This is a genomic window from Mesorhizobium sp. LSJC280B00, from assembly GCF_000502835.1.
Taxonomy (GTDB): domain Bacteria; phylum Pseudomonadota; class Alphaproteobacteria; order Rhizobiales; family Rhizobiaceae; genus Mesorhizobium.
The window spans coordinates 115343-334501 of record NZ_AYVL01000002.1; the positions used below are offsets into that span (position 1 = coordinate 115343).

The 219159-nt window shown below is 62.3% G+C and carries 244 protein-coding genes, 4 tRNA genes and 5 pseudogenes (2 of these 253 only partly in view); 130 read left to right on the forward strand and 123 right to left on the reverse strand.

Going from position 1 to position 219159, the window contains the following annotated elements; genetic code table 11:
- Both X773_RS42760 and X773_RS42765 read left to right on the forward strand, forming a co-directional pair.
- Positions 1-1743: the 3' portion of a glucan ABC transporter ATP-binding protein/ permease gene (locus tag X773_RS42760; protein WP_023674425.1), read on the forward strand. Its footprint begins 27 nt before the window's first position; only the last 1743 of its 1770 coding nucleotides appear in the window; its start codon lies off the left edge, out of view; it ends in the stop codon at positions 1741-1743.
- A gap of 259 nt (positions 1744-2002) precedes the next feature.
- Complete coding sequence (locus X773_RS42765; RefSeq protein ID WP_023674426.1) at positions 2003-2755, forward strand: heme ABC transporter permease; 753 nt, start codon at positions 2003-2005, stop codon at positions 2753-2755.
- 245 nt (positions 2756-3000) lie between these two features.
- Here X773_RS42765 and X773_RS42770 read toward each other — a convergent pair whose 3' ends face one another.
- Positions 3001-4059, reverse strand: coding sequence for a D-TA family PLP-dependent enzyme (locus X773_RS42770; protein ID WP_023674427.1), 1059 nt, complete (start codon positions 4057-4059; stop codon positions 3001-3003).
- 246 nt (positions 4060-4305) lie between these two features.
- Between X773_RS42770 and X773_RS42775 the strand changes: the two genes are divergently transcribed.
- Positions 4306-4992, forward strand: a complete 687-nt coding sequence (locus X773_RS42775) for a D-lyxose/D-mannose family sugar isomerase (RefSeq protein WP_023674428.1) — start codon at positions 4306-4308, stop codon at positions 4990-4992.
- A gap of 409 nt (positions 4993-5401) precedes the next feature.
- Here X773_RS42775 and X773_RS42780 read toward each other — a convergent pair whose 3' ends face one another.
- The 6 genes and pseudogenes from X773_RS42780 to X773_RS42805 all read right to left on the reverse strand — a co-directional run bounded on the left by X773_RS42780 (position 5402) and on the right by X773_RS42805 (position 11356).
- Positions 5402-6268 (reverse strand): RDD family protein, encoded by an 867-nt coding sequence (locus X773_RS42780; protein ID WP_023674430.1) that lies wholly within the window; start codon positions 6266-6268, stop codon positions 5402-5404.
- Positions 6255-7286, reverse strand: a complete 1032-nt coding sequence (locus X773_RS42785; RefSeq protein ID WP_245274615.1) for a stage II sporulation protein M — start codon at positions 7284-7286, stop codon at positions 6255-6257. The genes X773_RS42780 and X773_RS42785 overlap by 14 nt, the downstream gene beginning before the upstream one ends.
- Positions 7283-8590, reverse strand: coding sequence for a DUF58 domain-containing protein (locus tag X773_RS42790; protein ID WP_023674432.1), 1308 nt, complete (start codon positions 8588-8590; stop codon positions 7283-7285). Before X773_RS42790 ends, X773_RS42785 begins: the two co-directional genes overlap by 4 nt.
- Positions 8587-9547, reverse strand: a pseudogene (locus X773_RS42795) (MoxR family ATPase). Before X773_RS42795 ends, X773_RS42790 begins: the two are co-directional and overlap by 4 nt.
- Positions 9534-10733 (reverse strand): DUF4350 domain-containing protein, encoded by a 1200-nt coding sequence (locus tag X773_RS42800; RefSeq protein ID WP_023674433.1) that lies wholly within the window; start codon positions 10731-10733, stop codon positions 9534-9536. Before X773_RS42800 ends, X773_RS42795 begins: the two are co-directional and overlap by 14 nt.
- On the reverse strand, positions 10730-11356 hold the full coding sequence (locus tag X773_RS42805; protein WP_245274616.1) for a DUF4129 domain-containing protein: 627 nt from the start codon (positions 11354-11356) through the stop codon (positions 10730-10732). The genes X773_RS42800 and X773_RS42805 overlap by 4 nt, the downstream gene beginning before the upstream one ends.
- Positions 11357-11613: 257 nt before the next feature.
- Between X773_RS42805 and X773_RS42810 the strand changes: the two genes are divergently transcribed.
- Both X773_RS42810 and X773_RS42815 read left to right on the forward strand, forming a co-directional pair.
- The gene (locus tag X773_RS42810) at positions 11614-12270 is read left to right on the forward strand and encodes a hypothetical protein (RefSeq protein ID WP_245274617.1); all 657 of its coding nucleotides are present in this window, start codon (positions 11614-11616) and stop codon (positions 12268-12270) included.
- A 192-nt stretch (positions 12271-12462) separates the two neighbouring features.
- The gene (locus tag X773_RS42815; protein WP_156937262.1) at positions 12463-13092 is read left to right on the forward strand and encodes a hypothetical protein; all 630 of its coding nucleotides are present in this window, start codon (positions 12463-12465) and stop codon (positions 13090-13092) included.
- A 65-nt stretch (positions 13093-13157) separates the two neighbouring features.
- On the opposite strand, the gene X773_RS42820 is transcribed toward X773_RS42815, so the two are convergent.
- Genes X773_RS42820 through X773_RS42830 form a run of 3 tightly spaced genes read right to left on the reverse strand, consistent with a single transcriptional unit; the run spans position 13158 to position 15891 of the window.
- A complete protein-coding gene (locus X773_RS42820) occupies positions 13158-13934 on the reverse strand; it encodes an N-formylglutamate amidohydrolase (protein WP_031211164.1) in 777 nt (258 codons plus the stop codon).
- Positions 13934-15247 (reverse strand): glutamine synthetase, encoded by a 1314-nt coding sequence (locus tag X773_RS42825; RefSeq protein ID WP_023674438.1) that lies wholly within the window; start codon positions 15245-15247, stop codon positions 13934-13936. Before X773_RS42825 ends, X773_RS42820 begins: the two co-directional genes overlap by 1 nt.
- Positions 15244-15891 carry an isochorismatase family cysteine hydrolase gene (locus X773_RS42830; protein WP_084640934.1) on the reverse strand — a complete coding sequence of 216 codons (648 nt, stop codon included), beginning with the start codon at positions 15889-15891 and terminating at the stop codon, positions 15244-15246. The genes X773_RS42825 and X773_RS42830 overlap by 4 nt, the downstream gene beginning before the upstream one ends.
- 150 nt (positions 15892-16041) lie before the next feature.
- Here X773_RS42830 and X773_RS42835 point away from each other — a divergent pair, with 150 nt between their 5' ends.
- The 5 genes from X773_RS42835 to X773_RS42850 all read left to right on the forward strand — a co-directional run bounded on the left by X773_RS42835 (position 16042) and on the right by X773_RS42850 (position 19840).
- Complete coding sequence (locus tag X773_RS42835; RefSeq protein WP_023674440.1) at positions 16042-16764, forward strand: LuxR family transcriptional regulator; 723 nt, start codon at positions 16042-16044, stop codon at positions 16762-16764.
- Between the two features lie 84 nt (positions 16765-16848).
- Complete coding sequence (locus X773_RS42840) at positions 16849-17511, forward strand: acyl-homoserine-lactone synthase (RefSeq protein ID WP_023674441.1); 663 nt, start codon at positions 16849-16851, stop codon at positions 17509-17511.
- Between the two features lie 27 nt (positions 17512-17538).
- Entirely contained in the window at positions 17539-17826 is a 288-nt protein-coding gene (locus tag X773_RS77840) for a hypothetical protein (RefSeq protein WP_210164202.1), read from the forward strand.
- 423 nt (positions 17827-18249) lie between these two features.
- Positions 18250-18681, forward strand: a complete 432-nt coding sequence (locus X773_RS42845; RefSeq protein WP_023674442.1) for a nuclear transport factor 2 family protein — start codon at positions 18250-18252, stop codon at positions 18679-18681.
- Positions 18682-19414: 733 nt separating this feature from the next.
- On the forward strand, positions 19415-19840 hold the full coding sequence (locus X773_RS42850) for a hypothetical protein (RefSeq protein WP_023674443.1): 426 nt from the start codon (positions 19415-19417) through the stop codon (positions 19838-19840).
- Between the two features lie 155 nt (positions 19841-19995).
- On the opposite strand, the gene X773_RS42855 is transcribed toward X773_RS42850, so the two are convergent.
- Positions 19996-20418, reverse strand: coding sequence for a CBS domain-containing protein (locus X773_RS42855; protein WP_023674444.1), 423 nt, complete (start codon positions 20416-20418; stop codon positions 19996-19998).
- A 769-nt stretch (positions 20419-21187) separates the two neighbouring features.
- Here X773_RS42855 and X773_RS76165 point away from each other — a divergent pair.
- Positions 21188-21922: a hypothetical protein gene (locus X773_RS76165; RefSeq protein ID WP_156937263.1), complete on the forward strand. Its 735-nt coding sequence runs from the start codon at positions 21188-21190 to the stop codon at positions 21920-21922.
- Between the two features lie 628 nt (positions 21923-22550).
- Here X773_RS76165 and X773_RS42870 read toward each other — a convergent pair.
- The 3 genes from X773_RS42870 to X773_RS76170 form a co-directional block, all read right to left on the reverse strand.
- A tRNA-Gln gene (locus X773_RS42870) sits at positions 22551-22624 on the reverse strand.
- 95 nt (positions 22625-22719) lie between these two features.
- Positions 22720-23652 carry a lysylphosphatidylglycerol synthase domain-containing protein gene (locus X773_RS42875; RefSeq protein WP_023674447.1) on the reverse strand — a complete coding sequence of 311 codons (933 nt, stop codon included), beginning with the start codon at positions 23650-23652 and terminating at the stop codon, positions 22720-22722.
- Positions 23653-23751: 99 nt separating this feature from the next.
- Entirely contained in the window at positions 23752-23925 is a 174-nt protein-coding gene (locus X773_RS76170) for a hypothetical protein (RefSeq protein ID WP_156937264.1), read from the reverse strand.
- A gap of 56 nt (positions 23926-23981) precedes the next feature.
- Here X773_RS76170 and X773_RS42880 point away from each other — a divergent pair, with 56 nt between their 5' ends.
- Together X773_RS42880 and X773_RS42885 are read left to right on the forward strand one after the other, a co-directional pair.
- Positions 23982-25403: a Ppx/GppA phosphatase family protein gene (locus X773_RS42880; protein ID WP_023674448.1), complete on the forward strand. Its 1422-nt coding sequence runs from the start codon at positions 23982-23984 to the stop codon at positions 25401-25403.
- Positions 25400-26095 carry an RlmE family RNA methyltransferase gene (locus X773_RS42885; RefSeq protein ID WP_023674449.1) on the forward strand — a complete coding sequence of 232 codons (696 nt, stop codon included), beginning with the start codon at positions 25400-25402 and terminating at the stop codon, positions 26093-26095. The genes X773_RS42880 and X773_RS42885 overlap by 4 nt, the downstream gene beginning before the upstream one ends.
- A gap of 143 nt (positions 26096-26238) precedes the next feature.
- On the opposite strand, the gene X773_RS42890 is transcribed toward X773_RS42885, so the two are convergent.
- Positions 26239-27660: an MFS transporter gene (locus X773_RS42890; RefSeq protein ID WP_023674450.1), complete on the reverse strand. Its 1422-nt coding sequence runs from the start codon at positions 27658-27660 to the stop codon at positions 26239-26241.
- 292 nt (positions 27661-27952) lie between these two features.
- Between X773_RS42890 and guaB the strand changes: the two genes are divergently transcribed.
- From guaB to X773_RS42905, 3 genes are read left to right on the forward strand one after another with little or no spacing between them, the layout of a single operon-like run.
- Positions 27953-29455: an IMP dehydrogenase gene (gene guaB, locus X773_RS42895; protein ID WP_023674451.1), complete on the forward strand. Its 1503-nt coding sequence runs from the start codon at positions 27953-27955 to the stop codon at positions 29453-29455.
- A 31-nt stretch (positions 29456-29486) separates the two neighbouring features.
- Positions 29487-30026 carry a hypothetical protein gene (locus tag X773_RS42900; protein ID WP_031211165.1) on the forward strand — a complete coding sequence of 180 codons (540 nt, stop codon included), beginning with the start codon at positions 29487-29489 and terminating at the stop codon, positions 30024-30026.
- Between the two features lie 28 nt (positions 30027-30054).
- The gene (locus tag X773_RS42905; RefSeq protein WP_023674453.1) at positions 30055-30474 is read left to right on the forward strand and encodes an MAPEG family protein; all 420 of its coding nucleotides are present in this window, start codon (positions 30055-30057) and stop codon (positions 30472-30474) included.
- Between the two features lie 12 nt (positions 30475-30486).
- On the opposite strand, the gene rnd is transcribed toward X773_RS42905, so the two are convergent.
- Together rnd and X773_RS42915 are read right to left on the reverse strand one after the other, a co-directional pair.
- Positions 30487-31638, reverse strand: a complete 1152-nt coding sequence (rnd, locus tag X773_RS42910) for a ribonuclease D (protein WP_023674454.1) — start codon at positions 31636-31638, stop codon at positions 30487-30489.
- A gap of 73 nt (positions 31639-31711) precedes the next feature.
- On the reverse strand, positions 31712-32959 hold the full coding sequence (locus X773_RS42915; protein ID WP_023674455.1) for an MFS transporter: 1248 nt from the start codon (positions 32957-32959) through the stop codon (positions 31712-31714).
- 391 nt (positions 32960-33350) lie between these two features.
- Here X773_RS42915 and X773_RS42920 point away from each other — a divergent pair, with 391 nt between their 5' ends.
- The 4 genes from X773_RS42920 (at position 33351) to aspS (ending at position 38408) form a co-directional block, all read left to right on the forward strand.
- Positions 33351-34619, forward strand: coding sequence for an ABC transporter substrate-binding protein (locus X773_RS42920; protein WP_023674456.1), 1269 nt, complete (start codon positions 33351-33353; stop codon positions 34617-34619).
- 68 nt (positions 34620-34687) lie between these two features.
- Entirely contained in the window at positions 34688-35560 is an 873-nt protein-coding gene (locus X773_RS42925) for a sugar ABC transporter permease (RefSeq protein WP_156937283.1), read from the forward strand.
- A gap of 19 nt (positions 35561-35579) precedes the next feature.
- Positions 35580-36404 (forward strand): carbohydrate ABC transporter permease, encoded by an 825-nt coding sequence (locus X773_RS42930; protein ID WP_023674458.1) that lies wholly within the window; start codon positions 35580-35582, stop codon positions 36402-36404.
- A 213-nt stretch (positions 36405-36617) separates the two neighbouring features.
- Positions 36618-38408 carry an aspartate--tRNA ligase gene (gene aspS, locus X773_RS42935; protein ID WP_023674459.1) on the forward strand — a complete coding sequence of 597 codons (1791 nt, stop codon included), beginning with the start codon at positions 36618-36620 and terminating at the stop codon, positions 38406-38408.
- A 75-nt stretch (positions 38409-38483) separates the two neighbouring features.
- Here aspS and X773_RS42940 read toward each other — a convergent pair whose 3' ends face one another.
- Complete coding sequence (locus X773_RS42940; protein ID WP_023674460.1) at positions 38484-39677, reverse strand: hypothetical protein; 1194 nt, start codon at positions 39675-39677, stop codon at positions 38484-38486.
- Between the two features lie 371 nt (positions 39678-40048).
- Between X773_RS42940 and parC the strand changes: the two genes are divergently transcribed.
- Both parC and X773_RS42950 read left to right on the forward strand, forming a co-directional pair.
- Positions 40049-42301, forward strand: a complete 2253-nt coding sequence (parC, locus tag X773_RS42945; protein ID WP_023674461.1) for a DNA topoisomerase IV subunit A — start codon at positions 40049-40051, stop codon at positions 42299-42301.
- Positions 42302-42609: 308 nt separating this feature from the next.
- Complete coding sequence (locus X773_RS42950) at positions 42610-43773, forward strand: AI-2E family transporter (RefSeq protein WP_245274624.1); 1164 nt, start codon at positions 42610-42612, stop codon at positions 43771-43773.
- Here X773_RS42950 and X773_RS42955 read toward each other — a convergent pair.
- The 3 genes from X773_RS42955 to X773_RS42965 form a co-directional block, all read right to left on the reverse strand.
- Positions 43761-44657 carry a DMT family transporter gene (locus X773_RS42955; protein WP_023674463.1) on the reverse strand — a complete coding sequence of 299 codons (897 nt, stop codon included), beginning with the start codon at positions 44655-44657 and terminating at the stop codon, positions 43761-43763. The genes X773_RS42950 and X773_RS42955 overlap by 13 nt on opposite strands.
- 122 nt (positions 44658-44779) lie before the next feature.
- Positions 44780-45544 (reverse strand): arginyltransferase, encoded by a 765-nt coding sequence (locus X773_RS42960; protein WP_023674464.1) that lies wholly within the window; start codon positions 45542-45544, stop codon positions 44780-44782.
- A gap of 138 nt (positions 45545-45682) precedes the next feature.
- Positions 45683-46153, reverse strand: coding sequence for an RDD family protein (locus X773_RS42965; protein ID WP_023674465.1), 471 nt, complete (start codon positions 46151-46153; stop codon positions 45683-45685).
- Between the two features lie 210 nt (positions 46154-46363).
- Here X773_RS42965 and sthA point away from each other — a divergent pair, with 210 nt between their 5' ends.
- The 3 genes from sthA (at position 46364) to X773_RS42980 (ending at position 49560) form a co-directional block, all read left to right on the forward strand.
- Entirely contained in the window at positions 46364-47752 is a 1389-nt protein-coding gene (gene sthA, locus X773_RS42970) for a Si-specific NAD(P)(+) transhydrogenase (RefSeq protein WP_023674466.1), read from the forward strand.
- 149 nt (positions 47753-47901) lie between these two features.
- Complete coding sequence (locus X773_RS42975; protein WP_023674467.1) at positions 47902-49110, forward strand: MFS transporter; 1209 nt, start codon at positions 47902-47904, stop codon at positions 49108-49110.
- Positions 49111-49182: 72 nt separating this feature from the next.
- Positions 49183-49560, forward strand: coding sequence for a VOC family protein (locus tag X773_RS42980; RefSeq protein ID WP_023674468.1), 378 nt, complete (start codon positions 49183-49185; stop codon positions 49558-49560).
- A 46-nt stretch (positions 49561-49606) separates the two neighbouring features.
- On the opposite strand, the gene X773_RS42985 is transcribed toward X773_RS42980, so the two are convergent.
- The gene (locus X773_RS42985; RefSeq protein WP_023674469.1) at positions 49607-50263 is read right to left on the reverse strand and encodes an alpha/beta hydrolase; all 657 of its coding nucleotides are present in this window, start codon (positions 50261-50263) and stop codon (positions 49607-49609) included.
- 215 nt (positions 50264-50478) lie between these two features.
- Here X773_RS42985 and opgC point away from each other — a divergent pair, with 215 nt between their 5' ends.
- Entirely contained in the window at positions 50479-51654 is a 1176-nt protein-coding gene (opgC, locus tag X773_RS42990; RefSeq protein ID WP_023674470.1) for an OpgC domain-containing protein, read from the forward strand.
- A gap of 22 nt (positions 51655-51676) precedes the next feature.
- On the opposite strand, the gene X773_RS42995 is transcribed toward opgC, so the two are convergent.
- Positions 51677-52756, reverse strand: a complete 1080-nt coding sequence (locus X773_RS42995; RefSeq protein ID WP_023674471.1) for a LacI family DNA-binding transcriptional regulator — start codon at positions 52754-52756, stop codon at positions 51677-51679.
- A 371-nt stretch (positions 52757-53127) separates the two neighbouring features.
- Here X773_RS42995 and X773_RS77230 point away from each other — a divergent pair, with 371 nt between their 5' ends.
- Positions 53128-53271, forward strand: a complete 144-nt coding sequence (locus X773_RS77230) for a hypothetical protein (RefSeq protein WP_023674473.1) — start codon at positions 53128-53130, stop codon at positions 53269-53271.
- A gap of 69 nt (positions 53272-53340) precedes the next feature.
- On the opposite strand, the gene X773_RS43005 is transcribed toward X773_RS77230, so the two are convergent.
- The gene (locus X773_RS43005; RefSeq protein ID WP_023674474.1) at positions 53341-53712 is read right to left on the reverse strand and encodes a DUF423 domain-containing protein; all 372 of its coding nucleotides are present in this window, start codon (positions 53710-53712) and stop codon (positions 53341-53343) included.
- 53 nt (positions 53713-53765) lie between these two features.
- A complete protein-coding gene (locus tag X773_RS43010; RefSeq protein WP_023674475.1) occupies positions 53766-55025 on the reverse strand; it encodes a multidrug efflux MFS transporter in 1260 nt (419 codons plus the stop codon).
- Positions 55026-55222: 197 nt separating this feature from the next.
- On the opposite strand from X773_RS43010, the gene X773_RS43015 reads away from it, so the two are divergent.
- Entirely contained in the window at positions 55223-55885 is a 663-nt protein-coding gene (locus X773_RS43015; protein WP_023674476.1) for a GntR family transcriptional regulator, read from the forward strand.
- Positions 55886-55981: 96 nt separating this feature from the next.
- The gene (locus X773_RS43020; RefSeq protein ID WP_023674477.1) at positions 55982-56239 is read left to right on the forward strand and encodes a DUF982 domain-containing protein; all 258 of its coding nucleotides are present in this window, start codon (positions 55982-55984) and stop codon (positions 56237-56239) included.
- A 51-nt stretch (positions 56240-56290) separates the two neighbouring features.
- Here the strand turns inward: X773_RS43020 and X773_RS74205 are convergent, their stop codons facing one another.
- Both X773_RS74205 and X773_RS43025 read right to left on the reverse strand, forming a co-directional pair.
- On the reverse strand, positions 56291-56449 hold the full coding sequence (locus tag X773_RS74205) for a hypothetical protein (protein WP_023674478.1): 159 nt from the start codon (positions 56447-56449) through the stop codon (positions 56291-56293).
- Positions 56450-56562: 113 nt separating this feature from the next.
- Complete coding sequence (locus X773_RS43025; protein WP_023674479.1) at positions 56563-57606, reverse strand: aldo/keto reductase; 1044 nt, start codon at positions 57604-57606, stop codon at positions 56563-56565.
- Between the two features lie 280 nt (positions 57607-57886).
- On the opposite strand from X773_RS43025, the gene ppk2 reads away from it, so the two are divergent.
- Positions 57887-58807 (forward strand): polyphosphate kinase 2, encoded by a 921-nt coding sequence (gene ppk2, locus X773_RS43030; RefSeq protein ID WP_023674480.1) that lies wholly within the window; start codon positions 57887-57889, stop codon positions 58805-58807.
- Between the two features lie 49 nt (positions 58808-58856).
- Here ppk2 and X773_RS43035 read toward each other — a convergent pair whose 3' ends face one another.
- From X773_RS43035 to X773_RS43045, 3 genes are all read right to left on the reverse strand, one after another.
- Entirely contained in the window at positions 58857-59504 is a 648-nt protein-coding gene (locus X773_RS43035) for a dihydrofolate reductase family protein (RefSeq protein WP_023674481.1), read from the reverse strand.
- A 400-nt stretch (positions 59505-59904) separates the two neighbouring features.
- Positions 59905-60936, reverse strand: a complete 1032-nt coding sequence (gene hemB / locus X773_RS43040) for a porphobilinogen synthase (RefSeq protein ID WP_023674482.1) — start codon at positions 60934-60936, stop codon at positions 59905-59907.
- Positions 60937-61023: 87 nt separating this feature from the next.
- Positions 61024-61848, reverse strand: coding sequence for a DUF2066 domain-containing protein (locus tag X773_RS43045; protein WP_023674483.1), 825 nt, complete (start codon positions 61846-61848; stop codon positions 61024-61026).
- 145 nt (positions 61849-61993) lie between these two features.
- Between X773_RS43045 and X773_RS43050 the strand changes: the two genes are divergently transcribed.
- The 4 genes from X773_RS43050 (at position 61994) to X773_RS43065 (ending at position 65766) form a co-directional block, all read left to right on the forward strand.
- Positions 61994-63037 carry an enoyl-CoA hydratase/isomerase family protein gene (locus X773_RS43050; RefSeq protein ID WP_023674484.1) on the forward strand — a complete coding sequence of 348 codons (1044 nt, stop codon included), beginning with the start codon at positions 61994-61996 and terminating at the stop codon, positions 63035-63037.
- Positions 63034-63456: a DUF6163 family protein gene (locus X773_RS43055; RefSeq protein ID WP_023674485.1), complete on the forward strand. Its 423-nt coding sequence runs from the start codon at positions 63034-63036 to the stop codon at positions 63454-63456. The genes X773_RS43050 and X773_RS43055 overlap by 4 nt, the downstream gene beginning before the upstream one ends.
- A 202-nt stretch (positions 63457-63658) precedes the next feature.
- A complete protein-coding gene (locus X773_RS43060; RefSeq protein WP_023674486.1) occupies positions 63659-64174 on the forward strand; it encodes a winged helix DNA-binding protein in 516 nt (171 codons plus the stop codon).
- 338 nt (positions 64175-64512) lie between these two features.
- The gene (locus X773_RS43065) at positions 64513-65766 is read left to right on the forward strand and encodes a L,D-transpeptidase family protein (RefSeq protein WP_023674488.1); all 1254 of its coding nucleotides are present in this window, start codon (positions 64513-64515) and stop codon (positions 65764-65766) included.
- Here the strand turns inward: X773_RS43065 and X773_RS76175 are convergent.
- Positions 65763-65900, reverse strand: coding sequence for a hypothetical protein (locus tag X773_RS76175; protein ID WP_156937265.1), 138 nt, complete (start codon positions 65898-65900; stop codon positions 65763-65765). The genes X773_RS43065 and X773_RS76175 overlap by 4 nt on opposite strands.
- Between X773_RS76175 and X773_RS43070 the strand changes: the two genes are divergently transcribed.
- The 13 genes from X773_RS43070 to X773_RS43130 all read left to right on the forward strand — a co-directional run bounded on the left by X773_RS43070 (position 65895) and on the right by X773_RS43130 (position 78363).
- Entirely contained in the window at positions 65895-67541 is a 1647-nt protein-coding gene (locus X773_RS43070) for a Na+/H+ antiporter (protein WP_023674489.1), read from the forward strand. The two genes, X773_RS76175 and X773_RS43070, sit on opposite strands and share 6 nt — an antisense overlap.
- Positions 67542-67657: 116 nt before the next feature.
- Positions 67658-68971 (forward strand): serine hydroxymethyltransferase, encoded by a 1314-nt coding sequence (gene glyA, locus X773_RS43075; protein ID WP_023674490.1) that lies wholly within the window; start codon positions 67658-67660, stop codon positions 68969-68971.
- A 63-nt stretch (positions 68972-69034) separates the two neighbouring features.
- Positions 69035-69613: a hypothetical protein gene (locus X773_RS43080; RefSeq protein ID WP_036238056.1), complete on the forward strand. Its 579-nt coding sequence runs from the start codon at positions 69035-69037 to the stop codon at positions 69611-69613.
- 152 nt (positions 69614-69765) lie between these two features.
- Entirely contained in the window at positions 69766-70275 is a 510-nt protein-coding gene (gene nrdR / locus X773_RS43085) for a transcriptional regulator NrdR (RefSeq protein WP_023674492.1), read from the forward strand.
- Between the two features lie 2 nt (positions 70276-70277).
- Positions 70278-71408, forward strand: a complete 1131-nt coding sequence (ribD, locus tag X773_RS43090) for a bifunctional diaminohydroxyphosphoribosylaminopyrimidine deaminase/5-amino-6-(5-phosphoribosylamino)uracil reductase RibD (protein ID WP_023674493.1) — start codon at positions 70278-70280, stop codon at positions 71406-71408.
- A gap of 30 nt (positions 71409-71438) precedes the next feature.
- Positions 71439-72056 carry a riboflavin synthase gene (locus tag X773_RS43095; RefSeq protein ID WP_023674494.1) on the forward strand — a complete coding sequence of 206 codons (618 nt, stop codon included), beginning with the start codon at positions 71439-71441 and terminating at the stop codon, positions 72054-72056.
- 130 nt (positions 72057-72186) lie between these two features.
- Positions 72187-72681, forward strand: a complete 495-nt coding sequence (gene ribH, locus X773_RS43100) for a 6,7-dimethyl-8-ribityllumazine synthase (protein WP_023674495.1) — start codon at positions 72187-72189, stop codon at positions 72679-72681.
- Entirely contained in the window at positions 72678-73178 is a 501-nt protein-coding gene (nusB, locus tag X773_RS43105; protein ID WP_023674496.1) for a transcription antitermination factor NusB, read from the forward strand. Before ribH ends, nusB begins: the two co-directional genes overlap by 4 nt.
- Complete coding sequence (locus X773_RS43110; protein WP_023674497.1) at positions 73175-74392, forward strand: MFS transporter; 1218 nt, start codon at positions 73175-73177, stop codon at positions 74390-74392. The genes nusB and X773_RS43110 overlap by 4 nt, the downstream gene beginning before the upstream one ends.
- 159 nt (positions 74393-74551) lie before the next feature.
- Positions 74552-75463: an ABC transporter substrate-binding protein gene (locus X773_RS43115; RefSeq protein ID WP_023674498.1), complete on the forward strand. Its 912-nt coding sequence runs from the start codon at positions 74552-74554 to the stop codon at positions 75461-75463.
- 43 nt (positions 75464-75506) lie between these two features.
- Positions 75507-76682 carry an ABC transporter permease gene (locus tag X773_RS43120; protein WP_031211170.1) on the forward strand — a complete coding sequence of 392 codons (1176 nt, stop codon included), beginning with the start codon at positions 75507-75509 and terminating at the stop codon, positions 76680-76682.
- Entirely contained in the window at positions 76679-77617 is a 939-nt protein-coding gene (locus X773_RS43125) for an ABC transporter ATP-binding protein (RefSeq protein WP_023674500.1), read from the forward strand. Before X773_RS43120 ends, X773_RS43125 begins: the two co-directional genes overlap by 4 nt.
- Positions 77614-78363 carry an ABC transporter permease gene (locus X773_RS43130; RefSeq protein ID WP_023674501.1) on the forward strand — a complete coding sequence of 250 codons (750 nt, stop codon included), beginning with the start codon at positions 77614-77616 and terminating at the stop codon, positions 78361-78363. The genes X773_RS43125 and X773_RS43130 overlap by 4 nt, the downstream gene beginning before the upstream one ends.
- Before the next feature lie 27 nt (positions 78364-78390).
- Here the strand turns inward: X773_RS43130 and X773_RS77945 are convergent, their stop codons facing one another.
- Positions 78391-78624 (reverse strand): hypothetical protein, encoded by a 234-nt coding sequence (locus X773_RS77945; protein WP_023674502.1) that lies wholly within the window; start codon positions 78622-78624, stop codon positions 78391-78393.
- A 79-nt stretch (positions 78625-78703) separates the two neighbouring features.
- On the opposite strand from X773_RS77945, the gene X773_RS43135 reads away from it, so the two are divergent.
- Together X773_RS43135 and X773_RS43140 are read left to right on the forward strand one after the other, a co-directional pair.
- On the forward strand, positions 78704-79204 hold the full coding sequence (locus X773_RS43135; protein WP_023674503.1) for a DUF2165 domain-containing protein: 501 nt from the start codon (positions 78704-78706) through the stop codon (positions 79202-79204).
- Between the two features lie 254 nt (positions 79205-79458).
- On the forward strand, positions 79459-81600 hold the full coding sequence (locus X773_RS43140) for a sodium-translocating pyrophosphatase (protein WP_023674504.1): 2142 nt from the start codon (positions 79459-79461) through the stop codon (positions 81598-81600).
- A 124-nt stretch (positions 81601-81724) separates the two neighbouring features.
- On the opposite strand, the gene X773_RS43145 is transcribed toward X773_RS43140, so the two are convergent.
- Positions 81725-82258 carry an outer membrane protein assembly factor BamE gene (locus X773_RS43145; protein WP_023674505.1) on the reverse strand — a complete coding sequence of 178 codons (534 nt, stop codon included), beginning with the start codon at positions 82256-82258 and terminating at the stop codon, positions 81725-81727.
- Between the two features lie 114 nt (positions 82259-82372).
- On the opposite strand from X773_RS43145, the gene X773_RS43150 reads away from it, so the two are divergent.
- The 7 genes from X773_RS43150 (at position 82373) to X773_RS43180 (ending at position 87307) form a co-directional block, all read left to right on the forward strand.
- Positions 82373-82912: a ubiquinol-cytochrome C chaperone family protein gene (locus tag X773_RS43150; RefSeq protein WP_023674506.1), complete on the forward strand. Its 540-nt coding sequence runs from the start codon at positions 82373-82375 to the stop codon at positions 82910-82912.
- 40 nt (positions 82913-82952) lie between these two features.
- Positions 82953-83501 (forward strand): DUF177 domain-containing protein, encoded by a 549-nt coding sequence (locus X773_RS43155; RefSeq protein WP_023674507.1) that lies wholly within the window; start codon positions 82953-82955, stop codon positions 83499-83501.
- 123 nt (positions 83502-83624) lie between these two features.
- Positions 83625-84695, forward strand: a complete 1071-nt coding sequence (plsX, locus tag X773_RS43160) for a phosphate acyltransferase PlsX (RefSeq protein WP_023674508.1) — start codon at positions 83625-83627, stop codon at positions 84693-84695.
- Between the two features lie 9 nt (positions 84696-84704).
- Positions 84705-85676 (forward strand): beta-ketoacyl-ACP synthase III, encoded by a 972-nt coding sequence (locus tag X773_RS43165; RefSeq protein WP_023674509.1) that lies wholly within the window; start codon positions 84705-84707, stop codon positions 85674-85676.
- Positions 85677-85779: 103 nt separating this feature from the next.
- On the forward strand, positions 85780-86103 hold the full coding sequence (locus X773_RS43170; protein ID WP_023674510.1) for an integration host factor subunit alpha: 324 nt from the start codon (positions 85780-85782) through the stop codon (positions 86101-86103).
- A gap of 245 nt (positions 86104-86348) precedes the next feature.
- Positions 86349-86891 carry a MerR family transcriptional regulator gene (locus X773_RS43175; protein WP_023674511.1) on the forward strand — a complete coding sequence of 181 codons (543 nt, stop codon included), beginning with the start codon at positions 86349-86351 and terminating at the stop codon, positions 86889-86891.
- Positions 86892-86965: 74 nt separating this feature from the next.
- A complete protein-coding gene (locus X773_RS43180; protein ID WP_023674512.1) occupies positions 86966-87307 on the forward strand; it encodes a hypothetical protein in 342 nt (113 codons plus the stop codon).
- Between the two features lie 126 nt (positions 87308-87433).
- Here the strand turns inward: X773_RS43180 and X773_RS43185 are convergent, their stop codons facing one another.
- Positions 87434-87625, reverse strand: coding sequence for a hypothetical protein (locus tag X773_RS43185; protein ID WP_023674514.1), 192 nt, complete (start codon positions 87623-87625; stop codon positions 87434-87436).
- Positions 87626-87942: 317 nt separating this feature from the next.
- Between X773_RS43185 and X773_RS43190 the strand changes: the two genes are divergently transcribed.
- Together X773_RS43190 and X773_RS43195 are read left to right on the forward strand one after the other, a co-directional pair.
- Positions 87943-88221, forward strand: a complete 279-nt coding sequence (locus X773_RS43190) for a helix-turn-helix transcriptional regulator (protein WP_023674515.1) — start codon at positions 87943-87945, stop codon at positions 88219-88221.
- Positions 88222-88341: 120 nt separating this feature from the next.
- On the forward strand, positions 88342-88800 hold the full coding sequence (locus X773_RS43195; RefSeq protein ID WP_023674516.1) for a YbaK/EbsC family protein: 459 nt from the start codon (positions 88342-88344) through the stop codon (positions 88798-88800).
- Positions 88801-88838: 38 nt separating this feature from the next.
- On the opposite strand, the gene X773_RS43200 is transcribed toward X773_RS43195, so the two are convergent.
- The 20 genes from X773_RS43200 to X773_RS43290 all read right to left on the reverse strand — a co-directional run bounded on the left by X773_RS43200 (position 88839) and on the right by X773_RS43290 (position 101617).
- Positions 88839-89033, reverse strand: coding sequence for a hypothetical protein (locus tag X773_RS43200; RefSeq protein ID WP_023674517.1), 195 nt, complete (start codon positions 89031-89033; stop codon positions 88839-88841).
- Between the two features lie 147 nt (positions 89034-89180).
- On the reverse strand, positions 89181-89414 hold the full coding sequence (locus X773_RS76180; RefSeq protein ID WP_023674518.1) for a hypothetical protein: 234 nt from the start codon (positions 89412-89414) through the stop codon (positions 89181-89183).
- Between the two features lie 790 nt (positions 89415-90204).
- Positions 90205-90281, reverse strand: a tRNA-Pro gene (locus X773_RS43205).
- Between the two features lie 156 nt (positions 90282-90437).
- The gene (locus X773_RS43210) at positions 90438-90779 is read right to left on the reverse strand and encodes a hypothetical protein (protein WP_023674519.1); all 342 of its coding nucleotides are present in this window, start codon (positions 90777-90779) and stop codon (positions 90438-90440) included.
- Between the two features lie 89 nt (positions 90780-90868).
- Positions 90869-91090, reverse strand: coding sequence for a DUF768 domain-containing protein (locus X773_RS43215; RefSeq protein ID WP_023674520.1), 222 nt, complete (start codon positions 91088-91090; stop codon positions 90869-90871).
- A 41-nt stretch (positions 91091-91131) separates the two neighbouring features.
- Entirely contained in the window at positions 91132-92031 is a 900-nt protein-coding gene (locus X773_RS43220) for an ATP-dependent DNA ligase (protein ID WP_245274618.1), read from the reverse strand.
- A 67-nt stretch (positions 92032-92098) separates the two neighbouring features.
- Positions 92099-92422 carry a hypothetical protein gene (locus X773_RS43225; RefSeq protein ID WP_023674522.1) on the reverse strand — a complete coding sequence of 108 codons (324 nt, stop codon included), beginning with the start codon at positions 92420-92422 and terminating at the stop codon, positions 92099-92101.
- A gap of 132 nt (positions 92423-92554) precedes the next feature.
- A complete protein-coding gene (locus X773_RS43230) occupies positions 92555-92779 on the reverse strand; it encodes a hypothetical protein (RefSeq protein ID WP_031211179.1) in 225 nt (74 codons plus the stop codon).
- Positions 92780-92829: 50 nt separating this feature from the next.
- Positions 92830-93360, reverse strand: coding sequence for a hypothetical protein (locus X773_RS43235; protein ID WP_031211180.1), 531 nt, complete (start codon positions 93358-93360; stop codon positions 92830-92832).
- Complete coding sequence (locus X773_RS43240) at positions 93360-93680, reverse strand: hypothetical protein (RefSeq protein WP_023674525.1); 321 nt, start codon at positions 93678-93680, stop codon at positions 93360-93362. The genes X773_RS43235 and X773_RS43240 overlap by 1 nt, the downstream gene beginning before the upstream one ends.
- Before the next feature lie 203 nt (positions 93681-93883).
- Complete coding sequence (locus X773_RS43250; protein WP_023674527.1) at positions 93884-94372, reverse strand: hypothetical protein; 489 nt, start codon at positions 94370-94372, stop codon at positions 93884-93886.
- Positions 94369-94704, reverse strand: coding sequence for a hypothetical protein (locus tag X773_RS0137135; protein ID WP_023674528.1), 336 nt, complete (start codon positions 94702-94704; stop codon positions 94369-94371). Before X773_RS0137135 ends, X773_RS43250 begins: the two co-directional genes overlap by 4 nt.
- 2 nt (positions 94705-94706) lie before the next feature.
- Positions 94707-95222, reverse strand: coding sequence for a TIGR02594 family protein (locus X773_RS43255; protein WP_245274619.1), 516 nt, complete (start codon positions 95220-95222; stop codon positions 94707-94709).
- Positions 95223-95245: 23 nt separating this feature from the next.
- The gene (locus tag X773_RS43260) at positions 95246-96265 is read right to left on the reverse strand and encodes a hypothetical protein (protein WP_023674530.1); all 1020 of its coding nucleotides are present in this window, start codon (positions 96263-96265) and stop codon (positions 95246-95248) included.
- A 3-nt stretch (positions 96266-96268) separates the two neighbouring features.
- Positions 96269-96502, reverse strand: coding sequence for a hypothetical protein (locus X773_RS43265; protein ID WP_023674531.1), 234 nt, complete (start codon positions 96500-96502; stop codon positions 96269-96271).
- Positions 96499-96921, reverse strand: coding sequence for a phage tail protein (locus X773_RS43270; protein ID WP_031211182.1), 423 nt, complete (start codon positions 96919-96921; stop codon positions 96499-96501). Before X773_RS43270 ends, X773_RS43265 begins: the two co-directional genes overlap by 4 nt.
- A complete protein-coding gene (locus X773_RS43275) occupies positions 96918-99056 on the reverse strand; it encodes a hypothetical protein (RefSeq protein WP_023674533.1) in 2139 nt (712 codons plus the stop codon). The genes X773_RS43270 and X773_RS43275 overlap by 4 nt, the downstream gene beginning before the upstream one ends.
- Positions 99057-99203: 147 nt before the next feature.
- Positions 99204-99539 carry a hypothetical protein gene (locus X773_RS43280; protein ID WP_023674535.1) on the reverse strand — a complete coding sequence of 112 codons (336 nt, stop codon included), beginning with the start codon at positions 99537-99539 and terminating at the stop codon, positions 99204-99206.
- A 9-nt stretch (positions 99540-99548) separates the two neighbouring features.
- Positions 99549-100088 carry a phage major tail tube protein gene (locus X773_RS43285; protein ID WP_023674536.1) on the reverse strand — a complete coding sequence of 180 codons (540 nt, stop codon included), beginning with the start codon at positions 100086-100088 and terminating at the stop codon, positions 99549-99551.
- 32 nt (positions 100089-100120) lie between these two features.
- Positions 100121-101617 carry a hypothetical protein gene (locus X773_RS43290; protein ID WP_023674537.1) on the reverse strand — a complete coding sequence of 499 codons (1497 nt, stop codon included), beginning with the start codon at positions 101615-101617 and terminating at the stop codon, positions 100121-100123.
- Positions 101618-101956: 339 nt separating this feature from the next.
- On the opposite strand from X773_RS43290, the gene X773_RS43295 reads away from it, so the two are divergent.
- Positions 101957-102691, forward strand: a complete 735-nt coding sequence (locus tag X773_RS43295) for a hypothetical protein (RefSeq protein ID WP_023674538.1) — start codon at positions 101957-101959, stop codon at positions 102689-102691.
- Here the strand turns inward: X773_RS43295 and X773_RS43300 are convergent.
- The 19 genes from X773_RS43300 to X773_RS43375 all read right to left on the reverse strand — a co-directional run bounded on the left by X773_RS43300 (position 102672) and on the right by X773_RS43375 (position 122313).
- Entirely contained in the window at positions 102672-105536 is a 2865-nt protein-coding gene (locus X773_RS43300; protein WP_023674539.1) for a hypothetical protein, read from the reverse strand. The two genes, X773_RS43295 and X773_RS43300, sit on opposite strands and share 20 nt — an antisense overlap.
- Positions 105529-105876 (reverse strand): hypothetical protein, encoded by a 348-nt coding sequence (locus X773_RS43305; protein ID WP_023674540.1) that lies wholly within the window; start codon positions 105874-105876, stop codon positions 105529-105531. The genes X773_RS43300 and X773_RS43305 overlap by 8 nt, the downstream gene beginning before the upstream one ends.
- The gene (locus X773_RS73545) at positions 105873-106955 is read right to left on the reverse strand and encodes a hypothetical protein (RefSeq protein ID WP_023674541.1); all 1083 of its coding nucleotides are present in this window, start codon (positions 106953-106955) and stop codon (positions 105873-105875) included. Before X773_RS73545 ends, X773_RS43305 begins: the two co-directional genes overlap by 4 nt.
- Before the next feature lie 10 nt (positions 106956-106965).
- The gene (locus tag X773_RS43315; protein ID WP_023674542.1) at positions 106966-110169 is read right to left on the reverse strand and encodes a DUF4815 domain-containing protein; all 3204 of its coding nucleotides are present in this window, start codon (positions 110167-110169) and stop codon (positions 106966-106968) included.
- A 4-nt stretch (positions 110170-110173) separates the two neighbouring features.
- Positions 110174-111262 (reverse strand): phage tail protein, encoded by a 1089-nt coding sequence (locus X773_RS43320; protein ID WP_023674543.1) that lies wholly within the window; start codon positions 111260-111262, stop codon positions 110174-110176.
- Complete coding sequence (locus X773_RS43325) at positions 111262-112116, reverse strand: baseplate J/gp47 family protein (protein ID WP_023674544.1); 855 nt, start codon at positions 112114-112116, stop codon at positions 111262-111264. Before X773_RS43325 ends, X773_RS43320 begins: the two co-directional genes overlap by 1 nt.
- A gap of 9 nt (positions 112117-112125) precedes the next feature.
- Positions 112126-112506 (reverse strand): GPW/gp25 family protein, encoded by a 381-nt coding sequence (locus X773_RS0137150; RefSeq protein WP_023674545.1) that lies wholly within the window; start codon positions 112504-112506, stop codon positions 112126-112128.
- Between the two features lie 2 nt (positions 112507-112508).
- Positions 112509-112694 carry a hypothetical protein gene (locus X773_RS43330; protein ID WP_023674546.1) on the reverse strand — a complete coding sequence of 62 codons (186 nt, stop codon included), beginning with the start codon at positions 112692-112694 and terminating at the stop codon, positions 112509-112511.
- A 9-nt stretch (positions 112695-112703) separates the two neighbouring features.
- Positions 112704-113261 carry a phage baseplate assembly protein V gene (locus tag X773_RS43335; RefSeq protein ID WP_023674547.1) on the reverse strand — a complete coding sequence of 186 codons (558 nt, stop codon included), beginning with the start codon at positions 113259-113261 and terminating at the stop codon, positions 112704-112706.
- Entirely contained in the window at positions 113258-114058 is an 801-nt protein-coding gene (locus X773_RS43340; protein WP_023674548.1) for a hypothetical protein, read from the reverse strand. The genes X773_RS43335 and X773_RS43340 overlap by 4 nt, the downstream gene beginning before the upstream one ends.
- Positions 114055-114456 (reverse strand): hypothetical protein, encoded by a 402-nt coding sequence (locus X773_RS43345; RefSeq protein ID WP_023674549.1) that lies wholly within the window; start codon positions 114454-114456, stop codon positions 114055-114057. Before X773_RS43345 ends, X773_RS43340 begins: the two co-directional genes overlap by 4 nt.
- Before the next feature lie 13 nt (positions 114457-114469).
- Entirely contained in the window at positions 114470-115513 is a 1044-nt protein-coding gene (locus X773_RS43350; RefSeq protein WP_198023518.1) for a major capsid protein, read from the reverse strand.
- 98 nt (positions 115514-115611) lie between these two features.
- Positions 115612-116283 (reverse strand): head decoration protein, encoded by a 672-nt coding sequence (locus X773_RS43355; RefSeq protein WP_023674551.1) that lies wholly within the window; start codon positions 116281-116283, stop codon positions 115612-115614.
- A gap of 46 nt (positions 116284-116329) precedes the next feature.
- Positions 116330-117592 carry a S49 family peptidase gene (locus X773_RS73550; protein ID WP_023674552.1) on the reverse strand — a complete coding sequence of 421 codons (1263 nt, stop codon included), beginning with the start codon at positions 117590-117592 and terminating at the stop codon, positions 116330-116332.
- Positions 117589-117876 carry a gpW family head-tail joining protein gene (gene gpW, locus X773_RS43360; RefSeq protein ID WP_023674553.1) on the reverse strand — a complete coding sequence of 96 codons (288 nt, stop codon included), beginning with the start codon at positions 117874-117876 and terminating at the stop codon, positions 117589-117591. The genes X773_RS73550 and gpW overlap by 4 nt, the downstream gene beginning before the upstream one ends.
- A gap of 3 nt (positions 117877-117879) precedes the next feature.
- Entirely contained in the window at positions 117880-119568 is a 1689-nt protein-coding gene (locus tag X773_RS43365) for a phage portal protein (RefSeq protein ID WP_198023519.1), read from the reverse strand.
- Between the two features lie 13 nt (positions 119569-119581).
- Positions 119582-121408 (reverse strand): terminase gpA endonuclease subunit, encoded by a 1827-nt coding sequence (locus tag X773_RS43370; RefSeq protein ID WP_023674555.1) that lies wholly within the window; start codon positions 121406-121408, stop codon positions 119582-119584.
- On the reverse strand, positions 121398-121943 hold the full coding sequence (locus tag X773_RS73555; RefSeq protein ID WP_023674556.1) for a hypothetical protein: 546 nt from the start codon (positions 121941-121943) through the stop codon (positions 121398-121400). Before X773_RS73555 ends, X773_RS43370 begins: the two co-directional genes overlap by 11 nt.
- A 4-nt stretch (positions 121944-121947) precedes the next feature.
- Positions 121948-122313, reverse strand: coding sequence for a hypothetical protein (locus tag X773_RS43375; RefSeq protein WP_156937266.1), 366 nt, complete (start codon positions 122311-122313; stop codon positions 121948-121950).
- Positions 122314-122476: 163 nt separating this feature from the next.
- Here X773_RS43375 and X773_RS76185 point away from each other — a divergent pair, with 163 nt between their 5' ends.
- Entirely contained in the window at positions 122477-122626 is a 150-nt protein-coding gene (locus X773_RS76185) for a hypothetical protein (protein WP_156937267.1), read from the forward strand.
- A 9-nt stretch (positions 122627-122635) separates the two neighbouring features.
- On the opposite strand, the gene X773_RS43380 is transcribed toward X773_RS76185, so the two are convergent.
- Positions 122636-123208, reverse strand: coding sequence for a hypothetical protein (locus X773_RS43380; RefSeq protein WP_156937268.1), 573 nt, complete (start codon positions 123206-123208; stop codon positions 122636-122638).
- A gap of 976 nt (positions 123209-124184) precedes the next feature.
- Here X773_RS43380 and X773_RS43390 point away from each other — a divergent pair.
- The 13 genes from X773_RS43390 to X773_RS43440 all read left to right on the forward strand — a co-directional run bounded on the left by X773_RS43390 (position 124185) and on the right by X773_RS43440 (position 131462).
- On the forward strand, positions 124185-124400 hold the full coding sequence (locus tag X773_RS43390; RefSeq protein ID WP_023674561.1) for a hypothetical protein: 216 nt from the start codon (positions 124185-124187) through the stop codon (positions 124398-124400).
- A gap of 1 nt (position 124401) precedes the next feature.
- Positions 124402-124563 carry a hypothetical protein gene (locus X773_RS76190; protein ID WP_023674562.1) on the forward strand — a complete coding sequence of 54 codons (162 nt, stop codon included), beginning with the start codon at positions 124402-124404 and terminating at the stop codon, positions 124561-124563.
- A gap of 1 nt (position 124564) precedes the next feature.
- Positions 124565-124843, forward strand: coding sequence for a hypothetical protein (locus tag X773_RS43395; protein ID WP_023674563.1), 279 nt, complete (start codon positions 124565-124567; stop codon positions 124841-124843).
- A gap of 194 nt (positions 124844-125037) precedes the next feature.
- Positions 125038-125244 (forward strand): hypothetical protein, encoded by a 207-nt coding sequence (locus tag X773_RS43400; protein WP_023674565.1) that lies wholly within the window; start codon positions 125038-125040, stop codon positions 125242-125244.
- 126 nt (positions 125245-125370) lie between these two features.
- Positions 125371-126234: a DUF932 domain-containing protein gene (locus X773_RS43405; RefSeq protein WP_023674566.1), complete on the forward strand. Its 864-nt coding sequence runs from the start codon at positions 125371-125373 to the stop codon at positions 126232-126234.
- A gap of 75 nt (positions 126235-126309) precedes the next feature.
- Positions 126310-127068, forward strand: coding sequence for a restriction endonuclease subunit M (locus tag X773_RS43410; RefSeq protein ID WP_023674567.1), 759 nt, complete (start codon positions 126310-126312; stop codon positions 127066-127068).
- A 221-nt stretch (positions 127069-127289) separates the two neighbouring features.
- Positions 127290-127694 carry a hypothetical protein gene (locus X773_RS43415; protein WP_156937269.1) on the forward strand — a complete coding sequence of 135 codons (405 nt, stop codon included), beginning with the start codon at positions 127290-127292 and terminating at the stop codon, positions 127692-127694.
- Complete coding sequence (locus tag X773_RS43420) at positions 127687-128097, forward strand: hypothetical protein (protein WP_023674570.1); 411 nt, start codon at positions 127687-127689, stop codon at positions 128095-128097. Before X773_RS43415 ends, X773_RS43420 begins: the two co-directional genes overlap by 8 nt.
- Positions 128098-128142: 45 nt before the next feature.
- Complete coding sequence (locus X773_RS43425; protein ID WP_156937270.1) at positions 128143-128637, forward strand: hypothetical protein; 495 nt, start codon at positions 128143-128145, stop codon at positions 128635-128637.
- 88 nt (positions 128638-128725) lie between these two features.
- Positions 128726-129172, forward strand: a complete 447-nt coding sequence (locus tag X773_RS43430) for a hypothetical protein (RefSeq protein ID WP_156937271.1) — start codon at positions 128726-128728, stop codon at positions 129170-129172.
- Positions 129159-129425, forward strand: a complete 267-nt coding sequence (locus tag X773_RS43435) for a hypothetical protein (RefSeq protein ID WP_156937272.1) — start codon at positions 129159-129161, stop codon at positions 129423-129425. The genes X773_RS43430 and X773_RS43435 overlap by 14 nt, the downstream gene beginning before the upstream one ends.
- Positions 129422-130819, forward strand: a complete 1398-nt coding sequence (locus X773_RS0137165) for a helicase HerA-like domain-containing protein (protein ID WP_051406076.1) — start codon at positions 129422-129424, stop codon at positions 130817-130819. The genes X773_RS43435 and X773_RS0137165 overlap by 4 nt, the downstream gene beginning before the upstream one ends.
- A gap of 28 nt (positions 130820-130847) precedes the next feature.
- The gene (locus X773_RS43440) at positions 130848-131462 is read left to right on the forward strand and encodes a hypothetical protein (RefSeq protein WP_156937273.1); all 615 of its coding nucleotides are present in this window, start codon (positions 130848-130850) and stop codon (positions 131460-131462) included.
- A 4-nt stretch (positions 131463-131466) separates the two neighbouring features.
- Here the strand turns inward: X773_RS43440 and X773_RS43445 are convergent, their stop codons facing one another.
- Genes X773_RS43445 through X773_RS43455 form a run of 3 tightly spaced genes read right to left on the reverse strand, consistent with a single transcriptional unit; the run spans position 131467 to position 134574 of the window.
- On the reverse strand, positions 131467-131961 hold the full coding sequence (locus tag X773_RS43445; RefSeq protein ID WP_156937274.1) for a hypothetical protein: 495 nt from the start codon (positions 131959-131961) through the stop codon (positions 131467-131469).
- The gene (locus X773_RS43450) at positions 131933-132334 is read right to left on the reverse strand and encodes a hypothetical protein (protein ID WP_023674578.1); all 402 of its coding nucleotides are present in this window, start codon (positions 132332-132334) and stop codon (positions 131933-131935) included. Before X773_RS43450 ends, X773_RS43445 begins: the two co-directional genes overlap by 29 nt.
- Positions 132334-134574, reverse strand: coding sequence for an AAA family ATPase (locus tag X773_RS43455; protein WP_023674579.1), 2241 nt, complete (start codon positions 134572-134574; stop codon positions 132334-132336). Before X773_RS43455 ends, X773_RS43450 begins: the two co-directional genes overlap by 1 nt.
- Positions 134575-134612: 38 nt before the next feature.
- Between X773_RS43455 and X773_RS43460 the strand changes: the two genes are divergently transcribed.
- Positions 134613-135350 carry a hypothetical protein gene (locus tag X773_RS43460; RefSeq protein WP_023674580.1) on the forward strand — a complete coding sequence of 246 codons (738 nt, stop codon included), beginning with the start codon at positions 134613-134615 and terminating at the stop codon, positions 135348-135350.
- 17 nt (positions 135351-135367) lie between these two features.
- Here X773_RS43460 and X773_RS43465 read toward each other — a convergent pair whose 3' ends face one another.
- The 10 genes from X773_RS43465 to X773_RS43495 form a co-directional block, all read right to left on the reverse strand.
- Positions 135368-135655: a hypothetical protein gene (locus X773_RS43465; protein ID WP_023674581.1), complete on the reverse strand. Its 288-nt coding sequence runs from the start codon at positions 135653-135655 to the stop codon at positions 135368-135370.
- Complete coding sequence (locus X773_RS43470; RefSeq protein ID WP_023674582.1) at positions 135652-136134, reverse strand: hypothetical protein; 483 nt, start codon at positions 136132-136134, stop codon at positions 135652-135654. The genes X773_RS43465 and X773_RS43470 overlap by 4 nt, the downstream gene beginning before the upstream one ends.
- A complete protein-coding gene (locus tag X773_RS73560) occupies positions 136131-136739 on the reverse strand; it encodes an SAM-dependent methyltransferase (protein ID WP_023674583.1) in 609 nt (202 codons plus the stop codon). The genes X773_RS43470 and X773_RS73560 overlap by 4 nt, the downstream gene beginning before the upstream one ends.
- Positions 136736-137500, reverse strand: coding sequence for a response regulator transcription factor (locus X773_RS73565; RefSeq protein ID WP_051406077.1), 765 nt, complete (start codon positions 137498-137500; stop codon positions 136736-136738). The genes X773_RS73560 and X773_RS73565 overlap by 4 nt, the downstream gene beginning before the upstream one ends.
- Positions 137500-137865, reverse strand: a complete 366-nt coding sequence (locus tag X773_RS43480) for a hypothetical protein (RefSeq protein WP_245274620.1) — start codon at positions 137863-137865, stop codon at positions 137500-137502. Before X773_RS43480 ends, X773_RS73565 begins: the two co-directional genes overlap by 1 nt.
- Positions 137865-138317, reverse strand: a complete 453-nt coding sequence (locus tag X773_RS0137180) for a hypothetical protein (RefSeq protein ID WP_031211202.1) — start codon at positions 138315-138317, stop codon at positions 137865-137867. The genes X773_RS43480 and X773_RS0137180 overlap by 1 nt, the downstream gene beginning before the upstream one ends.
- Before the next feature lie 365 nt (positions 138318-138682).
- Positions 138683-139141, reverse strand: coding sequence for a hypothetical protein (locus tag X773_RS43485; protein WP_023674587.1), 459 nt, complete (start codon positions 139139-139141; stop codon positions 138683-138685).
- Positions 139125-139685, reverse strand: coding sequence for a GcrA family cell cycle regulator (locus X773_RS0137185; RefSeq protein ID WP_023674588.1), 561 nt, complete (start codon positions 139683-139685; stop codon positions 139125-139127). Before X773_RS0137185 ends, X773_RS43485 begins: the two co-directional genes overlap by 17 nt.
- Positions 139682-140209, reverse strand: a complete 528-nt coding sequence (locus X773_RS43490; RefSeq protein ID WP_023674589.1) for a hypothetical protein — start codon at positions 140207-140209, stop codon at positions 139682-139684. Before X773_RS43490 ends, X773_RS0137185 begins: the two co-directional genes overlap by 4 nt.
- Before the next feature lie 258 nt (positions 140210-140467).
- The gene (locus X773_RS43495) at positions 140468-140686 is read right to left on the reverse strand and encodes a Cro/CI family transcriptional regulator (protein ID WP_023674590.1); all 219 of its coding nucleotides are present in this window, start codon (positions 140684-140686) and stop codon (positions 140468-140470) included.
- 75 nt (positions 140687-140761) lie between these two features.
- On the opposite strand from X773_RS43495, the gene X773_RS73570 reads away from it, so the two are divergent.
- The 31 genes from X773_RS73570 (at position 140762) to X773_RS43635 (ending at position 157072) form a co-directional block, all read left to right on the forward strand.
- Positions 140762-141217, forward strand: a complete 456-nt coding sequence (locus X773_RS73570; protein WP_198023520.1) for a helix-turn-helix transcriptional regulator — start codon at positions 140762-140764, stop codon at positions 141215-141217.
- A gap of 372 nt (positions 141218-141589) precedes the next feature.
- Complete coding sequence (locus tag X773_RS43505; RefSeq protein ID WP_023674592.1) at positions 141590-141853, forward strand: hypothetical protein; 264 nt, start codon at positions 141590-141592, stop codon at positions 141851-141853.
- Positions 141854-141918: 65 nt separating this feature from the next.
- On the forward strand, positions 141919-142236 hold the full coding sequence (locus tag X773_RS43510; protein ID WP_023674593.1) for a hypothetical protein: 318 nt from the start codon (positions 141919-141921) through the stop codon (positions 142234-142236).
- 370 nt (positions 142237-142606) lie between these two features.
- Entirely contained in the window at positions 142607-142780 is a 174-nt protein-coding gene (locus tag X773_RS76195; RefSeq protein WP_156937275.1) for a hypothetical protein, read from the forward strand.
- The gene (locus X773_RS43515; RefSeq protein ID WP_023674595.1) at positions 142777-143025 is read left to right on the forward strand and encodes a hypothetical protein; all 249 of its coding nucleotides are present in this window, start codon (positions 142777-142779) and stop codon (positions 143023-143025) included. The genes X773_RS76195 and X773_RS43515 overlap by 4 nt, the downstream gene beginning before the upstream one ends.
- Positions 143022-143975, forward strand: coding sequence for a YqaJ viral recombinase family protein (locus X773_RS43520; RefSeq protein WP_023674596.1), 954 nt, complete (start codon positions 143022-143024; stop codon positions 143973-143975). The genes X773_RS43515 and X773_RS43520 overlap by 4 nt, the downstream gene beginning before the upstream one ends.
- A complete protein-coding gene (locus tag X773_RS43525) occupies positions 143962-144735 on the forward strand; it encodes a hypothetical protein (RefSeq protein ID WP_023674597.1) in 774 nt (257 codons plus the stop codon). The genes X773_RS43520 and X773_RS43525 overlap by 14 nt, the downstream gene beginning before the upstream one ends.
- Positions 144736-144760: 25 nt before the next feature.
- Complete coding sequence (locus tag X773_RS43530) at positions 144761-145849, forward strand: recombinase RecT (RefSeq protein WP_051406078.1); 1089 nt, start codon at positions 144761-144763, stop codon at positions 145847-145849.
- Positions 145850-145851: 2 nt separating this feature from the next.
- Positions 145852-146124, forward strand: a complete 273-nt coding sequence (locus X773_RS43535) for a hypothetical protein (RefSeq protein WP_031211209.1) — start codon at positions 145852-145854, stop codon at positions 146122-146124.
- Positions 146124-146270, forward strand: coding sequence for a hypothetical protein (locus X773_RS76200; protein ID WP_023674600.1), 147 nt, complete (start codon positions 146124-146126; stop codon positions 146268-146270). The genes X773_RS43535 and X773_RS76200 overlap by 1 nt, the downstream gene beginning before the upstream one ends.
- Positions 146267-146611: a hypothetical protein gene (locus tag X773_RS43540; RefSeq protein ID WP_023674601.1), complete on the forward strand. Its 345-nt coding sequence runs from the start codon at positions 146267-146269 to the stop codon at positions 146609-146611. The genes X773_RS76200 and X773_RS43540 overlap by 4 nt, the downstream gene beginning before the upstream one ends.
- The gene (locus X773_RS0137200; protein WP_023674602.1) at positions 146604-147377 is read left to right on the forward strand and encodes a 3'-5' exonuclease; all 774 of its coding nucleotides are present in this window, start codon (positions 146604-146606) and stop codon (positions 147375-147377) included. The genes X773_RS43540 and X773_RS0137200 overlap by 8 nt, the downstream gene beginning before the upstream one ends.
- A gap of 18 nt (positions 147378-147395) precedes the next feature.
- Complete coding sequence (locus tag X773_RS43545) at positions 147396-147653, forward strand: hypothetical protein (RefSeq protein WP_023674603.1); 258 nt, start codon at positions 147396-147398, stop codon at positions 147651-147653.
- Positions 147646-147861, forward strand: a complete 216-nt coding sequence (locus X773_RS43550) for an HTH domain-containing protein (protein ID WP_084640940.1) — start codon at positions 147646-147648, stop codon at positions 147859-147861. Before X773_RS43545 ends, X773_RS43550 begins: the two co-directional genes overlap by 8 nt.
- Positions 147854-148975, forward strand: coding sequence for an ATP-dependent RecD-like DNA helicase (locus tag X773_RS43555; RefSeq protein WP_023674605.1), 1122 nt, complete (start codon positions 147854-147856; stop codon positions 148973-148975). Before X773_RS43550 ends, X773_RS43555 begins: the two co-directional genes overlap by 8 nt.
- On the forward strand, positions 148975-149481 hold the full coding sequence (locus X773_RS73575) for a hypothetical protein (RefSeq protein ID WP_023674606.1): 507 nt from the start codon (positions 148975-148977) through the stop codon (positions 149479-149481). The genes X773_RS43555 and X773_RS73575 overlap by 1 nt, the downstream gene beginning before the upstream one ends.
- Positions 149482-149540: 59 nt before the next feature.
- Complete coding sequence (locus tag X773_RS43565) at positions 149541-150062, forward strand: J domain-containing protein (protein WP_348625913.1); 522 nt, start codon at positions 149541-149543, stop codon at positions 150060-150062.
- The gene (gene ssb, locus X773_RS43570) at positions 150062-150535 is read left to right on the forward strand and encodes a single-stranded DNA-binding protein (RefSeq protein ID WP_023674608.1); all 474 of its coding nucleotides are present in this window, start codon (positions 150062-150064) and stop codon (positions 150533-150535) included. The genes X773_RS43565 and ssb overlap by 1 nt, the downstream gene beginning before the upstream one ends.
- Entirely contained in the window at positions 150535-150804 is a 270-nt protein-coding gene (locus X773_RS43575) for a hypothetical protein (RefSeq protein WP_023674609.1), read from the forward strand. The genes ssb and X773_RS43575 overlap by 1 nt, the downstream gene beginning before the upstream one ends.
- The gene (locus X773_RS43580; RefSeq protein WP_023674610.1) at positions 150801-151787 is read left to right on the forward strand and encodes an ATP-binding protein; all 987 of its coding nucleotides are present in this window, start codon (positions 150801-150803) and stop codon (positions 151785-151787) included. The genes X773_RS43575 and X773_RS43580 overlap by 4 nt, the downstream gene beginning before the upstream one ends.
- Positions 151784-152122 carry a hypothetical protein gene (locus X773_RS43585; protein WP_023674611.1) on the forward strand — a complete coding sequence of 113 codons (339 nt, stop codon included), beginning with the start codon at positions 151784-151786 and terminating at the stop codon, positions 152120-152122. Before X773_RS43580 ends, X773_RS43585 begins: the two co-directional genes overlap by 4 nt.
- A 2-nt stretch (positions 152123-152124) precedes the next feature.
- Positions 152125-152463: a hypothetical protein gene (locus X773_RS43590; RefSeq protein WP_031211216.1), complete on the forward strand. Its 339-nt coding sequence runs from the start codon at positions 152125-152127 to the stop codon at positions 152461-152463.
- Positions 152460-152771, forward strand: a complete 312-nt coding sequence (locus X773_RS43595) for a hypothetical protein (protein ID WP_023674613.1) — start codon at positions 152460-152462, stop codon at positions 152769-152771. The genes X773_RS43590 and X773_RS43595 overlap by 4 nt, the downstream gene beginning before the upstream one ends.
- A 271-nt stretch (positions 152772-153042) precedes the next feature.
- Complete coding sequence (locus X773_RS43605; protein ID WP_023674615.1) at positions 153043-154194, forward strand: VWA-like domain-containing protein; 1152 nt, start codon at positions 153043-153045, stop codon at positions 154192-154194.
- Positions 154191-154436, forward strand: coding sequence for a hypothetical protein (locus X773_RS43610; RefSeq protein ID WP_023674616.1), 246 nt, complete (start codon positions 154191-154193; stop codon positions 154434-154436). The genes X773_RS43605 and X773_RS43610 overlap by 4 nt, the downstream gene beginning before the upstream one ends.
- Positions 154433-154699 carry a hypothetical protein gene (locus tag X773_RS43615; RefSeq protein WP_023674617.1) on the forward strand — a complete coding sequence of 89 codons (267 nt, stop codon included), beginning with the start codon at positions 154433-154435 and terminating at the stop codon, positions 154697-154699. Before X773_RS43610 ends, X773_RS43615 begins: the two co-directional genes overlap by 4 nt.
- Positions 154696-155031, forward strand: a complete 336-nt coding sequence (locus X773_RS43620) for a hypothetical protein (RefSeq protein ID WP_023674618.1) — start codon at positions 154696-154698, stop codon at positions 155029-155031. The genes X773_RS43615 and X773_RS43620 overlap by 4 nt, the downstream gene beginning before the upstream one ends.
- Positions 155028-155249 (forward strand): hypothetical protein, encoded by a 222-nt coding sequence (locus X773_RS43625; RefSeq protein ID WP_023674619.1) that lies wholly within the window; start codon positions 155028-155030, stop codon positions 155247-155249. Before X773_RS43620 ends, X773_RS43625 begins: the two co-directional genes overlap by 4 nt.
- 5 nt (positions 155250-155254) lie before the next feature.
- A complete protein-coding gene (locus tag X773_RS77235; protein WP_023674620.1) occupies positions 155255-155692 on the forward strand; it encodes a hypothetical protein in 438 nt (145 codons plus the stop codon).
- Positions 155693-155708: 16 nt separating this feature from the next.
- Complete coding sequence (locus X773_RS73580; protein ID WP_051406079.1) at positions 155709-156014, forward strand: helix-turn-helix domain-containing protein; 306 nt, start codon at positions 155709-155711, stop codon at positions 156012-156014.
- Positions 156015-156046: 32 nt separating this feature from the next.
- Positions 156047-157072: a site-specific integrase gene (locus X773_RS43635; protein ID WP_198023522.1), complete on the forward strand. Its 1026-nt coding sequence runs from the start codon at positions 156047-156049 to the stop codon at positions 157070-157072.
- 85 nt (positions 157073-157157) lie between these two features.
- On the opposite strand, the gene X773_RS43640 is transcribed toward X773_RS43635, so the two are convergent.
- The 4 genes from X773_RS43640 to X773_RS43655 all read right to left on the reverse strand — a co-directional run bounded on the left by X773_RS43640 (position 157158) and on the right by X773_RS43655 (position 161799).
- Positions 157158-158447 carry an O-antigen ligase family protein gene (locus X773_RS43640; RefSeq protein ID WP_023674622.1) on the reverse strand — a complete coding sequence of 430 codons (1290 nt, stop codon included), beginning with the start codon at positions 158445-158447 and terminating at the stop codon, positions 157158-157160.
- Entirely contained in the window at positions 158444-159982 is a 1539-nt protein-coding gene (locus X773_RS43645) for an undecaprenyl-phosphate glucose phosphotransferase (RefSeq protein ID WP_023674623.1), read from the reverse strand. Before X773_RS43645 ends, X773_RS43640 begins: the two co-directional genes overlap by 4 nt.
- A gap of 116 nt (positions 159983-160098) precedes the next feature.
- On the reverse strand, positions 160099-161223 hold the full coding sequence (locus X773_RS43650) for a glycosyltransferase family 4 protein (protein WP_023674624.1): 1125 nt from the start codon (positions 161221-161223) through the stop codon (positions 160099-160101).
- A 12-nt stretch (positions 161224-161235) separates the two neighbouring features.
- Entirely contained in the window at positions 161236-161799 is a 564-nt protein-coding gene (locus tag X773_RS43655; protein ID WP_023674625.1) for a polysaccharide biosynthesis/export family protein, read from the reverse strand.
- Between the two features lie 255 nt (positions 161800-162054).
- Between X773_RS43655 and X773_RS43660 the strand changes: the two genes are divergently transcribed.
- Positions 162055-164304, forward strand: a complete 2250-nt coding sequence (locus tag X773_RS43660; protein WP_023674626.1) for an exopolysaccharide transport family protein — start codon at positions 162055-162057, stop codon at positions 164302-164304.
- A gap of 23 nt (positions 164305-164327) precedes the next feature.
- Here the strand turns inward: X773_RS43660 and X773_RS43665 are convergent, their stop codons facing one another.
- Entirely contained in the window at positions 164328-165557 is a 1230-nt protein-coding gene (locus tag X773_RS43665) for a GNAT family N-acetyltransferase (RefSeq protein WP_023674627.1), read from the reverse strand.
- Positions 165558-165646: 89 nt separating this feature from the next.
- Between X773_RS43665 and X773_RS43670 the strand changes: the two genes are divergently transcribed.
- Positions 165647-166705: a polysaccharide deacetylase family protein gene (locus tag X773_RS43670; RefSeq protein ID WP_023674628.1), complete on the forward strand. Its 1059-nt coding sequence runs from the start codon at positions 165647-165649 to the stop codon at positions 166703-166705.
- Here the strand turns inward: X773_RS43670 and X773_RS43675 are convergent.
- Positions 166702-166929 carry a DUF2842 domain-containing protein gene (locus tag X773_RS43675; protein ID WP_023674629.1) on the reverse strand — a complete coding sequence of 76 codons (228 nt, stop codon included), beginning with the start codon at positions 166927-166929 and terminating at the stop codon, positions 166702-166704. The two genes, X773_RS43670 and X773_RS43675, sit on opposite strands and share 4 nt — an antisense overlap.
- 151 nt (positions 166930-167080) lie before the next feature.
- Here X773_RS43675 and X773_RS43680 point away from each other — a divergent pair, with 151 nt between their 5' ends.
- The gene (locus X773_RS43680; protein WP_023674630.1) at positions 167081-168175 is read left to right on the forward strand and encodes a COX15/CtaA family protein; all 1095 of its coding nucleotides are present in this window, start codon (positions 167081-167083) and stop codon (positions 168173-168175) included.
- Here the strand turns inward: X773_RS43680 and X773_RS43685 are convergent.
- The 8 genes and pseudogenes from X773_RS43685 to X773_RS43720 all read right to left on the reverse strand — a co-directional run.
- Positions 168165-168881: pseudogene (locus X773_RS43685) on the reverse strand (aminoglycoside phosphotransferase family protein); the annotation flags it as partial. The gene X773_RS43680 and the pseudogene X773_RS43685 sit on opposite strands and share 11 nt — an antisense overlap.
- Positions 168882-168888: 7 nt before the next feature.
- Positions 168889-169848 (reverse strand): sugar phosphate isomerase/epimerase, encoded by a 960-nt coding sequence (locus tag X773_RS43690; RefSeq protein ID WP_023674632.1) that lies wholly within the window; start codon positions 169846-169848, stop codon positions 168889-168891.
- Entirely contained in the window at positions 169845-170099 is a 255-nt protein-coding gene (locus X773_RS77240) for a hypothetical protein (RefSeq protein ID WP_023674633.1), read from the reverse strand. The genes X773_RS43690 and X773_RS77240 overlap by 4 nt, the downstream gene beginning before the upstream one ends.
- A gap of 83 nt (positions 170100-170182) precedes the next feature.
- Positions 170183-171205 carry a Gfo/Idh/MocA family oxidoreductase gene (locus X773_RS43700; RefSeq protein WP_023674634.1) on the reverse strand — a complete coding sequence of 341 codons (1023 nt, stop codon included), beginning with the start codon at positions 171203-171205 and terminating at the stop codon, positions 170183-170185.
- 111 nt (positions 171206-171316) lie between these two features.
- Entirely contained in the window at positions 171317-172198 is an 882-nt protein-coding gene (locus X773_RS43705; RefSeq protein ID WP_245274621.1) for an ABC transporter permease, read from the reverse strand.
- Positions 172198-172974: an ATP-binding cassette domain-containing protein gene (locus X773_RS43710; RefSeq protein ID WP_023674635.1), complete on the reverse strand. Its 777-nt coding sequence runs from the start codon at positions 172972-172974 to the stop codon at positions 172198-172200. The genes X773_RS43705 and X773_RS43710 overlap by 1 nt, the downstream gene beginning before the upstream one ends.
- A gap of 17 nt (positions 172975-172991) precedes the next feature.
- Positions 172992-173948 (reverse strand): ABC transporter permease, encoded by a 957-nt coding sequence (locus X773_RS43715; protein WP_023674636.1) that lies wholly within the window; start codon positions 173946-173948, stop codon positions 172992-172994.
- Between the two features lie 96 nt (positions 173949-174044).
- A complete protein-coding gene (locus X773_RS43720; RefSeq protein ID WP_023674637.1) occupies positions 174045-175076 on the reverse strand; it encodes a sugar ABC transporter substrate-binding protein in 1032 nt (343 codons plus the stop codon).
- Positions 175077-175279: 203 nt separating this feature from the next.
- On the opposite strand from X773_RS43720, the gene X773_RS43725 reads away from it, so the two are divergent.
- Positions 175280-176305 (forward strand): LacI family DNA-binding transcriptional regulator, encoded by a 1026-nt coding sequence (locus tag X773_RS43725; RefSeq protein WP_023674638.1) that lies wholly within the window; start codon positions 175280-175282, stop codon positions 176303-176305.
- Positions 176306-176409: 104 nt separating this feature from the next.
- Here the strand turns inward: X773_RS43725 and X773_RS0137215 are convergent.
- The 3 genes and pseudogenes from X773_RS0137215 to speB all read right to left on the reverse strand — a co-directional run.
- Positions 176410-176574 (reverse strand): annotated as a pseudogene (locus tag X773_RS0137215) (transposase); the annotation flags it as partial.
- A gap of 223 nt (positions 176575-176797) precedes the next feature.
- On the reverse strand, positions 176798-177724 hold the full coding sequence (gene argC, locus X773_RS43730) for an N-acetyl-gamma-glutamyl-phosphate reductase (RefSeq protein ID WP_023674640.1): 927 nt from the start codon (positions 177722-177724) through the stop codon (positions 176798-176800).
- Positions 177725-177753: 29 nt separating this feature from the next.
- The gene (gene speB, locus X773_RS43735; RefSeq protein ID WP_023674641.1) at positions 177754-178761 is read right to left on the reverse strand and encodes an agmatinase; all 1008 of its coding nucleotides are present in this window, start codon (positions 178759-178761) and stop codon (positions 177754-177756) included.
- A 306-nt stretch (positions 178762-179067) separates the two neighbouring features.
- On the opposite strand from speB, the gene X773_RS43740 reads away from it, so the two are divergent.
- Positions 179068-180126 (forward strand): glycerophosphodiester phosphodiesterase family protein, encoded by a 1059-nt coding sequence (locus X773_RS43740; protein WP_023674642.1) that lies wholly within the window; start codon positions 179068-179070, stop codon positions 180124-180126.
- 356 nt (positions 180127-180482) lie between these two features.
- On the opposite strand, the gene X773_RS43745 is transcribed toward X773_RS43740, so the two are convergent.
- A complete protein-coding gene (locus X773_RS43745; RefSeq protein WP_023674643.1) occupies positions 180483-181361 on the reverse strand; it encodes an aldo/keto reductase family oxidoreductase in 879 nt (292 codons plus the stop codon).
- 94 nt (positions 181362-181455) lie between these two features.
- Here X773_RS43745 and X773_RS0137220 point away from each other — a divergent pair, with 94 nt between their 5' ends.
- Complete coding sequence (locus tag X773_RS0137220; RefSeq protein WP_031211224.1) at positions 181456-182349, forward strand: LysR family transcriptional regulator; 894 nt, start codon at positions 181456-181458, stop codon at positions 182347-182349.
- Positions 182350-182457: 108 nt separating this feature from the next.
- Here the strand turns inward: X773_RS0137220 and rpsI are convergent, their stop codons facing one another.
- The 3 genes from rpsI to X773_RS43760 all read right to left on the reverse strand — a co-directional run bounded on the left by rpsI (position 182458) and on the right by X773_RS43760 (position 184085).
- Positions 182458-182940, reverse strand: a complete 483-nt coding sequence (rpsI, locus tag X773_RS43750) for a 30S ribosomal protein S9 (protein ID WP_023674644.1) — start codon at positions 182938-182940, stop codon at positions 182458-182460.
- A gap of 1 nt (position 182941) precedes the next feature.
- Complete coding sequence (gene rplM, locus X773_RS43755) at positions 182942-183406, reverse strand: 50S ribosomal protein L13 (protein WP_023674645.1); 465 nt, start codon at positions 183404-183406, stop codon at positions 182942-182944.
- A 214-nt stretch (positions 183407-183620) separates the two neighbouring features.
- Positions 183621-184085 (reverse strand): PaaI family thioesterase, encoded by a 465-nt coding sequence (locus X773_RS43760; protein ID WP_023674646.1) that lies wholly within the window; start codon positions 184083-184085, stop codon positions 183621-183623.
- Positions 184086-184236: 151 nt separating this feature from the next.
- Here X773_RS43760 and X773_RS43765 point away from each other — a divergent pair, with 151 nt between their 5' ends.
- From X773_RS43765 to X773_RS43785, 5 genes are all read left to right on the forward strand, one after another.
- Positions 184237-185058, forward strand: coding sequence for an enoyl-CoA hydratase (locus X773_RS43765; protein ID WP_023674647.1), 822 nt, complete (start codon positions 184237-184239; stop codon positions 185056-185058).
- Positions 185059-185067: 9 nt separating this feature from the next.
- Positions 185068-185490 carry a VOC family protein gene (locus X773_RS43770; RefSeq protein ID WP_023674648.1) on the forward strand — a complete coding sequence of 141 codons (423 nt, stop codon included), beginning with the start codon at positions 185068-185070 and terminating at the stop codon, positions 185488-185490.
- 74 nt (positions 185491-185564) lie between these two features.
- Entirely contained in the window at positions 185565-186086 is a 522-nt protein-coding gene (locus tag X773_RS43775; RefSeq protein ID WP_023674649.1) for a CoA-binding protein, read from the forward strand.
- Between the two features lie 165 nt (positions 186087-186251).
- Positions 186252-187532 (forward strand): O-acetylhomoserine aminocarboxypropyltransferase, encoded by a 1281-nt coding sequence (locus X773_RS43780; RefSeq protein WP_023674650.1) that lies wholly within the window; start codon positions 186252-186254, stop codon positions 187530-187532.
- A gap of 5 nt (positions 187533-187537) precedes the next feature.
- A complete protein-coding gene (locus X773_RS43785; protein ID WP_023674651.1) occupies positions 187538-187888 on the forward strand; it encodes a cupin domain-containing protein in 351 nt (116 codons plus the stop codon).
- Positions 187889-187913: 25 nt separating this feature from the next.
- Here the strand turns inward: X773_RS43785 and X773_RS43790 are convergent, their stop codons facing one another.
- On the reverse strand, positions 187914-189161 hold the full coding sequence (locus X773_RS43790) for a cytochrome P450 (RefSeq protein ID WP_023674652.1): 1248 nt from the start codon (positions 189159-189161) through the stop codon (positions 187914-187916).
- Positions 189162-189258: 97 nt separating this feature from the next.
- Between X773_RS43790 and X773_RS43795 the strand changes: the two genes are divergently transcribed.
- Positions 189259-190362, forward strand: coding sequence for an FAD-binding oxidoreductase (locus tag X773_RS43795; protein WP_023674653.1), 1104 nt, complete (start codon positions 189259-189261; stop codon positions 190360-190362).
- Between the two features lie 3 nt (positions 190363-190365).
- Here the strand turns inward: X773_RS43795 and X773_RS43800 are convergent, their stop codons facing one another.
- Positions 190366-190956: a hypothetical protein gene (locus X773_RS43800; RefSeq protein WP_023674654.1), complete on the reverse strand. Its 591-nt coding sequence runs from the start codon at positions 190954-190956 to the stop codon at positions 190366-190368.
- Between the two features lie 347 nt (positions 190957-191303).
- Between X773_RS43800 and X773_RS43805 the strand changes: the two genes are divergently transcribed.
- The 4 genes and pseudogenes from X773_RS43805 to X773_RS43820 all read left to right on the forward strand — a co-directional run bounded on the left by X773_RS43805 (position 191304) and on the right by X773_RS43820 (position 196680).
- On the forward strand, positions 191304-191933 hold the full coding sequence (locus tag X773_RS43805) for an ATP-dependent Clp protease proteolytic subunit (RefSeq protein ID WP_023674655.1): 630 nt from the start codon (positions 191304-191306) through the stop codon (positions 191931-191933).
- 304 nt (positions 191934-192237) lie between these two features.
- Positions 192238-193516: pseudogene (gene clpX / locus X773_RS43810) on the forward strand (ATP-dependent Clp protease ATP-binding subunit ClpX).
- 283 nt (positions 193517-193799) lie between these two features.
- A complete protein-coding gene (gene lon / locus X773_RS43815) occupies positions 193800-196211 on the forward strand; it encodes an endopeptidase La (protein WP_023674656.1) in 2412 nt (803 codons plus the stop codon).
- 196 nt (positions 196212-196407) lie between these two features.
- Positions 196408-196680: an HU family DNA-binding protein gene (locus X773_RS43820; protein WP_023674657.1), complete on the forward strand. Its 273-nt coding sequence runs from the start codon at positions 196408-196410 to the stop codon at positions 196678-196680.
- An 87-nt stretch (positions 196681-196767) separates the two neighbouring features.
- Here X773_RS43820 and X773_RS43825 read toward each other — a convergent pair whose 3' ends face one another.
- Positions 196768-197790: an aldo/keto reductase gene (locus X773_RS43825; protein WP_023674658.1), complete on the reverse strand. Its 1023-nt coding sequence runs from the start codon at positions 197788-197790 to the stop codon at positions 196768-196770.
- A gap of 184 nt (positions 197791-197974) precedes the next feature.
- Here X773_RS43825 and hxlB point away from each other — a divergent pair, with 184 nt between their 5' ends.
- Positions 197975-198541 carry a 6-phospho-3-hexuloisomerase gene (gene hxlB / locus X773_RS43830; RefSeq protein WP_023674659.1) on the forward strand — a complete coding sequence of 189 codons (567 nt, stop codon included), beginning with the start codon at positions 197975-197977 and terminating at the stop codon, positions 198539-198541.
- 5 nt (positions 198542-198546) lie between these two features.
- Positions 198547-199290: a creatininase family protein gene (locus tag X773_RS43835; protein ID WP_023674660.1), complete on the forward strand. Its 744-nt coding sequence runs from the start codon at positions 198547-198549 to the stop codon at positions 199288-199290.
- 50 nt (positions 199291-199340) lie between these two features.
- Here the strand turns inward: X773_RS43835 and X773_RS43840 are convergent, their stop codons facing one another.
- From X773_RS43840 to X773_RS43850, 3 genes are all read right to left on the reverse strand, one after another.
- Positions 199341-200258, reverse strand: a complete 918-nt coding sequence (locus X773_RS43840; RefSeq protein WP_023674661.1) for a carbohydrate ABC transporter permease — start codon at positions 200256-200258, stop codon at positions 199341-199343.
- Positions 200259-200271: 13 nt separating this feature from the next.
- A complete protein-coding gene (locus X773_RS43845) occupies positions 200272-201393 on the reverse strand; it encodes a sugar ABC transporter permease (RefSeq protein WP_031211226.1) in 1122 nt (373 codons plus the stop codon).
- A 129-nt stretch (positions 201394-201522) separates the two neighbouring features.
- Positions 201523-203187 (reverse strand): sugar ABC transporter substrate-binding protein, encoded by a 1665-nt coding sequence (locus X773_RS43850; protein WP_023674663.1) that lies wholly within the window; start codon positions 203185-203187, stop codon positions 201523-201525.
- 293 nt (positions 203188-203480) lie between these two features.
- On the opposite strand from X773_RS43850, the gene ugpC reads away from it, so the two are divergent.
- From ugpC to rbsK, 3 genes are read left to right on the forward strand one after another with little or no spacing between them, the layout of a single operon-like run.
- Positions 203481-204539, forward strand: a complete 1059-nt coding sequence (ugpC, locus tag X773_RS43855) for a sn-glycerol-3-phosphate ABC transporter ATP-binding protein UgpC (RefSeq protein ID WP_023674664.1) — start codon at positions 203481-203483, stop codon at positions 204537-204539.
- A gap of 31 nt (positions 204540-204570) precedes the next feature.
- The gene (locus X773_RS43860) at positions 204571-205023 is read left to right on the forward strand and encodes an RbsD/FucU family protein (RefSeq protein ID WP_023674665.1); all 453 of its coding nucleotides are present in this window, start codon (positions 204571-204573) and stop codon (positions 205021-205023) included.
- Positions 205024-205027: 4 nt separating this feature from the next.
- On the forward strand, positions 205028-205969 hold the full coding sequence (gene rbsK / locus X773_RS43865; RefSeq protein WP_031211227.1) for a ribokinase: 942 nt from the start codon (positions 205028-205030) through the stop codon (positions 205967-205969).
- Positions 205970-206205: 236 nt separating this feature from the next.
- Here rbsK and X773_RS43870 read toward each other — a convergent pair.
- Positions 206206-206282: transfer RNA gene (locus X773_RS43870), tRNA-Asp, on the reverse strand.
- Positions 206283-206498: 216 nt separating this feature from the next.
- On the opposite strand from X773_RS43870, the gene X773_RS43875 reads away from it, so the two are divergent.
- Both X773_RS43875 and X773_RS0137235 read left to right on the forward strand, forming a co-directional pair.
- Positions 206499-206574 (forward strand) — tRNA-Val (locus X773_RS43875).
- A 186-nt stretch (positions 206575-206760) separates the two neighbouring features.
- Complete coding sequence (locus X773_RS0137235) at positions 206761-207123, forward strand: hypothetical protein (RefSeq protein WP_156937277.1); 363 nt, start codon at positions 206761-206763, stop codon at positions 207121-207123.
- Positions 207124-207301: 178 nt separating this feature from the next.
- Here X773_RS0137235 and X773_RS43880 read toward each other — a convergent pair whose 3' ends face one another.
- The 6 genes and pseudogenes from X773_RS43880 to X773_RS43905 form a co-directional block, all read right to left on the reverse strand.
- Positions 207302-207958: a GNAT family N-acetyltransferase gene (locus tag X773_RS43880; protein ID WP_023674667.1), complete on the reverse strand. Its 657-nt coding sequence runs from the start codon at positions 207956-207958 to the stop codon at positions 207302-207304.
- The gene (locus tag X773_RS43885; RefSeq protein ID WP_023674668.1) at positions 207955-208725 is read right to left on the reverse strand and encodes an SDR family oxidoreductase; all 771 of its coding nucleotides are present in this window, start codon (positions 208723-208725) and stop codon (positions 207955-207957) included. The genes X773_RS43880 and X773_RS43885 overlap by 4 nt, the downstream gene beginning before the upstream one ends.
- A complete protein-coding gene (locus X773_RS43890; protein WP_023674669.1) occupies positions 208722-209717 on the reverse strand; it encodes an ABC transporter permease in 996 nt (331 codons plus the stop codon). The genes X773_RS43885 and X773_RS43890 overlap by 4 nt, the downstream gene beginning before the upstream one ends.
- Positions 209718-209880: 163 nt before the next feature.
- Positions 209881-210921, reverse strand: a complete 1041-nt coding sequence (locus X773_RS43895) for a sugar ABC transporter substrate-binding protein (RefSeq protein WP_023674670.1) — start codon at positions 210919-210921, stop codon at positions 209881-209883.
- 39 nt (positions 210922-210960) lie between these two features.
- A complete protein-coding gene (locus tag X773_RS43900; RefSeq protein WP_023674671.1) occupies positions 210961-211725 on the reverse strand; it encodes an ATP-binding cassette domain-containing protein in 765 nt (254 codons plus the stop codon).
- Positions 211722-212901 (reverse strand): annotated as a pseudogene (locus tag X773_RS43905) (ROK family transcriptional regulator). The gene X773_RS43900 and the pseudogene X773_RS43905 overlap by 4 nt, the downstream one beginning before the upstream one ends.
- A 322-nt stretch (positions 212902-213223) precedes the next feature.
- Here X773_RS43905 and X773_RS43910 point away from each other — a divergent pair.
- A complete protein-coding gene (locus tag X773_RS43910; RefSeq protein WP_023674672.1) occupies positions 213224-214015 on the forward strand; it encodes an alpha/beta fold hydrolase in 792 nt (263 codons plus the stop codon).
- A 75-nt stretch (positions 214016-214090) separates the two neighbouring features.
- Here the strand turns inward: X773_RS43910 and X773_RS43915 are convergent, their stop codons facing one another.
- Complete coding sequence (locus tag X773_RS43915; protein ID WP_023674673.1) at positions 214091-215371, reverse strand: M23 family metallopeptidase; 1281 nt, start codon at positions 215369-215371, stop codon at positions 214091-214093.
- A gap of 138 nt (positions 215372-215509) precedes the next feature.
- Positions 215510-215977 carry a peroxiredoxin gene (locus X773_RS43920; RefSeq protein WP_023674674.1) on the reverse strand — a complete coding sequence of 156 codons (468 nt, stop codon included), beginning with the start codon at positions 215975-215977 and terminating at the stop codon, positions 215510-215512.
- Between the two features lie 96 nt (positions 215978-216073).
- On the opposite strand from X773_RS43920, the gene X773_RS43925 reads away from it, so the two are divergent.
- Positions 216074-219159: the 5' portion of a DUF3971 domain-containing protein gene (locus tag X773_RS43925; protein WP_023674675.1), read on the forward strand. Its footprint extends 289 nt past the window's final position; only the first 3086 of its 3375 coding nucleotides appear in the window; its start codon is at positions 216074-216076; the stop codon falls past the right edge of the window.

A 219159-nucleotide genomic window follows, 5' to 3' on the forward strand; every position in this document is an offset into this window, starting at 1 on the left:
GCCCTTGGTTATCTCGCTGCCGACAGGAAACGCGTTGCGTTTATCTGCGGGGCGAATGTCGCGCTTGCCATTATCGCCATTCTCGAGCCGATCATGTTCGGCCGGGTGATCGATGCCATTTCGGACCGCGGCTCGGTGTTCTCGACGCTCGCAATGTGGGCCGGCATTGGCGCTTTCAATATCGTCGCCTTCGTTCTGGTGGCGCGCGGCGCTGATCGCTTTGCCCACCAGCGGCGCAGCGAGGTTCTTTGCCAGTCGTTCGAGCGCGTCATCACCATGCCGCTTGCCTGGCATCATCAGCGCGGCACCTCCAATTCCCTGCACACGCTTCTGCGGGCGGTCGAGACCCTGTTCAGCCTCTGGCTCGAATTCATGCGGCAGCACCTGTCGACAGCGGTCGCGTTGGTTCTGCTGGTGCCCACGGCGCTCAGCATGGATATCCGCATGTCGATGGTGCTGCTGGCGCTTGGCGCGCTCTATGTCGGCATCGGACGGCTGGTGATGCGGCGCACCAAGGAAGGCCAGGCGGCCGTGGAGCGTCACTACCACAAGGTGTTTGCGCATGTGACCGACTCGGTCAGCAACGTCGCCGTCCTCCAGAGCTACAACCGCATCGGCCACGAGACCGAGGCGCTGAAGCGCTACGTCAAGAATCTGCTCGATGTGCAGAACCCCGTGCTCGACTGGTGGGCAATGGCCAACGCGCTGCATCGCCTGTCGTCGACGATTTCGATGATGGTGGTGCTTCTGATTGGCGCCTACCTGGTGACGCACGGCCAGTTGCGCATCGGCGACGTCATAGCCTTTACCGGCTTTGCCACGCTGCTGATTGCCCGGCTCGACCAGATGTCGGCTTTCGCCAACCAGATTTCCGAGGCACGCGCCAAGCTCGAGGAATTCTATCATCTCGAGGACTCCGCTTCCGATGCCGCCGAGCCCGACGGGCTGCGCGACCTCGTCAACGTCACGGGTCACGTGCGTTTCGAGAACGTCTGCTTCGAGTTCGGCAATTCCGGGCAGGGCGTCGACGACGCGTCGTTCGAGGTCCAGGCCGGCCAGACCGTCGCCATCGTCGGCCCCACGGGCGCCGGCAAGACGACGCTCATCAACCTTCTGCAGCGCGTCTTCACCCCGTCCAGCGGCCGTATCCTGATCGACGGCATCGACACCCGCACGGTGACCCGCAAGTCGCTGCGCCATTCGATCGCCACCGTCTTCCAGGATGCCGGCCTGCTCAACCGCTCGATCGAGGACAACATCCGCGTCGGCCGCGCGGAGGCGACCTATGACGAGGTCCATGCCGCGGCCAATGCCGCCGCCGCGCAGGATTTCATCCTGTCAAAGTGCGAGGGCTACGACACGGTCGTCGGCGAACGCGGCGGACAGCTGTCCGGTGGCGAGCGCCAGCGCATCGCGATCGCCCGCGCCGTGCTGAAGGACGCGCCCATCCTGGTTCTCGACGAGGCGACCAGCGCGCTCGACGTCGAGACGGAAGACCGCGTCAAGGACGCCATCGACGAATTGCGGCGCGGCCGCACCACCTTCATCATCGCCCACCGCCTGACCACCGTTCGCGACGCCGATCTGGTCGTGTTCATGGACAAGGGCCGGGTGGTCGAGATGGGCGGGTTCACCGAACTGTCGCTGCGCAACGGTCGCTTCGCCAGCCTGCTGCGCGCCGGCGGCCTGCTCAACGACGAGGAGGTCCGCCGCCTCAGCCGTCCGGTGAACGAAGCCGCCTGAGCAGCGCGGCTTGCCTTCTCCCCTTGCGGGAGAAGGTGGCCTCGCGAAGCGAGGTCGGATGAGGGGTGCTCCAGCTTGGCGCAAATCTTCATCCAAATCCAGACTTCGGCGCACGGCGATCATTGGCGCCTCACTCCGTCCAGCACCCCTCATCCGGCTCGACGCTACGCGCCGATCCACCTTCTCCCGCAAGGGGAGAAGGGAAGACGTACCGCCGCTGCGGTTGCCGCAACTCCGCCGGCGGTCTATGTAAAGCCGCATGAGCGATACGACTTCACGCCTCTCCGGCTGGATGGACCTTGCCAACCCGACGCGGTTCGTCGCGCTGGTCGACAAGGTGGTGCCGTGGTTGGCGAGCGTGGCCGCCATCGTCCTCGGCGTGGGTCTCTATATGAGCTTCACGGCGCCTGAGGACTTCCAGCAGGGCATCACCGTTCGCATCATGTATATCCACGTGCCTTTCGCCTGGCTTGCCATGATGTGCTACACGCTGATGGCGGTCTCGGCACTGGGCACGCTGGTCTGGCGCCATCCGCTGGCTGACGTGGCGCTAAAATCGGCGGCACCCATCGGCGCCGTCTTCACCGCCCTTGCACTGATCACCGGTTCGATCTGGGGCAAGCCGATGTGGGGCACCTGGTGGGTGTGGGACGCGCGGCTGACCTCGGTCTTCATACTGTTCCTGATGTATCTCGGCATCATCGCGCTGACCCGCGCGCTCGACGATGCCGGGCGCGCCGCCTGGGCCGCCGCCATCATCACCCTGGTCGGCTTCATCAACATTCCGATCATCAAATTTTCGGTCGACTGGTGGAACACGCTGCATCAGCCGGCGTCGGTGTTCCGGCTTGGCGGGCCGACCATCGATCCAAGCCTGTTGTGGCCGTTGCTGGTGATGGCACTCGGCTTCACAGTGCTGTTCTTCGCGCTGCATCTGATGGCGATGCGCACCGAGATCCGGCGCCGCCGCGTCATTTCGATGCGCCGGGTTGCCGCGAGGCAGGCTAACTGACCGCCGTCGAGTTCCTTCGCGCCCCCCTCTGGCCTGCCGGCCATCTCCCCCTCCAGGGGGGAGATTGAATGTCACGTATCGTTTCGCCAATCGCGAATGTTGAAAGAGAGGCGCTACCGGCGAAGCTACCGATCTCCCCCCTTGAGGGGGAGATGGCCGGCAGGCCAGAGGGGGGCGCTGTCCGGGCGCTGTCCCTCCAGCGTTTGAAGGATTTTGTACCTGAAGCGCACGCGCTCCAGCTGGACTCACCCCATCCGTCCTCGCGCCTTGACCGGGAGCGTCTCGATCACCTTGTCGCCTTCGATCAGATGCACCTCGTCGAACAGGTTGGTGACGACGCAGCAATGGTCGGGCACGACGCGCACGCGCTCGCCGATGCGAAGCTCGGCGCCGCCTGACAGCGTGACGTTGCCGTGCTCTTCGCTGAGGCTGGTCACCCTTGCGCCTGAAATGCCCAGCAGCTCGCCGAAATCGGCGAGCCCCAGCGTATCGCTGGACAGAGCCTTGCTGCCGGCGTCGAGGATGGCGCGTATCGGCGTTGGGTGGCTGACCACCGTCGACAGCACCGTCAGTGCGCAATCGTCGAGGCTGCCGACGCCTTTGGCGACCTGGTAGCGGTCGAGATAGATGTAGGTGCCGGGCCGGTATTCGGTAACGACGCTATGCTCGCCGGAACGCCACATATCGGGTGTGCCGCCGCTGGAGATGCGCTCGCAAGAAAGGCCGGCTGCGGCAAGTGCTTGCTGCGCATCGGCGAGCCACGCCTCGGTCTCGGCGGCGCGGCCAGCCCCCGGGTAGGTCATCAAGCCGCCGAAGACGAGCCCCCGGACCTTGTCGATCTCGCTCGCCAGCGCGACTGCCTCGCCGGCCGACTGCACACCGCAGCGGCCCATGCCGGTGTCGCATTCGACCAGCACCGGCAGGCGGTGGCCGGGATCGGTAAAGGTGGCGGCAAGTCCCATCAGCGTGTCCATGCTGTCCGTTGTCACCGACAGGGTTACGCGGCCGTGCAGCGCCTTGAGGCGCTCCAGCTTGGCCCGCCCGAGGATATTGTAGGGCAGAAAGATGTCGGTCAGTCCGGCGTCGGCCATGACCTCGGCCTCGCCGATCTTCTGGCAGGTGATGCCGACGGCGCCGGCCGCGATCTGCTTCTTTGCCCAGTAGGGCAGTTTGTGGGTCTTGATGTGCGGCCTGAGCTTCAGCCCGTGCCGGTCGGCATGGGCCTGCGCCCGCGCGATATTGGCTTCGGCGCGGCCGGCATCGATCAGGATCGCCGGCGTATCGAGGTCGTCTATGCTGCGCATGGTCTCACCATCCGAAAATTGGTTGACCTTATGGCCCTGATCGGACCGCATGTCATGGGGCCAGCGACAGCAGTTTGCATCGACACCGGATGGACGTTCGGCTATTGCGGTTTGAGCAATTCCAGGAAAAGTGTGAAACGGTTTTCCGTCCGGAATTGCGTCCAAAAAAAGATAGAACGGTTCATCGTTTCCGTGAAACGATGAACCGTTCTAGCGCTCGCAAAGCGACGGGAAGGAACCACGATCATGAAACGCTCCGCCATCAACGATATCATCCGCGACGCCGACGCCTTCATCCGCTCGTTCGGCTACATCATGCCGCCCTTCGCCTACTGGTCGCCGGAAGAGATGAAGGCGCGCCGGCAGGATTCGTCGGCAATCTTCTCGTCGCGGCTTGGCTGGGACATCACCGACTACGGCCAGGAGAAATTCGACGAGCTCGGCCTGTTCCTGTTCACCGTTCGCAACGGCCGCTACGAGGACATGAAGAAGGGCATGGGCATGCTTTATGCCGAAAAGATCATGATCTCGCGCAAGGATCAGCTGTCGCCGATGCACCGCCACAACATCAAGGCCGAGGACATCATCAACCGTGGCGGCGGCAAGCTGGTGCTGGAGCTGTTCATGCATGATCGCGATGGCGGCATCGATCCGAAGGCCGAAGTATCGGTGCCTGTCGACGGAACCATCCACAGACTACCTGCGGGTGGGCTCCTGAAGCTCGACCCAGGCCAGAGCGTCACTTTGCTGCCGGGTGTCTGGCATGCCTTCTGGGCCGAGGGCAAGGACGTGCTGATCGGCGAGGTCTCGACCGTCAACGACGATCTCACCGACAACGTCTTCCGCGAGCCGATCGGCCGCTTCGCGGACATCGACGAGGACACAGCACCGCTGCACCTGCTGGTATCCGATTATGAGAAGTGGGTGGGGTAGGGGAGGAGGTGGCGCTGGTTGGAAATGCCGGAACCGATAGCTAGGAGTCCCAATTCAGCTGCTGCAAAAATGTCCGAATACCGATTGTGCTGTCACTGAATTCGCTCGTGCTGTGCAGTGAAAAAACGATATCCACCGTGGGCGGCGCTTCTATTCTCGCTATTATTAGGCGCACTCCGTCATCCAGGTCTCAACGCCCGTTTCTCGTTTCCAATTTCCTCCCACTTGCTGAAGTCGGGGGGAGGAATCGTCGAATTGCTCTCGCATCGATTCGTCGTTTGGAAAGGGAGTGTCGGTGAGGCTGCTGAATTCTTCCCAGGACCCAGACACTGCTGCCTGAATTGCGCGCTCAATTCGGGATTTTTCGGTCTCGCTAATTTTGACTTGCATCGCCTTCGGTCTCTCCGCCCTACCGCGCATGCTTGTCGGCCCTGCGGTTGCCCAGCAGCAGCTTGCGCTCGAGATGCGCCCGCAATTCCCCGTAGTACACCGTCAGGAACGGGCGTGCGTCATGGGCTTGGGGTGCCGCGCCGATCTTGCGTCCGATCGTTTCGGCCACCGTCCGCAGGGCGAAATAGTCGTCGCGGCGCAGCACCTCCTCCAGCTTGTGGAGTTCGGCAATCCCGTAGGCATCGAGTTGGGCGTGGCTGAACCGGAAGGCGCCGGCCGCCGGATCCTGCCGTGCCGACAGGTCTTCAAGCAAGGCGCGCTTCGGCGCCTCGACCACCCAGGTCCCCGCCAACAGGTCGCCGATCCGCATGCGGTCTCGATTGAACAGCGGGAACAAGGCAAACAACAGCGTCCACACCAGTCCGAACACCGTCGTCAGCGTGTCGGCGAGGTCGGTCCCGCTGCGTCCAACGATGATCGACAGCGGCAGGAACACCTCGATCTCGCGCATCAGGTTGCGGGCGATGACCTGGTCGATCGACAGGCCGTCTCCGCTGCGCGACGCGACCCGGATGCCGACGATCCGCTTGCCGGGCGTAGCCGCGCGCCGGCCCGCTTCGAAAACGATGAAGTAGGCGTTGCGCAGAAAGAAGATCAGGATGATCCAGACTACGAAGAGCGGCTGAAATCCCTCGCTGCCAAGGCCTCCCACCCCGAACAGCGCGACGATCGTGATCACGATTGCAGCCACGGCGATGAACACGATGTCGAGCAGGAAGGCGGAGGCCCGCGTGCCGGCGTCAGCAAGCCTAATCCGGAGATCGACGCCTTCGGGCGTGATCAGCGGCCGTATAGCCGCGAAGGCGGCGCGTTTAACGATCGCCATGCCGCACCGCCCGGAACAGGTAGAAATAACCGATCCACAGCACCAGCATGCCACCGCCAATGCCGTAGCGCGTGACGTCGCTGGTGATGGTCTGCCTGCCAATGCCCTCGAGCAGCCCGGCAAACAGCAGCATGACTGAGACCCCGACCATGGCGTTCGCGGCGATGCGTCCGGCGCGAGCCGCTGCCGCCATGCGTGTCAATTCGCCGGGAAAGGCGATGCTGGTGCCGATGCGCATGCCGGCCGCGCCGGCCAAAGCGATCGCGAACAATTCGCTGGTGCCGTGGATGGCCAGCCAACCGCCGAGCTCCATGCCAAGCCCCTTGGACCAATAGACTTGGAACAACGCCCCGATCATGCAGCCGTTGAACAGCATCAGCAGCACCGTCGGCACCGCGAAGGCGAAGCCAAGGGCGAAGGCCAGGATTGCGACCTGGACGTTGTGCGTGAACAGATAGGCGGCAAAGCCTGAGAGAAAGCCATTGTCGCCATCATAAAGCATGCCTCGCAGCAGTTCGGCCGAGGTGTCGGGGCCGCGGCCTCCTGCCAGGCCGGGCGGGATGATCGCGCCGAACCAGCTCTTGTCGGATGCCACCAGCCAGGCGCCTGCACCAATGCCGATCACCATCAGCGCGACCGACGCCAATGTCTCGCGCCACAGGTCGCGAATGGCTTCGGGCCAGTCATGCAGGAAGAAATCGGCGAGGCGCTGCCGCAGCCCGCGGCGCGCGCCGTAGAGATAGAAATAACCGCGCAGGGACAGCGCTTCGAGATAGCCGACCAGCGCATTATCGAGCGAGGTCGCGCGCGCCACCGACAGGGAAGACAGCGCCGATCGATAGAGCAGCGGCAGCGACAGCAGCTCCTCTTCGGAAAGCGTCCGCGGCGCACGCTTCTCGACACGCGCCAGCAGCGCCTCGAATGCTTTCCAGTCGGCCTCGCGCTCGCGGCGGAAGCTGGCTAGCGACTGGCGTACCGCGTCGCCGCGCATCGCATTGCCGCGTACCGGCGCCGTCACAGCAAATCCTCCTGCTTGAACTGCAGATAGCGCTCGACCAGCGCCGGACCGAGCCGGTTGTGGTCGGCTTCGATCACATGCGCCCCGAGCAGGCGCAGCCGGCCGATGACGACCTGCCTTTCGCGCAAGAGCCCTCCGGCAACGACCGCGCGGGCAACATCCTCGCCGGAGCGTGGCGGCAGGTCGGCCAGGCCCTCCAGTTCGGTGTCCTTCATCATCATGAACAGCACGAGATGCCGTTCGGTGAGCCGGCCCACGGTGCGCAGCATCAATTCCGCACTGATCGGATCGACGAAATCGGTGAAGATGATGACCAGCGAGCGGCGGTCGAGCCGCGCCGCCAGCGTCGTCAATGCCAGCGTGAAATTGGTCTCCTCGCTGGAGTAGTCGATCTCGGCGGCCCGTTTCTGGATCATCGCAAAGCTGGCGGGGCCGCGCACCGCGCCGCTCGAAACGCGCGGCCTTGCATCGAAGCCGAACAGGCTGACCATGTCACCGCCCTTCAGCGCGATGAATGCCGACAGCAGGGCGGCCGTCACCGCCCGGTCCACCTTCGGCACACCGTCGACCGGCTCGCACATCAGGCGTCCGCTATCGATGGCCAGCACGATGTTGTTGTTCTCCTCGATGCGGAACTCGCGCGCCAACAGCTTGCCGTGGCGGGCGCTGCGCTTCCAGTCGATCATCCGCCGGCCCATGCCCGGCTGGTAATCCTTGAGCGCGTCGAACTCGCGGCCTTGACCGGCGCGGCGCTGCGCATGGCCTTCGGCAAGCACCGCATGTTGCAGCAGCGTGATCGCCTCGCCGCGAGCGCTGCTGACGTCGGGCAGCACCGCAACCTTGCTTTCCACCGGCAGGACGACCTGGTTCCAGACCAGCCCGAATGGCCCGCGCCAGCGCACCCAGAGACGGTCGAAGCTGGCGACGCCGCGCCGCAGCGCCTGGAAGCGGAGGAAGAGCGACCCGCCTCCGGCGGTTGGCAGCAAGGCGCCGCCGCTGCTGTCCACCGGCGCCAGACGCCCATCGTGGCCGACGCGAGCCTCCGCGGCGCGCGGCCCCGAGTGACGGGCGGTGATTTGCACGCCGAATTCCCCACCAACACCGACCTGCTGCGGCGCATCGATGCTGGCACTCAGCGATGCCCGTCCGCGTCCGGCCGCGGCATCCACCGCCAGGAAGGCAAGCAGCAGGCAACTCCACAGCAATCCCAGATACCAGAACGACGGCAATGCCAGCGCGACCAGGAAGGCCGGGACCGCGCCGGCCGCAGCTGCCCATACCGCTCGGCCGCTGGGATAGATCAACGTGGTGCTTCCGTCTGGTCGACCAGGTCGGAGACGATCTGCTCGACCAGCCGGCCATCGATCTGTGCCGCAGGCGAAAGGATGACGCGATGACGCAGCGCCGGCACCGCCAGCGCCTTGACGTCGTCGGGGATCACATAGGCGCGTCCGTCCAGCGCCGCCCGGGCACGCGCCGCCCGCGCCAGCATGGCGCCGGCGCGCGGACTGGCGCCGACTTCCAGATCGGCATTTTCACGCGTAGCCCGTACCAGCGCCGCTATATAGCCGACGACATCGTCGACAAAGGTGACGGAGCCGACCGTAGCGAGTGCCTCCTGCAGCGTCTCGCGGTCCGTCTGCGCCTCGATGCCATATTGCGCGATGTCGTGCGAGGCGGAGCCGCCGCCGTGATGGACGATGATGGCTCGTTCTTCCTCCGGGCCGGGATAGCTGACGCGGTGCTTGAACAGGAAGCGGTCGAGCTGCGCCTCCGGCAGCGGATAGACGCCCTGGTGCTCGATCGGATTCTGGGTCGCGACGACCATGAAATTGCGGCCGAGCGAATGCGTGGTGCCGTCGAAGGTGACCGCATGTTCCTGCATCGCCTCGAGCAGTGCGGCCTGCGTCTTGGGCGGCGTGCGGTTGATTTCGTCGGCAAGCAGGAGATCGCAGAAGATCGGGCCGCGCGTCAGCGTGAACTGCCCGGTCTGGAAGTTGTAGATGTTCGACCCGACGATATCGCCGGGCATCAGGTCCGGCGTGAACTGGATCCGCCCGTAGGCGATCCCAAGCGCCTGGGCGAAGCAGCGCGCCGTCATTGTCTTGGCCGTGCCCGGAGGACCTTCCAGCAGGATATGCCCGCCCGCAAACAAGGCGGTCAGCATCAGGTCGACCGNCCGTATCGTGCTGCCCGGTGATCGCCTTGGCCACTTCTTCCCTGATCCGTGTCGCCAGGGCCTTCACATCATCGACGTTCACCGAGCCTCCTTGCCGTCCAGTCATGCAGCCGTTCTGCTGCCTGTTGCATCTGCGTCAGATTCTTCGCCTCGCCGGCCGCTTGCGAGCGCGTCGTGAAGCCGCCGGCTTGCTCCTTATCGCGAGAGTCGAGCCAGTGGTCGAGCGCTTTGCCTTGCAACCCTTGCGGTGCGCCGAGCAGCGCGCCGGCGCGCACCCGCATCAAGGCCGCATAGCGGCCTCCCAGCTCGTCCAGCCGGCCGGCACGCCGCATGAGCATCGCCGTCGTATCGACCAGCGCACGCTTGCCGAAGGCGATCGCGCGCTGGTCGATACGCGGCGGGCCGAACCGGCCAAGGCCATGCAGGAACGCCAGCGCCGCAGCGATCAGGATCGTCAGTGTCAGCGCCAGGAACGGCGGCTCGACCAGAAGCTTGGCCAGATCATACTTCCGCCCCGCGCCGTGCAGCGTCAGATCGAACATCACCAGGCCGTCGTCGGGCTGGAGCAAGGCAATCAGCCCGAGCGCGGCTGCCGCCTTTTCGGGATCCTTGAGGGCGGCGTTGTTGATCAGGTCGGGGTCAGTCAGGATATAGAACGGCTTGTCGTTCAGTTCGGTAAGCACAGCCTTGTCATTGCCGGCTGCGATGAGAGGGTACTTGTCGGCCACCCACTGCAATTCTTCGGGTGCGGCAACCATGTTGCCTTCGATGTCGAGTTGCTTTGCCGTGCTCTGGCCGGCACCGATCTTCGCATCGGCGATGCGGCCAAGCCATTCGTTCACCACCGAACCGGGCAATCGCCCGAATTTCATGTTCCAGCCTTCATGCCCCTGCAGCGGCAGGATCTGCCATTTGGGCAGCACGAAAAGCGTGTTCTGATCCTGGCGAAGATTGAGGATGTGGTCGAGCGCCTCCGGATCGCTATCGGGCGAGATGGTGACGATCAGCAGTATATCTCTGGCAAGATCGTCTTCGGTCCGCGCCATCAAGGGCGCTTCGCCGGTGAGCCGCAGCCATTCCGCCAGGCCGGCGTAGCCGACGCCGCTTTTCGATAGCGGCGTGGCGCCGCCATTGCCGGGTTGCCGGAAATCGGGAGCATAGGTGGACAGCAGGAAAAAACCGGCCGCCGCAAGGAGGCTGGCGAAAATCCCCCAAAACAGTGTCTTTCGATTGAACGGCTCCTGTGCCTCGACCGTCGGTGCACTCACGTCCAGGCATCCCGGAAGGCGAAACGTTCATAGGCGCCGCGCGCCTGCCGCCAGCCTTCCGCGCCGACCGGCCGGCGCGCGAACAGCGCCGCCTCGACAATGCGGGCGATCTCGGTAAACGCATGGCGTGCCCTTCCCGGCAGGGAAGGGGCATTGGCGATGTCGCGCGCGGTGAGCGACGGGCGCAGGAAGTCCGGCAGCCGGCCGGCGATATCGGCGACGCTGCGCCGAAGCAAAAGGTGAACCGCCTCGTCATAGTCGCCGCGTGCGGCCAGCGCATCCGCTTGCGACAACAGGATCTGCGCGGCGCCGGCGTCTGGGCGCCAGGTTTCTTCGTCTTCGACTTCCGGCCGCGCGCGCTGCCACGGCAGCCGCCAGGCGATGCCTTTCACCTCAAGGAAGACCAGAAGCAGGATGATTGCGACGCCCGATATCACCGCCCCCCAGAACAGACAGATCATGTAGGGACCGAGCCACGACAAAAAATCCTGCAGCGGTTTCAGCCACTCGGGCGGCTTCGGCGGCACATAGGCCGGCAGGTCGAACTGGATCGATTCGTCGGCGATCAGCTGCTTGTGCAGATTGGTCAGCCGTTCGGCTTCCGCTGTGCCTGGCTGTGCCACCGCCACCCGCTCCCCTGCAACCTGTGGTTCCCAGCCGACACTGACAATGCAGCGGAACAATTGCAAGTGGGCTGGACGGCGACCACCAATCTTGGCAGATTTACCACCGGGGCCGCCAGCCATGCGGCGGTGAGGCAGGGGGAAGCATCATGACATCAGTGACACTGGAACGGCCGAACAAATTTCGCATCGGCAGGGTTTTCAACGACAGCTTCGCTGTCATCAGCCGCAATCCAGTGCTTTGCCTTGGATTGGCCATGCTGTTCTCAGGCTTGCCTACGCTTCTTTACCAGCTTTGGATTTGGAAATGGGCGACCAACGTCGAGGCTGGCGTTCCGGAGTTCTCAGTCCAACGAATCACTGCCACGATCGTTGGCGTGTTGGTTTCCATGACACTGTCGGCAATCCTGCAGGCGGCGCTGGTGCGTGCCGCGATCGAGGATCTGAACGGCAAGCGACCATTGATTGGCGATTGCCTCAAGACGGCAATCTCTCTCCTGCTGCCGGTGATAGGCATCGCGGTGCTGGTGAGCCTCGGCGCCGCCGCCGGCGCGATGCTTCTGCTCGTTCCCGGCATCATATTGTGGCTTCGTTGGTCTGTCGCTGTGCCTGTTTTGGTTCAGGAAAGACTGGGGGTCTTCGGCAGCATGAAGCGCAGCCGGGAACTTACCAAAGGAAGCCGCTGGGCTCTGTTCGGATTCTGGATTGTCCTGTTCATAGCTGTGGTGCTGATCCAGGCCGTGCTCAGCCGTGCGATCATGGTCTTTGGCCTAACCACCGGCATATTTCTTGGCGCCCTGGTGACAGCGATCGTATCCATTGTGACGTCGATCGCCCCGGCAGTCAGCTATGTCGAGCTGCGGCAAGTCAAGGAAGGCACCAGCGTCGAAGACTTGGCGGAAATCTTCTCGTAGCGGCAAGGGATTTGCTGCCTTCGCGTCAGGATCGGTCTGGACTGGATAGGTAATATCGTGGCGTCAATAACGCTGGACCAGCCCAACACATTTCGTATCGGCAGGGTTTTCGGCGCCAGCTTTGCGGTCATCGGCCGCAATCTCGCGCTCTGCCTCGGGCTTGCCCTGATTTTCTACACCTTGCCCAGATTCGTGTTTGCGCTCTGGTTCTGGAAATCCGTTACGAATATCGAGCATGGCGTTGCGGAATTCTCGGTTCAACGGCTCGTGCTCACGGTCGTTGGCGCGATCGGCTATGTGGTCCTTATGGCTTTCCTGGAGGCGGTGCTGACGCGCGCTGCGATCGAGGATTTGAGCGGCAAGCGGCCGTCGATGCGAGATTGTATGGGGACAGCCTTGGCGCTCCTGCTGCCGGCAATCGGCATTTCGCTGATTGTCAACATCGGCTTCACAGTCGGCCTCGTGCTGCTCATCGTTCCGGGATTGTTGTGGTTGGTTCTCTGGGTTGTAGCGATACCGGTTCTGATACAGGAACGTTTGGGAGTATTCGCGAGTTTGGGCCGCAGCCGCGACCTTTCCAAGGGGAGCCGCTGGCGTCTGCTCGGTCTCTGGTTTCCCCTATTCGTGGCTTCGGTCGCAATCAATTTTGCGTCGGACCGCGTCCTATCTTCCTTAGGCATTACGCTCGGGTTCTTCCTGGACGCCTTGCGGGGCGCAGCCGAGCAAGTCGTATTGTCGATCGCCGCAGCGGTCAGCTATGTCGAATTGCGGCAAGTCAAGGAAGGCACCAGCGTCGAAGACTTGGCGGAAATCTTCTCCTGAGGACGCGTGGAGGCTTTTCACCGACGGCTCGGGGCTCTCGCGTTGCGCTACTGAGCCGAGCTTGTTCACAAAGCCTGTGTCTGCGCCGGCAACGCCGCCGCCAGCCGCTTCGCCCATTGCTCGATGCCGGAGCGGCTCGCCAGCAGGTCCTGCCTGATCTCGATAAGGACCGCGGGAATGCCGCGATCGTCGCCATGGACCGGTATGGCGTAGTCGCCGTCGCGGCTGATCACGTAGGGCTCGTTTGCCGCGGCGTTGAGTGCACTGTCGGCGCGCAGGCCGGCAAGCACTGCCTGGCCGAAATCGACTGCCCGATCGTAAAGCACGCCGGCGTGCCAGGGCCGTGCAATGCCGAGGAAGACCGGCGTGAAGGAGTGGATCGTCGCGATCCGCGTCGGTCTGCCCTGCTTCGCCCGGCCATCGAGGTGGGCGGCCACGCGGTCATGGAACGGCGCGAACATGACTTCGGCACGCCGGCTTCGTTCCTCCGGATCGAGGCCGACATTGCCGGGGATGTCAGTGCCTTCCGATAGCACCGGAATGCTGCCGCTGGAACCAAGCGGCCGGTTGAGATCGATCAAAAGCCGCGAATAGGAGCTGAGGAAAGCCGGAGCGTCGAGCAGTCTTGACAGAACACGAGTCACTTCGGCGGCGCCGATGTCCCAGGCGATATGGCGCTGCAAATGGCTGCTGTCGAGACCGAGCCGGGCATACTCTGCCGGAATATGATTGGAAGCGTGCTCGCATATCAAAACGATATCGGAACGCCCCGTTTCGTTGATTGCTTCGACCGCTGGAAGCCAACCTTCCGGTAGGATGGCGTTAGCAAGCGGCTCAGCCATCAATACAGCGTCCGGTAGAGATCGCAGACCGCCACTGGGTCGAGACCAGCGAGGCGCTCGGTCTCATGCCGCTTGAGGCCGACAAAGGTCTCGACGAACACCGGCGCGAACCATCCGGTGACGGTCTTGTCGGCAACGAGCGCGTCGAGTGCCGCAGGCAGCGTTTCCGGCAGCCGCACGAGGCCAAGCTTCTTGCGCTCGGAACCGCTCATCTGCGTCGGGTCGCCCGAGACAAGCGGCGGCGCCGGCAGCTTGGCCTTCAGCCCCTCCAGCCCGGCGCGCACGATCGCCGCCAGCGATAGATATGGATTGCCCGTGGCGTCGGCTGCCCGGTATTCGATGTTGTACTGCCGCGCCGGATCGCGCCCGCCGATCGTCACCGTCGGGCAGATGCGCAGGCTCGCCTCGCGGTCGCGATCGGCAAGCCAGGTGTAGGACGAGCTCCAGCTATGCGGCTTCAGCCGGTAGTAGGACGACACACTCGCCGCCGTCATGGCGGTGATCGCGGGCAGGTGGCGCAGCACGCCGGCACAGAACGAAGCGGCACGGCTGGAAAGGCCGCCAGGCTGGGCCGGATCGTAGGTCGCCGGCTTGCCGGCCTCGTCGACGAAACTGAAATGGATGTGGACGCCGTTGCCGACGGCATCGGGCGCGGTTTTGGGCGCGAAGCTCGCCCGCCAGCCGGCACATCGCGCGACTTCGCGCGTGATCTCGCGGATGGCGACGGCGCGATCGGCCGCGGCGAGCGCATCGGCCGGCTCGCATGTCACCTCGAACTGGTCGGTGCCGAATTCGGCGATCACCACTTCGGGCGCGACGCCGGCTTCCGCCAGCGCCGCCATCAGATTGGCGGCGAACGGGTCGGCGCGGCGCAGTGCTGCCAACGACATCGAATGAGCCGGGCCGAAGTCGCCCTCGATATGGAATTCATGCTCGAAGGCGGCGATGACGGAAAGCCCGGCCGCTGCCTTCAACTCAGTAAGCGCATCCTTGAGCATGGTCCGCGTACAGCCGACCCACGGGCTGCCGTCGAGTTCGACGATGTTGCCGGCGACCATGTCGAAAGGCGTCGCCGATCCGGTCAGCGCCGTGCGGAACCGCGCGTTGAGATCGGGAACGAGCCGCACATCGCCTGACGAGCCCCACGGATTGGGGTCGACGATGGAGTTGAACGGCGTCAGCGACAGATTGGCCTGCAGCCAGCCGACGCCGGTCGCCGCGATCTTCTGCAGCTTGCTTTCGGCGACCGAGCGGCCGCGCGTGATCGCCGAAAGATCGGTGGTGACGACGGCAACCAGCGGTTCGACGGTCATGCAGCTTTTCCCAAGGCTTCGAAACGGGCAGTAACGATGGCGGTATCTGCGACCCAGCAATAGCCGCCGAAGGCTTTTAGCGCACCGTCATGACGCTCCTGCGAGGCGGCGGCGCAAGCGTCGGATACGCAGGTGACGAGATAGCCGCGATCGGCGGCATCGCGCACCGCCATGTCGACGCACTGGTCGGTCATGATGCCAGCGACGACCAGGTAACGCACGCCGAGGTTTTTCAAGACATAGTCGATGTTGGTCGAGTTGAAGACGCCCGACGATGTCTTCGGCAGCATGATCTCGTCGCCGACCGGCGCCAGCGACGGCACCGGCAGGCCCTCGGGCCGGCTCGGCGCGATGTGGATCGGCGTCAGCTTGTGGTCGAGCGAGCGGTCGCGGCCGTCTTCGGTCAGGCTTTGGATGATTGTATGGATCACCTCGACGCCGTTGGCGCGGGCGGCCGCCAGCATGCGCTCCTGGTTGGGGATCGTTCGCGACGCCGTCTGCAGGTAGAAATAGTGGTCGGGACCGCGCTCCGGATGCGCCGGATCGGCCCCGGGTTCCAGCCAGACCCGTTGCATGTCGACCAAAAGCAGCGCGGTTTCGCCGGCCCGGAACGGCTCGTTTCGTTTTGGCAATGCTCGCATCATGCTTGGGGGTCCTGCTTCGCTGATCAAAGTCTGGCTGATTTAGCTGGTTTTGGTCCACACGTCCTGCGTGCGGATGCACTTATTGGGATATTCGAAGTCGCTAATTTAAGGTAAGCTTTGTTTTCGGGCGTGGAGACGGGGGTCTCTGTCATGATCGATTCAGATGTGTTCGACTTTGTCGAACGCTGCAGGAAGCACACAGCTACCGGGCCGCTTCTGGGCGACTTGCTCGAAACCGTGCGAAATCTCGGCTTCGAGCACCTGATCCTGAGCGGCGTGCCGCTCGGTGGCCAGAAGCTTGCACCCATGGTTGAACTGAATGGCTGGCCGGCCGGCTGGTTCGAGCGCTATGTCGAGGCCGAGCATGCCGCGGCTGATGGTGTCTGCATCTATTCGGCAAAGACTTTAAAGCCGTTCCTGTGGTCCGAAGTCCCGGCAAAGTGGTCGGATACGGAGGGCTCGCGACGCGTCGCCGGCGAGGCGACTGAATTCGGCATCTGCAGCGGCTTCGCCGTGCCGATGCTCAGCGTTCATCATTGGCAATCCGTGCTGTCGTTTGCGTCTTCCGCGAAGTCCTGCACCCTTTCAGCGCGCCATCAGGTGCAACTGGTGACCATGGCGGTATACGCGGGCATGTCGATCCAGGCCTTGGCGAATGACGATGACGGCGATGAAGGCGTGCTGACCGATCGCGAGAAAGAGGTGCTGCTCTGGGCTGCGGCCGGCAAGACCTCATCGGAAACCTCACAGATTCTCGGCCTGACCGAGCGTACGGTCAAATGGCACTCGACACGGGCTCGCGAGGCTTTTGGCGTCGCAACGACCACGCAAGCGGTCGTCGAGGCGGTGCGCCGCCGTCTGATCCATCCCTAAACGCGTCAACTGTCCCATCGGACAGGTGACGTATATTAGCGCGACTGCAAATATCCCTGCGAGAAACGATCGGGGGATCGCGCCATGATAACGGCCCACGTAGTCAATGCGCATAACAAGCATCTCTACGAAAACGAATTCGACGAGTTTCTGCGCCGGCGGCACGACTTCTTCGTGCACCAGAAACATTGGCGCCCTCCGAGCCCGGACGGTCGCGAGCTGGACCAGTTCGATACCGACGCGGCGACTTACCTGCTCGGTATCGAAGATGGTCGCGTAGTGACTTCGGCTCGATTGATCCCAACGAGCGAGCCGCACATGGTCTCGGAGGTCTTTTCTCACATGTGCGAAAAATCGGGCGTCCCGAGGCGCCCCGATTGGGCCGAATGGACCCGCACATTCGTCGTTCCCGACAAACGCTCAACCGGGTTGCGGGGTACGCTGACGCAGCTGTGCTGCGCGGTGATGGAATACGCTCTCGACGAGGGCCTCGGCGCCGTCGGCGGCATCCAGGAAACCTACTTCATGCCGCACCACGGCGCCCTCAAATGGCGCGCCGAGCCGATGGGCATGGCCAGGGAAGAAAACGGCGAATGGTACATCGTCGCGTATATCGAGGTGAATGAGGCGGCGCTGGCGAGTGTGCGGAAGATACTTGGGATTGAGCATTCGTTGTTGGTTCGGTGTGGAACGCAAATACCGTTCCTCCTAGAAACCAGCGTGTCATTGGTCTGTAATCGGGTCTAAGTCTAATGGTTAACTGGGAGGGTAATTATGTCTGTCATTCTTGCGTCAGCCAGAATAAAGGAAGGTCAGCTCGCGGAACATTCGGCAAATGTGAAATGGGAAAACAATGTGTTATCATTTGAAATTGCAGAAAAGTACAAAGGGCATTTTGTGCCAATAGTATCTCACTGTCATAACGTTCCTCATGTAACGAGTAGCTATTGGATCAAGCAGGTTGGATCGGAATACATCGTCGTGATGCAGTCAGCTCAGGACACAAGTGGAAGGGTATTTCCGCCTACCGATTTCACGGCAGTCATAGTTTCCACCGTCTAGTGAAGGCGCCGCCACAGCTAGAGGCCTGTGAGCGGATTACGGTGACGGTGCACTATTTTCTTTTCGCCGCCTGCCTCGTTTTCCCGGGCTCACGGCCTTGCCGATTTCCTCGGCGATGCTCTCGGCCCACGGGCGCATCGAAAACCGCGACATCGGCGACGCGGCGATACTCGATGACCAGTTCTTGTGGAACACATAGTCTTCGGACGTGAAAACACTTTGGCTCACCCGTACGGTGCTGGGGATGCGGCAGACCGGGAACACCGGCAAGGTGCACGTGCGGCGAGGGCGACATGGTAAAAAGTGCACTGTCACCGTAATTCTGATCTATACTCGGGACACCAGCTCGAATGCCTACGGCAAGGCGAAGGGCGGATGAAGCGCTTGATAGAGTTCTCTTTTTAGTCATGTGGCGATGTTAAGATGTTAGCCTCCGACCTAACGAAATTTATCGAGCAGGATCATCTGGCTCTGGATGCCTTCGTAAAGGGCGATCCTGAGCCCTTGAAAAACCTCTACTCGCGACAGGACGACGTCATTATTGCCAATCCCTTTGGCCCGCCGGCGAAGGGATGGAGAAAGGCCGCTGAGACCATGGAACGGGCCGCCACCAATTACCGGCACGGCAAGGCCATCGGATTTGAGCGCATCTCGGAGTATGCGACAGCCGACTTAGGATACATCATCGAGGTCGAGCGGTTCCAATCCAAGGTCGGTGGTGGCAACAAACTGGTGCCGATTGCGCTTCGAGTCACCACCATATTCCGGCGCGAGGAAGGCGCGTGGAGGATCGTCCTTCGTCATGCCGATCCGATAACCTCGGCACGCCCGCCGACGTCCATTGTCGGGGAGTAGAAGGGTTGCCGGAGAGGTTTTAGGAATTACGGTGACAGTCCGCTATTTTCTTTTCGCCGCGCGCCTCGTTCCGGGTTCTCACGGCTTTGCCGATTTGCCCGGCGATGCTCTCGGCCCACGGGTGCATCGAAAACCGCGACATCGGCGACGCGGCAATATTCGATGAGCAGTTCTTGTGGAACACATAGTCTTCGGACGTGAAAACACTTTGGCTCGCCGGTACGGTGCTGGGGGATGCCGCAGACCGGGAACGCGGGCAAGGTGCACAATGCGGCGGAGGCGACATGGTAAAAGTGCACTGTCACCGTAATTCATCCTTAGCGGCCAATTTCCCGCGTCGCATCAACAATCTAGGTCATTTTCGGTTTCGCTTTAGGCAGCGCGGCCAGCAAGAGCTGGTGCTGTTTCTTCTTTCTCTTCGACGTGAGGGCTCACCCATTCGTCGGTTATCACGCGGCTGGCCAAGGTGCCCGGCACCGCTTTTCTCAAGGCACGCAGCAAAAAGTATCTAACCCGCTCGGACAGTCAAGAGGTGTGGCAGGCAGGCCATGCGCAGCCAGCCGCAGCGAGCCGCCAAGACGCGCGAAGCACTTCGGCGGTGTAGGACAGCGGCACGCCAGAACGCGCGCAGGCCAGGCGTTGGCTTGCCCAATTGTGTTTTGACTATTTGGCTGAACGGGCGCGTAAAATATCAGGTTCGCCCGGTCGGGCGAACTAACTCAGGGAGGATGTTATGAAGATGAATCGACGTAATGCTCTCGCCCTTGGTGCCACCTCGTTGGCGGCCCCGCTATTGGTCGCAAAGCCCATTCCGGTAGCGGCCAAGACCTACGGTCCGACTGATGGCAAAGAGATTTTTCCCGGCGTTCGGCTCGTCGAACTGGGAACACGAGACTCCCATATCAAGGGGTACAAGAAAATTGCCATGGAAGACGTCGTCTACCAGCCAAAGGCAACTAGCCCGCTCGGGGATGTCATGGCCGACGATATGGTCTGCACGGTCACTGAAGGCGAGCTGCAGGTCACGGCCGGAGACATGCAGTTCACGGCCAAGGAGGGTGACGTATGGAGCTGCGGCAAGGGTAGCACGAAGGAGGCTGCTACGAACAACGGAACAGCGGTCGCAGTGATGCGGGTGATTAACCTGAAGGCTGCATAAAGTTACCCACACTCTGGCGACTGCAGACGCTCCAGCCGGCTTCGGCCGGCGGGCTTTTCCGGTGCGCCACGGCCTCGATGACCGGACATTTCTGCCGGCGCGCTGTGGCCAGCGCGGCGGCAGACTGAGGCCTTAGCGCACGGGCGAGCCGCCCTTCAGTGGTGGTGGGCGGAAACGCTCTTGACGTATTCGGACACCAGTTCCCTCGGTGCCGACTGACTGACGTCGCCGACACTAAGGATGCCGACCATCCGCATATTCTTGTTGATCACCGGCAACCTGCGGATTTTCAGTTCTTCCATGTGCCGTACGGCCTTGGCCAGATCGTCGTCTTCGCGGCAGCAGTGAATGCCGGCCGTCATAACATCGCGCGCCGTTGCGATGCGGCCGTCGAAACCATCTTCTGCCAGTCCGTTGCAGACAATATCGCGGTCGGTCACCATTCCGATCAGTCGGTCGTTCTCTCCAATGGGAATCGACCCGATATCCTGGGCTCGCATCATTTTCGCCAGTTCGGTGACAGCGGTTTCGGGGCTGACCCAGTCGACACCCTTATGCATTGCGTCTTTGACTTTCATGGCGGACCTCCCTTGCTGGGTTGGTGAATGTCCCCCTGTCCCATTCTAACGCGGACGGGGTTTGGCTGCCAGAGGTCATCATCCAGACCCGCATTTTGCGGTGGTTGTCATGCGGAATTACGGTGACAGTGCACTTTTTACCATGTCGCTCCCGCCGCATGGTGCACCTTGCCCGCGTTCCCGGTCTGCCGCATCCCCCAGCATCGATAACCGCAACATCGGCGACGCGGCAATATTCGATGAGCGGTCCTTGTGGAACGCATAGTCTTCGGACGTGAAAACACTTTGGCTCGCCTGTACGGTGCTGCGGCAGACCGGGAACGCGGGCAAGGTTACACAATGCGGCGGGGCGAACATGGTAAAAAGTGCACCGTCACCGTAATTCCGGTGCACTAATTTCTTTTCGCCGCCTGCCTCGTTTTCCGGGTTTCGCGGCTTTGCCGATTTGCCCGGCGATGCTCTCGGCCCACAGGTGCATCGAAACCCGCGACATCGGCGACGCGGCAATACTCGATGAGCAGTTCTTGCGGAACTTATAGTCTTCGGACGTGAAAACACTTTGGCTCGCCCGTACGGTGCCGGGGATGCGGCAGACCGGGAACGCGGGCAAGGTGCACCATGCTGCTGCGGCGGCGGCATGGCAAAAAGTGCACTGTCACCGTAATTCACTGCCGAAGCAGGAATTGATATAAACCGTGGGAATCGCGAGGCCGCCCTTGCGGGGGTGACGCCGGCGCTGCATCCTGACCAGAAGGCCCGGGGGGACACCGTGAACCTATCGAGCAGCGCGGCGAAAGGGCGAGCCGTCCTGACGCGAACCTGGAACCGAATTCGGTTCTGGTGCAGCTTTCCTTTTGCTCGCCTCGGTTTTTGGCTTCGGGAACGCAAGCGCTACAATGCGATGTTCCCGCGACGCTGGCTGAGTCCTGCCCAGATCATTGACCACGACCTCGAACTTGTAGACGATGATGATGTCGGCAAGCTGGATCGATCGTTGCTGGATTTGCTTGTTGCCAGAAGGGATCATCTTAAGTCGTCAAGTGGGAAATTCACCATTTTAAATATATCACTTTTTACCTTTTTGGTTGCGAACTACTTTCACCTAGGAACCGATGTTAGCGTCTATGGAATTTCTATTAAAAGCTCTCCAGGTGTTGCGGAATCTCTTCTCGCTATATCAAGCACGCTCGGAATATACGCGGCCACCCTCCAGGCCAACATAGCAATCGTCGACGGGGCTATAGCCCACCTTCTCAAGCGGATTTTTCCTCGGGGTATACTCAATGTTATGCAGTCAGCTTTGATTCCAGAGACTGCCATCGGGAAATACTTTCCATCGAATATACCACATCTGGTTTTTACAGGTTTTCATTCGGCTGCTTCCAAATATTTCGTATATTTTTATTTTGATGTTGTTGATTGTAGTAATAGCATGCGTGTACGCAATAAATATGCTTCTGATGAAGGAAATATGGATCGCGTCATCTCTTGGAGTTTACAGTAAGATAATCGTTGTCTATGTCTTTATTTGCGGTATTTTTGGCGCAATGTTTCTATTGCTAACCAGGTTTCCTTCTCCATACCGAGATTATTCGGTGCTCCACAAGATGCAAATTGCAGAACAACTATGGCCGGATCAGGCATCGGACCTTCGACAACAGCTTTACGGGCCAAAATCGAGGACCGGGCCGATTTAGAACGTCGAGGATACATCAAGCCTTACAAGATGCCAGAAGGAGCTTGAATACGAGCGGGGCGGCCCCGTCTTGCCACAAGAGCCTGCCTACGATCCGTCACTCCATACCGGAATACGATTGATTCCCAGCCGGCGGATACGAAGGCCGACAGCCTCGCGCTTGGTCGCGGAAAATGGCTCCACTTCCAGCCTGCCGTGATCCTTGCCGTCTTCGCATTTTCATTCGGTAAGCCAGCGAGTCGATGTCCACATCGCCAAAAATCTGGATCAGATCATCGGGGAAATAATTGTAGAGCTCTTGCAGTAGCCGCAGCGGATGCGGACCAGCCGCCTGCCGTCGTTCAAATTGGATAGCGGCTAACAGTGTGGCGTGTCGCGGCACGAAATTGCAGGAAACGAAAAATCCCGATCGCCATAAGTCTCTGATTTGGCTTGTTGGCTGGGGAACCTGGATTCGAACCAGGACTAACGGAGTCAGAGTCCGTGGGTCTACCGTTAACCTATTCCCCAGCAGGGTGGGCCGCCAGGCAGCCGCGCGGCCCTTGTAGCCGCCGCCGGAAAATAGTCAACCCTGTGTCTGGGTGCAATCGTCGGCTTCCGGCGCTTCAACTCTCGCTGCGGCTGTATTGCGAGTGCTCGAAGAACAGCACCACGCCGAGCGCGATCAGCAGCGGGATGATCAGGTAGAACAGCCGGAACACCAGGAGCGCCGCCAGTACGCCGACCTGATCCATATGCGACAAGCCGGCAAGGAAGACCACCTCGAACACGCCGAGCCCGCCCGGCGCGTGCGAGATCTGTGCGATCGAGAACGACACCAGGAAGACGCCGAGCACGATGAAATAGCCGGGATTGCCGGTGGCGGGCAGGGCGAAGAAGATGATCGCCGCCGCCGCCAGCAGCTCGATCGGGCCGACCAGCAATTGCCGCGCCACGATCGGCAGCGCCGGATAGTGCAGCTGAAAGCTGCCGATCCTCAGCGGCCTGAGATGCAGCCAGCTGCCGAAGACATAGGCCGCCACCACGAGCAGCATGGCAAGGCCGGCCGCCTGCGCCAGCCGGTGATGCGGCGTGCCGGAAAACCGGTCGATCACCTCAGGCTCGAGCAGCAGCACGATGCCCGAGACGAACAGCGTCGACAGCACGAAGGTGATCCAGCAGATCGCCACCAGAATGCCGACGTCCTGCCCGGTCAGGCCCCTGGTGCCGTAGGCGCGGTAGCGGATCACCGCACCGGAAAACACCGAGCCGCCGATATTGTGCGACAGCGCGTAGGTGGTGAACGAGCAGAAGGTGACGAACAGCCACGAGACTTTCTTGCCGATGTGCAGCAGCGCGATGTGGTCGTAACCGGCGAGCGAGGCATAGGCGACGACCGAGCTCAGCGCCGCCAGCACCCAGCCGCGCGCCGGGATGGCGATTATGCCGGCCCAGACATCATCAAGCGAGATGCCGCGCAATTCGTGCAGCAGCAGCCACAGCGAGAACACCACCGCGGCGATGCCGACGACGGGCCAGAAATAGCGCCTCCAGTTCATGGCATGACGATCATGCGTTGCAGCCCGTACCGTTTTCCGGTTCGCAGCAGGCAAACCGCCCGCGTTGCCGAATGATTTACCCTCCATTTCAGAAATGCCTCATTGAAGCCGGCTATTCAACCGGGAAGGCGCGTTGTGGCGCTCGCGCCTTCTCTTCTCCAAAGGGGAGAAGGGATCACCGACGTCGCCGGCTTTCATGCCGCCGGCAAAATTCGCCGCGAGCACTCTTGGTGATCCGGCCGTGCGCTGATAGTCTGGCGGCAACTTGAACATGTAAAAGCGCCTGCTGCGTCCGGTCTCCGGTTCGCGCGGCGCCGGAAGGAACGACAGTGGAAGACCACGAAGCCGGCGCTGGCGCGCCGGAAGTGGGCGTGTCCAGGGGTTCGCCGACGCCGTCCGGCCAGGCAAGCCCATCCACCGGACGCTACGGCCGTCAGATGCAGCCCCGGTCGGGTAACGGACAGGCTGGCGACACGTCCCACGACCACAAGGGCCAGAACGGCCCGCATCAGAACGGCAAACCCAAGAAGCGGCGCAAGCGGCGGCGCGGGCGCAAGGTTTTCGCACGCGACGAGGCTCGTCCGGGGATAACAGGCACTTCGGTGCCCGTCGCCGGCGGGGCCTCGGCCGCTCGCCCGTCCCAGCCAGCGGCTTCGATCGCGCCGCAGTCCTCGATCGCGCAATCGGCTTCGATCGCGCAATTGCCTCCAACCTCGCCAAGGCCGGGGCAAGGTGCCCGCACACCGCCGCCGCTGCAGGAATTGCCGGTGTTTGCCGCGCTCGATCTCGGCACCAACAATTGCCGCCTGCTGGTCGCGGTGCCGACGCGCCATGGCCAGTTCCGCGTCATCGATGCGTTCTCGCGCATTGTCAGGCTGGGCGAGGGCCTTACCGCCAATGGTCGGCTTGGCGACGCCGCAATGGACCGCGCGGTCGAGGCGCTGAAGATCTGCGGTGACAAATTGCGCAACCGCAAGGTCAGGAAGGCCAGGCTGATCGCCACCGAGGCCTGCCGAACCGCCGCCAACGGCGTCGAGTTCCTCGAGCGCGTCGAGCGCGAGGCCGGCCTGAAGCTCGAGATCATCGACCGCCAGACCGAGGCGCGGCTGGCGGTGTCGGGCTGCGGCTCGCTGGTCGAGCGCGACACGCAAGGCGTCGTGCTGTTCGACATCGGCGGCGGCTCGTCCGAAATCGCGCTGATCGACCTCACCGGTCAGCGCTCGCCAAGGCTTGCCAACCATATCGTCTCGTGGACGTCGCTGCCGGTCGGCGTCGTCTCGCTGGCCGAGCGTTTTGGCGGCCGCACGGTCACGCGCGAGATCTTTGGCGCCATGGTCGAGGATGTCGCAATGCGGCTGCGCGCCTTCGACGAGCGCGACCGGCTGAGCCACCTCCTGTCCAGCCCGAAATTCCATTTGCTCGGCACCTCGGGCACAGTGACGACGCTGGCCGGCGTCCACCTCGATCTCGAACGCTACGACCGCCGCCGCGTCGACGGGCTGTGGATGGATCGCGACAGCGTCGACCGCATGGTCGAAAAGCTGGTCGGCTGGGATTTCCAGCAGCGCGTCGCCAATCCCTGCATCGGCGCCGACCGCGCCGACCTGGTTCTGGCCGGCTGCGCCATATTGGAGGCGATCCGTGCCGTCTGGCCGTCGGAGCGGCTGCGTGTCGCCGACCGTGGCCTGCGCGAGGGCATACTGAGCGAATTGATGGCCGATGACGGCGTCTGGCGGCGAGGCCGGCAATGACCAAGAAACCGGAAAGACCGAGCTCCGCCGGCATTCGCGTGCTGAAGACGAAGATCAAGAAGAAAAGCGGCTTGAAGGAATCGTCGCGCCGCTGGTTGCAGCGCCACATCAACGATCCCTATGTCCAGCGCTCGAAGGCCGACGGCTATCGCTCGCGCGCCGCCTACAAGCTGATCGAGATCGACGACAAGCACCATTTGCTCAAGCCTGGCATGAAGGTGATAGACCTTGGTGCGGCACCCGGCGGCTGGTGCCAGGTCGCCGCCGCGCGTACCAAGTCGACCGCGGAACACCCTAACGTCGTCGGCATCGACTATCTCGAGATGGACGCCGTGCCGGGCGCGCCGGTGCTGCTGATGGATTTCCTCGATCCGCAGGCACCCGAAAAGCTGGCCGAGACGCTGGGCGGCCAGCCGGACATCGTGCTTTCAGACATGGCCGCACCCACCACCGGCCACAAGCGGACCGATCACATCCGCACCATGCATCTTTGCGAGGTGGCGGCCGATTTCGCGCTGTCGGTGCTGAAGCCGGGCGGACATTTCCTCGCCAAGACGTTTCAGGGCGGCGCCGAAAACGAATTGCTGGCCAGGCTGAAGCGGAATTTCCGCTCGGTCCATCACGTCAAGCCGCCGGCCTCACGCGATGAGTCGGTGGAGCTTTATTTGTTGGCGAAGGATTTTAAGGGGTAGCGCCCTTTCCTTCTCCCCTTGTGGGAGAAGGTGGCCTCGCGAAGCGAGGTCGGATGAGGGGTGTTCCAGCTTGGNACCCCTCAACCGTCTCGGCGCTGCGCGCCGATCCACCTTCTCCCACAAGGGGAGAAGGGAAGGGTTCCTCAACTCCCCGGCGGGCTCACCGGCTCCAGCGTCTTCGGCGGCGTCAACCTGCCATGTCCCGACACGGCATTGCCGGCGTCCGGCGCCAGCCGCATGAACGACAGCGAGGCTGCCGCCGACACCGCCGCTACGATGAAGAAGGCGGTGTGGAAGTCGCTCAGCGTCAGCGGGCCGCCATGGATATTGGTCGACACTTCCAGGATGCCGCCGGCCAGCGCCACGCCGAGTGCGATCGCCAACTGCTGGAACACCGCCGTGATCGGCGTGGCCTTGCTGGTGTCGGCGGCCGAAATCTCGGCGTAGGCAAGCGCATTGATGCCGGTGAAGAACATCGACCGGATGAAGCCCCCGGCGAGCAGCATGGCGAGGATCAGCCCATAGGGCGTGTCGGGTGTGAACAGGCCGTTGATGGCGATGGACGCGGCAGCGATGAGCGAGCCTGAAATCACCACCCGGCGGAAGCCGGCGACCCTGAAGATCAGGGCAGTGACGAATTTCATGCCTATGGCGCCGATCGCCGAGACGAAGGTGATCATGCCGGACTGGAACGGCGTCAGCCCGAAACCGATCTGGAACATCAGCGGCAACAGGAAAGGTACGGCACCAATGCCGATGCGGAACAGTCCGCCGCCGAGCACCGACGAGCGGAACACCCGATTGCGAAACAGCTCGAGCGCCAGCAGCGGATTCTTGGCGCGGCGCGCGTGCAGCAGGTAAAGCACCGCCGATGCCAGCCCGACGGCAACGGTGATAAAGCCGGCAACTGGCGGCAGAGCCGGCAGGCTGACCACCGACAGGCCGAACACAATGCCCGATGCCGCCAGCCCGCTCAGCACGAAACCGATGAGATCGAGCGGCGGCGTCTGCGCGGCGTCGGTCTTCGGCAGGAAACGCGTGGCCAGCCAGATGCCGATCAGCCCGATCGGCACATTGATCAGAAAAATCCAGTGCCAGGAAAAATAGGTCGTGATGAAGCCGCCGACCGGCGGGCCGACCAGGGGGCCGACCAGAGCCGGGACAGTCAGCCACGACATGGCGGCAACGAGCTCGCTTTTCGGCGTCGCGCGTACCAGCACCAGACGCCCGACCGGCGTCATCATGGCGCCGCCAATGCCTTGCAGGAAGCGTGACACCACGAAAGCCGGCAACGAATTGGAAATGGCGCACGCGACCGAACCGACGATGAACACGGCGATCGCGGCGCGGAAGACATTCTTGGCGCCGAAGCGGTCGGCCATCCAGCCGCTGATCGGAATGAAGATCGCCAGCGATACCAGATAGGCGGTCAGCGCCAGCTTGAGCGCGATCGGGCTGGTGTGGATGTCGATGGCGATCGCCGGCAACGATGTCGCGATGACGGTCGAATCCATGTTTTCCATGAAAAGAGCGACCGCCAGGATAAGCGGAATGGTGCGGTTCACGATGGATCCGGTCTTGAAATGTGCATCGCTATTGCTTGCCGGCCTTGGGGCCAAACCGACAGGTAGGGCGGTTATCATGGCTGGGCCCGGATGTCGCATTAATTTGCTGTCACGTTTGTGCGACCGCAAGTCTTGCATCACCTGCGGCAAATGCAGCTTTGCCACTACACAACCATCGGCTTTTCAACGGCGACGGGACGTGTTACGAGCCAGCGCCAATCCTGAAAGGGAAGAAGACGAGTCGGCGCTGTCCATCAGGGCGAGCGCCTTTCCTGCATTCCGAGGGCTGGCCATGGTAAAAATCATCGAGACGTCCACCGGCGCATTGGCGCTGACCTTTGACGACGTGCTGCTGCAGCCGGGTCATTCCGAGGTCATGCCCGGCGAGACCGACATCCGCACCCGCATCGCTGGCGACATCGACCTCAACGTGCCGATCCTGTCGGCCGCCATGGACACGGTCACAGAGGCGCGGCTCGCCATCGCCATGGCCCAGGCCGGCGGCATCGGCGTCATCCACCGCAATTTCTCGCCGGCCGAACAGGCCGAGCAGGTACGGCAGGTGAAGAAGTTCGAGTCCGGCATGGTGGTCAACCCCGTCACCATCGGTCCCGAGGCGACGCTTGCCGATGCGCTGGGTCTGATGCGCACCTACAGCATCTCGGGCATCCCGGTGGTCGAGAACGGCGGCACCGGCGGCCACACGGTCGGCCGGCTCGTCGGCATCCTGACCAACCGCGACGTCCGCTTCGCGTCCGACCCGGCGCAAAAGGTCTATGAGCTGATGACCCGCGAGAACCTGATCACGGTCAAGGAGAACGTCGATCAGGACGAGGCCAAGCGGCTGCTCCACCAGCACCGCATCGAGAAGCTGGTTGTGGTCGACCGGGACGGCAATTGCGTCGGGCTGATCACGGTCAAGGACATCGAGAAGTCGCAGCTCAACCCGCACGCCACCAAGGATGCGCAGGGGCGCTTGCGCGCCGCCGCCGCCACCAGCGTCGGCGATGACGGTTTCGAACGGGCCGAGCGCCTCATCGACGCCGGCGTCGACCTTCTGGTGATCGACACCGCGCACGGTCATTCGCAGCGCGTTCTGGATGCGGTGACGCGGGCCAAGAAGCTGTCCAACTCGGTTCGCATCCTGGCCGGCAACGTCGCCACCGCGGAAGGCACCTTGGCGCTGATCGATGCCGGCGCCGACGCGGTCAAGGTCGGCATCGGGCCAGGCTCCATCTGCACCACCCGCATCGTCGCCGGCGTCGGCGTGCCGCAGCTCTCGGCGATCATGTCGGCGGTCGAGACGGCGCAGAAATCCGGCGTTTCGGTCATTGCCGACGGCGGCATCAAATATTCGGGCGATCTCGCCAAGGCACTGGCCGCCGGCGCAAGTGCTGCGATGATCGGCTCGCTGCTGGCCGGCACGGACGAGAGCCCGGGCGAGGTCTATCTGCACCAGGGCCGCTCCTTCAAAGCCTATCGCGGCATGGGCTCGGTCGGCGCGATGGCGCGCGGCTCCGCCGATCGTTATTTCCAGGCCGAGGTGCGCGACACGCTGAAACTGGTCCCGGAAGGCATCGAAGGGCAGGTGCCGTACAAAGGACCTGTGTCTGGCGTGCTGCACCAGCTTGCAGGCGGCCTGAAAGCCGCTATGGGTTATGTCGGTGGCCGCGACCTTGCCGATTTCCGCGAGCGCGCCACTTTTGTGCGGATATCCAATGCCGGACTTCGTGAAAGCCACGCCCATGACGTCACGATTACCCGCGAAAGCCCGAATTATCCTGGCGGAGCCTGACCGTCATGCGTCTTGGCGCAATCTGGCGGCAATGATCCTGCGGCTGTCGCGCCACGCGGCCGCACTCTGTACCGCCACCGTGGCGGTTTTCATCATCATGACGGCGATGGAGTTCCTCTATTTTCGCCAATTGAGCGGCGGTCTGCCGTCGCTCGACATGCGCTATACCGGTTTCACCCCGGATGAGGGCATGGCCTGGCTAACAGCCCTCGGCCGGCGCGGCAGCGAAATTATTCTCGTCTGGCATTACCTGACCTTCGACCTGCTTTTTCCGGCGCTGCTATCGCTGACGATGGTCAGCCTGATCCTGGCCACGGGCCGGCGGCTGAAGAATTTCCGTGCACTGCCTGCGCAAACCCAGTCGATATTCGCGGTTGTGCTGGTGCTGCCCTACCTGCTTACCGACTATGCCCAGAATATCGCCGTGGCTCGTCTTTTGTCCGATTTTCTGTCGGCCAATCCGGATTCACTATCCTTCGCCTCGGCGCTGATCGTCACCAAGTTCGCCCTACTGGCGATACCAGTGACGGTCATTGCGGCTTTCACTCTGATGGCTCAGAAACGGCCTTGAAGGCTGGGTGACAACGACAGGGGGCGTCTTGAACCAGACCGCGATCTTCTGGCCGATGCTGGCGCAGGTGCTGCTGGTCTATATCGTCTATATCGTAATGGGCCGGCGCCGCTATGGTGCGGTCAGGTCGGGCGAAGCCAAGACCGGCCAGTTCAAGACGCGCTCGACGGAGCCTGGGTCCAGTATCACCGTCGCCGACAATCTGAGCAACCAGTTCGAACTGCAGGTGCTTTTCTACGTCTTATGCTTGACGCTGCACGTGACCAATGGCGTCAATTATCTGACCTTGGCTCTGATGTGGATATTTGTCGTCTCCCGCTATCTTCACGCGTCGGTCCACTTGACCAGCAATCGGCTAATCCTGCGCAGCAGGGCATTCTACCTGGGCGCGGTAGTTCTTGCACTTGGCTGGATATGGCTAGCGCTGCATCTGCTCGGCTTGGTCTGAGCAAGCTCAAGGCTACAAATCGAACACAGCGATCTTGCGCTTGTCGAACCTGATGGCGAGTTCACCGCGCACCAGCTTGAGCGCGGCCTCGCCGAAGACGGCGCGCCGCCAGCCTTGCAATGCCGGCACGTCGGCTTCCTCGCCCTCGGCAGCGATGCGGTCGATGTCGTCACTGGAGGCGAGTACCTTGGATGCGACGCCCTCCTTTTCGGCAACGATCCGCAGCAGCACCTTCAGCAACTCCGCCGCGGCGCTTGACCCCTCCGGCGGCTGGAAGCTCTTCGGCAGCTTCGGCATCTCTTCCCTGGGCAGGGCAAGGGCAGCGTTTACCGCGCCAAGCAGTGCCGTCGCCGTCGACGAGCGCTCCCAGCCCTTTGGCGTGGTACGCAGCTTGCTCAGCGCCGCAGCGTCGCGCGGCGCCTGCTGCGCCACTTCGTAGATCGCATCGTCCTTGAGCACCCGGCCGCGCGGCACGTCGCGCTCGCGCGCTTCGCGTTCGCGCCAGGCGGCCACCGCCTGCACGATCGCCAGTTCCTGCGGCTTGCGCAGCCGCATTTTGAGCCGCTTCCAGGCATCCTCGGGATGCGGATCGTAGGTCTCGCGCGAGGTCAGCACGTCCATCTCCTCGTTCAGCCAGTGGGCGCGGTTTTCCCGCACCAGCTCGGCGCTGAGATGCTTGTAGACCTCGATCAGGTGGGTGACGTCGGCGAGCGCGTAGTCGAGCTGCTTTTCGGACAGCGGACGGTGGCGCCAGTCGGTAAAGCGCGAGGACTTGTCGAGCCGCGCTCCGGTGATGCGCTGCACCAGCTGGTCGTAGGAGACGCTGTCGCCGAAGCCGCAGACCATTGCCGCGACCTGGGTGTCGAACACCGGATGCGGCACCAGATCGCCGAGATGCACGATGATTTCGATGTCCTGGCGCGCCGCATGGAAGACTTTGACGATCGCCTCGTTGGCCATCAGCCTGAAGAACGGTTTCAGGTCGATGTCGGGCGACAGCGGATCGATCAGCGCGGTCACCCCGGGCGCTGCCATCTGGATCAGGCACAGGATCGGCCAGAAGGTCGTTTCGCGAATGAATTCGGTATCGACGGTGACGAATTCCGCCTTTTCGAAAGCGGCAATAGCGGTCTCGAGTTCTTTCTGGGTGGTGATGACGTGCATCAAATCGCTTTTGGCAAGGGATAGGGTCTCTTTCAATTTCAGCCGCGCGCCCTTTCGTCAAGCACCAGCACCTCTATCCAGGCTTTGCGGGTTCATCGGGATCGGCATTCCGCTTCGCCAGCCGGGCAAAAACCGTCGAAGTGCGCAACAGCGCCGTAAAACGGCTGCGATGGGTGGCCGGCACGGCGGAGCGCGCCTGCATCCGGTAAAGGATGACGGCCACGAAGATTGCATAGACGGTGGCGCTGAACACGAACAGCGCGCTCGGCCCGAAAAATTGCATCACCGTCGAGGCTGCGAACGGCCCGCCAATGGCGCCGAAGGAATAAAACAGCATCAAGGCAGCGTTGATCAGCACGAACTCGCCCTTGTCGGCGCGGTCGTTGGAATGCGCCGCTGACAACGAATAGAGCGGCATGGCGAAGCAGCCGAAGATGAAGACGAGCAGGAAGTTGAGAAACGGGCTGCCGCCTGCCACGAATGCCAGCGCCAGTGCCGCCACCATCGCACAGCACGTCGTCATCAGCAGCACCGAGCGCCGGTCCCAGCGGTCGGAGAGATAGCCAAGCGGGTATTGGATGATGGCGCCGCCGAAAATGCCGACGCTGACGAAGGTGACGACGTCGGCGACCGACATGCCGATCTGCTCGGCATAGACCGGCGACAGGGTGCGGAAGGCGCTGTTTGTGACGCCGACGGCGATACAGCCGAAGCAGCCGAGCGGCGAGATCCGCCAGACGCGCGCCAAATCGAGCTTGACGTCTTCCGGCGGCGTCGGATTGGAGCGGTCGCCGAGCGAAACCGGCACCAGCGAAACGGTGATCATCATCGACATGATGGCGAAGATGGCAAAGCCGCCGGCGCCAAAGATCGGGATCAGGAACTGGGCGCCCGTCACCGAGCCGATGTCGACCATCCGGTAGATGGCAAGCACCCGCGCCCGGTCGGTGTTGGTGACGCCGGAATTCAGCCAGGCTTCCATGATGGTGAACAGGCCGGCAAAGCAGAACCCGCCGGCAAAGCGCACGGCGCACCACATCACCGGATCGATGACCAGCACCAGAAGCAGCGTTCCCGCCGAGGCGATCGCCGCGAGTGCCGAAAAGGCGCGCACATGGCCGACGGACTTCATGATGCGGGTCACGGCAAGGCAGCCGAGCAGGAAGCCGGCGAAATAGAACGTGCCCATCAGGCCGATCGAGGAAGCGGGAAAACCTTCCTGCGCACCACGCAGCGCAATCAACGTGCTCTGCAGGCCGTTGCCGCCGAGCAGGATGCCGGCGGCGATCAGGAGGGGGATCAGCGGGCGGATGGAGGACATGAAGGAAAGCCTGTCGTTGATCCTTCTTGAACCATCGCCTTCGCCAATGCCAGCGGCAATTCCCGGTGGCGTTGGGGCCAGCCGGGGGCCTTAATGCATGTCGCGCAAAAGTGTGCAGCGGTTTTGCGATAACGACATGCATAAAAACAAGAACCTAAAGCGCGTCGCATGAGGCCGATCGAACGCGACACGCTTTAGGTGCATTACCGAGGGGGAACTTGCGCTACCGCGTGGCGCCGGACCCTCCGTGTTGGGAACCAAGGCGTATCTTTGTAGTTCAGTGCTGGTGGGCGAATACGCGTCTTGTGAGCTGCCGGTGTGCGGAGACGGTGTCAGGCATCGACGTCGTTTCTGCTGCCCGGCCTGAAGCTCCAAAGGGAGGTCCGCCATCATGAAATTTCATTCCGCATTTGCGGCATTTGCCGTGGCCGCAGTTCTGGCTGCCGGGCCGGCGCGGGCTGTCGACCTCGCCATGGTGTCCGGAGATACCGGCAACGGCCAGAGAATCCTTCGCGAGATCCTCGATCAATACGAGAAGAAGACCGGCAACAAGGTTGGCGTCGTTCCGCTGCCTCCCTCGGCGACGGACCAGTTTGGCCAATACCGGCTCTGGCTTGCCGCCGGCAGCAGCGACGTCGACGTCTATCAAACGGACATCATCTGGGCCCCCCAGCTTGCAAGGCAGTTCATCGACCTTACCGAAGCGACCAAGGATGTCGTTGGCGCCCATTTCCCATCGATCATCAAATCGCAGACCGTGGACGGCAAGCTCGTCGCCTTGCCGATATTCACCGACGCCCCGGCGCTCTACTACCGCAAGGATCTCCTCGACAAATACGGCGCCAGGGTCCCGGCCAGCTGGGCTGAACTTGCCGATACCGCCAAGCTTGTCATGGACAAGGAGCGCGCGGCCGGCAACAAGGACATGTGGGGTTTCGTTTTCCAGGGCAACGCCTATGAGGGGCTGACCTGCGATGCACTCGAATGGGTGAAGTCGAACGGCGGCGGCCAGATTATCGAGCCGGACGGCACGATCTCCATCAACAATCCGCAAGCAGCCGCGGCGCTGGAAATGGCGAGGAGCTGGGTGGGAACCATCTCGCCGCCCGGCGTTCTGGCCTACCAGGAAGAAGAGTCGCGCGGAGTCTGGCAGACCGGCAACGCCGTCTTCATGCGCAACTGGCCCTACGCCTACGCGCTTGGCAACAGCGAAAGCTCCCCCATCAAAGGCAAGTTCAAGGTGACCACGCTGCCGCCGGGGTCGGGTGAGGGCGCGCGCCCGGCAGCAACGCTTGGCGGCTGGAATCTCGCGGTTTCCAAATATTCGAAGAACCCGGATGCAGCGATCGAGCTGGTCAAATGGATCGCCTCGCCTCAGATGCAGAAGTACCGCGCCTTGAAGGGGGCATATCTGCCGACCATCCAGGCACTCTATGACGATGCCGACATCGCCAGCGCCCAGCCGGTGATTCCGCGCTGGAAGGAAGTCGTCCTCAACGCGGTGCCGCGTCCCTCGGCCCAGGCCAAGACCAGGTACAATGAGGCATCGAGCGAGTTCTGGACCGCCGTCCACAACACCATGTCCGGCGAGGGCACAGCCGCCGACAACCTTGCCGATCTGGAGTTCTCCTTGACCAGGCTCAAGGGCACCGCCTGGTGACCTCGCCGCGCTCAGGCTCGCTGCTGGCGCGTCAGCGTGTGCGCTCGGCATGGCTGCTGCTTGCTCCGATGCTCATCGTGCTCGCCGCCGTTGCCGCTTGGCCATTGATGCGCACGATCTATTTCGGCTTCACCGATGCCTCGCTCGCCGACCTCGAAGCCCGCCGCTGGGTTGGCTTCGCCAACTATTTCTCCGTCGTGCAAATGCCGAGCGGCCGCGTCGTCTATGACGGGCTGCTCGCCGATCCGGTCTGGTGGCGCGCCGTCTGGAACACGGTGCGCTTCGCGGTGATTTCGGTGACCTGCGAGACGGTGCTCGGCATGATCGTCGCGCTGGTGCTCAACGCCAAGTTTCGCGGCCGCGGCATCGTGCGCGCCGCGATCCTCATCCCTTGGGCGATCCCGACGATCGTCTCGGCGAAAATGTGGCAGTGGATGCTCAACGACCAGTTCGGCATCATCAACGACGTCCTGCTCAAGCTCGGCCTGGTCAGCACCAAGATCGCCTGGACGGCCAGCGCCGACACGGCGATGGTCGCCGTCCTTGTTGTCGACATCTGGAAGGCGACCCCCTTCATGGCGCTTCTCATTCTCGCCGGCCTCCAGATGCTTCCACAAGAAATCTACGAGGTCGCCAAGCTCGACGGCGTCGGCGCGTGGAGAATTTTCTGGAAGATCACCTTGCCGCTCATCCGACCGGCGTTGATGGTGGCCATGATCTTTCGCGGTCTCGATGCCCTGCGCATCTTCGATCTGATCTACGTGCTAACGCCAAACAACATACACACCAAGTCGATGTCGGTGTTTGCCCGCGAGAGCCTGTTTGAGTTCGACAAGTTCGCTTCCGGTTCCGCCGCCTCGACGCTGCTCTTCCTCATCCTCGCTCTGCTGACCATGCTCGTTCTGTGGCTCGGCCGGATAAGACTGGACAAGGACTATTGATCATGTGGGGCTGCTGACCATGTGGATCGTCAAGCGCACGGCTTTCTACCTCCTCGTCGCCGTTATCGTCGTCGTCGCGGTATTCCCATTTTACTACGCCATCATCACCAGCCTGAAATCCGGGACGGCGCTCTTCCAGATCGATTATTGGCCGAAGACGATTACCTTCAGCAATTACAAGACCGTTTTCACCGAGGGGACCTTCCTGCGCAATCTCGTGAACTCGCTGTTCATCTCGAGCGCGGTTGTTGTCATTTCGCTGTTCCTCGGCGTCACCGCCGCCTATGCGCTGGCGCGCATCCGCTTCCGCGGCCGCTCGGCTCTGCTCCTCACTATCCTGTCCGTTTCGATGTTCCCGCAATTGGCGGTGCTTGCCGGTCTTTTCGAGCTGATCCGCACCTTCGGCCTCTACAATTCGCCGTTCGCGCTGATCTTGTCCTACATGATCTTCACCTTGCCGTTCACCGTCTGGGTGCTCACCGCCTTCGTTCGTGACCTGCCGATCGAGGTGGAGGAAGCGGCGATCCTCGATGGCGCCACGCCCTGGATCATCATCAGCCGCGTCTTCCTGCCGCTGATGTGGCCGGCGCTGGCGACCACCGGGCTACTCGCCTTCATCGGTGCTTGGAACGAGTTCCTGTTTGCCCTGACGTTTACCTCCAGCAACGAGCAGCGAACCGTGCCGGTCGCCATCGCCCTGCTCTCCGGCAGCTCTCAATTCGAGATCCCGTGGGGCAACATCATGGCCGCATCGGTGATCGTCACCGTGCCGCTCGTCATCCTTGTCCTGATCTTCCAGCGCAAGATCATCTCCGGCCTCACGGCGGGCGGGGTGAAGGGGTGAGTGCATAGTTGAACTGCCGGCACCGAGCAGCGAACTCAGATTGACGCCTCGAGCATAAATTGATGCCGGTGGGATAGGGCGGGAAGAACGCGAACTCGACCCAGCCGCGGCTTGCCTTGACAAATGCACCCTCCCATGTGCTTTTCGCGCAAATTTTCAGGCTGGGCCATCATGCCTCGGCCGCAACCCAACATCCGGACTTTAAGAATGACAATGCATCGTTACCGCAGCCATACCTGTGCCCAGTTGAGGAAGCTCGACGTCGGCTCGACCGTACGCCTGTCGGGCTGGGTGCATCGCGTGCGCGACCATGGCGGCCTGCTGTTCATCGATTTGCGCGACCATTACGGCCTGACCCAGATCGTTGCCGATCCGGATTCGCCGGCCTTCAAGATTGCCGAGACCCTGCGCGGCGAATGGGTCGTCCGCGTCGACGGCGAGGTCAAGGCGCGCCTCGCCGACACCGTGAATCCCAATTTGCCGACCGGCGAGATCGAAATCTTCGCGCGCGAGATCGAGGTGCTGTCGGCGGCCAAGGAATTGCCGCTGCCGGTCTTCGGCGAGCCGGATTACCCAGAGGACATCCGCCTCAAATACCGCTTTCTCGACCTGCGCCGCGACACGCTGCACAAGAACATCGTCGCGCGGACGAAAATCATCGCCGAGATGCGCAAGCTGATGGGCGACGTGGGCTTCACCGAATTCTCGACGCCGATCCTGACCGCCTCGTCGCCGGAAGGGGCGCGCGACTTCCTGGTGCCGTCGCGCATCCACCCCGGCACTTTCTACGCGCTGCCGCAGGCACCGCAGATATATAAGCAGCTGATCATGGTGTCCGGCTTCGACCGCTACTTCCAGATTGCGCCCTGCTTCCGCGACGAGGACCCGCGCGCCGACCGTCTGCCGGGTGAATTCTACCAGCTCGACGTGGAGATGAGCTTCGTCGAGCAGGAGGATGTGTTCACCACCATGGAGCCGGTGATGCGGGGGGTGTTCGAGACCTTTGCCGCCGGCAAGCCGGTGACGGAGAAGTTTCCGCGCATCGCCTATGATGTCGCCATGCGCAAATACGGCACCGACAAGCCGGACCTGCGCAACCCGATCGAGATGCAGGCCGTCTCGGATCATTTTCGCGACTCTGGCTTCAAGGTATTTGCCAACATCCTTGCCAACGATCCGAAGGCCGAGGTCTGGGCCATTCCGGCCAAGACCGGCGGGTCTCGCGCCTTCTGCGACCGCATGAACTCATGGGCGCAAGGCGAGGGCCAGCCCGGCCTCGGCTACATCTTCTGGCGCAAGGAGGGCGAGAAGCTTGAAGGCGCCGGGCCGCTGGCCAAGAACATCGGCGAGGAGCGCACCGACGCGATCCGACAACAACTCGGCCTTGCCGATGGCGATGCCGCCTTCTTCGTCGCCGGCGATCCGAAGAAGTTCGTCTCCTTCGCGGGAGCGGCGCGCACCCGCGCCGGCGAGGAGCTCAACCTTGTCGACCGTGATCGCTTCGAATTGTGCTGGATCGTCGACTTCCCGTTCTTCGAATGGAACGAGGAGGAGAAGAAGATCGACTTCGCGCACAATCCGTTCTCGATGCCGCAAGGCGGCATCGATGCGCTTAACGGCGAGGATCTGCTCGGCATCAAGGCGTTCCAGTACGACATGGTCTGCAATGGTTTCGAGATCGCCTCAGGCGGCATCCGCAACCATCTGCCCGAAACCATGGTCAAGGCGTTCGAGACGGTCGGACTGGACCGCGCAACCGTCGAGGAACGATTCGGCGGCCTTTACCGTGCTTTCCAGTATGGCGCGCCGCCGCATGGCGGCATGGCGGCCGGCATCGACCGTGTCGTCATGCTTCTGGTCGGCGCCAGGAACCTGCGCGAAGTGACCATGTTCCCGATGAACCAGCAGGCCTACGACCTATTGATGAGCGCGCCGTCGGAAGCCAGCCCGCAGCAGCTTCGCGAATTGTCGCTGCGCGTCGTTGCGACGAAGAAAGAGGTTTAGGAAACGCTCCGAACCGGTCCTGTGGATTCATAAAAAAGCCCGGCATCGCTGCCGGGCTTTTGCTTGAAAGCTCGGTCAGTTTTCGTTCGCCGTAACCGTCACGCCGAGCGTTTTCGGCAGGTCGAGCGGGTTGGACATGGCGCCCGCCATGATCAGCGCGAACGGCACCGCTGCCGGCGGCTCGGCCGAGACCTCGATGCTTTGCGGGTCGTCGAGGAATTTGTTGACCGCGGCCGAAACCTGCGCGGTCAGTTCCGGATTGTTGAGCTGCGCCATGCCGAAGGGCACGATCGCCTTGGCCTGGTTGGCGATGTCCTTGCCGGACATGCCTTGCTGCTTGCCGGCATAATCGAGCACCTTTTTGGTCAGGGAATCGTCATCGAAGCGGATCGAGGCGCTGTTGAACGAAAGCTGCTGCAGCAGCCCGAGCATGGCCATGCCTTGCGCCGAATTGTCGGCGCCTTCGGCCTGCGCCGCCATCTTCTTCTGCATCTCCTGCAGTGATTTGATGACGTCCAGCGTGTAGCCGCCGAGTTCGAAGGTCATGCCGAGCGTGCCGGCATTGTCGACCGATATTTCGTATTTCGACAAGTCCATCCTGCCGTCGGTAGGCTGCCAGGTGCCTTCCATCTCAAGATTGCCTGTTATGTTCTGGTAGCCGAGCGCGTTGATGACTTCCTTGGACTTCGGATCTTCGACCAGGGTCAGGTCGGCAGCGAATTTTTCCGTAGTGCCGGAGAACTCCATTGCCTTGCCGTCGGCCGGCGGCGTGATCGCGATGGCAAGCCCGTCCATCGAGAAGGCAGTCTTGTCGGCGACCTTGACGGTCATGTTTTCGAGCTCGGCCGATTTGTACATCATCAGCGAGCCCAGCGGGCCGCTTGCGCCGTCGGCCGGAACCGTCATGTCGTGGATGACGAAGGGGCTGAGATTGAGCGTGACGCCATCTTCGCTGTGTTCGAACGGCGAAGTCGATACGGTCGCGATTTGATACCCGCCATTGGCTTCGGTCACGCCTTCGAGCTTGACGTCGCCGATCTTGAGCGCCTCCTTTTCGGCCGCCGGTTTGACGGCTACGCCTTGCAGAACCATGCTGGAGGTGTCGCCGGTCACTCCGGTCCAGGAGAGGTCGACGCCCTGGGCGGCGAGGGCAGCCTTCAGCCGGTCGGCAACCGCGGTATCCTGCGCGAATGCCGCATTCAGCGGCAACGTCAGCAAAAAGGTCGAAAAAGCCAGTCTTTTAATAAGTGTCGAGTGTCTGATCGTCATCGAGAGCTCCCCTGAGAGTGTCCTGAAATTCTTTTCAAATCGTCGCGTCGTCACCATTCGGTGACGAACTGGACCGGAAAAAGGCGGGCCTCGGCACAATGGTCGAAAATCGCGGCCAAAGGCAAACCCGATCCATCAGCCTTGCGATAGAAGCAGGATGTAACGGGTTGATGTTGGCCGGCGTCGTGACGCTTCCAATTCCTGTTGCATAATGGATGTCGCGCAAAAGTGTGCAGCGGGTTTTGCGATAACGGCATGTATCAAAACAAGGACCTAAAGCGTCGCATGGTGCCGGTCGAATGCGACTCGCTTTAGGAGGATGCATACCGGTGCCTCTTGCCGCGAATCACCCGCTCGGCTAGTGCCAGCCCATGGGAAAAAGGCTTTTGCCGCCCGAGAGTGGCGGCGGCGACAATATCGAGCCGGTCGATCTGAAGAAGGCGCTGGAAGAGCGCTATCTCGCCTACGCGCTGTCGACCATCATGCACCGGGCACTGCCAGACGTGCGCGACGGGCTGAAGCCGGTGCATCGTCGCATCATGCATGCCATGCGTCTGTTGCGGCTCAACCCCGACCAGGGCTTTGCCAAATGCGCCCGCATCGTCGGCGAGGTGATGGGCAAATTCCATCCGCATGGCGACCAGTCGATCTACGACGCGTTGGTGCGGTTGGCGCAGGATTTTTCGATGCGCTACCCGCTGGTCGACGGGCAGGGCAATTTCGGCAATATCGACGGCGATAACGCCGCCGCCATGCGCTACACCGAAGCGCGCATGACCGAAGTGTCGACGCTGCTGCTGGAAGGCATCACCGAGGACGCCGTCGATTTCCGCCCGACCTACAACGAGGAAGACGAGGAGCCGGCCGTGCTGCCCGGCGCCTTCCCGAACCTGCTCGCCAACGGCTCGTCCGGCATCGCCGTCGGCATGGCGACCTCGATTCCGCCGCACAATGCGGCCGAGCTCTGCGACGCCGCGCTTCACCTGATCGATCATCCGGATGCGCCCGTCACCAAGCTGATGGATTTCGTGCAAGGTCCGGATTTCCCGACCGGCGGCATCATCGTCGACAGCCGAGCCTCGATCCTCGAAGCCTACGAAACGGGTCGCGGCGGTTTCCGCGTCAGGGCGAAATGGAGCCAGGAGGACCAGGGGAGGGGCACCTGGAACATAGTCGTCACCGAAATCCCCTACGGCGTCCAGAAGGCCCGGCTGATCGAAAAGATCGCCGAGCTCTTGATGGCGCGCAAGCTTCCGTTGCTCGAGGATATCCGCGACGAGAGCGCCGAGGACATCCGCGTCGTGCTGGTGCCGAAGAGCCGCTCGGTCGATCCCGGCATCATGATGGAATCGCTGTTCAAGCTGACCGAGCTCGAAAGCCGCTTTCCGCTCAACATGAACGTGTTGTCGCGCGGCAAGGTGCCGAACGTGCTGTCACTGAAAGGCGTGCTCAAGGAGTGGCTTGAGCACCGCCGCGACGTCTTGATCCGCCGCTCCAAGCACCGTCTCGGCGAGATCGAGAGGCGGCTGGAGATCCTCGCCGGCTATCTGATCGCCTACCTCAACATCGACGAGGTGATCAGGATCATCCGCGAGGAGGACGAGCCCAAGCAGGTGATGATGGCCCGCTGGTCACTCACCGACACCCAGGCCGAAGCCATCCTCAACATGCGGCTGAGGGCGCTGCGCAAGCTCGAGGAATTCGAAATCCGCGAGGAATTCAATGGCCTGACCGGCGAGAAGAAGCAGATCGAGGCACTGCTTGCGTCCGACGCCAAGCAGTGGGCGACGATCAAGTGGGAAGTCGCCAACGTTCGCCAGAAATACGGGCCCGACACCGAGATCGGCAAGCGCCGCACCGAGTTCGCCGACGCACCCGAGCATGACCTGACCGATATCGCCCATGCCATGATCGAGCGCGAGCCGGTCACTGTCGTCGTTTCGGAAAAGGGCTGGCTGAGGGCCATGAAAGGTCATCTGACCGATTATTCGACCCTGACTTTCAAGGAAGGCGACAGCCTCAAGCTCGCCTTCCATGCCCAGACGACCGACAAGGTGTTGGTCTTCACCACCGGCGGCAAGTTCTACACGATCGGCGCCGACCGGCTGCCGGGTGGGCGCGGCCATGGCGAGCCGATCCGCATCATCGTCGACATGGACAACGACCAGGACATCGTCACCGCCTTCATCCACGATCCCAAGCGCAAGCTGCTGCTGGTTTCGCATGACGGCAACGGGTTCGTCGTGCCGGAAGAGGAGGTCGTCGCCAACACCCGCAAAGGTAAGCAGGTGATGAACGTCAAGGCGCCCGACGAGGCCCAGCGCTGCGTGACTGTCGCCGGCGACCACCTCGCCATTGTCGGCGAGAACCGCAAGATGCTGGTGTTCCCGCTGGCCGATATCCCGCAGATGGGACGCGGCAAGGGCGTGCGCCTGCAGAAATACAAGGATGGCGGTGTCCTCGACCTCAAGACCTTCACGCTCGCAAGCGGCCTGTCCTGGCAGGATTCGGCAGACCGCACCTTCACCAAATCGCGTGACGAGCTTGCCGAATGGATCGGCGCCCGCGCCTCGGCCGGCCGCATGGTGCCGAAGGGCTTTCCGCGCACGGGCAAGTTCGGGTGAAGCGGTAATCTCCCCCCTTGAGGGGGAGATGGCCGGCAGGCCAGAGGGGGTCCTCGCGCATGAAGCGCCAGCCTCCTTTGTTCGTGGTAAGGTCGCGTCAGGACGTCCCGACCCCCCCTCTGTCGCCTTCGGCGACATCTCCCCCTCAAGGGGGGAGATTAGCAGCTCCACCCAAACATTTGGAATGTCGTCACGATTGCTGCACTATATCAGGGCATAAGCGATACGATCGGCCAGGGAGAGGTAGCCGCTTGAAGGAAGTCAGGATCCAGAAGCCGGAGCGGCAGCAGCGTCTGTTTGGCCTGTCGATGCCGCTCAGGGCCGCTGTCATTCCGCCGCTGTCGGCGGCGCGCTGGCTGCTGGTGCTGATCGTTGCCGCCGGCGTTTATTTCTTCCACGGCTTCCTGTTTCCGGTCCTTGCCGCCCTGGTGATCGCCTTCGCCAGCTGGCCGCTCTATCGGCGGCTGCTCGCCGGCGTCGGCGGCAACCGCACCATCGCTGCGACGCTTGCGATCTTGTTCATCCTGACCTTCCTGGTTGTGCCGATCGCGCTTGCCGGCACCTACGCCATCAATGAGGTGCGCGAGTGGGTCAACTGGGCGATCGAGACCAACCGCTACGGTGCGCCGACGCCGCACTGGATCGCCACCATGCCCGTGGTGGGCGAATGGCTCAATGAACAATGGACGGTCAACGTTGGCCACCCCGGCGGTATCGGCGAACTGATCCAGCTGATCAGTGGCGCCAATATCGGCAGCATCTATCGCGGCGTGCTTGCCGCCGGCGGCAGCGCCTTCGGCCTTTTGCTGACGCTGCTATTCATGATGATCGCGCTGTTCTTCGCCTATCGCGACGGCGAGCATTTCGCCGGACAGGTCGATCGCCTCGGCGAACGCATCCTGCCGGCCAGATGGGAACGGATCTCACGCGTGGTGCCTGCGACAATCTCCTCGACGGTGACCGGCATGACCGTTATCGCCATCGGCGAAGGGCTGGTGCTGGGTATCGCTTACTGGTTGGCCGGCGTGCCGTCGCCGGTGACGCTCGGCGCGCTGACCGGCATCATGGCGCTGATCCCCGGCGGCGCACCGCTGTCCTTCACGCTGGTGTCGATCTATCTCGCCGCCAGCGGCTCGCCGATGGCGGGGCTGGCGCTGTTCATCTGGGGCGCGGTCGAACTCTTCATCGTCGACAAGACATTGCGCCCGAAGCTGGTCGGCGGGCCGATAAAGCTGCCCTTCCTGCCAACCTTTTTCGGCCTGATTGGCGGCGTCAAGACAATGGGCTTTCTCGGCCTGTTCATCGGCCCGGTGCTGATGGCCCTGCTGGTCGCAATCTGGCGCGAATGGCTGCGCGAAGTGGAACTGACCGATGATCTCGCTGCCGCCGAACCGGCGGAGCACGATGACGCGCCGCCGCAGATCGAAATTGTCGCCGGACGCGCCGCCGCGAAAAAGAATCAGGCCGGGTGACTGACGGCGAACGTGGCGCGGCGCTTGCGCCCCTCGTGCAACTGCCAGAGCGAATGGCCGATCAAGGTCATGATGAGGATCGCGCCGCCGATCAGGCTGTTGCGCGACGGTGTTTCGGCGAAGATCATCCATACCCAGACCGGCGCCAGCACGGTTTCAAGCAGGTAGAACATCGCCACCTCCGGCCCGGAGATGTATTTCGGGCCGTTGGCGAGGCAGAAGAACGAGATCGGCATGATGACGGCACCGTTGAAGACGATCCACCATGGCGCGTTGACGTGAAAACCCACCTTGGAAACCATCAGGGTGGCGACGGCCAGCGGCAGGACCACTCCGATCAGCGCCGTGAAACCCATATCCTTGCCGCTGGCGCGCGAGATGGTGATGGCCGCGGCGATCATGAAAGCCGAGCATAGCGCCATCAGGTCGCCGAAGAGATGTCCGGTTCCAACGGAATCGCCGACAATGATCGTCACGCCGACGATCATCAGTGCCAGCGCTGCAAGCGTCAGGGGCCGTGGCCTCTCCTTCAGGAACAGCCATGACAAAAGGGCCGCGAACATGGTTGTGAACGCCAGGATGAAAACGAGGTTGGCTGTCGAGGTATTGTAGACACCGGTGATGAAGGCGATCGAGCCGAGCCCGTAGAGGCCGGCAACGATGAGCCCTGACCAGCCCGGCACAAGCTGCGGTGCCTTTGCGCTCAGCGAGCGCCAGGCGGCCCAGATGATAAGCGTGGCGACGAAGGTCGTGCCGGTGCGCAACAGCAGGATCGTCCACGCCTCGCCGTCGGCGAGCCGGATCAGCGGAATGTCGACGGTCAGCGTCAGCCCGCCGATGGCGGTGATCAGAAGGCCTCTCTGGTGGTCGTTGTGGGAAGACATGCGGCAATTCTCGCGTAGGCTTGGAGGCGCAAAATTGACCCGCCCGGTTTTCCAGCCGATCGGCCGGAAGCCCAGCGGCATCCTCCTCGAAACAATTTAAGAGTGAATACCGAAAGCGAAGATCAGCGCAAAACCGCTTCGTGATTGTAGCGTTCCCAGCCTTTCGGGCCGAGATGCTCCTGCGGCTGGAAGCGCATCTTATAATTCATCTTGCGCGAGCCGTTGACCCAGTAACCCAGGTAGACATGGGGCAGGCCCATCGCCCTGGCGCGGGCGATGTGGTCGAGGATCATGAAGGTGCCGAGCGAACGGTCCTCGAAGTCCGGATTGAAGTAGGAATAGACCATCGACAGGCCATCGGCCATCTTGTCGGTAAGCGCCACGGCGATCAGCTCGCCCTGGCCCTTGCCGGTGATGAAGCTGTCAGGTCCGCGGCGACGGTATTCGATGACCTTGGTGTCGACATGGGTATCCTCGACCATCATGGCGTAGTCGAGCACGGTCATGTCTGACATGCCGCCACGGCGGTGGCGGGCGTCGAGATAGCTGCGGAACAGCGAATACTGTTCGGTGGAGGGTTCGGCGTCGTGCATGGCGCCGACCAGATCCGAATTATGCTGTATGACCCGTTTCAAGTTGCGGCTGGCGGTGAATTCCTGCGCCAGGATGCGCACCGACACACAGGCGCGGCAGGTCTCGCAGGCCGGCCTGTAGGCGATGTTCTGCGACCGCCTGAAACCGCCCTGCGTCAACAGATCGTTCATCTCGGGGGCCTTGTCGCCGACCAGGTGTGTGAACACCTTGCGCTCGAACTGGCCCTCGAGATAGGGACATGGCGAGGGCGCGGTCAGAAAGAACTGCGGCGACTGGGTCGGGTGCTGCGTCATCGAGCCTTGGAAACACTCCTGCGAATCGCTCTACCTTTGGCGCGGACGCCGAAAAATTCAACAGGATTGTGAAAGCCTGGTTGATTGGACGTCTTCACATTCGTGCGCAAAGGCTGCGGCCGCGCTTCAAAAGTCTGCTCAGCGGCCGCTGCGGCTGACGACGGTGCCGAGCAGCAGGTCGTGCAGCGTGCGCTTGCGGTCGGAAAACAGGCTCACCAGCAGGACCAGCGGCGAAAGGATGACATTGCCGGCCCAAAACAGCACCGAATGCACGACGGCGGTCAGCCCGTCGATGCGGCTGCCGTCGAGTCGGTCGAGCCGGATGCCCATCATCTTCATGCCGGTGGTGGCCTGGTCTTTACTGCCGAGCGTGTTCCAGATGTAGAGGATGGCGACGGCCGGCACGAGAATGGAAAACAGCATCCAGCCGAGGCCGAGCGTCAACAGCCCAAACAGGAACACCAGGATCGCGAATGGAATGGTGAGCAGCGCGACGATGAAATAGTCGATGACGAAAGCGAGAATGCGCCGCGTGCGCACGCCCTCATAGGCGCGGACATCTTCGAGCCTGCTGGTGATGATTTCGCCGTCGAGAACGCGAGCGTTCATGTCATTTCCTCGTAATCGAACCCGAGTTAAGCATGGGGCCGCTTCTTGGTGAAATGGTGAATGTTCGCGGCGGAATCAAGATCGAGCCTTTCGCCGCCGTGTAGATGGCGACGGAGCGCCTGGGGCCGTCTGACTTGTTGAATTCATGGCGCGGATAGCGTTAGTTTGCTGCGGCGCACAAAGCGCGCCGAGCCGAGGGGACGGGGCGACATGGACTACGACATGCTGGTCATCGGCAGCGGCCCATCCGGGCGCCGCGCCGCGGTGCAGTCGGCCAAGCTCGGCAAGTCGGTGCTGGTGGTCGACAGGGGCCGGCGTCTCGGCGGCGTTTCGGTGCATACCGGCACCATACCGTCGAAGACGTTGCGCGAGACGGTGCTCAACCTCTCCGGCTGGCGTGAGCGCGGCTTTTATGGGCGCGGCTACCGCGTCAAGCAGGACATTTCGGTCGGCGATCTGGTCGAGCGCCTGCACAAGACGCTCGACCATGAGGTCGAGGTGCTGCAGCACCAGTTCATGCGCAACACGGTCAAGAGTGCGCGCGCCGCCGTAAAATTCCTCGGCCCCAACAAGGTCAGCCTGACCACCGACACCGGCGACTACAGCGAGGTTGGCTTCGCCCATGCGCTGATCGCGGTCGGCACCCGGCCGCACCGGCCGCGCGACGTGCCGTTCGACAAGACACGGATCTTCGACAGCGACGAGATGCTGGAGCTCGACCGGCTACCGCGCACGCTGACGGTGATCGGCGCCGGCGTCATCGGCGTCGAATATGCGACAATCTTTTCGGCACTCGACGTTCCGGTGACACTGGTCGAGCCGCGCAACACGATGTTGGATTTCGTCGACCGCGAGATCGTCGACGACTTCATCCATCAGATGCGCGACCGCGGCATGACCATCCGCTTGGGCAGTGCCGTCAAGGAGATCGCCTCGAAACCCGATTACGCCGAGGTGACGCTAGCCGACGGCCGCACCATACGGTCCGAGATCGTGCTCTACGCTGCAGGGCGTACCGGCAATGTCGGCAGCCTCGGGTTGGAAGCGGTCGGCATCGAGGCTGATTCGCGAGGCCGCATCAAGGTCGATCCGCAGACCTTCCAGACCAGCGCGCCCAACATCTATGCCGCCGGCGATGTCATCGGCTTTCCGAGCCTGGCATCGACCTCGATGGAGCAGGGCAGGGTGGCCGCCTGCCATGCCTTCGGCGTGCCCTTGCCGCCGCCGCCCGAAACCTTTCCCTACGGCATCTACGCCGTGCCGGAAATCTCCACGGTCGGGCAATCCGAGGAGCAGGTGCGTGAGAGTGGTGCCGCCTACGAGGTCGGCGTGGCGCGGTTCCGCGAGACATCGCGCGGCCACATCATGGGCGTCAACACCGGCTTCCTGAAGCTTCTGTTCTCGATCGAAACACGCCGTCTGCTCGGCGCCCATATTGTCGGCGAGGGCGCGACCGAACTCATCCACATTGGCCAGGCGGTCATCAATCTCGGCGGCACCGTCGACTTCTTCGTCAACAACACCTTCAACTATCCGACGCTGGCCGAAGCCTACAAGATCGCCGGGCTGGACGCCTGGAACCGCATGGGGCGGGCGTAGACCATGATCCCGAATCGAAGGACCGCGTGGGCATCGGTTTTGCTGCGCGGATCTTCGGGATGGGGGCAGGACACTCAGCAGTGGCGCATTGCAACCGACATGGTAGCCGTTGCGTTTCAGCCAAACGGATTGCCGAACAGGGCAAAGCAATGACTGGGCCAGCGCCAAGGAAAACCTTCGCCTGGATTTCCCGAAATACGGTGCTTCTGGCGCTGGCGAGCCTGTTTGCCGACATTTCGACCGAGATGCTTTATCCGATCCTGCCGATCTTCCTGACCCAGACCCTGCACGCAAGCGGGAGCGTCGTCGGTCTGGTCGACGGAATCGCCCAGGCGACGCAGAACATCGTGCAAGGTTTTTCGGGCTGGCTCTCGGACAGGCTTCAGAAGCGGAAACCGATAGCCCTCATTGGCTATTTTCTGGCCTCTATCGCCAAACCGCTGATCGGCGTGGCCACAGTGTGGCCGATGGTCCTGGGCGCGCGGTTTGTGGATCGGCTCGGTGCAGGTTTCCGGTCCGCTCCGCGCGACGCGCTCCTTGCTTCGTCCGTGGCCGACGAGCACCGAGGCAAAGCATTCGGCCTGGAAGGCATTGGCGACAATCTGGGAGCGTTTCTGGGGCCACTGCTCGCGGTGCTGCTTCTCATCGCGCTCAAAGTCGATATCCGCTGGATCTTCTATCTCGCGCTCATTCCCGGTCTCCTCGCCTTCCTCATGGTGGTGTTGGTGCACGAGCAGCCACTGGCCGTAGCCGCAAAGGCCAAGATCGACGTCAATCTGCGGCAGTTTCCCAAAGCCTATTGGACCTATCTCTTGGTGACAGCTCTCTTCGGCATCGGCAATTCGAGCAATGCATTTCTGATTCTGCAAACACAGGATATCGGTGCCTCTTTGGAGGCAACCATTCTTATCTACGCAGGCTTCAATCTCGTTGCGGCGCTGATTTCCTACCCGGCCGGCTTTCTATCGGACCGCTTCGGCCGCAAGGGCGTGTTACTGTCGTCCTTCGTCATCTTCCTGATCGCCTATCTCGGCTTCGTCTTGACCCGGAACATCTATCTGATCGGGCTGCTTTTTGCCTTCTACGGGTTCTATCAAGGCATCTTCCGCTCAGTCGGCAAGGCATTCGCCTCGGACTTCGTGCCGCAAGAGCTGCGTGCCAGCGGCATCGGCTGGTACAGCACCACGGTCGGCCTGCTGGAACTCGCGGCAAGCGTTGTCGCCGGACAGCTCTGGGATCGTGTAAGCCATGAGGCGGTGTTCATCTACGGCGCTGTCTTCGCCGTGGTCGGCAGTGCTGGTCTGCTTGCCCTGATTCCCTGGCGAACCGACGGTCATAGCGTGTCGGCGGCGTCGTAGTGCTGCCGGGGCGTTGCCGATGATGAGCAGCCTTTAATAAAACGTTCTACTCAAACTGAAAGGTCCCCGGTCATGACGCCCGTCAATGTTCGCTATATTGTCGACGATGTCGCCGCTTCCATCGATTTCTACGTGAAGCATCTGGGCTTTGCCATTGAACGGGATGCGCGGCCGGCTTTCTGCTCGGTCACGCGCGGCGATCTGCGGCTTCTGCTGAGCGGGCCGGAGAGCTCGGGCGCACGGGCGATGCCGGATGGCCGCCGGCCGGTGCCGGGAGGGTGGAACCGCATCCTGCTGGTGGTGCCGGATCTGAAGCAAGAGGTTGCGCGCCTGAAGGGCGCCGGGCTCGCCTTCCGCAACGATATCATCAACGGCGTCGGCGGCTCGCAGACCCTGCTCGAAGACCCGTCCGGCAATGCGATCGAGCTATTCCAGCCCGCCGCACACTGACATTCGATGGTCGGGCCCGCGTTGTGCGTGCGCTCAATCCGCTCGTTCAGCGGTTGCCTGACCCCGCCAGCCACTGCCTGACGATTTCAGCATCCGCGTCGCCGATTTCATGGCCGGAGGCAATGGTGTGGGTCTCGACCTTGGCGCCATGCGAGCTCAGTAGAGCGGCCAACACGGGGGCGAAAGGCGCGTAGGTCAGGTCGGCGGCGCCGGCGACGATCAGAGCCCGCGCCTTCGACAGGTCGGCCGGCGGCACCTCGTCGAGCACCGGCATGGGGCGCAGCAATGCAGCGCGCTCGATGAGGCCCGGATGCAGCGGCATGACGCTTGAAACCAGATTGGCGCCGTTCGAATAGCCGAGAAAGGTCGCGCGGCGGAGATCGAGGCTGTGGCGCTTCGCGACGCCGGCGACGAAGCTTGCAAACGCATCTGCCTCCGCGCGGATACTTGCCTGCTCGAATCGCGTCGGGGTGATTCGCGTGAACCAGCGGAAACCGTCCTCCTGAGGGATGCGGCCACGGACCGTAACCAGCGCCGCATGCGGCGCGATTTGCCGACCAAGCGGCAGCAAGGTCGTCTCGTCGACACCCGATCCATGCAACAGGAACAGCCAGTCACCGGGTAAATTGGCGGATCGATGGAGCCGGTAGAAAAAGCCTGAATTCTCCTGCAAAATACCGTCTTCGAGGCTTTGCTCGGCCATAGTCACATCCTTTTGATTCCGCGTTACTTTCGTTAATTTGCCGGCTTCAAAACGGAATATTTTCAAGCTCCGCGAAAGTTGATTGAACCGGGCGCATTTCAGTCCGTTTCTTTGCCGATATAATCCCCGCGGGGGGATCGAAGCAGTGTGCGCCGGGTGGTCGCCCGAGGGATCGCATGCCGGGCATGAACAACCAGCTTTAAGGCCTTTTATCGATGACCATGCCAGTTTCGCCGGAACGCGATACGCGTATTGATGTGTTCCGGGCTCTCGCCCTCCTGACCATATTCGTCGACCACGTGCCTGGCACCGTTTTCGAAACCCTGACCTACAAGAATTTCGGGTTTTCGGATGCGGCCGAGGCCTTCGTGCTGATCTCCGGCATGTCCGTCGCTCTCGCCTACGGCACTAAGTTCCAGCCGGGAAACCGGCTGATTGCAACACTGAAAATGTGGCGCCGCGCCGGTGTGCTCTATGTCACCCACATCGTCACGACGATGGTGGTCATGGCTATCTTCTGCGCGGCGGCGGTGTTTGCGAAACGGCCGGATCTTCTGACGCTGATCAACATCGAGCCGCTCGTCAGGAACCCGCCACAAGTCCTGGTCGGCATCGTCACGCTCGGCCATCAGCTCGGTTACAACAACATACTGCCGGTCTATGCGGCGCTGCTGTTGATGGCTCCGGTCTTCCTGCTGTTCATCAGCTACCGGCCACTGGCGGCGCTCGCAGTATCCGCAGCCCTTTGGCTGATTGCCGGAATCTACCAGATCGCGCCGCCGAACTACCCGGAGCCCGGCTTCTGGTTCCTCAATCCGCTGTCATGGCAATTGCTGTTCAATATCGGCATGGCCAGCGTGTTGCATGTGCGGCGCGGCGGCACCATCCCTGTCAATCGCTGGCTGGTCGGCGCGGCCGCCGCCTATGTGCTGACGGCGCTCGTCTGGGTGCACAGCCCGCTGTGGGGGCATGTGTCGTGGCTCGACCTGCCGGTGGTGCTGACCGGTTTCGACAAGACGTTCCTGTCGTTGCCGCGGCTGCTGCACATCCTGGCGATGAGCTACCTAGTCGTCGCCTTGCCTTTCGTCTCGAACCTGTTCCGCACCGGCCGCGACAATCCGCTCGCCATATTGGGCAAACGCTCGCTGCCGGTTTTCATTGCCGGCACGGTGATTGCCATGGCGGCGCAGGTGATGAAGCTGGTCAACCCGGGCGGCTTTGCCTATGACAGTCTGCTGCTCGCCGCCGGCATCGCCATGCAGTTCGCGCTCGCCTTCTATCTGGAATGGCTGTCCGCTATCGGCTGGTCCGGCAAGGGCAAGCCGGTCCGCAACGAGGCGCCGCCGGTCCGTCCATCCTTTGGCATCGGTCCGATGGCGGCCAATCGATAAGATTTGGAGCCGATCTGCCCAGTCAACCTGTGCCTGGCGGCGGCCCGGACGACGCCCTGACGACAAGTTCGACGCCGAGCGTTTCTCGCCGCACCGTGCCGTCGAAGTCGAGGATTCTTCGCGCTGCCCGGCGGCCGATCTCGGCGATCGGCTGGGCGATGGTGGTGAGCGGAGGCTCGCAAATTGCGGCTTCAGGCACGCCGTCGAAGCCGACGACGGAAACATCGCGAGGAACCGCGATGCCCCGCGCGCTGAGCCATTCCAATGCTTCCATCGCGACCCGGTCCGACATCGCCAGGATGGCGGTCGGCGGTTCTGCCGAGGCGAAGAGGGTTTCGAGGCCGGCCTTTGTGCTGGCCTCATCGTTTTCAGTCTCGTAGACCGGCACCTTGGCGGTATCGACGCCGAACCGGGAAAGCTCTTCGAGATAGCCGAGGAGGCGGTCACGGGTTCCTGTATAGACTGCGGTCCGGACCTGCTCGGGCGAGACAAGTCCGGTGCTGTCGTCGGCGAAGGCCAGCGACAGCACGGCGAAGCGGCGATGTCCAAGTTCCGCCAGATGGCGCGCCGCGAGCCGGCCGCCGGCAACATTGTCGACGCCGATCGCGGAGACCGTGGCGTCCTGCGAGCCGAGCTCGAGCGCGACGAAGGGGAGCTTGCGTTCGCGCGTCAGCTCGACGAGGCGCGGACCGCCCTCGATGCAGAACAGGATGAAGCCGTCGACCAGGGCGCTCTGGATATTCCAGGCAAGTTTTTCCTCGTTGCCGGCCGACACGAGGGCTATTCCCGCGCCGGTGGCGTCGCATGCCTCCGAGATGCCGGCCATCATCACGCGCGCAAAGGGGTCGTCGAAGAAATAGGACAGCGGCTCGGTTGTGGCGACGCCGATCGCATTGACCTTGCCGGCGCGCAGCAGGCGGCCCTTTGGATCGGGGCCGGCGTAGCCCAGCGCCTCGGCCGCCGCCTTGACGCGCTCGCGGACTTCCTCACGCACGATTTCGGGACGGCTGAAGACATTGGAGGCGGTGCCGTGTGATACGCCCGCGGCTTTGGCGATGTCCGCCAGCCGGATGGGCCTCCTGCCTTTGGTGAGTGATGCCATTTGTTTGTCTCCGGGACTCCGGTCCAACAGTATCGCCGACTACCTAACACCTTCGTTGGATCGATTCAAATTTTTGCTTGACATTTGTGGTGCGATGCGTATTCTTTGAATCGATCCAAGAGCGTTTTTCGTCCCCAGATTGGATCGATACAAGAGGAGAGCGCCATGCAACCCGTCAATTATCTGTTCGAGGACATTTACCGGAACGACTGGAGCATCCGTTCGAGCGCGGAGGCCCGGAAGCGGCGAGACAGGACCGGTCCGTGGATTCGCGACCTGGGTTTCCTCGTAGGACGCAAGCGGAGCTGATCGGTGGCCTATTTTTGTGCCCGCTGATTGGATCGATTCAAAAAACTAGAGGAGATTAAGCCATGCACCCGATCAAGCATCTGTTCGAAGACATCTATCGCAATTATTGGGGCATCTCGCCGGCCACCGAACGGCCGGAGCGGCGGCGTGTAGTCAAGACGACCAACAGCGATGGCCAAGTCCGGCCCGAACGTCCGCGAGACTGAGCTGGCAAGACAGAGCTCGTGGATCGAGGGCGGCTGGCGAAGGAGCAGCGGCCGCCATTGGTTGCCGCATCAATGGCGGCGCGGGCGCACCAGCGCCGAGGCGGCCATCATCAGCCAGCCGCCGATGAGCAACGTGCCGCCGATCGGCGCCGACATCGGGAACAGCCGCGAGCCAAGGAAGTCGCGGGCCAAAAGATCTCCCGAGAATAGCAGAAGCCCGACGAGAAGGATGAGGCTTCCGGTTCGCAGGATGCTATTGCCACCGAGCAGCCCGACGGTAAGGAAGACCGGCGCATGCAAGAGCAGGAAGGATGCGGCCGTACCGACGAAAGCGCCGCCGAGATGTGCCGCCGCCGCCGAAAGCGCCACGCCGGTTGCGCCGCATAGGCCGCCGGCAAGAACCAGAATGCGGCCGCCTGCCGCGTGTTCATCCGTGCTCATTTCCACGCCTCCGTGATTCCTGGCGACCGCCTGAGATAGTGCCGCGAACCGTGTCAGGATTTGCCGGCTTCCGCCAGCATGTCGCGTTCGCGGCGCGACTGGACCAGCCAGTTATAGGCCGCTCCGCCCGCCATCAGAATGGATGTGCCGAGAAACACCGAGCGCATACCGAAATGGCCGCCGGCGAAGCCGCCGAGCAACGGTCCGGCGACCTGCCCGACATATTGCGCCGAGATCGACAAGCCCAGTACGTTGCCGCCGACCCCGTCGGGCACATTGTGGCGGATGACGCTGGTGATGCAGGGCAAAAGACCGCCAAGCGCCAGGCCCATCAGGAAACGCAGGCCGACGAGTTGCCAGCCCTGGGTAACGAAGGCCTGCGGGATCAGCAGCAGCGCCGAGACGGCGAGTGCGGCAACGATGACGTTCCAGTGGCCGATACGGTCGGCGAGCTTGCCGAGCCGCGACGCCGACAGGATGGCGCCGAGCGCTGCCGCGGACATGACGATGCCGGAGACCAGCGTGACCTGGCTCTGATCTTCGATGAGCTGCTGGACATAGACGGTGATGATCGGCTCGATCGACATGGTGGCGAAACTCAACAGCATGCCGGTCGCCAGCATGGCGACGACGGGGCGCTTGTCGGGAATCTGCGACCAGCCGTCTTTCACTTTTTCTTCTGACGCGGCCTTGGCGGCAACCGGGCGAGGGGCCTCCTTGATCAGCAAGGTGGTTGCCAGAAAAGCCAGGAAAATGACGCCGCCGGCGAGCAGGAATGTGGCGCGGATGCCAATCAGCGGCGGCAGCGCGCCGCCAAGCAGCGGACCGACCAGGGCACCGGCCGTGATTCCGGCCGACAGCACGCCCAGCGCCCAGCCGGAGCGATCCTTCGGCGTCTGCATGGCAACCAGGATGGTCGAGCCCGAAGAATAGCCGCCGGCAAAGCCGATCAGCAGGCGCAAGAGCACCAATTGCCAGACGGTCTGCACCATGCCGGTCAGCGACATACACAGCGCCATGCCGAAACTGGCTCGCACCAGCATCAGTTTGCGGCCGTAGCGGTCGCCTAGCCGCCCCCACAGGGGCGCGACCAGCGCGGCAGCAAGGAAGGTGGCGCCGTAGGCGATGCCCGACCACTGCACGATCGCCGCATGGCCCTCGGCGCCCAGCTGCTCGACGTAAAGCGGCAGGAAGGGCAACAGCAGCGTCATCGCTACAAGCGTGCTGAACGAGCCGGCAAAACACACGGCGAGATTGCGGCGCCAGTGGACGTTGTGCGTGCCTTGCATGGCGAGGGCGGCGTCTTGCGGCATGTCATGTCCTGTCCGGCCAGCTTGCATGAAACTTGCTACGGATACCAATTTGGGATACCAAGCTGGTATCTGTCATGAACGCAAGCCCCGTCGCTGTCAATGCGGGCCTCTCAAACATGATCGACAAAGGCCGGCGTGATCGGCCAACGCCGGCCAGTGATCCGATTGCCGGAACAAATGACCTGAACGGAACGCCAATGTCGCAGATGCAGAACGTCGAAAAGCAGCTTCGCGAGATGATCCTCGGGCTCGAGATCGGTCCCGGCGAGCGGCTGACGGAGCGCTGGGTCGAAAGCCGCTTCGGCGCATCGCGCACGCCGGTCAGGGCGGCATTGCTGCGGCTCGAGACTGAAGGCCTGATCTGCCGCGACGGCCGCGGCTGGACGGTCTCGCCCATCAATCTTGCTGAACTCGAGCAGATCGCCGTCTATCGCGAGGCGGTCGAGGTCGCGGCACTCAGACTAACTTGCACCTTGCAGGACAGAAGTGCCGTCGAAATCATCGAGGCGATGCTCGATTCTTGCGACGACAAGACGCCGCGCGAGGAATGGCATCGCGTCGGCAGGGATTTTCATATCGAGCTGGCACGTCTATCCGGCAACGAGTTCCTGTTCAGAGCGGTTCGCGATGCGATGACGCGCCTGTCGCGCGCCCGCTGGCTCGAGGTTCGCGACGAGGCAGCGCTTGGCCGTGCCTGGGCCGAACACCATGCCATTCTGTCGGCGGTGCGGGCCGGCGATGCCGATAGCGCCGCCCGCCTGCTTTCGGCCCATATCATCGGCAGCCGCGACCGGCTGGTGACCTCGCTGCGCAACGACCGGCGCGGCCTGCGCGCCCGGGGATTTGCGGTCGTCGCTTGAGTGAGGATCGGCTGCCATTGATCACGAAAAGAGCAGATGAGCGAAGAATGCTACTTTCGGTCTCGCTTCGCAAATGCCGATGGCGTAAGAGCAGCGATGGAAAACAACCGATTTGACACACCCGTGACCGTCAAGGGCGCGGCGGGAAGCAATCAGCTCTTGCGTACGGCCCGCGAGGCTTCCGACTACCTCCTCAACAATTGGCCCGGCAAGCGCAGCCCCAAGCACCGCGAAGCGTTGCAAGCCTGTCATGATGCGCTGGCCGGCGACAAGCCGGCCATGAACGCAAGACGGGCCTTCATTGCCGCCGCTCGTGAAGTGAACGTCTTCGTCAGCGACAAGGCGCCCGCCTGAGGCATAGCGGGATTTGACCGAGGCGCGGACCGCCTGACAGGCCGGGCGTCATCACTCGGCCGTTTCGGTTTTGGTTTGGGACTCTCTCTCGCCCTCGGGCTTCGATCGCTCCTTGGCTGCGACCTTGGCAGCCTGCTTTTCCGCCTTCTTGGCAGCCTTCTGCCGGTCGCGTTCCTTGCGTTCCTGACCGTAGTTCGGTGCTCGTGCCATATCGTTTCCTTTCATTGTGCTTGGCCTTTGCCTAGGAGCATTGGACCGCAAACACAACAGCGCAAGGCACGATCGGGCTCCATATCTCCGCGCAGTCCGGAGAGCCCGGCTTTTCAGGCGCCGTCGCGGTCGAGGACGAGATCGGCCGGACCGAACCGGTCCTTTGCGGTGAACTGCTGGTGCCAGTAGGGATAGAGCACGGGCGGCCTGCTGACCGCATCGAGGCGTGTGCGCTCCTCATCGCCAAGCACCAGGCTTGCAGCGGCGATATTGTCTTTGAAATGCGCTTCGGTTCGTCCGCCGATCACCAATGAGCTGACGGCGGGCCGGCCGAGTAGCCAGGCAAGCGCCACCTGCGCTGCCGACACGCCGTGGTTCTTGCCGATATCGATCAGCACGTCGACGATCCGCCACAGCCGGTCCTCGTCGCGGATCGGCGGTTCCGACCAGCCGCTGAGCTGGCGGGCGGTCGGCTGGTCACGGTGGTATTTGCCGGACAGCAACCCGCCGGCAAGCGGGCTCCAGACCAGCACGCCGAGCCCCTGGTCGACCGAGATCGGCAACAATTCATACTCGGCCTCGCGCGCTTCCAGCGTGTAGTGGATCTGCTGGGTGACGAAGCGCGGCTGGTGATGATGATCGCTGATGCCAAGCCCCTTCATCACCTGCCAGCCGGAATAATTGGAACAGCCGACATAGCGGACCTTGCCCTGCGCGACCAGCGTGTCGAGCGCGGCGATGGTTTCCTCGAGCGGTGTCAGGCCATCCCACTCGTGCAGGAAATAGATGTCGATGACATCCGTCCTGAGCCGCTTAAGGCTCCTTTCGCATTCGCGGACCAAATGGTAGCGCGACAGGCCTTCATCATTGGGGCCTTTGCCGATCCGCATGCGCGCCTTGGAGGCGATCAACACGTCGCCCTTGCGCTTGCCGCCGAGCGCCTCGCCGATGATCTCTTCCGACACCCCGTTCGAATAGACGTTGGCGGTGTCGATGACATTGACGCCGGCATCGATGCAAAGGTCGATCATCCGACGCGCCTCGTCGAGGTCGGTCTTGCCAACCGCCGAAAACGCGCCGCCGCCGCCGAATGTCATGGTGCCCATTGTCAGGGTCGAAACCTTCAGCCCGGAACGGCCGAGAGTGCGGTATTCCATGTCGTATCCTCACGATTTATCGGGAAAGGGCGTTGCAAACGACAGCCCCTCAGTGAACCGGGCATTTGTAGGATAATTCGTTCCGCTTGTCGCCCGCCCCGCAGGGCAAGCTCGATCACATCTTGCGGATTGAACGCATAGCCAGCGCAGTAGTGGCTGCAATAAAACCGTCATTGCCGGCCTATACTAACATCGGTCCAGCGCTTCGATTTCCGGCCGCCGGGCCGGGCGGCAGAGCGCCTGACAGCGGCCGGCAAGGCCTGTAAGCGGAGCAGCGCAAATGACCGAGATAAAACAGAATTCCCCGGCCAGGGACTGGCTGGAAGCGGAACTCGCCGACACGCTCGACGAAGATCATGAGCTGGAAATCTCGGAGCCGGTGCTGTCGATGGAGATCGCCAAGATCTACAAGAATGCACATCCGCCATCGATCGACCGCCTGCAGTATTTTCGCGATCTCATCACGCTGCAATCCGAATTGATCAAGCTGCAATCCTGGGTCGCCTATCACAAGAAGAAGCTCGTCGTGGTTTTCGAGGGCCGCGACTCGGCGGGCAAGGGTGGTGTTATCAAGCGCATCACCCAGAGGCTTAATCCGCGCATCTGCCGCGTCGCAGCACTTCCGGCGCCGACCGAGCGCGAGAAGTCGCAATGGTATTTCCAGCGCTACGTTCCGCATCTGCCGGCCGGCGGCGAGATCGTGCTGTTCGACCGCTCTTGGTACAACCGCTCCGGCGTCGAGCGGGTAATGGGCTTTGCCCAGCCGGATCAGGTCGAGGAGTTCTTCCGCGACGTTCCGGATTTCGAACGCATGCTGGTCCGCTCAGGCATTACGCTTGTCAAATACTGGTTTTCGATCACTGACGAGGAGCAGCAGATGCGCTTTTTGATGCGCATCCATGACCCGATGAAGCAATGGAAACTGTCGCCGATGGACCTCCAGTCGCGCGTGCGCTGGGAGCAGTACACCAAGGCCAAGGAAGAAACGTTCGCCCGCACCAATATCCCGGAAGCCCCGTGGTTCATCGTCGAGGGCAACGACAAGAAGCGGGCACGGCTGAACTGCATCGACCATCTCCTCAAGCAGATGCCCTATGAGGAGGTGCCGCACGAAGAGATCACACTGCCGGAGCGCGTCTTCAATCCCGAATACGAGCGCCAGGTACTGCCGCGCGAACTGTATGTGCCGGAGAAGTACTGACTAAAGCGGCGAGGAGGGCGCCGCCTCCATGGCGGCGCCCTGCAACAAGCTAGGTGCGCTCGATGATGACATGCGTGGCCTTCGGCGTCGCGACCTGCTCGCTGCAGCGATAGCCGAGCTTGGGCATGTCGATGCCGGCAAAAAGGCTCTCGCCGGCGCCTAGCAGGACCGGTGAGATCGCCAGATGCATTTCGTCGATGAGCTTTTCCTTGAGATATTGCCGGATCGCAGAAACGCCACCGCCCAGCCGTACATCCTTGCCGTCAGCCACTGCTTTCGCCTTCTCCAGCGCTGAGTGGATGCCGTCGGTCACGAAATAGAAGGTCGTGCCGCCCTCCATGACAATGGGATCACGCGCATGGTGCGTGAGCACGAAGACCGGCACGTGGTAGGGTGGGTTGTCACCCCACCAGCCTTTCCAGCTGTCATCCGGCCATTCGCCGCGGATCGGCCCAAACATGTTGCGGCCGAGGATCCATGCGCCGACATTTTCGAAGCTGCGTGCCGCGAACGCCTCGTCAGTGTCCGTGGTCCCGCCATCCTTGCCGAGGACCATCTTGCGGAAGGTGCGGGTGCCGAACATCCATTCGTGCAGGGCTTCCCCGCCAACACCCAGCGGGTTCTTCAGGTCTTGGTCGGGACCGGCGCCGAAGCCGTCGATCGACAAGGTGAAAGCGCTGACGCGAAGTTTGGACATGAGAGCCTCCTCGATAACCAATTGTGAGATGCAAGCAGTTATCGGGGTAGCTTAACTGATTGCATTTTGCAAGCGGTATTTTGAATCGCCGGCGGGGCAGTCGCTTCCAAATCATGTTGGAATAACCAATCTCAATGTCGGCGCCGCCCGTCATCCGCCTGCCGGCAGCTTCTCCCTGTATAGTGACGGGGAGAAGGGGCTGGCCGCAACGTCGATGTTTTTGCAACGCTGGAGATTGGTGAAATCTTTTACGAACGCGTCTTTCTCCCTGCCACTTTACGGGGAGAAATGCCCGGCAGGGCAACGAGGGGCAGCGTAAACTTGAAGCGATGTCCTGCGGCGTTCCATGTCGCGCTTTGGACGAACGAACACTACTCGATGCAGACGCTACAAAGGCGCATCACCCCTTGAGCATCGCCGCCACTTCGGGCGCAAAGTAGGTGAGAATCCCGTCGCAGCCGGCGCGCTTGAAGGCGAGCAGCGATTCCAGCATCGCCTTTTCGCCATCGATCCAGCCATTGGCGGCGGCGGCCTTGATCATCGAATATTCGCCCGAGACCTGATAGGCGAAGGTCGGCATCTGCAACTCGTCCTTCAGCCGCCGGATGATGTCGAGATAGGGCAGGCCGGGCTTGACCATCAGCATGTCGGCGCCCTCGGCGAGATCCTGCTCGGCCTCGCGCACCGCTTCGTCGGAATTGGCGTGGTCGATGTAATAGGTCTTCTTGTCGCCCTTGAGCAGGCCGGCGGTGCCGACCGCCTCACGATAGGGGCCGTAAAAGGCGGATGCGAACTTGGTCGCATAGGACATGATCGCCACATCCTGAAATCCATTGGCGTCGAGCGCATCGCGGATGGCACCGATCCGGCCGTCCATCATGTCCGAGGGGGCAATGATGTCGGCCCCCGCCGCCGCCTGGATGACTGCCGCCGCCGTCACCTGCTCCACCGTTTCATCATTGACGATAATGCCCTCGCGCAAGATGCCGTCATGGCCATGGGAGGTGAAAGGGTCAAGCGCGGCGTCGGTGATGATGCCGATCTCCGGCACCGCGTGCTTGATGGCGCGGGTGGCACGGTTGATGATGTTTTCCGGATCGAGGATATGCGAACCGGTCTGATCGCGCAGGCCGAGCTCCACATTGGGGAAAGTGGCGATCGCCGGAATACCAAGCTTGGCCGCGCGCTCAGCCTCCTTGACGGCGAGGTCTAGCGACAGGCGGAACACGCCGGGCATGGCGACGATCGGTTCGCGCACTTGTCTGCCGTCGACGACGAAGATCGGCCAGATCAGATCGTCGACCGACAGCCGGTTCTCCTGGACAAGGCGGCGCGACCAATCGGCCTTGCGCATGCGCCGCAGCCGCCGGCTGCCGGTGATCTCGTCGACGCTGCGCGCGCCGGCAGGCTTTGCAGGGGTGAATTTGTTCATCGCAAAAACTCCGGATCGGGCGGCTTTTACCACGAGCTTTCGCTGCTGACCAATGCGACACGATTGTGCCAGCGGTCCTGTCGGGCGCTATTCTGGTTGCCCATTGCCCGATAGGATCTGCGCAGCACCCCGCATGGCGACGCGGAATGCCTCGTCGAAGCTGACGCCGCGCACTTGCCAATTGTAGCTCTTGCCATTCAAGGCAAGCCGCCAGTCGGCTATCCAGCCCAGTTCCTTGTCGCTCCAGACGATACTGCCGGCGAGCGCCTGGTCGGCTCCGGCCTTCCTGGCAAGCTGGTCCAGCGTCGTGATATCGGCATGGCGCAGGGCCTGGTCGTTAAGCTTTGAGGCCGATAGCAGCGACGCTTCGGGAAACACAATCCGCATGACCAGCGGACCGGTGGCGTTGACGAACGATTCGCGCATCGCCGCCCCGCGCTCATCGTCGGCGGTCAGCACGAACTGCCTTGTGCCTTGCTCCGCCGCCAGGAAAATTACCAGGCGTGGCCGCTCGCCAAGCCATGGTTTGCTGCCGAGCGTGGCAAGCACCGGATCGATAACGTCAGGCCTGTACAGACAAGTGAGATCGTGCGGCCGGTCATGGGTGCCCTGTTCGTCATGGACCGGAATGCCTTCGAGACGGTCGCGATAGCGGAATTCGGCAACGAAGCTGCCGGCCTTGTCGCGCAGCGCCGCCATCTCAGTTCTCTTCGGCAGCCGCTGATCGCCGGACACACGAACCAGCACCGCATCGAGGCAGGCCTTGAAACCGATCTGCCTGTTGACCTCGCCCTGGCCGGTGACGATGGTCTGCGATTGATAGAGCTCGTCGACGGTTCCGGCCGATACGGGAGGAGCGTTCGCAGCGATCAGGCCGACCACCACAACAGCAAGGCGCGGCAACCAAGGCATGGTTCAACCTTCCGGTTCAAAGCGCCAGCATTAGCACTGGGTGACGCCGACGACCATGCAGCGGATTGGGCGCCGCCATTGACGCGGCCATGCGCCACGCTTTAGCACTTCACTCCCGGCGGGCGCGGGGAGGGATTCTCTGGCGATGGATTTTGGCGGAGGCGACGAGATTCGCTTCGAAAGATTGGGCAGGGCCGGCGTCGTCACGCTGACGCGGCCGCAGGCGCTCAATGCCGTAACCCACCGCATGGTCAAGGCGCTGGACAAGGCGCTGCGCAGTTGGGAGCGCGACGACGGCGTCGACGTTGTCGTCGTCAAGGCCGAGGGCAGGGCATTTTCGGCGGGCGGCGACATCCTCCACATCTACGAAGCCGGCCGCGCAGGAAGGCCTCCGGTCGATTTCTTCGCCGATGAATACCGGCTGAATGCCCGCATCGCCCGCTTCAAGAAACCCTATGTCGCGGTGATCGACGGCATCGTCATGGGCGGCGGCGTAGGTATCTCCTTCCATGGCTCGCAGCGAGTGCTGACCGAGAACGCCCAGTTTGCCATGCCCGAGGTCGGCATCGGCTTTTTCCCGGATGTCGGCGCCAGCCATCTGTTGCCGGATCTCGGCGGCAGCTTCGGCATGTATCTGGCGCTGACCGGCAACCGCATCCGCTATGGCGATGCTTTGTGGTCGGGCCTCGCCACCCATACGATCAAGGCGGAGGGCCAGGCCGGCTTCCTCGACCGTCTGGCGGAAAGCGGCGACCCGGAATCGGTGCTGCGCGGCTGCTTCGTCCCGGCCAGGCGCGAGACCGACAGGCCGACGCTGGAAGCCATCGCCCGGCATTTCGCGCAGCCGTCGCTGGCCGATATCGTCGCTAGCCTGGAGCGGGCAGCCGCTGCCGACGAGTTCGCGGCAAAGACGCTGGCCACCATCCGCACACGTTCACCGACCAGCTTGCATGTTGCATGGCGCCAGATCAGCGCCGGGCAGACGTTGTCGATGGACGAGTGCATGAAAATGGAGTTCCGTATCCTCAACCGCATGCTTGCCGGGCACGACTTCTATGAAGGTATCCGCGCCGCCATCATCGATAAAGGCTCGACGCCGCAATGGCGGCCGGCAGGCATCGATGACGTCAGCGCCGCCAACGTCGACGCCTATTTCGCACCGCTCGGCGAACGGGAACTGAAGCTGTGAGCGAGGTCGCCTCGAGACGCGTGGTGCTGCAGCCCTCGACGATCGAGGTCATCTTCGCCTGGTTCCAGCGCGTCATCGCCGGCTACTGTCTGCTGTTCGGCATCTTGTACTGGATCCGGCTGATCGGCTTTTACCCCGGCCCGTTGTGGCGCTTCGACCTGATGCCGGTGCACTGGCAGGTGGCGGCGGTGGTGCTGGCGGTGTTTTTTCCGTTCGCTGCCGCCGGCCTCTGGATGCTGGCGTCCTGGGGGCCGGTGATCTGGTTCATCTGCGCGGTGACCGAGTGCGTCATGTATGCCGGCTTCCCCGAGCTGTTCGGCCACCGGCCGCTGATCGTCGCCTCGCACCTTGCGGTGGCGCTGCTCTACATAGTGTTCCGCGTGGTGATCTGGATCCAGAAGCGGCAACCCCGGCGATAGCAATTCCGGCCAGGATCGTTGGCTAAATCTTTAGGTTAATTATCCTTGCTCGGGTGACCGTCCGTTAAGCCTCTTTCGAAACCCCTTACCGGTAAGCTCTTGTTAGCCTTGGCGTTTAAGTCGAATTTTATGAGTATTCGATAGTGTCGCGATCAAGGTGAAGAACAAAAAATCACCGGGCGACAAACGAGAGGCAAAGACAATGATCAATTCGCGTCCGGCGGCGAAGACCGCCAACGTATCCGATGACCGCCGCGAGGCGATCCGTTCGCTGTACATGGAATCGCTGCAGCTGGTCGAGCGGCTGCATCGCCGTCTGCTTGACGTGATCAAGGACGAATTCGACCGCAACGGTCGCTCCGACATCAACGCCATCCAGGCGCTGCTCCTGTTCAACATCGGCAATTCGGAGCTGACCGCCGGCGAACTGCGCTCGCGCGGCTATTATCTCGGCTCGAATGTCTCCTACAATCTGAAGAAGCTGGTCGATCTCGGCTTCATCAACCACCAGCGCTCGCGCATCGACCGCCGTTCGGTGCGGGTTTCGCTGACGCCGAAGGGCAATGAGGTGGCGGAAGTCGTCGCCGGCCTCTACGAGCGCCATGTCGGTTCGATCGAGCAGGTTGGCGGCATCAACACGGAAGAGTTCAAGCAGATGAACCGCGCCCTGCAGCGCCTGGATCGGTTCTGGAACGATACCATCGCCTACCGGATGTAATCGCATCCGCCGCATCAAGATCTGAAGCTGGACTACGGAAATGCTGCCGCGGAGTGGACCAAAGGCCGGTGCCGAAAAGCACCGGTCTTGCCGTTTCGTCAGGCCGGCCGATCCAAATTCGAGCAACAGCCACGTTGCCGCCATATTCCAATGGAACCGAAGATGCGGGTGATGCTGGGGCCAAAGCCGTGCATTTGTCCTGTGCTCAAGTCACTTCCCATGTGGTTTTACACCGAAGTGATGCGGGCCATGGTTGGCTAATTGTTAAGAAGCCAACTCTAGAGTGCGGGCGAGACCGCCCGGTGGGTTGAATTGTAGCAAGAATGTCTGGAACGTCCATGAGAACCAGCCGCCGTTTCTTCCTTTCAGGAGCCTCCGCGCTCGCAGCCGCAATGGTCGCCGGCCGCGCCAGTGCGCAGGATGTGATCGGGGATATCCTGAAATCCTCGGCGCGCGGCAATTGGGACGACCAATTCGATGCGCGTGCCAGCGAAGGCGGCAAGGTTGCCTCGACGCTGCCGATCTTCAGCCTGCAGACGGTGTCCTTCACCGAGCAGGCGATCATGCAGTATCAGAATATCGTCGCGCAAGGCGGCTGGGAGCAGGTTCCAGACACCAAGAAGCTGCAGCTTGGCGTCGAGGATCCCGATGTGGTGCCGCTGCGCAGGCGCTTGATGATATCGGGCGATCTGGCGCAGAGCGCCGGGCTCTCGGAAGCGTTCGATTCTTACGTCGACTCGGCGCTCAAGCGCTTCCAGTTGCGTCACGGCTTGCCGGCCGACGGAACCACGGGCAAATATACTTTCGCGGCAATGAACGTGTCGGCGCCGGTTCGGCTTGGTCAGCTGCAGACCAATCTGCAACGGCTGCGTGAGCGGGCCGGCACGCTTGGCAACCGCTATGTTCTGGTCGACATCCCGGCGGCGCAGATCGAGGCAGTCGAGAACGACCGCGTTGTGCTGCGCCACACCGCAATCGTCGGCAAGATCGATCGCCAGACGCCGATCGTCAATTCCAAGATCAACGAAATCATCGTCAATCCGTACTGGAACGCGCCGGTCTCGATCGTGCGCAAGGACATCATTCCGCTGATGCGGAAGGACCCCAACTATCTCAAGGATAGCCATATCCGCCTGTTTGCGCCGGACGGCAGCGAGGTCGACCCAATGACGGTCGACTGGTCGACCGACGATGCCGCCAAATACCGCTTCCGCCAGGATCCCGGTTCCGGCAACGCGATGGCCTCGGTCAAGATCAATTTCCCCAGCCCGGACGGCGTCTACATGCACGACACGCCGCAGCAGAGCCTGTTCGGCAAGCTGATGCGCTTCGATTCCTCTGGCTGCGTGCGGGTCCAGAACGTGCGCGACCTCGTCACCTGGATTCTGCGCGACACACCGGGCTGGGATCGCCAGCATTTCGAGGCGGCGATCAAGACCGGGGAGAACACGCCGGTGCAGGTCACCAATCCGGTGCCGGTTTATTTTCTCTACGTCTCGGCCTGGTCGACAGGGCCGGGCGTGGTCCAGTTCCGTGACGACATTTACGGCCTCGACGGAGCCAACGAGCTGCAGATCACATCCGCGCTCTAAGCAGCTGAGTTCATTTGCAAAAGGCCGCCGGAAGGGCGGCCTTTTTCGTTGCCGAGTCTTTCGCGGCAAGCTTTGCTGGACTGATCGCCGGCAAAAGAACGCGCGGCGCCGTATTCGGAAATCGCATCATGCATGTCGCAATGTTCATTCTGGTCGTGCTTATCTTCGTCGCCGTTTCGGGCGCGCTGGTCCGGCCGGTGCGGGTTCCGCTACCTGTGCTGCAGATCGCCATCGGCGCGGCACTGGCTTGGCCGGTGCGCGGAATGCATGTCGAGATCGATCCCGAGCTGTTTCTGCTGGTGTTCATCCCACCGCTGCTGTTCAGCGACGCCTATGGTGCGCCCAAGCGCGAACTGATCGCGCTGCGCGGGCCGATCCTCGACCTCGCCATCGGGCTGGTCTTCTTCACCATTGTCGGCTTCGGCTACGCTTTGCACTGGCTTGTCCCGAGCATCCCGCTCGTCGTCGCTTTCGCACTTGCTGCGGTGCTGTCCCCGACGGATGCGGTGGCCGTCTCCTCGATCGTCGACAAGAGCCTGGTCCCGGCTCGGCTGATGCACATCCTGGAGGGCGAGGCGCTGCTCAACGATGCGTCGGGCCTCGTGATGTTCCGCTTTGCGGTGGCAGCTGCCTTGACCGGCAGCTTCTCCTTCGTCGCGGCGTCCGTGACTTTCCTCTATGCCGTCGCTGCCGGCATCCTGGCCGGCGTGGCTGCCTTGTTCGTCGCCGCCAAGGCGCTGCAATTGCTGAACCGTATCGGCGGCGTGCCGGCCGAGGTGCAGGTGCTGGTCATGGTCCTGCTGCCGTTCATCGCCTATCTCGGCGCCGAGAATGTCGGCGCCTCGGGCATTCTGGCGGCGGTCACGGCCGGAGTGCTCACCGGCGGCTCCGGGATTTTCCGCTTTCTCGGCGTCTCGGCACGCATACAGACCGTATCGCTGTGGACGACGCTATCCTTCGTCTTCAACGGCGCGCTGTTCATCCTGCTCGGGTTGCAGCTTCCCGAAATCATCGGCAACGTGCCGCCTGAGCTCGGCAGCCGCTATCCGGTCATCCAGCCAATCGCCACGGTGGTCGCGCTGACACTATGCCTGATCGGGCTGCGCTTCCTGTGGATCTGGGTCGGCGACATTGCGACGCGCGTCTCAGCGCGATTACGCGAGCAGAAGGCCGAGCCGTTCGGGCTGCGCGTTCGGATCGCCGGCTCTGTTGCCGGCGTGCGCGGCGCCATCACGCTGGCCGGCATCCTGTCGCTGCCGCTCGCCATGCCGAATGGTTCGCCCTTTCCGGCGCGCGACGTGGTGATCTTCCTCGCCGCAGGCGTCATCATCTGCTCATTGCTCATTGCCAGCCTTGCCTTACCCAAGGTGGCACGAGGGCTGGTCGAGCCGGGCGAGGATCCTGGCGCTGCCGAGGAGCGTCTTGCGCGCGTGGGCGCGGCCAAGGCCGCCATCGCCCGCATCGAGAGCATGGCCGGCGCGACCGACGGCGATGAAGGGGAAACACCCGGCGCCCGGCTTGCCACCGCCGACAGCATCGTCGCCGGCTACCGTCGCCGCATCGCTGCCTCCGACGAAGCCGACGAGGCGCGCGCCGAGGCCCGCGAGGCCGGACGGCTGGAACTCGAATTGAGGCTGGCGGGCATTGAGGCCGAACGCGCAGCGGTTCGCGCAATGTTTCGCAGCGGCCAGATTAACGACCATACGATGCAGGCGCTGTTCACCGAGATCACGCTCACCGAGGCCCTGCTGAAGGGCCGGCAGGCAAGGAAATAGAGGCTGCCAGTCTCTCTGGCGCAATCCGGCCAGCAAATTTCGCGCTGCAAACGTGGCGGGCCGAAAGCAACTGTGTTAATGGCGCGACAGACCCCGAACCTTGAGGATTTCAACCCATGGCAACAGCAGCGGCAGTGTCGAACAAATTCGAATCCTTTTTCGAAACCACGCTTGCCGATGCCGACCCCGAGATTTTCGGCGCAATCCGCAACGAACTCGGCCGCCAGCGCCACGAGATCGAGCTGATTGCCTCGGAAAATATCGTCTCGCGTGCCGTGCTCGAGGCACAGGGGTCGATCATGACCAACAAATATGCCGAGGGCTATCCGGGCAAGCGCTACTATGGCGGCTGCCAATTCGTCGATGTCGCCGAGGAACTGGCCATCGAACGCGCGAAAAAGCTGTTCGGCTGCAACTTCGCCAACGTCCAGCCGAATTCCGGCAGCCAGATGAACCAGGCGGTGTTCCTGGCGTTGCTGCAGCCCGGCGACACCTTCATGGGCCTCGACCTCAATTCCGGCGGACACCTGACACATGGCTCGCCGGTCAATATGAGCGGCAAATGGTTCAAGGTCGTCTCCTATGGCGTGCGCCGGGACGATCATCTGCTCGACATGGATGCGATCGAGAAGACCGCCCATGAGACCAGGCCGAAATTGATCCTGGCCGGCGGCACAGCCTATTCACGTGTCTGGGACTGGAAGCGTTTTCGCGAGATCGCCGATTCGATCGGTGCCTATCTGATGGTCGACATGGCTCACATCGCCGGCCTGGTCGCCGGCGGCATGCATCCGTCGCCGCTGCCGCATGCCCATGTGGTCACCACCACGACGCACAAATCGCTGCGCGGGCCGCGCGGCGGCATGATCCTTTGCAATGACGAGGATATTGCCAAGAAGATGAATTCGGCCGTCTTCCCCGGCCTGCAGGGTGGACCGCTGATGCATGTGATCGCCGCAAAGGCGGTGGCTCTGGGCGAGGCGCTGAAGCCGAGCTTCAAGATCTATGCGGAGAGCGTCGTCGCCAATGCCAAGGCGCTGGCCTCCAGTCTGCAGGAAACCGGTCTCGACATCGTCTCCGGCGGCACCGACAACCATCTGATGTTGGTCGACCTGCGTCCCAAGAACGCCACCGGCAAGCGCGCCGAGGCTGCCCTTGGCCGCGCCAACATCACCTGCAACAAGAACGGCATCCCCTTCGATCCGGAAAAGCCTTTCGTGACATCGGGCGTTCGGCTCGGCACGCCGGCCGGCACCACGCGCGGCTTCGGTCAGGCCGAGTTCCGCGAGATCGGCAAGCTGATCGCCGAAGTGCTGGATGGGCTGAAGGTCGCCAATTCCGACGAGGGCAATGCGGCCGTCGAGGCGACCGTGAAGGCCAATGTGGCGGCATTGACCGATCGTTTTCCGCTTTACCCGTATCTTGGTTGACCGACGCGGAGTGTCGCCCGTGACAACTCCGGTGCGACAGCAAGGCAACTGCGGAGAAGCTTAATGATGCAAACTTTCCGTTTCGCCGGCTTTGGTGCCTTGCTGGCATCGGCTATTCTGCAGCTGTCCGGCCGCGCCTTGGCGCAGACCGAGCCAACCCCGGCAACACCCAAGACAGAGACCTTCGGCAGGTGGTCCACCACGATGGACGAGGTCAACACCGGTGAGGATGTGCGCAAGACCTGCGCCGCGTCGACGGTCTTTTTCGACGCAAACGGCACCAGCGGCACCCTTACACTGGCCATCTCGAATGGCGACGTATTGCCACCCGATGGTTATCCGAGCCTCATCATCGCCGTGAGAAACAGTGACTTGCCCAAGGGCGATAACATCCCGGTGGTGTTCCGGGACGTCAACGACAAGATCAAGGCCGGTTTTCGTCTTATCGCCGACGGACAGTGGATGATAGACAACAAGTCCGAGACCACGCTCGCGGTACTGCGCGCCATGCGCCGCACCAGCGCCCTCGATGTCAGCTTCGCCGACAAGCCGGTCGCGACCATATCGATGGACGGCTTCACCAAGGCCTATCGCTATCTCGGCACGTCTTGCGGCTTCCCGACCGGCGACGTCGCGCCCTGATTGGCGGACCGCTGTCAACTGATTGCCGCTCTCGCAATTTTCCTCGCGCCTCGCTATCTCTGAGACGCGATCGGTCATCGGCCATACTTTGCCACGGCGGCAAAAACCTCTAAGCCTTTCGCTCCACGAGAATCGCGAACCGAAGGCTCTCCATGCGCTGCCCTTATTGCCAGTCCGAAGATACGCAGGTGAAGGATTCTCGCCCCGCCGAAGACGGCGCGGCGATCCGCAGGCGGCGCGTCTGCCCGGATTGCGGCGGCCGCTTCACCACTTTCGAGCGGGTACAACTGCGCGATCTCGTCGTGGTGAAGAAGTCTGGACGCAAGGTGCCGTTCGACCGCGACAAGTTGCTGCGCTCTGTCGAGATCGCGGTACGCAAGCGCAATGTCGACCCGGAACGTATCGATCGGGCGGTGACCGGCATCGTGCGCCAGCTCGAAAGCTCGGGCGAGACCGAGGTGGCCTCGGGGGAAGTCGGCCGGCTGGTCATGGAAGCACTTAAGTCGCTCGATGATGTCGCCTATGTGCGCTTTGCCTCCGTCTACCGCAATTTCCGCGAGGCCAAGGATTTCCACGACGTGTTGGGCGAACTCAAAGGCGACGAGCTCAAAACCGACGAGCCCAGGGGCGAAGAGCTGAAGAGCGAAGAGGACGCCAGCTGAGCATGGCAGGGTCCGAACGCAGCACGGCTGAGCAAGAGGTCCTCGATCGCCGCTATATGGCGGCAGCCCTCAGGCTGTCGCGCAAGAATGCCGGGCGGACCTCGACCAACCCTTCCGTCGGCACGCTGATCGTGCGCGATGACGGCGACGGGCCGATGATCGTCGGCAGCGGCGTCACCGCCGTCGGCGGCCGGCCGCATGCCGAGACCGAGGCTTTGGCAGAGGCCGGCGAACTGGCGCGCGGCGCCACCGCCTATGTAACGCTGGAGCCCTGCGCCCATCACGGCCGCACGCCGCCTTGCGCCAATGCGCTGGTCAGTGCCGGCGTGGCGCGTGTGGTCGGCGCTGCCAGCGATCCGGACCCGCGTGTTTCCGGCAAGGGCTATGCAATCTTGCGTGCCGCCGGCGTCGAAGTGGTGGAAAAAGTGTTGGCGGCCGAGGCCGCGGAGCAGATGGCCGGCTATTTAATTCGATCTCTGAAAAAACGCCCGGAAGTGATCCTGAAACTTGCGCTTTCGAGCGACAACAAGATCGGCGTGAAAGGCGAGGGACAGGTCTCCATCACCGGCGATATCGCCCGACGCGAAGTCTATCTGATGCGCGCCGAAGCCGATGGCATATTGATCGGCATCGGCACCGCACTGGAGGACGATCCGGCGCTTACGGTTCGGCTTCCGGGACTGGAGAGCCGTTCGCCGGCGCGCATCGTACTCGACCGTCAGATCAGGCTACCCGAGACTTCGAAACTGGTCGCCGGCGTCGATCGTGTGCCGCTCTATGTCGCTGCCTGCGCCGAGGCCGATCCGCACCGGCGCGCCGCGCTCGAACGTGCCGGCGTTCGCTTCATCGGTACTGAGACCTATGAAGGCGATATTGCGCTGCCGGAACTGCTCGAGGATCTGGCGGCGCTCGGCATGGCAAGCGTCCTGGTCGAGGGCGGCGCGAGGGTGGCCAAGGCGTTCCTCGACGAACAACTGGTCGATCGTATCGTGCTGTTTCAGGGGCCGGACGCGATCGGCGAGGGCGGCATTGTATCGCCGATCGATGCCAACAATATGCCGCCGGGATTTCGCAAATTGCGCAACATGCGTTTCGGCGAAGATACATATGCGGAATGGATAAGAGACATCTAGGACCGACCTGATGTTCACGGGGCCAAACTAATGTTCACTGGAATCGTCACCGATGTCGGCACCGTCGCTGCCGTAAAGCAGCTCAGGGAAGGCGTCGGTTTGCGTATCGACACCGCTTACGATCCGCAGACCATTGCCATCGGTGCCTCGATTTCCTGTGGCGGCGTCTGCCTGACGGTGACGGGATTGCCGGAAGACGGCGCCAACGCACGCTGGTTCGAGGTCGAGGCCTGGGAAGAAGCACTCAGGCTGACGACCGCGATGGGCTGGAAATCCGGCACGCGCATCAACCTGGAGCGGGCGCTGAAGATCGGCGACGAGCTTGGCGGCCATATCGTTTCAGGCCATGTAGACGGCATGGCCGAGATCGTGGGGCGCAAGGAGGAAGGCGACGCCGTTCGCTTCACCCTGGATGCACCGCGAGAGCTGGCCAAATTCATCGCGCCCAAGGGCTCCGTCGCACTCGACGGCACTTCGCTGACCGTCAACAAGGTCGAAGGCAGCCGCTTCGACGTGCTGTTGATCCACCACTCACTGACGGTCACCACCTGGGGCGAACGCCAGGTCGGCGATCGCGTCAATCTCGAGATCGACACCATGGCCCGCTATGCGGCGCGACTGGTGGAGGCGGCTAAAGAGGGGCTTTGAGGCGCTCGTCCATAAAGCCCATTCCCTGGTGCGACCGCCGCCGAGTTGGCCTTGAAAGTTCCTTCGGCAATCTTCCGCTTGCGATCAAACCGGCTTCGGCCTAAGTCACCGGCGATCCCCGGAGACATCTATGGCAGGCACATCCCAACACGGCAAAGCGTTCATCCGCCCGAAGAAGAAGGCCCACCTTCTTGTCATCGAGGCGCGCTTTCACGACGACCTTGCCGACGCGTTGCTCGAAGGCGCGACAAAGGCCCTCGAGGAAGCGGGCGCGACATACGATGTCGTCACCGTTCCGGGCTCGCTCGAAATCCCGGCGGTGATTTCCTTCGCGCTCGACGGTGCCTCCGAAGGCGGGACGAACTATGACGGCTTCGTCGCCCTCGGCACGGTGGTCCGCGGCGACACCTATCATTTCGATATCGTCGCCAATGAATCCAGCCGTGCCCTGATGGACCTGTCCGTGCAGGATGCGGTCTGCATCGGCAACGGCATCCTGACCACCGAAAACGACGAACAGGCCTGGACACGCGCCAGGCGTTCGGAAGGCGACAAGGGCGGCTTTGCGGCGCGTGCGGCGCTGACCATGATCGCTCTAAAGGAACAGCTGGGAGCGCCCTCGTGAGCGAACCCGCTTCGCCCGGCCAGCCCACGGTGCGCCACGCCAACAAGCGCGGTGCTGCCCGTCTGGCCGCCGTGCAGGCGCTCTACCAGATGGATGTCGCCGGCAGCGGCGTCTTCGAGATCACCGCCGAGTACGAGGCGTTCAGGCTCGGCAAGGAGGTCGATGGCGCGCTCTATCGCGAAGCCGATGCGCAATGGTTTCGCGCCATTCTTGCCGGCGTTGTCGAGCACCAGAAGACCATCGATCCAGTCATCCGACAGGCGCTGACCGAGGACTGGCCTCTGTCGAGGCTCGATTCCACATTGCGCGCCATATTGCGCGCCGGCGTCTACGAGCTGATGCAGCGCGAGGACGTGCCGGTGGCGGTTATCGTCTCCGAATATGTCGACATCGCCAAGGCATTTTACGAGGAAGACGAGCCGAAACTGGTCAATGCGGTGCTTGATCGCGTGTCGCGCCGGGTGCGTGGCGAGGGCCGCGGCAAGGACGCCTCATGACTGCTATCGTCGCTGTTGGGGCGGGCAAGGAAGCGCGTCGCACCGCCTTCATCCTCGCAGCCTCGCAGGCGATCATCGGCTCGGCCGCACCCATCGCCATTTCCATGGGCGGATTGGTGGGGCAGTACCTGCTCGATGCTGACAAGTCGCTGGCAACCGCGCCGATCACCGGTTTCAATGTCGGCGTGGCGCTCGGTTCCTTGCCGGCCGCGGCGATCATCCGCCGGCTCGGCCAGCGCGACGGCTTCATGACCGGCACAGCGGTCACGGCGCTTGGCGGGCTGGTCGCCACGCTGGCGCTGTTTCATGCCAGCTTCTGGCTATTCGCTTTCGGCTTGGCCGTGATCGGCATCGGGGGCGCCTTCGTCCAGCAGTTCCGGTTTGCCGCCGCCGACAATGCGCCGCCTGAATTCAAGGCGCGCGCCATCTCCTTTGTGCTGGCCGGCGGCATCGTCACCGCCATCCTTGGACCGCAGATCGTCATCTTCACCGGCGACCTGTTCTCGCCGGTGAAGTTTGCCGGCTCGTTTGCGTCCATCCTGGTGCTGGCGGCGGTCGGCGCCGCCATTCTCTCTTTGTTGCGCATCCCGGCCAAGGCAACCGACAAGGTGGAAATCGCCGACAGCGACGCCCGGCCGCTCTCGGAAATCGTCACCAGGCCGCGCTTCGTCGCAGCGCTGTTTTGCGCCGTCGGCAGCTACGCGCTGATGAGCTTCGTCATGACGGGCGCGCCGCTGGCCATGGTCGGCTGCGGCCTTTCGACCGACGACGCCACGCTAGGCATTTCCTGGCATGTGATGGCGATGTTCGCGCCGAGCTTCTTCACGGGGTCGCTGATCTATCGCTTCGGCGCTGAGCGGATCCTGGCCATCGGCCTGGTGCTGCTGATTGGCTGCGCCATAGTGGCGCTGTCAGGGTTGGCACTGTGGCAGTTCTGGACGGCGCTGATCCTGCTCGGCCTTGGCTGGAACTTCAGCTTCATCGGTGCCACCGCCATGGTGGCCGACAGCTACCAGTCATCCGAAAAAGGCAAGGTCCAGGGGTTTCACGATTTCGTCCTGTTCGGCTCCGTCGCCTTCGCCTCGCTGATGTCGGGGGCGGTCTACAATGCCTGGGGCTGGGAGATGTTGAACTGGATGATTTTCCCGGTCGTCGCGCTGTGCTTCGTGGCACTGGGCGTGTTGAAGATGACGGGCTTGCGTGCGGCCAACTGACGTCACGCTGTCGGGACGTCGCGGCAGCGGATTCACTCACATCTGAACAAAATTATTGCGCCCATCCCCCCTCTTATGAAACCGTGTACCCCGACGGGGCATCGAAGCCATGCTCATATGCGGCAGCCGTATTCCGGTTCACAGCAAGGGATTTGTGAGATGTTTTCAATCAAGGTTCTGGCCGGCGCTGTACTAGCGCTCGGAATTGCGTTGGCCTCGGCGAGTGCCCAGGTGGTGGTGTCGTCGAAGATCGACACCGAGGGCGGTGTGCTCGGCAATATCATCCAACTGGTGCTGAACGCCAATAATATCCAGACCACCGACCGCATCCAACTCGGCGGCACACCTGTGGTGCGCAAGGCGATTACAGCCGGCGAGATAGACATCTATCCGGAATACACCGGCAACGCCGCCTTCTTCTTCGAGAAGGCCGACGATCCGGTGTGGAAAGACGCCGCCAAGGCCTACGAGACTGCCAAGAAGCTCGACTACGACTCCAACAAGATCGTCTGGCTGTCACCGTCACCGGCCAACAACACCTGGGCGATCGCCCTGCGCAAGGAGGTCGCCGATACCAATAAGCTCGTCACTCTTTCCGACTTCGGCAAATATGTCTCGGGCGGCGGCAAGGTGGTGCTGGCGGCCTCCGCCGAGTTCGTCAATTCGGCGGCCGCGCTGCCCGCTTTCCAGAAGACCTATGGCTTCACGCTAAAGCCGGACCAGTTGATCACGCTGTCCGGCGGCGACACGGCGGCCACCATTGCCGCCGCAGCCAACCAGACTAACGGCGCCAACGCCGCCATGGTCTATGGCACCGACGGCGGCATCGCGCCCTCCGGCCTCATCGTGCTTGAGGACGACAAGGGTGTGCAGCCGGTCTACCAGCCGGCGCCGATCATCCGCGGGGCGGTGCTGAAGGAGCATCCCGAAATCGAGACGCTGCTGAAGCCGGTCTTCGCCAAGCTCGACCTTGTCACGCTGCAGGAGTTGAACGGCCGCGTGCAGGTCGGCGGCGAACCGGTCAAGGGCGTCGCCGAGGACTTTTTGAAAAAGAACGGCTTCCTCAAGTAAGGCGATTCCGGCGCGCCGCTTTCGAGGTGCGCCGGATCGGCCGATGGGGGAGGGCGTGCGCATCCGGTTCGACAAGCTCGGCGTGGTCATCGCGGCGATATCAGCCTATGCGGCTTTTGCGGCACCATTCGCCACGTTCCGCGCCAATCGCATCGTACCCGGCGAGGCGCGCTCGATCCTCGAATCTTTGCCTGCGATGGTCGGTCCGCTGTTGATGGCGATTGTCGTCGCAGCGGCGCTCATTGCGCTGCTGAAAACGCCGCTTGTTCTGCGCCTCGCCGCCAGTGTGGTTGCGCTTGCAGCGCTGGCGCTGCTGATCGGCGTCGCCGGCAGTTTCCTGACACCTGCCGGCAACACCTTCGCCCGTATCTCGCCGGCTTCGGGCTTTTGGCTGCTTATCTTCGCCTTCACGCTTCTGCTCGCCGACGTGCTTACTAGGCTGAACCTGTCGCCTCAGGCACGGATCGGCGTGCTTGTTGCCGCCGCAGCGGCGATCGGGCTGCTGCTCGTCTCGGGAAGCTGGAATAGCCTGTCGATCCTCAAGGAATATTTCAATCGCGCCGATAGTTTTTGGGCGGAAGGCTCCAAGCACGTGACGCTGGCGCTGGGTTCGCTGGCGGCAGCGGTGATTATCGGCCTGCCGCTCGGCATCCTCTGCCACCGCGTCGAGAAATTGCGGGCCGGTGTGCTCAACGTGCTGAACATCATCCAGACCATTCCTTCGATTGCGCTGTTCGGCCTCTTGATTGCACCGCTCGGCTGGGTCGCTTCGCATGTGCCGGGAGCTGCCGCGCTCGGCATTCGCGGCATCGGCACGGCGCCGGCTTTCGTCGCTTTGTTCCTCTATTCACTGCTGCCGGTAGTGGCCAACACCGTGGTCGGCCTCGCCGGTGTGCCGCGTGCCGCCAACGACGCAGCGCGCGGCATGGGCATGACCGACCGCCAGCGGCTGTTCGGCGTCGAGTTTCCGCTGGCTTTCCCGGTGATCCTCACCGGCATCCGCATCGTGCTGGTGCAGAATATCGGCCTCGCCACGATTGCCGCGTTGATCGGCGGCGGCGGCTTTGGCGTGTTCGTATTCCAGGGGGTCGGCCAGACGGCGATGGACCTGGTGCTGCTCGGTGCTGTTCCCACGGTGGTGCTGGCCTTCGCCGCTGCCATCATCCTCGATGCAGTGATCGAAATGAGCGCCAGCAAGCGCAGGGTTGAAACGGCATGATCGAGATCGAAGGCATCACCAAGCGCTACGGCGAGACGACAGTCGTCGACGACGTGTCGATAGTAATCGAGCCGCGCAGCATCGCCGTCATCGTCGGCACCTCCGGCTCCGGCAAGACGACGCTGCTTCGCATGATCAACCGGCTGGTCGAGCCGACATCGGGCGTGATCAAGCTCGACGGCGTCGATAACCGCTCGGTCCCGGATTATGAGCTGCGTCGCAGCATCGGCTATGCCATCCAGGGCCACGGCCTGTTTCCGCATCGCACGGTGGCGCAGAACATCGCCACTGTGCCGGTATTGCTCGGCTGGGGCGCCAACCGCATCAAGGCCCGCGTCGACGAGCTGATGACGCTATACCAGCTCGACCCGCAAGCCTACGGGCCACGCTATCCGCATGAGCTTTCCGGCGGTCAGCAGCAGCGCGTCGGCGTCGCCCGGGCGCTTGCCGCGGAACCCAACGTGCTGTTGATGGATGAGCCGTTCGGTGCGCTCGATCCGATCATCCGCAACAAGGCGCAGGAGGATCTGCTGGCGATCCAGAAACGCTTCGGCACCACCATCATCCTAGTCACCCATGACATGGAAGAGGCCGTTCACATGGGCGACAAGATCGCGGTGATGGATGGCGGCAAAGTAGTGCAATATGCCGCGCCGGCCGAGATACTGGCGAAACCGGCCAGCGCGTTTGTCGAGACCCTGGTTGGCGCCAGCGAAAAACCGTTCCGGCTGTTGTCGCTTGGCCGGGTGCGCGACGCGGTGGAAAAAGGCACGGCCGAAGGCGAGGCGATCCCCGGTGACGCCAGCCAACGCGACGCGTTGGCCGAACTCCTGTGGTCGGGCCGCCCGGCACTTCCGGTGAAAGATTCTGACGGCAAATCGCTTGGCCGCGTCACTGTGGACGGGCTGGTTAAGCGCGCGGCGAGGCCGGCATGAAAGCCTGGCTTCCGTCGCTGCTCAGGCTGGCCTTGGTGGTAGTGCTTATTGCCTTCGTCACCAATCCCGGCTGGTTCGAACCGCTGCTGAAGCCGCTGACAGAGAACAACGCGCCGGTAATCTACAATCAGGGCAGCCTTTTGACGTTGACGCTGCTGCATCTGCGGACCGTGCTGATCGCGACGGTTGCCGCGACGATTGTTGCGGTCGCGCTCGCCATTCTGGTCACCAGGCCAGCCGGCGCCGAATTCCTGCCGCTGTCGCGCAGCCTGGTCAATATCGGCCAAACCTTTCCGCCGGTGGCGGTGCTGGCGCTTGCCGTGCCGGCCGTCGGCTTCGGCGAAAAGCCGACGCTGATTGCGCTGTTTCTCTACGGGCTGCTGCCGATCTTCGAGAATGCGCTGACCGGCCTGACGACGCTGCCGGCCAACGTCGTCGATGCGGCGCGTGGCGTCGGCATGACCGGCTGGCAAAGACTGGTCAAGGTCGAGCTGCCGCTCAGCGCGCCGATCATTCTCGGCGGTATCCGGCTGTCGGTGGTGATCAGCCTCGCCACCGCGACCATCGGCTCGACGGTAGCGGCGAGGACACTGGGCGAGGTGATCATCGCAGGCCTGCTGTCGAACAACCTCGCCTTCATCCTGCAGGGTGGCCTGATCGTCGCCGCCCTTGCCGTGCTGATCTATGACGGGCTGTCGGCGGTCGAGCGCTATACCGCCTGGCGCATGGGACGCGAGCCCGAGTAGCGTCTCGGGGCGAAGTTCGCTCTTTTTTCAGTGGCCGGTCGACCGCGTCGGATGATCGAGCGTCAGTTCCAGCGTTGTGCCCGTCTCGCCGGTGATCCAGCGGCGGCGGATGATGGCGAAATCGTGCTGTGTGTCGGCTCTAACCACAGAGACCAAGTCGCCCACCGCGCAATCACTGTCGAGATCGAGGGCTTCGACAGTCTCGGCAATGTCTTGCTTGCCGGCATAATGTCTCGCAATGGCTGTGAGCACGATGATCACTGGCCCACCCGTTGCGCGATCTTCGGGACTCGGCGATTGATGAGTGCGATGCCCCGATCTTTCAGCAGGAGTTCTTGCCATGACCGCGCGTTTCTCCAAGATCGTCATGTGTTTGTGTCTGGCGGCTTTCGCCTTCCTCGTCGCCTTCGGCAACATCACCGATTACGGCTCAAACTTCGCCTTTGTCCAGCATGTGCTGAGCATGGACACGACCTTTCCCGGCAATGCACTGATGTACCGCTCGATCACCAACCCGTCGCTGTGGACGGCTGGCTACTGGCTGATCATCATTGGCGAGGCGCTGACCTGCCTGCTTTACCTAATCGCCGCCTGGCAACTCTGGCAGGCGCGCAAAGCCAGCGGAGAGGCATTCAACGATGCCAAGAAGTTCGTCATCATAGCCGCCACCATGGGTTTCCTTGTTTGGTATTTCGGCTTCATGGTCGTTGGCGGCGAGTGGTTCGCCATGTGGCAGTCTTCGATTTGGAATGGTCAGGAGGCGGCGTTCAAATTCTACATGACCATGCTGGTGGTGCTGGTCTTCGTCGTCCAGCCGGACGGCGACCCGCGTAAAGCCTGACCGCCGTTCGCCGATTTCAACCGATCTAACCGGATGGCAGTGTCGACAGGCGCACACTGCCGTCCAGCCTTTTGGACGAAACCCGGGATCTTTTGGGCGAAAGCCGGACAGGAACGGAACAATATCTTGACGTTCCGAGCCCTGTTTCGCATAAGCCGCTGCGAAGGGACGGATTCCGGTTGCGGAAAATTCGTCCCTGTCTCAACGGCCCGGGGAGGGGTTCTTTTGGGCCACCAATCGAGGAAAATTCGGCAATGACCATACTTTCAGCTGTCATCGCCTGCGGTCTGCTTTCAGTCCTTTACGCCATCTGGGCGACACGTTCGGTCCTCGCGGCCGATCAGGGCAATGCACGCATGCAGGAAATTTCCGCGGCCATCCGCGAAGGCGCGCAGGCCTATCTGGCGCGCCAGTACACCACTATCGCCATCGTCGGCGTCGTGGTCCTGCTGCTCGCCTGGTGGCTGCTTTCGATCACCGCCGCCATCGGCTTCCTGATCGGCGCCGTTCTATCGGGCGCCGCTGGCTTCATCGGTATGCACGTCTCGGTGCGCGCCAATGTGCGCACCGCGCAGGCGGCTTCCAACAGCCTCGCTGCCGGCCTCGAGATCGCCTTCAAGTCGGGCGCCATCACTGGCATGCTGGTTGCTGGCCTGGCCCTGCTCGGCGTCTCGATCTACTACCTGATCCTGACCCAGTTCATGGGTCTGCAGCCCGACGATCGCGTCGTCATCGACTCGCTTGTTTCGCTCGGCTTCGGCGCCTCGCTGATCTCGATCTTCGCCCGTCTCGGCGGCGGCATCTTCACCAAGGGCGCCGACGTCGGCGGCGATCTCGTCGGCAAGGTTGAAGCCGGCATTCCCGAAGACGATCCACGCAATCCGGCCACCATCGCCGACAATGTCGGCGACAATGTCGGCGATTGCGCCGGCATGGCCGCCGACCTGTTCGAGACCTATGCGGTGACCGTGGTCGCCACCATGGTCCTCGCCGCCATCTTCTTCGGTGGCACCGCCGTGCTCGGCGCGGCCATGCTCTATCCGCTGGCCATCTGCGGCGCCTGCATCCTCACCTCGATCGTCGGCACCTTCTTCGTCAAGCTCGGTTCCAGCGGCTCGATCATGGGCGCGCTCTACAAGGGCCTTATCGTCACCGGCTTGCTGTCGATTGTCGGCCTTGCCGTCGCCACTTCGGCATGCATCGGCTGGGGTGAGATCGGTACTGTCGCCGGCATGGCCATCACCGGCACGAACCTGTTCATCTGCGGCCTGGTCGGCCTTGTGGTGACCGGCCTCATCGTGGTGATCACCGAATACTATACCGGCACCAGCAAGCGTCCGGTGAACTCCATCGCCCAGGCCTCGGTCACCGGTCACGGCACCAACGTCATCCAGGGCCTCGCGGTCTCGCTGGAAGCGACGGCGTTGCCGGCGATCGTCATCGTCGGCGGCATCATCTCGACATACCAGCTCGCCGGTCTCTATGGCACGGCGATCGCGGTGACGACGATGCTTGGCCTCGCCGGCATGATCGTCGCGCTCGATGCCTTCGGCCCGGTCACCGACAATGCCGGCGGCATTGCCGAAATGGCCGGCCTGCCCAAGGAAGTGCGCCAGTCAACCGACGCGCTTGACGCTGTCGGCAACACCACCAAGGCGGTAACCAAGGGCTACGCCATCGGCTCGGCCGGCCTCGGCGCGCTGGTGCTGTTCGCGGCCTACTCTAACGACCTGAAGTTCTTTGCCGCCAATGGCGACAAATACCCGTACTTCCAGGGCATGGGCGACGTCTCCTTCGACCTCTCCAATCCTTACGTCGTCGCCGGCCTGATCTTCGGTGGCCTGATCCCGTATCTGTTCGGCGGCATCGCCATGACCGCCGTCGGCCGCGCCGCGGGTGCTATCGTCCAGGAGGTGCGCAAGCAGTTCCGCGAGGATCCGGGCATCATGGCCGGCACCTCGAAGCCGAACTATGCGCGCGCCGTCGACCTTCTGACCAAGGCAGCGATCCGGGAGATGATCGTTCCATCATTGCTGCCGGTGCTGGCGCCGCTGGTGGTTTATTTCGGCGTCCTCCTGATCTCCGGTTCGAAGGCATCCGCCTTTGCCGCGCTCGGCGCCTCGCTGCTCGGCGTCATCGTCAACGGCCTGTTCGTTGCCATCTCGATGACCTCCGGCGGCGGCGCCTGGGACAACGCCAAGAAGTCGTTCGAAGACGGTTTCGTCGACAAGGACGGCCTCAAGCACCTCAAGGGCTCCGAAGCGCACAAGGCTTCGGTGACCGGCGACACGGTCGGCGATCCCTACAAGGATACTGCCGGCCCAGCGGTCAACCCGGCGATCAAGATCACCAACATCGTCGCGCTGCTGTTGCTGGCCGTTCTCGCGCACGGCTAAGCTCGGTCGCTATGGCCTTAAGACAAAAACCCGCGGGATCGCTCCCGCGGGTTTTTCATTGCCTGAGATATGCCGCTTACAGGGAAGCGAAAGGAACGGAAGGAAGCCGACACCCTCGGGTGGATCAGGTGCCGCCGAGCGTGCTGCCGCCGCTGGCGCCGGGAACACCAGGCGCCAGCTTGCTGGCGCCACTGATGATCTGGCTGAGGAAGTTCTGGTCCTTGCCGCCGGTCGGCGTGGTGCGCGAGATGAAGTCGAACACCTTGCCGTCCTTCAAGCCGTAATTGGCGATCTGGGTGACGCGCCCGTCATCGCCAAAATAGACCGCCAGCACATGTTGGTCGACCAGCCGCGGCTTGTCGAAGGCGACATAGCGCTTGCGCGTCTGAGAAATGTAATAAAAGGCCTCGTTATCGAAGGTCGCCTTCGTCGAGGGAGTGCCGAGCGCCAGCAGCACCTGTTCGCGGCTTGAGCCGACCGGCACCAGGTCGATCGCCTGCTGGTCGATGACGTAGCCTTGCGTCAGCGTCTCGCTCGGATTGAGATCGCCGATCATCTTGGACGAATTGCAGGCGGAAAGCGCCGCAGCGATCACCAGCAGCGAAACCGCACCGCCGGGCCTGGGCAGGAAAGTCGACTTGAATTTCAGCGCGCGCAACTACAACTCCATAAGCTGGCCGCAACTTGCGCTGGGCCGCAAAACCGGTAAACCAGCTTGCTTGCCGATGCAACAAGGCCACTTCAACAAACGGTCCCGGGAGACCACCCTCAAATGTTCCAGCGCCTCTTTGGCCGCGAACGACATGCCAACCGCGCCATCACCGAGGCGCTTTACGCACAAATCGTGGCGGCGGCGCGGCAAACGGTGTTTTATTCCGCCTGGAACGTCCCGGACACGCCGCTCGGCCGCTTCGAGATGCTGTCGTTGCACATGTTCCTGTTCCAGCACCGGTTGCGCGGCGAGGGCGGTGCTGCGGCAGAGGTTGCGCAGGTGCTGATCGATGAGTTCTTCATGGATGTCGAACATTCGTTGCGTGAATTGGGCATTGGCGACGTCGGCGTGCCGAAGCGAATGCGGAAACTGGCGAAGATGTTCTATGGCCGTACCGCCGCCTATGATGATGCGCTGCAACGAAATGACCATGATGCACTCGCCGCCGCCCTTGCCCGCAATGTCAGGCCGGATGCCGGCGCCTGGCCGCAAGCGTCGCAACTGGCACTCTATGCCGCCGATGCATCAAGGCAACTCGCGGAACAGCCGACCGAATCGATCGTTTCCGGAACGGTGGCATTTCCCGTGGCCAACGCTTGAGCGACGGCAGGCCGATGAAGGTGGCGAAGTGGAGGCGAAGATGAAACACCCTGATACCCACAGCCCGGTGTCATTCCTGGCAAGTGTCGCCCGGCTGCCGCAAAAGGGGCTGCCGGTGGTGATCGATGCCGACGCTGGGCAGCGCGCCCTGCTGGCCGTCGAGCACGAGCTGCTTTCGGTCGAGAACTATCGCGCCGAACTCCTGGTCGAGCCCTGGAAGCGCAACGGCGTGAAAGTCAGCGGCCATGTCGAGGCCGATATAACGCAGGCATGCATCGTCACCCTCGACCCGGTCGAGGCGCATATCGATGAGCCGGTCGAAGCGCTGTTCCTGCCGGAGCAATCCAAGCTCGGGCGGCAAGGTTTCGACGGGGGCGGTGAGATCCTGCTCGACGCCGAAGGACCGGACAGCCCGGAAACCTTTTCCGGCGATGCGATCGACGTCGGGGCGCTTGCCGAGCAGTTCTTTGGCTTGGCGATCGATCCATATCCGCGCAAGCCGGGTGTATCGCTGGAGGCCGCCGGCGATGCCGAGCCTGTGGAGAATGAATTCCAGCAAAAGCTCAGATCACTGTTGGGAAAATCCTGATAGCTGACCCAATTTGAGAAAAGTTGGTTGTGCGGCAGCCCAAAACCGTTATTTTCGCCGAACCTTCGCGAGCCCCGCACCTTGGCAAGCCCGCTGGCCAAGCAACCGTGAGATGAACACCGCGTGATCAGGATTTCCATCGATGCCATGGGCGGCGATCACGGGCCAAGCGTGGTCATCCCGGCGCTCATGACTGTCGCCACCCGCCGTCCGGATATACGCTTCGTCATTTATGGGCGCGAAGAAGTGGTACGGCCCGAACTCGCCAAATTCCCCAAGCTGGCGGAAGCGAGCGAGTTCATCCACTGCGAGATCGCAGTTCGGATGGACGACAAGCCGAGCCAGGCGCTGCGCCATGGCCGCTGGAAGTCATCGATGTGGAAGGCCGTCGAGGCGGTCAAGGCAGGCACTGCCGACGCCTGCATCTCGGCCGGCAATACCGGCGCGCTGATGGCAATGTCCAGATTCTGCCTTCGCACCATGGCGACCATCGATCGCCCGGCAATCGCGGCGCTCTGGCCGACATTGCGCGGCGAGAGCGTGGTGCTGGACGTCGGCGCCACCATTGGCGCGGATGCGCATCAACTGGTTGATTTTGCCATTCTGGGCACCGGCATGGCGCGCTCGGTTTTCGGCATCGAACGGCCGAGCGTCGGCCTGCTCAATGTCGGCGTCGAGGAGATCAAGGGCCAGGAAGAGGTCAAGGAGGCGGGTCGTATGTTGCGCGAGGCCAACATGGCCTCGATGAACTACCATGGCTTTGTCGAGGGTGACGACATCGGCAAGGGCAGTGTCGACGTCGTCGTTACCGAAGGATTTGCCGGCAACATCGCGCTGAAGACGGCGGAAGGCACCGTCAGGCAGATCGCCGGCTATCTGCGCGCGGCGATGAACCGGACGCTGATGGCCAGGATCGGCTATATCTTCGCCAAGACCGCCTTCGATCGCCTGCGCGAGAAGATGGATGTCGGCCGCTCCAATGGCGGCGTCTTCCTTGGATTGAACGGCATCGTGGTGAAAAGCCATGGCGGGGCTGATTCGGATGGCTTCGCGGCGGCGATCGAGCTTGGCTACGACATGGTGCGCAACAATCTGCTTGACCGCATCGAAGCCGATCTCGACCTGTTCCATGCCCGCAATCCGAATGCCCAGACAATCCGGAAATCCGACGTCGTCATCGACGCAAAGGAATAGGAAAGAGCATTGATCAGATCAGTCGTGCGCGGCACGGGCGCCGCGCTGCCCCGCCGCATTATGAAGAATGCCGATTTCGAAGGCATGGTCGAGACGTCGGACGAGTGGATCGTCCAGCGCACCGGCATTCGCCAGCGCCACATTGCGGCCGACGACGAGACGACGGCCTCGCTGGGCGAGGCGGCAGCGCGCGCAGCCCTCGACAGCGCCGGCTTGACGGCTGACGACATCGACCTGATCGTGCTGGCGACCTCGACGCCCAACAACACCTTTCCCGCGACCGCGGTCGAGATCCAGAACCGGCTCGGCATGCACCACGGTTTTGCCTTCGACCTGCAGGCGGTCTGCTCCGGCTTCGTCTATGCAGTGACGACCGCCGACCTCTATATCCGCGGCGGCTTGGCCAGACGGGTACTGGTGATCGGCTCGGAAACATTTTCGCGTATCCTCGACTGGAACGACCGCTCGACCTGCGTTTTGTTCGGCGACGGCGCCGGCGCGATGGTGCTGGAAGCAGGCACGGGGGCAGGCGGCATCGCCGACCGAGGCGTTCTGGCGGCCAGCCTGCGCTCCGACGGCATCCACAAGGACAAGCTTTTCGTCGACGGTGGGCCGTCGACCACCGGAACCGTCGGGCACCTCAGGATGGAAGGCCGCGAAGTGTTCAAGCATGCGGTCGGCATGATCACCGACGTCATCGAGGCGACGTTCGCACAGGCCGGCATCGGCGCCGCCGATCTCGACTGGTTCGTGCCGCATCAAGCCAATAAACGAATTATTGACGCTTCGGCCAAAAAGCTCGGGATAGAGGAGCGGAAGGTGGTGGTGACCGTCGATTTGCACGGTAATACCTCGGCGGCTTCCGTGCCGCTGGCACTGTCCGCAGCCGTCGCCGACGGTCGCATCAAAAAGGGTGACCTGGTACTGCTCGAGGCGATGGGCGGCGGCTTCACCTGGGGTGCCGTCCTGCTCCGCTGGTAAGTGCCGAACTATCGGGTTCGGGTCCTTGACCTTGACGGATCAATTACTTAGGTTCTGCCGTTGCTTGTATGATTTATGTTTTTGAGCTGATGGGACGGTTCGTATGGGGGGAAAGACACTTACGCGCGCCGACCTCGCCGAAGCCGTTTACCGCAAGGTTGGGCTGTCGCGTACTGAATCGGCTGAGCTTGTCGAGGCGGTGCTGAATGAGATCTGCGAGGCGATCGTTCGCGGCGAGACGGTGAAGCTGTCGTCCTTCGCGACCTTCCACGTGCGCTCCAAAAACGAGCGCATCGGGCGCAATCCCAAGACCGGCGAGGAAGTGCCGATCCTGCCGCGCCGGGTGATGACCTTCAAGTCGTCGAACGTGCTGAAGAACCGTATCCTGCGCTCCCATCAAAACAGCAAAGTCAAGGGCAGCAAGTAGCCGCCCAATCCCCCTTTGCCAAGAATCATGCTCCAGGCTTCGGTTGAAAAGCGAACCCTGCTTTTGCGCCGGGCTTGAATATTGTTTCATAAACCGCTGAAATAAGATGCGATTCGGTACGCCGGATCGGTATTTGGGTGTGATCCGTTCCGGCGGGACGGAAAGCTGCTCTCCTTGTTAAGCGTGATGTCGCCCGAACCCGGTTCCCGCCTTTCGCGATCATGCTCTAGCGTGAGGATTCGCCCATGGACAAGAGCCCTGATGCTTTCCGCACCATCAGCGAGGTCGCGGAGGATCTGGATTTGCCGCAGCACGTGCTGCGCTTCTGGGAGACGCGTTTCAACCAGATCAAGCCGATGAAGCGCGGCGGCGGCCGCCGTTACTACCGTCCGCAGGACGTAGAACTGATCAAGGGTATTCGTCATATGCTCTACGACCAGGGCTATACGATCAAGGGCGTGCAGAAGCTGTTGCGCGAGAACGGCAACCAGTTTCTGATCGCCGTCGGCAGTGGCGACATGGCGGCGGTCGAGGCGATCTCGCAGCGCCGACAGGCCGACACGGTACCGCTGACGCAAGCGGCGCAGCCGCGCGGCCCGGACGACGAAATGCTGGTTGGCCAGCCGAGGGTGAAACCCAGCCGTCGTTTTTTCGGTATAGGCAAGACCGACGAGGAAGGTCCGGTTCCGCCGGACACGTCAAAACTTTCCCGTGACAATCGCGCATTGCTGCAGGAGGCGCTGTTCGACCTCCTGGAATGCAAGCGCCTGCTCGATCAGGTTCGCTAGAGCCCGCCGGGCTGACCGGAACGGTCTTCAGGGTCATGCGTTAGGCTTCCTTCTACAGATGAAGGAAGCACGTCATGGCATCGCTTTCGAGCATCTCCGACACCGATCTGGACAAACAGGTCGCGGCCCTGACCAGGGAACTGGCCACCTTGAAGAAAGCCGTGTTAAAGCGGGGCGGCGCCTTTTACGAAGACGGGCGCGATACCGCGTCGGATTATTATTCGGATATCACTGAGCGCCTCGGCGATGCCTTGCCGGCAATCAGAAGGCAAGGCCGGGCGATCGAGAAGACCGCCCGAGATCACCCGGCGACGGCGGCCGCTGTCGGGCTGGTTCTGGTCGGGCTCGTCGCCAGTCTGTTCCTCGGCGGCCGGCAGCAACAAGCACCGCGAGCGCGTTCAAGATCGGCACGTTGAGATAAGCAAATGGCGGTGGTCAGCGGACCGCCGCCATTTTTCGCCGACACGGAAAGCCCGGCAAGCGCGCCGCCCTTGATCAAGCACCAGAACGCCTGATTGCGGGTTGTTCGCCCGAGGGTGTTTTCAGTACTTCTTCGCGACAACCTTCTTGTGATGGTGGCGGTAGTGGTGGACGCGGTGATGGTAGTGATGGCGGTGATGCTTCTTGACGGTGGTGTGCATCGTCGTTGCATTCGCGCTGCTTGCGCCGATGATCGGCATCGAGAGGGCAAGTGCGATTGCAAGTCCAAGGGCGGAGAGAAGAGGCTTCTTCATGACATCGTTTCCTTTTTGCGCAGGCGGAATTTGAGCGTCACTGATTCAGGTCGGTGACTCGAGCGCTGCGGTTGGGACTATCGCCTTGGAGTTTTTCGGCAGTTTTTCCGGCCTGTAGAATTTTGTTTCCGAACTGTGTCTGCTGACGAACCGGCCAGATGTCGGCGCGCCGGCATCCGCCATTCATTCCGGCGTCGGTTCACGATGCCGTGACGCTATCTTTGATGCTTGGCAAATCACCGGCGAGCGGGCATTCTCCCGATCGTCTCAGGCAACAACATGATTTGATCTAACTCTTTCATCCCACGGAGTTGCCAATGCCCCAAATAGCAAAACGCGAACCTTACTCCGAACTGGCGGCGAGCGCGGTTACGCCTGAACGCAGTGCCGTCCGAACCGCCCGGGAAGCCCGTGGATACAGCATCGAAGAGCTGTCCCTGGCGTGCGGGCTGGCAGCCTATGAGATTGCCGACATTGAAAGCGGCAAGGATGCCGATCCCTCGAAACGTCGGCGTATTGCCTCCGCGCTTCAACTTCCGGAAAGCGCTCTGTTTGACGAAGCCGTGTTGCCTGCCAAAAGGCGATCCGTGTCGTAGCGACGTGTCATGCTTTTATTCCACGAGCTCGCCATGGGTCGCCCTGGCGGGCTTCGTTTTTTACGGCCACGTAGTGGACTTGCCGGCCGCCACGGCGACGCCAGACGGAAATTGCCGGAGATGAGCCTCGAATCCGTTCGCGCCTTTTTCGCCGCACACGCGCCCGACATTGATGTCATCGTCACGGAGGCAAGCTCGGCGACGGTGCCTTTGGCCGCCGAAGCGCATGGCGTAGCGCCGGCGCAGATTGCCAAGACGATCTGCTTGCGCGCCGGCAATCAGACGATGCTGATCGTGGCCAGCGGGATCTCCAGGCTGGACAATCGCAAATTCAAGGACCGGTTTGGTGGCAAGGCGCGAATGCTGGACGCCGAGCAGGTGCTCGCCGCGACCGATCATCCCGTCGGTGGGGTGTGCCCGTTCGGCCTACCGGCGCCGCTCCCGGTCTACTGCGACATCTCGCTGCGCGCCTTTGACGAGGTCGTCCCGGCGGCAGGCGCGACGAATGCCGCCGTACGGCTCAGCCCGCAACGCCTGGCCGAACTCGTCGACGCCGAGTGGGTGGATGTGTGCCAGTAGCCATTTATCCGGGTCGTGGGATCCGCTGAGCGTTACCGCTACTCGGTCTTCTGTGGCTCTTCTTTTTTGATCGTCTGAGCGTCCGTGACAGTCGACATATCGGCCTTCTCGACGCTTGCTGTCTTCGTCTGCGTGTCGACCGATGCCTGGACCTTGGAATGCGCGGGGCAATCCGCAGAGGCAGCTGATATGGACATGGTCAGTGCCGCGGCTATTGCGAGGAATGTCTTCATGATCATTCTCCTCTTTCGTTCGATGGGTAAAGTTAGCCCGTCTGGCACCGACCGCAAAATCACATTTGTTCACACGCGCTCCTGCGCACACGGAAGCCGACGCTGGGCCAGTAATTCAAATGGTTGCGCGGATAGCCGCTTGCCGTATCAAAGCCCACTGGCTCCGGCCGGACGATTTTTGGCGTTAAAGATCTCGCCGCTCAGAGCCAGTCTCAAATCTTCGGCGCTGAGCTGACCACTTTCAAATAAATCCATCACCCTGCGGCCGAGCAGTTCTCTGCCTGGATCTCCATCAGCGAGGCCTAGTTCACGGCATCGGGCATCGAGTGCCTTGGTCAACATGGTCAGATCGGCAGGACAGGCAACCCCTTGAAGCGACATTGCATCTCTCCCGGACAGGGCGAAAGCGCGTGGCATCTTCGAAGCGTCCGCTCGCCCTTACAACTGCGGACGACGGCAATTCAACTACAGCCAACCTTTTTCGAACTCAACATTCAAACGTACCAAAACGCCGCGCGCTCCAATGGGAGGATCCTGCTACAATACGGTATGGCCGTCCGAATAGCGGTTGTCCTCGCGCTTCTTTTCGCCTTCGCCTACGGTTTCGCAAAACTCGCGGAACATTATGGCAGCGTTGGCGACAGGCCCTCTCCGTGTGAAGAATTGCCCTATCCTGATTGTCCTGACCAAAAAGCTCCTCCCCGGGAAGAAACTGAGCCTTGAGCGCGCGCCTGTTCAGGCCAGGCCAGCCGTCGGGATTGAATTAGTTCTTTCCAACCGACGGTTGGTGGACGCATTGCAGCTGATGCGCCTAGGGTTCACTACGATCCGCGCGCACCGGGCATGCCCAACCCCCGAGTCACCCCTGCCTGATGCAAGGCGCCTGATCGAGTCCCGCCGTTCTGGCATGTGCGGCGGGACCTTTTCTTGTTGAAGCTGGAATACGGGCTCACGATAAAGGTTGGCGTACGCAGCAAAGCTTACCTAGCCGTTACCGCGCGGTTTCTCGGTGGGCTTCTGGCTAGACGCCAGCCTCCGTGCCTCGCGCACGAGTGATGCGTGATCGGTTCCCTCGATGAGATCACGCCTGCGTATGTTGCGCTGGCTGCAGTGCGGCTATTGTCTGTACAGCCAGTTTTGGGGGAAAACTGGCTAAGCCCTTGGATTTTAATGGTCGGAGTGGCCGGATTCGAACCGACGACCCCTTGACCCCCAGTCAAGTGCGCTACCGGGCTGCGCTACACTCCGGACCGCGGAAAGCCCTATATTCTCAGGGGTTGCGGCGCAAGAGGGAAAACGGCGCATTAGAACAGAACCCGATCAAGCCGGGTGAATATCGGGGGAACCAGACGAAAAGTCCCACGAAAAGTCCCACGAGCGTTCGCGAGTCGTTCTGTGGATAAGTCAGGCTGGATCCGCGCGCGCCCGGCCAACCCTTTGGCGCCATTCTTGGCGCTCCCGCGGCCATTCCGAATGCTCGCGGGTCAATGTGTGACAGGTCAGGCCGATTCTCTTGTCGGGGCGGCCTGCCGCTCGGCATTTCGGACAGAAGAAATAAGGCGCGATATCCTGGACCAGGCAGGAATGGTCAAAGCCGATGCGCTGGCCGAGCGCTACCAGGTTCAGCCGGCTCGAATGATGGCAGCCGGTGTTGAGGCAATGGATGTCGAATTCCTCGCCCATGGCCAAGGCCTTGCCGATCGTGTCGATCGACAGGGGGAAGGTGATCTCGGGCAGGCGGAGCATGGCGCCGATATAGGGCCGGCCCTTGACGATCGCCAGTGCAGCGCCAGGTCGATCATCGAAACTGTCGAACGGCTAACCCGCGATTCGCGTTAGGCCGCTATGCCGCCTTCGCGGTTCTCCATCGCTTCAAAGATTACCTCGAACACGCTGCCGACCTCCTGGTAGATTTCCTCATCGCCGATGCCCTGCCTATGAGCGGCCTGCATCGCCTGGTCGGCAAGGTCGCTGATGGCGATTGGATCGTCTGTCATTGCATCCGGCAGGTGTTCTGCAATCCATTTGTCGAGGAAGTTGATCGCGCGTGTGCTCATAGGGCCATAAGGCGGGACGAGGCGTTAGGTTCCTGGGAGCTTCAACTATCCTCGTCCCCAAAACCCAGCAGTGACGCATGGCGTATGTGGCTGTGGTCGCCGCGAAGATGCTTTACCCGCAGCTTCAGCCCGGGCTCCACCCACTCCGTATCCGGTCGCTTGCGCATCTCCTTCGGCGGCGGCCCTGCACGTTCCTTGACGCGCTTCCATAGCCGGTCCTTCATGTCGCGGCCTAAGGTGATGAAGGCTGAACCGACATATTTCCCGGTGCCGGGCTCTGCCAGCAGTGCGAATGCTGCCTTGCCACGCTCGCGCTCGATGCCGAGTAGTTCGAATTCGTCGATGGTGAAGCTCTTCGTCTTCAGCCAATTCGATGTTGGGCCGCTCCGATACGGGCTGTCGGCGCGCTTCGAGACGATCCCTTCGAGCCCCGCCTGGTCGGCGAGGTAGAATATCGCCTTGGGGTCGCCTGGTATGGCCTCACTGAACTGGATCCTACTGTTCGGCTTGATGATGCCGAAAAGAAGCTCCCTGCGTGCCTTGCAGCCGATGTCGCGCAAATCGTGGCTGTCGAGGTGCATGATGTCGAAGGCGCCGAGGATCATGGCGTAGGGATCGCTGTGGACAGCCTTCTGCAGCGCGTCGAAGTCTGGCAGCCCGGCCTTGTTCGTGACCACCGCCTCGCCCTCGAAGATCGCGTTTTCGACGTCGAGCTCGCGCGCCGCTTCAACGATGCCAGTGAACTTGCTGGTCCAATCGGCGCCGGATTTGGTGAAGACCCGGATATCGTCGGGACTGTTGATGACGACCTGGGCGCGATAGCCATCGAGCTTGATCTCGTGAATCCAGTGTTCACCCTCGGGTGGCTTTGAAACCAGCTTGGGCTCCATCGGCGGAATGAACTCGAGGCGGCCGCCGCCGGTACTTACAATTTTACGCACCCAATGAATTGTAGGTACAAAGGTTATATTAGCCAGGGTGAACAGAACGTGATTCGGCGGAAGCCGATCAGTTCAGCGCCGCCGGTTGCCCCGGCCTGAAGCCCTTCAGAGCTGCGGCGATGCCCATCATCAACGATTGCTCGGGGTAGGGCAGCGTGCGCGATTCGCCGTCTTCGTCACTGACGCCGCAAATGGGAAGGACTTCATAGTCCCCTTCGAACGGCGTGCTTTCGCCATTAGCAAGGAAGTCATATTCCGGGAAGCAGCCTTTCAGGAACACCTCGACCTCGCGCAAGGCCGCTGCGGAGCGAGCTCCGGTCGGCGCCAGGATGACGAAGCTGTCGACCTCGTCCCCGGCAGGCATGCCGGAAATATGGATGGCGAGATGCATGAGAAACCCCTTGGATGTTCCCATTCCGTTCACGATCAAGCGACGGTGTCAATCCCAGCGGCGAAACGCAAAAAGGCCCGCCGCACCTTTCGGCACGGCGGGCTATGTTGATTTTTGCGACCAGATCGGAGGTCAGTCGACCGGCGAGAAGTCGACGTAGTAGCTCTTGCCGATCACAAGTTGCTCAGCCGCCTTCGGGTTGTCGATCTGGAACTCGGCATGACCCGACGGTGTCGCCTTCTGGAACGAAAGATCCTCGGCGACCTTCTGATCGTACTCGCATCGGAAGATCGCTTTCGCGCCGCCCCAAGCCTGAGCGAACACGTTCTCCAGTCGCATTTTTGCACGAATGCCCATCTCTTCATCTCCATGAGTGGGGGTTGCCCGGAGCCGCCGGGCGCGGATTGCTACGGCGCTTCCGGGGTCAGCGGCGTCAGCGTCGCGGGCGCCGGCACGATGTCGAAATAGACGGTCGGCGCCGTTACCTCGATCGGGAAGGCCAGCTTCTGCATGACGTTGCAGGTGTAGGTGAAGCGCGCCTCGTAGTGCGCGCGGCCAAGCGCGGTCGCCAGCGGGATGGTGATCGATCGCTGATAGGTCTCGCGGCCTTCCGGCGGGTAGCCGTCGATCAGCGGCCGGCGGCCGACCGTGTAGGTCGAGGGCACATGCACGGTGCCATCCGAATCGGTGACGTAGCGCTCGACGGTCGCCGCGCAGATGCGGTTCTGGATCACCGTGTACTGGACGTCGAGCACGCCGCCCTGCGGCACCTGCTGCGTCAGCACCGTCGCGCTTTCGAAGACGGTCGGCGGTTCCCTGTCGAGCACCGAAGAGATCATGCTGGCGAGGCCGACCGCGGCGAAGATGGTCATCAGGAAGACGATGGCCGCAGGCGCGCTCATCTTGCGCCAGAAGCCTTCCACCGATCGCTGTAGCATTATTGCTTGCCTCCGGAGAAATAGGCCAAGACCTGGTTGAGAGCGACCAGCGTGCCGGCCACAATCAACAGCAACTTGACGGCCGTCTTGGCGATCCAGCTGACCCGCGTCCATAGTTCGACGACCTGAAAGCCGGCCTTGAACTTCTCCTCCTCGAGGGCGAGGAACAGCTCTAGCCGGTCCAATTGCCACTTCGGCAATTTGCCGAGGCGGATGAAGTTGTCCCGTTCGGCCGAGTTTAGCCTGTCCAGCCATCCCACTGTCTCCGTGTCGATGTCGAGGAGTCTGCGTGGCACCTTCCGGTCTTCGGCATCATTCATTTCAGCTCCCTCGTCCGCCTTACCGGGTCAACACTTTAACGTTTCCGGCCAGCGCCTTATGGCGCTTTCCGCAATCGCCGAGGGAAAGGCGATCTTGCGACCAAAGCCGTGTCGTTTCATCGAGCGACATGTCCCGATGCGGAACCGCAACGACCGTGTTGCAGTCCGCGAGCAGCCCGGCATCGACATGCCTCTTTGGCGGGTCAACGACCGACGGCATCGAGCTGTGTTGACACCCGGCCAGGAACAGCAACGCGGCAAGCGCCAGCGCCTTTGGGATTGGCATCCGTCTTTTCCTTCTCGGCTCTCAGAGCGTCTTCCAGAGCAGCGATCGCGACCTTGTCTAGGACGCGCTTGTCGAAATAGTTTTGGGAGATGGCATCGAGCTCGGCCTGGTCCGCGGCCGCCTTGGCGGTTTCAGCAGCGAGTGCCTTGCGCTGCTGTTCCTGCCAGACCAGGCGCTCGTTCAGTTGCCCTTTCGCATATTCACGATCGACGCGGCCGTCGACGAGGCCGGCGAGCGCCGGACCGGCGTAGGGGATGTAGCGCAGCGGGCCGATCGGCACGCCTTCGTAGGCGACGACGATGCCGCCGGCGACGACCAGGGGCAGTCCGACGCGGGAAGTGGCGAAGGTCCAGATCGGGCCAAGGACCGCGAGTAAAGGAGCGAGGAATGGAGCGAGAGCAATCATTCGCCAGTTCCCTTGGGAGGCTCAGTCTGTACCGTGATCGTTTGGGCCGGCGCTGGCGTCGGATCGACCGGCGGGTCTGCATATGGCCGGGCCGCTCGAGTCGTGTAGATGGCCACCACGTCCTGCATGGTCGCGAAGCCGGTATAGCCGAAGACAAGCACCATGATGATCAGTTGCCAGCCCCAAGCAATCGTCTCGTTGACGCGCGTGTCGGGCGCGTTGATCAGGATGAAAAGCTGGTAGCAGGCCCAGACGAGCGTCGCGTAGAGCATAACCCTCCGCCACAGCCACGACGGTTCGCCGTTCTTCCGCCGCTCGATCTGGGGCGCCATTGTCAGGCCTCGTTCCTCGACAACGTCCCGTCGCTGTTGAGCACCGGCAAGTTGTAGCGCTCGGCCAGCGGCGCCGTGCCTGGCCAGCGGAAGCCCTTGATGCGTGCATTCGGGCCGGAGAGGGCGAACGGTTTGATCGACACCATGTCGCCCTGGTTGCCGCCCAGCACCATGATGTTGCCGTGCTGATCCTTGCCGACGACGAAACCGACATGGCCGAGGCCGCTGCTCGGTGAATTGCGCCAGAAAATGACAATGCAGCCGAGGGCGGGCCTATCGAGTTTGACGGGAAGGTGCAGCCAGGCTTGCGAAGACGCGCCGCCAGCGACCGGCTTGATGCCCGCTTCGGCGAGCATGCCGCCAACGAACGCACCGCACCAAGGCGTCTCATCGTCCCTGATGCCGGTGCCGACATCCTTGAACCAGTCGAGGATGTTCGGGTTGTGGTGCGGGCCGTGGATTTCGCGCTGCCCGACATAGGCGCGCGCCTTCTGCAGCCAGAGGGGATCCGGCATCATGGCAGTTCTCCTATTGTTGTGAGTTACCGGCTGTCCGTGCCAGCGCCGCCCTTGGGCTGCTTCAGCCCGAGCGAAGTCGTGAAGCCGGCGCCCTTCGAAATCGAGTGGCCGACGGTATCAATCTGGTAGGAGCCGTCGATCCCCGGGCGGGCGCCTGAGACCGTGCAGATTGCTTCGGGTTCGGCGACGGCATTGCCGATGATAGTGACGTTGCCGCCACCCTTCTCGCGGTCCGATTCCTTGCCGTGCGCCTCGCCCTTCTTCTTGGCCTGGGCCTCGTTGGCGACAGTGACCAGTGCGCGGAGCTTGCTGTCGACATCGGCAATCCCGGTGTCGACCTCCACCTCGACGCGCTGGCCTTTGGCCCGGTCGAAGTAGGAGAGGGCGACCTTATTGAACTTAGGCCGGCTGATGATCGGGGAGATGTCCCATTCCAGCAGGTTATCGCCCCACCGAGCGGCGATCGGCGTCAGCGGCCGGCCAGAGGACGAGATGCCCTCATTGCGCGGGGACAGGAAGCCTCGCGACCCGATGATCTTCAGCGTCCCGCCGACCTCGCGCGCGATGCGCTGGCCCCACGAGACGAAGCTTTCGTTCTGCTGGATCCAGTAGTCGCGCTCGACCGACGCGAGCGAGCCGAGGACCTGCATCTGGATGCCGGCCTTCTCGCCCCATTCCGACGCGACGCTTTGCAGCGTTGCATGATCTTTGTGCCGCAACGACGGCTGCTTGGCCTTGCCGCCATGGTCGATCGAGCTGGCCGTGACTTTGATCTCACGCCCGGAGCCTTTGCTGCCGGTGCTGTTGGCGTCGGAAACGAAGCCTTCGAACGCCCAATTGCCGTTGATCTCGACGGTGACCGTGGCGCGCTCCCGCGGCAACAGCACAAGGCCATCCTTGTCGGCCAGAACCATGCTGCAGGAATCGGAGGCCTCGCCAGCCGATCGCTGGATCTCGACGCTTTTCAGCAGCGGTCGGAAGCGGCTTGTGACGTCCTGGCCGGCGATTGTCACCTTGTAGTTGCCCTGGATGAAGAAGTTCACCGGTCAGTCCCATAGCCTGATCACGTCGCTCTTTTTCGCCTGGTCGCTGATCTCTTCCACGGGCAGCTTGACGATGCTGCCGACGGTCAGGAAAGGGGATTGGAGGGAGAGATCCTGGTTGAAGGCCAGCACGCGCTCGAGGTAGCCGACAGGCTGCCGGCGCAGCAGGCGCCAGATGACCTGCGACAGCGTCATGTGCTCGGACTTGATTGTCTCTGCGATGAACTTCTCGGTCACTGGAAGAGCCTCAGGATAGACGATGCCATGCCGATCCCGGGCGAGCCGACACGAATGAGCTCGACCGTGAACTGGACCTCGCGGCCGACACCCTTGTGATCGAGGTAGCCGCTCTGGTTGGTGATGCCCTGGATCAGCACCCAGCCCAGCGGCGTGAAGTCGCCGCGCATGAGCGGCAACGGGATCGAAGCCGCCCGGGCCGCCTCGAGGGTCGCCAGTGTGCCGAGCCCACCGAAGTGCTCGGGATGGATGACCCCCGTGAGCGTGAACGTGCTCTCGTCGTCGCCCATCGATTCGTAGACCGGCGCGACCCCGACGACCTCATGCTTGGCGAATGACGATGCCGTCTTGCTCTCGGTCTCGGTCAAGTTGGTGACCAGGTCGAACACGACCGGACCAAGCGACATCAAGGCGGTCATGGCACAACTCCGAAATCGGAGTGAGCACGGCGGATCTGCGCGTCGACGGCCGAGTGGGCGTTAGCGGCGGCCGTTGCGGCTTGCGTCAGGGTGGCTACCAGCTGCCTGGCAGCTGCAAGCGCAGCCTGAATGGAGGACTGATCGACGGTTGGCGTCGCGGTGACGGAGAGCGCATCCTTCATTTCAGCACCGGCCTGTTTGGCTTCAGCGACGCCAGGCGGCGGCGCAGCGCCCCGGCCGACGCGATGCCACCCGCCCTCGAAGGGAACGCCGTCGAACATCCGGTGATAGTTGTCGCGGTCCTGCGTGGCGCCCTGCGAATAGACCTTCGGTGGCGGCAAGCGATTGTCCCTCGCATTGGACGCCGACGTGTCGCGGATAAATTTCCAGACGGCCGCGCCACCCACTAGAGCGCCTAACGCCCAAGGGTTCATCAGCATGGCACCAATGCCTCTCTTGCCGGCGGCACCTGCAGCTGCACCACCAACCACACCACCGCCGCCCTGGGCGACCGCCGCTGCCGTCAAGGCCGCCGCTGCGCTGTTGAGGGCAGCACCGGCGGTGATCAGACCGTAGATGCCCGCCGCGACCTTCCATGTGCCATAGGCGGCCACGCCGGCACCCAACACGCCCATGCCGCCCAGCACGCGAGGGTCGCCCTTGCCGACCATCTCTGCGAAGGAATTGATGGTGCCGGCCAGCGAGTTGAGCGCCGGCACGATCACCGGCATAACGGTTTCACCGACGGAGGCAGACAGGTTCCGCAGCGATTCCTGGAAGCCGCGATAGGCGACGAACGGGTCCTGGTCCTTCGCGCTATCGGCCGCATCCGTGCCCATGCCGCGATTGTAGAGGCCGACCAGGCGCTCAATCTGCGGCATCTGGGTGATGAGGCGTGTAAGCAGCCCGGTGGCGCTCGAATTGCGCGAGAGCCCAGAGACCGCCTTGGCAACGGCCGTATCGTTGTTGATGTCGACACCGTCTTGCTTCAGAGCGGGCACAAGGTACTTTTTCACCCACGCGTAGGGATTGGTGCCGAACAGATCGGAGTCGACCAGGTTGCCCTTGCCCTCGCCGGTGCGTAGTCCCATCCGCCGCTGCTCGGCAAGGTTCGGCTTGCTGGCATTGTCGCCGGCGCCGATTACGAACGACTTGTAGGCCATGGCGAGCGCGGTGCCGGCGCCGTCGGCGCCCATGTCCTGGATCATCGCCGGAGCGACTGTGGCAAGGAATTCAGGGCTTAGGCCGGGACCGGCAATGCGCGAACGCCTGGCGAAAGACCACATCGAGCCGACATCGAAATCGTTGCCTTCGATCTGCGATGCCTTCACGAAGGCGTCGATCAGCGTGTTGACGTTCTTGACGCCTTCAGCGCCGGCTGCGTTCGTGCCCAGATTGTCGAGGCCCTTCATCAAGCCCATAAGACTGGTCGTGGCAGCCTCGATGCCCTTAGCGGATTGCAGGGTGACGAACCCCTGCACCATGCGGTCAAGCACTTCCATGCCGCGTTCGGTGGAGCCCATGGTGTTGCGCGCCGTCCGCGCCATTTCCATGATGTCGGTGATGTTGACCGATGGATACTTCTGCGAAAGCTGCTGCGAGCGATGGAACATCGTGTCCTGCTCGCCCTGCGGGATGCCCGCCATGCGCTGGCGGAAATACTCCCGCTGGCGCTCCGCCGAGGCGCCGATCGCCTCACGGCCGAGCACGCCTGTCATATAGACGCCGGTATAGCCGCCGAGCATCACGTAGGCGGGCCGCAGGGCCTTCTGGATGCCGCGGCTGATCCGGTTGGCCTCGCGCTCGGTCTCCCGCATGCCGGCGCGGACCTGGGCGAAATGGCCGAGCGTCGCCGACTTCCAGGCCGAGATCTCGGACTTCTTCAGCGCGGCGGTCAGGCCACGACCGGCGATATCCTTCTGCAGATTGTCCCACGACCGGCGAACGACATCGATCTCTCGGGCGCCCAGCGCCATTTTTTCGAGCTGCCGCTGGAAGTTCTGCCCCCATTGGGCAGACGACAGGCGCTTGGCCGCCCTCTCGATCGAGGACATGGCGCCCTCGACCTTCTTGGCCTCGCCGAGACCCATCGCCTGGACGATGAGCTGCAGCCGGCCGACGAGTGTGCGTGCCATCAATGCCTCAACGGATTTTCGCGCCCGCGATCTTGGCCTGGAATTCGGCCTTCTCGCGTTCGAGGTTCAGTGCGTCGCAGTAGAATTGCAGGATCCGCAGCCACTCCATGTCGAGCACCTGCGGGAGAGGGGTGTTGAAGGTGTGCGCTACGAGTCCGACGTAAGACCGGCAGCGAGAGGGTTTTGCTCGGCCGCCGCCTTCAAACGGCGGGGTAAGAAAGGGATGACGGCCTCGTCGATCGCAAAGCGGTCGTCGTCGTCCATCGCCTCGTATACCTCGAGCGGGAAGTCGAACATCGGCGGGATGGGGCGCTCGCCGCGGCCGAGCGCGTCCATATACTGCTCCACCTCTTTGCCGCTGACGCGCCGGATCTTCACTTCCGTCCACGTCTTGTCCTCGAACTCGACCGGGAATTCGAGGGGCACCATTTTCTCCCGCTCGGCGGCGCCTATGACCCGAGCGACCTTTACCTCGTCAGCCATGCGTCACCCTTACGAAAGGCCGAGATTGCGGGAGACGGCCTGCAGCGTCGACACGGCGTCGATGCGCAGCCCGTTCGGCCCCGCGAAATAGTCGAAGTAGATCTTCTCGGCCGCCCCGAAATAGAGGTGGTAGAACAGGATCTCGTTGATCTCGTAGTCGCTCGAGATCCCATCGTCCTTCTTGAATTCCGAGATTTCCGCCTTGGTCATCCGGCCCTCGACGATAGCCTTGAGTGGGATGTCTTCGTGGGTTCGGATGTCTCGGATGTTGCCGCGAATGGTGTACTTGATGCGCGCGGCGCCGGCCGGCATGAACCGCGGCATGACGGTCGGGTTGTAGCCCTCAAGCGAGAAGGCGAGGGGCGCGATCGTGAAGGATCGCATGCCGAGCTTGATCGACGCGACGGCACCGCCGCCCATGTGATCCTTGGTCTGCTCCTCCATCCCCGGGATCTTGACGGTCTTCAGGGCGAGGAACTGCGACTCGGTCGGGTCATCGTCGCCGATGAACAGGTTGGCCGAGTCCAGGTTGAAGAGTGTGTTGGGCATGAAAGTGTCTCCGGTCTATTGGAGGAAGCCGCTTACGCGACTTCCTGGTTGCCGAGCTGGATGGAAATGCTGCGGACGAGACCGTCCAGCGCCTCGGCATAGCGCCGCGACCGGATGGTGATCTTGCGCAGCACCGGCGGCTCCTCGGCCTTGAAGGTCAGGTCGATGTTGCCAAGGCGGAGTTCGGACGGCGTGTTGACGTCCGGGTCGAACTCGATGCGGTAGTCGAGGATGTCACCGTTGGCCTTGAAGCCGCGCAGCTGGGTGTCCAGCGTGTTGATGATCGCCTGCACCGTCTGGGCCGTTAGATTGTAGCGGCCGAGATAGGTGCGGACGGCACGAACCTGCATCAGTTCGATGTAGTCGCGCATTCGACAGACGTTCGCGAACAGCCATTCCGATTCCTGGCTGAGCGTGTCGGTGCCCCAGAAGGTGAAGCCCCCGTCGGTCAGCGCGCCGTCGACGCCGGTGTCGCCGCGGAACATGATGCCGAACGAGATGGCGAGGTCGTCCTGGCCGACCACGGCAGGGTCCGTGATGGAGAACGGGATGATCGGGGTGACCCCGACGATGCCGAACACCTGCTGGTTGGCGACCGAATGACCAGGCACGCCGTCGCTCTGCGCATCGCGGCGGACGTAGAGGCCGACGATGTAGGGCGACAGGGGCTTGGTCACGACATTGCCGCTGCCGTCGAGGATCTTCGCGTCCTGGCGCAACGGGTGAAGAATCCGTTGCGTGCGCGGGATGGTTTCCAGCCAGTCGACCGCCGCGGCGCGCGTGTTGGTCGGGCCTTCCGGCAGGAACATGGCCTTCAGTCGCTCACAAATCGTCGGCATGATGGCGACGACAGCATTCGCAAGCTGCTCGAGCGTGATCGTCGCCGTGGCGCCGACCAGGTTGGCGGAAGCGGCGAAGGACAGCGTTGGCGCCACCGTATAGCTGCCGGGGTTGGTGATCGCCACCGCCGTCAAGGCACCACCGGCGACCGTGAAGGTGCCGGCCGCACCCGAGCCCGTGCCGCCGGTGAAGGCGAGCGCGAAGGTGCCGTTGGTGCCGAGCGAGCCCGGTGCGGTGATTGCCCCGAAGACCAGTCCGCTGACGGTCTGCGAGGTGTAGCCAGGCGCGATCAGCAGGCGAGGGGTGACGCCGAGCTCTTCCGGCGCGTCTAGGAACGCCCAGACGCCGGTGCCATTGGCTTCGCTGCCGAGCATGCTGGCGATCACGGTGGCGGCCGAGGCGTTGTCCGTGACACGTACGATCACGCAACGGGCGGCGCCGACGCCGCCGCCGAGCTGGGCGGAGATGCCGGCGAGGGCGTCGACAAGGGTGCCCGTGGTGCCGAGCAGCGCACGCAGAGCCGTGTCGTTTGTGTAGAGGACGACGGCGGTATCAAGCGGGAAGGCGGCGGCGTCAGCCGCCGGCGCGGTGCCGATGATGCCGATGACGCTCATGTCGGCGCCGAGCACCGCCTGCGCTTCAATGCCGTCGCGAAGATGCTTCACGCCTACGATGAGTTCGGATGCCATTTCGGCTGTCTCCCGTGTTGCAAAAGAAAAGCCCGCCGAATGGCGGGCTTGATGGTGGCCTTTAACTGGCTGGCTTTGCCATTGTTCGGCAGTGGCAAGGTTCTTGATCTTTAGATGACCAATGCCTAATGATGCGCTTGGGCTTGGGAGTATAAACGATGAGAAGTTGGCTGGTTAAGCTAGCGCTTATATTTCGTTCTAAAGACATCTATCAATGGCATGACGGCTCTCCGGGAACGAAACGTCGCAAACTTCCGAGCGGGCGGTGGGAAACCCGTCCATTGAACCAGGAAGAATACGACGCCGCGATGGAAAACAATGCGTGGTAGCTCTTTAGACTTGACCGAAATCCATGAGCGCCTCGATTTTTGCGGACTTGAGATCGAGCGTTTTGCCCGGGAGGTCATGGCTTACGCCAATCACGGCTTCAAATCCCGGATGGCCGATTTTCCGTCCAGTCCAAGTCCCGTCAAGCATATCTACGCCACCATGGTTAAGCCGATTCCGATTGCGCTTCGGTGCCGTGCGGGAATGATCGCAAACGAAATCCGCGCTTGCCTCGACGCTCTCGCCTGTGTTCTCGCCGCACGAAATGGACAGGACACAAAGGGCGTATACTTTCCTGTAAAAGAGAACGCGGCTGAATTCGCCAAAGACGGTCGAAACAAGATCAAAAAGCTTTCTGGAATCGATCAGGGCGTTATCGCGAGCGTGCAGCCCTACCAGCCCGGCAACTCCGGCATTCTTTACCTTCTTCACGAAGCCGACATATTCCGAAAGCACATCAAGCTAGTGATGTCTGGAGGTGGGGCCGGCGGCATAGGTTTTGGAAGTGGTGGTGCGGCGTTTATGGGTAGCACCAACACGGCACCGCCGCTGTTCACCGAGATGAAGAAAGAATTCAAGGTCCACGAAGTTATTGTTTCCGGACAGGCGGAGTTCAGCATCATTTTCTGCGTGCGATTTGCAGAGCCTCCGTTCAACAACTTGAATGTTCAATTCTTCCTTGAGGATAGCTTGTCAGAAGTTAGGCGGGTCGGTTCGCTGTTCGATACTATGGGAAAATCTGTTTGAGCGCTTCGGTGATCTGATGCGTGTATCGTTTCTCGGTCTCTGTGTTGGGCAGGAAGTGCAGCCCGTCGGGCACGTAGTCCGTTAGGTTTAGATCATTGATGCCGAGATTGTCCGCGAGGTTGATGAGCGGGCTTCCCCAATACTTTGCAAGGGCGATCTGTGCATCGACGACGTCAGTCGAATTGACGCTGGTCGCGTTTCGGCTGTGGTGGGTAATGAAGACGGTACGCGTCTGCTTGCCCAGCAGCTTTCGGGCATCGTGGATCTTCTTGTATATGAAGTTCGAGGCCCCCGCGAAATAGCGACGGTCATAGCCGGCGGCAGCCGGGCTTTGGAACGGAAACGTCGTCTGGCCAACTCGGTCGTTGATGCCGTAGTCGAACACGAACAGGTCGCCAGCAGCCATATTGGGCACGAGGCGGGCTTCATAGTTTTTCGAGACCAACGCATCAATGTGAGATTGAAGCAGGACAAAGCCACTGCCTGGCTGCAGCGTCGCATAATTGGCGGCTGAAACCTCCAACCCGAGATTCGCTTGATAGAGCGCATTCACGTCGGCCAGTTCCAACGAGAATTTGTATATGAGGTTGCTTTGAGAGTACGGCGTGTTGTTCTCGTTGAACGCCCTGATCGATCCTCCGCCAAAAGCAATGTTGACGACAGTCGCCCCGAGCTTGGAAGCGACGTTGGCAGGGTAGCCGCCGCCCTCAGGGATGCTCGTTCCCATCCAAATGATGGTCTTGTTTTTCCAGACTGTATCCGTTGCGGCTACGATCGACCCGACGTTGAAACCGCGCGCGGGAGCATTTTTCGGAACCCAGGCTATCGGCTGCAGTTGCTGTCCCACGAAGCGATCGACTGCGGAAGCAGCTTTGAAGCCGAACGTATAGAATTCGACACCACTGCCGGCGGTGTTGGTCAGCGTGATCTGAAGCCCGTATTGAGCCCATGCGCTGCGGAACTGGCCTCGGAAGTCGTAGCGCCGCAGCTTGCTGCTGAGCTGGGTAACGCGCCACGTGTCTGTCAGGGCGGTGACGGCAACAGCCACGCCAGAGTTGAGGAAGAAAGCTGTCGGGTTGCTCGTGCTCTGATATGGCCCGAAATTGCCGGTTGGCGCATAGAGGAAAAATGAGGCGTGAACGTACTCATTCTGGCGCCCGGCTCCGAAGTCGAACTTGACATTCGAGGTCCCGGCCAGTGATGCACTGATAGGAAATTTTATGGCCTGTCCGTTCGGGACACGATCGGTTATTTCCTTGTTCGTTGATACCACGGGCGCCGCACCAAGCGTGGCGGTGTAGTTCAGGTCGGCGATAATCTTGGCACCAATCTGATCCAGCAGCGGAGAGTCGCCCGCCACTGCATCAAGAAGCTCGGCATTGCGCGCAGCCAGGCCGAGAAACGACCGGATTTCATTGATGGATGGCTGCGTGTCTGTAATGAGGATCAGTGGCGCGGCTGCATAGGCAGCACGGCCGACTGTCGAACTCCCGTCCGACAGACGCAGGAACTTGCCGTCGACGCCCGCCGGCATGATGACTTGGCCCCAATCGAAACGATGTGTCGCATCGAGCTGAACCGACCCGCGCGATGTGCATATTTGATTGGCGGTGCCAACGCTGCTTGCCGCATTGTCGGAGGTGCGCGTGTTGAGCGTGTTGACTTGGAAAACACCACCTGGATCGCGCAAAATGTGGCCGACTGTCACCCATTTCCCGACAAGTGAGGCCACGGTATCGAGCGTATGCGGGCCATAGGTGCTCGTCGGAGGTGCCTCCAACACAACGCCAAGCTGGCTGTAGATCGCATCGGCCGCTGCCACGGGCACTGCAGTTATTGGGAAAAGCGCGTTAATTGCATGCGCCTGGTCGGCAAGCGCATAGGACGGCAGCAGGTTGAGATACTTCTTGCGAGTCAAATCGAGGTAGTTGATGTCGAGTTTCGCAGCATCGATAGAGCGGCCAATCTCGGTCGCAACACCCGCCACGTTCCTGTAGAAGATGAAGCCTTCGCCAGCTACAGCGGACTTCACAGCGAAGGTGTCGCCATCGACGGTGTTTGGGCCAAGCACCGCGCTCGCAGACGCGCCAGTCAGGCCGGCTGAAGCGGTGAAGACGCGGGTTGGTGCGACGGTGTATGAACCTTTGGCGAGATCATAGATCGCCGTCAGAGCGCCGCCAGACACCACAAACCGGAAGGCGCCACCCGAACCGGTGCCGCCCGTAAACGAGCCGGTGAAGGTGCCGTTGGTGCCACCGGAGCCGCCCGTGATAGGGCCGGCGGCGATGATGCCGTTGCCGAGCGCAGCCGCAGTCGAAGCGAAGTAGCCCCGGAAATTGAGAGAAGCGTCGCGGGCGTCCTGGGCCGCAAGGGCAGCAGCTGAAGTCGTGACCACATCGTTGGCCGTCAGGATCGCCTTGGCATCGGCCGTATCGCGGGCCGCGATCGCACTCGCAGTTGCGGCTTCCGCCGTCTCGTTCACATAAGCATCGAGCCACTCCGCTTCCGTGCCGACGAAGCCATTGTCAACCGCGATCTGGTATGCACTTTTGCCGTCTGCTCCGGTGTCACCTTGGTCACCGTCATCACCTTTATCACCCTTGGTGCCACGGTCGTCGGTCGCATCGGCGATGTCCGTGACCAGCCCCAGCGGACCCAGATAGCCCCCGACGTCCGGCTTAGTACCTTCGCCGCCCGTCCAGTCGACCAACTGCCTGACCCGACGTTCGCCATCGGCGATCAGTGCCGTCACCATCGACCAGCCATTGTAGCCCCGAAGGCCGGAGGCAGCGGTCGGGTCGACCTCGACGCCGCTGTCGCCGTTTTCGTAAATCGCGTTAGGCATTTGGAGTCACCTGGATATCAACTGGCCAATGGAATTTTCCGGGGATGGCGCGGGCATCCACGCCCACCCCCCTAACGAAGTCGAACGTCACCGGCTTCGGCTGCATTAGCGCCGTCGCAGATGCGGGGAGGACGATTTCAAATTTTCGATTGCCCGGCCTTACGAGCGTGCCGTCAAGTGTATCGGCGACCCAAAAAGTTGCACCGCCTTGGGCGAAACCGGCCCGAATGCGCCCTGTTTCCAACTGCTCCGTGTCCCAGAACGCTTGACCGAAGCCGACCTCGATCGTGATGGCGAAACCGACTTTGATAGGCTCGACATTCGAGAAAATGACCCTCATGCCGTCCTCCAAATCTCGACGCTGGTATAGAGCTCGGACTCGCCGGAACCCACCGCCACACCAAACCCAAACGTGTTGCGGGTGTTCGTGGCCCAATGTTCGACGCGGTACGCCTTGCCGGCGACAGCCGTTCCCCACCCGACCGAGTCGGTCTGGGCGTTGGGGCCACTGTCGGCCTCCGCACCGGAGCCGGAAGCCACGGTAACACCGTCCGCGACATTGAAGAGTCGGGTAACGTGAGCCGCCACCGCACAAGCCGGCGCGCGCCATCGCACCCGGCAATTTACCGAAGGCGTGAATTCGTCGCCGGCCAAAGTAATGATGGCTGCGGGGTCGTAAGCCTTGGTGTTCAAGGTTCGTGTTCGAAATGCACCTGAGACAAAATTGCCACCAGCGACGCCCGAAAGCTTCCTGTCCTCAAGCACGGCATCTGCGGCGCCGCCACCGGCGGCTATGGCTGCATCCTTCAGGTCGGTGGCGCGCCAGGTCCGCTGGGCGGTATCGACGAGGGCGCGTGCCAGCGCTTGCGTCCCGTCCGCCTTCGTCGCCTTGCCGGCGAGCAGCGTCATCATGGAGGTTGCGAAGTTCGGGTCGTCGCCGAGCGCCGCCGCCAATTCGTTCAGCGTGTCGAGCGTGCCCGGCGCGGCATCGACCAGGGCGGCGATCGCCGTGGTGACCTCCGCCTTGGAGAAGACGTCGAGCGTGGTCCGCGCCGCCGCAGCCGAATTATTGAGCAGCAGCGCGCGAATGTAGGACGACACCTGAAACGACAGCCGGGCATCGTCGATGGTGCCGACAAGGCTCGATGCGTTGACGATGGAAGGCGAGAACGAAAGCACGGCAGCGGCGACAAAGGCCGTGGTGGCAAGCCGCGAGCTGTTGTTCCCGGGGTCCTGCGTCGGCGCCGTCGGCGCCCCGGTGAAAGCCGGGCTGTTGAGCGTCGCCCGTAACGCCAGTGCGGCAAACGCCGCCGCGACGTCAACGTCGATGGCGCCGAGAGCCGAGACGATCTGGTCGTAGGACGCCTTCAGGTCCGCCCTGATCGGCAGCTGATAGTTGCGATTTGGGGTTGTTGCCATTCGCTCAGCCTCAGATCGAGAACGCGCGCAGGTCATTGACCGATGGCCGCGCCGCCGGCGTGCCGGTCAGCGTCAAGCGAATGCGGCCCTGGACTGCGGTGTAGCTTGCATCCGAGAACGTCCTTTCGAGTGAGCCGTCGGCAAGTGCCTCGGCTGAGACCTGCGGCAGGACCTGGAACACGTCGTCCGCCGCGTCGTTCTCAACGACGAGCGTCGAGCCGACCGGCAGTTTGGTCTTCATCACCGCATCGAGCCTGACTGCCGTGCCCATGGCGAAGGCGCGGCTGACATAGACGCCTGACGCCTGCATGGTGCCGAGGATGGCGAGCACGTCGCGCCCCATGATCGGCGACACCTTCTCGGTGCCGGTCAGGACGGCGCGCAGCGCGACATTGCCGGAAAAGAAGCTCTGCCGCTCCCATACCTGGCCGGGTTCCACCCGGACCGGCTGCTCGCCTTCCGGCTCGATCTCGAACAGCAGCCGCGTGTCGCCGGTGGGCAGGAAGACCTGCGCCTCGGCGATGAAGTCGGACAGGTCGAAGGCGGCGATCGTGCCGAGCGCGACCGTCTTCGAGACTGGCGAGAACTTGGCGCCGTTGATGCGGAACGTCAGATCCTCGTCCTGATGCGCGGTCCAGGTCGACGCGTTCGACGAGGAGAAGCGGACGCCGACCGTATAAGGCTGGGCGCCGATGAATTCCTGCCGGGCAGCATCGAAGCCGCCGCGCGCCGCCAGCGAGACCGAATGGTCGGGATCGTTGGTCTTCAGCACGAAGGCGGTTTCCTGCCCCTGCGGCACGAAGACAGGCGGGTCGAAGGTGAACTTGTGCCAGGTGCCGATCAGCGCCGAATGCATGTCGGTTTCGGTCTGGGCAATGACATCCGTGGTCGGATAGCCATTGTCCATCGCCACGATCTCGCACAGCACCGGCTGGTTGACGTCGCCAATGGCGCAGAATTTCACATCAATCGAAGCGATGTGGCGGCCTTCCGTAAACTGGAAAGACTGCGCCACCGGGTCGGTGTTGCCGCGACCACCGGGACCGCCGTCGCTATCCTGCCTCTGCCCACCTCGAGCCGGAGCTTCCTGAAAGCGCTGGACCGTAGTCAATTGCTGGTTCGTGATCAGTTCGATCCGACCTTGTCCGGTGAACTGCGACTGCGCCGTCGAGTCGCCGCCGCCGACTGCCGATACATCTTTGGTGCCGGACGCAACATTGGCCGGAATGGTAAAGGTCCCGGTGACACGTCCATTGGCATCGCCGACCAGCGGGCCTGCTGGCGTCACGTCCAGATGGTCGAAGGTGAGGCTGGCCAGCGTCTCGCCGGCACCGAAGCCGTCGATGACGAAGGCTACCGATATCTGCCGCAGGAAGCGGGCCGTCACTTCGCGCGTAGACGAGATGATCTCGGTCGTGGTGACCCGACTGCGGTTGCCCTGGCCGAAGACCTGCGTTTCCGGCGACAGCCAGTCGGTATGCGTCTCGGTCCAGAAATCCTGCGATGGCGTGATCGTCATCTTCGCCGGCAGGGGCGCGAAGGCCTGGTAGGGATTGATCTTGGTGCAGCCGGTCACGGCTTCCTGTGCGACGACGAGCTCCTCGGTGAAGTTGAGATATTGCGCGCCGGCGAGCGATATCTCCTCGAAGGTCGGCATGATCGGGATCTGGAACGAGCCGCTGAAGACGGCGCCGTTCTGTGCTTCGCCAGCGTCACGATAGCGATCGTCGTTGAACGGGTCGACAAAGACGCCCTTCTTGGCGACCGGCTCGCGCGACGAGATGTCGAGTTGCAGGCGATCGAGCGCGATCAGGTCGAGCGCGTCGACCAGGCGATTGTACATGCGATCGATGGTCGAGAACGGATAGGCGCGGATGCCGTTGTTGAGCACGATGGGCGTGCCGAACCAATCATTCTCGACCACGCAAAGCGACAGCAGTGTCGCCGGCGTCGCCGGTGGCTGCGGCTGCTCGATCGCGGCGACGCCCTTGAGGTAGACGACCAGGCCGTTGCGGTCGAGGCAGATGCGGTCGAAGCGCGGCAGCTTGTAACTGTAGGTCACGAAGATGGCCCCGCCGGTTACACCGCCGGAAATCGTCACGCCAGACGCGCTGACAGCATCCGGAACGACGGCTTCGAGGTAGCGATAGGTCACGTCGTAAGACGACCCGCCGGCCGGCTCGGCGCCGCCAGGCGCCCAATCGACACGATCTCCGGTCCGGAGATAGTCGGTCGTCACCGCATATGTGGTCGCCCCTTGTTCGACCAGGGATATCGAGGTGACGCCGGCGTGGCCGAGAAGATCGGTTGTTCCGGCCACGGCTCCGCGAAGAACCGTTTCGGTCGTTTCCTTCTCGACGATCACGGTCGACACCGAATTGATCGGCGTCCGGTTGAGCGCGATGACGGCGGTGCCACTGCCTGCATCGGCGAAGGTGTGCGGCTCGGACGCGATGTTGAGCACGTCGGGCGCCTCTAGCTCGCCATAGCGAGTCGCCGTATTGCGGGTGCGCTTGTAGCCGAGGATGTTGGCGGTGCCTTCCTCGATCGAGAACCACTGCTTGCCAGTGGTGAGCCCGAGCGGCGTCACCCGGCAGCCGCGTGCGATGTAGTTCTCATGGGCATCATAGTCGTAGACAGCGATCGCCTGATTGAAGCCGGACAGGCTGGGCGGGGCGACCTGGTCGACGACAAAGCCGTCGCGAAGCTGGTAGACCCTGTAGAGGTCGCCATCCTCGCCGTCGCCGTCCCAGCCCCATGACAGCGACAGCACCTCGCGAACGGCACCATCCTCTTCGAACGATGCCGTGCCTTCCTGTAGGCCGAGAAGCGTCGGATCCTCTTCGTGGGTGACGACGGTCGACAGCGCTCTCACGCCGATGACGACATCACCGGTCATCGCAACGGCAGTGAGAACCGCGGCAGGGACCGAGCGGACGTCGCCGCGAATGTAAATCTGGCCGGCGGCGAGAGTGACGGTAGTAGCGTCGACGTCGACGATGATGTCGGAGCCGCTGACGCGGTCGCCATCTCTGGCGATGAGGTTGCCGATATTGGTCCGCTTGCGCCCCTCGATCGAGAACGCTTCGTTGATCTCAGCCCCTTGCGCGAACTTGCCTTCGCGGATGTAGACGCGCTCGCGCAGCGCCGAAGCGCGCGAACGGTCATAGATGTCCGGGAAGGCCTCGAACGGACGATAGTCGTCAAGCGCCATGGGTTCAGATTTCCAATGTGAGCGTTACGTGCTGCCGCACGGTGCGGCGGAAGGTAAAGTCGAGCGGCACCGAGCCGATCTTCATGTCGGCCGCGTAGAAGCCATCGTCGAAAACGATCTCGTCCGGTGCCAGCCAAAGCTTGCCTGGCTTCGCCGCGTCGGCGTTGCCGGCGCGGAAGACGAGGGCGCAAGTTGCCGCCGTCTGGCCTTCGCCATCGCCGAAACCGGTCCGGCACTCGACCTGCAACGTGATCGTCTCGCCGACGGCGTCGATACTCGTGACGTCCTGGAACGAAAGTGGTCGGCGGTAGCCGATCGCCTCGCCGCCGCTGTTGTAAAAGCCGACATAGACCGGCAGCCGCAGCATCAGGAACGCCTTGAACGCGGCAACGTCCTCGACTCCGTCCCACGAAATGCCAGGGGCATCCCAAGGGAAGTCGCCCCATTCGAGCTCGTCGCCCTCATGCACGTCGACGCCGAGCGTAATCCGTTGCGGTTGGCCGGCTACGATAGAGCCGGCATCATCCTCGCCGTGGCTCCATTTGACCGAGCCGCCGTCGACTCGAGCACCGCTGTCGTCGCCCCAGATGGCGTCCCCCCAGCGACCCTGCGCCCATTCAAGGGTGCGAAAGTCGTAGCCGTGCCAGCCTCTGAAGAAGAACGACCGGGCAGGATCCGACAGGCCGGCCAGGTATTCGGCGTCGAGCAGGACCGGCAACTCAATGTCGGGGACCCGGCCCATTCCGATCTGGTAGCGGTTCCAGTTCCGTCGCGCCGCCTTCTGGTCGTCAATGTCGAGGTCGATATATTGCAGCCAGGCAAGGGCAGTTGCGACGGCAAGCGGTGTGCCGCGGATCCGCTGCCATGGAATGCCAGCAGCGATCAGCATGTTGGCGTCGTTGAAATACGACGATATCGGGCCGAGCCCATACTCCGCGACGATCCACGGTGCGAAGCTTGCCGGCAGGACCGGCTGGTACTTCAGGCCACGGCCGGCGTCGATCGTCGGTCCGAAATAGCTGAGACGGTCGAGCGATTCCGAGACAGACCGCTCGAGCGCGGTCGCGTTGCCTGGCAGCAGATGGTCAGCCATCAACGTTGGCGACCCGAGAATGTGAGCGCGACCGTGCCGATGGCAATAGCAGTGTTTCCGTCGACGACGACGGAGGCTGCCGGAGCCGTCACCTCAACCTTTGCGACACCGACCGCGTGCAGCTTCGACGCGATCCACGAAGAATTGAGATCGAAGCCGATGCCGCCCTCGGCAGACCATGCCGCCCGCAAGGCTGCCTCGAGGCCGTCAAAGACAGCCATTGGCGTGTCGGGCAGCAGCCAAACCTTCGCGGCAATGTTGGATGTGACCTGAGTGGCCGCTAGAACCTCAACCACGTCGCTGACCACGCGCACGCCTGCCGCTGACACTGCCGAGGTTACGGCCGCCAGCATCGCGGCATCCGGAACACCACCATTGTCCGACGACAGCAACGCGATCCGTATGTTCGGACCGCCATCGACCCGGTACACCCGGACCTCTTTGACCCGCACGTCGGCCGATCGGGCAACGAACATGTAGCGCTCTTCCGGACCGGCCGGGGACCGGCCCTGGATCGCCAGGACAACGCGCGAGCGCAAAGCCTCGTCAGTTTCGCCGGTCAACCGGATGACATCGTAGAAACCGGCCAGGTGATCGAGATCCGATCCGGTCGCGAAGGCGACCAGATTGGCCCGCGCCGCGTCATTGACGCGGGCGCGCAGCAGAACCTCACGATAGGCCGCAGCCTCGAGGATAATCTTCACCGGATCGGTTTCGAGGTTGCCCACGTCGTAGTCGACGCCGGCGGCGGTGAAGCGCACGATCACGTCGGCCACCAGAGCATCGACGACTGCTTCGAAGTCCAACGTCTCGATGATCGCTGGCGCGGACAGCGTCGAGAAGTCGAGCGACATCTATGAGCCTCAGATCGAAGGTTTCAGGGTGACGGTCCCGCCGTCGATCGAGACGAAGAGCCTGGCCTGCTCCCAATCGAGATGGCCATACGGCAGGTGCTTGCCGTTGATGGTGAAATCGCCGTAGCCGAGCCGGTTGACGTCGTTGACGACGAATTGGACGACCTTGAAGCGGGGCTCGAACAGCTCGACCAGCATCCACAGGACGTTGAACCAAAGCAGGATGGTCCGCGATGTCGCATTCTCGCCCAAGAGGCGCAGCCCGGGGTTGCCGAACCACTCGCGCATCGCGCGCTCGCCCTGAAAGGTGGTAAAGATCTTGCCGAGGCTCTGCTCGACGTGCGGGAAGCCGTCGAGGACGGCTCCGCTCGTCGCGTCGATGCCTGCCACGGTCAGGCTTTCTTCGCCTTCTTGGCGGCGTCATCCGACTTTGCGGGGGCTTCCTCGGTGAGGTAGCCCTGCCGGAGAGCGTGCTCGGCCTGCGCCTCGGTCAGCGCGATCGGTATTCCTTCGCCCGGGTTGGGAACGCCGGCGACCGTTTTGCCGGCCAGAGCAGTTGGATAATAGGCCTTTTTCATGTGATCCTCCTATACGGGCACGTCGGTGTCCGAACCGCCAGATTCGACGCCGCCGTGCTTGTGGGTGTCGCCGATTTCCTTGTCATTGTGCTTCATCGACGAGCCGTGCGTGACAAATTCGTCTGCCTGGACACTGAGCTTCGAGCCCGATATCTCGACCGTCGTGTCGCCGACCTGAAACTTCAGGCCACCGGACACCAGGGTGATGGTGACGTCCCCGAACGTGAGCTTGTGCTCGCCACCATCCTGCGACGGCGAGGGATTCTCGTCCGTCCAGTGATAAGGTTCCGCCATGCCCTGCTCGAGATCACCGGCCTCTGACCGGATCACCATCACCTGACCGAGCGACGGCATGCTGTGCAGCTTCAACGCCCCGGCAACTTGACCGACCGGAACCCATGGCGACAGCACATTGTCTCCGTCATCATCCTTTCCGAGGACTAGGCGCACCAGATGGTTCGTGGCGTCGACATCATTGACCTTCCCGACCCAATGGCTGCCGGCCAGCCGCCGTTCATGTTCCTGCAGCCGCTCAAATACGGAGCGCAGAACGCGGTGAAGGCTCATGGCACCTGCTGAGGCGGAACGATCTCGCCTTGCTGCGGCGCGTCGACGTCCTCGAGGTCCGGCACGCTGCCATCGCCTTCGTCCACTGAACCCGACAGCGGCGCGAGGCCGGTCGCCTCGAATGCCGCATCGGTCAGGCCAAAATTCGTCTGGAACAGCTCGTAGTCGTGCAGTCCTGCCGGGTCTTCGACCAGTCCTTTAATGTGGTCGGCCAGGACCTCGCCTTCGGAGCCGGCGCCATCGGCGCGCAGCAGCGCGTCCATTTCCAGCCAGGCACCATAGAGCGGCCTGCCGAAGTCGGCGTCGGCGACGCAATCAAGTTCATAGACGATCTCCATGCATGGGATCTTCACCCCGCCCTGGATCTCGACGAGCACAAAGCGGCTCACCTTGTCGTCGATCTTGAGCACGAACCGACGCCAGACCTTCACCCAAGCCGGCACGCCATAGTGCATCGCCGCGTCGATCTGCCGGCCGATCGTGTTGAGCGCCAAGCCGGCCCCGACATTGTCGATCTCGAACGTGACCGAGTCGGGCAGTTCTATCTTCGACGGCGGCAGATACACGTAGATGTTCGTGCGGACGATCTGGCAGCCGCCCTGCGTCTCGAGTCCAACTGGCTTGCCTTTCGCCTCGCCGGTGTAGATGGCAATCACCGGCCTTGGTTTCGCATTGGCCGCGCGCAGGGTCTCGGTGATTGGGTCGAGAGGCTGATCGTAAATCTGGTCCTGCGCCCACGTCCGGCCGGCGAGAAGCCGCGCCAGCATAATGCGCGTGGCGAGACTGATAAGGCTCATGCCGGCACACAGATGCAAACGATGCGGCCGAGCTCGTCCGGATCCGTGCGGATAACGCGCAGCTTCACGCCCGACCGCGTCGGGTCGAGCAGCCAGATCTCGTCACCGTCAACCGGCCACGCGTCGCGGGTAGCGAAGCGCGAGTCCGTGTAGGAGACATGGATCTTGTCGGCAGCCAGACCGGGCTGAAATCCATCGTATTGGCCCTGGTCCTTCGGACGGGCCATGATCGGGTTGTAGTCGACCACGCCGACGACATCGATGTCGGCGCGACCTCCGTCCGCGGACCGGGAGAAATACTGGCCTGCGACCTTTCGAGCGACGCGCGTGGGCTCACCCATGAGCGCGTCGACCTCGGCCGAAACCAGCGTTTCCAGATCCGCGAACGGCGTTGTCATCTGGGAGGACGACTTAGGTCCGGCGGGCGCGCATGAGCACGCGCGGGCGGGTGCAGTAGTGCAGGACGTTCGATTGGAATTCCAGGTTGACACCCTTGTCGTTCGGCATCTGCCACTGCTTGGCGTACATCTCGAGCCCCATGGTGTTGACGGTCTCGATATAATCGGCCGGAGCGTAGACCGAGCGGAAGAGGCCGGGAACGCCGAGCGGAACGAACTTGGCTTCGTTGGTGTCGATGCCGATCGTCTGCCCGCCGCGGTAGTTGACCCAGGTGATGTCGAAAAGGGTGAAGGAACCCCAGACACCCTGCTGGACGCTGCCATTGTTGTTCTGGATGTAGGCCTGGCGGAGCGTGATCGCTTCGGCGATGTTCTTGTAGGTATCGCGAACTTCCTTGTGCGCGATGAGATCGTCGAAGAACGCGTCGCCGCAAAGTGCCATGACACCGGAGTAGGGAAGGCCGTCCAGGGTTGTTCCCATCGAGCGTGTCAGGGCAGTCGCCTTCTTGCGAAGGATGCCGTCGGCAGGCGCGGCATTGTCGAGGTCCCAATCGACCTCCGCTGCCACCGCCTCACCCATCTCGGTGTAGTAGTTGAACAGGATAGAACCGTCGGCGTCGAGGAGTTGACCCTTCGTGATGACGCTGAGGCGATGGTATTCCTCGGTCAGTGCGAAGGACTGGCGGACCTCGGCGCCGCGATTGGCGATCTTGTTTTGGAAGGTCTCGACGGCCCTTTCCTGGCCAAACGCGCGCACGCTCTGCACCTCGTCGGCGTAGATGGCGTCGTCGACCTGGAAGTGAGGCACGCCGAGCCTGCGCATGGCACGGCGATTCCTGCCGAACGTCTTGCCGGGCGCGCCGCGAGGCGAGGCTGGCACGAGGAAGACGTTCTGGTCTTTGTCCTTCTCGATGACCACGTCGAGGGTGTCGATCGAGGTCGTCTGGAAGAGACCGAGGCTGCTGATGAAGCTCGGCACGTATTTCAGTTCACGCATCGCATCGGACATCGTCGTGACCGAAAATGCGTCTTGGTCGAAGATATCGAGCACAGACATTGTGTTTTTCCCACAAAAAAGCCCTGCGGATGGCAGGGCTGATGGACCGATGCGGCGGCGCCGCGGTTAAGAGCCGGCGGGCGTACCCGCCGGGAACGCTAGTTGCGGAGGATGATCTGAAGCTTCTCGAGTTCCTGCGTCGCGTCCGCCTTCTGGCCAGCAGTGATGCCGGCCGGCCAGGCGATGCAGTTGCCGTTCAGCTCGGCCTCACGGACGATCGCCGCGATGCCAATACGAGCATCCGCCGGCGTGGTGGCCGGATAGATCGCGTAGCCGCCGGGGATCTCGGCGCCGTCGGTGGCTGTCGGGTCGAACGCAACCCATTCATAGTCGACGCCGTCGGCCGCCACAGTGACGGTGAAGCGGTCGCCAGCCACGAAGTCCGTCGCATCGGCGATCGTGAACTTGATCTCCTTGGTGAAGGCGACGCCAACCGTGGCCTTGCCGATCGACTTGCCCGAGGGGTCGAACACCTCGAAGGTGCCGGCGTTGGTCGCGGGTTCGGTGCAGATGACGTTGTAGACGCCGTCCTTCACCTTCGAAGAGACCGCCGGGTTGGCGAGGGTGAGCGCGCCTCCACCGGCAGTGTTGCCCGCGTCGGCCGCCGCAGTGGCGACGATATCGGCGACAACAGCCTTCTTTGCGATCAGACTGTTGGCGACGATGGTCTGCGAGAACGCGATCTTCACGGCCTCGCGCGAGCGGTGCCAGTGAGCCTCGCTCATGATGGCCTCACCGGGATGGAGGCCTTCCGTAAGCACGGTTACCATTTGAAAACTCCGTTATGGAAGTTGGGATGACCGGGTGGAACGGGCTTCAGTTCACGCGGCGGTTTGCGTTGGTGACAGCCTTGCCCCAGCCGGCGGCGACCGTGGCGCTGGCCTCGGTCGAGTCCTGGGTGCCGAGGCCGAGAGCTCCGGCCTCCGCCTTCTTCTTTTCGAACGCCTTCGCCTTGGCGGCGGCTTCATCGGCGGCCGCCTTGGCGGGATCGACCGCCGGTGTTTTGGCGTCAACAGCCGCCTTGGTGTCCTCGGCAGCGGCATTCAGGAAGGAAATCGCGGTCTCGGACGAGAGGTCGGCGTCGACCAGCAACTTTGCCAGCTTTGGATGCGCCTTGGCCGCCTCGGTGCCGGTGATTGCCGAGATGCGGGTGCGTTCGTCTGACTTGGCCTTGGCTGCGGCTTCCGCCTGAATCTTGGCAATGTCAGCCGTTTCGGTGGTGCTCATGAAGGATCCTCCGGAGCGTTGAAAGCGGCGGTTTTTGCCGCGGGTGGAAAGTGCGGCGAACGCCGCTTCGAACTGGCCGACTTCATCGGCCATTCCCAGGGCGACGGCATTGGCGCCGACCTCAACGCCTCCGCCGCCGAATTTCTTGATGACGGTGTCGGGCGTCACGTTGCGGTGCTTTGAGACAGCCGAGACGAAAACACTCGCGAGGTCGTCGACCATCTTCTGAATGCGAGCCTTGCCCTCATCGGTCTCGACGTTCGGCCGTTTGCCTGGCGACTGCGACGAGACGAACTCGAGCCTGCTGATACCGGCTTTTTCTTCGGCCTTCTTGCGATCGGTAATGCCGAGCACGACGCCGATCGAGCCGAGGACGGCCAGGTCGCTCACCACGACTTTGTCGGCTGCGGACGCGATCCAGTAACCGCCGCTCGCTGCCATGCCGCTGACATAAGCCGTAACCGGCTTCTTGGCCCGCGCGGCGAAGATGGCTGCGGCCAGTTCGTCGCAGCCATTGGCCTCGCCGCCTGGGCTGTCGACGTTGATCATGATCGCGTCAACCGTCTTGTCGTCGAGTGCCGCTTGCAGATCACGCCGTAGGATCTCGTAGGACGTTGCGCCAGAGAACGCGACGAACAGGTTCGCCTTCTTGAACAGCGGACCGGAGACGTCGAGGATCGCAACATTTTCGCGGATCTTCAGCCTCTCTCCGTTGTCGGCCCGGGCAGATCGATAAGCTTCCAGGGCCTCCGGCGTCGTCGAGTTTTCGCGCGAGGCAATGGCAACAAGTTCCTCGACGCGCTCGGGCAGCATTGCCCATGGCGCCGAAATCGCGGCTTCGACGATGTTCATCTGATCCTCCGCCCAGGCCAGGTGTCCTGGCGATAGCCGCCGGTGATGGCGAATCTGGTCGGTCCTCGACCGCGTTTGGCCGCGCATTCCGACTCGAGCCGGGCAATCAGGGCACCGAACATCGCGAAGTCGCCTGCGCTGTACTTCACTGTTCGGTCACGGAAGGTGATTTCCGTGACTTGGCCACCGACCGAAGCTTTCATATAGGCGGGGCGAAGCGCGACCAGCGCAATGCACGGGTCGTACTCCTCGACGCCGAATATCAGGTCGAAGTCGATCGCCACGGCCTATTCCTCGTCCAGTTTTGCTTCGAGATCGTCGTCGAGTTCCGCGGCCAGCGACGAATCCGGGTCGTCTTCAGCCGCGGCGCCCGCCTTTTTGGGTTGATCAGGCGGCGCCCCAGCGTTTTTCGCCTCTTCCAGCGCAGCTTCCTCACCACCCTTGACCTGCAGGATATCGGTCGCCGCCCACGGCTTGGGCAGGTTGAGCTCGTCGTGCAGCGCGTTTTCGGCCGCGCGCTGGCGAGCGTCGTCGTCCCAATCGCGCCCGTATTCTTCAGCGATCTCCGACAATGTCGTTGCCTGCATGTCCTTGCGGACCTGGTAAGCGCGAGCGGTCTTGAAATCGTCGGCCTGCGGCCTGGCCGGCCCGGTCCATGTCGCGCGTGCCGCGAAGGCCATCATCTCTTTGAAGCGGTGATACCCGCCCGGGAATTCGATGCGCCCCGTGGCGATCTCCTCGTCCAGCCACCACAGAAACACCATGTTGCAGAACGGCACGATTAGGTTGTTGCGTCGGCGCATGACGGTCAGCCATTCGACGGCGCCAGCCATGCGGACTGACGAATAGGTGGCCCCGCGATAGTCGCCGGTCGCACTCTCGTAGGTGACGCCGCCACCTCGAGCGATCTCGCGCAGCAGCCAGCCGAGAAAATGGTCGAGCTGCTGGCCAGGCTGCTTCGCCTCGGTGAAATTGAGTTCGTCGCCCGGGAACAGGTGGGCGATGCGGCCGTGCTGCGACAGATCAATGCTGGCGCCGTCGTACCATTCGCCTTTGATGTTTGAGAATGCCGAGGCGGACATGTCGACCGCGCCGCCGTTCACCCGATCTTGCTGGGTAAACAGCCCGTCGTAGGCGGCGACGCCAGAGATGTTGGTCTTCAACGTCGCGGCGAAGATGGTCTGAATCATCGCCGAGGTTAGGTTGGCGTCGAAATACTGGTCGACCTGGCGGACAACCTTCAATACCGACGCGAACGGACCGATGCCGCGGGTGCTGGCGATCGTCGGGTCTTTGATGTGCAACACATTCGGCCTGCCATCTGCGTCGAGCGCGCGAATGTCACGTTCGCGCCAGCCGAGCAGGTTCTCACGCTCGCGAAGCCGGTAACCGATCGGTAGGCCCCACGCGTCGACCTTGACGCCTTGGATCATGCCGCCGGTGTAGTCGGTCCAGTTGACCAGCCGCGTCGGCGGCGTCATCAGCACCTTGGTCAATGACGCACTGCCTTCGCGGCGTATCATCGGCATCAGCGCCAGGATCTCGCCATGCCCCATGTAGGAGGCGTAAGCCGCCTGCTGCATTTGGCTGAAGTTCATCTGGCCTTGGGCGTCACATTCACGCGGATTGTTCGCCCACGCGCGGAATCGGGTCTCGACGTTGCGAGCCCATTTCGTCGCAAATTCCGGTTTCCAGCCGAGCACATCCGCGTCGGGGCGGCTTGCCATACGCAAACCGGAGCCGACGACTCCACCAGATGAGACCTCGACGATGCCGGACATAAACCCGGAGTTCTGAATCGCTGATATAGACCGCGCCGCGGCTTTTTCCCACGATGCCTGGACGTCCTGCTGCTGTTCCCGCAACTGCGGGTTCCAGCCGACGAGGAACGGGCTCCTTTCGCTCTGAAAATACGCCGCTTTCGGCTTCGGAACGGCCGCGCTCGACCGAAAAGGCCGGCTGAGACGTTCGAGCATGCCCATGATGATCCTAGCCGTGGAGCCGCTTCACGCTGTCTTTCAGGCTCGGCCGAGTGTTCGGCTTGCCCTTCAGATCTTCGTAGCGACTGTCAAAATCGAAGCGGCAAAGTTGTTTTGCCGCGATCCCATAAACGGTGCAGTCCAGCGCCTCGGCTTTTCTCTTCCCAATGCGGGCGAAAATGATCTCGGGGCGCCCGTCTTTCCCGTATTTCAGTTCGCGCCGCTCGGCGGTGAGCTGGATGAAGTACTGTTCTGTCAGCACGTTGCCGAAGCGAAACGACTGCTGCTCGTGGGGTTCCAGTGGCAAAGAGACCAGGATGTCGGTCTTCACCTGGTCGACGCCGACGATGTAGAGCGTCGCCGAGCGGTTGCGCCGCCGCGTCGTGCTCGCCTTCAGGACCGGCCGAGGACCGTCGTCGCCCTTGATGGCGACAATCTTCCTGCCCTGTGTCCGTTCGCAGTAGTCGTAGACCCGCTGGGTCATATTGCCGTCGCCCGAGTCGACGCAGGCTGCCTCGACGCCGATCTCACCGCCGAGCGGATGCTTCCAGACGGTCATGAGGAGCGAATCGAGCTCGTCCCATGTGGTTTGAAGCAGCGCCGAGCCGCGGATGACGAGATGGCCGAGCACATAACGATGGTTGCGCGACCAGCCGACCAGCACCACCTCGAGGCGGTCGACCTGGACGTCAACGCCGGCCGTGATGTAGGCGACATCTTCGGGAATATCCTGACGCCATGCCGATTGTGCATGATCCCACGCGATGCCGAAGTTTTCGCAGCGCGCGAGGAGCTGGTTCTCGTTGACATAGTTGATCGCGGTCGACCAAACCTTGCCGAGCACGGTGTTGTAGAACACCTGCATGTCGGAAGCGCCGGCCTTCAGCGCTTTCTCATACTCCTCGACCAGCTTCGGCCATGACGCATTGGCGAACTGCGAGATCAGCGCGTTCAGCCGGAAGCCAGCGTGGCCCTTGACGTGCGGCGCGGTCGCGCGCCACTCGCCGTTCTCGACCATCTGCGGCTTGAACCGCTCTTCGATCTCGGTGCCGCAATTCGGGCACATGCAGACGACCGTTTCGGGTTGCCCCGACTTCCAGTCCAGATGTTCCCACATCAATTCGAACGGCACGTCGCAGTGCACGCACGGGATCTCGAAAACCCGCTTGTCCGATTCCTCATAGCGCTTGATGATGATCGACGTGGCTTCGTCGGTCGGCGTCGATCCGACAACGATCTTACGATCGGCAAACGACGTCGTCCGTTTCTCGCCCAGCTTGATCGGGTCACCTTCCTTGGTGACCTTCATGCCGTCGACCTCGTCGCACAGCAGCACCTTGGCCGTGTGCCGGCGAAGGTTACGTGGCGCCATGGCCGACAGGATCTTCAGCGATCCGCCGCCGAGCAGCATTCGTTGCGTCAGCGTGTTGCGACCGTCAAACCGGCCGATTCGCATGACGTCGCGCAGCGCCGGCGTCTCGCGAAAGGCCGGATCGAGCTCGTCGACTGCAATGCCCCGAGCGTCGTCATCCGTCGGCATCAGCAGGATGATCGGGCAGGGGTCGTTGACCGCAAATGCCCCGATCGTCGCGATAAGGCTGACAGTGTAGCCAGTTCGGGCGCTCTTGATGACCGAAACCCGCTCGATCAGCGGGTCGCCCATCGCGTCCAGGATCCCGCGCTGGAATTTCCATGGCCGAAAGCGGCCAGGCGCAGCCGATGACGTCGCCGAAAGGCGGAAGTGCTTGGCCGCCCACTGCGAAAATGACAGGATCTCAGGGGGTCGAAGCGCCTTGCCGAGAGCGCCAAAAAGGCGCTTCACGGCATCACTTTTCACCCAAGATCTCCCTCGAGTCACCAGAAATTACCGAAGCCTCGACCTCTTCGGCCATGTCCAGCAGAATATCGCGGCACATGTGTTTCAAGACGTCGGCGTCATGCGGCGTAAGGTGCGGAATGCTCGATCGTGCCTTGCCAGGGATCGACAGCACCGCCGCCTTTATGGTCTGGGCAAACTGTGACCAGCTTGCCTCGATCTCCGACAGTGTCATGGACTCGCCTGTCATTTTGGCGAGTTCGCGTTCCTTGATCTGCCGGATGACCTTTTCAGTCTGGGCGCGCTCGTCAGTCAGCGATTGGCCAGTTGCCGATGCTCTGCCGGCAGCCTGCTCGCGCAGCGCGGCTATGTATCCGTTGACCGAAGCGACCGTCTCGTACCGACCGCGGCCGACGGCCCGCCGGAAAACACCCTTCTGGTCCCAATCCGTGATCGAGCGGATCGACACGCCGACCAGGTTTGCGAGATCGGCTTTCGAGCAGGTAGGCGGGATAGCCGTCGCAGTTGACAGCTTCTTCCCGACTGGCCTGCCCACGATGCTACAGCCCGAGCGTCCTGATTACCTGCCGCACGACCCGCTTTTCGAGATCCAGCGCGGCGAACCGTTCAGACGCCGGCACGTTCGGCCTCGTCGGCTTCGCCAACTCGTTGGCGAGCACCGCCATGGAGAGGACTTTCAACGGGAACCTGTCTTTCGTTGTGCGGACGACCACCTGGCCATTGGCGATGAAAGAGTGCGGAAATTGCCGCCTCACATTCCATCCGGTTGCCTCGGCGCCTCGCATGGAACTGACCGAGCCGCCGAACTTCCCGTCCGACATCGGATTGAGATCTCGAACCCAGACGGGGTTGCCGTATTCGGCGAGAGGGATGGCAACGTCGGCCGTGACGACCTCTGCCGTCATGCTCGGTCCTGGCGCCGCCTTGACCACTCGAGTCTTCGATCTCACGCGCCCGGCCGGAACACCGGTGGTCGCTGCGATACGGACGACAGATTGCCGGGCCTGCTCGCCCGCATGCTNCGCGCCCGGCCGGAACACCGGTGGTCGCTGCGATACGGACGACAGATTGCCGGGCCTGCTCGCCCGCATGCTCATTCAGACCGCGAGCGGCGGCCTGCTGCATCTCCGGGCCTTCGAGTTTCTGCAGGAAGCGGATGAGCTCCGAATCCTGGTGGAAGGTGGCGGTGATCTTCATCGCGCCGCCACCCCCAACTAAATTGCACCACTAGAACGTTCGGCCTTTGGCTTGTTCTGCCTTGTACCCAGCTTCCACTTGGAGACGCAGTTCATTCAGCTCCGCGACGCAGCCGGGTTTAAGGTCCTTTGCCACTAGGTTGGCCCCAAACACACGGTTCCATTCATTAATCGCCTCAACAACCGCCGTCAGGTCGACACCCATCATTAGTTCATCGCTTCCCGTTTCCAGGTGGGCCAGATAAGCGCGATGTCGATCTACCGCTTCTGACAGTCGGGCCACGGTTGTGTCATAGACACCTTCCAGATGGGCCCGCGCAAGCTGGGATTCGATCTCGCTAAGGCGATCTGAGGTTGAGGCAATATCTTGCATCAAGGCCTCCACCGCCTTTTCAGCTGGTGTTTGCCATCTGTCCAGGGCATAGGCCCCCAATATCGATGAAACGAGGTAAAGGGCGCCACCTATTGCGATCAACAGCGGAGGTGGCAAATCTAGACCGAGCAACCAGAGCACAATCGCCGGCAGAAGGAATATTCCCTGCCATACCGAACGCCACGCGGCGTGCTTGCCGTCTGCTAAGAAGCCCGTGAATTCCGTGTTCATGCCCGTCAGCATAGTTACGTTGCGTTGGCGCACAAGGGACTCGTATCAAGGGTCGACGCAATATCTCAGGGACAGAGATAGTCCTGTAACATAGAGCTCTATGAGGGGTCGGCTTGACGCCGCCCCGATCAGCCATCTGAGCAGGATTTAGCGTCTACGCGAGGGGGGAGGTCGCGAGAAACTGCCCCTCTTGCGAGCTTCGGTCAACCCCCCGACTTTCGAACAGGCTTTCCAGATCGTTACCGTTTTCCGGCTGTCCCGAGTTTGTCCCGGAATTGTCCGGGATTTGTCCGAGTTCCGTCCGGGAAGTATTTTCAGCCAGTCAGCGGCCAGAGTGCGATTCCGCTTGACACCATTTCGACCCAGAGCGGCGGAAGGCCCCTATAGGGCATAAGGTCGGTAAATAACCGCGGGGCTGCGCTCCGCTGGCGCTCGCCCCCTGATACGGTCCCTAAGTCGCTTTTGCTGGTAGCAGCTCGAGCCAGGCGCAGGCCACCATGAGCGCCACGCATGCAGGACGAGGGGCGAGGCGGGGCAGGGTGGGCGCGTGTTGGTGGGGCGCTGTGACCATGCAACATCATGCTCGAGCAGAGCGACCACGCATGGGCAGGGGCGGGCTGGGTGGCGCGGAGCTGCTGCAGCTCGGCGGGCATGGTGTGCGACGCTATCGGGTATGGGAGTGCTTTTCGCTGAAAAGTGCTCACGCGGTCAAGTTGTGGGCAGAGTCGCAGGGTTGTGCAGTAGAGCAGGCCAGCATGCGGCAGCATGCGCAGGCCAGGTACAAGCAACGCGAACCGTTTCGACTATGGCAAGGCGGGTATAGCCGGGCGGCGTCACTCCAAGGCCAAGTAGGGAACGAAGAAAAAGCGCATGTTTTCATGCTCATAGCGCATTATTTGCTTTACATTCCGCCCCGGTTTTGAGAGAGTGTTCTTGCAAAACGGCTCGATTGTGAGCCCATCGAAAGGCAGACAGCATGAACACTCCCACCGCAACCTTTCATGACATCTGGGCAGGACCAGTTCCCGCGCATGTCGTCGCCTTCAAGACCACGCGCAAGGGCGAACGCGTCGTCCGCTATCGTTGGCAGCGCGTCGACGGCAACCATTGCTGCAGCGTGGTCTATCTCACGCCGGCGGCTGCGGCCGCTGCCAAGCGTCGCGACGCGCGCTTTTCCAACGTCGTGGCGTGACATGAACCCCACTCACGACTTCGGCTTGTTCATCCTCCGCGCTGGGGTGTGGACTGCTCATGCTACCGACGAGACGCTTTCCTCGTTCCTGAAGCAGGAGCGCGCCTATCTCGCTGACTCGCTCGGCCTGACCGTTGCCATCTTCCGCAAGATCGAGGCGTGACATGCGCGCGCTGCTCCTCTCCGCTTTCGTCGCCGGCGCTTTGGTGTCCGGTCTTCAGGCCGGGCGCATCTATGACGCGGCTTTCGTCTATTCCGAGTCCTGCGACCGCGCGCCGCTGCCGAACGCCTTCGGGCGCTATCAGGCCAAGGGCCTGGTCTGTCACCTTGCCGACTACATCGTTTACGGCGCCTCGCTGCAACAGCCGGTCACGGCCTGCACGCTCGCGCGGGCCGTGCCGACGGACGCCAACATTGAGGCCTGCACGGGCCAGCCCATCTAGCGCCTTTTTCAGCGCCCGGCACGCTGGGCGCTGCGATGGTCGCTAGACCGCAACCGCCCGATTGTGGGCAACATGAAAGGAACGAACATGAAGACCGACAAGCGCCAGTTTTCCGACCGTATCGAAGGCCGCGTGCGCCGCGATGTCCGCCGCAACGCCCGCGCTGCAAAGCGCGCATGGCTGGAAATGTGACCATGAGGCACGACCGTTACGACGATCTCACGCCTGAAGAGCTCGCAGCGGTGCAAGCCTATGCCGCGAAGCACGGCCGGATGTGGAAGAGCATCCTGCGAGGGGCATGGTTGGGGCAGCCGCCGTATGACGACACCGGGACGTTGCGCAACCTCCGCAACACCCATGGTCCGTCATGGCTGGACGGCTTCAAGCTGCCGAAGGCGTGACACATAGCGCGCGGCCTTCGGGCCGCGCCTCACCATCGCCTTTCCGGCCGGCCAGGCATGGCCGCCCCGATGGTCGGATTGTGGCCAACTTGCCCGATTGTGGGCTGATCAAAAGGAGCTTTTTCAATGAACATTTACACCCCGACCGCGCGTTTCGACACCGGCCGCGCGTTGACCGAAGACGAGTTGCGCATGCGTGCGCCGTCGGTTTTCGCGCTGGCTGCTCATGAAAGCCGGTCCGAACGTTTCCAGCCCATCCCCACGATTGAGATTGTGCGGGCGCTGGCAAATGAGGGTTTTCACGTCGTCGGCGCTAAGCAGTCCGGCACGCGAGACGAAAGCCGGAAAGACTTCACAAAGCACCTGCTGCGCCTCCGCCGGCTGGACAACGAAGCGGCCTATTCGGTCGGCGATACCGTCTGCGAAATTCTGTTGAAGAACGCGAACGACGGGACGAGCGCATATGACCTCATGGCCGGCCTTTTCCGCATTCGTTGCCTGAATTCGATGGTCTCGCAGACGGCAACGCTGGACTCGCTCAAGGTGCGCCATTCCGGCGACGTTGCCGGCAAGGTGATCGAAGGCACGTATACCGTTCTCGACGCGGCACAAAAGGCGCTTGCCGCGCCGCAGGACTGGTCAACGGTCAAGCTGAACAATGACGAGTCGGCCATTCTTGCCGAAGCGGCGCACCTGCTCCGCTTCGCCGATGCAGACGGCAATGTTGAAACCCCGATCAAGCCCGCTCAGCTCCTCATGCCGCGCCGCCACGACGACCGCGCCGCAGACCTGTGGACGCAATTCAATGTCGTGCAGGAAAACGTCATTCGGGGCGGGCTGCGCGGTGTCGGTCGTGACGCCAACAACCGCCGGCGCCGGGTCACAACGCGCGAAGTCAACGGGATCGATCAAGACGTGAAGTTGAACAAAGCCCTGTGGCTGCTCGGCGCGAAGATGGCCGAGCTGAAGGGAATTCGCGCCGCCGCGTGATCAGTGCGGGGCGGTTCGCCCGCCCCGCATCCTCGCTCAACAGCGCAATTGTGCGCGCCCAAAAAGGAGACAATCGTGGAAATCAGTCAGCACATTCTCGCCGTACTCAGCCAGGCCGAAACGGTCGGCAACAACCTCTATCTGCGCGGGCAGCTCGACCGCAAGACCTATCAGGACGTCAACAAGGTTCTGGAAGCTAATGGCGGCAAGTGGAACCGCAGCGCGAAGGCGCATGTCTTCAGCGAACCGGCTGCCGAGGCGATTGAGCAAGCCTTGATGACTGGCGAATTCCGCCGGGTCAAACAGGATTTTGGTCAATTCGACACGCCGCCGGATGTGGTGGCGCGCGTCATCGAACTCGCTGCAGTCGAGCCCGGAATGTGGGTTTATGAGCCCAATGCAGGCATCGGCAATCTAGTCGCCGGCGCGGCGGCCAAGGGGGCAACTGTCTGGGGCAATGAGATCGACCCAAAGCGGCACGCAGCCTGCGTCACGCGCCATTTCGCTTCGTTCGGCGCAGGCGGGCTGACAATGCTGGACTTTCTCGCCATCGATCCGGGCCCGGAACCGGGCTTTGACCGCGTAGTCATGAACCCGCCCTTCGCAAAGCAGGCGGATATTGATCACGTCGCGCACGCCCTAAAATTCGTGAAGCCAGGCGGCCGGCTGGTCGCAATCATGTCGGCGTCGGTCACCTTCCGCAGTAATCGGAAAACAACCGATTTCCGCGACATGGTCGAGGCCAAAGGTGCGCATTGGGAGGCTTTGCCGGAGGGCGCTTTCGCTTCGTCAGGCACCAACGTCAACGCCGTGGTTTTGGCGGTCGACGCATGAAAGACCTCGTCCAAGACCTCGCCGCATTCCTCGCCGTGGCCGCGTTCCTCGCGTTCTCCGCCATTTACCTAATCGCAGCCGCCCCCGCGTCGCTGCCTGTCTGAAAGGATTCCACCATGCCCAAATTTACGCTTGCCGACATCCAGCGGGCCGGCTCCCGCATCAGCGAATTTCATGGGCCGTTCAAGGCCGAAGGAACCGACATCCGGAATGCTTTTGGGGTGATCGTCGGCAAGGCGATCGACGAAGTTCACGCCGATCTGTTCGCGGCGTCTGTCTCGCTGCCCGATCATGTCAACGACACGGTCGACGCTCTCGTTCAAGCCGAGTCGTTCATCAGCGGCTTTGAGGACGACGAAACACAGGAAGGCGTTTCCGACATCCTCGCTGGGCTTCGAGCGGCAATCCCGCGCGAGCAGGCGCGGCCTGACCTGCTGGCCGTGCTAAAACTCGCTGTGACCGACTGGCCACAATTCGACTCAGCGCCGGCACTAAGGCAGCTGGGATGTCAGGAAGAGCATGACGTCGAGGTCAACGGCGGTGATCTGGTCGAATGGTTTGGCAATTGGCGGCGCGCATTTGTACTGCCCGCGATCGCCAAGGCGGAGGGCCAGGCCAATGGATGACGCAAAGCGCGCGCGGCTCTTCAACTGCTGCACCGACTACGCCGCGCCGGATTGGAAGCAATTCGAGCATCTGGAATTGGCGGGCTGCGTCGACGATGGCGAAGAGCCCGGCACGACGATCGGCAACCAGCCGGCCAGCGTCGCCCAATTCTTCACCGTCTACGGGCGCTTTCCCGAGCCGGACGGAACTTGCGAAGCGATCACTGACATCAAAGGCCCGCGCGACGCGTTGGCGATCGCCGGAGAACTCGCTTTGATTTCAGGCCTTCGCGTCATCGTCTGCGCAACGTTGGGTGAGGAGCAATCCCCCGGGCAGAAGATCCGCTTCCCTGAAGACGCGCCCGGCGTCTTTCGCGTGCACCACGGAGACGGGCCATTGCCCACCGGCGCGGAGCGCATCTAGCAACCAGCAACGGCCCGATCGTGGGCCAATTCGAAAGGAGAGAACATGCCCGCCATGAGCAATACCCCGAAAATGAAATACGAAAGCAAATGGTATGTTGCCGACCGCGCTGCGCACGCTCGCACGATGGCAAAGCCCATGCGCTCGACAGCCAAACCCGGCCCGGAGGCCGATTCAAAGGCGCTGGAATATGCGCTATGGCTGCTAAAGCGCGACGAGGTCGACGTCGACGTGCTGGCGGATGCCGCGCGCACCGCGCACAATCTGCAATTCCCGCCGACGAAGCACCGCGAGCGCGGGAGATCGTGGGAAACACCACACCCTGGCGCCATACCGGCCGAAATGCATTGGAGCACCCGCGTTGGGTGGGACTTTTGTGCTGCCGGTCGTCGCCCGCGTTTCGTTCACTTCGAATTCTATTTGCCCCAAACCGATGGATGGCGCCGCATCGCCGCTCATCTCTACACCGCGTTTTACACGGTAGAGCTGCCTCATTGGGATTTCCTGTCCGAGGCGACGGAATGCGATGGCGAGGCGTAAGCATGCACCGCGTCACCATCTACGCGCTCACCATGCCGCCGTCGCCGATGCTCTACCAAGATTTTGGGAAGCGCGGCGATGCTTCGGCATGGCGCGCATGGGCAAAGCGGGAATTTCCTTGCCACGTTCGAACAACCAAGCTCGGAAAGGTCGGCTGACCATGAACCAGATTATGTCTATGCTCCTCGGCGCGACGATGCCGGGGAAGAACATGCCGCGATTCGAATACAAGAGAATGACCGGGGAGCAGCTTCGGACCGAGCTGCTGGACATGGCAATGCCGGTGTTCGCCTTCGCCAGGATCTTCGGCGTGAGACCACAGACGGTCAAGAAATGGCTGCGGGACGAGAACGATATTCCGCCATGGGTGCACGTCGCGCTCGGGCTACTGCGACTCGAGGGTGCGCTGAGCGAAGCGCGCCAGCTCGCCGCAGAGCACATCATCCGCGACAACCAGCGACCAGGTGCCGGCGAATTCCCGTTCCTTGAGCGGGCAGACGAGATCACGGAGGGCAATGGCGATGACGACGATTGACGAATTGTTCATCGAGCAGGAACGCGAGAGATACCTGGCTGCCGTGTTGCGGGATGACGTCAAGCAGGCCGACGCTCGATTCGCTCGCTTTGACGGCGGCTTTGAAATTCGCTTCACAGCAGACATCCCGGGCGGTTACGACAACACCCATGTTTTCCAGACACCTAAAGAACACTCCGACAAGTACATCCGTCTGGTGACGAACGTGAACATCCGTTCTGTCAGGTCCGCGATCCGGAGCATGCGGCCATGAACATCGAGATCGGCATGACCTCGACTGGCGCTACCGTTGGTCTGCCGCTCCGCCTTGCCAATCGGCACGGGCTCGTCACGGGCGCCACTGGCACCGGCAAGACTGTCACCCTGCAGCGCCTGGCCGAGCAATTCAGCGCCGCCGGAGTTCCTGTCTTCGCGGCCGATATCAAGGGCGATCTGTCCGGTGTTGCCGCCGGCGGGCGCTTCCCTGTTGCGCTGTGGGACATCTTCGGCCGCCATGGGCTGCCGGTGCGGACGAGCGTGCAGGATATGGGCGCTGGCCTGCTGGCGCGCATGCTCGGGCTCAACCAGGCACAGGAAGGCGCCATGGATATCGTGTTCCGCAAGGCGGAGGACGAACAGACCTTCATGCTAACGCTGGACGATTTGCGCTGGTCGCTCAACGACATGATCGAGGAGCGGGAGGACGTCTGCCGGAAATACGGCAATGTCACCGCTGCTTCGATCGCAGCCATCCAACGCAATTTGCTCGCGCTTGAAGCACAGGGCGGCGATCGCCTGTTCGGCGAGCCGCCGTTCGATATCCTCGACCTGATGGCTGTCGACGCAGAGGGCAGGGGCACAATCAACCTGCTGCATGCCGACCAATTGCTCGAGGCGCCGAAGCTTTACGCGACCTTCCTGCTATGGCTACTTTCCGAGCTCTTCCGCAAATTGCCCGAGGCCGGCGACCTGCCCAAGCCCAAGCTCGTGTTCTTCTTCGACGAGGCGCACCTGCTGTTCGCCGACGCGCCGAAGCACCTGCTGCAGAAGATCGAGCGGCTTGTCCGCCTGGTCAGATCCAAGGGCGTCGGCGTGTTCTTCGTCACTCAATCGCCAACCGACGTGCCGGCAGCTGTCCTGGAACAGCTCGGCACGAGGATCCTGCACGCGATGCGCGCCCACACGGCGGAGTCGCTGAGGAAGATCAAGGCGGCGGCCGATACAATTCGCCCGCGCAAGGGCTTCAAGACGCGCGAGGAATTGCCGACGTTGAAGATCGGCGAGGCGCTGATCTCGGTGATCGGCGAGGACAACGTTCCGAGCGAGGTCGAGAAGGTGAAGGTGATCATGCCGGCCGGGCAGGTCGGATCGATTTCAGATGAAGAGCGCCAGGTCGTGCTCGAGTCGACACCCTTGCGGAAGAAGTACCATGCAGGGCTGGACGAGAACGCCGCAGGGCGGGCGTTCAGCCGCCGGATGATGCAGGCGAGGGGAATTGATCCCGGTCCGGAAGGCACCGCGGCACCGGAGGCGAACCTCTACCTGAAGCACGTCCCGTCGATCGACATCAGCGAGGAGCCTGGCAAGGGTGCTAAACGTCGGCTGTTTGAGATCGCCGCATGGGGTGCGGTAGCGGCGATCGGGTTGAAGATGGCTGGTGTGCTATAAGCTGCTAATTCAGACGAAGGGGGACAAAATGCTGAACAATCCTAATGATCCATGGGACTGGCTGCCGTTTTTCATAATGGTGGTGCTGGTATCGATTGGAGGTTTCTTCTCGTACCGCACTGGCGGGCGAGAGGTTAGAAGGCGGAAGGCGCGTCACGAAAGAATGGCCGCCCGATTGGATGTCCTTTTTGACATCTACAAGATGGAGGCTCGACACCGCGACGAGATCATGAGGTACATGAGATACGGCGATCAGTTTGAGATTCAGGTTAGTAAAGCCAGCTATTCTATGATGACCATCATGGCAGCGGTTTTGGGTGTTCTCAGTCTCGCCCTAACTCTGTTCTTTTGGTTTCGCCGCTGGCTCCATGTCTCGAGCTTATTTGTGAGCACGGCTTTTGCGCAAAGTGCGGTGACACCACCGCCGGAGGCAGCAAAGCCCGACCTGGGGTGGATGATCCCTTATGTCGCACTCATGGTGATCGCCATCATCGGCATCGCGTTTCTGGGCTCGATAGGCGTTTTGTGGGTCACCAAAGATACTCCAGAAAACCAAGCGAAGCTAAAGTCGGCTTCGGATATGGTGAAAATGTTCGGCGGTTTTTTCACCGGTATTGCCACGACGCTGCTTGCACCACACTAGCGGGCTACCACGCCTTAATGCCAGCTTGATTGAGCCGCGACGCGATCGCTTTCGCCGCAACGTCCCGACGACGCCGGAACGTCGAATAGGCCCAGCCGCGGCGTTCGCACTCGACTTCGGTGTGGCGGCCGCGGATTTCCCAGAAGCACCAGGTCACGAGCGCCCGGCGTGCAGCCGGCGCGTCCTCGACGTACTTGCCCCAATTCGGCAGCTGCTGGCCTTCCGGCCCCTTGCTGCCGATCAGCACCTTTTCCATGATGGTGATCTCGCGGGCCGTGCGCTGGACCCGCACGCGTTCGATCTGCCGCTCGGTGCCCTGGGCGATCTGCCCGACCTCGTCCTCGAAGGTCACGCGGTATTCCGGCCAATTGTTCTTGAACCAATCCGGGCCGACTTGGCCGGTGGTGTCGAACAGCACCTCAAACGCGTGGACCATCGCGTCTTTAACGAGTGTGGGATCCCAGCCGCCATCAGTCGAACTCACCATCTGTGATTGCATCGTACATGTCGTCCCGGATTGCGCAGACGTTGATTCGGCGAAGATATTCCTCGCCCGTTAATCCACGCTTTTTGGCCTGGCGCGCGAGCTTGGCGCGCTCGTGGAAGGTGAGATTGATCGAGATGCGGCGATGCTTCGGCCCGCCGACTTCGGTCAGCGGCAGACCCCAATTCTTCCATTGCCGGCGGACGGTTGCCCTGCTTGTCCCGTCGGCCATGCGCTTCTCGATATCGGCCGACGAGTAGCCAAGGCCGGTCAGGAACCCGATGAAGGCGCCTTTGGCGATCGTCCAGCGAATGACGACCGGATGCCCGAACCGTTCGGTGAAATGGCGCTTCTTCGGCGCCGGTTTCTGCAGCTTGCGGCGGGCCATCAGAGCACGATGTCCCCGCCAGTTTCGAACAACTCGCGCATTCCCTCGGAAACGGGTTCGTCCGGTGTTTGTCCGGTACTCGTCCGGTCCTCGTCCGAAATTTCGGGTTTTGGGAAGGTTCGCTTGAACCCGCGAATTGGCTTGCCATCCCACCACATGTAGGGCTTCACCATCTTGATGAGCCCATACTTGGTCAGGCCGTCTTTCGCGCGGGCAAATTCCTTTCGAATCTGGTCGGTGGCCTTAGCCTTATCCTCGACCTCGAGCATCTTTTCGAGGGCGACGACCAGGTAGTCTTTCCAGTCCACGACGACGCGTCCGACGGCCGCTTTAGGGCCTTCCTTGTCGTTGGCGATGAACTTGCCATGCCGATCGACAGTGTCGAACAGGTTCATCATGATGCGCCGCTCGGTCGGGTTCACATAGAAGCCCTGCCGTTCCTGTTCTTTCTTCAGCCGCTCCTTCTCGCCGACGGTCAGCACCACGCATGACGTGATCTCGCGTTGCGTCTTTGGGTTGAGTCCCACCGGAACCGACGCGAGCGAGAACGTGATCTTGATGCCGTCCTCGTCGTCCTTCTGCTTGGCGAGCCGCGCGGTACGAATTCGTGTCTCCTCGTCCTGGTTGACGACGATCACGGTGTCGACATTGGCGTGGATCGAGGTGTGGCCCCGCAGCTTCTTGCCGTCGGCATTCATGTGGTGGACCAGGCAGACGTGGCAGCCGCATTCGTGCTCGATGCGGGCAATGTTCGCCAACACCACGGACATATCCTTGCCGCTGTTCTCATCGGCACCGACGGTCGCCGTTGCCAGTGTGTCGATGAAGACGATGCGGAGCGGCATCGACATGGTGATCTTGATCGACTTGATCGCCTCGATCAGCCGATCGGTGTCGCCCTCGCGAGAATACAGGTCGACCTTCGCCGGCAGCACGACGAGCGGAATCTCCTCGTCCTCGGAAACGTTGAAGTGCTTGCGATATGCCTTCTGGCGCTTCTTCATGCCTAGGCCGCCTTCGCCGGCCTGGTAGATGACGCCGCCGCGCTCGACGGAATAGTCGAAGAAATCCTGCCCGCGCGCGACGCAATAGGCCGCGTGGAGGGCGAGGAACGATTTGCCGGATCCCGATGGCCCCCCGATGATCGAGCGCCCTCGAGTCGTGATCAGTCCGTCGATGATGTAGTCGTACTCGAGTCCCGGACCGTCGAGCTCGTCGTGATAGTAGGCGCCAAAGGCGCGCGGCCGCTCGGGAACCCAAGCCGGCGCTTTCTTGACCAGGATCTCGAACTTCTCGCTGGTGCCGCCGGCCTGGTCTTTCCAATCGGTGACGTCGGACTTCTCCGGCGCATCCTTCCAGTGCAGCGCCAGGTCGAGCGAGCGAACCCGCTTGGCGATCGGCCGCAGATCGGCGCCACGCAACATGGTGCGCGCCTTTCCGGCATCGTCCAGATCCGAGCATATGACGAGATCGGCGCCGGCGAGGTCGGCGTTGAGTTCCGGGTGCCAGTTCTTCGCCCCGCCTTGGTTCGTGGTGCCTACCTGGCCCCACTCGCGCAGGGTCTCGACGTCCTTCTCGCCTTCGACCAGGACGACAGGCCGCCCCTCTTTGATCGCCTTCAGCACCTCGGCGCGGTTGTAGAGGACCCATTTGGTGTCCTCGAACTGCTTCTCGTCCTCGTAATGCTTGCCGGCCTTGGCCTTGAACCAGTCACCGCTCTTCGTCTTGCCGTAGAGCCCAGCCTGCAATCCCCAAATCCAGCCGCCAGCCGGATGCGGCCGGCGCTGCATGTAACGGCGCGGCGCTGTCTTCGCGAATTTCAGAACCTCATAGGCGAGCTTTCCCTTGTCGTCGAAATACTGGAACGTCGCGATCGGGTGATCGTCCATAAAGCCGGCGAACTTGCCTTGGGGCTTAGCAGCGCCGTTGGCGCCGTTGTACTGCTGCTCGCGCCTGTCGATGTGGCCCTGTTCTTCCAGCCACTCCAAGGCCTCGGCCTTGCTGTAGCCGCGGTAGGCCTGCAGCAGCTTGAGCACGCCGCCGCCGTCGCCGTCCTCATGGTCGTTGTAGACGCCTTTTTTGCAGTCGACCGAGAAGGCGCCTTTCTTGCCCCAGCGCCATTCCTTGCCAGGCGACGACAGGGCGCGGTTCGGCTCGCCCATGAACTCGGGCATGATCTTCAACGCGACGGCTTCCATGGCCCGCGCCAGTTCGGCGTCGAATTTGGGGTCTGAGCCCATCAGAGGGCCTCTCGAAATGGGGAGAAACTCGCCATCAGATGGCAGTTCGTGATATCGAGCGCCGGTGGCGGGGTATGAGAATGATTTCTTGGGGCTTCCGAATTCTTGTAAATGCTCTGGCGTGGATTGGTTTGCTCGCCGTAATCGCGGTCGCCCTTGCCTTCGCCATCGGACCGGATTGGTGCGAGGGGAGCGGTTGTACGGTTCAGGGCTGGTTTTCGGCACTTAGTGGCTGGGCCGCCGCAATCGCCGCCGGAGCTACTATTGGAATTTTGTACAAGCAGGCAAGAGGCGGCGACCATGCGCTTGCCGTTGCCCAGGAAACGCTGGCGCACGCACGTGAGAATAGCGAACGCCAGCTCAGAGCCTATTTGTTTGTTGTGTCTGCGAAGGTCGAAACGAATGACCGGCCCCAGGTGCCGGTGCAAATCGCGGTAAGGAATACGGGCCAGACGCCTGCCTATGATGTGCAGTTTGGTTGTCAGAGAGTCGCCGGTCGACAGGAGCAAATACTCTTTTCCGATCCTGAAACAAAACGAACGGTCGATCTCGGCCCTGGCGAAGGTCAAGTCATGACCGTCCAGTTCGATGGCGCGTTTCTCCAACAGCATCGGGATGAGTTTTTTAGTGAACAGTTCAAGGCGTTCACCAATATCAAATATCGCGACGCCTTCGGCTTTGAACGGGAAACAAGGTTTCGTCTTCAAATCCACCCTTCGATCATACCGACGGGTGGCGACCTTGATGTCTGCGCGGAGGGGAACTCGGCCACGTGACAATGATTGCGTGAACCTCATCGCCGGACCACCGGGATCTTGCGGCCCTTGCGAAAAATCGCGCCGAACAGGCTCTCAGCTTTCGATCGAGCGGACGTGCGTTCCATGCCAGTGCCGACGATGTCGCCGCACAGGTGCGCCTTCAGCGCGCGCCAGGCTGCCACCTCGGCTTGGTCTTCAGTGTCGTATACCCGAGGCGTGCCGCCTTCGCAGACCTTCTCCCAGCCGGCCTTGTGGACCTTCCGGAATTCGCCATGGTAGCCGCCATAGACGGGAACGGAGCGGGCGTTGACCTCGTTCGTCACGACGGCTCCATCGTTTCGGCATTCAGGGTGCGGATGACATTGGCGGCGGCGACCTTGGTCAGCACGCCCTTGATGTCCTTCGCCGTCGGGTCGCCGGCGAGAATGCGATCGCAGTCGAGGTCGGCCTCGGCGAGGGTGAAGGTGAGCAGGGTTTTGCTGTCGATCGCCGCTCGGCGGGCGTCGCGCTTCGTCGACACGATCGACCAGTTGCCGGCACCGTCGCAGCGAACGGACCGCTCAACACTGGCGTCGCGCGCGTCATCAAGCGCATAGATCACGGGGGTGACCGGCGGCGCCGGCCGATGAGCGATGTTGCCAGTTTCAACGATTTCGAATCCGAGATGGCGGCCGTAGCGCATGAGGGCGTCGGCACTCCTACGCCACTCCTCCTGGTCGCATTGGTCCCAGCCGAAGCGCGTGCGGCCGATGCGGGACTCGCGCATGGCCTCGGCGACGCGGTCTCTAAGGGTAAGCGTCATGCCAGCACCGCCTCGGCGCGGAGCCAGTCGAATTGGGTGCCATAGAACGGTGCGGTCTGATCCCAGACCATCCACACCCAGTCCGCAGTGCCGCCGTCCGCCTCGCCGCCAGCGAGTAGGAATTCACCGGGCGGGCAGGATGGGCGAGGAGAGATCGACCAGACGCGATTGGGCGGGAACTCGGCGTACAAGCCCTTCGCCCGGCCGGCGCTGGCGAGAAACTTGATGTCGGCGAATGCGATCACCTTCCCGGTCGCGACAGTCAGCGCCTTCCGGATGAAGGCCTCGGCGCCCTTCGCACGGAAGAATGGGGGGTTCATGCAGATATTTGGCTGCGAGATCGCGCCCACCTCCCGGAAATCCGCAGTTCCGAGAAACCATGGCGTGCCTTCTGGAACACGCTGGACGATGTCGGTGCCGACCGCTTGTACGCCGGCGGCGAGCAGGCCTTTCACAATGTTGCCTTGTCCGCAGCATGGGTCCAGAACCGGGCCAACAAAGCGCTCGACCTTTACAAGCGCTCGGGTGACGAACTCTTCTTCAACATACCAGTCGAGCGCGTCACGCTGCCAAACGTGCGCGACCTTCTCCTTCGTTTCACTCACCCGACGGCCCTCACGCGCGCGTCGGACAGCGCCGGAACGAAGCCTTCCGGGATGAATTGGTAGCCGCGGCCCCACTCCGTCTGGATGATATCAATCCCGCCAAGCGGGGCATGAAGCTTGCGGCGAATTTTGCATACCAGGACGTCGATGATCTTGATCTGGGGTTCGTCCCGGCCGCTGTAGAGGAAATTCATCACCATCTCTTTGGAGACGATCGAGCCTTGGCGCAGCGTCAGCAATTCGAGAACGCTCGCCTCTGTCTGCGTGAGCAGAACGGTGCCGCCAGGATGCGTGACCGTCCCGCGGACTGCGTCGAACACGGCCTCACATGGCAGTTTCACCAGCCGTTCGACGGATGGTCCGCGATCGCGCCGCGCCAGCGCCGCCAGGCGGGCGACGAACTCGACTTTGTCGATCGGCGCCGGCTGTACGTCGTCTGCGCCGTGTAGGAGGATCCCGACGCGCCGGATGACCTCTTCACCGATTGTCCTCGGATTGGCGACCGGAACCAGCAGGAAGAAGAGGATGTTCTTGACGGCTGCCTGCCGCCAGTTGCGGCAAATTACGCTCGCGATGCCGGCCGAGTCCGTCCAGATGACGCCAATGGCCTGCGGGTCGCGGTAGAGCGCCGAGCAAAGATCCTGCGGCTCGAGGATCGCTTCGGCCTCGAAACCGCCGTCGGCCGCGTAATCGGCAAGCATCTCGACGATATCGGCATCGAGCGCTGGGTTTTTGCTGGTCGCCAGGATCAGGACGCGCATCAGAAGCTCCTCGGCGGAGCGAACAGGCAGATGGTCTTCCCGTCATTGGCACCGGCAACCGAACACCAATGGAAGCGACCGTCGGGCGACTGCTTGACCTTTGGGTCCGTCATCGGGATCACCTCTCCGGTGATGACGATGTGGTAGCCATCTGAGCTCTCGGTGATCCAATCGTCCGGGACCTCTCGACAGTCGTAGCCCGAGCAGCATGAGAACGGGTAAGACCAGCCGGTCGGCGCATCGTGGGAACTGGCAGCCCCGCACATGACGAAGATGACCACGGCGATGGCCGCAAGCAGCAGGGCGATCGAGGTCGCCAGGCTCATGGAATGGTAGCCGCGCATGCGGCCATGGTGCGGGCGCATCAAAACCTCTCCGAGAGTTGGGATTGGGCGGCCGCGCGCTTGCGCTGCTCGGCCTTGACGAACAGGTCGTCGATCGGCTGCGCGAGCCGGGGGCAAAGCACCGCGCCAGCGTAGTGCCAGCCGGCGAGGGCGTCAGTGCGGTCGTGGGAAAGGTCCTCGTCGTCCGCCGAGATCCAGCCGAGCGCCAGGCACTTGCGCCAGACCTGCGGCTTGGCGATCTCGCCCTTGGAATTCTTGCCGATGAAGTGCGTGCGGATCTTCGAAACGCGGGCGACCGACACCCGATACATCTGTAGCCCGAAGGCCATGCCCTGGATGGCGAATGGCAGGCCCATGAGGATTTCCTGCGTCGCCAGCGATGTCTTACCGTTCACGAGCGTCGCCGGCAGTGGTGCCTCGATCACGACCTCGTCGGGCCTATAGGTCTGTATCTGGTCGGCGATGAAGCGCATGGCGCCCCACGCGATCGCGCCTTGCGAAGCGCCTTCGGAAGCGAAATGGGCGCTCCCGGACTCTGGTTGCTCACCTGGTCGGCCGCGCGCCCAACCAAACCGGCTGGCAGCGTCGATGAAGAGGATTTTTGGTGGTGCGTCGCTCATGTCGGCCGGCCTCGGAGGAGGGCGCCCGCTGCTTTCCCGGGCTGGTCAGAAGGTTGCCTGTCGTTGTTTGGTCGGCAGCTACCTACAAGCCGTCACTCCATCTGGTCGGGGCGACCAGGGCCAAGCCCGGTCAGGCGCTGCACGTTGACGTTTCTCGGCTTTGCCAGCAGCATCCATGGCGTCGTTCAAACCGCCGCCCCTATCCGCTTGCGCGGAATTCAGTGAGCGGCCGGAGCCGCTTTTCCTTTGCCCTTGCTCTTCGGGTCCGCGTTGTCCCACGCCTTGGTGGCGGCATCGACGATGGCCGCGGTCGTACCGTCCTGGCCGTCCGCAGCGACAGCAGCGGCGCCGAGCGGCAGGTCGGCGTAATCGCCGAGCGCTGTGCGGATATCGATCGCCAGCTTCCTGTCGTCGTCCTCGAGCTCGAGGAGCTTCGCCTTGGCCTTGCCCTCGAGGGCTCGAGCATCGACGATGGTCTTGACGACTTTCTTCGGAATGCCCTGCGACTTGGCGTCATCGAGCACTTCCTTTTGCTCGTCGCGGATCTTCTTCGCGTCGGACATGAATTTCGAGCGGAGGGTCTGGAACCGCTCCTCATGCTCCTCGTACTTGTCGACGAACGAGCCGGCTTCTTCAGCGGACGCACGATTGCGCCCCTGTTCAAGTATTCGCGCCATGGCGCTTCTCCTTCAGGGATGAGGCTGGTTGGTAGGCGATGCGATGGTGAACTCGGCAATAGGTGCCGTCAGCGTGGCGGCCGCAGTAGATCGGATCGCGCCCATAGAGCCCGTTGACCGGCCAGCGGCATCGACCGCCTTGCAGACCCATGAGATCCACGGGAGGGGTGTCGGCCAGCGGCAGGAAATAGGAATCGCGGTCTACAAAGGTCGGGATGACAGCCGGAACGGATGTCCTCGGCGCCACCGGTTTTTGGCTGAGCACGATCTGCTCGACGCCGGCAATCAGCTTGCGGCGTGGGGCGCGACGAGGCTTGTCGGCCGGTGGCTTCGGTGCCTGCGGTGCGCGTGGGTTGGAAGAGCCCTTCCGACGCGCCAGCGTGAGCTTGAGCCGGTGGATGCGGCCGATGACGGAGTTCCTAGATATCCCGGAAAGCGCTGCGATCTGGGAGGAACTCTTTCCGGCCGCGACGAGGCGCTTCAGCGCTTCGTCCCGCTCCGGTGTCCAGCGTGGGTGGAATGGGCGTGATGGTCCGCGTCTCACTGTCCGGCTCCAATCGAAGCTCGGGCGTCAGCCATGCCGCGAACCTGGCCGCTCGATCGCGCATCATGATCGCCCGGAACATCAACTGGTCTGCTCGCGATGCGCGCCAGCGCTTCCACCTGGTCGCGAGAGAGCGACGCACCTTCAGCGGCAAGGGCCGCAGCCAGACGGTTGGTTGTGGCAATGAAGTCTCTGTGGTCACGTTTGGCCTCCTCGATGGCCTTGAGTTCGCGGAGGGCAACCATGTGGTCGTAATCGACACGGCGCGCCTCGGCGTAGAACCATGTCTTCACGCGGTTCCAGGAAAGATCCTTGATCGCCAACTCAAATTTCGGGTCGACGAGCTTGGTGTGAACTGCACTGATCTGCTGCTGCCATCCACCGCTTGGTGCCAGCATCCTGCCGAGTTCCCTCGTCAGATTTTGTACGGCGGTGACGCTAGTCATGAGCGCACCCCGTCGCCTTCGCTCGGAATAAAATTCCGAGTTCTTGGAAGGCTTTTCCGAGAGATTGGAATCGAACATCGCTATCTCCATTTCCAGCGACGGAAACGAACGGAGACAGCGATGAACAAGCGAACGAAGAAGGGAGGGGGGCCGGCCCCAGGGCAGACCGGCCCACCATGGCCGGCTCAGCCCACGATCGGGCGACGAGCCGGCCAGCGCAGATTTGGGAGATCTGCGCCACAAGAATTCGATGGCAATAAAGCGAGAAACCGAGCGCACCCTGATAAACAGGGCTGGCCTTGATGGGCGCGAACGGTGACAGCGTGAGCATTTTCGTCAGCCCGCCGTCTCGCTGGCGGTAGAGAGATCAGCTTTCGCGAAGATGTCGGGCCGAAGTTCCTCCGGCGAGATGCCGGTAAAGCGGGAGATATCACCCAGGCGCTCCGCGGGGACCTTCTTCCACTGCGATATCGCACCGGGGAAGATTCCGAGCGCAGCCGCCAGTTTGTTACGGCGTCCGCGTTCTTCGTCGAGATAGGCCAGCAGCTTTTCCATGCCGCCAACATAAGTCCCACTGAAATTAAGTCAAGCTGATTTTGTCAGTAGGGCCGAATGGAGTGGATCTGGCCGATGCGCGATAATTTCAGCATGGCAGCAAATCCCGCAAACCAAGCGCAAACGACTTACTTTTTTCGTGAGTGGCGGAAGCACCGTGGCCTCACCCAGGAGGAGCTTGCGGATAAGGTTGGGCTTAGAGCGCCCTCGATATCTCAGCTTGAGAACGGGAAACAGGGCTTCACTGACTCAACTTTGGCCGCAATTGCTAAGGCGCTGGACTGCCGGCCTGGCGATCTTCTCTTGTGGGGGCCTGACAAGGTCGAGCCCTTAACTGCGCCGATCCGCGACGATCAGGAAATCTTGGCGGTACTCAAGCGTATCGAGGGGCTTTCAGCCAGAGATATCGATGTGGCTTTCGCTGTGATTTCGAATGCCTTGAACGTTAACAAGGCCGGATCAGAACAAGCTGGTGCTGATGGTCGATCTCAATTCGCCAGTCCCCGCCGTGAATCGTCGCCATCGCGGTAGCGATTGACGCTGCATCCCGTTCGATTCGCGTTGCCGGATCCAGCGGCCAGATACCAGACGCTATTGCACGCAACCTCTGCAGTGTTTCATCGCTCCGCGTTTTCTCACGCGGCATGTAATGGATCATTTCTGGATTCCCGAGCCCCGAGGGACGCCGCAAATAGGAACAATTTCCTTCCCTTCTGTCAATACCCGCCTGCACGTAGGTGGTGTGCCGTTTTGATACGTTTGTACGAATACAACCATTTATGAGCGCTCACCAAATTGTTTCGACTTGTAATGGTGGTCTGTGGATATCGGGGATAAGCGGACCCACATTTCGGAATTCTGGGACGATTTCGAGGGCTTAATGTTTCCGCCATAAGTCGGGGCATGCCCAAGCCGAAGACTCACGAGTTCAAGATACGGATCTCGCCAGACCTCATGGCGATCATCGACGGTGCCCGGGGCAAGAGGAGCAAGAACAACCAGATCAATGCCTGGCTGTGGAGTAAAGCGAGAGGAGATCACGCCGATCAGCTCGCCGACGCCCTGCGTCCGGTTCTAGCCTCACTGAGCGAGGAGGACCGAGGTATGTTCGTCGCGCGCGCCATATCCGCTTTGGAAATCCTCTCCCGGGCTGGAAAACGCAAATAGGCATGGCCCGCTTGCACCCTCTCGCGTGGCGCGCAATGCTCCTTCACCCCTAGGAGGACTGGGACATGCGACGCATATGGGCTGGGATCGTCGTGGCGGCGCTGGCACTGCCCGCCGTCGCTGCTGAACCTCAAACGATCGCGACCGAAGGCTTCGGCTGCCTTGCCTTGCGCGATTTTGAGCGCGCGGTCCAGTTTGCCGACCAGGACGATGCCGAGGCCTTCAAGAAGTTCGTCGAGCAGAAAGGTGAGACCGGCGACTGCCGTTCTCTCCACAAAGGCCAGAGTGTCTTCCTCGAGAACACGTCTGGTAGCGGCAGGATTTGTGTCAGGCCAAAGGGCGATATTGAATGCCTGTGGACAGGCAGCACAATCGTCGAGTGATTTTCCCGGATATAGCACGCGCGAGCGCGTCAGCGCGTTCGCGCGGAGGACAGATATAACTCTCCAACAACATAGCTCTACGTTGGTGGTTACACTCTACGTTCAACATTGAGCTCGACCCTGCACCATACGTGACGAGCGCCGACCGTCGAGACGGGGCGCTGTCAGCACCCCTCATGTAGCGCCCTACGTTCCAGACTCGGGTATCCGCGCGCGAGCGTAGGAATTGCTCTGGCCGGTGTGACTCGCGGGGAGCCTCTTTGCGCCCATCATCCCCCGGGGATCAAAATAAATTCAGTGTCACTTACTTTTCACCTTGACTTACTTTTCAGTCCCACTTAGGTTCCACATCACACCAGATGAGGAATCGATGCCAGCTTCTCCAACTCCTCGACCAGGACAGCCGACCGACAGGGAGACGGCCAAAGCCGTCGTCTCGAAATGGATGGCCGGTCAGGAATTGACACCGGCTGAGGAAGCGCTTCTGCTCCGCCTTCGCGCCGTCAACATGGCGCAGCAGCTCGCCTCGACGGTGCGGGCATGAGCACTTTCACCCAGCCGATCGATTGGGACGGCAACGCCAACGGCTTCGTCTACATCGTCGACTCGAGCGGCCGAAAGATCGGCACATGCTGGGGTCCGCAGGCCGAGCGCATCGCGAACGCCAAGCTCTGGACGGCGTCGCCGGACATGTTGGAGGTCCTGGAAGCGATCCTATCGCACATTCCTCCATCGGAGCGCATTGCCGCTGACAACGTCGTGCAGTTCGCGCGGATGGGACGGCCATGACCGTCCAGATCCTCTACCCATCCGATCGCGAGCAATGGCTAAAGTTCCGCCAGCAGGACGTGACCGCTTCGGTCGCCGCAGCGGTTCTTGGCGCGCATCCATACACCACGCCCTATGGCCTTTGGGCCGAGAAGACAGGACGCGTGTCTGGCGACGTCGACGAGACAGAGGCCATGGAGCGGGGCAACCTGCTCGAGCCGGTTGCGGTCGCAATGGTCAACAAGCGGGAGCCCGATTGGAGGGTCTTCTACGCGAACGACCGAGCCTATTATCGCGACCCTGATCTGCGCATCGGGGCCACGCCTGACGCGTTCGTCGAGATCCCCGGCCGACCAGGTCGCGGCAACATGCAGATCAAGACCGCGTCCGAGGCTGCCTTCCGCGAGTTCTGGCAAGATCCGGACATAGGCGACATCGTCCCGCCGACGTGGATCGCCGTCCAGGCGATCACTGAGGCCAAGCTGACTGGCTGCGACTACGCCATGCTGGCGGTCGTCGTCGTCACCTGGCGCGGCAATCTTCGGCTCCACCTTGTCGACATCCCGCTGCATGCGAAGCTTTGGCAACGGCTTACTGCAGCCGTCGCGGAATTCTGGGCGATGGTCAACTCCGGTGCTGAACCGGACATTGACTGGAAACGCGATGGCGCTGCCGTGCTCGAAGTCTACAGCAACTCGTTCCTCGATCGACGCGACCTCTCAGCCGAGCACGACCTCGATATTCTCGTCGGCAAATACAAGTCGCTGAAAGAGGCCGAGGCACAAGCGAAACGCGAGGCCGACGTTCTCAAACCTCAGATCATCTACGCGCTCGGCAATTCCGAAGCCGGCTTCACCGCCGGCTGGGACATCACCGCGCGCACCCAGGAAAGGGCGGCGTACGAGGTAAGGCCCTCGTCCATGCGGCCGCTGCGGATCAAGCCAAGAAAGCAGAACAATGCCAATTTCTGACGCCCCATCCATCGTCGGGCCAGGTCACAACCTCGCCACCACCACCGACATCCTGCGCGACCGCTTCGCGAACTTCCTGAAGCAAGTCGACGACGTCGCTGACGACGCAAACAAGGCCCGCGAAACCCTCGGCGAGGCCGGTGTCGTGACCGAGGACAAGCAGCGAGATCCGATGATCGCGATCGGCATAAAGGCAGGAAAGCTCTCGAAGCTTCTCGACGACACCCGCCTCGCCACCACGCTGCCACTGCGCACCGAAGTCACCGAGACCAACAGCTTTTTCCAGACACTTGCCGACCGGATGGACCGGATCAAGACGCGGTTCGAGGAGATCGTCGGGGCTTACGACCGGAAGAAACGCGACGAGGAACGGCGCAAGGCCGCCGAGGCGGCCCGCCTGGCGCAAGAAGAGTCCGACCGCAAGCTCGCCGAGGCGCAAGCCGCCCAGGGCAGCGTCGAGGCCGACGTCATCGTCAATGAGGCGATCGTCGCCGAGCAGCGAGCCGATCGGCTCTCCGCGCAAGCGACCAGCGCCGGCACCGGGCCGACCAAGACCGAGGTCGGCACCATCTCATCGTCGGCACCTTGGACCTGTTCGATCGATGATTGGCAGAAGATCGACATCACCGAATTCCGCGACCAGTTCTCTGCCGCTGAGATCGAGAAGGCCATCCGCGCGCATGTGCGGAAGTTCAAGAACACCCGGCCGCTCAAGGGCGTCCGCATTTTCCAAGACGAGAAAACCCGATTCCGCGGCTGATCGCGGACGACAGGAGAATTTTCCCATGAATGCTGTTGTTGAAGCAAAGAAGCCAAGCGAGATCGCAGTCATTCGCGACAAGCTTGGCGAAATGGGCGGCCAGTTTAAGGCCGCACTGCCGGCACATATCCCGGTCGAGCGGTTCATGCGCGTCGTGATGACAGCGATCCAGAACAACCCCGACCTTCTGAAGGTCTCCCGGCATTCGCTGTTCAATTCGGCGATGAAAGCGGCGCAGGACGGCCTTTTGCCCGATAGCCGCGAGGGCGCGATCGTTCCCTACAAGGATCAGGCGCAGTGGATGCCGATGATCGGCGGTGTTCGCAAGAAGGCCCGCAACTCAGGTGAGATCGCCACATGGGATGTGCATGCCGTTCATGAGAACGACGACTTCGACTTCGAACTCGGCGACAACCCCTTTATCCGTCACAAGCCAACGCTTGGTGACCCAGGAAAACTGATCGCGGTCTATTCGATCGCCACGCTGAAATCGGGCGAAATCAGCCGCGACGTCATGTCGGTAAACGCGGTCGAGAAGATCCGCACCAAGTCGCGCGGGAAAAACACGCCTTGGAACGACCCGATCTTCTACGACGAAATGGCAAAGAAGACCGTCGCCAGGCGCCACTCCAAGGTGCTGCCGATGTCGAGCGACCTGGACGATCTCATGCGTCGCGACGACGGCCTCTACGATATCGAGGGCGCCAGCGACAAGCAGGTTGCCGGTCCGCGCGGACTCGAGCAGAAGCTCGATGCGCTCGCCGACATGCGTGACGAAGAGACGATCGACCACGAGGTCGACGAGAAATCCAGAAAATCCGCATCAGGCTCGTCCCCCGCCGATGCGGATCAGCGCGGCGACCAGGCTGACACGTCGCGCAAGGCGTCCGGGGATTCCGCCCCCCAATCCTCGGACGCCGACAATTCCGAAATCACGGTCGATGTCGCCCTCAAGGCCGGCGCGTCTGCCCGTGAGGATGGCCGCAGCCGCAAGGCAGTTCCGGCGAAATACAAGACCGACGAGAAGCTGCTCGAGGCGTACCTCGCCGGGTTCGACGGCGACGTCGAGGATAACGGCGATGTCGACGAGTCCGAACCTGGCGGGGAGGAGTGACCATGTTCGGGATCACCCGGGTCGACGCGACCAGGACCGCCTCATCGGAATACCTCGCCGAACTCGACAAGAGCATCGACGAGTTGTCGGGACAGCTGGCGTTGCTGCAGGGCGTCCGCCGTGCGGTCGCTGGCACCTTCGGCTTCGACCGCCGCGGCGACGAGGCTGGCACGTTTGGCAAAGCCGCCGACGCGGCCAAGCGCGCTGAGTACGAGGGCGAGGGCGGGCAGAACGACGAGTCCGGCCGGTTGGTCCCACGCAAGGTGGCATCGTGATGACGACCTTCCGTGTCCATTTCGCCGACGCGTCGCACCGGGATGTGCCAGCTGGAACGCCGGCCGAGGCCGCGAAGAAGGCTCGCGAAACAAGCGATCGCGTCATCATCAAGATCAAGGTTCTGAAGCAGGAGAAGGCAGCATGACGGAGATCCACGCCGAGGTGATCGACACCTTCCAGCGCGGCACCGTGCGTGTCATGTGCGTGACCGAGCCGGGGCACACCGAAGTGATCGGCAAAGAGGGGAATGTCAAAATCCCCTACAAGGCTGGCGACGTCGTCCTGGTTGGCGCCGACGACCGGCTGATCTGCGGGCCGATCGGGTTCGAGGGCGCGATCGAGTTCGCCGAGAAGATCCTGTCCGGCAATACACGCGCCATGACCCAACCGGCGGGCTTGCAGATGCTGGCGACTGTCATCATTGCACTCTCGTCACTAACCCCGCAGCCGCCCGCAACGGTTGAGCAGGCGGCGGCACATGGCTGACCCGCTCACCCTCATTCGCGTGACGGACACCGAGACCACGGGGCTCGCCGATCCCAAGGAGCTCGTCGAGATCGGTTGGACCGATGTTCGGCTGTTCCCGACCGGCTGGGCGATCGAGAGCGGGCCTCATGCCCGCCTCGTCAACCCGGGCATGCCCATCGCCCCCGGTGCGCGCGCTGCGCACCACATCACCGACGAGGAAGCGGCGAGCGGCATGGCGCCGGATCACGCGCGCGCGCTAATTTCTCCCGGCCCGGATTATATCTGTTGCCACAACCTGGCCTATGACGCGCCACTGTTGAGGACCGGCAAGCCCGGCATCTGCACGTTCAAATGCGCCAAAGAAGTCTACCCGGACCTCGAAAGCCACAAGAACGGCGCGATCTGGTACGCGCTCGGCCTCGGCGGCGGTGCCAAGCAAATGGAGCCGGTGCACCGCGCCGGCCCGGATAGCTGGACGACCGCGCACATTCTTTTGGATCTGCTGCGCGTCCTCCCTGTCGAGACGATGGTGCAGATCTCGGCGAACCCGCTTCGGCTGCTGAAGATCGATTTTGGCGAACACGCAGGAAAGCGCTTCTCGGAAGTGCCGTGGGATTACCTCGACTGGATTGTGAACAAATCCAGCATGCCGCGTCGACCCGAAACGGGAAGACGTCGTTCACAACGCGCGCCTCGAGCTGATCCGCCGCGCCGAAAGCCCCACCGAACCGAAGATCACCAAGCCCGCCGCGGCCGACCCGAGCGATCCCGACGCATGGCGTAAGCAGATGGAGACGTTCTGATGGAGACCTTCTACGCCACCTTCGGGACAGGCTGGGGCTACGCCGGCGGCTACGTCGAGATCATCGCCGAAAACCGCCATGCAGCCACGGCGCATATGGTCAAGGAGCATGGCGAGCGGTGGGCTGCAATCTACACGGCCACTGAGTTTGTCCAGACCCTGAAGCGATATGCGCTGCACAAGCTCGCCACGGTGCGGCAGCGCCCCGGCCCGGGCGAAGCGTTCTTCGACATCGTGAGAGGCGACCGCCATGGGTAAGGCAATCTCCCGCATGGCGACAATCGTCGAAGTGCTCGAGCGCGAGATCTCGACGGCCGACAAGCTGGCCGCAAAGACCGGCGCCTCGGCCCGTCAGATTTATCGTGACATCGCCGCGCTGAAGCAGATCGGCCTTCCGATCGAGGGTGAGGCGGGCTTCGGCTATGCCATGCGATTGCGCAAGGGTGTGGGGCTGTTCCATGGCTGAAGCGCTCGCCTGGTCACCCGGTCAGCAGGACGCCATCGCCCAGGTGGCGGCGTGGCTGCGCATCAAATATTCGCCGTTCTTCTATCTGGCCGGCTATGCCGGTACGGGCAAGACGACGCTGGCTAGGCATATTGCCGAGCTGCAAAACGGCAAGGTCCGTTACGCCGCGTTCACTGGCAAGGCCGCCAAGGTAATGCGCATGGCCGGCTGTGCTGACGCGCAGACCATCCATTCGACGATCTACAACACCGAGTTCGATGTTGCGACAGGCAAGGTCGAGCGGCACCTTCTGCACCCGGAAAGCTTCAAAAACACAGCACTTTTCGTCGTCGACGAGGTATCGATGGTGAACGAGGAGCTTGGCCGAGATCTTCTATCGTTCGGCGTTCCGATTCTCGTCCTCGGCGACCCCTTCCAGCTTCCGCCCGTCGAGGGCGCCGGCTTCTTCACGGCTGACAAACCCGGCGCGATGCTGATCGAGGTTCATCGCCAGGCGCGGGACAGCGCGATTATCCGGCTTGCAACCGACATTCGCGAGGGTGACTTCCTGTTGCGGGTGACGCGCCAGCTTGGGCTCAACATCGCGCGGAAGGCCGATCTTGACCCGGTCGAGGTAACCGGGGCCGATGCCGTCATCGTCGGACGCAACGATACCCGGTTCAACTTCAACCGCCGGCTTCGCGAGATCAACGGTTTCACGACCGAGCTTCCTGGCAAAGGCGAGACCGTCATCTGCCTGCGGAACGATCGTGAGAAGGCAATATCGAATGGGGAACTGTTCCGCGTTTCCGAGGTGAAGAAGCCGGTAACAGGGGCGCTCGGGCGTAAGGCACGGTTCACTATCGTCGAGCCCGATGTTGAAGAGCGCACCCCGATCCCCGTCGAAGTCCGCGAGCAGTTCTTTCAGGGCAAGGGGAAGGAACTCGACTGGAAGGCCAAGCGTGGCACCCAGGAGTTTGACTACGGTTATGCACTGACCTGCCACAAGGCGCAGGGAAGCGGCTGGCCACGAGTGTGTGTGTTCGACGAAAGCCGGTTTTTCAAGGAGAACGCCGACCGGCATCTCTACACCTCGGTTACGAGGGCGTCCAAACATTTGACGTTGGTGATCTAATGGGAACGTTTAAGCACGGTCACACCATGAGATTGCCTGGCGGCGGCCGGGTGCAGAGCCCAGAGTACCGCGCCTACACGGCGATGAAAAATCGCTGCCTCAATCACCGGCAGGACCGTTTCAAGGATTACGCCGGGCGGGGTATCTCGATCTGCAAGCGATGGCTCGACGCCGACGGGGTTCGCTCTGGCTTTGAGTGCTTCCTGGCCGACATGGGACCAAAGCCGTCGGCTCGTCATTCCCTCGACAGAGAAGAGAACGACGGCAACTACGATCCCGGCAACTGCCGCTGGGCAACGCGTAGCCAGCAGGCCCGGAACACCCGGCGCAACAGGACGGTGAACGTCTGCGGGCTGTTCTTCTCTCTCCCCGATGCCGTCGACTACTTCCGATATGCCCCGATGACTACCGTGAGACGGCGGATTGACCTTGGCTGGCCCGACGAGGATGCAGTGCTCACGCCGGTCGGCGCCAAGCCTACTCCAAAAATGGAGGTTTGCTTCTGATGGAAGCCCAGGCTTTTCCCTTGACTTGGCCCGACACGATGCCGAGGACGCCAAACAAGGTGGCCTCAAAATTCAAGACCGGATTGTCCGCCGCTCTGAAGAACGTGCGCTCGTCGCTTGGGCTGTTCTCCGGCGATAGCGGGAAGAAGGTCGACAACCTCGTCATCTCGTCGAACGTGACGCTAGGCGTCGAGCGCCCGACTGATTCCGGCGTGGCTGTCTGGTTCGTCTGGGACGGCATGCAGGTCTGCATCGCCGTCGACCGCTACGCGAAGGTCGAGGACAACCTGCAGGCCATCCACCATATCGTCGAGGCCAGGCGCACCGAGATGCGCCACGGCGGCCTGCACATCGTTCGCGCCACCTTCCGCGGCTTCACCGCCCTTCCGGCGCCGAAACGGCGGTCCTGGCGGGAGATTTTCTCCGTAGACGGCACGCTACCGACGACGGCCGCCGGCGTCGAAAGTCGCTATCGCTCGCTGGCGAAGGCGCGCCATCCCGATACCCCGGGCGGCTCGCATGACGCGATGACCGAACTCAACGCCGCAAAATCCGAAGCCCTCAAAGAGATAGGTGTGTAATGGCCGGTTCGCTTAACCGCGTGATGTTGATTGGAAATCTGGGTCAGGATCCAGAGATCCGGCGGCTCAACTCGGGCGATCCGGTCGTTAATCTCAGCATCGCCACGTCGGAAAGCTGGCGGGACAAAAGCTCGGGCGACCGCAAGGAAAAGACCGAGTGGCATCGCGTGGTCATCTTCAATGACTCGCTCGCCAAGGTCGCCGAGCAATATTTGAAAAAGGGGATGAAGGTCTACATCGAAGGCCAGCTTCAAACCCGCAAGTGGACCAAAGACGGCCAGGATCACTATTCGACGGAAATCGTGCTGCAGAAGTTCCGTGGCGAGCTGCAAATGCTCGACGCGAAGGGGCAGGGCGACGGCGAGCGCCGCGATGATGGCGGTGGCAGGTCCAGCGGTGGGGAAAGCCAGCGCAGTAGCCAGAGCAACAATCGCTCGTCGAATCGCGACCTTGACGACGAAGTGCCGTTCTGATGGCCAGCGCACAGACATCCCGGCTAGAGCCGGAGGTTCATGAACGGTTCGAAGAACTGCTCGCGCGGAACAGTCATATTCCGGAGGAGCAGGGCCGGTCGATGATGTGGCATTCGATCGCCATTTCATTGAAGCGCATCGCTGATGCGATCGAGAAGATCGACCCGCATGCGCCCGTGAACCAATACGGCGAGAATTTTTCCGACGCCATCCAGAATTCCCTTGTCCGCGGGCAGCGCGGCATCTCGACACCGGGAGTGGACTCTTGAACCTCAACAACGCCAGAGCGACGGTGTCCGCATATCTCGACGCCGACCAGCCGGTCTTTCTGTGGAGCCCGCCAGGCACCGGCAAGTCCGACCTCGTCCGCGATATCGCTGGCGAGCGCAGCTTGCCGCTGATCGACTTCCGAGCGGTGCTGCGCGACCCGGTCGACATGCGCGGCCTGCCGGCGATCGTCGACGGCCAAGCGAGGTGGCTGCCGCCGTCGGATCTGCCAAACGCCGAGCGAGACGGCAAGGAAGGCATTCTCTTCCTCGACGAGCTCAACGCCGCGCCGGCCGCTGTCCAGGCCGCCTGCTTCGGCCTGATCCTCGATCGCAAGGTTGGCGAATATCGGCTCCCACATGGTTGGCGCATCATCGCCGCCGGCAACCGGCAGTCGGATCGGGCGGCGGCGCAGCGCATGCCGACGGCGCTCGCAAACCGGCTGGCCCATGTCGACATCGATCCCGACGTCGACACCTTCACGGCGTGGGCCAATAAGCACGACATCAGTCCAATGGTCGTCGCGTTCATCCGCTTCCGGCCAGGCATGATCCACGTCATGGAAGGCTCAGATCTTCGTGCGTTCCCGACGCCTCGATCGTGGGCGGGCGTGTCGAAGCATGCCAATGCCGCGCCAAATCTCCGCCTCGGCCTGGTTACCGGCTTGGTCGGTGAGGGCGCCGCGGCAGAGTTCGAGGGATTCGTTCGGGTCTATTCCACGCTGCCCTCATTGGACCAGGTCATCGCGCATCCGGAGACGACGCCGGTCCCATCGGAACCGGCGGCTCGCTTCGCAATCGCCGCCGGACTCGGGCGCAAAGCGAAGACCGAAAACTTCGCCGCCATAATGACTTACATTCGTCGGTTGCCGCGGGAGTTTGAGGTGATGATGGCCGTCGACGCTGTCCGCCGTGACGCGAAGCTGGCCGACACCAAGGCATTCCAGGATTGGGCAGTGAGGAACCAGGATGTCACGATGCTATGACCGTGTTCCTGCGCGTCCTCTACGGCCCTTTTGCTCGCACCGAGTTGGGTTTGACCGGCAAGGTCTATGCGATCGACTGGTGTTTTTTCGGCGTACGCGAGGACAATTCCATGGGGCACTGGACGCTGCGCTACAAGGTGGCGGAGCGCAAGTTCGTCTGCTTTTTATCGGGCTGCGCGGAGCAACAGATTGGGAGGGCGCCAGAAAACCCCAACGCCTTCGTGCCGGACAAGCCCATGGTCTTTGGGAAGACCCTTGCCGAGATCATGAGGAAGCGGTTGTCGAACGCCGACTTCGCGTCGGCGACGGCCGCCTCGCTCAATTGGCCGAGATAGCAGTGGCCAAGATCAAAACAATCTGGGGACCGCTCACCACACTCAGAGGCGCTGATCGCTTTGCCTGGTTGTTCTCTGGCGTTCGCGAAGACGGCTCGCGCGCGGAATGGAGGCTTCTGTTCTTCTTCGACTCGAGGAGGTTCACGACCCGACTGGTCAAGAGGAAAGACGCCGTCCGGACGCTTCAGCGGATGACCGAGCCGGACCTGTTCCGGCTGCCCGAGGTCGCGCGGTCTGAGACGACCGAGGGGCGCGTGACCGACCTGCTCAGAGCCAGACTGGCGCCCAAGCACATCGCCGAGGCGACTGCGGCAGCGCTGAAGTACGGGGGCGCCAAATGACGCCGGAGACGCTGCAAACTCATTATCGATTCAGCATGGACCGTTATGCGCAGACCCATGTGACTTTCCGCTGGTATCAAAAGGGACGGCGCTACCCCCGGCATAGCTACCGTCTGACCTTTGACCTTGGACGCCGCGTTTTTCTTTTGATGCAGGGCTTCAAGGTGAAGGCCTCAGCCCAGCCAACGTTCCGCGATATCGACGACCAACAAATCATCAAAGTCTTCAGGTCTGTCCTGAAGCCCGAGCACGTCGCTCGCTGCAGCGCGGCCAGCATCTCCTACACGGAGGAGCAGGCATGGCTATAATCACCGATCGCTTCATTGCGACACATCAGCAGCCGCAAAGGATAGGCGAGTTCAAATGGCGCTTCTACGCACGCGGGCGGGCGAGCGCGCAGCCGTATTACGAAATCGAGTTTGACGCGCGCTTCCGAGAATTCAAAGGGTGGCGCGCCGAGCCTCGTCGCGACTGGAACACGATGCGTTCCCTCTCGGAAGCGGACATCGCAAAGTTGCGAGCAATGCTCAGCCCTGCGGACATAGTTCGCTGCACGAAAGCTGCCATGAAGGTGCCGCTATGACGCCGGCCGACAAGATCTTGATCGCGCGCACGTCGCTGCTCTGGGACCATCCGTTTTTTGGATCTCTGGCGGTCCAGCTCGATGTGATCGAAAAGCCCGACCTCGATCCGCCGACAATGGCGACCGACGGCCGACGGCTGTTCTACAAGCCGGAATTCGTGATGAAGCTTTCCAAGCCGGAAATGATCTTCGTCATGGCCCACGAGGTGCTGCACAACGCCTTCGAACATCACATCCGCCGGCAGAGCCGCGAGCCTGGGCTGTGGAATATGGCGTGCGACTACGCCATCAACGGCGAGCTGGTCGAGGCCAAGCTCACCATGCCCAAGATGGGACTGCTGGACAAACGCTTCACTGGCCTGTCGGCTGAAGAAATCTACCGGATCTTGCAGGACGAGGGCGCAAAAGCGCGCGGCGGGGATCCGGGCGGATGCGGCGCCGTCATAGACGGCTGCGGCGCGCACGACGAGGCCGAGATCGCCCAGCTTCGCGCCGAGATCCAGATGCAGGTGCGCCAGGCAGCCGCGATCGCCAAGGGGATCGGGAAGCTGCCGGGCGGCATCCAACGCCTCGTTGACCGGCTGACCACGCCCGTCGTCGACTGGCGCTCGGTGCTGCGGCGTTTCATCGACGGTATTCGGACGAGCGACTATTCCTGGATGCGGCCGAACCGGCGCTTCCTTCAATCTGGCTTCGTCCTGCCCTCCATGCGAGCGGATGAGGCTATCACTCACCTGGTCGTCGCGATCGACACGTCCGGCAGCATCGACGACAAGGCGCTGGTCACTTTCGCGAGCGAGGTCAATGGAGCCTTCGGTGACGGAATGATCGACAAGGTGACGGTGATCTATGCCGACGCCGCGGTTGCTCGAGTCGAAGAGTTCGAAACCGGCGACGAGCTCGACATGCGGCCGGAAGGCGGCGGCGGGACGGCGTTCTCGGATACCTTCCGCTGGATTGCCAAGAACGTCCCGGACGCATCGGCCATCATCTACTTCACCGATCTCTACGTCTGCGACTTCGGCGACGAGCCATCGTCGCCAGTGCTCTGGGCGGTATACGGCGACAGCCGGGAGATGGACGCACTGATCGCCAAAACGCCGTTCGGCGAGGGGATCAAGATAATCACAGAAGGGAGGGTGCCGTGAGCGTTGTAGCGTTCTCTCGTTGGCGGTTTTCGCGGGTCTGCATAATCTGCGAAGAGGGCGAGACTTGCCACTGCACCGACGAGATCAAGGGAAGCTTATGGCTGCTCAACGGTACGAGCGGCATGGTTCAACAATTCCACGGGGGCAGCTCGTTCTACGGCACTTGGGCCGACGGCCGAACGGGCGCGATGGAGACACTGGACGACTGCAAAGCGGCTGTCGAGAAGGCGGTGTGGCATTGAAATCGCTCATCCTCACCAAGGCCGAGTTCGACGCGCTGGATGAGTATAGCGCGACGCTGCCAACGGGCACCACGCCGGGGAAGCGCTGGAAGCGCCACGACGGCGCATTCGACCAGGAGTTCATCGCCGGCGGTGGCCGGCCGAAGTGGATGATCGGCGAATTCGGGGAGATCAGCGGGGACGGCAAGACGATCGCGCTCAACTGGTACATCCCGGTCATCGTGGTGCCGGGGTCCGGAATGCAGTCGGGGAGGGTCGTATGACGGGCGATCGCATCCCTTGCGTTAATCCGCGCTGCCGCAGAACGGCCGCCCAGGAGAAATTCCCGGATAGCCACGAGATCATCTGCGGCAGGTGCTTCCGGGCGCTGCCTGCGGCGTTCCGCGCCGAGCACCGTCGCTGCTGGCGCGAGATCAACAAGTGGGAGCGGAGGATCCTGCGCACCGCCGATCCGCTTAAAGCCCAGCGCATGCGCGACATTTGCAACGAATGGGTCGACCGCCTTAACGCGGGCTGGATCGAAATACGCCGATCGATCGAACGGCCCGACAAACCCGTCGGGCTCGACGCATTTCTAGAGGAGGTCGGGCTTTGAGCGACGCTTACCGGACTGTCACCGCCCTTGTCCGCCAAGTCCGCGAGAACTCCATCATGGTTGAGGTCGCTAGCCGGCAAGGATGGCAGTCGATCCCGCGCTCGCTGATTCACGGCGCCGATGAGATCAAGCTGGATCGAATAGACTTCTCAGGCCACGGCCAGGAGCACACATTCAGATTGATGGAATGGAAGGCAGAGGAGCTTGGGCTCGCATGACGCCAATGATCATCCATCGCTACTCGATCCCGCTGGCCGATGTTGTCAAGGCGCTGATCGATGTGGGCGACTGTGAGAAGATCGGCGCGGTTCTCGTCGGCGAGAACCTGGTCGTCGACATCATCGCCTCGGCCGGAACCGAGGTCGGCGTGGAAGATGCAGACTTTGGCGAGATCGAGGCTCCACCACCGGCGCCCGAGCCGCCGCCAAGCCCGCCGGAGCGCAAGGGAGGCCCGCTGGCCCAGAAGGCGGGGATCCTCTGCAACGAGGGCGCGTTCCAACTCTGGGCGGAGGTGCGGACGCCCGATGCCGCCAAGGCATTCATCTATCAGCGCTGTGGCGTCGAGTCGCGCATCGACCTGGACCACGAGGAAGAGCCAGCGGCGAAATTCCGCGAGCTTTGCCTCGAGTATCAGGTCTGGTTGGAGATGCCGGACCAATGAACGGTGGACATCAGCCATGCCGCTATTGACGCCAGAGGAGGCCTGCGCGGAACTCGGGATCGGCGAAGACACCTTGCGCGCTATGCGCAAGGCGGGCGAAATCCCGTATATCAACGTCGGGCAGGGGAAGAAGCGCGAGACGCCGCGGTATGAGCTCGACGATCTCAATGCCTGGAAGGCGAAGAGAAAGAAGGTCGCAGAATGTCCGTCTATAGAAGGCCCGGTTCCAAGGACGGTGCGTTCTCGTACGACTTCCAGCTCGGCGGTCGCCGATTTTCTGGAAGCACTGAACGCAAAACGAAGCGGGAAGCCGAACAGGTAGAACGCTTGAAGCGCGAGGAGGCTCGCGCGATCGTGAAGGCCGAAGCGGCACTATTTGCGCCGGATCTGACGCTGCTGAACGCCACGGCGCGATACTGGCAGGAAGTCGGACAGCATCACGAGAATGCCTCAAACACTCTTTGGTCGATGGGCTGGCTGAAGGATCACTTCGGCGAATCGATCCTGCTGCAGGAGATCGACGACAGCAAGGTTGCCACGATGGTGGCGAAGCGCCGTGGCGAATTCGTCCCTTCGCAGCGCAAGCCTGGTCGCAAATACAAGACGCCGGAGGCCAGAAAGCGGGTCAGCGCCGCCACGGTAAACCGCACCGCAACCCAGCCTTTGAGGGAGATCATCTTGCGCGCGGGCGCCCTGTGGGGCGCTCGGACCGCGACCATCGACTGGTCGAAGCACCTTCTGCCGGAGCCGAAAGAGCGCGTTCGGGAGGCCAGCAGCGGTGAAGAAGCCGCCATCATGGCGGAGCTGGCGCGCGGTTACGACGTCGCTGTGGAGTTCGCGTTCGTCAACGGCTGTCGGCGGATGGAGATCTTGGGGCTGGAATGGTCTCGGGTCGATTTCTTCGGCCGCCAGTTCACCGTGATCGGGAAGGGCAACAAGAGCCGGGTCATTCCAATGACCAAGCGGACGTTCGAGATCCTATGGGCGCAGCAGAACTACCACGCCGAGAAGGTGTTCACCTATGTCGCCGCGCGCACGGTCAAGATGGGCAATCGCGGGCTGATCAAGGGCAACCGCTATCCGCTGACCGAGGCAGGGCTGAAGATCGCCATGCGCCGCGCCGTTCCGAAGGCCGGGGTGAAGAACTTCCACTTCCACGACACCCGCCACACCGCCGCAACACGCGTGCTGCGCAACAGCAATTTGAAGGTCGTGCAGCAGCTCCTCGGCCACGAGGACATCAAGACGACGACCAAATACGCTCACGCGATGATGGACGATGTGTTGAGGGCGATGGAAGCAGCCGGTCCCACGGAAAGTCCCACGGAAACCGCAAAGACTGACATCAAAGCTTTGAAAGATATAGGTAAAGCCGGCTGAGAGCAGTTTTCCCCCAGTCAAGTGCGCTACCGGGCTGCGCTACACTCCGGACCGGTCGCGATGTATCGTGATAGACCGGGTCCGGTCAACCGAATTCGGTTGCTGTCCTGCCTGAAGCAACCGCGACGGGGATTGCCGGTCGCTGCGCCGCCCGCAGTTGCCACTGGTGGCGGTATTCGAGCGCGATGGCACCCCAGATCAAGCCAAGCAGCAGGTAGACATGGCGCCAGTGGTCGATGTCGATGAAGGTGCCGAGCCCGATATTGCCGATGAAGGCGACGTAGGCGCATAGAAGATAAGGCTGCCACGGCCGGTCGCGCAGCAGAATGCGGAAGCCGGCGGCGATCGTCCAGCACGTCAGCGTCAGGAACGACACGAAGCCGAGCCAGCCGTAATCCATCAGCATCTTCAGCCAGATGTCGTGCGTGTCCTCGCCGAACATCTTGCCGAAGACGAGCGGGCCGATGCCGAACGGATGCTCCAGTGCCATCTGAAAGCCGATCGTATAGCGGGCGAAGCGGCCGAGCCGGGCGGTGTCGTAGCTTTGTTCGAGCTGTGCGCGGTTCGAGAACATCTCGGCGACGCCTGGCAGTTGCAGGATGACGATCATTGCGATGACCAGCAGTCCGACGGCGGCGATGGTCATGACGACGACGCGCAGCTTGAACTTGCCGCTGGCGCTCTGCAGGAACAAGGCACCGGTCAGCAGGATCGCCGAAACGGCGAACATGCCCCAGGCGCCGCGCGAAAAGGAAAAAAAGATGCCGGCGGTGATTATCAGCAACGGCATCGCCAATAGCGGCATGCGTGCAACCGAGCCGGTAAGCAGCAGGTAGAGCAGGTAGATGCCGGGCAGCACCAGGAACGGACCGAACACGTTCGGGTCCTGGAAGGCGCCGGCGGCACGGTCGTATTTGGTGAAGATCTCCGCTCCTGGAAAGGCATGGAAATAGCCGGCTATGCCGACCAGCGAAGTCAGCACTGCCGACACCACATAGGCGACGAAGATCACCCGGTAGAGACTGGGCCGGACGGCCGTTACCGAAGCGAAAAAAACCGCGGTTAAGGCCAGGAACAGCGAGACGGCGAGATAGAGCGGCGTGCCGGCGAGGTCCGACATCTGCGTCATCGAGATCATACCGCCGATGTTCATGATAACCAGCAGCACCAGAAGTGGCACCGCCGCGCGCTGTATACGCATGCCGAACAAGGGCCACACCACGATCAGCCCGATCATGTAGAGATCGTACGGCGCGGGCTCGGCAATGACGAAACCGGACAGGAAAACGCCGAGGAAAACCGCCCCCGACGCAATCAGTGCAATCAGCTTGGCGTTGACCGCCGCAGCCGGCAATTCATAGGCCGTCGCGATCAATACGCGTTTTCCGTATTGAGCAGGCGGATCGGCGTCAGGAACAGGATTCTGAGGTCGAACAAGAGCGACCAGTTCTCGATGTAATAGAGGTCGTATTCCGTCCGCATGCGAATCTTCTCGTTGGTGTCCATCTCGCCGCGCCAGCCATTGATCTGCGCCCAGCCGGTCACACCGGGTTTGACCTTGTGGCGGGCGAAATAGCCGTCGACCACTTCATTGTAGAGGAGGTTGTGCGACTGCGCGGCAATGGCGTGCGGGCGCGGCCCGACCAGCGACAGCGAACCGAACAGCGAATTGAAGAACTGCGGCAGTTCGTCGATCGAGGTCTTGCGGATGAAGCGGCCGACGCGGGTGACGCGCGGATCGTTCTTGGTCACGGTCTGCTTCGCCGTCGGGTCCGCCTTGTCGGTATACATCGAACGGAACTTGTAGACGTCGATAATCTCGTTGTTGAAGCCGTGCCGCTTCTGATGGAACAGCACCGGCCCCTTGCTGTCGAGTTTGATCGCGATTGCGGTCGCCAGCATCACCGGCGAGAACACGATGATGCCGATGATCGAAAAGACAATGTCGAAGGCGCGCTTGGCGACCGAATCCCAGTCGTTGATCGGCTTGTCGAAGATATCGAGCATCGGCACCGAGCCGATGTAGGAATAGGCGCGCGGCCTGAACTGCAGCGCGTTCGAATGCGCCGATAGCCGGATGTCGACCGGCAGCACCCACAGCTTCTTCAATAACTGCAGCACGCGCGATTCGGCGGTCAGCGGCAGCGATACGATCAGCATGTCGATGCGCGCGATGCGGGCAAATTCGATGAGTTCGGAAATTGTACCGAGCTTGGGATAACCGGCGACAACCGGCGGCGACCGCTTGTCGCCGCGGTCGTCGAAGATGCCGCAGATGCGGATGTCGTTGTAGGGCTGCCTTTCGACCGAGCGGATCAGTACCTCCGCCGCCTTGCCGCCACCGACGATGACGGCGCGGCGCTCCATCCGCCCGTCGCGCGCCCAGCGCCGGATCAGCTTCGACATCACCAGGCGGAGACCCAGGATCAACACGAAACCGACGACGAACCACGTGCCGAAGAGCAGGCGCGAATAGTCTTCCGACATTTTCATGGTGAAGGCGGTGAGCGCCATCAAGGCGAAGGTTCCGGCCCAGACCAGCAGGAGACGGCCGAAATTGGCGATCGGCCGCATCAGTGCGACGATCTGGTAGCAGTCGGTGACGTCGAACAGAACGACCGCGAGGAACGAGGTGGCGGCGATCGTCAGTGAGTACTGCCAGGCAAGATAGTTGAAAAAGCCGACATAATAGAAATAGACGGCAAGACCTGACACCAACAGCAGCGCGAATTCCACCATGCGCAGGACGCCGCTCACCATGATCGGCGACATCGTATCGCGCCGGTATTGCGAGGCGACCTGGCGGGCAACATCGGTCATGCCGCCGCCGGCCGTATTGTTCTCGGCAGGGGCGTCGAATTTGCGCACCGCGTCTAGCGAAAAACGGCGCGCTGGGTCGATTTCGTTCATGGGGCGTCCGCAGGTTTCCCTCAGGTGAATAGCAAAAGAGAGCTAAGAAACCCTTGAAACAACAGATGGCTTTGGAGACGCTTTCACCAGGAGCAGCCCGGTGGAAACCCGTTGCTCTATTTTTTGAGCGCGGCGAAATAAGCCTTTTCGATTTCGGCGGCCATTACATCGGCGCCGAAGCGTGCCTTGAGGTCGGCGAGGCCGGGCATCAGGCCTTTGTAGGTGTCGAGATCGGCCAATGCGGCGCTTATCTTGTCGCCAAGTTCGCGCGGGTCGGGCCGGATCAGGGCAGGCGAGCCGGTGTCGAAGATTTCCGGTATGCCGCCGACCGCCGTCGCGATGATCGGCTTGCCGGCGGCGAGCGCTTCCAGAACTATATAGGGCATGGCTTCCGCGCGCGAGGGAACGACGACCAGTTCGGCCAGCGTGAAGGCGAGCCTGGCCGGCATCGGCGCCAGGAAGCTGACCTCGAGGCCGAGCTGATTCACCTGGGCGCGATAGCGCGGCAGGTCGTCGCCGTCGCCGACCATCAGCGCTTTCAATGGGCGGCCGAGCCGTGTCGCGGCTAGCCCCAGCGCATCGATGAAGATGTCCGGGCCTTTGAGGTCTCGCATCATGCCGATATAGAGGAGGTCAACCGCATTGTGCTCGGTCCGCACCGGCTCGAACTCGGCGGCGCGCAGGCCGTTGTGGACGAGAGCGTTCGGAATGGGCGGCTCGCCGACCTTCCTGCGATAAGTCCGCCGCTCATAATCGGAAACAAACAGCAGGCAATCGGTGAAGCGAGCCATGAAGCGCTCGAGCGCGAAGAACAGCTTCCCCATGGCGGTGGTCTCGTCATAGTGAAGCGAGCCGCCATGCGGCGAATAAAGGCGGGCTACGCGAGACCTGGATACCCGCAACAATGAGCCGAACAGACGGGCATAGGCGCCACCTTTGGCGCCATGCCCGTGCAGCACGTCCGGCCGCAATTCTTTTATGATCCTATAGGTGCGCCGGGCCGAGGCGAGATCGCCTGGCCCGACATGCCGCTGCATCGGGGTGCGGTGAATGCCGAGCGCCAGGCTGCCTTTCATCTGTTCGAACAGCCGTTCCTCGAAATCGCCGCCCGTCGTCGAATCGCAGACGATGCCGACGGCATGGCCGGCGGCGACCTGAGCCTCGGTCAGGTCGCGCACATGCCGGAAGATGCCTCCGACCGGTGAGCGAAAGCAGTGGACGATCCTGAGTGTGTCCGCCACTTTGTCAGCACATCAAAACAGGCGTTCGCGAACATAGACTGTATCGCCGGGCAATAGCGGGTCGGAGGTCACCACGCGTCCGGTTATCACCTTGCCGTTGATGTCGCGGGTAATGTCGACGCTTTCCTGGTTGGCGCGTGGCGTGAACCCGCCGGCGATGGCGACGGCTTTCTGCACGGTCAGGCCTGGAACGTAGGAATACTGCCCCGCCGCACCCACTTCACCCATGACGAAGATCGGCCGGTAGCGATCGATTTCGACCGAAACATCGGGATCCCGCAAATAACCCTGGCGCAGTTTCTCGGCGATCTCGCTTTCAAGCTGTTGGGCGGTGTGGCCGCGCGCCGGCACGTTGCCGACGAGCGGCAGCGAGAGATAGCCGGACTGGTCGACGCTGTAGGTATTGGTCAGTCCTTCCTGCTCGAACACGGTTACGCGGACGCGGTCGCCGGCGCCGAGGCGATAGGGCTGGTCGAGAACTTCATGGAATGCGGCCGGCGTCGGCCGGTAGCTGGAGCAGCCCGAAAGCATCGATACGGCAAGCAGCGCGCGGAAAAGGGGAGCAGTGCTTTTCATGAGCGGACACGTACCTTTGAATAGCCGGCGACTCTGCGGCAAACCTTAACGATCGAGCTCGGTTATCATCCTGTTAGGGTTAATGGCCGGTAAAGGCGCGCGGCCGATGCGGGCCGGATCGACAAATGCAGATGGTTTTCAGCCTCTTGTTTGCGGCTTGTTAGTAGAGCCTAACAGGTTCTTACCGCGATATTAACGGCTGAGTTACCATAGTTGTTTACGGTGCATGCTGACTCAGTACCGGAGCAGGGATGCATGTCCGTTCAATCCGCGGCCGCAGATGTCGACGTCGATCTCAGGCAGCTTTTCGCCAGCCTGGCGCGAAACTGGTTGCGCATCCTTGTCGTCGCACTGGTTGTAACCGGCCTGGCCTTTGCGCTCGCCTGGCTTGCAACGCCCGAATACAAGGCGGCAGCCAAGCTGGAGATCGGGCCTCGAGAATCGGAGTTCACGCGGCCAGCCGGGGCCAACGGCAACGAGCGGTCGATTCCCGACGAAGAGGCTGTGGCCACCGAGGTCCAGATCATCTCGTCCCCCGACATCCTCAAGCAGGTGGCGGCGAAGCTCAACCTGGCGAAATTGCCCGAATTCGACGAGGCGCTGAAGATGTCGGCGCTGAGCCGCGCCCTTGTCCTTGTTGGCTTGAAAAGCGATCCGTTCGAGATTCCGCTGGAAGAGCGCGTGCTGGACGCAATGCATGAGAAGCTCAACGTCTATGGCGTTGAAAAAACCCGCGCGATCGCAATCGAGTTCTCGTCAGAGGATCCAAAGCTTGCCGCCGCGATCCCGAACGCCATTGCAAACGCCTATATCGCCTCCAAGGGCAATGCCAAGCTCGAATCGAATTCCGCCGCCACCGACTTTCTGGCGCCGGAAATCGCGGATCTGCAGAACCGGGTGAAGGAGGCGGAAGCCAAGGTTGCCGCATTCCGTGCGCAGTCCGATCTTTTGATGGGCGGCAACAATTCGGTGCTTGCCACCCAGCAGCTGTCCGAATTGTCGAGCGAACTGTCACGCGTGCGCGCCAATCGCGCTTCGGCGGAAGCGACCGCTGACAGCGTGCGCAGGGCGTTGCGCAATGGCGGCTCGCTGGATGCCGTTCCGGAGGTGTTGTCTTCCGAACTGATCCAGCGCCTGCGCGAGCGGCAAGTCGAACTCAAGAACAACATCGCCGACCTTTCCACCACCTTGCTCGACAACCATCCGCGCATCCGCGCGCTGAAGTCGCAGCTCGCGGATCTCGACCGCCAGATCCGCAACGAAGCGGAAAAGATCATGAAAGGTCTGATGGCGCAGGCCGAGACGGCGAAGGCGCGAGAGGCTCAACTCGTGGCAGACGTCAACACGCTGAAGGCGGCGTCCGCCCGCGCCGGCGAAGAGCAGGTGGAACTCGATGCGCTGCAGCGTGATGCCGCGACCAAGCGTCAGCAGCTCGATCTCTATTCATCCAGCTATCTCCAGGCGGCCGCACGCAAGGATCGCAACTATCTGCCCGTCGACGCTCGCGTATTTTCGGAGGCCCAGGTGCCGGCCGAACCTTATTTCCCCAAGATTGGTCCGATTGTCAGTGCGGCCTTTGTCGGCTCGTTGCTCATCATGGCGATCGTCACGCTGCTGCAGGAACTGTTTTCCGGCCGCGCCATGCGTCCGGCCGCCGGTGCCCATTTCGAGCGCATCGAGCAGGTTGCGATGCCGGCTGTCCAGGCCGAACGCGTGATGGCCGAGCCCGACCCGTCGGTTGGCCGGTCCGAACCGGCAGTCGTCGAGATCGATGAGGCCGACGACGACAATATCATTGAAAGCAAAGTGGAGCCGGAACCCGTCGCGGTGGCGGAAGCGGCTGCCGAGAAAATCGAACCGGAGTACTCTGAAATGGCCGCTGGAGACATTGAACCGGCACGTTCTATCCTCGGCGAGGTCGACATCGACAAGGCCGCGGAAAAACTGATCGCCACCGGTGCCGCCCGCGCCATATTCGTGTCGCCAGAAGGCGACGAGGCGGCCGCCTCGGCGGTGTTGGTGGCGCGCGCAGTCTCCGACGCCGGGCTACGCGTGCTGCTGCTTGATCTCACCGCTTCGGGTGCCGCCTCGCGGCCGATGCTGGACAGCGGGCTGTTTCCGGGCATCACCGATCTGCTCGCCTCGCAAGCGCAGTTCAGCGATGTGATCCACCCCGATCTCTATTCGGACTGCCACGTTATTCCCGTCGGCACAGCCGATCCGGTCCGCGCCATGCGCGCCGCCGACCGGCTGCCGATCATCATGCAGTCGCTGACCACCGCCTATGATTTGGTCGTGGTCGAATGCGGACCGGCCGACGCGCAAGGCATCAGCCGCCTGGTGGGCGAGGGGACCGAGGTCTTGCTCTCCATGCTTGAGCCGGACGACGAGGTGACGCAGGCCGCGGTCGCGCTCATCGAGAGTGGCTATCCCGACCTGACGCTGGTCACGCCCATCGGCCATGTGGCGCCGGGCCCAATGCCGGGACGGCGCTCGGCCGCCTGAGGCAGTTTTCTCTCAAATCGAAATCAGCTGTCGTCTTCGCCTGCGGCCGGTGCTGTCCGCCCCACGGCTTTGCGGCGCAGCAGCTTGGTCAGCTTCCAGACCATTGGGCTGTGCTTGATGAATGCCTTCAGGCTTGCGCCGTGCCTGAGCGCAAGCGCCAGCGCACGACCTTTCAGCGTCAGCGGAACCAGCACCTCGAAATGCTGCGTTTCGACATCGCACCACAATCGCTTGTAGGGTTCGTCGCCGACCGAGAAATCATAGATTTCGAAACCCGCCTCGCAGGCTTCCAGGATGTTCTCGAAGAACAGGAAGTCGCCCGGGCTGGTGTGTGCGAGGTCGTCCTCGGCGATCGCCCCGAATTCGCAGATCAGCCGCTTGCCCGTGCGGCTCGATCCGGTGACTGCACGAAGTTTCCCGGCGACTTCCAGCCCATGCAGGACGAAGGACGGATATTCCTCTTGAAGCGCGTCGGCAAACAGCGAGCGGAAAAAAGCGCGCACCTCCGCCTCACCGAAAACATTGGCGATGCCCATCTTGCGGAAGCGGAATTCCTTCATCTCGAAAAAGGCATCGAGCAGCATGTGCACCTCGTCCGCAGTCCTCGCCTCGATGCGACGATAGCTGCCAACGGCCTCGAACTTGCGCGCCTGCGAGCGATGCTTCTTGCGCCTGCGCTTGCCGCTCACGCGGGTGAGCAGTGCGTCAAATCCTCCCACAAGACCGGCGGCCAGCGACAGATTGGGGCTCGAAAAATGCGGCAAGGCGGAGAGCGGGTTGGCAACGCCGTCGAGATCGGGCAGCAGCCGCTCCAGCGCAACAAGATCGATGTCGCGCCGCGCCTTGGCAATCGCAGCCAGCATCGAGCGGATCGCCGCGCTATCGGCATTCGCCAGCCATTGCGGGTCGGCGGCGGCAAAATTGCCGTTTGCATGGCGGCCGCCCATGAACCGGGCGACGCGGAACGCTCCACTGCGAGTGACCTCCAGCGCCAGTGAGAAAACCGGCCTGTCCTCGGCGCGCAGCGTCGCAACGACAACGTCGGCGCCGGTATGTGCGGCCCAGTTCAGGATCCAGCCTGCGCTTTGCGCAGGGGCAAAAAGCGCGGAATGGCAGAATTCTGCGTACGCCGCCAACGCCGCACTATCGGCGACCGAGGTTGACAGGCCGGCTTTGCCGGCCGGCAAGGCACACGGCGACGCCTCGCTGCTTGCCAGCCGATTGCCGTCAAATGACGCGGTGGCGTCAACCATACCTCAATCCTTAGGGCGTATTCGTCGCGATTGGGGGTCCGCGCAGGCGCATTCCATGCTTGATGAGCTTAGGCGCAAAAGGTGAATGAATGATCGACGGGGGCGAGGCAATCCGCAAACTGGCGCTCAATCTCGCCCGCTATTCCGGTCTCGCTCCGCTGGCCAAGCCGTTTATCGGCGGTCTCGGCGCTATCCTGATGCTGCATCGGGTAACCGCGACACCGGAAAAGCCGAACGGCGTCAACCGCCACTTGAACATCGCGCCTGGGTTTCTCGACACCGTGATCGCCGACATGAAGGCGAACGGCTACAGTTTCGTCACGCTTGACGAGGCGATCGAGCGCATCAAGGCTGGCGACAAGTACGGCCAGTTTGCGACGATCACCGCCGACGACGCCTATCGAGACAACATGACCGAGGCGCTGCCGGTGCTGGAGAAACACGGCGCGCCGATCACCATTTACGTCGCGCCGGGACTGATCGACGGCGCCGCCGATTTGTGGTGGGACGTGGTCGAGGACATCGTCAATGCGCGCGATCGCCTGACGCTGACGACGCCGGATGGCCCGGTGACAATCGACTGCTCGAGTCCGGGAAAAAAGGTCCAGGCCAATGCGCGCCTGCACGCTCATCTGACGCTGAAGGTGCGCGAGCAGGACCAGCGTGCGGTGTTGCGGGATCTGGCGCGCTCGAACGGCATCGAATTGGGTGGTCCGCGCCCGAGCACGCTGATGAACTGGGACGAGATCCGCACCATGGCCGAGCACCCGCTGGTGACGATCGGCGCACATAGCGTCAATCACTGCAATCTGAAGCGGCTTTCCGAGAGCGATGCGCGACATGAGATCGGCGACGTCAAGCGCATATTGCAGGCCAAACTCGGCGAGGAGCCGCGCCATTTCGCCTATCCCTACGGTTATGCCAGTGCCGTCGGCCGCCGCGAAGTAGGCCTAGTCCGCGATGCCGGCTATGCCTCGGCGGTGACGACCCGCCACGGCATACTCCGCGCCGAGCATGCCGGCTTCCTGCACGCACTGCCGCGCATTTCGGTCAATGGCCGCTATCAGAGCGTCGCCCACATCCGAACAATGTTGTCGGGCGTGACGACGCCGCTGGCCAATGCCGGCAAGACGGTGGTGACGATCTAACTGTTGCCTCGCCCCTTCGGCCGCGGCTCCAGGATCAGCCATTTGATGATGCCCATCGCCGGCAGCACCCACAAAAGCCCGCTGAGCAGGAAGAAGATGAAGTGCGCCAGCGGCCCGGACTGCGACAATTGGGCGACCGCCACGATCGAGGCGACCAGCGCATAGACTATGACCAGCACTACCAGCAGGAAGCTTCCGATCAGCTTTTTCAGGCGAATGGGCATGGCGCGATCTCGTTGATCGCTATCGCTTAGGCCGAACAGCCAATACGCGCAACCCGCCAGAAACGGCGCGACGGCGTGCCGCGCTGTCCGGTCTTGCAAGCCGGGTTGCGATGGTTCACCAATCCGCGACTTCAACTGCCGGGACAAATCCATGGCTGCTGCCATATCCGATGCCGCGCCTTTCGCCGCCCGCGATCGCGACCTTCGCAACCGCGCGCTGGTACGCGGTTGGCTCTATGTCGTGCTCCTGGTGCTGTTTGCGCTGGTACTGGTCGGCGGCGCTACAAGGCTCACCAATTCCGGCCTGTCGATCACCGAATGGCAGCCGATACACGGCGTCATCCCGCCGCTCAATGATGCCGAGTGGCAGGAGGAGTTCCTGCGCTACCAGCAGACCCCGCAATATGCCGAACTCAACAACGGCATGAGCATCGAGGCGTTCAAATCGATCTTCTGGTGGGAATGGGTGCACCGCATCCTGGCGCGTAGTGTCGGCGTGGTCTTCGCCCTGCCGCTGCTGTTCTTCTGGGCGACGCGCCGCATCGAGCGGGGCCTCGGCACGAAGTTGTCGGGCATCCTCCTTCTCGGCGCTCTGCAGGGCGCGATAGGCTGGTGGATGGTGGCGTCCGGGTTGGTTGACCGGGTTTCGGTCAGCCAATATCGGCTGGCGACGCATCTGACGCTGGCGGCGCTGATCTTCACGGCGACCATGGTGGTCGCGCGTGGGCTGGCGCCGCACTCGGAACCTGCCGCCGACCGCTCGACGCAACGTCTGGCCGGCTTCCTGGTGCTGCTGGCGCTGGTCCAGATCTATCTCGGCGGGCTGGTCGCAGGGCTAGACGCCGGCTTGAGCTACAACACCTGGCCGCTGATGGACGGCAAGCTGGTCCCCGGCGACCTGCTGCTGCTCGAGCCGGCATGGCGCAATTTCTTCGAAAACCCGAAGACGGTGCAATTCGTCCACCGGGTCGGCGCCTACACGATCTTCGCGGTCGCGCTCTGGCACATGATTGCGACACGCCGGCGCCTGCCGGGCACGACGCATGCCCGACGCGCGACGCTGCTGTTCCTGATTGTCGTGGTGCAGGCGTCGATCGGCATCGGCACGCTATTGATGCAGGTGCCTCTGCACATGGCCCTGACGCATCAGGCATTCGCGCTGTTTCTGCTCGGCTTCGCCGCCGCGCATTGGCGCGGCACCAAGGGCGCTTATCCGCTGCCTCATGAGATTGCTCTCAGAGGCTGAGCCGCACCCGCCGGATTGCCGCGGCAATCGCCAGCTCGCGGTTTTCGTCGACCGCATTGCGATCCTCATGATGCCATGCAGCCGACAGGCAGCCATAGGCGATGGCGTGATCCAGTATCGCGGGCGGCGACTGGCCGAGCGTTGCGGCAAAGACATGCGCCATATGCGCGATCCGCCGCGGATCGAGGCAAAGATCGTCCCGGTCAAGTGGGTTGTAGAACATGTTGGCGGCGTCGAAGCCGGGGTCGCCGAGAACGCCCTTCGGGTCGATCGCCAGCCAGCCACGCGGACCGTGCATGATGTTGTCTTGATGCAGGTCGCCGTGCAGCGGCCGCACGTCGTGCGGATTGGACAGCAGCCGTTCCGCGATTTCGGCAGCTTCGACATACAGGCTCCTTTCGCCGGCGGCGCGATCGGCCTTCGCCTTTTTGAACAGGCTGAAAAACCGTGTCCGCAGCGGCTGAGGGTCCGGCGGGGCAGGGTGCGTCGAAGGCGAGAACAGCTTGGCCATCACCTCCGCCGCGATTGCGGTGGCGGCATTGTCGCCGTGTTCGGCAAGATGGTGTGACAGCATCCTGTCGCCAGCATGTTCGAGCAGCATGCGGTGGCCATCGCGGCCCAGCAGCCGCACCGCACCTTCGCCGCGTCGCCAGGCGAGGAAATGCTCGCCGCGCAACTCGTTTTCCACATCGTCGAAAGGCTTTAGACTCTAGCTAGATCGCCTGCGGGCTGAAATCGCTTGCGGCTACAGGCATCACGCCTCTCAGCAGAGCGATCGATTTCTCGAGCCCTTCCAGGCTGTTGAGCAGCACATCCTCGTGCTCGACAGAGAGCCAACCGTCGTAGCCGGCCATCTTCAGTCGGTAGCAGAACTGGTGCCACCACTCCTCGCCATGGCCGAAGCCGAGCGTGATGTACGACCAACTGCGGCCGGGAATGTCCATCAGCGAGCCGTTTTCAAGCAGCGAAGTGGTCGCTTGAACCGACGCATTAAGCATGGTGTCCTTGGCGTGGACGTGGAAGATCGCCTCGCCCAGCGCTTCGGCTGCAATCAGTGGATCCGCCCCCATCCAGAACAGATGCGAGGGATCGAGGTTGGCGCCGATCACCGGACCGATGGCCGCACGAAGCTTGAGGAGCGAAGGAACGTTGTAGACACACTGGCTGCCATGTAGTTCCAGTGCGATGCGTTCGACGCCGCTCTTCTTCGCCAGATCCGCGACCTCAGCCCAGAACGGCAGCAGCTTCTCGCCCCACTGATAGCGCAAGATCACCTGCGTTTCGGGCGGCCAGGAGGAGACCACCCAGTTCGGCATGAGGTCGCCTTCGCGTCCGGGCGGCAAGCCCGACATGGTGCAGACGGTCTTGATGCCCATTTCTCCGGCAATGCGGATCGTGTCCTTCAGGCACCCGGCCTGTTCCGGCTGGGTGGGATGCAGGGGATTGCCATTGGCGTTGAGGGCGATGATCTCAAGTCCCCTGTCGCCGAACGCCTTCAGGAAAGCCCGTCGCGCTTCCGGCTTCGCCTTCATCGACGCCAGGTCGAAGTGCGGCGCGGTCGACCAGCCGCCGGTGTTCACCTCGACACCCGAGACGCCGAGGCGCGCCGCGTTGTCGAGAACCGCTTCGAACGACATGCCTCCAAGACTGTCGGAAACAAAACCCAGCTTCATGATAGATCCTTTTTTTGACGCGATATGGCTTCTCTTTGAAAGAAGCGGCGAAGCTGCGCATGGCTTTCGAAGCCCAAGGCCAACGCAAAGCGGCTAATCGAGGTGCGGGAGACGCCGACGACAGTGGCCAGCTCGGCGCCGTTATCGATTGCCACCTCGGTCGGATTTTCCAGCGCGAACCGGGCTATGCGGATCGTCACCCTGGAAAAGCTGGAAGAATTGCGGGCTATCCATTGCTTCATCGCCGCCATGTCCTCTGGCGGCTGTCGGTTAGCTGAAGCGTCTGCAACCCTTGCCGAGCATGACCGCGACACTGCCGGAGCAACAGCTGCCTTCATGGCAGCTTCGATCGTCGATACAGATCCGGTTTGGCGTCCATCGCGATGCCCACGCGCGCGCCGGTCGCGAGCGCCTCGACCCCCGCTTCCGCCACCCGCGCGGCGCAGTAGCCATCCCATGCGTCGGCCGCGACTGTCGGAAACACGCCCGAACGGACGAATTCCAGGAACGCCTTGTCCTGAAGCCTGTAGGCTTCCGCGAAGCGTGGCCGCCAGTCGGGAGCATAGCGCTCGTAGGCCATCAATTGGTCGTTGCGGCGCGTGTAGACGGGCGCATTCAGAAGGACCGATCCCTTCTCGCCGACGAGCTCGCCACGAACGTCGTAACCATAGGCGGCATTGTTGTTGATCTCGATGTTGACGAGCTGGCCCTTGTCCGTCTCGAGCACCATGAAGACCGGCGCGCCGGTCTTGGTCGTGTGGACGACCGAAGGCTGGAAGACGGAGATCGCCTTGTAGTCGGTGCTGAGCACAAAGCGGGCAACGTCGAACTCGTGCGGGGCCGAATTGGTGACGGCCATCTGACCGGTGAAGTTCGCCGGCGCCTCCACGTTGCGGTGGAAGTTGTGCATCATGATCGCGCGACCAAGTGAGCCATCGTCCAGTATCGCCTTCAGATCGCGGTAGGAGGGATCGAAGCGGCGCATGAAGCCGAGTTGGACGAAGCGTCGGCCGCGCGCGACCTCGGCCTCGATCACATGAAGGCATTCGTTCGCGTCCTGCGACAGTGGCTTTTCGCAAAGCACAGGCTTGCCGGCCTCGATGGCGGCCAGCGACAAGGGCGCGTGGGTGTCGTCGGGGCTGGCGATGACCACGGCATCGACGTCGCCGCGCCTGATGGTCGCGACCGGATCCGTGGTGACGTCTCCCGCGCCGTGTTCCTGCGCCACTGTCCTCGCCCGCTCGGGTGAGGCGTCGCATACGACCTGCAGGGTTGCGCCGGGCAACTCCTCCGCCACGATCCGGGCATGGTCGGCCCCCATGATGCCGGCCCCAACGATCGCAATTCTAACGGTCATGCTGCTGCTTTCATCTTCTGAGGGCCCATTGGCGAAGAGACTTGTCGCCATAGGCCGCGAGTACCACGATCACCCCGAGGATCAGCACGAACCATTGCGGCTGCACGCCCATCACNCCATCACGACGAGATACGATTGGATGGACGACAGCACGAATGCTCCCATCAGCGCTCCAAGAAGCGATATGCGGCCGCCGGCCAGCACGCACCCGCCAAGCACGCAGGAGGCGATCGCCTGCAATTCCATGAGACGACCCATCGACCCGTCCGCGAAACCGAGCTTGCCGGCCTCCAGCGTGCCGGCGAACGCCGCCAGCATTCCGCACAGGACGAACGCGGACAGCTTGATGCGACCGACGCGGACGCCACGGGAGTGAGCGCTTTCTGTCGATCCGCCGACGGCGAGCAGCCGGTTGCCGAAAGGCGTCGCCTTCAACATCACCAGTAGGACGGCGACTACGGCGATCAGCCAGTAGAGCGCGGTGTTGAAGTCGAGGAAATCGTCACCGCCGAGCAGGAAATAGCTGCATCCCTTGCGCGCGGCATAGGGAATGGAGAATGAGAACCCCTCGGTCAGCGCGATTGCAATGCCTCGAAAGATCATCAGCGTCCCAAGCGTGACGATGAGGGACGGCGTGCCGGTCCGGGTCACGAGCAGCCCATTCAGTAGGCCTATGGCCGCACCCACGATGATCGCGGCGGCGGCTGCGGCCAGCGGATCGACATGTGCTGCGAGCCACAGATAGGCCAGCGCGCCCATGCCAAACGTCGAGCCGACGGAAATGTCGATCTCGCCCGTTCCGATGACCAGTGCCACCCCCAGGCTCATCAGGCCAAGTGTGGCCGTCACCTGGACGATCGTCCCGATGTTGTAGAGGTTGGCCCATCGACCATCCGATGTCGACGCGAACAGGATGACCAAGACCGCGCCGATAAGAAAGATGCCGACCTCGGCGTGACGCCGTATCAGGGGTTTGGCGGCCGACAAAGCCATCAGGCCGTCTCCCGCTTCTCGACCACACGGCCGCCCTGACGGATAACTTCCTCCAGCTCCTCGGCCGTCATCGCATCAGTGGACGCGTCGGCGACCTTCGAGCCGTTCTCCATGATGACGATGCGGTCCGCGAGCTTGTGGACCTGGAAGATGTCGTGGGTGATGTAGATCACTAGCAGGCCCTGTTCCTTGAGCTGCACGGCAAGCTCGTTGACGTGTTCGCGTTCGCGTACCGACAGGTGATTGGTCGGTTCGTCCATGATGACGACGCGGTTCTTGAATTCGACCGCCCGGCCGATCTTGACCGACTGGCGCTCACCGCCCGACAGGCGTTCCACCTCATCGTCAGTAGATACGTTGTCGCGAAGTCCGAACTGCCGGATGACGCGGGCCGACTTCTCGCGCATCAGCGCGAAATCCAGAAAGGGAATGCCGAGGATGCGCTTCACCGGCTCCCGCCCGAGATAGAAATTGCGGGCGATCGACAGATTGTCGCAAAGTCCCACCGACTGTTGGATGGTCTCGATGCCTTGATCTATGGCGAGCTTGGGATGGAACTTCTCAGCCCTCCTGCCATCGAAGAAGACCTCCCCGGAAGTTGGCGCATGAATGCCGCATAGGACACGGATCAGCGTCGTCTTGCCGGCGCCGTTGTCCCCGACGAGGCCCACCAGCTCACCTGCGTGGAAGTCGACGGAGACGTTCCTGAGCGCATGGAAGGCGCCGAAATAAAGGTCGAGGTTCTTGACCTGGATGAGAGGATGATCGTTCGTCATTCGGGCGCGCTCCCGTGTCAAACGCTGTGCCCGAGGCGCCGGGCCAGACTCTGATTGAAGATGACCGCCGCGATGAGCACGACGCCGACGAAGGTGATGTACCAGGACGATGGCGCTCCGAGCGCAATCAGCTCGTAGCGGAAGCTCACCACGATGAGTGCGCCCAGGATGGCGCCCAGGATCGAACCGCGCCCACCGGTGAGCAGACAGCCGCCGATGACCGCAGCGGAGATTGCCTCGAGCTCCATGTTCTCGCCAAGCGTCACGTGGGTCTGCGGTTGGTTGCACAAGGTCAGGATGCCGGCAAAGCCAGCCAGCAGCGAGCAGAGTACGAAAGTGACGATCTTGACCCTTTCGGTCCTAACACCTCGCGATTCGGCGCTTTCCCGCCCGCCCCCGGTCGCAAGCAGTCGGTTTCCGAACGGCGTTGCCCACAACATTAGGCCGAGAAGCGCCGCAATCGCCACAATCCAGAAGATCGCGGCTTCGACGCCGAACAACTCACCGCCCAGAACTCGTGTCAGCGGATGGGCGCGCGCGTCGGGAGAGAAATTGTGCACCGATCCGCCCGTCCAGACATAGATGATGCCGCGCGCGATGAAGAGGCCGCCCAGGGTTACGATCATTGACGGCAACTGCCCCTTGACCACGGCAATGCCCTGGCCCAAGCCGGCAAGCGCCGCAATGAGAAGCGCCACGAGCAGCGAACCGGGGACGCCAAGTGGTGGCTCCAGGGTGATGAAGGAAACGCCCGCCAGCCCGTAGACCGAACCCACCGAAAGGTCGATTTCCTTGGTCATGATGACCAGTGCCTCGCCCATCGTGACGAAGGCGAGGATTGATGCGAACTGGGTCACGTTCGACACGGTCGGAACCGTCCACCAGCCGGAAAAGTCGACAAGCGTAAAGACGGCAAGCATGACCGCGACGCCGATGACCGCGCCAAAACCCTGGCTGCGAACAAGGTGTTTCATTCAGTTTTGTTCCGCTGTTCCGGGACCTGCTGTAAGCGGATAAAGAAGGGGCGGCCACTCCCCGAGGAAATAAGCCGCCCCTCTCGGGAGGAACCCTTACCAGGTGTTCTGTTCGTCGTAGGCCTTGTCACCGAACACGGCCCGGACCTGCTTGGCCCATTGATCGGCGTTGTCCTTGTTGATGATGACCGGCCCGGTCAGGATGTCGCTCTGCGGCGCGTAGCCGAATTTCTTGTTCCAGTAGAGCCATTCCATCGGCTCGTAACCCTGGAGCCAGAAGCCCTGGCTGTTGGTCGCCAGAAGGTGGCCGGCTCGGACGCCTTCAATCGAGACTGGGCCCTCGTCGACCGTCAGGATGGTCATACCCTTATCGTCGACATCGGGATCGAGCTTCATCTCGTTGGCGACGCTCCAAGCCCAGGGTGCGGACCAGCCGGCTACAGTGAAGATATAGTTCGTGTCGGGATTGGCCTGCAGGAACGACTGCAGCGCGTTGCGTGCGCCGGCCGGCTCGGCACCGATGAACAACTCGTCGAACTTGGCGCCAACGGCCGCCATTGCATCTTTCATGCCCTTGCAGCGGGCTTTGAGACCCTGGTGGGCTGAATCGTGGCTGGCGCAGACGACATGCTTGGGTTGCGGAATTTTGCCTTCCTTGGCCTGTTCGATCGCGTATTCGCCGAGCTTCTTGCCCGTCAAATACTCATCACCGCCGACGTAGGTCAGGTAGGGGATGCGCTCACCAGCTGGCCGACTATCCGGGATGTTGAAGGCAACGACTGGAATGCCTTCGTCGATCGCCTTGCGCAGGGGGCCTTCGAACGCGTCCGAGCTGACGATTGGTACCGCGATGCCATCAGGATGCGTTGCAATCGCTTGCTCGAGAAGGCGGACATGCTCCTGGACTGAATAGTTGTTGGTTGAGATGTATTCCGTCTTCACGTTTGGATATTTCTTCTCGAACTCCTTCAGCGACAATGTCAGCCAGTTCATGTTGGGATCGTTCGATCCAATGTGCGAGACCATGACGAAGCGGTACTGCTTGTCATTGTCTTGCGCACCCGCTGTGCCTGCAACCACACTGGCGGCCAACACGGCCGTTAGCATCGCCAATTTCTTGATATTCATGGGGCTCCTCCCTCCGTTTAACGATGCAAGTATTCCCGATTGAAACAACATCATTCAAGCTGCGTGATTGGTCATTCGTGATGCGAATAGCATCAAAATTTGCTGCGCGGCACAAAGTCTACGTAAGCCATTCAAAACATTGTGGTTGCGGGCATCTCAATTTTCCTGAATGATGCGTTTTGCATCAAGTATAGGAGATTCCAGTGACCGACGGCACCCAGGGCAGGCTTTGGAAAGGTCCTACGATCCAAAATATCGCCGCACTTGCCGGAGTGGGCCCAGCGACTGTGGACAGGGTCCTGAACAGCCGAGGCGGCGTCCGGGACAAGACAAGAGCGCGCGTGCTGGCGGCGGTGGAAAAGCTTAGCAGCGAAAGCAAGGAGCGCGACGTTCCGCTCCGCATCCTGCTGATCTGCGATTCCGGTGAGACGTTCAACGCCGCGATGGCTTCGGCCGCAGCTGAGGCCAATCGCACGCTCGCGGGCATCGAGATCGACGGCGTTTATGTGAGCACCAGTGAGGTTGAGCCCGCCTCATTCGCGCGGCAGATCGAGCAGCGCGGCGAGGGAATGGACGGCGTGGTGATCATCGCCCGCGAGCATCCGGCCATCAACCGCGCGATCCGCAAGCTGCGAACCATCGGGATTCCCGTAATATGCCTGACGACGGATCTGCCGAGTTCGCGCCGCTCGGTTTATGTCGGCAATGATCAGTACGCCGCTGGCAGCGTCGCCGCGCTGCTGATCGGCAATGCCCTGCCGAGGGAGCGCAACAATATCCTGATCGTCATGAGCGTACCGTTTCGCTGCCAGCAGGAGCGTGAGATGGGCTTTCGCAGGGTGCTACGGTCGGATTTTCCCTATCTGAAGATTGAAGAGCGCGTGATCTCGGATGACCGACCCGAAACCACGTGCGGCCAGCTGACGCGCTATTTCGAGGCAAATGGTCACCCTGCCGCGATCTACAATGTGGCCGGAGCGAACCGGGGTGTGGCAAAGGCTCTGGAGATGGCCGGCAAAGCGCACGAGACGGTATTCGTTGGCCACGAACTGACGAACCATTCCCGTAACCTGCTCGAGGCAGGCATCATGGATTATGTGATTTCGCACGATTTCGTTAGCGAACTGGGCGCAGCCGCTCGCTGGATCAAGGACAATCTCAACGGCCTCACAGCCGAACCCGCGCACTCTCAGATACTGGTCCATACGCGATATAATTGCGGGCTTTGAGGGTCTAATCCTCTGAATCACCGTCAATACAGCACGAAGGTCGAAGCCTGTCGCTGCGAAGGCTGGCTGGCCAAGAGCAACTCTAGGCTGTAGTGAAAATTTAATCATTTGAGCCGGAGCATGATGGCAGCGAGCTTGACGAAGCCGAGGAAGTTGGCGGCGATTTTGTCGTAGCGCGCTGCGATGCGCCGCCACTGCTTGGGCTTGGCGAAGAAAGCCTCGATGCCCCAGCGGTTTTTGTAAGCGATCCTGTCGTAGTTATGTTGGTACACAAATGGCTCGATCCGCTCCCACTGATCGTCGCGTAGAACCTCACCTTCCAAACCCAAGCCGTTAAATTGTCACTACAGCCTAGATCCTTGACGATTGCCGGTGAGCCGTCCTCGCGAGCACCTTTCCACGAGCACCTTTCCAGATGCGGCTACCGAACGTTTCGGCAATGAGCTCCGGCGCGCCGACCTTCCAGCGCTTTGGAAATCTCGGCGCATCCATTCAAAGGCCGAGCATCAGATCCATGTTCTGCACAGCGGCGCCCGAGGCGCCCTTGCCGAGATTGTCGTAGACGGCAAGCAGCAGCGCCTGAGCTCGATCGTCATTGGCGAAGACGTAGAGCTTCATCCGGTTGGTGCCGTTGTAGATCTCCGGATCGATGTCGGGCATGCGTTCCTGATGCAGATACGGCGCCACCTCGACCACGCCGCCATCGAGGGAAGCGAAATGATCGGCGATCGCCGCGTGGAGCTCGGCGCCGGTCGGCACATGGTCGAGGCCGCCAAGTTGCAGCGGCACCACCGTGATCATGCCTTGCGCGAAATTGCCGACTGCCGGCTGCATGATCGGATCGTGCGAAAGCCTGGCATAGGTCCTGAGCTCCGGCACGTGCTTGTGCTGCAGCGTCAGTCCGTAGGGCAGGAATTCCGGCGCATCCTCGCCTTTGGCGACATAATCCTCGATCATTGGCCGGCCGCCGCCGGAATAGCCAGAAATGCCGTTGACGGTGACCGGAAAATCGGCCGGCAGCAGCCCCGCCGCAACCAGCGGCCGCAGCGTCGCGATTGGTCCTTGCGGCCAGCAGCCCGGATTGGCGACGCGCTTCGCCGAAGCGATCTTCTTCGCCTGGTCCTTGTCCATTTCGGCGAAACCATATTCCCACCCATCGGCGACGCGATGTGCCGTCGAGGCGTCGATCACCTTGGTGGTGTCATTGGCGATCAGCGAAACGCTTTCCTTGGCGGCCGCGTCCGGTAGGCAGAGGATCGCGACATCGGCGGCATTGAGGAACTCGGCACGCGCTGCCGTTTCCTTGCGGCGCTCGGTCGGGATGGAGATGATTTCCAGGTCGCCGCGCTCGGCAAGCAGCGCCCTGATTTGCAGACCGGTGGTGCCGTGCTCGCCGTCGATGAAGATTTTCGGTTTCATTGCCTGCCAAAATTCCTGTTTTCTCAAAGCTATATGCCGCTCGCCTGATTCAATCCGGCAACGCCGTGATTGCCCTGGGTCATTTCCTCGAGCCGGGCCTTTCGTTCCGCCAACAGCCCGAGATAGTGCATGGCCACCATCGACCCGGCAATTGCCGTTATATCGGCGTGATCATAGGCTGGCGCAACCTCGACGACGTCGGCGCCGACGATATCGAGCTGGTTGATCTGGCGCAGCACCGACAGGATCTTTGCCGAAGACGGGCCTCCCGCGACCGGCGTTCCGGTGCCGGGCGCAAAAGCCGGGTCCAGGCAATCGATGTCGAAAGTGACGTAGGTCTTCTTGCCGCCCGTACGGTCGACGATGGCATAGGCGATGTCCGACGCACGCATTTCCTCCACTTCATGGCCATACAGGATCTTGATGCCGAACGTGTCGGGCGCATGGGTGCGGATGCCGATCTGGATCGACCGGTCGGGGTCGATGATGCCCTCCTTGACTGCACGGCCGACGAAGGAGCCGTGATCGATGCGCTTGCCGTCGTCGGGCCAGGTGTCCTGGTGTGCGTCGAACTGCACCAGAGCCAGCGGGCCATGGATGGCGGCATGCGCCTTGAGCAGCGGCCAGGTGACGAAGTGATCGCCGCCGAGCGACAGCAGGAAGGCGCCGGATTTCAGGATCTTCGCCGCTTCGCGTTCGATCGTGGCAGGCGTCTTCTGGTGATTGCCGCTGTCGAGCAGGCAGTCGCCATAATCGACCACGGCAAGCTGTTCGAACAGGTCGCGCGAAAACGGATATTGCGGATCGTTGTCGAGGATGGCCGAGGCGCGGCGGATTGCCTGCGGTCCGAAACGGGCGCCCGGCCGATTGGTGACCGCAGCGTCAAAGGGAATGCCCCACACCACCGCATCGGCGTCCTTCACGTCCTTCGAATATTTGCGCCGCATGAACGACAGGGCGCCGGCATAGGTCGGCTCGAACGACGCACCCGTCCTGGAGCGGGTGGTGAAGGCGTGATCGATGGTCCTTGGCGGCATGAAGCGATCTCCTGTGCGTCGACGCGCAACCTTATTGGACATAATTCTCAGAATTGCGACCCCTGCGGAGGATCATGGCCATTCGATCCGGTCACAAATCCTTGCTCGCCAGGCGAACCCGGCATGGCTCGCCAGGAGATTGCCTGGCAAGCAACCGAAAGTAGCCGCCAACGGCTGCTTCGGCCGGCGCTGACCTGAATTTTCCAGCATTTTGCAAGCCGGCTTCGTTCACCTGCCTGTCACGGGCATCGCTTAACCGGGGTGCGATCCCGGTACGGAGCGATTCTCGTGCGAACGACTTGTCTCATGCGAACGATTTGGCTGAGCCTTCTGCTTTCCGCGGCGCTGGCGCTCTCCCTTGGCCAGGCATCGGCAGGCGAAACGCGCGCCAGGCAGATTCTCGACCGCTTCGAGCACGCCAACCAATGGCGCGACCATGTGATAGTGGCCGCGCACCGCGCCGGCGGCATGCAATCCGGCAAGACGCTCTATCCCGAAAATTCGATCGCCGCCGTCGAGGCGTCGATCGCAATGGGCGCCGAAATCGTCGAGGTCGATATCAGGCGCTCGAAGGACGGACAGTTCGTCGTCATGCATGACAGTTGGCTCGACCGCACGACGAATTGCAAGGGTGAGGTGGTCAACCGCACGATGGCCGAACTCAAGACGTGCCGGTTGGTGATCGAAGGCACCGGCGCCGTTACGGGCGAGACGGTCTCGACGTTGCGCGAGATGTTGATGACGACCAGGGACAGGATCCTCATCAATCTCGACAACAAGCTCGATACCGAAAGCCTGGCCGGCATGGTCGCGGTCGCGCGCGACCTCGGCATGGCCGAACAGGTGATCGTCAAGGAGAACCTGTGGGATGCGGAGAGGATCGCCACGGTTGCGGCCGCCATGGACGCGATCGAGGGCGGCTTCCAGTTCATGCCGATCATTGCCGACGATGCGGTTCACGACGCGATGTTTGCCGAAAAAGTCAGCCGGGCGTTCCCGGTGCGGGCGATCGAACTGATCAATTGGCGGGCCGGCGCCGAGACACTGACCGAGACCGGCGGCCCGCTGTTCAGCCCGCGCATGCGCGCGCTGGCGGTGAGGGGCGACTGGCACATCTGGGCCGACACCTATGCCATCGTCAACAAGCCGGGCGGCTTCCTCGCCGGCGGTCGCGGCGACGAGCTGGCGGTTGCGGCCAGCCTGCCGCGCGAGACTTATGGCTTCTGGGTCGAGCGCGGCGCCACCATCATCCAGACCGACGAACCGAAGGCCGCCATCGGTTGGCTGGCGGCGAACGGTTTTCGCGTGCCCTATGCCGGTGAGAAGCGCCCGGCCGAGCCGGCCAACACGGCCAGCATCAACTAGACCGGCGCGGCGAGAATTGGATCTCCCTCTTGTGGTGACGATGCCCGGCAGGGCAGAAGGGCGCTGTCCCGCCGACCCCAGGCCGGCAGCGCCAAACTTTCGAAGGAACCCAGAAACAGAAAACCCGCCTCTGTGGGCGGGTCGTTGGAGCCAATTAGCACCATACCCAAATTAGTAGCATAGCTGCCGGCACAAAGCAAGAACAAAATGTGGCGTAGTGGCAGAAAAATGCGACGATCCTTCAGCGTCTCGGCTGTCCCGCCTGCAAGATCGGCGCGCCTTCGCTGTCCTGCCGGCAATCTCCCCCGCAAGGGAACCCACTTGGGGGAGATTGGCTCATCACTGCCTTCGGTAATCTACCCGCAGGCCGCCATTGCCACAACATCCAGCTCCTTGATGACATCGTCCGACAGTTCGAGGTCGGCAGCGGCGAGGTTCTCCCGCAGATGCGCGACGGAAGACGTGCCGGGAATCAGAAGAATGTTGGGCGCGCGGCGAAGCAGCCAGGCGAGCGCGACCTGCATGGGCGTGGCGCCGAGGCGTGCGGCGACCTTGGACAAGGTCGACGACTGCAACGGGTTGAAGCCGCCAATTGGGAAGAACGGCACATAGGCGGTGCCGTCGCGGGCGAGATCGTCGATCGAGGCATCGTCGCTCCGATCCGCCAGATTGTACTGGTTCTGCACGCAGACGATCCTGCACATCCTGCGGCCTTCGGCGATCTGCGCAGCGGTGACGTTGCTCAGCCCGATGTGGCGCACAAGGCCCTGTCGCTGGAGCTCGGCAAGCGTCGCAAGCGGCGCCTCGATCGACCCTTCGGCGGGGCCATGCGCGTCGAACATGACCCGAAGGTTGACCACCTCCAGCACGTCGAGTCCGAGATTGTGCAGATTGTCGTGCACCGCCTGTGTCAGCTCTTCTGCCGAGAAGGCCGGCAGCCATGAGCCATCCGTGCCGCGTCGGGCACCGATCTTGGTGACAATAACGAGGTCGTCGGGATAGGGTGCGAGCGCTTCGCGGATCAACAGGTTGGTCACGTGCGGGCCATAGAAGTCGCTGGTGTCGATATGGTTGACGCCTTGTGCAACGGCTTCGCGCAGTACGGCCAATGCCGCGTCGTGGTCCTTTGGTGGGCCGAAGACGCCGGGCCCTGCGAGCTGCATGGCACCGTAGCCGAGCCGTCTCACCTTGCGGTCGCCGAGGATGAATGTGCCGGACTGGTCGACGCTGGACATGGTCTTTCTCCTTCAGGAACGGTGCACAGATAGACGCTGTCCGATCTCATGATAATTGGGTACAATTCGCACGGGCTGTGCGGAATGACGAACAATGCAGATTGATCTCGGGGACCTGAACGCCTTCGTGGCCGTAGCGCGCGCCAAAGGTTTTCGGGATGCGGCACGCGCCAGCGGCGGCAGTGCGTCCGGCTTGAGCGAGGCGGTGCGGCGCCTGGAGACGCAGCTCGGTGTCAGGCTGCTCAACCGGACGACCCGCAGCGTCGTCCTGACCGAAGCTGGCGAAGGCCTGCTGGCGCGGCTCGGTCCTGCCTTGACCGAGGTGGAATCGGCCCTCGACGTAGTGAACGGCTTTCGCGACAGGCCGGCAGGTACGTTGCGCCTCAATGTGCCGGTCAGCGCGGTGCGGCTGGTGCTGCCCAGCATCGTCCCGCGGTTCCTTGCCGCCTATCCAGGCATCCGGTTGGAGGTGATCTCGGAGGAGAGCTTCGTCGATGTGCTGGCGGCGGGGTGCGACGCCGGCATTCGCTATGAGGAGCGGCTGGAGCAGGACATGATCGCTGTGCCGATCGGACCGCGCGTGCAGCGCTTCGCCACCGCCGCCAGCCCGGCCTACCTGGATCGTCATGGCCGGCCGCAACACCCGCGCGACCTGCTCGGCCACGCCTGTCTGCGCGGCCGCTTTGCCAGCCGTGCGATGCCGCCGTGGGAATTCGAGCGCGACGGCGAGGTGGTGCGGGTCGACCCGACGGGGCCGCTTGTCGTGACCCTGGGCGGGGCGACTGACCTCAAAGTCGATGCAGCCATCGCCGGCACCGGCATCATCAGCCTGTTCGAGGATTGGCTACGCCCTCACTTCGAGAGCGGGGCGCTCGAACCGCTGCTTGAACCCTGGTGGCAGAGCTTCTCCGGGCCGTTCCTTTACTATCCCGGCCGGCGCCTCGTGCCGGCGCCGTTGCGGGCGTTCATTGACTTTATCAAGGCCTGAAGTCTGCCACCATGCGTGCGAGCCGCGCCCGATGGGGTGATTGGTGCCTCTTTTTGTGGAAAAGGCCGCCCGGAGGCGGCCTTTCGAAAACGTGTAATTGCGCAGCGCTTAACGCTTGGAGAACTGGAAGCTCCGGCGGGCCTTTGCCTTGCCGTACTTCTTGCGCTCGACGACGCGGCTGTCGCGGGTCAGGAAGCCACCCTTCTTGAGCACGGCGCGCAGCGCCGGCTCGTAATAGGTCAGCGCCTTGGAGATGCCGTGGCGCACGGCACCCGCCTGGCCGGAAAGGCCGCCGCCGATGACGGTGGCAACGATGTCGTACTGGCCGGCGCGATTGGCGGCGATGATCGGCTGGTTGAGGATCATCTGCAGCACCGGACGCGCGAAATATTCGGCGAACACCTTGTCGTTGACGACGATCTTGCCGGAGCCGGGCTTCACCCAGACGCGGGCGATGGCGTTCTTGCGCTTGCCGGTGGCGTAGGCGCGGCCCGACTTATCGAGTTTCTGGACGTGGACGGGTGCGGCCGGCTGGGTGTTGGTATTGCCGGTGGCAGCTCCGAGTTCTGCGAGCGAGGAAAGCTCAGCCATCTTACGAAACCTTCTTGTTCTTGGCGTTCAGCTTGGCCACGTCGAGGACGACAGGCTGCTGGGCGACATGCGGATGTTCCGTGCCTGCATAGACGCGGAGGTTCTTCATCTGGCGACGGCCGAGCGGGCCACGCGGGATCATGCGTTCGACGGCCTTCTCGACGACACGTTCGGGGAAACGACCCTCGAGCAGCTGGCGCGCGGTGCGCTCCTTGACGCCGCCGGGGTGGCCGGTGTGCCAGTAATAGACCTTGTCGGTGAACTTCTTGCCGGTGAACACCACCTTGTCGGCATTGATGACGATGACGTTGTCGCCGTCGTCGACGTGCGGGGTGAAGGTGGGCTTGTGTTTGCCGCGAAGATGATTGGCGATGACAGTGGCGAGACGGCCGACGACGAGACCCTCGGCGTCGATCAGCACCCACTTCTTCACCACATCCGCAGGCTTCTGCGAAAAGGTTGCCATGGATTGTTGCTTTCGGTTCGGACCTTCAAAAGAAGGCGTTTCTTGTTGCTTGGATTGGCGAAAGGCGCTTGCCCGCCGCCAATAACAAAACGGCGGCCTTTGCGGGCCGCTGTTCCGTGAGGGCTTATAGGAGAGGACGGCGACTGCGTCAAGGCGCGTGAAATGTCGGCAAGCTATCAAAATCCAGCAAAAACAATGCCTTGGGTGAAAGGTATTATTTTACCACACCATCAATCCGCTTTGGCGGGATCGAATAGGTGCCCGTTGCGTGCGCTACTGTGTGTCCCTCCGGGCCGGCGACGATGTCGATATCGAACACCATCAGGCTCTTGCCGAGCTTGAGGATGCGGCAATGGCCGTCGATCGGCCCGGCCTCGGCCTTGCGGACGAAATTGATGTTGAGACTGGTGGTGACCGAAAGCGCATCCGGTCCGGCATGCGAGAGCACGCAGACATAGCCGCCTATGTCGGCCAGCGTGAACAGCGCCGAACCCGACACGGTGCCGCCGGGACGCAAATGGCGCTCGTCGGCATTGAGTCGCACGACACAGCCGCCTGGAAACACCTCCAACGCCTCATAGAAGGTGAACTGGTCGTTGAGTTGCGGGAAAACGGTCGCCATCAGCGCGTTGACATCAGCAGCCGTCAGCACCGGCTTGAGGTTGCTTTGGGCAGGCATGTCGGTCCCTCGTTTGCGCCTGCCTGTATGAGCGTAGCGTGCTGTTTCTGGCAACAGCCATTCATTATGGCAGAAGCGGGGTGTTGGACGAAGCGAGACCGGCATACTAGATTAGTCGATCACCGATCCGGAATCGCGGAGGAATGACCCCATGGCCGAAATCGTTGCCATCAAACCTGCCGTTGCCGAAGGGCCGGTCGTCTCCAGGCTGGACAAGGGCGTGCTGCGCCTGACGCTTGCCAATCCGCCGGCCAATGCTCTTTCGCTTGCAGTGATGGCGGCGCTGATGGCGGAACTCGACCGCGCCAAGGCCGACAAATCCGTCCGCGTCATCGTGCTCGGGGCGGTCGGCAAGGTGTTCTGCGCCGGACACGACCTCAAGGAGTTGAGCGCGCACCGCGCCGATGCCGATCGCGGCAGGGGCTTCTTCGAAAAGACGTTTTCCGCCTGCGCTTCACTGATGCAGGCGATCGTTCGCCATCCTAAGCCGGTGATCGCCGAAGTCGACGGCCTGGCGACGGCGGCCGGCTTGCAGCTGGTTGCCAGCTGCGATCTCGCCATCGCCTCGCACGAGGCGACCTTCTGCACGCCTGGCGTCAATATCGGACTGTTCTGCTCGACGCCGATGGTGGCGCTGTCGCGCAACGTCTCGCGCAAGCACGCCATGGAAATGCTTTTGACCGGCGAGACGATCGATGCGGCAACCGCCAAGGAATTCGGTCTCATCAACCGCGTCGTGCCGCGCGAATATCTGAATCAGATTGTCACCAAATACGCGCAGACCATTGCGTCCAAATCGTCCTTGGTCGTCAAGATCGGCAAGGAAGCCTTCTATGAGCAGGCGGAAATGGGGCTGGCCGAGGCCTATGATTACACCGGGCGCGTCATGGTCGAGAACATGCTGGCGCGCGACGCGGAAGAGGGCATTGGCGCCTTCATCGGCAAGCGCAAGCCGGAATGGCCGGAGGAATAGGAGGCGGATATGGAACCGCGCATCTCCATCATCACCATAGCTACCGACGATCTCGACCGCGCGGTGCGCTTCTACGAGGGCATGGGGCTGACCCGTCATGCCGGGATCACCGAGGGCGTTGCCTTCTTCCAGACGGGCGGCGCCATTCTCGGCCTGTTCCCGCGGCAAAGCGCCGAAGAGGATTCAGGCGTGACCTTCGGCAAAGCGCCGTCGGCGGTCTACCTTGCCTACAACACCCGCTCCGACGCCGAGGTCGATGCAGTGCTGGCGATGGCCGAGAGGGCCGGCGGCCGTATCGTCAAGCCGGCTGGCCGCGCATTCTGGGGCGGTTGGTACGGCTATTTCGCCGATGCCGACGGGCACATCTGGGAAGTGGCGCACAATCCGGCTTTTCCGATCGCGGAAGACGGATCGATTTCGCTGCCCGGCTGACGGCTTTCCCTGGCCCATTGCAAGCCACTGACGCGGCTGTTGGCACCTCACTCCGAAGCGCTGTATGACGAGGCATGAACCACGACGCCTACGACAACGCCTATATCGCCGGCATCCTCAATTCGGTGAAGACCATCGCCATGGTCGGCGCGTCGGCCAATGACGTGCGGCCGAGCTATTTCGTGCTGAAATATCTGCTCGGCAAAGGGTTTTCGGTGTTCCCGATCAATCCCGGCCAGGCCGGCAAGGCGATTCTAGGCCAGATGACCTATGCCAGACTCGCCGACGTTCCAGGATCTGTCGACATGGTCGACGTGTTTCGCGCTTCCGCTGTCGTGCCCGGCATTGTCGACGAGGTGCTGCGGCTCGATCCGCTGCCGAAGGTCATCTGGATGCAGCTTGGCATACGCCATGACGAGGCGGCCGCGCGCGCCGAAGTCGCCGGCATCAAGGTGGTGATGAACCGTTGCCCCAAGATCGAATATGGCAAGCTGTCCGGCGAGATCGGCTGGACCGGCGTCAATTCCGGCGTTTTGTCGTCGAAGAAGCCCCTGATGCGGCCGGGATTCCAGAGCTTCGGCGTTCGCCAGAAGTAGGTAGTGAATAGTGAATGGTGAATAGAAGGATTTTTCTGGAAGGCGGGCAAGGCGGCATATGAGCCGCTTGCAATCAGGGTGGGGCTGGCCGACTTTGCCATTCACCATTCACCATTCACCATTCACCATTCACCATTTACCATTCACTATTGAGGGAGGTTTTCGATGGCCCGCACGCCCGGTTTCAACACGCTCGCCGTCCATGCCGGCGCCAAGCCGGATCCGGCGACCGGCGCCCGAGCGACGCCGATCTACCAGACGACCTCCTTCGTCTTCGACGATGCCGACCATGCCGCCTCGCTGTTCGGGCTGAAGGCGTTCGGCAACATCTACACCCGCATCATGAATCCGACTCAGGCAGTGCTGGAAGAGCGCATCGCGGCACTCGAAGGCGGCACGGCAGGCCTTGCGGTCGCCTCCGGCCATGCCGCGCAGGTGCTGGTCTTCCACAATCTGATGCAGCCCGGCGACAATTTCGTTTCAGCGACAAAGCTTTACGGCGGCTCGATCAACCAATTCGGCCACGCCTTCAAGAATTTCGGTTGGCAGGTGCGCTGGGCCGACACCAATGACATCTCGACCTTCGAGAGCCAAATCGACGACAGGACCAAGGCAATCTTCATCGAGAGCCTGGCCAATCCGGGCGGCGTCTTCGTCGATATCGAGAAGATCGGCGACATTGCCCGCAAGCACGGCCTGCCGCTGATCGTCGACAACACGCTGGCCTCGCCCTATCTGCTGCGGCCGATCGAACATGGCGCCGACATCGTCGTGCATTCGCTGACCAAGTTCATCGGCGGTCACGGCAACTCGATCGGCGGCGCCATTGTCGACGGCGGCACCTTCGATTGGTCGAAGTCGGGCAAATATCCGATGCTGTCGGAGCCGCGCCCCGAATATGGCGGCCTCGTCCTGCACGAGACCTTCGGCAATTTCGCCTTCGCCATCGCTGCTCGCGTGCTCGGCCTGCGCGATATCGGCGCGGCGATTTCGCCGTTCAACGCTTTCCTGATCCTGACCGGTCTGGAAACCTTGCCGCTCAGGATGCAGCGCCACTGCGACAATGCGGCGGCGGTCGCCGGATGGCTTTCCAACCATCCCAAGGTCGCCTGGGTGTCCTATCCCGGCCTGCCCAGCGACAAGAACAATGCGCTGCAGAAGAAGTACTCGCCGCTCGGCGCCGGCGCGGTGTTCACTTTCGGGCTGAAGGGCGGCTACGCGGCGGGCATCAAGTTCGTCGAGGCGCTCGAGCTGTTCTCGCACCTGGCCAATGTCGGCGACACCAAGTCGCTGGTCATCCATCCGGCATCGACAACGCATCGCCAGCTTTCAGACGAGCAGAAAATCAATGCCGGGGCAGGGCCGGACACGGTCAGGCTTTCGGTCGGTATCGAGGATGTCAACGACATCGTTGCCGATCTGGAACAGGCCCTCGCCAAGGTTTGATCGCCATGACCACGCCGAAACTTCTGTCCGTCGGCGTCGACATCGTCGAGCCGGAACTTGGCGCACCGGCGCCGGGTCGCCTGATTTCGGGCGATCCGAAGTTCCGCACCTGGAACGTCGAGGAACAGGACGGCGGCCTTTATGCCGGCATATGGGAAGCAACGCCGGGCAAATGGCGTATCGAATATGACGAGTGGGAGTTTTGCCACATTCTGTCGGGAGTCTCGGTGATCGCCGAAGACGGCGGGAAGGCGCGCACCGTCAAAGCCGGCGATAGTTTCGTGCTGAGGCCGGGTTTCAAGGGGAGCTGGGAAGTGCTTGAAACGACTCGCAAGGAGTATGTGATCAAGCTTTGATCTCGCATCGCGCCGGACCGAATGCTCAGAAGTGTACGGCGAGCGTTTCCAGGCCGTGGAAATGATAGGTGTCGCGGAAGCGCGGCTGTTCGGCAAGATGCAGCTGCGGTAGCCGGTCGAACAAGGTTTTCAGCGACACCTGCAGTTCGAGCCGGGCGAGCGGCGCGCCGATGCAGAAATGGATGCCGGCGCCGAACGATACGTTCTTCTGGTCGGCACGGTCCGGCCTGAAGGCGAGGGGCTCGGCAAACGCAGTAGGGTCGCGATTGGCCATGCCGAGCAACAGCCCGATCGTCTCGCCAGGCTGGACGATGATCCCCGGCCCGGCCTCGACCTCCTGATAGGCATAGCGCGTGAACATGTGCAGCGGCGCGTCGAAGCGCAGGCACTCTTCGACCGTCGCGGCTGTTGCTTCCGGTGAGGCGAAGAAGCGGCGCGGGTCGCCGCCTTGCGCAAGGATCGAGCGCACCGCATTGCCGGTCTGGTGGACAGTTGCCTCATGGCCGGCATTGAGCAAAAGGATGGCCGAGGATACCAGCTCGTCCTCCGACAGTTTCTGACCGTCCTCCTGTGCCCCAATCAGCAGCGACAGAAGATCCTCGCCCGGCCTCTTTCGCCGCTCGGCGACGTAGCCGCGCAGAAAATCGGAAAAGTCGCGCGCGGCGCGATTGGCCGTGTCCTCCGTCTCGCGGGTGCGGCCATGCATGTACATGGCGACCATCCGATGCGACCAGTCGAGCAGCTGCGGCCCCATCTCGACCGGCACGCCTAGCATCTCGGCAATGATGGTGATCGGCAAGGGAGCGGCGAAGGCCGTCAGCAGGTCGACTTCCCCTGGTTCGAAACGGTCGATCAGTTCGTTGGCCAACGTCTCGACGCGCGGCCTGAGCCGCTCGACCTGGCGCGAGACGAAGGCGCGGTTGACCAGCGTTCTGAGCCGTGTGTGGACGGGCGGCTCCAACTCCAGCATCGAATTGGCCTCGACACCGTCGAAGGCGCTGAGATGCGTGCGGTCCTGGCCGATGCCCCGGCTGTCCGGAATGCCGGCCGGGTTCTGGCGGCCGAAGCGGCGATCGCGCAGCAGTCGGTTGACGTCGTCGAAGCCGCCAAAACACCAGAAACCAAATTCTTCCCAGAAGAAGGCGTTCGATGCGCCATGCAGGAAGGCGTAGGCTTCATATGGGTCCTGGAAAAAAGCCGGTTCGTGCGGATCGAGCCGCAGGCGGCGGGAGGCTGGATCAAAGGCAAGATAGGGCGGCTTCAATTCGGTCATGCCAGATCATTAGCGCGGCTTGCCAGTCTGGTGCCAGACCGTATGTTGGCCCTCCCGTGAGGTGAGCCGCCGAAGCGGTTGCGGAAGGACGGTTTTCATGAATGTGATCGTGGTCGGTGCAGGCATTGCCGGGCTTTCCACGGCCTGGTCGCTGGTCAAGGCCGGGCACCTCGTCTCGATCGTCGAGCAGGGACCGATCCCCAATCCGCTCGCCGCCTCCGGCGACCATCATCGCATCATCCGCCGCGCCTACCGGGCCGGAACGGGCTACGGCCGGCTGATCACCGAAGCCTATGAAGCCTGGGATGAGATGTGGGCCGATCTCCGTGAAAGCCATCTCGATCCGCGCGGCTTCATCTGCATTTCGCGCCAGCCGGGAGACGAGGCCGAGGAATACCGAGAAGGCATGGAAGCCGGGAACTACCCGTTCGAATTGTTCGAGCCGGATGCCGCGGTCGAACGCTGGCCGTTCCTAGAACCTGGTTCATTCCGCTATGCGTATTTTTCGCCGGACGGCGGCGCGCTGCACTGCCGCAAGATCGCTGCCGGCCTCGCCCGGTGGCTGCGCGCGAACGGCGCCAATGTCTATGAGAACAGCAAGGTGGTCGAGATCGACGCCGAGGCCGGGCATGTCGTGCTGGCGGGCGGCGAAACGATGCAGGCCGACCGGATCGTCGTCGCTGCCGGCGCCTGGGTGCTAAAACTGTTCCCGGAGCTGGATGGCGAGCTGAAAACCTGGCGCACCGCGCTCGCCTATGTCGAACCGCCGGCGGACCTGAAAGCGGTCTGGCAGGCAGCACCGGTCGTCCTCAACATCGGCGGCACTGTCGACGGCTACGCCATCCCGCCGACAGGCGGCGCCGGCATGAAATTCGGCTCGGGCCTGCACAGGGTGCCGACCAGCGATGCAGACTGGAACCGTCAGCCGGTGCCGGGCGAGGGCGAGGCGATCCGCAACCTGTTTTCACCGCCGATTGCCCATATCGAGGAGTATAAGGTCACCGAGGTGGTCACCTGCGCCTACACCTTCACCGCCGACGAGAAATTCCTGGCTCACCAGAAAGGCAGATGCCTGGTCGTCTCGGCCTGCTCCGGCCACGGCTACAAGTTCGGCGCGGCAGTCGGCAGAAGGGTTGCGGCCTACGTCGGCAACGGCGATGTCGACGGCCTGAAGAAATGGCTCAGGGCGGAGGTGGCCTGAGCGCTAATACTGGCAATGCCTCGGAATATGCACGCGGCGCCAGCTGGATGAGCCCTCCCTGACCACCACGCGGCGGGCCACTGTCTGATAGGACGCCGGAATGTCGATGATGCGCCGTTGCTCCGGCCGCACGAGAACCTCTTCGGCGACGCTCTCGTATTCGGCGGGGAGGACAACGCGCCGCCGGCGTTCCGGCTCAACCACGACGATCTCGGCCATGCGTTCATAGCGCGCCTTGTGCCTGACCTTGCACAGCACCTTGCGGCCATTGATGATGCGCCATTCCCAGGAATAGCCGCCGTCATTGACCCTCACGGACCGGTAGATGGTGCGGGTGATGGCGGGCACGGTCTCGTAGCTAACGCGCGCCGGCGCGATCTGCACCACGCGCTCACGCGTCCCGTAGATCGGCGCTTCATACTGCACCTGCTGGCCGGCTGGGCTGACGAGCACATCCTCGTAGACGGTGTCGTAGACGGCCGGCCGGTTAACCTGCTCGTAGCATTCGACCGAGCGTCCGCCGGCAGCCGTTTCGGACGCCATGCCGAGAACGCTGATGCCGGTAAGGGCCAAGGAAGCAACTTTCTTGATCATCGCACTCCCCCTGTTTGAACTGCGTGAAGCGAGTTCAACGTTGAATTGTAGGGTAAGCCCTGGCCGGAAAAAGCGGTTTCACCACTTTTCGTTAAGCGATGCGGTTAAGAAACTGCTAAACAACGGCCAAGCATGAGCGCCCCTTCCCACGGCAGGAGAGGGGCTGCCGGCACGGCGACAGGCGAAACTGGTTTGGAAACCTTGATTCGACTTAACCGGATGGCTAGGAGAGGCGGCCTTGCGCTAGGGTGAGCCGGCATCCTATTTACACAATAACGATCCAGAACCGATTCTGCCCGATTGCAAATCTCCGGCGCCGGAATCCCATCCTCAAAAAGGGATAGTCCATGAAGAACCCCGTCGAAACCTACATGAACCTCGTTCCGATGGTGGTCGAACAGACCAATCGCGGCGAGCGGGCCTACGACATTTTCTCGCGGCTCCTCAAGGAGCGCATCATTTTCATCACCGGCCCGGTCGAGGATGGCATGGCGACGCTGGTCTGCGCGCAGCTGCTGTTCCTCGAGGCGGAGAATCCGAAGAAGGAAATCAACCTCTATATCAACTCGCCCGGCGGCGTCGTCACCTCCGGCATGGCGATCTATGACACCATGCAGTTCATCAAGCCTGCCGTGTCGACGCTCTGCATCGGTCAGGCCGCCTCGATGGGCTCGCTGCTCTTGACGGCGGGCCACAAGGACATGCGCTTTGCCACGCCGAACGCCCGCATCATGGTCCACCAGCCTTCCGGCGGCTTCCAGGGCCAGGCTTCCGACATCGAGCGCCATGCCCAGGACATCATCAAGCTGAAGCGTCGCCTCAACGAGGTTTACGTCAAGCACACCGGCAAGAGCTACGATGAGATTGAAAAAACGCTCGACCGTGACCATTTCATGACTGCCGACGAGGCCAGGGATTTCGGCCTCATCGACAAGGTCATTTCGTCACGTGAGCCGGTCGAAGGTATTGCCTTATAGGCCCGCGGTGGCCCTGCGGTGGCAATGAGTGGCGGGATCACGCGCTTTTGGCGCAGCTTGCGGCATTTCGGCCACAATTGGCTGTTCCCTCGACGGGTGCAATTGCCTACGTTAAGGCTATGTTGATTTTCGACGGCTTAGCTTTGCGTGGGGTTGTTCGAATCATTGCCCCGTTTTCCGATTTGTGTTTCGTACGGAATGCGTTGCGGGAGCCGGCGCACTGGCGGCAGCGGATTCCCGCGATAGATTGAATATGCGCCCTTTCAACCAGACCATCGGCGGGCGGCCATGAAAGGACAGGAAAATGAGCAAGGTCGGCAACAACAGCGGTGATTCCAAGAACACGCTTTATTGCTCGTTTTGCGGCAAAAGCCAGCACGAAGTGCGCAAGCTGATCGCCGGGCCGACGGTGTTCATCTGCGACGAATGCGTCGAACTGTGCATGGACATCATCCGCGAGGAGAACAAGACCTCGATGGTGAAGTCGCGAGAGGGCGTGCCGACCCCACAGGAAATCCTCAAGGTTCTCGACGACTACGTCATCGGCCAGCCTTACGCCAAGCGCGTGCTGTCGGTGGCCGTCCACAACCACTACAAGCGCCTCGCCCATGCCGGCAAGAACAACGACGTCGAACTCGCGAAGTCTAACATCCTGCTGATCGGCCCGACCGGCTGCGGCAAGACGTTGCTGGCGCAGACGCTGGCCCGCATCATCGACGTCCCCTTCACCATGGCCGACGCGACGACGCTGACCGAGGCCGGCTATGTCGGCGAGGACGTCGAGAACATCATCCTGAAGCTGTTGCAGTCGGCCGACTACAATGTCGAGCGCGCCCAGCGCGGCATCGTCTATATCGACGAGATCGACAAGATCTCGCGCAAGTCGGACAATCCCTCGATCACCCGCGACGTCTCGGGCGAGGGCGTGCAGCAGGCACTTTTGAAGATCATGGAAGGCACTGTCGCCTCCGTGCCGCCGCAGGGCGGCAGGAAGCATCCGCAGCAGGAATTCCTGCAGGTCGACACCGCCAACATCCTGTTCATCTGCGGTGGCGCTTTCGCCGGCCTGGACAAGATCATCTCGGATCGCGGCAGGAAGACCTCGATCGGTTTCGGCGCCATCGTCGCTTCGCCCGAGGATCGCCGCACCGGCGATGTTTTCCGCCTGGTCGAGCCTGAGGATCTCTTGAAGTTCGGCCTCATTCCCGAGTTCGTCGGCCGTCTGCCTGTCCTGGCGACGCTGGAGGATCTCGACGAGCCGGCACTGATCCAGATCCTGACCGAGCCGAAGAACGCGCTGGTCAAGCAGTATCAGCGGCTGTTCGAGATGGAGAATGTCGACCTGACCTTCCACGAGAACGCGCTCTCGGCGATCGCCAAGCGCGCCATCGAGCGCAAGACCGGCGCGCGCGGCCTGCGTTCGATCATGGAAGCGATCCTGCTCGACACCATGTTCGAGCTGCCGGCGCTGGAAGGCGNGCGTGCGCGAAGTGGTTATTTCGGAAGAGGTGGTGTCAGGCAACGCCCGGCCGCTCTACATCTATTCCGAGCAGAAGGAAAAGAAGGGCAACGTCAGCGCCTGACGTGAGCCGGCAATGGATTTTTTTTCCGAAACGGCGCCGCAGGGCGCCGTTTTGCTGTCGCAGACCGCGTACGGCGCCGCGTAATGGCTGCGGATTGGAGGGACGGACCGTGTTGACCCTTGATCTTTACCCCCCGTGCCTCCAACTAATGGCAGAAGGCCGTGGTGCCGAATTCTGTGCTGTAAAACTCCCGTCACAAACGGTGGTAGGCGGAACGATCCCCGGTCGTTAATATGAGATTCGCGGTTGGCCGATTGGCGGCCGCGACATGAAAGGTTGGACAATGGCCAAATTATCCAAGGCTCCCAGCGACGGCGTCTTCGCAGTCCTCCCACTGCGCGACATCGTGGTGTTCCCGCACATGATCGTTCCGCTCTTCGTCGGGCGTGAAAAGTCGATCAAGGCGCTGGAAGAAGTGATGGGTCAGGAAAAGCAGATCCTGCTTGCGACCCAGATGAATGCCGCCGACGACGATCCGGAGCCCGATGCCATCTTTGACATCGGCACGCTCGCCAATGTGCTGCAATTGCTGAAACTGCCGGACGGCACCGTGAAGGTGCTGGTCGAAGGCGCCTCGCGCGCGAAAATCGTCGCGTTCACCGACCGTCCCGACTTCCATGAAGCCCGTGCTGCGGCGCTGGTCGAACCGGAGGAGGAAGAGGTCGAGGTCGAGGCGCTGGCCCGTTCCGTCGTCACCGACTTCGAGAACTACGTCAAGCTGAACAAGAAGATCTCGCCCGAAGTGGTGGGTGCCGCCAGCCAGATCGACGACTATTCCAAGCTCGCCGACACGGTCGCTTCGCATCTTGCCATCAAGATCCCCGAGAAGCAGGAGATGCTCGCCACGCTGTCCGTCAAGGAACGGCTGGAGAAGGCGATGGGCTTCATGGAAGCCGAAATCTCGGTGCTGCAGGTGGAGAAGCGCATCCGCTCGCGCGTCAAGCGCCAGATGGAGAAGACGCAGCGCGAATACTATCTCAACGAGCAGATGAAGGCGATCCAGAAGGAGCTCGGCGAGGGCGAGGACGGCCGCGACGAGGCCGCCGAGATCGAGGCGCGCATCAAGAAGACCAAGCTTTCCAAGGAGGCCCGCGAAAAAGCGGAAGCCGAACTGAAGAAGCTGCGGACGATGTCGCCGATGTCGGCTGAATCGACCGTCGTGCGCAACTATCTCGACTGGCTGCTGTCGATCCCGTGGGGCAGGAACTCCAAGGTCAAGCAGGATCTGGCCTTTGCCCAGAACGTGCTCGATACGGATCATTTCGGCCTCGACAAGGTCAAGGACCGCATCGTCGAATACCTCGCCGTGCAGAGCCGTCAGAAGAAGCTGAAGGGGCCGATCCTGTGCCTCGTCGGACCTCCCGGCGTCGGCAAGACCTCGCTCGGCAAGTCGATCGCCAAGGCGACCGGCCGTGAGTTCATCCGCATGGCGCTGGGCGGCGTGCGCGACGAGGCCGAAATCCGCGGTCACCGCCGCACCTATATCGGCTCGATGCCCGGCAAGGTCATCCAGTCGATGAAGAAGGCAAAGAAATCCAACCCGCTCTTCCTGCTCGACGAGATCGACAAGATGGGCCAGGATTTCCGCGGCGATCCGTCATCGGCTTTACTCGAGGTGCTCGATCCCGAGCAGAACTCGACGTTCATGGACCATTACCTCGAGGTCGAATACGACCTGTCGAGCGTGATGTTCGTGACGACGGCGAACACACTGAACATCCCTGCGCCCTTGATGGACCGCATGGAGATCATCCGTATCGCCGGCTACACCGAGGACGAGAAGATCGAGATCGCCAAACGTCACCTGATGCCCAAGGTGATCCGCGACCACGCGTTGCAGCCGAAGGAATTCTCCGTCGGTGAGGACGCGATCCGCGGCATCATCCAGACCTACACCCGTGAAGCGGGCGTCAGGAGCCTGGAGCGCGAGCTGATGAAGCTCGGGCGCAAGGCCGTGACCGAGATCCTGAAGACGAAGAAGAAGACGATCAACATCACGGCGGACAATCTTGCCGATTATCTTGGTGTTCCGCGCTTCCGCTTCGGCCAGGTCGAGAGCGACGATCAGGTCGGCGTGGTCACCGGGCTCGCCTGGACGGAAGTCGGCGGCGAGCTGTTGACGGTGGAAGGTGTCATGATGCCCGGCAAGGGCCGCATGACCGTGACCGGCAATCTGCGCGACGTTATGAAGGAATCGATTTCGGCGGCGGCGTCCTACGTCCGCTCGCGGGCCATCGATTTCGGCGTCGAGCCGCCGCTGTTCGACAAGCGCGATATCCACGTCCACGTGCCGGAAGGCGCAACGCCCAAGGACGGACCGTCGGCTGGCGTGGCGATGGCGACGGCGATCGTCTCGGTGCTGACCGGAATCCCGGTCAAGGCCGATGTGGCGATGACCGGCGAGATCACGCTGCGCGGCAGGGTGCTGCCGATCGGCGGCCTCAAGGAGAAGCTGCTTGCCGCACTTCGCGGCGGCATCAAGAAGGTGCTGATCCCGGAAGAGAACGCCAAGGATCTGGCGGAGATTCCGGAGAACGTGAAGAGCGGCATGGAGATCATTCCGGTCTCACGGGTTGGCGAAGTGTTGCGCCATGCGCTGGTGCGCATGCCGGAACCGATCCAGTGGGTTGAACCCGTCAATGCGCCGGCCGTGGTCGATGTCGGGGACGAAGCTGGTAAATCGCTGGCGCATTAGCTCTTGCTAAAGTTGCAATGCACAAAGAGAGAGCCGGGCCTTGAGCCCGGCTTTTTCATGTGAAGAACCCCGGATTTCCGGGCTTTTTTCAACTTTCGTGGCGCTTTTCGACTTGGTTGCCGGAGCGCTTCTTTCTAAAGTCCGTTTCCTGCCGGATGAGTCGAGCGTTCCGGTTTTCTCATGGAAGGGAATTTTTATGAACAAGAACGAACTGGTGTCCGCTGTCGCCGATGCCGCGAGTATTTCGAAGGGTGACGCGCAGTCGGCGGTTGATGCGGTGTTTTCCGTCATCACCGGCGAACTGAAAAAGGGCGGCGATGTCCGGCTTGTCGGCTTCGGAAATTTCACCGTGTCACAACGCGCCGCGTCGACCGGCCGCAATCCGCAGACCGGTGCGGAAGTGAAGATCCCGGCGCGCACCGTGCCGAAGTTCTCGGCCGGCAAGGGCCTCAAGGACGCGGTCAACTAAGCGCCTCCTTAAGTCTTTCAGAGAAAAGAAAAGCCGGTATATCCGGTTTTTCTTTTCTGTGCCCGCAGCGTCGTTGGAAAGGCGGCACTATGCCGTCGGCGCGTCAGTGCGCATCAAGCCTTCCTTCTTGAGATCGGCCCACAGCGCCGATGGCGGTTTCGCGTCGAGCAGCGAGCGATTGCTTTCGACTTCGCCCGGCCGCTGGCCGCCGGGGATTACCGAGACGACGGAAGGATGCAGCAGCGGGAACTGCAGCGCCGCCTCGATCAGGCGCACGCCGTGGCGCTTGCAGACGGCCTCGATGCGGGTGACGCGGTCGATGATGTCCTGCGGCGCCTCCGAATAGTTGTAGTAGGCGCCGGGCTTCGGCCCGGTTGCCAGGATGCCGGAATTGTACGGCCCGCCGAGAACGATGCCGATGCCGCGTTGCTGGCATAGCGGCAGGAAAGACTGCAGCGCTTCCTGCTCCAGCAGCGTGTAACGCCCGGCAAGCAGGAACAGATCGAAATCGCCGCGCTCGGCCAGCGTCTGGGCAACCGGCCACTCGTTGATGCCGCCGCCGAACGCCTTGATCACGCCCTGGTCGCGCAATGCCAGCAATCCGTAATAGCCGGAGCTCATGAATTCCTGGATGCGCTGGTCCGAGGCTTCCTTGCTGCCATGGGTGAAGATGTCGACATCGTGCACGAAGAGGATGTCGATGCGGTCGACGCCGAGCCGTTCCAGCGAGGCTTCGAAGGAGCGCATGACGCCGTCATAGCTGTAATCGTAGACCTCGCGGCGCGATGGGGTGTCGAAGAATTTGCCGATGCCGGTGCGCTGTTCCGGCGGGCAGGCGCGCATGATGCGCCCGACTTTGCTGGACAGCACGTAGTCGTCACGCTTCTTCGAACGCAGGAACGGATTGAGCCGCGTTTCGGCAAGGCCCAGCCCATAGAGCGGCGCGGTGTCGTAGTAGCGGCAGCCGACCCGCCATGCCGCCTCCAGCGTAGCATTGGCATTCTCATCGGATACGGCGCGATAAAGATTGCCGAGCGGCGCAGTGCCGAAGCCGAGCTCGGTGAAGGTGATGCCGCCATTGCCGATGCGGTCGAAATGCCGTGTCTTCATATGCTGCCGTTTCCTCATTTGCGATTTGCCGTGACACTATCACGGCTGTGGCGCATCAAAAGCACTGCGTGTCGTTGGACACCGATTTTCGCGGTGATAGCATGAGTGAAAACAAGCTGTTCGGGGCAGATGTGACTGAGATAGTCAAATGGTTCTCCGGCACCGGCAAGCTGGTGCAAATGTCATGACGGCTGCCGGCGAAAACCTGTTTGGGATTGCGCTGAACGAGCTTGGCACCGTGCTGGAGCGCATCGACGAAAGCCGCATCGACGCCGCTTGCGCCATCCTGGCTGGAGCGAAAAAGATCGTCACCTATGGCTGCGGCCGCGAGGCGCTGCAGGTCAAGGGTTTTGCCATGCGGCTCTACCATCTCGGTCTGCCGGTGTCGGTCGTCGGCGACATGACCACGCCGCCGCTGGGCGAGGGCGATGTCTTCCTCGCAAGTTCCGGCCCGGGTGAGACGTCGACGGTGCTGACCTTGATGCAGGTCGCGCGCGAGGCCGGTACCACAGTCCTGCTGCTCACCGCGCAAGCCGACAGCACTGCCGCGAAGCTGGCCGATTTCGCACTGCTTATCCCGGCTCAGACCATGGCCGACGACCAGGGTCCCGAAAAGACATCCGTCCTGCCGATGGGCTCGGTTTTCGAAGGCGCGCTGTTCGTCCTCTTCGAAGTGATGGTGCTGAAGCTCAGGGATCTGACCGGCGTCTCGCCGGAAGCGATGCGCGCCCGCCACACCAATATGGAGTAGGTGTCATGCGCTACGAATTGATGCTGCCGCATCAGATACGCAAGGTGATCGCCGAAAACTGGCCGGTCGTGTTGCCGCTCGGTGTGCTTGAATATCACGGCGAGCACATGGCCGTCGGCATGGACACGCTGGCGGTGGTCAAGAGCCTGGAACTGTTCGAAAAAGAAGCCGAAATCGTCATTCTGCCGCCCTTCCATTACGGCGCGGCGAGCTATGCTGTTGCAGCACCGGAGGGCAGTGGTTCGCTGCAGGTCGGCGGCAATGTGCTGGCGCCATTTGCGGAAGAACTGTTCTATAGCCTGCTGCGCGTCGGCTTCCGCAACATCCACGCCATCATTCACCACCAGACCGAAAATTTTGCCGCCGGCATGCCAACCGATCTCGCCTTCAAGGCCGCCGGCCGGCAGGCGATCTTCCGCTTCCTGGAGAAAGAACGTGGCGAAGGCTGGTGGGGCTCTCCGGCGATGGCCGACTATTATGCCGAGCACGCCGAGGGCAGCAATTTCTTCAACTGGGTGCAGGTGCATCCGCTGATGCCGGCTTCAATGCACAGCCGGTACCCGTTCGACCATGCCGGCACCGGCGAGACGTCACTGATGCTGGCGCTGTGCCCGGAAGCGGTCGATGCCGGCCGCTTCGCCGACAACACCGGCTGGTACACGGCAAGTGCGCCCGAAGCCTCGGCGGAATTGGGGCAAAAAGGGGTTGCCATGATCCTCGAGCATTTGCGGGCAACACTTTCGGGTTAGCGCGCTTTTCCCTTCTCCCACAACAAGGGGAGAAGGGAGAGCCGGCGCAGTTATTTCACCGCGCCCGCTGTCATGCCCATGATCAGGTAACGCTCGAGCGCGATGCCGATGACGGCGAGCGGTGTGATGGCGGCGGTGGCAAGCGCTGCCATCGACCACCAGTTGATGCCTTGTGAGCCGGTCTGGCTGGCCACCATCACAGGAATGGTCTTTGCGTCGGTCGAGGTCAAAAGCGCGGCGAAGAAATACTCGTTCCAGCACAGCACCATCGCCAGGATGAAGGCGGCGACCATGCCCGGCAGCGCGATCGGCATGACGATGCGCAAGAAGGCGCCCCAAATCGACAGGCCGTCGACGAGTGCTGCCTCCTCCAACTCCACCGGGATGGAGTTGAACTGGTCGCGCATGATCCAGATGACGATCGGCAGCACCATCAGCGTGTAGAGCAGGATCAGCCCGACGCGCGTGTCGAGCAGGCCGACCTCCCGGTAAAGCACGAGGAAGGGCAGGGCCAAAACCACCGGCGGCAGGATCAGCTGCGACAGGAAGAAGAAGGAAATATCCTCGTTCCTGAACCAGGCGAACTTGTAACGATAGCGGGTCAGCCCATAGGCGGCGAGGCTGCCGATGACGATGGCGAGGGTCGAGGCGCCGACCGAAGTAATAACCGAATTCATGAAGCGCTTGATAAACTCGTCGCGAACCGTCGACGTCCGAAAGATCGAGTCCGGAGACAGGCCGAGCGACCGCCAGCCTTTCCAGTCGGGCTGGAAGTCGACGAACGGGATCAGATGACCCTGGGTGACGTCGACCGCAGTCTTGAACGAAGTGGTTATCGTCCAATAGATCGGGAACAGGCAGATGAAAGCCCAAAAGATGAGGGCGCCATAGATGAAGACGCGGTTGGCGACGAAGCTCGCCGGCGAGCGGATTTCGGAGGCGGCAAAGTCGGTGGTTTGAACGCTCATCTTGCCGGCCCGATCAATTGACGTTGCGCACGAAGCGGCTGGCGAACTTCAGCAGCCAGGTCACGAACACGATGATGATGATCAAATAGGCCATCGCCAGCATCGTGCCGTAGCCGACGTTCGAGCGGTCGCGATATTCGCGGTAGATGAAACTGGACACCGAATCGGTCGCGCCGCCCGGCCCGCCGGAGGTGACGGTGATGATGATGTCGGCGAGCTTCAGCTTGAAGATGATGCGCAGGATGACCGCTGTCACCGACACCGGCAGCATCAGCGGGAAGGTGACCTGCCAGAAGGTCTGCCAGGCAGTCGCGCCATCGACACGCGCTGCCTCGAGCACCTCGCGCGACATCGCCTGCAGGCCGGCGAGCAGCATGATCATCATGAACGGGATGAACGTCCACGCGTCGAGCACCATGATCGAGATGCGGGCGGTGATCGGGTTGGAGAAGAAGGCCGGGTTTTCCCAGCCGAGATGGCGCGCCAGCGTCGCGGCGGGCCCGAAGCGGTATTCCATCAGCGACTTGCCGATCATCCATGACACCGCGACCGGCGACAGCATCAGGGGCATGAGAAAGACGACGCGGAAGAATTTTCGCGCCCGGATCTGCGCGTTGAGCAGCAGCGCCAGGCCGAAGGCGATGACATATTCGACGAACACCGCCAGCACGTAGAGCACCATGTTGAACAGCGCGTTGCGATAATAGGCGTCGTTCAGCATCTGCCAGAAATTGTCGAGCCCGTTGAACTGCCGTCCGCTGAAGGAACTGAGGTTCCAGTCGGTCAGCGCGATGTAGAAGCCGAACAGCGTCGGGAAGATCACCATGGCTATGGTGAACAGCAGCGCCGGCAGCAGGAACAGCGCGCGCTGGCCGTCCTCGCCGCGCGTCAGTACCTGGCCGATGCCGAGCGCGACACCCCACAGCACGTAGGCGTAGACCACCGGCCGCCAGGTCTCGAAGCCGATAGTGTCGACCTCGCTCTTGTAGAGGATTTGCAGCGCGATCACCGCCAGAAGGCCGAGCGTCGCAGCAGCCATCAGCGCCCAGCCAAGCCGTTTGCGGCTCCGCGGTATCAGGTCGGATGGCACGGCGCCTGCCGGCCATTCACTTGTCGACAAAGTCTGGTCAGCCAGGGTCCGGTCAGCCACGCGTCTTGCCCGTTCACAGGAGGCTCGATGATCCGGCCGAGCCGGTCGAGGCCAGGCCGGTCAAGCGGAGGTCCGGCGGCTGTGCGCTGCCGGACCAGGTTTCACGATCTCAGCCTACATGCCGAGCGAGGCCTTGTAGAGCTTGACCTGTTTGTCGCGGCCGATCTGGTCGGTCAGCTTCTCCCAGGCGGCTGCGATGGCGTCGGCGCCTTCCTGCGCCTTCATCTTGCCGGCAAAGGTGTTGGCCAAAATGTCCTCGGCGGCGCTGTAGTACTGGAAGATGCCGGGGATGCGCGGCTCGATCGCCGCGTTCGGATGGTTGTAGCTGTCGGCTTCCGACTTCAGATACGAGGTGATGAACGCCTCGTCGTAGCCCGCCGCCACCCATTCCGGAATGTTGAAATGCGAGTTGCGATAGGGCTGGAAACCCGACGGATAGGCCGCGCACCAGAGCGACAGGTCCTTGCCGCCGAGATGGGCGGCGGCCGACCATGCCGCCTTCTTCTTCTTTTCGTCGCTGTCGACGCGGGCCATGACATAAACGCCCCAGCCGAGATAGGCGCAGTTCGGTGCATGGTTCGGGCCGCTGGCGAGCTTGTCCCACTGCCCGGTCTTGGAGTTGTAGACATCGTCCGAGCCCGGCAGGATCGAAAAGCCGGTGATGTCGCCGACGACCGAGGAATCGTTGGTCTTGACGTTCGAACCGACGTCGCCCCACCAGGTAACCATCGAACCGGTGCCTGCCAGGAATTGCTGGAAGGCGGTGGTGTTCGGGTCGGCATTGATCTGGTCGGCGGGTTCGGAGGGCAGGGCATCGATGACGTCCTGGATCGCCCGCACCCATGCCGGATTGTTGACGCGCGGCTTCATCGTGTCGGCATCGAACAGCCAGGCCTTGTCATCGGGATGCTTGGCGTAGGCGCTGGCGCGGCTGCCGAGGAAATAGAAGCCGAAACCGCCCCAGGGCTTAGGCGCATCGAGGTAGCCAAAGACATCCTGGCCCTTCACCTGCTTGCCCTTGAGGAATTTCGTCACCGCCTGCACCTGCTGCCAGGTCTTCGGCACGCCCCATTCGCCTTCTCCGCCGCCGTCCTTCCAGGCCTTGGCGAGGTCGGCATCGGCAAACACGTCGGTGCGGTAGTTGAAATTATGTGCGTCGCCGTCAACGGTCACGCGATATTGCTTGCCGTCCCATGTGCCCACCGGCGGCTGCAGATAGGCCACGACATCCTTCATGTCGATCTGGTCCTTGACCCAGTCCGGCATCTCGGAGGTGAGACCCTTGCCGCAGACGTCGCCTTCGAACGGTGCCCCCATTTCGATGATGTCGAAATCGACGGTGCCGGTCGCGATCGACTGCTGCAGGCGGGCGTTGTAGTCAGCCTGCGCCAGGTCGATCCAGTTGATCTTGGCGCCGGTATAGGTCTCCCACGGCTTCAGGAAGCCGCGAAACAGCACATTGTGCAGGTTCTGGTTGTTGAGGCCCATGAAGGTGAGTTCGACACCGGCGAATTCGCCTTCCTTGACATTGGCTTTGGTGGCGCCAAGGCAAAGCTCGCCGACCTGCTGGAAGTCGGCATCGGTCGGCTGACCCTTGCCGACACCCGGGATCTGCAGGATCTGCGCACGCAGGTCGTCGGCGGCCGCAGCCGTGCGCGTCAGCGCACCAAGTCCGGCGCTTGAGGCCGCCGCGAGGGCGGCCATGCTGGCCGCTCCCTTCAGCACGTCGCGGCGGGTGGCCCCGGCGCGGACAAGTTGGTTATAAAGGCTGACTTTCATTTCGTTCCTCCCAGAAGGTCAATTGTGAATTGGTTCAGATGGTGGAGCGCCGATTATGTTCCCCAACGACAGCGACTCCCGTAAATAGCGGCCCGAATTCTCCCTCCCGCGACGCTTGGCATTCAGTGCCGGACAAGCGTACCGGTGCGCCCGGAACAGGGTCATAAGCCGGACACTGTCACTATTCGCACAACGAAGTGCGGTGTCAACGTGAATGGGTTTTTTATCTATAAGAGACTGACTTGCCCTCGCCGTTTGCGTTGTTTAGCTTCACGGCAACTGAAGGGGGAATGATGGCTCAAGTCGCGATCCGCAATGTGGCCAAGGCGTTCGGAACCGTCAAGGTTCTGCACGATGTCAGCGTCGACATCGCCGACGGGCAGTTCGTGGTGCTGGTCGGGCCTTCCGGCTGCGGCAAGTCCACGCTGCTGAGGATGGTGGCCGGGCTGGAAACGGTCTCCGGCGGCACCATCGCCATCGGCGAGCGCGTCGTCAACCATCTGCCGCCGGCCAAGCGCGACATCGCCATGGTGTTCCAGAACTACGCGCTCTATCCGCACAAGACGGTCGAGCAGAACATGGCCTTTGCTCTCAAGCTGCGCAAAACCGACCCGGCGGTGGTCACTGAGCGGGTCAAGCGCGCCGCCGACATCCTCGACCTCAATCCCTACCTCAAGCGCTATCCGCGCCAGCTCTCTGGCGGCCAGCGCCAGCGCGTCGCCATGGGCCGCGCCATCGTGCGCAACCCGCAGGTGTTCCTCTTCGACGAGCCGCTCTCCAATCTCGACGCCAAGCTGCGTGTCCAGATGCGCACCGAGATCAAGGAACTGCACCAGCGGCTGAAGACCACCACCATCTACGTCACCCACGACCAGATCGAGGCCATGACCATGGCCGACAAGATCGTGGTGATGCGCGACGGTCGCATCGAACAGGTCGGCGCGCCGCTGGAATTATTCGACCGGCCGGCCAACCTGTTTGTCGCCGGCTTCATCGGCTCGCCCTCGATGAACCTGCTCAAGGGCGTCGTGCGCAAGGGCGACAAGCCCGTCGTCGAGATCGCCGGGACGCCGTTCCCGATTGCGGCGACCAGTGCCGTCGAGGATGGCCGTAATGTCGTCTACGGCGTGCGGCCCGAGCATCTCGAAATCCATCCCGATGGTGTTCCGGCGAAGATTTCGGTGGTCGAGCCGACCGGTTCCGAGACTTTGGTGTTCCTGCGCTTCGGCGAGGGCGAGATGGTGGCGCTGTTCCGTGAGCGCCACGACTTCAAGCCGGGCGACATACTGCACCTGAAACCGCGGCTCGACCAGGTGCATCTCTTCGACGCAGAGACCGGCAAGCGTCTCTGATTTCGCCCCAGCAAACTTCGCGAGGAATACCATGCTCAAAGGAATCAATCCGCTGCTCAATGCCGATGTGCTGCAGGCGCTGCGGGCGATGGGCCACGGTGACGATCTGATTATCGCCGACACCAATTTCCCGTCCGATTCGGTGGCGCGCCAGACCGTGCTTGGCCGGCTGCTGCGCATCGATGCGTCGGCGGCCGACGTGGTCAAGGCGGTACTGTCGCTCTATCCGCTGGACACCTTCGTCGACGACGCGGCCGCGCGCATGGAGATCGTCGGCAAGCCGGACGACATTCCCGCCGTGCAGCAGGAAGTGCAAAAAGAGATCGATGCCGCCGAGGGCAAGGCCTGGCCGATGATCTCGGTCGAGCGCTACGCCTTCTACGAACGCGCCAAGAAGGCCTATTGCGTCATCCAGACCGGCGAGCGCCGCTTCTATGGCTGTTTTGCGTTCCGCAAGGGCGTCGTGCCACCGGATGCGGAGTAGCGGCATGCCGGCGAAACCGATCGTCATGAAGCCGGTTGTCATATTGGGCGTCTTCGTCGCCGATACGGCCTACCGCGCCGCCCGCCAGCCGCGCATGGGCGAGACGATCCTGGGCACGTCCTTCACGCTCGGCCCCGGCGGCAAGGGCTCGAACCAGGCGGTGGCAGCCGGCCGGCTCGGCGCCGATATCACCTTCCTTACCCGCCTCGGCGTCGATCCCTTTGCCGATATGGCGAGACAGACCTGGTCGCACGCCGGCGTGAAGAGCGCCGTCATCGACACGCCGGAAAGCTACACCGGTGCCGCCTATATCTTCATCGAGGAGACGAGCGGCAACAACGCGATCATCGTCAGCCCTGGTGCGGCGATGCTGATCTCGCCCGCCGATATCGAGGCAAATGCCGGCCTGATCCGCGCGGCCGGCGTTTTCGTCACCCAGCTCGAACAGCCGATCGAGGCGGCGCTGGGGGCGCTGGAGATCGCGCGCGGGGCAGGGGTGACCACCATCCTCAACCCGGCGCCGGCGGCCAGGCTTCCGGACCGTATCTACACGCTTTGCGACTATGTCACGCCGAACGAGACTGAGGCCGAGGAACTGACCGGCATCAAGGTATCCTCCATCGACGATGCCCGCCGTGCCGCCGACAGCCTGCTCGAGAAGGGCGTGGGCGCTGTAATCGTGACGCTCGGCGAAAAGGGCGCGCTGCTGCACACGGCCGACCGTTCCGAGCATGTCGCAGCGGTCGCCGCCGGCCCGGTCATCGAGACCACGGGTGCGGGCGACGCCTTCAATGGCGGCCTGGCTGCGGCGCTGTCGAGGGGGATGGAACCCCTGCAGGCGGTGCGCTTCGCTTGCGCCGTCGCAGGCATTTCGGTGACGCGCCCGGGCACCGCGCCGTCCATGCCGACGCTGCAGGAGGTCGAGGCGCTGCTCGCCGAGGGGTGAAGCCCGGCACTGCGGGATGAGACTGTAAGCGGGAGCGAATGGGTTAGACCCGACTCTTGTCCGAGAAGCTATTGTCTTCTGGCTTGACCACAAACAGGCGGGCAGGTCGATGGATGAGGATCAATGCCAGAATTCGAAAGGAATGGACCTAGACCGGGTCACGAAAGAAGATGATTTTTGACAAATTAACGTCGACATTTCTCCGACATCAAGGGGACGTGACCCCAAAGGAGAAATGGCGCGAGTGACGGGGCTCGAACCCGCGACCTCCGGCGTGACAGGCCGGCACTCTAACCAACTGAGCTACACCCGCGCATGGACGAGCACGTGTCAGCCGTGTTCGTCGTTGGGGGGTGGATAAGGGGTAAGCCACCGGGTGTCAAGCGGACCCGGACAGCATAACAGCAAACAGGAGAAGGTTTTTTGACAAGCCGAACTTTGTTGCCGAAACCGGCTCCCGGCCAAGCCACTCGCCGCTCATTTGGCCTTGCGAAGCCGGTCCTAACTGCTTAAAGGTCCGGCCCGGGGCGGGCGATTAGCTCAGTTGGTAGAGCGCTTCGTTTACACCGAAGATGTCGGCGGTTCGAGCCCGTCATCGCCCACCATTTTCCTCGATGTGTTCAGTTTGGGCTACACCGCTCAAGCTGATTGCCCAGGTGAGACGCATCCGACCACTGTGCTACTCGGACTTTGGTCTGATTCGAACTGTCTTTCCGTAGGGACTTAAGTCTGATCTGCTTGCCTCTCATGAGGGAAACGATTGCCGAAAGCTACAACTTGCAGTATTTCACTTGCGCATGGGCATGGGCGGGAGCGAAAATATTCCTGGATGGCTTACGAGTCATCTTCCGAATGATGCCGTGATCGCGGGAGATCTCGCAGACAAGATATCGAAGGAGGCTGAAAAAAACCGGCTTCCAGGCGAACGGGTTGTGAAGACAACGCGTAGCGAAGAAGACATCTTTAAGAAAGAAAAAGTTGAACCTTATCGCAGCACCACGGTTGCAGGAATTTTCGCCAATGGCTCATTCCTCGCGCTATTGGTATTAGCTATCTATCTGCTTTATGTGTTCTCGATTGTGGCGGGGGAACCGCGTACGGATGTTCCTATTCCGCTCACAACTGGACTAGTAGACGCTCCGCCAAGACTCTGATTAGCCGCACCGCGTTGATGCGGCGGCCCTTCCATGTCCATTGCCGCGACGAAGGTTTGGTTCCGTGCGGCAAAGGTGTTCACGCGGGGTAGCTCGTTGCTGCAGCACCGCAGCATTGTACTTCTATAAACCTCCCGGTCACCGTGTTCCGTGCAACTCATGCAATTGCCTGCCGCGCTCAGCCTGCAGCTTCCGCCGCATGAGCAAGCCGTTTTGCAACAAAGATGCGATGCTTCGGCGGATCAGCGTCCTGCAGCACATCAAACCCGATCGCCTCGTAGAACCTTAGCGCATCATCATTCTCCGGCATGACCTCGAGGTGGATGCCGGTTGAGCCGCTCGCGGCAAGGCGCTGCCCGAGAAATTCCATGGCGCGCCTGCCGATGCCTCTTCCGCGCGCTTGCGGTAACAGGTCGATGTGGCCGTGCGACGGATAGGCGGTCAGCGCAGACGGAACAGCGAAATCGGGATGATGGACCCGATGCCGCGCCCAGTCGCTGCCGCGCCAGCGCGAGCTGTCGGGTCCGGGGTCTGCCACGCGCCGCTGAAGGTCGGGATACCAGTCTGATGCCACGCTGGCATTGAAAGCGCCCGTATCGGCCGCGCCAAGCAGGTAGCCGGCCGCACCTGCGGGACTATCGACAATGAAGGCCAGCTCGGGTTCGAGCACCTGGTAGGGAATAGTGTAGAGGAGGCCGAGCAGTTCCGGGTCGTCCTCGCGGCCGCTGGCGTCCTTGCCGGCATCGCCGGTCTTGAGACAGATCATCGCAAGCGCTGCATGATCGGCAGTGGTCGCCCGGCGCAGGAAGAAACCGCCGCCGAAATCGAGGGTCATGGCGGCAGCAGCCGGAAATCCTTGCCCTCGGGCAAAAGCTGCCCGCCGTCGACGATGATGGTCGTGCCCGTGATGTAGCTGGCATCGTCAGAGGCCAGGAACAGGAAGGCATTGGCCACATCGCGAGGGCTGCCGAGACGGCCGAGCGGGATGGCGTCTTCCATGTTCTTGATGAAGGCCGCACCGCGATGCTGCTCTATGCCTTCAGTGAGGATGTTGCCGGGCTCGACGCCGTTGACTGTAATGCCGTAGCCCGAGAATTCGAGCGCAGCCGAACGGATCAGCCCATTGATGCCGGCCTTGGTCGCTGAATAATGGCCGTGGCCGGGGCTGGTGACATGCGGGCCGGTGATCGAGGAGGTGAACAGCATGCGGCCAAAATGCTGTGCCTTCATTGGCACCAGTGCGGCGCGAGCAGCGATGAAGCTGCCGCGCAAGTTTACCGCCATGACCCGGTCCCAATCGTCGGGACTGGTGTTTTCCAGCAATTGCCAGGGATAGATTCCGGCATTCTGCACCATGATGTCGAGCCGGCCGTGACGGTCGAGCGCCAGTGCAACAGCAGCCTCGGCATCAGCCATCTGCGAGATGTCGGTGCGGATGAAGGCGGCGCCGAGCTCGTCCGCAGTCGCTTGCCCGGCCTCAGCCTCGGTATCGGCCAGGACAAGCGTCGCGCCCTCTTCGGCAAAGCGTTGTGCGATGCCCTTGCCGATCCCGCGCGCACTTCCAACGATCAGCGCGACCTTATCTTCCAGACGGCCGGTCATGCGAGCCTCTGGCGGATGGTTTGCTTGAACGCATCGAGCAGCACGGCGGCGAGCACCAGCAGGCCGTGGATCACCTGGGTGAAGTTGGCCGGCAGGCCCATCAAATTGATCGCCGTGTTGATGGCCGAGAGCAGCAGCACGCCGGCATAGACGCCGGGCAAGGTGCCGACGCCGCCCTTCAGGCTGACGCCGCCGATGACGACCGCGGCGAAGGCATTGAACAACAGGCCGACCCCGAGATTAGCTGTCGCGCCGGAGGTGCGGATCGCCAGCAGCCAGCCGGCAAGGCCGGCAATGGCGCCGGCGAGAACGAAGGCTATGACCAGGTTGCGGTTCACGCGGATGCCGGCGCGAAAGGTCGCCGTCTCGTTGCCGCCGATCATGATCAGGTGCCGGCCGAAGGGCGTCTTGGCCATGATCAGCGAGAACACCACGAAGCACGCAATGGCGATCCAGGCAGTCAGCGGCAGGCCACCCAGGCGCTGAATGGCGAACCAGCGGATTGCCGGCGTAAGGTCCTGCGCCGAGCGGCCGCCGGAGATAACCAGCACCAGGCCGCGCACCCAGATGTAAGATGCCAGGGTGATGATGAAAGCGCTCATCTTGACCCTGACCACCAGGTAGCCATTGAAGGCGCCGATGAGGCCGCCGACGGCAAGCGCGATGAGCAGCGAAACCGGAACCATCAGCCATTGCGGCTGCAACTGGATGCCAAGGCCGATGCCCGACGAGCAGAACAGGATGCCGACCGCCATGGCGCTGAGCGCCGCCACCGATTCGACCGACAGGTCCATATGGCCGGCGATGATGACCAGCGCCAAGCCGATCGACATGACGCCGAGCACGCTCGACGCCTCGATGATGTTGGCAAAAATGCCGAGCTGAAAATAGTTCGGGATGAGGATGGAAAAGACCACCAGCACGAAGACCAGCATGAACCAGACAAGATTGTCGAGGATGAACTCGAGGGTTTGGCGCGTGCGGGGGTTCATCTCAGGATCCGGTTGGCGCCGACCCCGAAAAACCACTCGGTTTTCGGACTATCAGGCGCGGTTGAAAATTGCTGCAGCATACCCGTGCGCGTCCGTTTGAACGCACCGGGGCTGCAGGGCTGGGCTCCGGGCCGGCAATGGCCCGGAGCTTCTGGCGAGTTTGCTATTCGACCGGCTTTATGGTTTCGGTCGGCGGCTTCATGTTGCCCCAGAAGGCAGGGTTATCGACATTTTCCTTGGTGATCGCAGCGCCGGGGATCTTGATGTTCGGCCCCCACGCTTCTTTGGTCAGGGTCGAGTTCAGGCCAAGCACATCATATTCGCCGGGCTTGATCTCCTGCTTGTTGACCACCTTGTCCATGAACATCGCGACCGCCGCGGCCTGGGCGTAGAGCGGCTGCTCGACTTCCACGTTGAGCCAGCCCTTGCGGATCAGGTCGAGGCCGACCGGAGCGCCGTTCGAGCTCATCAGCATGACGTCGCCCGGTTTCTTGCCGGCGGCCTCGAGCGAGGCGACGGCAGCGACCGAAAGATGCGCGGCGTGGCTGAAGATCAGGTCGATGTCGGGGTTGGCGAGCAGCTGGTCGTTCACGATGGTCCCGGCCGCATCCGCCGCCCATTGCATGGCCGGCAGCGAGATGATTTTGACGTCCGGGAACGCCTTCATCTTCTCCTCGAAACCCTTCTGGATGTCGAGCGTGTAGGGATCGCCCGGATCGCCGAGCACCTGCAGGATCTTGCCCTTCACCGAGCCGTTTTTCGCGGTCAGGAGCTTTTGCGCCTGATCGGCGGCGACGTAGCCGATCTCGACGGTTCCGGCCACCGAGGTGAAGTCGGACGGGGTCGAGGTGATCTGGCGGTCGAACTCGACCACCGGGATGCCGGCGGCACGGGCGGCCTCGATCGACGGTTTCAGCGCATTGAAATCGACGGCGGCAAGAATGATCGCCGCCGGCTTCAGCGCGATGACGTCGTTCATCTGCGATTGCTGAGCGTCGGTCTTGTTGTCGGCGTTCAACGTCTTCATCTCGTAGCCGACCTGCTTCAGGAACAATTCCAGCGCGCTCACCGAGCCGGTCTGGAACTCATCGAGCAATGTCGGCACCATGTAGTAGACGGTGCCCTTGGACTGGGCGAATGCCGGCGTGAGCGTGGCAAAGGCCAGTGCCAGGATACCGAAGACGGAAAGAAGTATTTTCTTCATGTCGTTCGCTCCTCTTGCGCCGGACCCCTCATTTGTCCCTCAGCTCGCCGGTCCGGCACCGGCGAGCGTCTCTCCGGTGATCATGTTGATCACCGCGTCGGGACTTGTTTTGTTGCGTGCGACGTCGCCCGCCACGACGCCTTGCCGGATCACCACGATCCGGTCGGCGACCTGGAAGGCCTGTTGCATGATATGGGTGATGATGACGACACCGATCCCCTGGCTCGCCACCTGGCGGATCATGTCGAGGCCGCGCCGCGTCTGTTGGACGCCAAGCGCTGCGAACGGCTCGTCGAGAAGCACCAGCTTGCCGCCAAAATGCACGAATCGGTTGAGCTCGATGGCCTGCCGCTGACCGCCGGAGAGGTGCTCGACATTGGTGCGAAGCGAGTGAATGCGGGTGCCGGCGCTGGCCAGCGCCTTTTGCACCACCTGCTCCATAGCGCGCTCGTCGAGCACCGGAATGCCGAGAACCTTCCTGGTGATCTCGCGGCCCATGAAGAAATTGGCGACCACGTCGACATTGGTGCAGAGCGACAGGTCCTGGTAGACCGTCTCGATCCCCGCGGCCTTGGCCTCGGCGGGGGACTTGGCGAGGAATTCCTTGCCTTCGAACAGCATGCGGCCGGAGGTCGGCTCCAGGCCGCCGGCAATGATCTTGACCAGCGTCGATTTGCCGGCGCCGTTGTCGCCCAGAAGCGCCACCACTTCGCCCTTGTCGATCGAAAAGCTGATGCCTTTCAGCGCTTCGATGGCGCCGTAATTCTTGGCTACGTTGTCGAGCACCAGCAGCGGTTCGCTCATGCTGCGATCCCCTTGTTATGCAAGAGATCTCGTCCGCGTTCGCGCTCGGCGGTGAAGATCTGGCCGAAGCGTGGCGAAAGCACTCCTGAGACGGCAAGCGCGGCGGCGCCGCGCAACACCGCATGCTGGCCGCNCATGCTGGCCGCCGCGCGCGACGCGGACGCGGGGGGTCGCGCGGTCGCTTCGCGCCGAGACCGAATTGGGCAGGTGCGCGGCCGCGCCGGCAAGCCTTTCGAGCAGGTCGGTGGAGGCAAGCCCGCCGAGGATGATGGTTTCGGGATCGAACAAGTTTTCGATGATGGTGACGGCGTTGCGGAAGATCGGCGCAATCTCGCTCACCCACTCGGCGTCGGCGATGTTGCGGCGCCGCAGCGCCTCGAGCGAGAGATACCGTTCGAGGCAGCCGCGATTGCCGCACGGGCAGGGCTCGCCGCCCGGCACCGCGGGAATGTGGCCGATTTCACCGGCGTTTCCCCAGGCGCCGCGCAATGCCGCCCCGTCATGCACCATGACGCCGCCGAGACCGACGCCGAAATAAAGATAGTAATACTCGGAATATGCCGTTCCGAGGCCGTAGAGGCGCTCGCCGATAGCAGCCGCCGCCATATCGGTTTCGAAAAAGGCCGGCAGTCCGGTCGAGGCGGCCAGCCGCTCGCGCAGCGCCACATCCTTCCAGCCGGTCATGGTGGTCGGCCCGACAAAGCTCATGGACTCCACGCCGAACGGTCCGGGCAGCGCCATGCCAATGCCGAGAACGCGGCCACCGGGCCGCAATGCCGTCAATTCGAGCACCATGGCGCCGATCAGCTCGAAAGCGTGGTCGGGCGTTGCATTTGGGGCTTCGCGGTAGGTGCTCTCGATAACATCGCCGCTTAGGTTGATCAGGGCGGCATTGATGCCCAGCGGGGTGACGTGGATGCCGACGGCATAGCCGCCTTCCGGATTGATGCGCAGCGTTGCCGGTGGCAGGCCGCGCCCCTTGGGCTCTTCGCGCAGCGACAACACGTAACCGTGCTCTTCCAGCTCGCGAACGATGGTAGACACCGTCTGCACGGTGAGCCCGACCCGCCTGGCAATGTCGCCGCGGGCGATCGGTCCGTGAAGGCGGATGGATTCGAGCACGATGCGCCGGTTATACGGCCGCCCGAACTCCTGATTGGTTCCCCGCAGTGCCATGCCTTGTGCCCTCGAGAGAGAGCAGAGGTTCGCACCGAATATTTATTCAGTCAAATGGAATTCAAAAATAATTCGCCTGTGGCCAAGGTCCTTCTAACGCCGGCGAATTCGCGCCCGCTGGCGGATGGGCCAACTCTGGCAATTTTCCAGTATGAAGCGCCACCGGCTGGACGGGAGCCAGGCATGACCTTGGCCGGCAATCCGATCAGCGCCCTGAAGCCCATTCGGAACCCGGCTGTGAGCCGGCCAGGGATCGGAGTTCGTTGCGCCTTTCCGTTGCAGGGAGCATACTTCCTCTCGCCGGTCTGCGGGAGGAGATGCGATGCCGAAGCTGACCCTCGACGGGATTGATCTCGGCTATGAGGTGCGGGGCGACGGGCCGCCGGTTCTGTTCGTCCACGGCAGCGTCACGAACGGCATGATGACATGGTCCGCCCAGCAACCGCTTGCGGAGCGCTGGAAGCTGGTTGTGATCGACCGGCCCGGATACGGATCAAGTTCCCCTGCCGAACGCGAGGATTTCGTCGTCGACGCCGGACTGGTCGCCGGATTCCTCGATCGGACGCATGACCTCTGGGACGAAAGCCGCGTCCATCTGGTCGGGCATTCCTATGGCGGCGTCATCTCTCTTCTTGCAGCAGCGATGCGCCCGCGAGCGATCCGTTCGCTCACGGTGATCGAGCCGCCGGCCTTTGACCTTGCGCGCGGGGATGTTGCCGTGAATGAACTCGTGACGCGCCTGAAGACCCACTGGCAAAGCGGACCCCGCGACGATCCCGCGCTTTTCTTGCGCCAGTTCCTCCATCTGGTCGGCTCGGCGATACAATTGCCAGACCCGCTGCCGCTCCCGCTCGCGCAAGGCGCGGCCATGCTCGTCGTCGAACGCGGGCCATGGGAGGCCGAAATTCCGCTTCGGCAACTTGCCGATGCGCCGTTCCCGAAACTGGTGGTATCCGGCGGGCACAGCGCAGCATTCGACGCCGTCTGCGACGTGCTCGAAAACGTGCTTGGTGCCGATCGTGCCGTGATCGCCGGCGCGGGGCACAGCGTTCAGCAGACCGGTGAGCCGTTCAACCGGCGGCTCGGCGCGTTCATGGCTGCTGCTGAGGGCTGAAAGCGATCTATCTTTGATATTGCGTGGCGGGCGGTTGGCCGCGCGCTAGGCTTCACGCCGAATGAATCGCCGGCTCTACAGATACCGCTCGACCTTCTTGCCGACGGTCAAAAACCGCAGCGGATCGATTGCCTCGCCGTTGTGGCGGACCTCGTAATGCAGATGCGGGCCGGTTGAGCGGCCGCTGTTGCCGGTCTTGCCGATGATGTCTCCGGCATCGAGCTTCTGTCCGACGGCGACGTCGATTTCGCTGAGATGCCCGTAACGCGTTACAAAACCGTTGCCGTGGTCGACCTCGATCATGCGGCCGTAGCCGCCGTTCCAGCCGGCCTTGACGACAACGCCGGCTGCCGTGACCTTGGCTGGCATACCGACCGGCGCCCTGAAATCCATGCCGGAATGCAAGGCGGCCGTGCCGAGGATGGGGTCGGTGCGCACGCCGAATGGGCTGGTAACGCTGCGGCCGGGGGCGGGGTTGGCGAGCGGCAGCCGGCGCGCTTCCTTTTTAAGATGATCCAGCGCGTCAAGAGCCTCGTCCAACTCCTTGACCTTGCTGTCGAAGACCAACGAGCTGTCGAGTGGTATCAGCGGGCCGCCAACGTCGCTCTTTTCGAATTCGCTATCGACGGGCAGGCCGGCGGCCTCGAGCGCCTGCGAGATCGCGTCGGCGCTTTTGTAGGCATTGTCGGCAAGTGTAGCGATGCGGGTGAGCTGCTGGCTCTCGATGGCCTTCAGCGAGTTGTTGATCGAAACGAAGAGCTTGTCTGCCCGGTCGGCCGCGCTTTCGCTCGGCAGCGGATCGGCGCGGGTCGACCACAGCGAGAACGGCCTGGTGTCGTCAACGCCCACAGGAGCGGCAAGGCTGGCGACAGTATACGCCGTCGGCTGGATACTCCCGGTCGCGTCGGCATGTTCGTCCGGCTTTGCCGCCGGCACGGGCGGCGTTGCGACCTCGTTTTCGGCTCGTTCGAGGATCGGGCCGAGGCGGCCGTGACGCAGGCTGAGCTGGCTCTGCCGTTCCAGCAGCTCGCTGACCTTGGTTTCCATCAGTTGCTGATCGAGTAGCTGGCGGCTGGTGATGCGGTCGACCTGGCTGCGCAGTGCCGAGATGCGGTCTTCGTAGGCCTGCTGCATGCGCGCCTGCCGCGCCGTCGTGGCACCGATCAGATCGTCGCGCAGCACCAGATAGGAGGTCGCCAGCAGGTAGCCCATGACGATCGCCGCCAGCGCCGAGCCGCAAAATGCCGCAAGCCACGGGCGTATGGTGAAATGCCTTATCTGGTCGCCCCGGGCGATGATGACCGTGTGGGGCTCTTTGCGTCTGCCGAAGACCGCTGACTGACTGGCTACGTTCACGGGACCAAGCTTTCGTTACGACACCAACGACGAGCCTGATTACACATTATTAGGGTTAACAAAGTTTTGCCGGATCGAACGACAGGCAAAGGTCTTCGCGCAAAACGGGTATCGAATTGCAGCGGCCTGGCGCAGCTCTCAAAGGGCGTGAACCGCCTCCAGCACTTCTTCGGCGTGCCCCTTGACGCGGACGTTGCGCCAGATCCTGGCGATGCGTCCGTCGCGGCCGATCAGGAACGTCGCCCGCTCGACGCCCATATAGGTGCGGCCGTAGAGCTTCTTTTCCACCCACAAACGATAAGCCTCGATCACTTTGCGCTCTTCGTCGGCGACAAGGTCGACGCTCAGATCGTATTTCGCCTTGAATTTGTCGTGTTTCTTGACGCTGTCCGGCGAGAGCCCGATGACGACAGCGCCGGCCTTTTCGAACTCCGGCTTCAACTGCGAAAAGCCGATCGCCTCGTTGGTGCAGCTTGTGGTGTCGTCCTGGGGGTAGAAATAGAGTACGATGGGTTTTCCCAGCAATGCGGCGAGGCTGAGTGAACCGCCGCCGTCGCGCGGAAGATCGAATTGCGGCGCAACATCGCCCACGTCGAGGTCAGCCATACCGATGCCCTTGTTTGAAGTTACGCGCCAGGCTGCATCGATATAATGTCGAGCGGGGATTCGTCCACGATCGAATTCGTTTCAACGGAAGATTGCGTGGATCAGGAGCTACCGCAGCACGAGAAGATCAGGTTCAGGCGTGACGAGATCACCGACCTGGGAACCTTTCCGTCCGCGTGCCGCGTCCCGCCGCTCGGCCAGGCGTCGATCGGTCGCGGCGTCCGTTTGATGGCGCGGCTGTTTGCCGGCCTTGTCGCCCTTGTGCTGCTGGCTGCCGCCGGCGTCTATGCGATCGGCGTGTCCGGCTTCGGCTCGGAGCGGCTTCGCGCGGAAGCCGAAACGGCAATCGAGAAATTGGCCGGCTTCGATGTCGACGTTGCCGTCGGGCCGGCACGGCTGACGCTTGACGGGTCGAGCTTCATTGCGCTGCAGGTCAGCGACGTCAGCCTCAAGACCGCCGACGGAAAACCAATGGCCGATGCAGGCCGGGTCCGCTTCGGCATCCGGCTAATCCCGTTGCTTTCGGGCGAGGTACGGCTGACCAGCGCCCGGATTTCCGACGCGCACATCGTCATGGCGGCAATGCCGTCCGGCGGCGACTGGACGGCCGAGCTGCGCAACCAGGACGGCCTCATCGATCCGGAAAAACTTTCCGCCGCCGTCTTCGCCAACCTCAACCGCGCGCTCGATGCGGTGCGCGAGGATTCGATGCGCCAGATCGATCTGCGCAACGTCGAGCTGGCACTGCCCGAGACCGGATCGGTCAAGTCAGTCACCATCGCCGACGCCTCCGTCTCGCAGTCGGGACCGGGAAGCATGGAGTTTTCATCCGACGCGGATGTCGACGGCAGGGCGCTTACCATCGCCGCTTCCGCCACCCGCGATCCGGCGACGCGACGCATCACCACGCTGGACGCCAGCATCCAGGCAGCGGACGCCGACACTGCGGCAGGTGGCAAATTGGGTGCGATCGCCTTGAAGCTGGCGGGGTCGGAAGGGACCGGCGACAACGGTTCGCGGCTGACCGCTGCCCTGTCACTGACCGGATCGGTGCTCGATCTCGGTTCGCGCGGCCTGCTTCCGGCCGACATCGATCTCGATGCAACACTCGTCGCCGGGTCGAACAAGATCCAGGTCGACAGTTTGCTGGTGAAAACCGGCCGCTCGACCTTCGATTTCGCCGGTTCGATCGGGCCGAAGCCGGCTACCGGCACAGCGGGCGAGGAACCATCCTATCGTTACGACCTGACCAGCGACGGTTCGACCCTGGCGCCTTCGGATTCGCCGGAGCCGGCACTCAGCTTCATTGCCCGTATCGCCGGCATCTACCAGCCGACGAGCCAAAAGCTGGTCGCCGAGCAGATCGGCGTCCGGTCCGGACCGGGCAGCGAAGTGCTGGGCACGGCTTCGGTTTCATTCGTCGCCAACCAGGCGCCGGGCATATCGGTGGCGCTCAATGTCCACGACATGCCGGTCTCGCACGTCAAGCAATTATGGCCATGGTTTTCGGCGCGCAATGCCAGGCTGTGGGTGCTTAAGAACCTGTTCGGCGGCCGCGTCGTCGATGGCAGCCTGCAGTTCCAGGTCGTGCCCGGACGGCTCGGCAACGGCGTGCCGCTTTCCGCCGATGAAGTGTTCGGCCGATTCCAGGTCGAAGGATCGCGCTTCGACACGGCCGGCCGCATTCCGCCGATCCGCGATGCCGTTGGCGTCGTCGGGTTCCACGGCAATGACGTCGACGTCGCGCTGTCGTCGGGCAGCGTCTATATGCCGAGCGGCCGCACGGTGGCGGCGAGCAACGGCACGCTCACCGTCAAGGCGGCGAACCATCCGCCGGTGATCGGCGCGCTCGACATCGATGTCGCCGGCGAGGCGCCGGCAATCGCCGAGCTGGCATCGTTTGACCCGATCAACGCCATGCGCCATGTCGGCCTGCTGCCGGACGACCTGTCCGGCACGGTGACCGGCCACGTCAAGGCCGATATTCCGCTGCAGTCCGGTGTCGACTCTTCCAAACTCGATTGGCTGGTGGCGCTCGACTACAAGGACCTGTCGCTGGGCAAGCCGTTCGAGGGCCAGACGGTCAGCCATGCCGACGGCTCGATCACGGTCGCGCCCGACCGGGCGGTGATCTCGGCGAAGGCGCTGCTCAACGGCATTCCGGCCGAGCTCGACCTGATCGAGCCGCTCAGGGATGGCGGCCCGCCGCGCAGTCGTAAAGTGGCGCTGGTGCTCGACGACAAGACGCGCGCCACCGCCATGCCTGGCCTGTCGACGCTGCTTTCCGGAACCATCAAGGTGGCGATCGACAAGAGTGGCACCGGCAACCAGAACGTGTCGGCCGACCTGACCAACGCCAGGCTGGACATTCCCTGGGCCGGCTGGAGCAAGGGCCCCGGCATTCCCGCCAAGGTCGTCTTCGCCATGGCGAAGACCGGCGACACCACGACGCTGTCCAATTTCGAACTCGACGGCAAGACCTTCTCCATCGACGGCAGCGCCGTGCTGGTCAACGGCGCCTTGTCCTCGGCCCGGTTCAGCAAGGTCACGTTGAACAGGGGCGACGACGTCGCCGTCTCGGTGAAGCGGTCGGGCAAGGCCTATGCGGTCGAGGTCAGCGGCAGCGCGCTGGACGCACGCTCGCTGATCAAGCAATTCACGTCCGATGTCGATACCGCCACCAAGACCACCGGCGTCGATGCGATCTCGGTCAGCGCCGACGTCAGTTCCCTGACCGGCTTTCACGACGAGGTGCTGTCGAATCTGAAACTCGACTACAGCGCCGCCGGCTCCCGGGTGAACGGGCTCAAGGTGAGCGCCACGGCAAGTTCGGGAGCCGCCATCACCATCAGCAACACGACCGGCGGCGGCCTGCGCACGCTCAACATGAAGTCGGCCGACGCCGGCGCCATACTGCGCTTCCTCAATATCTACGAGCATATGGAAGGCGGCTCGATAACGCTGGCGCTGACCGGGGCCGGCGACGGGCCGATGAAAGGCCAGGTCGACGCCAAGAACTTCTTTATCGTTAATGAGCCGAAGCTCGCCTCGATCGTGTCGACGACGCCGGCCGGCGACAGCCGCAGCCTCAACGAGGCGGTCAAAGGCAATCTCGACACGTCGAGGGTGAAGTTCGAGCGCGGTTTCAGCGAAATTGACAAGGGCAGCGGCTATCTGAAGCT

Excerpts from the sequence above, each read along its gene's own strand:
- X773_RS42765 (WP_023674426.1), top strand. The coding sequence starts at position 2,003 with ATGAGCGATACGACTTCACGCCTCTCCGGCTGGATGGACCTTGCCAAC.
- X773_RS42770 (WP_023674427.1), bottom strand. The coding sequence starts at position 4,059 with ATGCGCAGCATAGACGACCTCGATACGCCGGCGATCCTGATCGATGCC.
- X773_RS42775 (WP_023674428.1), top strand. The coding sequence starts at position 4,306 with ATGAAACGCTCCGCCATCAACGATATCATCCGCGACGCCGACGCCTTC.
- X773_RS42780 (WP_023674430.1), bottom strand. The coding sequence starts at position 6,268 with ATGGCGATCGTTAAACGCGCCGCCTTCGCGGCTATACGGCCGCTGATC.
- X773_RS42810 (WP_245274617.1), top strand. The coding sequence starts at position 11,614 with ATGCTGTTCTCAGGCTTGCCTACGCTTCTTTACCAGCTTTGGATTTGG.
- X773_RS42820 (WP_031211164.1), bottom strand. The coding sequence starts at position 13,934 with ATGGCTGAGCCGCTTGCTAACGCCATCCTACCGGAAGGTTGGCTTCCA.
- X773_RS42825 (WP_023674438.1), bottom strand. The coding sequence starts at position 15,247 with ATGACCGTCGAACCGCTGGTTGCCGTCGTCACCACCGATCTTTCGGCG.
- X773_RS42830 (WP_084640934.1), bottom strand. The coding sequence starts at position 15,891 with ATGATGCGAGCATTGCCAAAACGAAACGAGCCGTTCCGGGCCGGCGAA.
- X773_RS42835 (WP_023674440.1), top strand. The coding sequence starts at position 16,042 with ATGATCGATTCAGATGTGTTCGACTTTGTCGAACGCTGCAGGAAGCAC.
- X773_RS42840 (WP_023674441.1), top strand. The coding sequence starts at position 16,849 with ATGATAACGGCCCACGTAGTCAATGCGCATAACAAGCATCTCTACGAA.
- X773_RS77840 (WP_210164202.1), top strand. The coding sequence starts at position 17,539 with ATGTCTGTCATTCTTGCGTCAGCCAGAATAAAGGAAGGTCAGCTCGCG.
- X773_RS42845 (WP_023674442.1), top strand. The coding sequence starts at position 18,250 with ATGTTAGCCTCCGACCTAACGAAATTTATCGAGCAGGATCATCTGGCT.
- X773_RS42850 (WP_023674443.1), top strand. The coding sequence starts at position 19,415 with ATGAAGATGAATCGACGTAATGCTCTCGCCCTTGGTGCCACCTCGTTG.
- X773_RS42855 (WP_023674444.1), bottom strand. The coding sequence starts at position 20,418 with ATGAAAGTCAAAGACGCAATGCATAAGGGTGTCGACTGGGTCAGCCCC.
- X773_RS42875 (WP_023674447.1), bottom strand. The coding sequence starts at position 23,652 with ATGAACTGGAGGCGCTATTTCTGGCCCGTCGTCGGCATCGCCGCGGTG.
- X773_RS76170 (WP_156937264.1), bottom strand. The coding sequence starts at position 23,925 with ATGTTCAAGTTGCCGCCAGACTATCAGCGCACGGCCGGATCACCAAGA.
- X773_RS42885 (WP_023674449.1), top strand. The coding sequence starts at position 25,400 with ATGACCAAGAAACCGGAAAGACCGAGCTCCGCCGGCATTCGCGTGCTG.
- guaB (WP_023674451.1), top strand. The coding sequence starts at position 27,953 with ATGGTAAAAATCATCGAGACGTCCACCGGCGCATTGGCGCTGACCTTT.
- X773_RS42900 (WP_031211165.1), top strand. The coding sequence starts at position 29,487 with ATGATCCTGCGGCTGTCGCGCCACGCGGCCGCACTCTGTACCGCCACC.
- rnd (WP_023674454.1), bottom strand. The coding sequence starts at position 31,638 with ATGCACGTCATCACCACCCAGAAAGAACTCGAGACCGCTATTGCCGCT.
- X773_RS42915 (WP_023674455.1), bottom strand. The coding sequence starts at position 32,959 with ATGTCCTCCATCCGCCCGCTGATCCCCCTCCTGATCGCCGCCGGCATC.
- X773_RS42920 (WP_023674456.1), top strand. The coding sequence starts at position 33,351 with ATGAAATTTCATTCCGCATTTGCGGCATTTGCCGTGGCCGCAGTTCTG.
- X773_RS42925 (WP_156937283.1), top strand. The coding sequence starts at position 34,688 with ATGCTCATCGTGCTCGCCGCCGTTGCCGCTTGGCCATTGATGCGCACG.
- X773_RS42930 (WP_023674458.1), top strand. The coding sequence starts at position 35,580 with ATGTGGATCGTCAAGCGCACGGCTTTCTACCTCCTCGTCGCCGTTATC.
- aspS (WP_023674459.1), top strand. The coding sequence starts at position 36,618 with ATGCATCGTTACCGCAGCCATACCTGTGCCCAGTTGAGGAAGCTCGAC.
- X773_RS42940 (WP_023674460.1), bottom strand. The coding sequence starts at position 39,677 with ATGACGATCAGACACTCGACACTTATTAAAAGACTGGCTTTTTCGACC.
- parC (WP_023674461.1), top strand. The coding sequence starts at position 40,049 with ATGGGAAAAAGGCTTTTGCCGCCCGAGAGTGGCGGCGGCGACAATATC.
- X773_RS42950 (WP_245274624.1), top strand. The coding sequence starts at position 42,610 with ATGCCGCTCAGGGCCGCTGTCATTCCGCCGCTGTCGGCGGCGCGCTGG.
- X773_RS42955 (WP_023674463.1), bottom strand. The coding sequence starts at position 44,657 with ATGTCTTCCCACAACGACCACCAGAGAGGCCTTCTGATCACCGCCATC.
- X773_RS42960 (WP_023674464.1), bottom strand. The coding sequence starts at position 45,544 with ATGACGCAGCACCCGACCCAGTCGCCGCAGTTCTTTCTGACCGCGCCC.
- X773_RS42965 (WP_023674465.1), bottom strand. The coding sequence starts at position 46,153 with ATGAACGCTCGCGTTCTCGACGGCGAAATCATCACCAGCAGGCTCGAA.
- sthA (WP_023674466.1), top strand. The coding sequence starts at position 46,364 with ATGGACTACGACATGCTGGTCATCGGCAGCGGCCCATCCGGGCGCCGC.
- X773_RS42975 (WP_023674467.1), top strand. The coding sequence starts at position 47,902 with ATGACTGGGCCAGCGCCAAGGAAAACCTTCGCCTGGATTTCCCGAAAT.
- X773_RS42980 (WP_023674468.1), top strand. The coding sequence starts at position 49,183 with ATGACGCCCGTCAATGTTCGCTATATTGTCGACGATGTCGCCGCTTCC.
- X773_RS42985 (WP_023674469.1), bottom strand. The coding sequence starts at position 50,263 with ATGGCCGAGCAAAGCCTCGAAGACGGTATTTTGCAGGAGAATTCAGGC.
- opgC (WP_023674470.1), top strand. The coding sequence starts at position 50,479 with ATGACCATGCCAGTTTCGCCGGAACGCGATACGCGTATTGATGTGTTC.
- X773_RS42995 (WP_023674471.1), bottom strand. The coding sequence starts at position 52,756 with ATGGCATCACTCACCAAAGGCAGGAGGCCCATCCGGCTGGCGGACATC.
- X773_RS77230 (WP_023674473.1), top strand. The coding sequence starts at position 53,128 with ATGCACCCGATCAAGCATCTGTTCGAAGACATCTATCGCAATTATTGG.
- X773_RS43005 (WP_023674474.1), bottom strand. The coding sequence starts at position 53,712 with ATGAGCACGGATGAACACGCGGCAGGCGGCCGCATTCTGGTTCTTGCC.
- X773_RS43010 (WP_023674475.1), bottom strand. The coding sequence starts at position 55,025 with ATGCCGCAAGACGCCGCCCTCGCCATGCAAGGCACGCACAACGTCCAC.
- X773_RS43015 (WP_023674476.1), top strand. The coding sequence starts at position 55,223 with ATGTCGCAGATGCAGAACGTCGAAAAGCAGCTTCGCGAGATGATCCTC.
- X773_RS43020 (WP_023674477.1), top strand. The coding sequence starts at position 55,982 with ATGGAAAACAACCGATTTGACACACCCGTGACCGTCAAGGGCGCGGCG.
- X773_RS74205 (WP_023674478.1), bottom strand. The coding sequence starts at position 56,449 with ATGGCACGAGCACCGAACTACGGTCAGGAACGCAAGGAACGCGACCGG.
- X773_RS43025 (WP_023674479.1), bottom strand. The coding sequence starts at position 57,606 with ATGGAATACCGCACTCTCGGCCGTTCCGGGCTGAAGGTTTCGACCCTG.
- ppk2 (WP_023674480.1), top strand. The coding sequence starts at position 57,887 with ATGACCGAGATAAAACAGAATTCCCCGGCCAGGGACTGGCTGGAAGCG.
- X773_RS43035 (WP_023674481.1), bottom strand. The coding sequence starts at position 59,504 with ATGTCCAAACTTCGCGTCAGCGCTTTCACCTTGTCGATCGACGGCTTC.
- hemB (WP_023674482.1), bottom strand. The coding sequence starts at position 60,936 with ATGAACAAATTCACCCCTGCAAAGCCTGCCGGCGCGCGCAGCGTCGAC.
- X773_RS43045 (WP_023674483.1), bottom strand. The coding sequence starts at position 61,848 with ATGCCTTGGTTGCCGCGCCTTGCTGTTGTGGTGGTCGGCCTGATCGCT.
- X773_RS43050 (WP_023674484.1), top strand. The coding sequence starts at position 61,994 with ATGGATTTTGGCGGAGGCGACGAGATTCGCTTCGAAAGATTGGGCAGG.
- X773_RS43060 (WP_023674486.1), top strand. The coding sequence starts at position 63,659 with ATGATCAATTCGCGTCCGGCGGCGAAGACCGCCAACGTATCCGATGAC.
- X773_RS43065 (WP_023674488.1), top strand. The coding sequence starts at position 64,513 with ATGAGAACCAGCCGCCGTTTCTTCCTTTCAGGAGCCTCCGCGCTCGCA.
- X773_RS43070 (WP_023674489.1), top strand. The coding sequence starts at position 65,895 with ATGCATGTCGCAATGTTCATTCTGGTCGTGCTTATCTTCGTCGCCGTT.
- X773_RS76175 (WP_156937265.1), bottom strand. The coding sequence starts at position 65,900 with ATGCATGATGCGATTTCCGAATACGGCGCCGCGCGTTCTTTTGCCGGC.
- glyA (WP_023674490.1), top strand. The coding sequence starts at position 67,658 with ATGGCAACAGCAGCGGCAGTGTCGAACAAATTCGAATCCTTTTTCGAA.
- X773_RS43080 (WP_036238056.1), top strand. The coding sequence starts at position 69,035 with ATGATGCAAACTTTCCGTTTCGCCGGCTTTGGTGCCTTGCTGGCATCG.
- nrdR (WP_023674492.1), top strand. The coding sequence starts at position 69,766 with ATGCGCTGCCCTTATTGCCAGTCCGAAGATACGCAGGTGAAGGATTCT.
- ribD (WP_023674493.1), top strand. The coding sequence starts at position 70,278 with ATGGCAGGGTCCGAACGCAGCACGGCTGAGCAAGAGGTCCTCGATCGC.
- X773_RS43095 (WP_023674494.1), top strand. The coding sequence starts at position 71,439 with ATGTTCACTGGAATCGTCACCGATGTCGGCACCGTCGCTGCCGTAAAG.
- ribH (WP_023674495.1), top strand. The coding sequence starts at position 72,187 with ATGGCAGGCACATCCCAACACGGCAAAGCGTTCATCCGCCCGAAGAAG.
- X773_RS43110 (WP_023674497.1), top strand. The coding sequence starts at position 73,175 with ATGACTGCTATCGTCGCTGTTGGGGCGGGCAAGGAAGCGCGTCGCACC.
- X773_RS43115 (WP_023674498.1), top strand. The coding sequence starts at position 74,552 with ATGTTTTCAATCAAGGTTCTGGCCGGCGCTGTACTAGCGCTCGGAATT.
- X773_RS43120 (WP_031211170.1), top strand. The coding sequence starts at position 75,507 with ATGGGGGAGGGCGTGCGCATCCGGTTCGACAAGCTCGGCGTGGTCATC.
- X773_RS43125 (WP_023674500.1), top strand. The coding sequence starts at position 76,679 with ATGATCGAGATCGAAGGCATCACCAAGCGCTACGGCGAGACGACAGTC.
- X773_RS43130 (WP_023674501.1), top strand. The coding sequence starts at position 77,614 with ATGAAAGCCTGGCTTCCGTCGCTGCTCAGGCTGGCCTTGGTGGTAGTG.
- X773_RS43135 (WP_023674503.1), top strand. The coding sequence starts at position 78,704 with ATGACCGCGCGTTTCTCCAAGATCGTCATGTGTTTGTGTCTGGCGGCT.
- X773_RS43140 (WP_023674504.1), top strand. The coding sequence starts at position 79,459 with ATGACCATACTTTCAGCTGTCATCGCCTGCGGTCTGCTTTCAGTCCTT.
- X773_RS43150 (WP_023674506.1), top strand. The coding sequence starts at position 82,373 with ATGTTCCAGCGCCTCTTTGGCCGCGAACGACATGCCAACCGCGCCATC.
- X773_RS43155 (WP_023674507.1), top strand. The coding sequence starts at position 82,953 with ATGAAACACCCTGATACCCACAGCCCGGTGTCATTCCTGGCAAGTGTC.
- X773_RS43170 (WP_023674510.1), top strand. The coding sequence starts at position 85,780 with ATGGGGGGAAAGACACTTACGCGCGCCGACCTCGCCGAAGCCGTTTAC.
- X773_RS43175 (WP_023674511.1), top strand. The coding sequence starts at position 86,349 with ATGGACAAGAGCCCTGATGCTTTCCGCACCATCAGCGAGGTCGCGGAG.
- X773_RS43180 (WP_023674512.1), top strand. The coding sequence starts at position 86,966 with ATGGCATCGCTTTCGAGCATCTCCGACACCGATCTGGACAAACAGGTC.
- X773_RS43185 (WP_023674514.1), bottom strand. The coding sequence starts at position 87,625 with ATGAAGAAGCCTCTTCTCTCCGCCCTTGGACTTGCAATCGCACTTGCC.
- X773_RS43190 (WP_023674515.1), top strand. The coding sequence starts at position 87,943 with ATGCCCCAAATAGCAAAACGCGAACCTTACTCCGAACTGGCGGCGAGC.
- X773_RS43195 (WP_023674516.1), top strand. The coding sequence starts at position 88,342 with ATGAGCCTCGAATCCGTTCGCGCCTTTTTCGCCGCACACGCGCCCGAC.
- X773_RS43200 (WP_023674517.1), bottom strand. The coding sequence starts at position 89,033 with ATGAAGACATTCCTCGCAATAGCCGCGGCACTGACCATGTCCATATCA.
- X773_RS76180 (WP_023674518.1), bottom strand. The coding sequence starts at position 89,414 with ATGTCGCTTCAAGGGGTTGCCTGTCCTGCCGATCTGACCATGTTGACC.
- X773_RS43210 (WP_023674519.1), bottom strand. The coding sequence starts at position 90,779 with ATGCTCCGCCTGCCCGAGATCACCTTCCCCCTGTCGATCGACACGATC.
- X773_RS43215 (WP_023674520.1), bottom strand. The coding sequence starts at position 91,090 with ATGAGCACACGCGCGATCAACTTCCTCGACAAATGGATTGCAGAACAC.
- X773_RS43225 (WP_023674522.1), bottom strand. The coding sequence starts at position 92,422 with ATGCATCTCGCCATCCATATTTCCGGCATGCCTGCCGGGGACGAGGTC.
- X773_RS43230 (WP_031211179.1), bottom strand. The coding sequence starts at position 92,779 with ATGGGCATTCGTGCAAAAATGCGACTGGAGAACGTGTTCGCTCAGGCT.
- X773_RS43235 (WP_031211180.1), bottom strand. The coding sequence starts at position 93,360 with ATGCTACAGCGATCGGTGGAAGGCTTCTGGCGCAAGATGAGCGCGCCT.
- X773_RS43240 (WP_023674525.1), bottom strand. The coding sequence starts at position 93,680 with ATGAATGATGCCGAAGACCGGAAGGTGCCACGCAGACTCCTCGACATC.
- X773_RS43250 (WP_023674527.1), bottom strand. The coding sequence starts at position 94,372 with ATGATTGCTCTCGCTCCATTCCTCGCTCCTTTACTCGCGGTCCTTGGC.
- X773_RS0137135 (WP_023674528.1), bottom strand. The coding sequence starts at position 94,704 with ATGGCGCCCCAGATCGAGCGGCGGAAGAACGGCGAACCGTCGTGGCTG.
- X773_RS43255 (WP_245274619.1), bottom strand. The coding sequence starts at position 95,222 with ATGATGCCGGATCCCCTCTGGCTGCAGAAGGCGCGCGCCTATGTCGGG.
- X773_RS43270 (WP_031211182.1), bottom strand. The coding sequence starts at position 96,921 with ATGACCGCCTTGATGTCGCTTGGTCCGGTCGTGTTCGACCTGGTCACC.
- X773_RS43275 (WP_023674533.1), bottom strand. The coding sequence starts at position 99,056 with ATGGCACGCACACTCGTCGGCCGGCTGCAGCTCATCGTCCAGGCGATG.
- X773_RS43280 (WP_023674535.1), bottom strand. The coding sequence starts at position 99,539 with ATGGCTGACGAGGTAAAGGTCGCTCGGGTCATAGGCGCCGCCGAGCGG.
- X773_RS43285 (WP_023674536.1), bottom strand. The coding sequence starts at position 100,088 with ATGCCCAACACACTCTTCAACCTGGACTCGGCCAACCTGTTCATCGGC.
- X773_RS43290 (WP_023674537.1), bottom strand. The coding sequence starts at position 101,617 with ATGGCATCCGAACTCATCGTAGGCGTGAAGCATCTTCGCGACGGCATT.
- X773_RS43300 (WP_023674539.1), bottom strand. The coding sequence starts at position 105,536 with ATGCCTAACGCGATTTACGAAAACGGCGACAGCGGCGTCGAGGTCGAC.
- X773_RS43305 (WP_023674540.1), bottom strand. The coding sequence starts at position 105,876 with ATGAGGGTCATTTTCTCGAATGTCGAGCCTATCAAAGTCGGTTTCGCC.
- X773_RS73545 (WP_023674541.1), bottom strand. The coding sequence starts at position 106,955 with ATGGCAACAACCCCAAATCGCAACTATCAGCTGCCGATCAGGGCGGAC.
- X773_RS43315 (WP_023674542.1), bottom strand. The coding sequence starts at position 110,169 with ATGGCGCTTGACGACTATCGTCCGTTCGAGGCCTTCCCGGACATCTAT.
- X773_RS43320 (WP_023674543.1), bottom strand. The coding sequence starts at position 111,262 with ATGGCTGACCATCTGCTGCCAGGCAACGCGACCGCGCTCGAGCGGTCT.
- X773_RS43325 (WP_023674544.1), bottom strand. The coding sequence starts at position 112,116 with ATGTCGCTCGACTTCTCGACGCTGTCCGCGCCAGCGATCATCGAGACG.
- X773_RS43330 (WP_023674546.1), bottom strand. The coding sequence starts at position 112,694 with ATGAAAAAGGCCTATTATCCAACTGCTCTGGCCGGCAAAACGGTCGCC.
- X773_RS43335 (WP_023674547.1), bottom strand. The coding sequence starts at position 113,261 with ATGAGCCTTCACCGCGTTCTGCGCTCCGTATTTGAGCGGCTGCAGGAA.
- X773_RS43340 (WP_023674548.1), bottom strand. The coding sequence starts at position 114,058 with ATGAGCCTTATCAGTCTCGCCACGCGCATTATGCTGGCGCGGCTTCTC.
- X773_RS43345 (WP_023674549.1), bottom strand. The coding sequence starts at position 114,456 with ATGACAACGCCGTTCGCGGATCTGGAAACGCTGGTTTCGGCCGAGGTC.
- X773_RS43350 (WP_198023518.1), bottom strand. The coding sequence starts at position 115,513 with ATGTCTGTGCTCGATATCTTCGACCAAGACGCATTTTCGGTCACGACG.
- X773_RS43355 (WP_023674551.1), bottom strand. The coding sequence starts at position 116,283 with ATGGTAACCGTGCTTACGGAAGGCCTCCATCCCGGTGAGGCCATCATG.
- X773_RS73550 (WP_023674552.1), bottom strand. The coding sequence starts at position 117,592 with ATGAACATCGTCGAAGCCGCGATTTCGGCGCCATGGGCAATGCTGCCC.
- X773_RS43365 (WP_198023519.1), bottom strand. The coding sequence starts at position 119,568 with ATGCTCGAACGTCTCAGCCGGCCTTTTCGGTCGAGCGCGGCCGTTCCG.
- X773_RS43375 (WP_156937266.1), bottom strand. The coding sequence starts at position 122,313 with ATGACGGCAGAGGTCGTCACGGCCGACGTTGCCATCCCTCTCGCCGAA.
- X773_RS43380 (WP_156937268.1), bottom strand. The coding sequence starts at position 123,208 with ATGAACACGGAATTCACGGGCTTCTTAGCAGACGGCAAGCACGCCGCG.
- X773_RS43390 (WP_023674561.1), top strand. The coding sequence starts at position 124,185 with ATGAACACTCCCACCGCAACCTTTCATGACATCTGGGCAGGACCAGTT.
- X773_RS76190 (WP_023674562.1), top strand. The coding sequence starts at position 124,402 with ATGAACCCCACTCACGACTTCGGCTTGTTCATCCTCCGCGCTGGGGTG.
- X773_RS43395 (WP_023674563.1), top strand. The coding sequence starts at position 124,565 with ATGCGCGCGCTGCTCCTCTCCGCTTTCGTCGCCGGCGCTTTGGTGTCC.
- X773_RS43400 (WP_023674565.1), top strand. The coding sequence starts at position 125,038 with ATGAGGCACGACCGTTACGACGATCTCACGCCTGAAGAGCTCGCAGCG.
- X773_RS43405 (WP_023674566.1), top strand. The coding sequence starts at position 125,371 with ATGAACATTTACACCCCGACCGCGCGTTTCGACACCGGCCGCGCGTTG.
- X773_RS43420 (WP_023674570.1), top strand. The coding sequence starts at position 127,687 with ATGGATGACGCAAAGCGCGCGCGGCTCTTCAACTGCTGCACCGACTAC.
- X773_RS43425 (WP_156937270.1), top strand. The coding sequence starts at position 128,143 with ATGCCCGCCATGAGCAATACCCCGAAAATGAAATACGAAAGCAAATGG.
- X773_RS43430 (WP_156937271.1), top strand. The coding sequence starts at position 128,726 with ATGGCGCGCATGGGCAAAGCGGGAATTTCCTTGCCACGTTCGAACAAC.
- X773_RS43435 (WP_156937272.1), top strand. The coding sequence starts at position 129,159 with ATGACGACGATTGACGAATTGTTCATCGAGCAGGAACGCGAGAGATAC.
- X773_RS0137165 (WP_051406076.1), top strand. The coding sequence starts at position 129,422 with ATGAACATCGAGATCGGCATGACCTCGACTGGCGCTACCGTTGGTCTG.
- X773_RS43440 (WP_156937273.1), top strand. The coding sequence starts at position 130,848 with ATGCTGAACAATCCTAATGATCCATGGGACTGGCTGCCGTTTTTCATA.
- X773_RS43445 (WP_156937274.1), bottom strand. The coding sequence starts at position 131,961 with ATGCAATCACAGATGGTGAGTTCGACTGATGGCGGCTGGGATCCCACA.
- X773_RS43450 (WP_023674578.1), bottom strand. The coding sequence starts at position 132,334 with ATGGCCCGCCGCAAGCTGCAGAAACCGGCGCCGAAGAAGCGCCATTTC.
- X773_RS43455 (WP_023674579.1), bottom strand. The coding sequence starts at position 134,574 with ATGGGCTCAGACCCCAAATTCGACGCCGAACTGGCGCGGGCCATGGAA.
- X773_RS43460 (WP_023674580.1), top strand. The coding sequence starts at position 134,613 with ATGGCAGTTCGTGATATCGAGCGCCGGTGGCGGGGTATGAGAATGATT.
- X773_RS43470 (WP_023674582.1), bottom strand. The coding sequence starts at position 136,134 with ATGACGCTTACCCTTAGAGACCGCGTCGCCGAGGCCATGCGCGAGTCC.
- X773_RS73565 (WP_051406077.1), bottom strand. The coding sequence starts at position 137,500 with ATGCGCGTCCTGATCCTGGCGACCAGCAAAAACCCAGCGCTCGATGCC.
- X773_RS43480 (WP_245274620.1), bottom strand. The coding sequence starts at position 137,865 with ATGCGCCCGCACCATGGCCGCATGCGCGGCTACCATTCCATGAGCCTG.
- X773_RS0137180 (WP_031211202.1), bottom strand. The coding sequence starts at position 138,317 with ATGCGCTTCATCGCCGACCAGATACAGACCTATAGGCCCGACGAGGTC.
- X773_RS43485 (WP_023674587.1), bottom strand. The coding sequence starts at position 139,141 with ATGGCGCGAATACTTGAACAGGGGCGCAATCGTGCGTCCGCTGAAGAA.
- X773_RS43490 (WP_023674589.1), bottom strand. The coding sequence starts at position 140,209 with ATGTTCGATTCCAATCTCTCGGAAAAGCCTTCCAAGAACTCGGAATTT.
- X773_RS43495 (WP_023674590.1), bottom strand. The coding sequence starts at position 140,686 with ATGGAAAAGCTGCTGGCCTATCTCGACGAAGAACGCGGACGCCGTAAC.
- X773_RS73570 (WP_198023520.1), top strand. The coding sequence starts at position 140,762 with ATGCGCGATAATTTCAGCATGGCAGCAAATCCCGCAAACCAAGCGCAA.
- X773_RS43505 (WP_023674592.1), top strand. The coding sequence starts at position 141,590 with ATGCCCAAGCCGAAGACTCACGAGTTCAAGATACGGATCTCGCCAGAC.
- X773_RS43510 (WP_023674593.1), top strand. The coding sequence starts at position 141,919 with ATGCGACGCATATGGGCTGGGATCGTCGTGGCGGCGCTGGCACTGCCC.
- X773_RS76195 (WP_156937275.1), top strand. The coding sequence starts at position 142,607 with ATGCCAGCTTCTCCAACTCCTCGACCAGGACAGCCGACCGACAGGGAG.
- X773_RS43515 (WP_023674595.1), top strand. The coding sequence starts at position 142,777 with ATGAGCACTTTCACCCAGCCGATCGATTGGGACGGCAACGCCAACGGC.
- X773_RS43520 (WP_023674596.1), top strand. The coding sequence starts at position 143,022 with ATGACCGTCCAGATCCTCTACCCATCCGATCGCGAGCAATGGCTAAAG.
- X773_RS43525 (WP_023674597.1), top strand. The coding sequence starts at position 143,962 with ATGCCAATTTCTGACGCCCCATCCATCGTCGGGCCAGGTCACAACCTC.
- X773_RS43530 (WP_051406078.1), top strand. The coding sequence starts at position 144,761 with ATGAATGCTGTTGTTGAAGCAAAGAAGCCAAGCGAGATCGCAGTCATT.
- X773_RS43535 (WP_031211209.1), top strand. The coding sequence starts at position 145,852 with ATGTTCGGGATCACCCGGGTCGACGCGACCAGGACCGCCTCATCGGAA.
- X773_RS76200 (WP_023674600.1), top strand. The coding sequence starts at position 146,124 with ATGACGACCTTCCGTGTCCATTTCGCCGACGCGTCGCACCGGGATGTG.
- X773_RS43540 (WP_023674601.1), top strand. The coding sequence starts at position 146,267 with ATGACGGAGATCCACGCCGAGGTGATCGACACCTTCCAGCGCGGCACC.
- X773_RS0137200 (WP_023674602.1), top strand. The coding sequence starts at position 146,604 with ATGGCTGACCCGCTCACCCTCATTCGCGTGACGGACACCGAGACCACG.
- X773_RS43545 (WP_023674603.1), top strand. The coding sequence starts at position 147,396 with ATGGAGACCTTCTACGCCACCTTCGGGACAGGCTGGGGCTACGCCGGC.
- X773_RS43550 (WP_084640940.1), top strand. The coding sequence starts at position 147,646 with ATGGGTAAGGCAATCTCCCGCATGGCGACAATCGTCGAAGTGCTCGAG.
- X773_RS43555 (WP_023674605.1), top strand. The coding sequence starts at position 147,854 with ATGGCTGAAGCGCTCGCCTGGTCACCCGGTCAGCAGGACGCCATCGCC.
- X773_RS73575 (WP_023674606.1), top strand. The coding sequence starts at position 148,975 with ATGGGAACGTTTAAGCACGGTCACACCATGAGATTGCCTGGCGGCGGC.
- ssb (WP_023674608.1), top strand. The coding sequence starts at position 150,062 with ATGGCCGGTTCGCTTAACCGCGTGATGTTGATTGGAAATCTGGGTCAG.
- X773_RS43575 (WP_023674609.1), top strand. The coding sequence starts at position 150,535 with ATGGCCAGCGCACAGACATCCCGGCTAGAGCCGGAGGTTCATGAACGG.
- X773_RS43585 (WP_023674611.1), top strand. The coding sequence starts at position 151,784 with ATGACCGTGTTCCTGCGCGTCCTCTACGGCCCTTTTGCTCGCACCGAG.
- X773_RS43595 (WP_023674613.1), top strand. The coding sequence starts at position 152,460 with ATGACGCCGGAGACGCTGCAAACTCATTATCGATTCAGCATGGACCGT.
- X773_RS43605 (WP_023674615.1), top strand. The coding sequence starts at position 153,043 with ATGACGCCGGCCGACAAGATCTTGATCGCGCGCACGTCGCTGCTCTGG.
- X773_RS43620 (WP_023674618.1), top strand. The coding sequence starts at position 154,696 with ATGACGGGCGATCGCATCCCTTGCGTTAATCCGCGCTGCCGCAGAACG.
- X773_RS77235 (WP_023674620.1), top strand. The coding sequence starts at position 155,255 with ATGATCATCCATCGCTACTCGATCCCGCTGGCCGATGTTGTCAAGGCG.
- X773_RS73580 (WP_051406079.1), top strand. The coding sequence starts at position 155,709 with ATGCCGCTATTGACGCCAGAGGAGGCCTGCGCGGAACTCGGGATCGGC.
- X773_RS43645 (WP_023674623.1), bottom strand. The coding sequence starts at position 159,982 with ATGAACGAAATCGACCCAGCGCGCCGTTTTTCGCTAGACGCGGTGCGC.
- X773_RS43655 (WP_023674625.1), bottom strand. The coding sequence starts at position 161,799 with ATGAAAAGCACTGCTCCCCTTTTCCGCGCGCTGCTTGCCGTATCGATG.
- X773_RS43660 (WP_023674626.1), top strand. The coding sequence starts at position 162,055 with ATGTCCGTTCAATCCGCGGCCGCAGATGTCGACGTCGATCTCAGGCAG.
- X773_RS43665 (WP_023674627.1), bottom strand. The coding sequence starts at position 165,557 with ATGGTTGACGCCACCGCGTCATTTGACGGCAATCGGCTGGCAAGCAGC.
- X773_RS43670 (WP_023674628.1), top strand. The coding sequence starts at position 165,647 with ATGATCGACGGGGGCGAGGCAATCCGCAAACTGGCGCTCAATCTCGCC.
- X773_RS43675 (WP_023674629.1), bottom strand. The coding sequence starts at position 166,929 with ATGCCCATTCGCCTGAAAAAGCTGATCGGAAGCTTCCTGCTGGTAGTG.
- X773_RS43680 (WP_023674630.1), top strand. The coding sequence starts at position 167,081 with ATGGCTGCTGCCATATCCGATGCCGCGCCTTTCGCCGCCCGCGATCGC.
- X773_RS43690 (WP_023674632.1), bottom strand. The coding sequence starts at position 169,848 with ATGAAGCTGGGTTTTGTTTCCGACAGTCTTGGAGGCATGTCGTTCGAA.
- X773_RS77240 (WP_023674633.1), bottom strand. The coding sequence starts at position 170,099 with ATGGCGGCGATGAAGCAATGGATAGCCCGCAATTCTTCCAGCTTTTCC.
- X773_RS43700 (WP_023674634.1), bottom strand. The coding sequence starts at position 171,205 with ATGACCGTTAGAATTGCGATCGTTGGGGCCGGCATCATGGGGGCCGAC.
- X773_RS43710 (WP_023674635.1), bottom strand. The coding sequence starts at position 172,974 with ATGACGAACGATCATCCTCTCATCCAGGTCAAGAACCTCGACCTTTAT.
- X773_RS43715 (WP_023674636.1), bottom strand. The coding sequence starts at position 173,948 with ATGAAACACCTTGTTCGCAGCCAGGGTTTTGGCGCGGTCATCGGCGTC.
- X773_RS43720 (WP_023674637.1), bottom strand. The coding sequence starts at position 175,076 with ATGAATATCAAGAAATTGGCGATGCTAACGGCCGTGTTGGCCGCCAGT.
- argC (WP_023674640.1), bottom strand. The coding sequence starts at position 177,724 with ATGAAACCGAAAATCTTCATCGACGGCGAGCACGGCACCACCGGTCTG.
- speB (WP_023674641.1), bottom strand. The coding sequence starts at position 178,761 with ATGCCGCCAAGGACCATCGATCACGCCTTCACCACCCGCTCCAGGACG.
- X773_RS43740 (WP_023674642.1), top strand. The coding sequence starts at position 179,068 with ATGCGAACGATTTGGCTGAGCCTTCTGCTTTCCGCGGCGCTGGCGCTC.
- X773_RS43745 (WP_023674643.1), bottom strand. The coding sequence starts at position 181,361 with ATGTCCAGCGTCGACCAGTCCGGCACATTCATCCTCGGCGACCGCAAG.
- X773_RS0137220 (WP_031211224.1), top strand. The coding sequence starts at position 181,456 with ATGCAGATTGATCTCGGGGACCTGAACGCCTTCGTGGCCGTAGCGCGC.
- rpsI (WP_023674644.1), bottom strand. The coding sequence starts at position 182,940 with ATGGCTGAGCTTTCCTCGCTCGCAGAACTCGGAGCTGCCACCGGCAAT.
- rplM (WP_023674645.1), bottom strand. The coding sequence starts at position 183,406 with ATGGCAACCTTTTCGCAGAAGCCTGCGGATGTGGTGAAGAAGTGGGTG.
- X773_RS43760 (WP_023674646.1), bottom strand. The coding sequence starts at position 184,085 with ATGCCTGCCCAAAGCAACCTCAAGCCGGTGCTGACGGCTGCTGATGTC.
- X773_RS43765 (WP_023674647.1), top strand. The coding sequence starts at position 184,237 with ATGGCCGAAATCGTTGCCATCAAACCTGCCGTTGCCGAAGGGCCGGTC.
- X773_RS43770 (WP_023674648.1), top strand. The coding sequence starts at position 185,068 with ATGGAACCGCGCATCTCCATCATCACCATAGCTACCGACGATCTCGAC.
- X773_RS43775 (WP_023674649.1), top strand. The coding sequence starts at position 185,565 with ATGAACCACGACGCCTACGACAACGCCTATATCGCCGGCATCCTCAAT.
- X773_RS43780 (WP_023674650.1), top strand. The coding sequence starts at position 186,252 with ATGGCCCGCACGCCCGGTTTCAACACGCTCGCCGTCCATGCCGGCGCC.
- X773_RS43785 (WP_023674651.1), top strand. The coding sequence starts at position 187,538 with ATGACCACGCCGAAACTTCTGTCCGTCGGCGTCGACATCGTCGAGCCG.
- X773_RS43790 (WP_023674652.1), bottom strand. The coding sequence starts at position 189,161 with ATGACCGAATTGAAGCCGCCCTATCTTGCCTTTGATCCAGCCTCCCGC.
- X773_RS43795 (WP_023674653.1), top strand. The coding sequence starts at position 189,259 with ATGAATGTGATCGTGGTCGGTGCAGGCATTGCCGGGCTTTCCACGGCC.
- X773_RS43800 (WP_023674654.1), bottom strand. The coding sequence starts at position 190,956 with ATGATCAAGAAAGTTGCTTCCTTGGCCCTTACCGGCATCAGCGTTCTC.
- X773_RS43805 (WP_023674655.1), top strand. The coding sequence starts at position 191,304 with ATGAAGAACCCCGTCGAAACCTACATGAACCTCGTTCCGATGGTGGTC.
- lon (WP_023674656.1), top strand. The coding sequence starts at position 193,800 with ATGGCCAAATTATCCAAGGCTCCCAGCGACGGCGTCTTCGCAGTCCTC.
- X773_RS43820 (WP_023674657.1), top strand. The coding sequence starts at position 196,408 with ATGAACAAGAACGAACTGGTGTCCGCTGTCGCCGATGCCGCGAGTATT.
- X773_RS43825 (WP_023674658.1), bottom strand. The coding sequence starts at position 197,790 with ATGAAGACACGGCATTTCGACCGCATCGGCAATGGCGGCATCACCTTC.
- hxlB (WP_023674659.1), top strand. The coding sequence starts at position 197,975 with ATGACGGCTGCCGGCGAAAACCTGTTTGGGATTGCGCTGAACGAGCTT.
- X773_RS43835 (WP_023674660.1), top strand. The coding sequence starts at position 198,547 with ATGCGCTACGAATTGATGCTGCCGCATCAGATACGCAAGGTGATCGCC.
- X773_RS43840 (WP_023674661.1), bottom strand. The coding sequence starts at position 200,258 with ATGAGCGTTCAAACCACCGACTTTGCCGCCTCCGAAATCCGCTCGCCG.
- X773_RS43850 (WP_023674663.1), bottom strand. The coding sequence starts at position 203,187 with ATGAAAGTCAGCCTTTATAACCAACTTGTCCGCGCCGGGGCCACCCGC.
- ugpC (WP_023674664.1), top strand. The coding sequence starts at position 203,481 with ATGGCTCAAGTCGCGATCCGCAATGTGGCCAAGGCGTTCGGAACCGTC.
- X773_RS43860 (WP_023674665.1), top strand. The coding sequence starts at position 204,571 with ATGCTCAAAGGAATCAATCCGCTGCTCAATGCCGATGTGCTGCAGGCG.
- rbsK (WP_031211227.1), top strand. The coding sequence starts at position 205,028 with ATGCCGGCGAAACCGATCGTCATGAAGCCGGTTGTCATATTGGGCGTC.
- X773_RS43880 (WP_023674667.1), bottom strand. The coding sequence starts at position 207,958 with ATGACCCTCGATTTCGGCGGCGGTTTCTTCCTGCGCCGGGCGACCACT.
- X773_RS43885 (WP_023674668.1), bottom strand. The coding sequence starts at position 208,725 with ATGACCGGCCGTCTGGAAGATAAGGTCGCGCTGATCGTTGGAAGTGCG.
- X773_RS43890 (WP_023674669.1), bottom strand. The coding sequence starts at position 209,717 with ATGAACCCCCGCACGCGCCAAACCCTCGAGTTCATCCTCGACAATCTT.
- X773_RS43895 (WP_023674670.1), bottom strand. The coding sequence starts at position 210,921 with ATGAAGAAAATACTTCTTTCCGTCTTCGGTATCCTGGCACTGGCCTTT.
- X773_RS43900 (WP_023674671.1), bottom strand. The coding sequence starts at position 211,725 with ATGAGCGAACCGCTGCTGGTGCTCGACAACGTAGCCAAGAATTACGGC.
- X773_RS43910 (WP_023674672.1), top strand. The coding sequence starts at position 213,224 with ATGCCGAAGCTGACCCTCGACGGGATTGATCTCGGCTATGAGGTGCGG.
- X773_RS43920 (WP_023674674.1), bottom strand. The coding sequence starts at position 215,977 with ATGGCTGACCTCGACGTGGGCGATGTTGCGCCGCAATTCGATCTTCCG.